The sequence below is a fragment of the Streptomyces sp. NPDC001700 genome (genome assembly GCF_053596435.1).
This window is the reverse complement of the sequence record NZ_JBSFGE010000004.1, coordinates 1-230,686: the sequence shown is the minus strand read 5'-3', so window position 1 is coordinate 230,686 and position 230,686 is coordinate 1. Positions and strand designations below refer to the sequence as shown.

Below are 230,686 nucleotides of genomic sequence, written 5' to 3'. Positions count from 1 at the left end.
GCTCACCCCGGTCCTCGGCATCCTCTCCACCGCCTTCGGCTCGCAGGGCTCCCTGGACACCGGGTTCTCGCTGCCCCGGGACGGACTGCACTGGGGCAACTTCGCCGACGCCTGGAACCGTGGCCACTTCGGCACCTACCTCGGCAACTCGGTGCTGGTCACCACGGCCGTGGTCGCGGCCACCACCGTGCTGGCCGTGCTCGCCGCGTACGCGTTCGGCGTGATGCGCTTCCCCGGCGCCACCCCGCTGTTCTACCTCTTCGTGATCGGGCTGACCCTGCCCCAGGAGGCCCTGGTCGTCCCGCTCTACTTCGATCTGCGGTACGCCGGACTCACCGACACCTACTGGGCGTTGATCCTTCCGCAGACCGCCCAGTCGCTGGCGTTCGGCGTGTTCTGGATGCGGACGTACTTCCGGGGCAGCGCGCGGGCGGTCATCGAGGCGGCCCGGATCGACGGGGCGAACAGCTGGACCACGCTGTGGCGGGTGCTCGTCCCGATGGGCCGTCCCGCGATCTCCACCATGGTCGTCATCACCTTCATGTGGACCTGGAACGAGTTCCTGATGGCGCTGGTGATGATCAGCGACGAGGCCCATCGCACCGTCCCCCTCGGCCTCGCCTTCTTCCAGGGGCAGCACAGCTCGGACGCGTCGCTGCTCGCGGCGGCGTCGGTGCTGATCGCGCTGCCGGTGGTGGTCGTCTACGTGGCGCTCCAGCGCCGGTTCATCGAGGGCATGCTGGGCGGCGCCGTAAAGGAGTAGCCGCCGCCTTCACAGCGCGGGCGTACGGCTGACCGCGCGGCCCAGCCCGGCGACGGCACGGGCGAAGACGGCGGCGTCGTGGACCGCCGCCCCGCCCGTGTCGTTGTTGAAGTACGCGTAGACGTCGGCCTCGCCGGGCCAGGTGTCATGGACCCGGCGCGCCCAGGTGGCGAGCGCCTGGCGGCCGTAGCGCGGTGCGGGCTCGGCCCGGCCGCCGTGGAAGCGTACGTACCCCCACCCGGCGGTCCGCCACAGCGGGGCGGCCGGGCGCGAGCCCACGTCCGCCCAGCACAGCGCGGCGCCGTGGTCCTCCAGCAGGGTCCGGATCTCCCCGGTCCACCAGGAGTCATGGCGCGGTTCGACCGCCACCCGGATACCGGCCGGGAAGCAGGCCAGAGCGGTGTCCAGCAGTCCGGGGTCGGCCCGCAGGGTCGGCGGGAGCTGGAGCAGGACCGGGCCCAGCCGGTCGCCGAGCCCCGCCGCGTGGGACATCAGCCGCGCCACCGGCTCCTTCGGGTCGCGCAGCCGCTTGATGTGCGTGAGATAGCGGCTGGCCTTGAGCGCCATCACGAACCCGCCGGGCGTACGGTCCCGCCAGACCGCGAACTGATCGTGCTCGGGGAGCCGGTAGAACGCGTTATTGCTCTCGACCGTGGTGAAGCCCTTGGCGTACTCCTCCAGCCACAGCCGCTGCGGGCAGTCGGCGGGGTAGAGGACCCCGCGCCAGTCCTTGTACTGCCACCCCGATGTGCCGACCAGGACGCCCATGTTTCCAGGGTGCCGGACGCGCCGCCGGTTTGCGGTCCGGGGCATTGTCGGCTTGATTCGAAGGAGAGGAATCCGAACCGGGGGTGAGCGATGATCTTCACTGACCGGGTGGACGCCGGACGGCGCCTCGCCGAGCGGCTGCGGCCCCTGGCCGAGGAGAAACCCGTGGTGCTGGGGCTGCCGAGGGGAGGGGTGCCGGTGGCCTTCGAGGTGGCCCGGGCGCTGCGCGCACCGCTGGACGTGATCATCGTCCGTAAGCTCGGCGTCCCCTTCCACCGCGAGCTGGGCTTCGGCGCCATCGGCGAGGGCGGGGTGCGGGTCGTCCACGAGGCGATCATCCGGATGAGCCGGGCGGACGAGGAAGAGATCGCCGAGGTCGAGCGGACCGAGCAGGCCGAGCTGAGCCGCCAGGCGCGCCGGTTCCGCGGCGACCGGCCGCGGATCCCGGTGGAGGGCCGTACGGCGATCATCGTGGACGACGGGATCGCGACCGGCGCCACCGCCCGCGCCGCCTGCCGCGTCGCGCGGGCCCAGGGGGCGGCCCGGGCCGTCCTGGCCGTGCCCGTGGCGCCGCCGGACGCGGTCGCGTCGCTGCGCGAGGACGCGGACGAGGTGGTGTGCCTGTCCACGCCGCCGGACTTCTCCGCGGTCGGCGAGTGGTACGAGGACTTCTCCCAGACCGACGACGCCGAGGTGATGGAACTGCTGACCAGGTCGACCGGACAGCACGGGGAGGCGCATCCTGGAAGGTAACGCAGGAGGTGATCGTGATGGAGACGATCGTGGGATGCGACATCCAGATGGAATTCCGTGAGATCGGTCCGCTGACCGAGGCGGTCGTCCGGCTGCGGATGCACGACGGCACCGAGATGCTCGCCCAGGGCCGCGCGAACCGCAACCCCGACGACCCGGCACAGCCTCGGGTCGGCGAGGAGATCGCGGCGGCGAGGGCGCTGAGCAACCTGGCCCACCGGCTGATCGGCAAGGCGGGCGGCGACATCGAGGAAGTCACCCACAGCAAGGCACACCTGGTGATGTAACCGGCCCGGTGCCGTTGAACCGGCGGCTCCCCGGTGGCTTCCACGTCACCGGGGTGCGGCGGAGACATAAGGGCGTCCAAGCGGGGAAAGGGGAGCCGAAAGAGAGCGGACACGACCCCGGGAGGTCGCTCATGGCGCACCGGAACGACACGACGACGCCGAGGCCCCGGCGGTCCCGGCGATGGCGGTTATGCGCGCTGCTCATCGGAGCGCTGTCCGTGGTGACGGCCTGCGGCGCCGACACCGGGGGTGAGGTGTCCGCGCGCCCCGGCTCCTCCGGCGCACCGGACGGCACACGGTCCGCGGCGCACACCGGGCGCACGGCGCCACCCGTATCGCACCCCGCAACGTCGCGCATCGTCACGCACTCCGCGTCCACATCCGCGTCCGTCTCCTCCTCCGCCACGACCGCGAACAGCGGCGCCGCGTCGCGGCCCGGCGCCCGGCGCGTCTGCTCCACGGAACAGCTGCGCCTGACCCTCGGGCGCAAGGACGTGGGCGCGGGCAACGTCTATATGCCGCTGGTGCTCACCAACAAGTCCACCGGCACCTGCACCCTCACCGGCTTCCCCGGGGTCTCGCTGCTGGACTCCTCCGGTTCCGCGATCGGCGACCCCGCCACCCGGCGCGGCGCGTCGCGCTCCACGGTCTCCCTGGCGCCGGGCGCCAGCGCCTCCGCGATGCTGCACACCCTCAACGTGGGCACCTCCGACACCCCGTGCCGCCGTGCCCCCGCCCGCATCCGGGCCTACCCGCCGGACTCCTTCACCTCCATGACCGTTCCGGCGCGCTCCTTCCGCGTCTGCGGTGGCGTATTCGAGGTCGAAGCGGTCCATTCCGGAAAGGGCGCCTGAGGCTTCAGCTGGCCGTGTTCACCCTTTCGCAATCAATAGGGGTAGGTCACCATAGGGATGCCTCACGTGAGTCGGTGTGAACGTCCGGAGGAGGGCGGTGTCATGGAGCGAGTCGCGACCGAGGTCGAGACGGAGCTGCTGGACCTTTCGGGAGCGACACTGGAAGACCTCGACCGGGACGAGGGGGCGGTCGAGGTGGCGCTGCGGCTGATCCGCGCCGTCCGGAACCCGGCGACGTCCGCCAGCTCCTCCGACGCGCAGCAGGGTTGCATTAGTTGACGGACTCCCGCCATCACTTATCGGCGCTGTGCTTCACCGAGCTGGCCGTGGGTTCGGGAAGCGCGTCATCCGTCGCCGAGCTGAGATCGGGTCAGCGCAGCCGCGCGATGCTGCTGTTGCGGGCGCTGGTCGAGGTGGCCGCCGCACACCCCGCCCTGCCCGGCCCGCTGCCGCCCGCCGGGGAGGCCTGGCGGCTGCTGATCCGGGCCGAGCGCCGTTCCCCGGCCGCCGTGGAGAGGCTGTTGCTGCATCCGCAGACGGGGGTGTGGCTCAGCCGGTGTCTGCGGCAGCTGCGCGGCCAGGAACCGGCGGACGCGCCGCTGTGGAGCGAGACCGGCTATCTGTACGCGATGGTGGCCTCGGCGGCCCTCCTCGCGGGCGTCGACTTCCGTATCGCGGTCGTGGTGCGCGACGGCGGGGTGATGCTGCCCGCGCTGGGCTTCGCCCTCGTACCGGACCGCGCGCCGGGCCTCGCCGAGGTGGTGGGTACGGCGGAGGGGACGGCGGCCGTGGTGGCCGGGCCGCACACGGTGCCGCTGCCCGCCTCCGGTTTCGCCGAGGACGCCCCCGGGTGGCGCGGCCTGAGACGGCTGCGCGGTGACCACCGGGGGCACAGCTGCTCGCCGTTCCTCGACGATCTCGACCCCTACCGCGACTTCTTCTGCCGCAGACCACCGGACCGGCTCACCGACGACGCGTGGAAGCACTGGCAGGAACGTTTCGCGGGCGCCTGGCGGCTGGTCGCCGAGCAGCGCAACGTGGACCCGTCGGGGCTCGCCGCCTGCATCGCCTCCGTGGTCCCCGTACCGTACGCGGCCCACCCCGAGCCGTTCAGCGCCTCGTCCCCGGAGGCATACGGCTGCGTCCTGATGGACGGGCCCGTGGACGAGCCGGACCTGGCCGCCGCGCTGGTGCACGAGGCCCAGCACATCAAGCTCAGCGCCCTGATGGATCTGGTGCCCCTGATCGAAGGGGGACGGGAGGAGGTCCACCACGCGCCGTGGCGGCTGGATCCGAGGCCGCTGCGGGGGCTGCTGCAGGGGGTGTACGCGTTCCTGGGCGTGACCGGCTTCTGGCAGGACCGCCTGCACCGTACGGATCACGGGCCCGACGGGGACACCGCCGCGTTCGAATTCGCCCTCCGGCGGGAGCAGACCGCCCACGGGCTGGAGACGCTGCGCACCCACGCCGAACTGACGCCCCTGGGAAGGAGCTTCCTCGATCAGGTGGCGGAGCGGCTGGCCGACTGGCTCGCGGAGCCCGTCCCGTCCGTCCCCCGGCGGCTGGCGGCGGATCTGGTCGTCGACCACCGGCTCGTGTACCGCATGCGCCATCTGCGGCCCGAACCCGCGCCGCTCGCCCGGTGGGTGCGGGCCTGGCGGACGCGCGGTACGCCGCCCCGGGAGGTGCCGCCCGCCTCGGTCGAGCCCGCCCCGGCGGAGACGGTGCCACGGACGGCGCTCGCCAGGCTCCGGTTCACCGCACCGGAACGGCTCCGGGCCGAACCGGAACGGCTCCGGGCAGGGCAGGGCGGCGACGGCTCCCCGGACGGCGCCGATCTCGCCTGGGCCAGGGGCGACCGGGCGGCCGCGCTGCACGGCTACCGTGGCCGACTGGCCCGGGACCCGGACGATGTCGCGGCCTGGGCGGGCCTCGCCCTCACCCTGCCGGACGGAGCGGCCGGGACAGCGCTGCTCCGCGCGCCCGAGACCGTCCTCGCCGTCCACCGGGCGCTGCGGGACGACGGTGGCGAGGTGCCCGATCCGGTCGCGCTGGCGACCTGGATCGGGGACTCCCTCTGACGACGAAGCGGCGTCAGAAGGCGATCGCCTCCACGTCGCAGTCGGCGCGGATGCCCCGGGCCGCCGCGACCGTGGCCGGGTGGTTGGGGGTCAGGACGGCGCGCATCCGGGCGAGCGTGTCGTTGTGCAGCTCCTCGGCGGACCGGCCCTCACCGAGCGCGCGCAGATCCCCGGACAGATTGACCGCGCAGGCCAGCGTGGTGGGGTGGTCCTCGCCCAGCCGTGACCGGCAGGCCGCGAGCGTCTCGGTGTCCAGGTCCCGCGCCTCCTGGTAGTCCGCCAGCGTGTAGTGGTCGCTGGCGAGATTGATCGCGCAGGCCAGGACGATCGGATGGTCCGCTCCCAGCTGCTCGACCTGGGCGGGCAGCGTCTCCTTGTTGAGCGCGAGCGCCGCCTCGGTGTCTCCCAGCAGCCGCAGCGTGACGGCCAGGTCGATGGCCGCGCTCAGCGTCACCGGGTGCCGTGGCCCGAGCACGGACCGCATGTCGTCCAGGCAGGTGCGGCCCAGCTCGCGGGCGCCGTCGAGGTCGGCGGTCTGGCGCAGGTCCATGGTCAGGTTCAGCGAGGTCGCCGTGATGTGGAGGTTGGGCTCGCTGTAGCGCAGCCGGTACCGCTCCAGCACCTCCCGGGTGATCTCCAGGGCCCCCTCGTGATCGCCCGCCTTGCGGCGCGCCACGGCGAGGTTGCGCAGGGCGAAGACGCCGATCGGCGCGTTCTGCGGAAGCTGGCGGCGGACCCGGGCGCAGGTCTGCTCCATCATGGTGCGGGCGGTCACGTAGTCGCCGCTCTCCCGGACGTCGATCGAGAGATTGGCCTCCAGCAGGATCGTCAGCAGCGAGTCCTCGCCCAGGACGACCTTCGCGACGGTGTGGGCCTTCTGGTCCACCTCGCGGGCGCGCACGTAGTCACCGGCCGAGCGCAGCGCCAGGGCGTAGTCGTTCGCGGCGGCGATGGTGTACGGGTCCTCGTCGCCGAACAGCCGGATGGTCCGCCGCCAGCGGTCCTCCTCCAGTTCCACGGAGCGCGCGTAGTCACCCTGGTAGCGGGCGTCTTTGGCGACCGCCCCGATGGTGACCAGCGTGTTCTCGTGGTCGTCGCCGTGGCTGGCGCGGGTCAGCTCGAGCGTCCGGCTGTTCAGCTCGCTGGCCTGCTTGAACTGGCCGAGCAGGGTGAGCACATGGCCGAGCGTGCGGGAGATGGCGAGCGTCTCCGGGTTGTCCTCGCCGAGCGAGACCAGCCACTTGTCCCGCACCCGGCTGCCGAGTTCGAGCGCGCCCCCGTGGTCGCCCCAGACATGGAGGAACCGGACCAGGTTGCGCACCATCTGCCGCACCCATTTGTCGTCGCAGTCCATCGCGCGGGACGCCCGGACATGGGACAGCAGGTCCGCGTAGCGGCTCCAGTTGGCGGGCGAGACGTCGTTGGGGTCACCGTAGGCCAGCAGCACATGGGCGCTGTGCCGCATGTCGGCCTGCTGCTGCGGGGACATCTGGCCGATCAGCACCGCCTGCACCAGCCGGTGCAGTTCGATGGTGTTGCTGCGGTGATTGATCTTGATCAGAGCGTAGCGGTTGATCTCCCGGATCGCATGACCGAGTTTGATCGGATCCTGAAGCACTTCCGACAGCTCGGGGGAGAGGGAGACACCCCGGATGCCCGAGAAGAGTCGCCGGGAAATGGGCTCGGGGGCGAAGAAGGAGCACATCTGCAGCAGCTGCAGCGCGCCCGGATGGTGCTCGGCGAGGCGGCGCAGCGACATGTTCCAGGCGGCGGCGACCGGTTCGGGATAGTCGACCGGAACCCCGGCCGCCAGCAGCTCGTTGCGGCGGGTGCTGACGTCGGCCCGCTCGTCCTCGAAGACCTGGAGGTACTCGTCGACCGGCATCCCCGTCTCGGTCAGCCACGCCGCCGCCTGCTCGATCGCCAGCGGCAGGTCGCCCAGGGTCTCGGCGACCCGGTCGGCCTGCTCGTGCGGCAGCTCCGGCCCTCGCCGCAGCAGGAGTTGGATGCTCTCCTCGCGCTCGAAGACATCCACCTCGACGGTCCGGGCGGCCCGCGACCACTGGGCGTTCCGCGACGTCACCAGGATCCGGCCGGGTCCGCCCGCGGGGAAGAACGGCCGGACCGTCTCCAGCTCCTCCGCGTTGTCGAAGACCAGCAGCCAGTTGCGGCAGGGGCGCCCGGTGCGCAGCGCGTCGAGCACGGTGGGCACCGCCGTGTTCGCCTCCATGCCCGCCTGCAGCCCGAGCCGGTCCGCGAGCTGCACCAGCGCCTGGCGGATCTGCTCCGGGCGCTCCGCCGGGATCCACCACACCGCGTCGTAGTCCGCGGAGTGCGCGTGCACGTATTCCAGGGCGATCTGGGACTTTCCGACTCCGCCGAGACCGTGCAGTGCTTCGGGGAGCACGGCGGCCGTACCCTCGCTGCGCAGCCGCTCGTGAAGGGTGTCGAGCAGCGTTCGCCGTCCGGTGAAGTTGTTGTTCCGGGGCGGCACATTGCCCCAGATGGACGGGGGTTCCCCGGCGCGGCGCTCCTCCACGGCGGGCAGGGACCGGGCAGCGGTCACGGACACGAAGGTTCCTCTCGAATGCTCGCCCGCCGTACCCGGCGTGCCGTGCGCCGGCGGGGATGGTGAATCGTCGGCTTGGGACGACGGACGGGATCGGGGAGTCATGGAGTCAGTCACGGCAACCTCAGGGACCACATTTCCCCAATGGGGTACGTCTTCAAAGGGATCCGGACGGCTTTCGCCCGTGCGGGGGAGCGCTTGGCGCGCGAGGACAAGGGCGCGAAAGGAGCGCGCGCCTTCGAGGTAGGGCCCGGAGAGCGCCTGGTAGACCTGTTCCTGAAGGCGGATGTACGGCATCAGGCGGTCGGTGTCGGGCAGGTCCCGCACCGGCCCCGAGGGATGGTTGAGCAGATCGCGCAGCAGATGCAGCGGCTTCCAGCGGCGGCCGAGCCGGTCCAGGACGCTGCGCAGGGTGTACAGCGACTCGTCCCGTAACCCGGCGGACAGCAGCAGTTCCCGCACCCCGTCGTGGAACTCGTAGCCGATCCCGGTCTCGTCCAGCGGATCGGCGGTGCTGACCTTGCGTAACAGCCCGCCCAGCAGGATTTCGGCCAGATCGCCGGGGCTGCCCTCCGGCTGGTGGATCCCCTGGACGAACTCCATCACGGGAATGTTCAGCGGCGCCGCCGCCAGCCGCGCCGCGAGCCGGAAGGCGCTCGGCGAGGCGGTGGAGCGGAACCGGAACACCCGGTCCCAGGCGCTGGGTTCCGGCCGTGGATCCCAGGGCTCGGCCTCCGCCCCGGGCAGCAGGGCGAGGGTGTCATGGCCCCGGTCGGACGGACGGCCCACCAGCCGCGCCCAGTTGCCCAGCCAGCGCGCGTCCAGCTCCAGCACCGGAACCGGCGGTTCGCCGCCCGGCCAGGTGCCGCCGTCGCCCCGCCGCCAGGCGCCGTTGGGCGCGCCGGGCTCGGGGACCCGTACCCGGACCCGCTCCGGTGCGATCCCGGTGTGGTGCCAGCGGCCCTGGCGCAGCACATGGAGCACGGCGACCGACGCGCGCCGGGCCCAGCGTCCGAGCGCGCGCTGCGCGCTCTCGTCGCCCCAGGCCGCGCCGATCCCGTCGGTGAGCACCAGCACCGTCCGCTTCCCGCGCGGTGCCATGCCGTCCACCGGGGAGTCGTGGCCTTCGGGTATCGGGAGATCGGTGTTCATCCGGTGCACCCGGACGTCCCGGAAGGCACCCGTCCGCTCCAACACGGTGACCAGCCGCGCCGCCGTACGCCGCCACACCACCATCGAACTGCCGCAGTCCAGCACCAGGACCGCGTCCATCCAGCGCTCCCGGACGGGCGCGAACTCCGGCAGCCACAGCCCCTCGCGGGCGGCCCGCTCGGCCGTGGCCTCCTCGTCCAGCTCCAGCGCGACCGGCGAGGGCGAGGTGCGCTTGAGGGGGCGCAGCGCCCGGGAGAGCGCGCGCTCGGCGACCAGCGGTCCGGCGGCGGTCGGCCGGGGCGCGGGCACCATGACGTCGGTGACCAGCGCCGGTTCCGTCCCGGCCGGTTCGTCCGGTGCGCCCGGGGCGTCGACGAGTTCCACGGGCCACGGTGCCGAGATGGCCGGTTCGGGCACGGGCTCGGGCTCGGGCCGGGGCCCGCCGTCGTCCTCCGGCGGCGGTTCGGGGGACCGGTCGCCCGTGGGCGGCGGGGACTCCGGGGGCGCGGGGAGCGGGCCGGGCGCCGCCCGGCCGGGTCCGCGCTCCGTTTCGGCCGTGCAGAAGGTCAGCCAGAAGGCATCGGCGATCTGCTGCCAGTCGAGGTCCCGTGGGCCGTGCTCGCAGGACCCGCCGCCTGGGTCGTGTGTCATGTCGAGCCTGCGGCGTCCAGCCGGTGCCAGACAGCGCGCAGCAGCTCCTCCCACTCGGGCCCCGGAGCCTCCGAACGGGCCGTCACCAGATACACCGCGTTGAGCAACTGATCGGCGGCGAGCCCGCCTTCGTGACGGCTGCGCTCCAGGAACACATCGATGAGTTCCCGGGCGCGCGGGTCGTCCGCTCTGCCCAGATGCGCGGCCACGATCGCGGCGAGCCGGTCGGCGTCCGGGTCGGGCAGCCGCAGCTGGAGACAGCGGCGCAGGAACGCGGGCGGGAACTCCCGCTCCCCGTTGCTGGTGATGACGACCACGGGGAAGGCGCGGCAGCGCACCCGGCCCGAGGCGATGACGGTGCCCCGGTCGGGGTCGTCGGTGAGGACCGATACGGCCGGGCGCCGCCTGCGCAGGCGCACCAGCTCGGGGATGGAATACTCCCCGGCCTCGAAGATGTCGAGGAGGTCATTGGGCAGATCGATGTCGCTCTTGTCGAACTCGTCGATGAGCAGGACGCGGGGGAGGCGGTGCGGCAGCATCGCCGTGCCCAGCGGGCCGAGTTGGAGGAAGTCGCCGATGTCCTCCGGTCCGGGTTCGTGTCCGTCCTCCTCAGCCGCCGCCTGTCCGGCCGCCGCGGCGTGCACGCGGCCGACCGCATCGTAGCCGTACAGACCCGACCGCAGGGTGGAACGCGTGGTGATGGGCCAGCGCAGCACCCGGCCCAGGCCCAGCTCCCGGCTGATGCGGTACGCCAGCGTCGACTTGCCCGTGCCCGGGCGGCCGGTCACCAGCAGCGGGCGCCGCAGGATGAGCGCGGCGTTCACCACGTCCGCCTCCTCCGCCTCGGACCGCAGGCCGAGCGGGGTCGCGCCGAGGCGGCGGACGGCGTCCTGGGCGTCCTCCGGCGGCGCCGGGGGCTCGGTCGGCGGCTCGTCCGGGTCGGATAACGCGCCGTCGGGACCGTCCGCGCCGTAGCCGTCCGGCGGGGAGGCCGAGACCCCGCCGAAGGTGCGCCAGGGCGGCGGGGGCGGAAGGATGTCCTCCAGGCTGACGTCGTGCAGCGGGCGCCCGGTGCCCTGGTAGATCCACCAGGGGCGCGGTATGCCGGACGGCAGGGGACTGGAGGAGGAACCGGGTTCGCCGCCCGGGATCCGTCCGTTGTGCCGCCGTGCAGGCTCCGCCTCGCTCATCGACTGCCCACCCCCTCGTCCGGCCCCGTCATGCGTCCTTGCGTCTCCACGGGGCGGGTCGGGTCGTCCCAGACGAGCACCACATGCTGCCCCGGGTGATGCTCCCGCTCCGCGGAGTCGATCGTATGGGCGTCCAGACGTAACTTTGTCACGGCTTCGCGGAGCCGTGCCAGGTCCCCGCTCGCCTCGTCCGGTTTTTGTCTCAAGTGCTGGACGAACGCCGGATCCCGGGTGGCGCGGCGGTCCCACGCCACCAGCGGAATTCCGGCCCGCCAGGCCGCCAGCGCCTCGTGCGAACCCTCACCGGCGCCGCCCGGCGGCGAGCCCAGGATCAGCGCGACGACGTGCGGATCCGCCTGGAGCCGGGCCAGCAGCGCGGCCGGATCCCCGGAGCGCGGACTGTCCGGATCCTGGCCCTCGACGACGAGCTGCCGGGCCATTTCCGGCCGTCCGGTGAAGAGTTGCCAGCGCTGGTTCCACGGGCGGTGCCAGCGTCTGGTCTGGCTCCGCTCCAGGCTGCGCACCACCACCGGATAGTCCATGCACAGTGGAGTGGCCAGCGCGCTGTCCAGTTCCTTGCGCCACAGATGGACCGGCAGATTCAGGTCATCCGGGCCCAGCAGGAATTCCAGATGGATGCACCGGGCGTCCTTCCACTCCTCCTCCGCCGCGTACACCAGCTCCTGGACGGCCCGTTCGGCGGTGGCGGCGGTGACCTGGGTGACCGGGCCACGGGCCGGATACCAGCCGCTCGGGTCGTAACTGTGCCAGGACGACAGCTCGTAACGGCCCGGCTCCTCCTGCGGCAGCAGCCGGATCACCAGGTACGCGTCGTCCGGGTCGGCCGGGGCGGCGTGCCCCACCTGCTGGCGCAGCGATCTCAGCTGCGAGGTCAGGTCCAGCTCCCGCGCCTGCTCATCGGCCCACGCTCGCAGCGCGTCGGCCTTCCGCAGCGGCTGGGCGGACGCCGCCAGATACTCGACCAGGGCGAGCCCCGGCGGCAGCCCGTCCGGCCGCGCGTTCATCCGGCTCAGCTCCTCGAAGGCGTGCCAGGGGCCGGTGACCGCCGGGACGTCCTGCAGCGGACCCGCCGCGGCCCGGCACAGCTGGCCCAGCTGCCCGAACTCCAGATCCTCCAGCAGCGACCGCAGCCCGCCCGCGGCCGGTGTGGGCAGCAGCGGTTGGGCCGTCATCTGCTCGACGACCGAATCCAGGTGCTCCATGGCTTCCGTGCCCGGCGCCATGACCGCGAGCGAGGCGCGCAGCGCGCGCATCATCCGTACGTTCTCCAGGCACTCCCGGGCCAGCTCCACCAGGAAGTAGTCGGTGACGCGGTGGCCGCGCACCGGGACGGACGCCAACTCCATCTCCATGGCGACCAGATCCAGACATAGCGCCCGGGAATCCGGATCCGTCAGACAGCGGAACTCCTTCAAAGCCGACACCAAATGATGGACCGATCTGAGGCCGCCTTCCCGCATGGCCGCCATGCCGTGCCTCCCCCGTACCGCATCACCGGTCCCCGCCGCCGATGATCCCGCCGGAGACCCTGTCACAGGCGTGCGCCGCCCGCGCGGACTCCGGACAACTTGTATGCCCCGCACGCCCCCGGCGACACCCTTCGTGCCCCCGGACGCGGGTTAGCCCAGGCCCAGTTCCCTGATACGGCGGGCGAGTTCGGCCGCCGCCGGGTCGTCCGGGGCCAGCACCTCCAGGACGGACACCAGCTCGCCCAGCGCCCGGTGCGCCTCGCACGTACGCAGCAGGGCCAGCGCCTCCGCGCGGCTCGCCGACTGGCGGCTGACCGCGGTGCCCACGGTGGGCAGCTCGTCGAGCAGCTGCTGCCAGCGGGCGGGCGAGGACAGACCCGGGACCTCCAGCAACAGCCCGGCGAGGCCGCCGAGTTCCTGGATGGAGAGCTTGCGGGGGCGCGGGCGCGGTGCGAGGGCGTCGGGCGTCGTGCCGGGGAGCCGTCCGATGAGTTCGAAGGCGAAGGCGGCCGCGTGCCGGGAGGCCACCGGCTGCCAGTGCTCGTCGTGCGCCTCGCCCTTGTCGTCCAGCAGATCGGAGATGCCCCGGATCACCAGCGCGTCCAGGTGCTGGTTGACGTACGCGCCCGCCAGGAAGCCGAAGCCCTCCATGTCCACCGCGACCGTGTCCCCGGCGACGGCCGCGAGCCGCAGTCCCACCTCGGAGCGTTCGTGCCCCACCACCCGGCCGCCCGCCGCGAGCGGTTTGACGTGCGCGCTCGGGCGTCGCGCGGCGCCGCCGGGCAGGATCCGCCGCTGCCAGTCGTCGGCCGCGGCGACGCTCCGGGCCAGCTGCACCAGCCCGTAGGCGGGCTGATGGGTCTTCTGCCGGGGCACGAACCCCGACTCGGTGTCCTTGCCGGTCTCGTAGTCGTACACCGCGTCGGCGGCCACCACATCGCCCAGCGCCACATCCTTGACGCCGCCCGCCACCCCGACGAACAGCACCGCACGCGGCGCGAAGAGCGCCGCCGCCCGCTCGACCAGCGCCGCCGCGCCCGGATTCCCCGGGCCCGTCATATGGATCGCCACCTGACGGCCGCCGGGCTCCGCGCCGGAGCGGAAGACGCCCGTCTCGAACAGGGAGCCGCGCTCCGCCCGGACGGGGCGTGGATCGTCCAGATGCGCCCGTACGGCCCGGTACTCGATCTCCAGCGCGGTCAGTACGACGACATCCGCCCGCCCCGCGCCCCCGGTGCCGCCAGCCCCCATGGTTCCCCCTTGAACAACGACGTGCACAGGACGACCTCAGAGCCTACGTCGAACACAGGATCTGTCTATCTGCCGCCACTTCCCCGGTGGACAATCGGGGAGTTGGCTTCTACGTCAAGGGGGACGGGATGAACGCTCGATTCACACGCTTCGCGCTGGTCGCCGGAACGGTCGCCGTGACCGTGCTGGGCCCCACCACACAGGCCCAGGCGCTGCCCGCGTGCGCGAGCAACGCGATCTGCCTGTGGCGGTTCCAGGACGGGACGGGCGAGCTGTACACGTGGCGGGGCGGCTACGTGGACCTGCCCAGCCGGTTCACGGACCACGTGGGTTCCTTCCGGGCCAACAGGACCGGCGCCTTCATCGACTGGGCCTCGGGCAAGGAATGCCACTCGGTCCGCAAGGGCGACTACGCCAGCAACTACAGTGGCCGGTTCGGCGCGAAGATCGACGCGGTGGGCGACACCTGCTGATCCCCGCCCCGGGCGTGAAGCGTCGTCGTCACGAGGGCTGGTCCGCGCCCAGGGTGCGGAGTTTGCGGTAGAGGGTGGCGCGGCCTATGCCCAGTGACTCGGCCGCGCGGGCCTTGTTGCCGCCGTGGCGGCGCAGCGCCTCCAGGATCGCGGTGCGCTCGGCCCGTTCCATTCCGCTGAGCCGCCGCGCGGCCGGTGGCACCCGCAATCCCGGTGGCAGTTCCCCGCGCCGCACCGGGCCGGTGGCGCGGCGGTGCTCGGCCACTTCCCGTACCACCTGGGACAGTTCGGCCACGTTGCCCGGCCAGCTGTGCTGTTCCAGGGCCCGGCGCGCGTCCAGGCTCCAGGACAGCGGCGGGTGGCCGGGGGAGGGGCGCCCGGCGAGGTCCGGCAGCAGTACGGGGATGTCCTCGACGCGCTCGCGCAGCGGCGGCAGGACGACGGAACGGGCCGTCAGCAGATCCAGCAGCCGCCGCAGACACGGGCCCACCCGGGTGCCCGGGGTATGCGTCGCCGTCAGCGGTACCTCGGGGCGCCGCGCCAGCAGCGAGAGCAGCGCGGCGACATCGGGCTGGTCCAGCCGCTCGGCGTGGAGCAGGAGCAGCGGGGGCGCGCCGTCCCCCTCCGCCACGGCGTGACACCAGCGCGGTACGTCGCCGGGCGCGCCCTCGGCGGCGTCCACCACCAGGGGCGCGGTGGCGCCGCGCCACGCGAACAGGGCGCGGGCGAGCGAGGACTTGCCGACGCCCGCCTCCCCGGTGAGCAGCAGCGGTTCCGCCGCCCGGGCCAGCCCGGTCGCCCGCGCGACGGCCACCCGCCACGGCCCCGACGTACCGGCCAGCCCCGGCAGCCGCTCCCGGCCACCGCCCCGGCCCGCCGTACGCTCCGTACCGGCTGGGGCGCCCGGGCGGGCCACCGCGACCGCGCCGATGACCTCGTCCTCGTGCACGACCGGTGTCATACGGACGACCAGCCCGGCACCGTCCGGCACCGGGAACTCCCGCGCCTGCCGCCCGTCCGCCGCCCCCGCGTCCCGCAGCAGCGCCGTGGCCCGGCGCTCCAGCCGGGTCAGCGTCTCGTCCGACAGCAGCCGCGCGGCCCCGGAGCTGACGATGCGGCTGCTGCCGTCGAGCGCCACTACCGCGCGTCCCTCCGCCGCCTCGCGCAGATACGCGTCCAGCAGCAGCCGCTCCGGGGGCCGGGCCCGGCCCAGCAGCTCCCTCTCGACCGCGAGCGCGGTGGCCTCGGCGAGCGCCGTGCCCGGGTGGGGCGCGCGGTCCTCGCGGACCCGGGTCAGCGCTGTGACGGTCCCGGCCGGGCGGCCCGCCCCCGGTTCGTACACCGGGACACTGACCGCCGCCACCTCCTGCCACAGGTCCAGGACGTGTTCCGGGCCGTGGGTCTCCGCCCGGCGGCCGAGGCGCAGCGCGAGCACCGCGCTGTGGTGTCCCACCGCCCGCTCGGACAGATCGTGGCCCGCCTCGGGCGCGGGGCCGCCGCCCGACGGGCCGCCGCCCGATGGGTCGCCACTTGACCACAGCACCCGGCAGCGGGCATCGGCGAGGACCAGCGCCGTGTCGCCGCCGTCCAGCGTGGGCAGGATGCGGTCGAACACCGGGCGGGCGGCGGCCAGCAGCGGGGAGTGCGCGGGTACGGGGGCGTACGGCGGCGTCACATCCCGCCGTACGCCGAGGAACCGGGCCCGCCGCCACGCCTCGGCGAGGTCGTCGGGGACGCCGGGGACGCCGGGGACGTAGGGGACATCCCCGCCCGGCGGCCGCCCGCTGAGGAACGCCTCACGGGCCCGCCGCAGCGGGGCGAGAGCCGGGGCGGCCTGGGCGGCCGGGGTGTCGTTGTCGCTCGTCACAGCGACCTCACCGTATACGGCCCGGGTGTCTCGTATTGAGACACCTCCGCCGCCCGCTCCTGGATCAAGATCATCAACGCTGACCGGAGAGCGGCGAACCGCGCCCTCGAAACGCATCCGGTCGCCAGGAGAGGAGCCCTACGCAGTGGACACCGTCGAGACCGACGTGCTGATCGTCGGCAGCGGCCCGGCCGGAGCCGCGACGGCGCTCGCCCTGAGCACCTACGGCGTGCCCAACATGGTGGTCACCCGGTACGGCCGCCTCGCGGACACGCCCCGCGCGCACATCACCAACCAGCGCACCATGGAGGTGCTGCGCGACCTCGGCGTCGAGGAGCGGGTACGGGAGCGGGCCACCCCGCAGCACCTCATGGGGAACACCGTCTTCTGCACCAGCCTCGCGGGCGAGGAGCTGGGGCGGCTGCGCTCCTGGGGCAACGACCCGCGCGTCCAGGCCGAACACGAACTGGCCGGTCCCAGCGCCATGTGCGACATGCCGCAGCACCTCATGGAACCGATCCTGGTGGACGCCGCCGTCGCCCGGGGCACGGCGCTGCGCTTCGACACCGAATACCTCGCCCACGAGCAGGACGCCGAGGGCGTCACCGTGACCGTACGGGACCGGCTGCGCGGCGACACGTACCGCGTCCGGGCCCGCTACCTGGTCGGCGCGGACGGCGGGCGCAGCCGCGTGGCCGAGAACGCCGGGCTGCCCACCGTCGGGCGGATGGGCGTCGCGGGCAGCCTCAACATCGTCTTCGAGGCGGACCTGACCGCCCTCACCGCCCACCGCCCCTCCACCCTCTACTGGGTGCTCGCGCCCGGCGCCACCGTGGGTGGCATCGGCGCCGGGCTGGTGCGCTGCGTACGCCCCTGGACCGAGTGGATGGTGGTGTGGGGGTACGACCTGGAGGCCGGGCCGCCGGACCTCACCGAGGAGTTCGCGCTGTCCGTGGTGCGGCGACTGCTCGGCGACGACGAGATCCCGGTCCGTATCACCTCCACCTCGGCCTGGACCGTCAACCACCTGTACGCCGAGACCTACGCCGACCGGCGGGTGCTGTGCGCGGGCGACGCCGTCCACCGCCACCCGCCGTCCAACGGCCTCGGTTCCAACACCTCCGTCCAGGACGCGTACAACCTCGCCTGGAAACTCCGCCACGTCCTCGACGGCACCGCCGCGCCCGCCCTCCTGGACAGCTACTCCGCCGAGCGGGCCCCGGTCGGGCGGCAGACCGTGGAGCGCGCCAACAAGAGCATCGGCGAGACCGCGCCGGTCTTCGAGGCGCTGAACGTGCTGTCCACCGCCGACCCCGACCAGATGTGGCGCAACGTCGCCGCCCGCAAGGACGCCACCGCCGAGGCCGAGAAGCAGCGGCAGCGGCTGCGGGAGGCCATCGCCGCCAAGGTGTACGAGTTCAACGCGCACGGCGTGGAGATGAACCAGCGGTACGCCTCGGACGCCGTCGTCCCCGACGGCACCCCCGACCCCGGTTTCGGCCGCGACCCGGAGCTGTACCACCAGCCGTCCACCCGGCCCGGCGCCAAGCTGCCGCACGCCTGGGTCACCCGGGGCCGCGACCGCCTCTCGACCCTCGACCTGGGCGGTCAGGGCCGGTTCACCCTCTTCACCGGCATCGGCGGCGACTGCTGGCGGCAGGCCGCCGAGACCGCGCGCCGCGAGCTGGGCATCGAGGTCGCCACCGTCGTCATCGGGCCCGGCCAGGAGTACGAGGACCCCTACGGCGACTGGGCGGGCCTGCGCGAAACCGGGGACGGCGGCGCCCTGCTGGCCCGCCCCGACAACTACATCGGCTTCCGCCACGCCACGGCCACGGCCACGCCGGACGCCGCGGACCTGCTGACCGGCGCGCTGAGGCAGATTCTCGGCCATGCGCGCCCGGCTCCCGAGGCCTCCGAGGCCTCCGAGGTGGCCGACTGACGGAGCATGTGCACGACTGGTGTACGACTGGTGCACGCCATCACCCTGACCGATGCCCCCCAGCTCGACACCCGTTACGGTGTCAGCAACCCCTTCCGTCCCGCCGACTTCGACTTGGTGCTGTCACGCGCCGCCGTATGAGTGGTGGCGCGAACGCGGCTGTTGGCCGATGCAACCACCTCTGATGGGTGACGTCCCCCAGCGCCCTCCATCATGGGGAGACCCCGTTACCGAGAGAAACCTTAGAGAGATGACTGCAACACCCCTCGCACTGCTCCGGCGCATGCGCCCCAAGCGCCCGAACCGTGGACCGGGTCTCCGCCTGCCCATGCCCGTCGGCGCCGGTGCGTTCAGCTGCGAGGTCCTGGACCCCGTCGGCGAGCCGCTGGGTGGCGTCGAGGTCACCATCACCGCGACCCGTGGCGCGGGCAAGCAGGCGGTCAAGGCCACCACCGACCCCCACGGGCTCTTCGTGGCCACCCTGGAGCCGGGCGAGTACTCCGTGCTCTTCACCGGCAGCGGCCTGACCCCCCATCGCCTCACCACCGACGTCCGGCCGGGCGAATGCGGCGAACCCCACCGCATCCCGATGCAGCCCTCGCAGCAGCTCGAACTCCCCCCGCCCGGGACCTGGCTGTTCGACCCCCCGCACACCGCCATCCGCTTCATCGCCCGCCACGTCGGCATGGCCAATGTGCACGGCCGCTTCACCCGCTTCCGGGGCGGCATCCACGTCGCCGAGCGCATGGAGGACTCCCGCGTCGAGGTCCTCATCGACGCCTCCAGCATCACCACCGGCAACGCCACCCGCGACAACCACCTGCGCTCGGCCGACTTCCTCGACGTCGAGAACTTCCCGGACATCCACTTCGCCAGCACCCGCTTCACCTGGCGCAGCGGCGCGAAGTGGAACCTCCAGGGCCCCCTGACGATGCACGGCGTCAGCCGCTCCGTCAACCTCGACACCACCTACCTCGGCGCGGTGAACGGCGGCTACGGAGAGGAGCTCCGCTGTGCCGCGCACGCCAGCGCCGAACTCCACCGCGAGGACTACACCCTTAACTGGCGCAACATGCTCGCCCGCGGCATCGCGGTCGTCGGCCCGACGGTCAAGCTGGAACTCGACATCCAGGCCATGTACCGCAACCACGACACCCCGACCCCGCCGGAGTAACCCCTCGCACACCCCAGCGGGGCCCGCCACCCGGCGCGCCCCGCTGCCCCCGCTCTCGTCAGTCCCAGCCGCCGGAGAAGTCGCCGTTCAGCTGGGCGGAGCAGATGTTGTATTCGCCGCGGGCGTGGCCGGTCTTCGTCTGGCCGTCGATCGTGACGGAGCAGCGGATGTCGCCGCCGCCCTGGAGCTGTGCCGAGATGTGGTAATAGAGCGCGTCGTCCTGGGTTTTCAGCGTCTTGGTCATCGGCAGACCGCTGCCGTCGAGGTTTTCGCTGTCGCTGCCGTAGGTGATGTCCGCCCCGGCGGGGGCGGTGCCCCAGACCTTGAAGACGGCTGTCCCGGCGGGTGCCTCGTCGCTCTCCGTCGCCTTCGGCTTGGGCTTCGGCTTGGCGGTGACGGTCTTGGTGACCGTCACGGTGGGGGCCGGTTCGGCGGCGTCCTTGATGTGGGCGGGCTTGGCCGTGACCGTCACCGTCACCTTGGGGGTGGGTTTGTCGGCGCTGGCCGACTTCGTGTCGTCGCCCTCGGCCGAACCTATGCCGACTCCGACGAAGAGCAGCGCGGCCGCGGCCGGTATGGCGATGCGCTTGCGGGCCCATCTGGGGCGGGCGGGTGCCGGTGATGGCTGGTTATTCCAGGACATTGCTCCCCCTTGCGTGAAACTCGAGGAGTTGACCATAACCGCGCTGGTTGAAAAGTGAAGAGGTTGTGTGTGAATGAAGGTCAAGTCGTAATGAACCTGTTCATCCAGTGACTTCGGCACCCCGCCGAGACTCCCGCGCGGTGGCGCGACATGATGGCCGGTATGGCTGTACACCCTCCCGCCGAGACGACCGCTGAAGCCCTCGCACCGCGCGCTGTCATGGGGACGGTGTGGCGTGCCGTCGCGACTCTGGTGGTCGTCATCGGGTTGTGCGGCGGTGCCGCCTGGGTGGACACGACGATGCACCTGGACGGAATGCCCGTGACGCTGCCGAGCCTCATCGCGGCGCTGCTGACCCTCGCGCTGGTGGCCTCGTGGCTCCGGGTGGGAACCACCTTGTGGGCCGTGGTGCCCGCCCTGGCCGCCGCCTTCGGCGGCATCATGGCCGCCGCACTGCTGGACGCGGGCGCGCTCGACGGCGGACGGCTCCACCGGGACGTCCTCACCGGCTCGCCCTGGTCCCAGGTGCAGTCCGGCGTGGCGGCGGCGGGGCTCCTCGTTGTGGTCCTCGGTGTCGCCCTGGCCGCCGTACGGGGGCATCGGCATCCGTGTTCGCTCAGCAGCTCACCGACGACGCAGGCGACCTCCTAGCGCCACCTCCTCCGGCGGGTGCGCGCCCGCAGGGCATAGATTGGCCGCATCCGCGAACGACGAAGGTGGGATCCGCTATGAGTCTGTACGACATTCCTCTGCGCACTCTGTCCGGCGAGCCGACCACGCTCGGTGTGCATCAGGGTGCCGCGGTGCTGGTGGTCAACGTGGCGTCCAAGTGTGGGCTGACGCCGCAGTACGAGGGGCTGGAGCGGTTGCAGCAGCGGTATGCCGGGCGGGGGTTCACGGTGCTGGGGGTGCCGTGCAACCAGTTCGCGGGGCAGGAGCCGGGGACGGCCGAGGAGATCGGGACGTTCTGCTCGGCCACGTACGGGGTGTCCTTCCCGCTGCTGGAGAAGTCCGACGTCAACGGTGAGCAGCGGCATCCGCTCTACGCCGAGCTGACCCGGGCCGCGGACGCGGCGGGGGAGGCCGGGGATGTGCAGTGGAACTTCGAGAAGTTCCTGGTCTCGCCGCAGGGCGAGGTCGTCGGGCGGTTCCGGCCGCGGACCGAGCCGGAGGCGGCGGAGGTCGTCGGGGCGATCGAGGCCCAGCTGCCCCGCTGAGGGGAGAGGGGGTGGGGCGAGGGACGCCTTGGCGGCCTTCGCCCCTTCGCCTCAGCGTTCGGCGGCGAATGCCACCAGCCATGCCAGCGGTGCGTTCCAGTTGATGGCCACCTCGTTGGTGGAGTACGAGCCGATGTCGTCGATGTAGCACCTCGCGGGCTTGCACCCCGCCAGCTTCTCCTGTGCCACCGGGTCCTGCAGTGCCGCGTTCGGGCCGCCCGCGAAGGAGCCGGAGGGCGGGTTCGGGAGGGACGCGTCGTACTGGTGGGCCCAGAAGCGGTGGTGCTGGTTGAGCGCGGCGCGGTCGCCGTAGCCGGTGACGTAGGACTGGCCGAGGGCGTTGCGGCCGAGCAGATAGTCCAGCGCCTCCAGCGCCCCGGTGCGGTAGCGCCGCTGCTGGGTGAGTTCGTAGGCGATGGCGATGACGCTCGCGTTGTTGGCCACCTGGCCGTTGGAGCCCCAGACGTAGCCGTCGGTGGGCAGCGGGACCGCGTAGCCCTGGCGGCCCATGGCGGCCAGGTAGCGGTCGGCGGCGGACACCACCGAGGCGCGGACCCGGGCGAGGTCGGTGGCGGGCAGGGCGTTCGGGACGGTGGCCAGCGTGATCCGGCCGAGGGCGGCGGTGTCGGGCCAGGCGAAACCGCCCGCCGTGAAGACGTCGTCCGAGGTGTGGAAGGGCGAGGAGGTCACCGCGTCCCGGTACCGGCTCTCCTTGGTGGTGGCGTACAGCTCGGTGGCCGCCCAGTAGAACTCGTCGCCGACCCGGGTGTCCCCGTACGCGCCGCCGCCCGTGCTGTCGGAGTCCGGTGCGAGCAGGTCGGGGTGGGCGGTGGCGGCGGCCCAGGCGCGGCGGGCGGAGGCGAGGCAGCGGGCGGCGAATGCCGCGTCGTAGGGGGCGTAGACCCGGGCGCACTGTGCCGCCGCGGCGGCGAGGTTAAGGGTGGCGGCGGTGGACGGCGGGTGGAGTTCGCGCGGCTGCGAGTCCTGTTCGGGGCGGGTCGGCAGACCGGTCCAGGCCGCGTCATGGATCTTGTGGAAGGCCATGCCCGCGCGTGGTTTCCCGTCCGGGATCTGCATCCGCATCAGGAACTCCAGCTCCCAGCGCGCCTCGTCGAGGACATCGGGCACCTGGTTGCCCCGCTCGGGTACGCGCAGGGTGGAGTCGCCGAGTTCGGCGGCGTGTCCGGCCCGCTTCGCGCGCTCGAAGGAGTTGACCAGCTGCCAGGTCGCGATGCCCCCGTTGACGACGTATTTGCCGTGGTCGCCGGCGTCGTACCAGCCGCCGCGGACATCGCGCGCGTAGTCGCACACGCCAGGCTGGCACGGCACACTGGTGTCGCCCGTGTTGGGCGCGACACCGAGGTGTCCGGCCGGGCGCGCGTACGCCGCACCGGCGAGCCGCGCCTCGATGGGGGTGCCGCTGCGCTGCTGGTAGAAGAACGACATGGCGTCCGCGCGCAGCCCGTCGTACAGCGCCGCGCGGATGTCGAACGGATGGCTGGTCCGTCCGTCCACGGTGAGGGTGTAGCCGGTGCCGGTTCCCTGGTACGAGGAGAAGTCCACCAGGTGGGTGGAGTCGCCGGAGGCGGCGTCGGCGCCGACTGCGGTGGTGGTGCCGGAGGCGGCCGTCCTGCCGGAGGCGTCGCGCAGTTGCCAGGGCAGGGCGGTGGTGCTGGGGGTGACGACGGTGGCGCGTTTGGGGCCGTCCGGCAGATAGCCGAGCTGGTTGACGTGGACGGCCGAGGGCGCGGCCACGGCGGCCACGGGGGCGGCCTGTGTGGTGGGTGTGGCGAGGAGCAGTAGCGCTCCGGCCAGCAGGGCGGTGGCGGTGCGGGCCTTGCGGGGAGGGGTGGGCATGGCTGGGGGCCTTTCCGGTGTGTGGGGGGTATGGGCTAGGCGCGGTAGACCGTGGCTTCTCTGGATGTCGAGCCGATGCCGTTCGCACCCTTGAAGATCCGCTGCCCCCAGCTGGTGAGCGCCGCGGCGTTGAAGCCGGTGGCCATGTCGAGGTATTCGACACCGCCGCTGTTGCCGCTCCAGGACCAGCCCAGGTAGCCGACGCCGAGTGTCTGGGCGTTCGCCATGATGGCGGCCTCGTCGGGGTTGCCGTCGGAGTGGTTGTCGCCGAACTCGCCTACGACGAGCGGGAGTTTGGCGTTGACGAAGCGGGTGAGGTAGTCCTTGACCTCGGCGGCGGTGTCGAAGACTCCGTACATGTGGACCGAGAAGACGGTGTTGCGGTCCGGGTCGGCGGCCAGCACCGCGGCCGCGTTGTCGCGCATGGTGAAGCTCCAGTCCTGGCCCCAGTTGGGGGCGTCGGCCATCAGGGCGTGATGGATTCCGGCGCTGCGGAGCTTCCGGATGGCGGCGGTGGTGTCGGCGGTCCACGCGGTGGCGTTGGTGTTGCCGTACGGCTCGTTGCCGAGGTTGACGACGACGTAGCTCTCCTGGCCGGTGAGGGCGGCCCGCACGCTGACCCAGTAGTCGGCGGCGCGGGCGAGCGAGACGGCGCCGCCCTGCTCGCCGTAGCCGGTGGTGTCATGGGCTTCGAGTACGCAGATGAGCCGGTTGCGCTTGCACTGCGCGATGGCGTTCGCCACGTCGGCGGTGTCGTTCTTGGCCCACCGGTCCCCGGTGGACAGCACCACCCGCACGGTGTTGGCGCCCAGCGCCTTGATGTCGGCGAGCGCCTGGGTGGTCCGGGTGGCGTACCAGGTGTGGGCGTGGTTGACGCCGCGCATCACGAACGGGGTGCCGTTGCCCTCGACCAGCTTGCCGCCCGCGACGTGTAACCCCGCCGCGGCGGCGCGGGCGGGTGGCGCGAGGCTGGGGAGCGACAGCAGCAGGGCGGCGACGGCGGCGAACACGATGGCCACGACGCGGCGGGGGGTGGTGGCGGTGGTGGCGGTCGTACGCATGGGCGACTCCTGGTGGGGAGCGGTCGGCCGGGTGTTTTGCCCGGGCCATGACAACGATGTCTGGACTGCGAACGGCTTGGGAGCGCTCCCAAGTTATGTAGTGAGGGGGCCGCGGCGCGTCAAGGGCTGCGGGGCCGAACGGCGTACCGGCCCGTCATGTCACATCTCCCTCGGCCCGTACGTCAGTGTTCTGAGAACAGACGACGAGGAGAGAGGCCCGATGGGCGGAAACGCGTTCCTGGCGGAGAACTTCGAGGCACACCGCGGCCATCTGCGCGCGGTGGCCTACCGCATGCTCGGCTCGCTCAGCGAGGCCGACGACGCCGTGCAGGAGGCCTGGCTGCGGCTCAGCCGCTCCGACACCAGCGAGGTGGCGAACCTGGGCGGATGGCTGACGACGGTCGTCGGCCGCGTATGCCTCGACATGCTGCGCTCGCGCACGGCGCGGCGGGAAGAACCCCTCGGGGCGCGGGTGCCGGACCCGGTCCTCAGCGGTACGAACGGGGTCGACCCGGAGGACCAGGCGCTGCTCGCCGACTCGGTCGGGCTCGCCCTGCTGGTCGTCCTCGACGCGCTGGGTCCGGCCGAGCGGCTGGCGTTCGTCCTGCACGATCTGTTCGGCGTGCCGTTCGACGAGATCGCGCCTATCGTCGACCGCCCCCCGGCCGCGGCCCGCCAGCTGGCCAGCCGAGCCCGCCGCCGGGTCCGGGGCGCGGCGCCCCTCCCCGACCCGGACCTGGCCCGGCAGCGCGCGGTGGTCGACGCGTTCCTCGCGGCGGCGCGCGAGGGTGACTTCGACGGGCTCATCGCCCTCCTCGCCCCGGACGTCGTGCTGCGCGCCGACGAGGGCGCCGCCACCCCGCTCGGGTACCGCGAGCTGCGCGGCGCGGAGAGCGTGGCCAACCAGGCGCTCACCTTCGCCCGCTCCGGCGGCGAGGACGCCGTCCCCCGGCCGGTGCTGGTCAACGGCGCCGTCGGCGTGGTCGGCACCCGCGCGGGCAGGCCCGCGTCGGTGCTGGGCTTCACGGTCACGGACGGAAGGATCGCCGCGATCGACATCCTCGCCGACCCGACCCGCCTGGCCCAGCTAGACCTGACGGCCCTGGACTGACCGAGCCGGGCGCGCCCCCGTCTGACGGTCGCGGGGGCGCGCCACGTCGCGTAACGGTCGCGGCGAGGGTAGCGGCGGCCGCCCGCGCGGACCGGTACGTCGGGATGGCTCTTGGGCGGGTTCTCCGGTGCCGGGTTGGTTCCGGTGGCGCTGTGGTGCCCTGGGGCGAGCGGTGGTGCTCCCGCCCGCCCGGCGGGGGCACGCCACGCTGGTGCCCGTCGTGGGGTGCGGTGGCGGCTGCGGTGGTTGCGGTGTCCTGCTCTCGGGCGGGCGCGCCCCGTCATCGCGGTGCCGGTCGCGGCGGTCGTGGCGGCGGCCGCCCGCGCGCGGGCCGGTACTTCGGGATGGCCCTAGGGCGGGTCTTCGGCGCCGGGTGTCCCTGGCCCTCGGGTGGAACCTGACCGTGCCGGGTGTCTCCGGCGCGGCCGCGGTGGCCCCAGCCGCGTAACTGGGCGGTCCCCGGCTGGTCGGATGGGCGCACCGCGCTGGGGTGCGGTCGGCCGTCGGCCGGGCACCTTCCGGCGGTGGCCGGGCACCTTCCGGCGGTGGTCGGGGGTTATGTGGCGGGGCGTTGGGACAGGGTGTGGCGGGCCGTGGCTGCCATTGCCTCGTCCACCATCCGCCCCTCGAACCGCACCGCCCCCGCCCCCCGCGCCTGGGCCTCCTCCACCGCCGCTATCAGCCGCGCGCAGCGGGCCAGTTCTTCGGGGGTGGGGGAGAACACCTCGTTGACCACCGGCACATGGGAGGGGTGGATCACCGCCATTCCCTCGTAGCCCAGCGCGCGGTTCTGCTCGGCGAAGTGGCGCAGTCCGTCGAGGTCCGCGATGTCGGTCCACAGCCCGGCCACCGGGTGCGGGCAGTCCGCGGCGCGGGCGTCGAGCAGGACGCGGGCGCGCAGGTCGTGGGTCTCCTCGCCGCCCGCGCTCCAGCGGTAGCCCACGGCGCGCTCCACGTCCCCGCCGGGGCCGGTGAGGGCGCCCAGGTGGGCGACGCGGTCGGCGGCGCGGCCGATGGCGTACGCCTCGCGCAGGCCGCGTGCCGTCTCCAGCAGGGGTACGAGCGCGAAGTGGCCCTCGGGCAGCCCGTGGTGACGCTCGCACCATGCCAGCATCCGGTCTGCGGCCCGTACGTCGTCGGTGTGGGCCACCTTGGGCAGCACGACCCCGTACAGGCCCGGGCGGGCCACGGCGCGCAGTTCGTCGGCGGCCTGCCAGCCCGCCGCGCGGTCCAGCGAGTTGATACGGACGAACAGCCGCATGCGCGACGCCGCCCGGTCGATGGCATCGGTCACGGCGTCGAGCGCCGCCGCCTTGCCGTCGTCGGGGACCGCGTCCTCCAGGTCGAGGATCGCGGCGTCGGCGCCCGCCGCCTCCGCCTTGGGCAGCCAGTCGGTTCTGCTGCCCGGGACGAAGAGCAGGGAACGGAGGGGGATCCGGACCGGTGCCGATCGTGAAGAAGACTCAGATGACACCCTCGTCCTCCAGGTTCGCCAGCCGCTTGTCGTCCATGCCCAGCCACTCCCCGTAGACCACGGCGTTGTCCTCGCCGAGCGCCGGGCCCGTGCGCCACACCGCGCCGGGGGCGCGGCGGAAGTGCGGGATGACGGCCTGCATCCGGACCGGACCGAGGTCCGGGTCGTCGACGGTGATGATGTCCTCGCGCTCCGCGTAGACGGGGTCGGCGGCGATGTCGGCGGCGGTGAAGACACGCGAGGCCACCACCTCGGCGCGCTCGAACTCCGCCAGGCACTCGGCCGACGGGCGCCCGGCCACCCACTCCCGCAGCGCGGCGTCCAGCCGGTCGCGGCCCGCGTGCTGCTGCTCCACGGTGGCGAATTCGGCGTCGGGCAGGCCGAGGAGCCGGACCACGTTGCGCACCGAGCGGGTGGTGGCGGAGGTGACGGTGAGCCAGTCGTCGTCGGCGCTGCGGTAGGTGTTGATGACGGCGGCGGGCGCCACCGCGAGCTGGTTGCCCGCCCGCTCGGGGGCCGTGCCGAGCTGGTCGTACGCGATGATCTGCCACTCGACCAGGCGGTAGAGGGGTTCGAAGAGGGCCAGGTCGATCCACTCGCCGTCGAAGTCCGGGTCGGTGTTTCGGCGGTGCAGCGCGGCGAGCACCGCGAACGCGCCCATCAGCCCGGTGACGGCGTCGCCGTGCGAGAAGCCGGTGTGCACGGGCGGGCCGTCCGGGAAGCCGGTGAGGTGGACGACCCCGCTGCGGGCCTCGCCCATCTTGCCGAAACCGGGGGCGTCCGCACGGGAGGAGGTGGCGCCGAAGCCGGAGATCTGGAGCAGGACGGCCCGGGGGTTGAGCGCGTGGACGGCCTCCCAGTCCAGCCCCCAGGCGCGCAGCCGCCCGGCGCGCAGCGTCACGATCACCACATCGGCCCAGGCGACCAGCTCCCGGGCGACTTCCCGGCCCGTCTCATGGTGCAGATCGAGCGTCACGGAGCGCTTGTTGCGGCCCGCGACCTTGAACCACAGCGGGACGCCGTCCCGGCGGGGCCCCATGGCCCGGGCGGCGTCCCCGTCGCCCGGCGGCTCGACGTGGACGACGTCGGCGCCCTGGTCGGCGAGCATGCCCCCGGCCAGTGGGCCCGCCACGACGTGGGCGAACTCCACCACCTTGAGCCCCGCGAGCTGTCCCTGCCGTGTACTGGTGTGGTCGTCCATGCGGTTCAGGCTGCGGGGTGGGGAATATGCGGGTCCAGCATTGAACGAGCATCAATTCATGCGGATATCGCAAGAGCCTCGGGATGCGGTTCAGCCCGCGTCCGGCTCCTCCCACGCCACGCCCTCCGGGAGCCGGTGGCCCGCCGTCCGGAACGCCTCCAGTTCCTCCAGGAACCGCCCCGCGCCCGGCGGCAGCGCCCGGTGCGCCGGGAGGACCACGTACAGCCGTCGCTCCAGCACCGGGCCGACCAGCGGGCGGCGGATCAGCGGGCCCGGCGGGATCAGGGGGTGGACCAGGGCGGGGAGGGCGGAGACGCCGAGGCCCGCCGCCACCAGACCGCCCACCGTGGCCACGCTCGACGCCTCGGCCGCCGGGGCGGTGTCCCGGCCCGCCCGGGCGAACGCGGCGTCTGTCATACGGCGGACGCTGGAGTCCGTACCGACCGCGAGGAACGGCTCCCGGCCGAGCTGTTCCCAGGTGACCTCGTCCCGCTCGGCGAGCGGATGGTGTTCGGGGAGCACCGCGTGGAAGCGGTCGCGCACCAGGGGCCGCAGCCGTATGCCGCCGTTCGCCTGGTGGCGGGGGACCGTGCTCACGGCGAAGTCGGCGTCGCCGTCCACGACCCGCTGCAGCACCGAGCGTTCCAGGCCGTCCAGGAGCCGTACGGTCATCTCGGGGCGCCGTTCGCGGAAGGCGGAGATGACCGGGGGCAGGAGGACGGCCGCCACCGAGGGGAGGGTGGCCAGCGACACGGCGCCGCGCTCGCCCGCCACGTAGCGGCCCAGCTGGGCGAGGCCCGCCCGGTGTGCGGAGAGGATCTGGTCGGCGATCCGCAGCGCCTCCGCCCCGGCCGGGGTGAGTTCGACGTTGCGGGTGTCGCGTTCCAGCAGCCGCATGCCGAGGGTGCGTTCCAGGTCGGCGACCGCACGGCTCAGGGAGGACTGGGACACGTGCAGTTCGGCGGCGGCCGCGGTGAAGCTGACCGCGCGGGCGACCGCGGTGTACGCCGTGAGCTGGCGCAGGGTGACGTCCATGGTCGGCGAGCGTATGCGGGAGCGCCGCCCGGGGGAACTGTTGCGCAGAACGCATGGATAGATCTGTGTTCGATGCTGGACGCGGATCTTTCGCCGCTCCGACACTCATCGGCAACACCTGACCGGACGAGGAAGCGAGCGGCCCATGCTGGCAGCCCTGGGATTCTGCACGATCGGCGGCTTCCTGCTGCTCACCATGTTCAAACGGGTCTCGGTGCTGGTCGCCCTCGTGCTGACGCCGGTGGTCGCCGCGGTCATCGGCGGCTACGGGGACGACCTCGGCCCGATGGCGCTCGACGGGCTGACCCAGGTCGCCCCCACCGGCATCATGATCGCCTTCGCGGTGCTCTACTTCAGCCTGATGATCGACGCGGGGCTCTTCGAGCCGCTGATCCGCGCCATCCTGCGCGTCGCGAAGAACGACCCGCTGCGCGTCACGGTCGGCACCGCCGTCCTCACCATGTGCGTCGGGCTCGACGGCGACGGCTCCTCGACCTTCCTCATCTCCATCTCCGCCCTGCTGCCCGTCTACCGGCGGCTCGGTATGAGCCGCCTGGTGCTGGCCGGGGTCGTCGCCCTCGGCGCGGGCGTCATGAACCTCATCCCGTGGGGTGGCCCGACCGCGCGGGCGGCCGCCGCCCTCAAGCTGGAAACCTCCGACATCATCACGCCGCTGCTGCCCGCGTTCGCCGCGGGCATCGTCTGGGTGCTGTTCGCCTCGTACGCCATCGGGCGCCGGGAGCGCGCCCGCCTCGGTGGTCTGGCCACACCTGACCCCGAGCCGGTGGCGGCCGTCGGCGACGGTCCCGGGACGCCCCGGGTGGCCCAGCGCGCGGGCACCGCGCTCACCGTCTTCAACCTGCTGCTCACCCTGGCCCTGCTGACCGCACTGGTGCTGGAGGTCATGCCGCTGCCGGTGCTGTTCGTGCTCGCCTTCGCCGTCGCGCTGCTGGTCAACCACCCGCGCTGGGACGACCAGCAGGCCCTGCTGGAGCGGCACGGCAACAGCGTCGTCCTCGTCACCACCATGATCTTCGCCGCCGGTGTGTTCACCGGCATCCTCACCGGCACCGGCATGATCGGGAAGATGGCCCAGGCGATCGTCGAGGTCATCCCCGACGGTCTCGGCGGGCATCTGCCCGCGCTGGTCGCCGTCACCAGCATGCCGCTCAGCCTCGTCTTCACCCCCGACGCCTACTACTTCGGCATTCTGCCCGTGCTCGCCGGAACCGCCGACTCCTTCGGCACCGACCCCGCCGAGGTCGCCCGCGCCGCCGTGCTCGGCCAGATGACCACCGGTTTCCCGCTCTCCCCGCTCACCGCCGCGACGTTCATCCTGCTCGGCATGAGCGGGGTGCAGCTCGGCGAGCACCAGCGGTTCATCTTCCGCTGGGCGTTCGGCACGACGCTGGTGATGACCGCGGTCGCCATGGCGACGGGCGCGGTGCCGCTGTGACCCGTACGTGCTCCGTCCGTGCCGCCACCACGCCCCGAGGAGGAGCCCCGCGATGCCATCCGTACGCCGTACGTCCGTGAGTCTGTTGACCCTTGCGCTGACCGCGGCTCTCATGCCTGCCGCCGCTGCGGCCCAGGAGACCCCGCCGCCGCCCGGGTTCCACCACCTCACCTCCGTCCACTACGACGGCCACGGCGACGATCTGCTCACCGCCGGGCTCGGCTTCGACGGGCTGCGCGGCCCGCTGCCCGCCCCCGCAGAGCCCGACCGGCCCACCGCCGCCGAGCTGCGCCGCCAGGCCATCTGGGCGTCCGCCGGAATGAGGGCAGGGTCCGGCGGCGGACTCGGGCGGCTGTACGGGGCCAACGTCGACCGGGGCCGCCCGCTGCCCGGCGACGGCCGGATCGCGGGCACCGAGTACCGAGCGGTGGCGGGGCGCGGCGCGGACAGCGTGAGCTTCGTCGTCCAGGTGCCGGACACCTTCGACCGGGCCAGGCCCTGCGTGGTGGCCGCGCCCGCGACCGGACTCGGCGGCGTCTACAGCATGGTCGGCACGGCCGGGGCGTGGGGTCTGCACCGCCGCTGTGCCGTCGCGTACACCGACAAGGGCATGGGCCCGGCCTTTGACGATCTGCGTTCCGGCACGGTCATGGGCTACGACGGAACGACCGGGCCGCGTACGGAAGTTGGCGACCGCAGCGCCTTCGACCCCGGGCTCACCGACGCCGAGCGGGCCCGCTTCGACGCCGAGCGTCCGTATCGCGTGGCGTACAAGATGGCCCACTCCCGGACCGATCCGCAGGCCACCTGGGGGCGCGACGTGCTCCGTTCGGTGCGGCTCGCGCTCGCCCTCCTCAACCGCGACCGGCGAAGTGGCGCGCCCCACGGCGGCTACACCGCCGCCACCACCACGGTCCTGGCCACCGGCGTCTCCAACGGCGGCGGCGCGGCCGTCGCCGCGGGCGAGGACGACCGTACGGGGCTTATCGACGCCGTCGTCGCCTCCGAACCGCAGATGAACCTCGCCCCGCTCAACGGCATCCGGATACGCCAGAGCGGGCGCGCCGTCCCCGCCGCCGGGCTGCCACTGATCCGGTACAACTCCCTGGCCTCGCTGCTCCAGCCGTGCGCCGCACTCACCGAGCCCACCGCGCCGGGCTACGCCACCCTGGACGTCCCCGCCGCCCGCCGCCGGTGCGCGGCGCTCGTCGGCGACGACCCCCGGCTCATCACGCGCCGCGACGCGGAGCGCGCGGGGGAGGGCGGGCTGCCACGGCTCGCCGCGCGGGCCCTCGTACGCGCCGGATTCCAGCCGCAGTCCGGTTATCTCCAGCTCTCGCACTACGATCCGCAGACCCCGGCCTCGTACGCCATGAGCTACGCGCGGGCCTCCGTGGACGACGCGCTGTGCGGCTACGGATGGGCGCGCACCGACGACACCGGCGCCCCGGTGCCCTACCGCCGCTCCGAGCTGGCCGCCGCCTTCGGCACCAGCCCCGGACGGGCGCCCGCCCCGGGTGTGCTGATCGACGAGAGCGCGCCCGGCGGGCCCGTCGCCGACAGTAAGTCCCGTGGGGCAGACGGCCGCCACGACTACAACCTGCGCGGCGAGCGCTGTGTGTACCGGCTCGCCTTCCCGCGCGCGGACGCGCCGCCCGCCGAGCGGACATGGGCGGCGCGGCTGGCCGCCGGGCTGGACGCCACGCGCCGCAGCGGCGACCTGCACGGCAAACCGGCGCTCATCGTGCACGGCCGGGACGACACGCGAGTGCCCGTGAACCACAGCTCGCGGCCGTATCTGGGGCTTAACGCCCGTGCCCAGCAAGGAAGTTCGACGGTGAGCTACGTCGAGGTCACCCACGCCCACCACAGCGACGCGCAGACCCCGGGGCTGGACAACCGGTACGTCCCGCTCGGGTACTACTACCAGCAGGCGCTCGATGTGATGTGGCAGCGGTTGCGGGGCCGGGATGCGCAGCTGCCGCCCAGCCAGGTGGTGCGGACGGTGCCACGCGGTGGCGAGCCAGGCCACGCCCCCGAGCTGACCCCCGCCAACGTCCCGCCGATCGCGGCCCACCCGGCCTCGGCGGACCGGGTGCGGGTGGCGCGGGACACCGTACGCGTGCCGTAGGGCCCGGCGCGATCCCGGGCCCGGCCGCTCGACGGCGTTACGGAGCGAGTACGGAGTACACGTGCTCGACCTGCGGCGGAGTGGCGAAGTGGGGTCCGGCCAGGGCTCGCCACCGGGTGAAGCTCTCGGAGCCACGGAAGGTGACGGTGTGGTGCTCCAGCGTCTCCCACTGGACGATGAGCCGGTAGCGCGTGGGGTGTTCGACGCTGCGGTGCAGGTCGATTCCGTGGCAGCCGTCGGCCGCGACGAAGAGGGGCCGTGCCTCGGCCACGGCCTGCTCGAACTCCTCCTCCTGGCCGGGGAGGATCTCGATCTGGGCGATCTCGGTGATCACGGTGGTGGCTCCTGCCGTTCGACGGGGTGCGGGTGGCGCCCATGAAGCGTAGATCGTTCGCCCTCCCCGCCGCGCACCCTCCACGGGTAATCTGCGGCCGTGATGGACATACCGGAGCGATTACGGGAGTGGTGGGCGCGGGGCCGGGCGTTGTCGGCGGCCAATCCGCTGGCCGTCGACATCGGGGTCGCGCTCCTGGTCCAGGCGGCGATCACGATGCCGTTCGTAGTGCCGCGCCCGGCCGGGTCCGGACCGGCGACCTGGCCCGCGTACGGGCTGATCACGCTCACCGTGATCCCCCTGATCTGGCGTCGGCGGGCTCCCCTCGCCGTCCTGATCGCGATCCTGGCGACCAGCGCGCTGTACAAGCTGGCGCTGGACGGGCCCGGGCAGCCGCTGCCGTACACCGGCCTCGTCATCGTCTACACGATCGCCGTCCTGTCCCCGCCGGGGAAGCGGCTGATCACCGGGGTCCTGGCGCTGTTCGCCGTGCCGTTGTCGGTGTGGCTCAACACCCGGACGGCACGTGAACTCACCTTCTCGTTCTTCGTGTTCGCGGCCGCCTATGGCTTCGGGCGGCTGACCGTCGCCCGGCAGCGCGCCCACCGGGTCGAGGCAGCACAGGCCGCCGCGCGGGAACGGGCCCGGATCGCACGGGAGATGCACGACATCCTCTCCCACGCGGTGAGCCTGATGATCGTGCAGGCCGAGGCGGGCCCCGTGGCGGTGCGTACGGCCCCGGAGCGGGCCGAGGCGGCCTTCGACGCGATCTCCGAGGCGGGCCGGGACGCCATGGCGCAGCTGCGCCGCATGCTGGGGGTGCTGCGCGAGGGCGACGAGCCGGGCGGCGCCCCGCGCGCCCCGCAACCGGGCCTGGCCGATCTGCCCGGTCTCCTCGACCGGGTGCGGACCAGCGGCCTCGATGTCGTCTACGGAACGGCCGGGCCCGTACGGCCGCTGACGGACGCGACCGGGGCGACGGTCTTCCGTATCGTCCAGGAGGCGCTGACGAACACGGTGCGGCACGCGGCCGCCCGCACCGTCTCGGTTCACCTCACGTACACGGAGGCGGAGTTGGACATCCGGGTGACGGACGACGGGCGCGGTCCCCGGCCCGGTTCCGGGGGCGGCCACGGCCTCGTCGGGGTCCGGGAGCGGGCGGCGGCCCACGGCGGTACGGCGGTCACCGGGCCGGGCCCGGACGGCCGGGGCTTCGAGGTGCGGGTACGCATCCCCGTACCGTCCACGGCGGAGGCGACACAGGCGGCGGAGGTGGCGCGGTGACGATCCGGGTGGTGGTGGCCGACGACCAGGAGCTGGTGCGCGGCGGTTTCGCGATGATCCTGGACGCCCAGCCGGACATCGAGGTGGTCGCGGAGGCGGGCGACGGATCCGAGGCGGTCGAGGCCGTACGGCGGCACACGCCCGAGGTGGCGCTGCTCGACATCCGGATGCCGGGCATGGACGGCATCGAGGCCTGCCGCGAGATCAGCGCGATCAGCGAGATCAGCGCGGACGGCGCGGACGGCGGCTGCCGGACGGTGATGCTGACGACCTTCGACTCGGACGAGTACGTGTACGAGGCGCTGCACGCGGGAGCCAGCGGCTTCCTGCTGAAGGACGTACGCCGGGATGATCTGGTGCACGCCGTACGGGTGGTGGCGCGGGGCGACTCGCTGCTCGCGCCGTCCGTGGCCCGGCGTCTGGTGGAGCAGTACACCCGCCCCGCCGCCCGCACGCGGCGGCCCGATTCCCGCCTGGACGCGTTGACCGGGCGGGAGCGGGAGACGCTGCTGCTCCTCGCGCGGGGCCTGTCGAACGCCGAGATCGCGGCGGAGCTGGTCGTCAGCGACCACACGGTCAAGACGCATGTCGGCAATGTGCTCGCCAAGCTGGGGCTGCGGGACCGGATCCAGGCGGTGATCTGCGCGTATGAGACGGGCCTGGTCACAGCCGGGGATCCCCCGCCCGGGGGAGCGGCCCGGCCCGGATCCTCCCCCGCGTCGGCGAGGGACTGACCCGGCGGAACCCGCCTGTGCGGGCGATCCGCGAAGGGCCGCTGGTCAGCAGGATGGAGCCATCGAGAACAACGGCTCACACCCATGGAGTTGACCATGAAGCGCACCACCCGCACGCTGCTGGCCACCGTGCTCGTCGTGGGGGTCACAGCGGGCCCGGGGGTCCTTCCGGCCCTCGCGTCCGCCCCGCCCCACGCGGTCTCGGCGCGGCCCGCGGACCCCACGGTGCCCGCCCTTGAAGCGGCCATCGCGAACCTGCCGACATCGGACGCGACGGCCGCGCTGGTCAGGGTCGGTGGCACCGAGGGCGTCTGGCGGGGCAGTTCGGGCGTACATGACCTCAAGACCAACCGGCCCGCCGACCCGGGCGGCCGCTTCCGTGCCGGTTCGGTGACCAAGGTCTTCACGGCGGCCGTCGCCCTGCGATTGGCCGCCGAGGACAGACTCGACCTGGACCGCAGCGCCCGCTCCTACCTGCCGGAGCTGATCCCCGCGTCGTACAAGAGGGTCACCGTCCGGCAACTGCTCAACCACACCCATGGCATCCCGGCCCCCGACTTCCCCTGGGACACGGTCGAGGAGGTGTACGCGGACCGCTTCCGCGTCTATGACCCCGAGGACATGGTCCGCTCGGCGACCGCGAAGAAGCCCGAGTTCGCGCCGGGCACCAGCCAGCACTATCTGAACATCGGCTACACGATCGCCGGTCTGCTGATCGAGCGTGTCACGGGCGACTCGTACGAGCGTCAGGTGGCCCGCCGGGTCCTGAAGCCGCTCGGGCTGTGCGACACCTACTCCCCGGAGGCGGATCCGCGCATCGTCGGCCCGCACAACCACGGCTACCAGAGGATGAGGCTGGACGACGGCACGACCGGCCTGCGCGACGTCTCGGTGTGGGGGGCGACGGACGCCTGGGCGGCCGGGGACATCATCTCGACCACGGCGGACCTGGAGCGGTTCACGAAGGCCCTGTTCGAGGGCCGGGTGGTGCGCGGGCCGCTGCTGCGGGAGATGTTCACGCTGCCGAAGGTGAAGGACTTCAAGACCGGTGCCCCGGCCGCCTACGCCGTCGGCCTGTCGATGAAGAAACTGGGCGGCCGTGAAGTGTGGGGGAAGACCGGCGGCCGCTGGGGCTACAACACGGCCGTCGCCTCCACCCGCGACGGCTCCCGCACCCTGGTCTACAGCGTCAACTCCACCGACGCCAAGGGGCAGGACATGGACGAGGTGGCCAGGAACCTCATGGTGGCCGCCTACGGCGAGCCCGCGTCATGACGGCCGCGGTGGGGCTCTATCACCGTCACCCCGCCCCTGGCCGCCGACGGCAGCGCGGTCAGGGCCTCGGGTACGGCGTCCAGGCATATGAGGTCGGTGACCAGCAGATCCGGCCGTAGCGTCCCGGCGTCGACCATCTCCATCATCGGCCCGTACGCGTGGGCGGCCATGCCGTGGCTGCCCAGCAGCTGGAGTTCCAGGGCGATGACCCGGTCCATCGGGAGCATCGGCTTTCCGGCGGCGGGCGGCAGCAGGCCGATCTGGACGTGGCGGCCGTGGCGGCGGAGGCTGCTCACGGAGGCCGCGCAGGTACGGGGCGAGCCCAGCGCGTCCACCGAGACATGGGCGCCGCCGCCCGTCGCGTCCGCGACGGCCTCGGCCACCGAGCCCAGGGTGGAGGAGGCGTCCACGCAGACCGCCGCGCCGAGGCGGGAGGCCAGGGCGAGCGCCCGCGCGGAGATGTCGACCGCGACGACCCGCGCCCCGCAGGCCGCCGCGATCATGACGGCGGACAGTCCGACCCCGCCGCAGCCGTGCACCGCGACCCATTCGCCCGGGGCGACCCGGCCCTGGGTCACCACCGCGCGGAAGGCGGTCGCGAAGCGGCAGCCGAGCGAGGCGGCGGTGGTGAAGGGCAGTTCGCCGCGGAGGCCGACGAGGTTGATGTCGGCGTTCTCGACCGCGACGTACTCGGCGAACGACCCCCAGTGGGTGAAGCCCGGCTGCGTCTGCCGCTCGCACACCTGCTGGGCGCCGTCCGCGCACGCGGCGCAGCGCCCGCAGGCGCAGACGAAGGGCACGGTGACCCGCCGCCCGGGCCGCCAGTTCGTGACGTCGGGGCCGATCTCCTCGATCGTGCCCGCGAGTTCATGGCCGGGGACGTGCGGCAGCCGGATGTCCGCGTCGTGGCCCATCCAGCCGTGCCAGTCGCTGCGGCACAGCCCGGTGGCCTCGACGCGGATCACCACGCCGCTCCGGGAGGGGGCGGGATCGTCGACGGTCCGTACCTCCGGCCTGCGCCCGAAGTCGTCGAACACCACAGCACGCATGAACCCGCTCCCTCGTTAGCCACCGGTTCGGGTCGCCCGAACCTACACCACGGTGTGCTCAGCGCTTGTCGCGCTGTCCGTCCGCGAGTTGCCGGGTCGTGTTCCCGGCACCGGCCTGGCGCTGGGCGCGCTCGGCGAGGGTGGGGAAGAGACCGCCGAGGGCGCTGCCGAAGCGCAGCTCCAGCGGGGCCACGTTCACCTCGCCCCGGTTCCGCTCGATCGCGCGGACGGTGGCGGCCGCCACCCGGCGGGTGGTGGTCGTACGTACTCCGGGCGGGGTGCTGGCGCCGGAGTCGGCGAACATCCCGGCGTCGCCGACGAACCCGGGCTGCACCAGCGTGACCCCGACGCCCGTGCCGTGCAGGTCCTGCCGCAGCCCGAGCGCGAACCCGCGCAGCCCGAACTTGGCCGCGTTGTAGAGCGCGGCGCCGGGGGAGGCGGTACGGCCCGACAGCGAGCCGATCATCACCAGCTGCCCGGATCCGGCGGCCACCATCCGCGGCGCCATCAGCCGGGACAGCAGCAGCGGGGCGCGGAGGTTGACGTCGAGGGCGCGGTCCAGGTGCTCGGTGTCGTAGCCGAGGACCTCACCGCTGGAGGGCAGCGCCGCGTTGGCTATGAGGATGCGGGTGTCCGCCGCCTCCGCCTCCTCGACCAGCCGCTCCAGATCGGACCGGTCGGCCAGGTCGGCGACGATCGGACGGGCGCCGAGCCGCTCGGCCAGCGGCCGCAGCACCTCCTCGCGGCGCCCCGTGAGCAGCAGCTTGGCGCCCTTGGCGGCGAGGGCCCGGGCGAGGGTCTGCCCGATGCCCCCGGTCGCTCCGGTGAGCAGGACGGTGGTGCCGCTGATCCGCATGCGTTCTCCTCCGGGGACGGTGGTGTGCGGGGCGGACAGTGCTACACGCCGCCGCCCCACGCCGAACCGTACCCGCCGGTAGACCCTTACGCGCCCCCGGGATCCATGCCGCTGGCCCGGGCTATCGCCTCGACCTCGCGCCGGTCGCGCTCCTGCTGGTTGCCCAGCTCGACCACCAACTGCAGCCCGTGCGGCCCCAGCAGACTGGTCAGCTTGGCCAGCTCCCGCCCGAGCGCGGGGGTGAACAGATCCCGGTCGAGCGCGGTGAACGGTACGTCGATACCGGGGGCGCCCGAGGACCGGCCCACGATGGCGTCGTTGATGCCGTGCAGGATGCGCAGCAGCAGATCGTACGACGCGGGGTCGAGGCGCGACTGAAGCTCGGCCAGGTGGAGCGCGAAGTCCTTCGCGCGCTCCAGGAAGTGCTCTTCGTCCATCCCACCATCGTGGCGAAAACCGTGGCGCAGCGCCCCGGGAACCGGGGATTCTGCGGCGAAGGCTAATGACCACGGGTGATTGTGCTGCCGAGCCCGTACACTCGGCGCGCGTTGTCCGCGCCGAGGAGCGCCGCCACCCGCCCCGCGTCGCCGCCCGACCACGCGCCCTCGCGCACCCACTGCTCCAGCAGCCCGCCCAGCGCCTCCCGGAACAGCCGCGCGCCCACCACGTACAGCTCGGGCAGCCCGTAGGCGTCGGTGGAGAAGAGCACCTTGCCGAACGGGGCCAGCTCCAGCATCTCGGCGAGCACCGCCCCGGCCCGCGCCCCGGTGTGGGTCAGGGACAGGCCGACGTCGGCGTAGACATGCGGGAAGACGGCGGCGAGGTAGGCCGCGCCTCGGTGGTACGGATAGCCGTGCAGCAGGATCAGCGAGCAGCCGGTGGGGCGGACCGCGCGGATGAAGTCGGTGAGCGCGAGCGGATCGCAGCGGTCCAGCCGCAGATCCGGATCGCCGAAGCCGGTGTGCAGCTGGAGCGGCAGCCCGGTGCGGGCCGCGGACCACAGCAGATGGCGCAGCAGCACCGGGTCGGTCACCCGGGCGGCGGGCGGGCCGCCCTCGGTGCGGTGGGCGAGCCAGCGCTCGGTCGCGGTGTGCACGGCGGCGGGGGCCGGTGGGTCGGGGTCGAAGTGGAGTCCGTAGCGGTAGGCGGCCACCGACTTGAAGCCCGCGGCGGTCCGGGCGGCCTCCCGGATCCCGTCGGCGAGCCCGGCCAGGAAGTCGTCGGCGCTGCGCGAGGTGTCGGCGGTGCGCTCCGCGAGGTGCTCCAGCCGGACGATCTCGTGGGCGGTGCCCCCGGCCGCGGCGGCCAGCTCGTCCGGGGTGGTGAGATCGCCGGGGAGGCCGGTGTCGACGAGGAATTCGGTGATCCCGGCGGCGGTCAGCAGCCGCCGGTTGACCTCCCGCGTCCCCAGCTCCCGCCGCCGGGCGAGATAGCGGGCGGGCGGGCAGTGGGGGTCCAGGCCGAGCAGCGGCGGGCACCAGCGGCGCAGCGCGAAGCCCAGCTGGCTGTCGAAGAAGGTGGTGCCGAGCGCGGCGGGCGCGTCGGACTCGGTCAGGAACGCCTCGAACGCGGCGGGGTCCAGTTCGCGGCGGGCCACTCCATGACAGTGGTGGTCCACCAGCGGCGGCAGAGACGGCCCGGTGGGCGCCGTCCCCTCGGCGGAGTGCATCGTTCAGTACCGTCCCCGGGTCGCGGCCGCGATGTCCTGCGGGGTGGCCTTCTCGAACAGCGCCGCCTCGGCGCGGCGTACGGCGGCGATGGACTCGAAGAGCGGATCGCCCAGCGCCTCGCGCAGCACCGCCGAGTCCTCGAAGTGTTCCAGCGAGTCGAGCAGCGAGGTGGGCAGCCGCCGCTCCCGGCCCGTGTGCGCCGGGTCGCCGGAGACCGGTGGCGGCAGGGTGAGCCCGGCGTCGAGCCCGGCGAGCCCGGCGGCGATGACCGCGCCCGTCACCAGATAAGGGTTGGCGGCCGGGTCGAAGCACTTGACCTCGGCGTTGGCCGCGCCCGGGTCGTCCGGGGCGCCGGTGATGAAGCGCACCGCGGCCTCGCGGTTCTCCAGCCCCCAGCACTGGTACGCCCCGGCCCAGCGGGAGGGTTCGAGCCGCAGATAGCTCGCGGGGGAGGGGGCGCCGATGGCGAGCAGGGCGGGCAGGGCGCGCAGCACTCCGGCGAGGAACGCCTCGCTGGTCGCGGTCATGCCGTGCGGTCCGTCCCCGTCCCGGCACAGATTGCGGTGGCCCTGCCACAGACTCAGGTGCAGATGGCCGCCGTTGCCGACCGTGCCCGCCTCGGCCACCGGGCCGAACAGCGGGGTCAGCCCGTGCCGCGACGACACCCCGCGGATCGTCTCGCGGACGAGGACGGCCAGATCGGCGGCGCCCACCGGGTCCGCGGGCGCCACGGACACCTCGAACTGCCCGGCCGCGTACTCCGGGTGCAGCTGCAGCACCTCCACGCCCTGGGTGTGCAGCGTGTCGAGCAGGTCGGCGAGGTAGCCGGAGAGGTCGACCAGGCGCGCCATGCCGTAGGCCGGGCCCGCCCCGGCGTAGGCCGCCGCGCCGTCCGAGCCGGGCGTGTCGCGTGCGGTGACGACCCACTCGGTCTCGAACCCCATGCGCACCGCGAGCCCCCGCCCGTGCGCCCGCTCGGTCATCCGGCGGGCGAACAGCCGCTGGCAGGCGGGGTGTTCCAGGCCGGACTGGGCGTATCGGTCCACCGGGGCCCACGCCCAGCCGGGCTGGGCGGCCAGCGGGGTGAGCCGCCCGAGATCGGGGAAGAGCCGCAGATCGCCGTCGGGCCCGCCGATATGAGGGCTCGTCGTCATGGAGTCGTCCACGAGATACACGTCGAAGACCGGGGACATGCCGACGCCCCGCCGGGCGCTCTGGGCGAGCCGCCCGGTGGGCACGGACTTGACCCGGGTGATTCCCGCGTTGTCCACCCAGGTCAGCGCGATGCCATGGATGCCCTGCGCGGTGAGCCGGTCGGCTTCCTGCCGCGCTTGTGCCTGTGCCTGTTCGCGATCGCCCGTCCCCATGGGCTACCTCCTCCGCCGCGGCCTGTACGCCGAGACTATTGCCTGCGGAGGGCATTATGGTGACGGATTGTCCCGAACGCATACGGGGCGTGACGGTGGGATATGCCTTCCCCATAACCGTCGCGAATGTCCCGGGCCGTCTCAGCGCCCCAGGTGCTCGGTGATGTCGTGCAGGACGACACGCGCGGCGGTCGGCCCGGCGTTGAGGTACCAGGGGTCGTCGTCCACGGTGACGGCGTGTCCGGCGCGCACGGCGTCGAGCTTCTTCCACAGCGGATTGGCGAGATAGGCGCCCGCGTCCGTCTTCCCGGGGCGGCCCTGGATGGAGTAGAAGATCCAGTCGCCGTCCATCTCGGGGATCCGCTCACCGCTCAGATCCTGGGAGATGTCGTCGAAGCGCTGCGACTTCGGGCGGCCGAGGCCCATGTCGTCGGCGATGGTGCCGGTGAAGGACTTCGCGCCGAACATCCGGACCCGGTCCGGGTTGAACCGCACCATGGACAGCTCCGTGTCCTCACCCCCCAGCTTCCCGCCCTGCCGCGCGGCGTCCTTCTCGAAGCGGCTGACGATCGAGACCGCCCGGTCGCGCTGGCCGACCGCGTCCGCGACGGTCAGCAGGTCCTTCTTCCAGTTGACCCCGCGGCCCTTGGTGACGACGGTCGGCGCGATGGCCGACAGGGTCGGGTAGAGGTCGCCCTGGGTGCTGTTGACCAGGATCAGATCGGGCCCCGCGGCCGCGAGCTTCTCCATGGCGGGGGAGTCGCGGGTGCCGATGTCCGTCATCGCCGCGAGCGCCTTCGCCTTGCCGGGGAAGGCGTCGCGCAGATAGTCCGGGACCAGACCGGCGTTGTCGGCGCGGGTGGTGGCGGCGGGCACGAGGCCGAGGGCGAGCAGATCGTCGAGCTGTCCGGTGCTGATCACCGCGATGCGCTTCGGCTTCGCCTTGACCGGTGTGCTGCCGCGTTCATGGACGACGGTACGGGGGAAGGCGCCGTCCGCCTGCCGGGCGCCCGGCTTCCGCGTGGACGCCGACGACGAGTCCGCGGACTGAGCGGGGCCGCAGCCGGTGAGGACGGTCGCCGCCAGGGCGGCGGCGAGCAGGGGAAACAGACGGTGGTTGCGCACGAACGACTCCAGAGGCTTAGGTGAGCCTTACCTTAGCCTGGGCGTGTGGTCAGGGTTCTCTCGCGGGGCGAGTGTTCTCCTGGAGGACGTCGGTCAGGCAGGCGAGGTACATCTCGATGGCCTGGGCGGGCTCCCGCACCCGCTTCCCCGACAGCTTCGCGATCTTCTCCAGCCGGTACAGCAGCGTGTTCCGGTGGATGTGCAGCCCCTCCGCGGCCCGCACCAGATGGAAGCCGCCCTCCGCCCAGCCGATCAGCGTCTCGCGCAGCGTCGGCCAGTCCGGCTGGCCACGCAGATCCCCCAGCACCGCATCGGCGAACCGCGCCCGCCCCTGGCCAGGAACCGACCCCAGCAGATGCGGTATCCGCAGGTCGCAGGCGGTGAAGACCCGGTCGCCCGGGGAGACGGCCGGTCCGGTGCGCAGCGCGGTGGCCGCGTCCCGGTAGGAGTGGTGCATCCCGGTGGTGCCCGTGCCGGGCTCGCCGACGGCCATCCGCCCGTCCAGACCGTGGCGTTCACGCAGCAGCGACAGCAGCTGGCCGCAGGCGTCGGCGAGCCGTCCCGGGGTCGTGCGCTCACCGTGCGCGGCGGCCAGCACCACGTACCGCCCCGCCGCCTGCTCGCCCGCCACGTCCTGCCGGTCCCGGAACACCTCCCGTACGGTCCGCAGCACCGTGATCCGGGACACCGCCGCGCCCGCGCCCGCCGTACGCACCTCCAGCAGCAGCGCGGCCCGGGGCGCCCCGGGGGCCAGGCCCAGTTCCACCGCGCGGGCGTCCACCGCACCGGCGTCGACCACCTCGGGGTCGTAGAGCGCGACATCCCGTACGAAGTCGTCGACCGCCCGCTCATGGAGCATGCGTGAGCGCAGCAGCGCGTGCTCCTCCAGCAGGATCTCGGCCTGCCGCCGCACCACCAGCCCGAAGCGGTCCACCTCCGCCGGTTTCCCGGTGAGACAGACCGTGCCGATGACCTCCTCGCCGACGGTGATCGGCAGGCTCATCCCGTGCCGCACCCCGCGCATCCGGCTCGCCTGCCCGGCGGTGTGGATGGCGGGCCGCCCGGTGCGCACCACCTCCAGCGACGCCTCGTGGACGGTGCCGACGCGCGAGAGGTCGCCGCAGCCGATGACGACCGCCCCGGGATCGGTGATCAGCACATTGAAGCCGGTGATCCGGCCGATGTCATGGGCGATCTCCTGAGCCAGCTGCGGCGTCAGGACGGGGTGGCCGCTCAGAGGGTCCATGGGCGGATCGTACAAGCGACCCCGCCGCACCGGGGACCGGTTCGTGCGGCTCTTACGATGACCCCGTGGCCCGTGCTGCCTACCGTCTTCCGACATCAGCACCGGGCGTCCCGCGACCGCCCGGCCATCCGTCCTCCTCCTCCCCAGGAGCCCCACCTCCGGAGACGGCCTATGAGCACCGCGTCACTCGAGAAATCCCGTCCCACCCGCACCCACTGGCTCATCACGCTCTACGCGGGCGGCGGCGAGTTCTGCGACGGCTACATCCTCAGCATCATCGGCGTCGCACTCCCGCTCCTCACCGCCGACTACCACCTCGACTCCTTCGACGCCGGGGTCATCGGCTCGGCCTCGCTGGTCGGCATGTTCGCCGGTGGCCTGATCTTCGGCTATGTCACCGACCGGGTCGGGCGGCAGAAGGTCTATCTCTTCGACATCGCCGCGTTCATCGTGCTGTCGGCGGCACAGTTCTTCGTCGCCGACCCATGGCAGCTCACCGTGCTGCGCTTCCTCATGGGCATCGCCATCGGCGCGGACTTCGCCATCGCGGGCACCATCGCCTCCGAGTTCGCACCCCGCAACTCCCGGGGCCCGCTGCTGGTCATCATGGTCACCATGTGGTCGGTCGGCGCCGCCGTCGCGTACGTCGTCGGCTGGGCGATGCTGTCCTCCGGCCACGACGACTGGCGCTGGATGCTCGCGAGCAGCGCCCTCCCGGCCGCGCTCATCCTGCTGCTGCGGTTCGGCACCCCCGAGTCGCCGCGCTGGCTGCTCAGCAAGGGGCGTACCGACGAGGCGCAGGCCGTGCTCACACAGATGCTGGGCCCGGGCGCGAGCGTGGCCGACCTGGAGGCGGACACCGCCTCGCGCACCCGCTACGGCGACATCTTCCGCGGCGCCTATCTGCGCAGGACCGTCTTCGTCAGCGTGTTCTGGGCCTGTCAGCTGCTGCCCATCTACGCCATCACCACCTACGAACCCACCATCCTGGCCTCCTTCGGACTGGCCGACGGCAACGACTCCTACCTCGGCGCGGTCGTGGTGCAGATCTTCTTCGTCCTCGGCTCGCTGTCGGGAATCCTGGTGGTCAACAAGGGGCGGCGCACCCTGCTGCTGTGGAGCTTCGGCCTCTCCGCCATCCCGCTGCTCTGCCTCGCCGCCCTCGCCCACCCGGCACCGGCCGTCGTGGTCGTCCTCTTCGCGGCCTTCGGCGTGGCGTGCTTCTCCAGCCAGTGCCTGCAGGCCATTTACCCCTCCGAACTGTTCCCGACCGGGGTGCGCGCCACCGCCAACGGCTTCGCCACCGGCATCAGCCGGGTCGGCGCCGCCATCGGCACCTGGGGAGCGCCCGTCGTCCTCGCGCACAGCACCCGGCTGGCGATGCTCCTCGGCGCGGTCATCTGCGCCATCGGCTGGGCCGCCTCGTACGTCCTCGCGCCGGAGACCAGCGGGCTGACCCTCGCCGACGCCAGCTCGGCGGAGCGCGACGGCGACCCGCGCGGCCGCTCCCGCCTGCGCCGCGATGCCGCCCCGACCACCGACGCCGCCCCGACTACCGATGCCTCCCCGACCACGTCGCGGTCCGCGGTGAAGGAGACCTCATGACCTCCCCCGGCACCCCGCCCTCCTCGGTCACGGTCGTCGGCGGCGGAGTCGTCGGCCTGGTGTGCGCCCACTACCTCAGCGCCGCCGGGCTGCGGGTCACCGTCCTGGAACGCGACCGGCTGGGCAGCGGCGCCTCCCGTGGCAACGCCGGGGAGGTCTGCCCCGACTTGGTGGAACCGCTCGCCGCCCCCGGCGTCATCGGCGCCGCGCTGCGCGGACTGCACCGCCCGGACAGCGCCCTGGCGGTCCATCCGTCGACCAGCGCCGCACTGCTGCGCTTCCTCGTCCGCTTCGGGCTGCGGGCCACCGCACGCCACTACGACCGTGGGGCGAGCGCCCTCGGCGCCCTCGCGCAGGGCACCTTCGGGCTCTTCGAGGAGCTGGAGGCGCTCGGCGTGGACGGGGACGCGCACAAGGACGGGTTCCTGTTCGCCTTCCCGTCCCGCGAGTACGCCGCCAAGGCGCTCACCGCCTTCCGTGGTCTCGGCGCGCCGATCGCCACCGGCGGGCTGCTCACCGGGGCCGCCCTCGCGGACACCGAACCCGCGCTCACCGAGGGGGCCCGGGCGGGGTTCGTGGTGGACGACCAGTGGTCGCTGGACCCCGGGCTCTTCGTGGACCGGCTGGCCGAGCGGCTGCGCCGCCAGGGCGTCGAACTCGTCGAGGGCGCCCGGGTGTCGGCCGTGACGGACCGGGCCGGGCGCACCGAGGTGCGGACCTCGGCGGGGACGTACCGCAGCGACGCGGTGGTCGTCGCCGCGGGCATCTGGTCCCGCGAACTGGTACGTGGCCTCGGCGTGGACATCGATCTGGTGGCGGGCAAGGGCTACAGCTTCTCGGTGGCGGCCGAGCCCCCGCCCGCCCGGCTCGTCCACCTCGGCGCGGCCAAGGTGGTGCTCACGCCGATGGGCAAGCGGGTCCGGGTCGCCGGGACGATGGAGTTCGAGCGCGACCCGGACCGGTTCCGGCGGCGGCGCGTCGAGGCCATCGTGGCGGCCGCGCGCCCGTATCTGCGCCACGCCGACTGGGACGACCTCCAGGAGGAGTGGGTGGGTCCGCGCCCGATGACCCCCGACGGGCTGCCGCTGATCGGCCGGGTGCCCGGCCACTCCCGGGTGCTGCTGGCCACCGGCCACAACATGCTCGGGCTGATGCTCGCCCCCGCCACCGGACGGCTGGTGGCCGGGCTGCTGACGGGGGATGCGGATCCGGCCCTTTCCTCCGCGTTTGCCCCGGTACGGTGCGCTCGGCGCTATCCTTGGCGTGTGCATGGCAATTCGCCTGTCAAGAGGAGAGTCCAGTGATGAGACGCAGGACCGTACTCGCGAGCGCGTTAGGCATCGGCGGCGGCCTTCTGCTGCCGGGGACCGGGGCGGCCCACGCGGCCCGGGCGGACTGGTCGCGGGCAGTGGTGGACTCCACCATCGCCCGCAAGCCGGACCCGAAGACGCTCGGCGGCTGGGGCTATACCCAAGGGCTGTTCCTGCTGGGGGCGTACCGCGTCTACCAGCGGGTGGGCGAGCCCTCGTACCTGGCGTACATCAAGCGCTGGGTGGACAACCACGTGGACGCCGACGGCCATATGAGCCGCACCTTCGACAACCTCGACGCCATGCAGTCCGGAAACCTGCTGCTGATACTCCACCGGGAGACCGGCGACACGCGCTACCGGACCGCCGCCGACCAGATCCGCGGCCGCTTCGCCGACTACCCGCGCACCACGGACGGCGGCATGTGGCACGCCACCGGCAAGACCAACGAGCTGTGGGCCGACGGTGTGTTCATGGCCCAGCCGTTCCTGCTGCGGTACGGCCTCGCGTACGGCGACAAGGCGTACGCGTATGACGAGGTCACCCGGAACCTCTCGGTGTACTTCCGCCACCTCAAGGCGTCGAACGGGCTGCTCTACCACGCCTATGACGCGGACGGCGACGCCCCCTGGAACCCGGACGACACCACCGGCACCTCCGCCCACTTCTGGGCCCGCGCCATCGGCTGGACCGCGATGACGCACATCGAGGTGCTGGAGATGCTGCCCGCCCGCCATCCGCGCCGCGCCGAACTCATCGCCAACGTACGGCACTTGGCCAAGGGGTTCGTGCGCTACCAGGACCGGGCGACCGGCCGCTGGTTCCAGGTCGTCGACCGGGCGGACGAGCCGGGCAACTGGCTGGAGACCTCGGCCTCCAGCATGTACACCCTGATGCTGCACGCCGCCTGGGAACACGGCTGGCTCCACGGTGGCGGCTACGCGGCGGCCGCGCGCCGGGGCTACCGGGGCGTCCTGGACAAGGTGACGGTCGACGCGGACGGGCTGACCAGCATCGCCGACATCAGCGAGGGCACCAACGTCGGTGATCTGGCGTACTACTTCGGGCGCAAGCGCAACACGAACGACCTGCATGGGCTGGGCGCCTTCCTGCTGATGAACGAGCGGCTCGCGCGCTGACGCGCGGATGCGGCCGCGCTCGGCGGAGCGCGGCCGCACCCACCTCCGGCTCGCGGCGCTACTTCAGTTCGACCTGGAACACCTTGTCCGCGCCGTCCGCCTCGCCGCCGTTGTTGTCGGCGTTCGTCGTGGACAGCCACAGCGTGTTCTTGCCGGGCACCGTCTCGACGGTGCGCAGCCGCCCGTACGAGCTGGTGTAGTACGCCTTCGGGGTGCCCGCGCTCGTCCCGTCGACCGGGATCTGCCACAGCCGCTCGCCCCGGAGCGCCGCCATGTAGAGCGCGCCGTCGGCGTAGGTGACCCCGCTGGGCGAGGCCTCGCCGACCGACCACTGGCGCTTGGGGCTGGTCATCCCGGAGGTGGAGCAGCTGCCCTCACAGGTGGGCCAGCCGTAGTTCTTGCCCGCCTCGATGAGGTTGAGTTCGTCGTACGTGCTGTTGCCCAGCTCCGCTTCCCACAGGCGGCCCTGCGCGTCCCAGGTGAGACCCTGCGGGTTGCGGTGGCCGAGGGAGTAGACGAGGGTGCCGAACGGGTTGCCGGGGGCGGCCTTGCCGTCGGTGGTCATCCGCAGGATCTTGCCGTTGAGCGAGTTCTTGTTCTGCGCGTTGCTGGATGTCTGCGCGTCCCCGGTGGTGGCGTACAGATAGCCGTCCGGGCCGAACTTGAGGCGTCCGCCATTGTGGTACTTGTTCTTGGCGATGCCGGTGACGATCGCCTTGTAGCCGCTCAGCGAGGAACCGTCGTAGGTCATGCGGGCGATCCGGTTGCCGTCCGACGCCGTGTGCATGATGTAGACGTAGTGATCGGTGTTCCAGTTCGGCGAGACCGCGAGGCCCATCAGCCCGCCCTCGCCACTGGTGGTCACCACATTGGGCACCGTGCCCACCGACGTCTTGGTGCCCGACTGGGTGAGCTTGAAGAGTTTGAACGAGTCCCGCTCGCTGATCAGCGCCGAGCCGTCCGGCAGCCAGCTCAGCCCCCAGGGGATCGACCAGCCGGACGAGACGGTCTTGATGGACGAAGGGGCCGAAGTGGCGGAATCGGCCCCGGCCGGTGCGGCGTTGCCCGCGCCCGCCTGGGCGAGCAGCAGCCCGGCGGTGAGCGCGGTGGTGGCGGCCGCGGCCGCCAGGGTGTTCCGAGGGCTCTTCATCGCGTGTCCTCCTACTGGAGCTTGTACGCCTTGAAGTTGCGGGTGAGCAGGTACGTGGTCTGGAGGTTGCCGCTGTTCAGGCTCCGGTAGATGCCCCACTTGGGCCGCAGATAGTTCTTGCCGCGCCACAGGTCCAGGCCGGTGCGCTTGTGCGCGGCGACCTTCTTTCCGTCGGCGGTGGTCACGGACCAGTCGGCGTACGCGCCCGAGTCGGCCGCCTTGACCTCGACCGACACATCGCTCCAGGCGCCCTGGAGCGGCGACATGTTCGCGGCCCCGGCCTCGGTCAGGTTCTCGGCGTCGTCCGAGGTCCGGATCTCGACCTTCGGGCCGTCGTCGTGCTGGTGCAGCGACATGGTGAACAGCGGGGCGGCCACGTCCCCGACCTTGATCTGCATGATGTGGGTGAAGCTCGTCGTCGCGTCCAGCGTGTCCGGTACGTACATCTGGTACTGGATGCGCCAGGTCTCGTTCTTGAGGATCTTGACGGCGGAGCCGTCCTGCTTCATGCCCCGGACCTCGTTGCGCTGGCGGTCGGTGCTGGTGTCGACGTCCTTGGGGTAGTGCATGTCCGTCCGGAAACCGCCCTGGGAGGGGTAGATGTGGGTGGTTCCGGGGTGGGAGTCGGCGCGGTCGTCCTCGGCGCCTTCGAAGGCGCTGGCGACACTGGCTCCGGCCGCCGGGTTCCACTTGAGGCTCCAGGCCGCGGCCGGTGCCTGCGGGGAGCGCTCGGTGCCGTAGGCGACCGCGGCCGGAGCGATCAGCGCGGCGGTGGCCGCGAGGGTGAGGGCGGTGCGCGGTAAGAGCGGTGGGCGCTCCATCAAGGATTCTCCTGTCTGATCCTTGTTCACATCGGGGGACTGTGAAGGTAGGAGGTGTGCCCTCATGAGTCAAGGAATGGTGTGGACCAGGAAGGGGGTCGCTCCGGGTTCTCACTGTCTGAACCCCGCGACTACCTGCATATTCCGCTTGTTTAGCTGAATCGTGCACCCCATGCATCTCACGAGAGATCGGAGGATTTTGACTGCACGCTTATTGACCGGGCACCGACAGACCGTGACGCTGCATCAGGAACGTCACCGCCACGCGCCCGAGAAGGAGCTGCCACATGGCCCGATGGACGCGTCTGCGCCTCGCCGCCGCCACCGCGGCCGGGGCGTGCGCGCTCGCCACGCTGCCCGCCGCCGCCACCGCGGCCCCCGCCGCTCCCCGGACGTACGACGTACGCGACTACGGGGCCACCGGCGACGGCACGACCCTGGACGACGACGCCATCGACCGGGCCATCGACGCGGCCGCCGCCGGACCCGGCCGAGGCACCGTGCTGTTCCCGCCCGGCACGTACAAGTCCCGCACCCTCCACCTCAAGAGCGACATCACCCTGCACCTCGCCAAGGGCGCGACCCTGCTCGCCGCCGCCGGGGGCATGGACGAGGCCGAGCCCAATCCCTGGGACGCGTACCAGGACTTCGGCCACAGCCACTTCCACAACGCGCTGCTGACGGGCGAGAACATCCACCACCTCGCCATCACCGGCTCCGGCACCCTCGACGGCGAGGGCCTGGGCACCAGCAACACCCTGGAGCCGGGCGTCGGCGACAAGATCCTCTCCCTCAAGCGCTGCTCCGACCTGGACATCAAGGACGTCACCTTCACCCGGGGCGGCCACTTCGCGCTGCTGCTCAACGGCTGCGACGGCGTACGGATGACCCGCACCAAGGTGCTCACCAGCACCGACCGGGACGCCGTCAACCTCATCAACAGCCGCCATGTCGACATCGGCCACTCCCGCATCGAGGGGCGGGACGACGGTGTGGTCCTCAAGAGCGACTACGCGCTCGGCCGGACGTACACCAGCCATGACATCCGGGTCCATGACTCCGATGTGCTCTCCACCGAGAACAACGCCCTCCAGTTCGGCTCGGAGACCTGCGGCGACTTCCGCGACATCCGCTTCGACCGGCTCCGGATCGGCGGCGGGGGCAAGGCGGCCATCGGCATCGTCTCCATGGACGGCGCCGACATCCATGATGTCCGCTACTCGGACATCACCATGACCAAGGGCGCCACGCCCGTCTTCATCAAGATCGGCGACCGTAAGCGCTGCCCCGGCGCCCCGCCCGCCGGACGCATCCACGACATCGCCTTCGACAACGTCACCGGCACCGCCCTGACCCACCCGGTGACCGGCGTCGACTACACCAGCACCATCACCGGAGCGCCCGGCGCGGACGTCGAGGACATCACCTTCAACCGGGTGCGGCTGACCGTGCCCGGCGGCCACCCCGCCTCCGACGCGGAGCTGGTCCCCGGCGAATTCCTCACCGACTACGTCCCCAAGACCTATGGAGTGCGCCCCTCCTACGGCTGGTGGATCCGGCACGCCAAGGACATCACCTTCACCGACAGCGCCGTCCGGACCGACACCAACGACGACCGGCCCGCGTTCATCGCGGACGACGGGGCGGCCGTCACCCTGGACCGGGTCACCGCCCAGCGCGGCACCGCCAGCCCGTACGACGTGGGCTTCAGCGCGGTCACCGGGCCCGTCGTCCGGAACAGCACCACCACCGACGGCGAGGCGCTGCGGATCAGAACCACCCCCTGACTCCTCGCGACCGACCGACCCGACCCATCCATCGGAAACCGGAAGGCAGGTCACACCATGAACGAGACCGTGCGGCAGACCCCCACCACGGCGGACCGGACCCCGCCCGCACCGGAAGCCACCGCCTGGCAGACCCCCGACTACGTGGTCGTCGAGACCGCGCTGGAGGTCACCGCCTACTCGCTGAACGCCCGCTGACGGAGCAGCCGAGCGTGTGCCCCGGACATCCCGGGGCACACGCCCAACCGGAGCCGACGGGATGGTGATCGAGTGATGACCCCGAGCCTTGAAGAGCGGCTGCGCGCCGTCGCCCAGGAGCGCTACCACGACCGGCACCCCTTCAACCTCCGTATGCACGCGGGCGACCTCACCCCCGCCGAACTGCGCCGCTGGATCCTCAACCGCTTCCACTACCAGCGCCACATCCCCGTCAAGGACGCGCTCATCACCGCCAAGCTGGACACCCCACGGCTGCGCCGGATGTGGTTGCGCCGCATCCAGGACCACGACGGCGCGGCCGACGGCGAGGGCGGTATCGAGCGGTGGTTACGGCTCGGCGAGGCCGCGGGCATCGACCGGGAACGGCTGCAGACCGGCGCCGACGTGCTGCCCGGCGTACGGCTCGCGGTCGACGGCTACGTCAACTTCTGCCGCCTGGGCACCCCGCTGGAGGCCGTCGCCGCCTCGCTGACCGAACTGTCCGCGCCCGGCATCATGCGCACCCGCATCGAGGCGTTCGAACGCCACTACCCGTGGATCGAGCGCGACGGGCTCCGCTACTTCCGGGACCGGGTGAGCCAGGGCAGCCGGGACAGCGCCGAAGCCCTCGATCTCGTACTGACCTGGGCCCGCACCCCCGAGGACGAGGAGCGGGCCGTCGCGGCGCTGACCTTCAAATGCGAGGTGCTGTGGTCCCTGCTGGACGCCGTGGACCACGCCGACACCAAAGACGCGGGCGCATGAGTGCCCCGGCCGTCTGGCGGCCCGCCCTCGCCCCTGCCGTGCGTCTGCGCCACGACCGGGTGCGGGAAGTGGACCTGCTGGTGCTGCCCGAGCGCGTCGTGGTCCTGCGCGGCACCGCCGGAACCGTACTGCGGCTGTGCGACGGCGCCCACGACCTCGACGCCATCGTGGCCGAACTCGCCGAGCGCTTCCCCGGCGCCCCCGTGGACACCGAAGTCCCCGCGTTCCTGGACCGGATGCACGAGGAGGGCTGGCTACGGTGACCACGACGCCGCCGGGTACGGCAGCCCCCGGGCCCCGCCCCTGGGCGCTGCTCGCCGAGCTGACCCACGGCTGCCCGCTGCACTGCCCCTACTGCTCCAACCCGCTCCAACTCGTGCGCCCCTCCCGCGAACTGAGCTGCGAGGAGTGGGGCCGGGTGCTGCGCCAGGCGGCGGATCTCGGCGTCGTCCACACCCATCTGTCCGGCGGCGAGCCGCTGTTGCGCCGGGACCTGGAGCCGATCGTCGACGCCGCCGTGTCCGCCGGGCTCTACACCCAGCTCGTCACCAGCGGCGTCGGGCTGGACGAGGCCCGGCTGACGGCACTGACCGGGGCCGGGCTGCACAGCGTCCAGCTCTCCGTCCAGCACGCCGACCCCGCCGCCTCCGACCGGATCGCCGGATACCGCTCGTTCGCCGCCAAGGAGCGGGCCGCCGCCCTGGTACGGGAGGCGGGGCTGCCGCTGGGCGTCAACGTCGTCCTGCACCGCGACAACCTCGACGCGCTCGACGGCATCATCGAACTGGCCGTGTCCTGGGGCGCCGACCGCGTCGAACTCGCCAACACCCAGTTCTACGGCTGGGCCCTGCGCAACCGCGCCGCCCTGCTGCCCACCCGCGACCAGCTCGCCCGGGCCCGGGAGGGCGTCGCGCGCTGGCGCGAGAAGCTCGGGCGCCGCACCGAGCTGGTGTGGGTCCTCCCGGACTACTTCGAGGGCGTCGCCAAGCCCTGCATGGGCGGCTGGGGCGCGGTCTCGCTCACCGTCGCGCCCGACGGCACCGTCCTGCCCTGCCCCGCCGCGGCCGCCCTGCCCGGCCTCGACCCGCCGAACGTCCGCGATCACGGGCTGGAGTGGATCTGGGACCACTCCACCGCCTTCAACCGCTACCGGGGCGAGGAGTGGATGGCCGAACCCTGTCGTAGCTGCGCCCACCGCGCCGAGGACTTCGGCGGCTGCCGCTGCCAGGCGTACGCGCTCACCGGGGACGCCGCCCGCACCGACCCGGCCTGCTCCCTCTCACCCGATCATGGCCTGATCCGTACGCTCACCGGCCCCGCCGCGGCCGCCGAACCCCCGCCCACGGGCTATACGTACCGCGGGTACGGGAGGGGGTGAGACCGCCCGGGTTTGGCGCAACCGTCCCCGCTTCCGTAAAGTTCGGCCGTTAACCAGGGAGAACAGAACCAGAAAGCGGCAGCGGCGATGACGGTGACTGACGACGGCCCGGCGCAGCAGACGGAGGCCGGGCAGCCGGGGTCCGAGGAGCACCCCGGGGCCCAGGCGCCCCATACCGACGAGCCCGGTATCGACCCCGAGCGCCTGGCGACCTGCCTGAGCGTCCTGGAGGAGCTGGACCGGCTGCCGGTCGACCACCCCGACGCCATCACGGTGCGCCGGGCCACCGCCGGTATCTACCGCACCGTGAAGCAGCGCAGGCGCTCGGAGCGCCGGGCCGCCAAGACCGCCAACGACAAGGCGGTGACCGAGGCGACCGCCACCGGCGCCGCCGACCGCATCGATGACGAGACGCTGGGCCGCGCCCTCGCCAGCTCGGTCACCACCGAGATCGCGGGCATCCTGGACCGCCCCCGCTCCTGCTACGTGTGCAAGACGCGGTACGTCGAGGTCGACGCGTTCTACCACCAGCTCTGCCGTGGCTGCGCCGCCGACAACCGGGCCCGCCGCGACGCCCGCGCCGACCTCACCGGCCGCCGGGCGCTGCTCACCGGCGGCCGCGCCAAGATCGGCATGTACATCGCGCTGCGGCTGCTGCGCGACGGCGCCCACACCACCGTCACCACCCGCTTCCCGAACGACGCCATCCGCCGCTTCACGGCGATGCCGGACAGCGCCGAGTGGCTGCACCGGCTGAAGATCGTCGGCATCGATCTGCGCGACCCCGCCCAGGTCATCGCGCTGACCGACGAGGTGAGCGCCGCCGGGCCGCTGGACATCCTGATCAACAACGCCGCGCAGACCGTGCGCCGCACCCCGCAGGCCTACGCCGAGCTGATAGCGGGCGAGTCGGCGCCGCTGCCCGCCGGGGAGCTGCCCGAGGCGGTCGTCCTCGGCGCCTTCGGCAGCGGCTCCCAGACCGCGCTGCCCGGCCCGCGCGCGGAGCGGGACGGCGCGCTGACCCCCCAGGACCTCACCGCCCTCGCCCTCACCAGCGGCTCCGCCTCGCCCGCCCGGATCGAGGCGGGCACCGCGATCGACGCGGGCGGGCTCGTCCCGGACCTCGACCCCACCAACACCTGGATCCAGCGGGTCCACGAGGTGGACCCGGTCGAGATGCTGGAGGTGCAGCTGTGCAACGAGACGGCGCCCTTCATCCTGGTCAGCCGACTGCGCCCGGCGATGGCCGCCGCGCCCGCCCGGCGGAAGTACGTGGTGAACGTGTCCGCGATGGAGGGCAAGTTCGGCCGTGGCTACAAGGGCGCGGGCCATCCGCACACCAACATGGCCAAGGCCGCGCTCAACATGCTCACCCGCACCAGCGCCCGTGAGATGTTCGAGTCCGACGCCATCCTCATGACGGCCGTCGATACCGGCTGGATCACCGACGAGCGCCCGCACCCGGACAAGATGCGGCTCGCGGCCGACGGCTTCCACGCCCCGCTCGACCTGGTGGACGGCGCGGCCCGGGTCTACGACCCGATCGTCCGGGGCGAGCAGGGCGAGGACCTGTTCGGCTGCTTCCTCAAGGACTACGCGCCGACCACCTGGTAGATGCCTCAGGCCTTCGCGCTCGTCCCGCCCGCCGCCGGGAGGCGGCGGCGGACGGCGCGCTTCCAGCGGCGGACCGTACGGCGGTAGCGGGCCCGCAGCCGGACCCGGGCGCGCTCCCAGGAGCGCGCGAACCGGCTCGACGCCAGCTCCTCGAAGAGCCGCTCATAGCGCTCGGCGATCGGCTCCGGGTCGTACATCCGCGCGCTCTCCAGCGCCGCCGCGGCCATCGCGCGGCGGCCCGGCGCGTCGTCGATCAGGTCCAGCAGCGCCTGCGCCATCGCCTGCCTGTCGCCCACCGGTACGAGGCGGCCGGTCACCCCGTCCTCGATGATCTCGGCGGGGCCGAGCGGGCAGTCCGTGCTCACCACCGGCACCCCGCAGCGCATGGCCTCCACGATCGTCATCCCGAACGACTCGGCGTCCGAGGCGACCGCGACGATCGACGCCTTCGCGAACTCCTCCTCGATCGGCGAGTACGGCCCCATCAGCTCGGCGCTCCCGGTCAGCCCCAGCTCCTCGACGCGCTGCTGCAGCCGCTCCTTCCGGGCGCCGCCGCCGTAGATCCGCAGCCGCCAGTCCGGATGCTTCGGCGCGACCTCCGCGAACGCGTCGATCAGCAGGTCGAAGCGCTTGCCGCGGACCAGCCGCCCGGCCGCCGCGATCACCGGCGCGGTGCCCTGGGAGGGCTCGGCGGCCGGTTCGGGGACGCTGTTGGGTATCGCGAGCGTCCGCGCCCCCGGCAGCGGCATCTTCTTCCGGTACACCGCCGCGTCCGCCTCCGTCGTGGTGACCACGGCGTCCAGCCTGCGGTAGTACGGCGTCAGCTCGGCCCGCAACTGCTTGCTGTGCGCCTCGAACCGCAGATGCTCCTGCGCGATGCGCAGCGCCTTCCGCGGGGCGAAGCGGGCGAGGTAGACATTGATGCCCGGCCGGGTGCCGACGATCACATCGGCGTCGCAGCCCTCCAGATACCGGGCGACCCGTACGTCCATCAGCCGGTTGTACTGGTGGTTCCGCTTCTCGTGGACGGGAAAGTCCCGGGTCGGCTCGGCGAACAGCGGATCCCGCGCGTCCAGGCCGCCCGGGCGCGTGTCGACCAGCGGCACCAGCTTCACCCGCGGGTCGAGAGTGAAGCGCGCCTTCCCGCGATGGCGCATCATCGACACGATCTCCACCTCGTGGCGCTCCGCGAGCGCCGCGGCGAGGTTCAGCGTGGTGCGTATCGTTCCGCCGATCCCATAGGCGTTGTGCAGCAGGAATACGATCTTCATGCGGTGTCTCTCCGGCCGGTGGCAACACCGGGGCGCGATCCCCCCGGAACGTACTGGGTACCCTGTCCCGGCTCGGTAAGCCCGTCGCGTGGATAAGGTGAGAGCCGGGTAAGAACCGCAGCTCCGGGGGGACGCGGGTGATCGTTCCCGGGCCTTGGCAGACTCGTCCTGTGACCAACACCGTGCTGCTCGCCGAGGACGACCGTGCCATCCGCCATGCGCTGGAGCGTGCCCTGACGCTGGAGGGATACCGGGTGACCGCGGTGCCGGACGGCGTCGAGGCCCTGGCGGCCATCCACCGTGAGCATCCGGACGTGATCGTGCTGGACGTGATGATGCCGGGCGTGGACGGCATCCAGGTGTGCCGGGTGCTGCGCGCCGAGGGCGACCGTACCCCGATCCTCATGCTCACCGCGCGGGTCGAGACCGCCGACCGGATCGAGGGGCTGGACGCGGGCGCCGACGACTACGTGGCCAAGCCGTTCGAGGTCGAGGAGGTCTTCGCCCGGCTGCGCGCCCTGCTGCGCCGCGCCGCGCCCATACCGGAGCCCGCGGCGGAGGGCGCCGCCTTCGACGCCACCCTGGCCGTCGCCGACCTGCGGCTCGACCCCTCGGCGCGCCGGGTGTGGCGGGGTACGGCGGAGCTGGAGCTGACCCGCACCGAATTCGACCTGCTGGAGCTGCTGGCCCGCAACGCGGGCATCGTCCTCGACCATGCCACGATCTACTCTCGCATCTGGGGCTACGACTTCGGCCCCGGATCGAAGAACCTGGCCGTCTACATCGGCTACCTGCGCCGCAAGGTCGACCAGGACGGGCGCACCCCGCTCATCCACACGGTGCGCGGCGTCGGCTACACCCTGCGGGAGGAGTGAACGGTGCGCCTCGGCCCCCGCCGCAACCCCAGCCTCCACACCACCTTCGCGCTCTCCTTCGCGGCGCTGGCGTCCGTGGTGACCCTCCTGGTGGGCTTCCTCAGCTACGACGCCGCGGCCGGGCTGGTGCGGGTCGACCAGAAGTCCGCGTTCAACGACGTCATCCGCGATCTGCGCACCCAGGTCCAGGGCCAGAAGGTGATCCTGCGGCAGTACCCCTCCGAGGTCCCGGTGCCCTACGGGCTCCGCGACGACCTGCGCCGGATCAGCCGCATGGACGTCCAGGTGCTCGGCGGCCGGGGCGCCGTGTACGACGAGGGCAAGCCCGCGCTGCCGGTCGGCGACGAGGACCAGGAGATGGCCGCGGCCACCACCGCGGGCATCCTGCGGCAGCGCAACATCGCCATCGGCGAGGACGAGTACCGCATGGCCACCGTCGCGCTCGGCGACCACCGGGGCGCCGTGCAAGTGGCCCAGCAGATCAGCGACACCGAGGATCTGCTGCGGGAACTCCAGAAGCGCACCGCGCTGTTCGTCGTCGCCATCATCGGGGCCGCCGGGGTGGCCGGGTGGTGGCTCGCCGGACGCATCACCCGCAGGCTGGTACGGCTCACCCGGGTCGCCGAAGGCGTGGCGGCCACCGGCCGGATGGAGGTGGCGGTCCCGGTCACCGGGGACGACGAAGTGGGGCGGCTGGGCCGGGCGTTCGACGGCATGCTCGGGCGGCTCGCCCGCTCCAAGGACGACCAGCGGCGCCTCGTCCAGGACGCCGGACACGAACTGCGCACCCCGCTCACCTCGCTGCGCACCAACATCTCGCTGCTGAGCCACTTCGAGAAGCTGCCGCCCGCCGCGCGCGACGAACTGCTCGCCGATCTGGCGGGGGAGACCCGGGAGCTGACCGACCTCGTCAACGAGCTGGTGGACCTGGCGGCCGGTCAGCGGGACGACGAACCGCGCACCGAGGTGTCGTTGGACGAGGTCGCCGCCAAGGCCGCCTCCCTCGCCCGCCGCCGCACCGGCCGGGAGATCACCGTACGGGTCAAGGGCGACACCCTCGTCGAGGGCCACCCGGCCGCCCTGCTGCGCGCGGTCTCCAACCTGGTGGAGAACGCGGCCAAGTTCGACCAGGACGGCACCGAGCCGGTCGAGGTCGTGGTGAGCGGGCACCGGGTCGAAGTACGCGACCGGGGGCCCGGCATCGCGGAGGAGGACCGGACGCGGCTCTTCGACCGCTTCTACCGCGCCCCGGGCGCCCGCAGCCTGCCCGGCTCCGGGCTTGGCCTGGCCATCGTGCACGAGGTCGCCCTCGCGCACGGCGGCACGGTCTTCGCCCGCCCGCGCCCCGGCGGCGGCGCGGTGCTGGGCTTCACGGTGGACGGCCCCGAAGAGCCGTGAGCTGGCCTGTCGGGGACGCGTGGATTACGGTTTGCGGGCGACTCCGGCCCACATGTTGATGTCCGCGCTGCGGATCTCGTCCGGGCGGTCGCCCGGGTCCGGCTTCCAGGCGTGCGGCTCCGAGACGCCCGGCTCGACCAGCTCAAGACCGTCGAAGAACGCCGCGACCTCGCTCTGGCTACGGGTCGTGAAGGATATGCCGCTCTCCTTGTACACGGCGATCACCTTCTGCCACGTCTCCGCGTGGAAGTCGGCCGTGGAGTGCGTCAGCATCAGATAGCTGCCCGGGGCGAGGGCGTCCATCAGCTCCTTGACGATCTCGTACGGCTTCTCCTCCTCCGGAATGAAGTGGAAGAGCGCGTTCACCGACAGCGCGACCGGCTTGCTCAGGTCGAGCGTCTCGTGCAGCTCGGTGGCCGTCATGATCCGCCGGGGCTCGCGCACATCGGCCTGCACGTACGCGGTGCGCCCCTCGGGGGTGCCGCGCAGCAGGGCCTGGGCGTAGGCGAGCACGATGGGGTCGTAGTCGGTGTAGACGACCCGGGCCTCCGGGGCGACGCTCTGGGCGACCTGGTGGAGGTTCGGTTCGGTGGGGATGCCGGTCCCGATGTCCAGGAACTGCCGGATGCCCGCCTCGGCGGCCAGCCAGCGCGTCGCCCGGTGGATGAAGCCGCGGTTGACGGTGGCGTTGAGCCGGACGGTCGGGTAGACCGACAGGACCTTTCCGGCGGCCTCCGCGTCGACCTCGTAGTGGTCCTTGCCGTTGAGATAGAAGTCGTACATCCGAGCCGGGTGCGGCTTGGTGGTGTCGATCTGCTGGTCCGGGGCGAGTCCGTAGTCGGTCACGCCGCCCTCCGTTCCGGTGCGGTACCCGCCGAGGTGGTCAGGTTGGGGTCGGGTCGGGTGAGAAGGAAGTCCGCGGCACCGGCCTTGGCGCCCTGGATGAACCTCTCCATTTCGTGGTGCGTGTAGATCAGGGCGGGGCCGTCGGGGTCCGTCGACTGACGCAGGGCGATCCGCCCGTCGTGCAGCCGCAGGGCCTCCACGCACGCACCGCCGTTGGGTCCGCTCCAGGGCTTGCGCCAGCCTTCCGTCGCCAGACGGGTGGCGGGCATGCCGTTGTAAACGTGTTCCTGATCCACAGTCACAGCTCCTTGCGAATCTCACGGAGAAAGTTCTCCGTGCGCCGCGCCGGTGTGGCCTGGGTCCCCATCCGGTCCAGTGCCTCCAGATAGGCGGCCACATCGGTGCGCTGGTCGAGATAGCCGGCGCCGGTCAGGCCCTCGGCGTAGACGATGTCCGGCAGTTCCGGGATCTGGAACCGGAACAGTTGGAAGGGACCGCCCATGCCCGGATGCGGCCCGGAGGCGAACGGCACCACCTGCAGGGTCACGTTGGGCAGGTGGGTGGCCTCGATGAGGCGGTCGATCTGGGCGCGCATGGTCTGCGGTCCGCCGATGTGCAGACGGAGCACCGTCTCGTCCATGACGGCCCACAGATGCGGCCCGCCGGGTCTGGAGAGCAGATCCTGACGCTCCATCCGCAGGGCGACCCGGCGGTCGATCTCCTGCTCGGTGCCCTGCGGGAAGCCGATGCGCAGCAGGGCCCGGGCGTAGTCCTCGGTCTGCAGCAGGCCGGGGATGAAGTGCGGTTCGTACGCGCGGATCCGGCTGGCGGCGCCCTCCAGGCTCACGTACAGGCTGAACCAGTCCGGCAGCACATCGCGGAACCGGTGCCACCAGCCGGGCCGGTTGGCCTCCTCGACGAGCCCGAGGAAGGACTCCACCTCGTCCTGGCCGACACCGTAGGTCCGCAGGAGCTTCTCCACATAGGGGAGCTTCAGGCCGACCTCGGCCTTCTCCATCCGGCGCACCGTGGTCTGGTTGACGTGCAGCGCCTTGGCGGCCGCGTCATAGCTGACCCCGGCCTGCTCACGGAGGTGCCGCAGCCGCATGCCGAGGACCATCTGCCCGACGGTCGGGGCAGACCGCGCTTCACCCACGTCGTAACCTCCTCCGACAGTGTTGTGCGTCTCAGTGTGCCATGCTCGATATGGGGGAGACAGACTGCGTTGGCCATTCTGCATTTTGCAGAACGCGTCTTGCCAACTGATGCTCGCAGGAACGATAGTGGCGTGGTGACCGGTCCCAACGTGGCTGCCCTGTCGCGCACTTGCGGCATTCACGTACGGCATTCACGCCCCCACAGGTAGACGGACGGAAGGCACATGGCCGTGGCATTGCGTCAGCGCTCGACGATGGTTCCTCACATGACCTCCGCTGGCGTTGACACGGCCCTGCGCCAGGAGAGTCTGCAGCTGCCCGCCCGGGGCGCCTCGGTCGCCGCCGCGCGACGGCTCGTCCGGAGCCTGGTGCCCTGCTGGGGCTTCGACGAGGACGTGTGCGGCGCGGCCGAGCTGGTGATGTCCGAGCTGTTCACCAACGCCCTCGTGCACACCGCGAGCGAGCAGATCCTCTGTGTGCTGCGCGCCCAGGAGCGGCGCTCGCTCTACGTCGAGGTCGCCGACCAGGGCGGCGGCCCGCTCGGGCCCATGCCCCGGGAGGCGGGCGTGGAGGACGAGAGCGGCCGGGGCCTGGCCCTCGTCCGCGCCCTGACCGAGGCCTGGGGCGACCGCCCGGGGGTGGCGGGCGGCCGCGTGGTCTGGGCCCAGCTCAGCGCGACGGCCCGCTGACCGGTCCGTACGACGGCGGTTAGCATCGCCGGGTGCACACCGTCCCACGCCGCCTGCTGCTGGCGTTCGCCGCGGGCGGGCTCGCCGGGTGTTCGGACCCCGGGCCCTCCGCCCGGGTGCGGCTGGCCACAGGGCCGCGCGGCGGTCCGTACGCCACCTTCGGCAGCAGGCTGGCCACCGAGGCGCACCGGGCCCACCACGGGCTCACCGTGCGCGTGCTCACCACGGCGGCGAGCGTGGAGAACCTGCGCATGCTCGGCGACGGCCGGGCCGACACCGCCCTCACCCTCGCCGACAGCGCCGCGGACGCCGCCGCCGGGCGCGGCACCTTCCCCCGCCGCATACCGGTCACCGCCCTGGCCCGGCTCTACCTCAACTACCTCCACCTGGTCGTCCCCGCCGACTCCCCGATCGAGCACCCCGCCCAGCTGGCAGGGCGCACGGTCTCCCTCGGCGCCGCCGCCTCCGGCACCTCCACGACCGCAGGACGGGTGCTGGGCGCCGCCGGAGTGCGCGACGTCCGCGCCGTACGCCTCGGGCTCGGCGCCTCCGCCGACGCGCTCACCCGGGGCGACGTGGACGCCTTCTTCTGGTCCGGCGGCGCCCCCACCTGGGCCCTCACCCAGCTCGCCCGCCGCCGCCCGCTCCGCCTGATCCCCCTCGGCGGCCTCGCCCGCGCGCTGCGCCGGGCACACGGCCCGGTCTACGAGGAGGCCTCCATCCCGGCCGGGGCGTACGGCACGCGGGGGCCGACCCCCACCGTGGGCACGCCCAGCTACCTCGTCTGCCGCTCCGGACTCGCGGACGGCACGGCCCGCGCGCTCACCGCCGTGCTCTTCGAGCACCGCGACCGGCTGACGGTGCCGGACGCGCCCGGCAGCCGCCTGGACGAGCGCTACGCCATCGGCACCGGCACGGTCCCCCTCCACCCAGGCGCCGCCGCGTACTACCGCGCCGCCTACGCCTGACCGCCACACGCCTGCGACAGCGCGTCCACGGTCACGCCCACGATGGCCAGGAGCTGCGCCGGGCCCGCCCCGGCCCTGCTCATGACGGCGAGCGACTGGTTCACGGCCGCCGCGTGGACAGCGAAGGCCTCGGCGTCCTGGTCGGTCAGCCGGCCGGCCTTCAGTGCGGCGCGCAGGCGCTGGAGCTGGAAGCCGAGCGCCTTCTCGGCGTGCGCTGCGACGGTCGGACTGAGCACCGGAATGACCATGGCCGACTGGGCGATCAGGCATCCATCAGGCAGTTCGGGATCGGCGATGCGCTTGAGGGTGACGTCGAAGAACGCGCGAACAGCGGCCACGGGTTCCGAGGCCGCGCGCGACAGGGCGGCGTCGTACTTCTCGCCATAGCGCGCGGCGTAGCGATCCAGGCAGCGCAGGAAGAGCGTGTCCTTGCCGCCGAGGGAGGAGTAGATGGAGCTGCGGTTCAGGCCGGTCGCCCGAGACAGGTCGTCCAGTGAGGTGTCGGCGTAGCCGTCGCGCCAGAACTGGATCATCGCGGCGTCGAGGGCCGTGTCCATGTCGAACTGCTTCTTGCCTGCCACTGTGGTGCGCACCCTTCCATCTTGAACCGATCAGTCCAAGATATGTTAGCGTTCAAGCGTGGTCATGGCCAGGCATACCGCGCACTTCACGACCGCACATCCGACACCGATGGAGGATCCCGTGACCGGCCCAGCGATCAGCGCTCCGCATGTCTGCGAGAGCAACCCCATCCGCGACCTGCCCCTGCGGCAGCTGGCGGGATTCACTCACCGCTGGGTCGACGCGGACGGCGTCCGTCTTCACGCCGTCGAAGGCGGACGGCCGGGCGGCCCGGCCGTCGTCCTGCTCGCCGGATTCCCGCAAACCTGGTGGGCCTGGCGAAAGGTGATGCCCGGCCTCGCCGACCGGTTCCGCGTCATCGCGATCGACCTGCCGGGGCAGGGCCACTCCGAGCGTCCGGAGCGCGGCTACGACACGCACGCGGTCGCCGCGCACGTCCACGCCGCCGTGAAGGCTCTCGGAGTGTCGGCTTACTCCCTGGTCGCCCACGACGTCGGCGCCTGGGTCGCCTTCTCCCTCGCCCTCAACTTCGAGAGCCACCTGCGCGGGCTCGCTCTGCTCGACGCCGGAATTCCCGGTATCACTCTCCCGGAGGCGATTCCCACCGACCCGGACCGAGCGTGGAAAACCTGGCATTTCGCGTTCCACATCGTGCCCGACCTGCCCGAGACGCTGCTCACCGGACGCGAGCGCGAGTACGTCGGCTGGTTCCTGAAGGTGAAGGCCCTGTCGCCCGACACGTTCGACGACGCGGAGATCGACCACTACGCGGCGGCCGTCGCCGTCGACGGCGGCCTGCGCGCTTCCCTCGCGTACTACCGGGACGCCGCGGAGTCGGCGCGCGAGAACCGCGAGGCGCTCAAGCGGCGGCACCTGACCGTGCCCGTCCTCGGAATCTCCAGCAGCCACGGCTCCGTTCCGGACATGGCCGCCTCCATCAGTCCATGGGCCGACAACACCACCGGAATCGTCGTGCCCGACGCTGGACACTTCATCCCCGACGAGCAGCCCGAAGCTGTCGCCGCCGCGATAGCGGACTTCATCGCCGACAGCGACTGACTCCCGTCGAACCTGCCCGGCCATCTAGACCGCCGGCAGGCGCAGCTCCACCACCAGCCCCCGTGGCTCCCCGGAGCGGAGCGTCAGTTCGCCGCCGCACGAGCGCGCCAGCTCGGCCGCGATGGCGAGGCCCAGCCCGCTGCCGGGAACGTTCCCGTGGTCCGGGGCGCGCCAGAAGCGGCCCAGGGCGGCGGCCAGCTGCTCGGGGGTGAGCCCGGGCCCGTCGTCGGCGATCCGCAGCGCCCCGGCGGCGTCGAGCGAGACGGTGACCGTGCCACCGGACGGCACGAACTTGGCCGAGTTGTCCAGCGCGATGTCCGCGATCCGGGCGGCCGGGGCGGGCAGCGGCGGGGCGTCCGGGCCGCCCGCCCGGTCGACGTCCACCACCAGGGTCAGCCCCCGCGCCGCGTGCACCTCGCGCCAGGTGCCCAGCCGCGCGGCGAGCCGCGCGGGCGGGATCGGCTCGGGGTCGGCCGCCCCGGCCTCGACCCGGGCCAGCTCCAGCAGGTCTTCCAGCAGTCCGGCCAGCCGGTCGACTTCCGCGAGCGCCTCGGCGTAGTCCCCGCCGCCGCTCGCCCGCAGATGCGGCTCCAGGTTCTCCAGCCGCAGCGACAGCACGGTCAGCGGGGTGCGCAGCTCGTGCGAGGCGTCCGCGACGAAGGCGCGCTGCCGGTCCAGGGCGGTGGAGACCGCGTCGGCCATCGCGTTGAACCGCCGCTCCAGCAGCCGCAGCTCGGCGGGGCCGTGGCCGCCGTCGCGTACCCGGGCGTCCATCCGGCCCTCGGCGATCGCCCGGGTGGTGAGGTCCAGTTCGGTGACCGGCCGCAGGATCCACCGGGCGAGCCGTCGCGCGGCGATCAGGGCGCAGGCCACCGCGACCAGCGAACCGCCCGCGACGGCGGCCCAGACGAGGGCCACCTCGCGCCGGGCGGTGGCGGTGGCCACCCGCATGAGCACGACACCGGAGACCTGGGCGTCCCGGCCGACCGGCTCGGCGATCATCACCGACGCCGGGCCGAACGGGGTGACCAGCGGCAGGCTGCCGGTCGTACGGCCGGACAGCGCCCGCTCGGCGGGCTCGCGCTCCCAGGCGCCGCCGCCCGCGACCCGTTCGCCGTCCCGGCCGCGGATCTCCACCTCGGTGCCGTACAGCTGGTGGTAGCGGGACACCTCCTGGACGAGCCCGGCGGTGTACCCGTCGCGGATCGCCTGGTCGGCGAGTTCGGCGAGCCGGGTCGCGTCCGCGCGCCGCTCCAGCAGCAGCTGCCCGGTGCGATGGGATGAGTACGCGCGGGCGAAGGGCACCGCGAGCGCGGCCACCAGGCACGCGATGAGCACGGTGTAGACCGTCAGGATCCTCAGATGCATCCGCCGGTTCCCAGCCGGTATCCGGTGCCGCGCAGCGTTTCCACCAGCTCCGGACGGCCGGTCTTGGAACGGATTCCGGCGATGTGCACGTCGAGGGAGCGGGACGCGGACAGCAGCAGGTCGCCCCAGACCGCGTCCAGGATCTCCTCGCGGCTGCGGACGACACCGGGTTCGCGGGCGAGCAGCGCCAGCACGTCGAACTCCCGGCGGGTGAGGACGACGGGATGGCCGTCCACCTCCAGCTGCCGGGTGGCCAGATCGATCCGTACGCCGCCGACCGCGATCACGGGACCCGCCGCCGTGAGCGGCCGGGTGCCGCGCCGTACGACGGCCTCCATGCGCGCGATCAGCTCGGCCGTGCGGAACGGCTTGACCAGGTAGTCGTCGGCGCCGCCGCGCAAGGACCGGAGCACGTCCCGCTCGGCGGTCCGGGCGGTGACCACGATGACCGGGACGGCGGAGGCGCGGCGCAGCCTGCGCAGCGCCTCCAGCCCGTCCATGTCGGGCAGCCCCAGGTCGAGCAGGACGAAGTCGGCGCCGTCCTTGAGCCGGAGCGCGTCGTCGGCGCGCCCGGCGCGGACGACCTGGTGCCCCAGCCGGTCGAGCGCGGAGGTCAGCGCGGCCGCCAGCCGGTCGTCGTCTTCGACCAGGAGAACGTGCATGCTTCAGGGTAAGGGGCCGCCCGAAGCCTCAGACAGCGGTCTTCCGCAGGCTCTCGGCGGCCTCCTTCTCGGCCGCTTCCCTGGTGAGGGCGGTGTCCCGGGTCTCGCGCATCGTGAGGTAGACGATGAGCGAGACGGCGGCGCAGCCGGAGACGTACCAGTAGAAGCCGGACTCCACTCCGGCGTCCTTGAACCACAGCGCCACATACTCCGCCGTGCCCCCGAACAGCGCGTTGGCCAGCGCGTACGGCAGCGCCACGCCGAGCGCCCGGACATGGGTGGGGAACAGCTCGGCCTTCACCACCGCGTTGATGGAGGTGTAGCCGGTGATGATGACCAGCGCCGCGAGCGAGAGCAGCAGCGCGCCGAGGAAGGTGCTGGTGTTCGAGAGCGCGGTCATGATGGGCACGGTGCCGAGCATCGAGCCGAAGCCGAAGGTGATCAGCAGCGGCCTGCGGCCGATCCGGTCCGACAGCGCACCGGCCGCGGGCTGGATCAGCATGAACAGGAACAGCGCGCAGAAGCTCACCAGCGAGGCGTCGGACTTGCTCAGCCCGGCGGTGTTCGACAGGTATTTGGTGAGATACGTGGTGTACGTGTAGTACGCGACCGTGCCGCCCATGGTCAGCGCGATGACCAGCGCCGCCTCCTTGCGGTGCTGCAGCAGCTGCCGGATGGTCCCGCGCTCGGCCGACCCTTGCCCCGCGCCCTCCTCCTCGGTGTACGCCTCGGTCTCCAGCAGGTTGCGCCGCAGCCAGAACACCACGGCGGCGGCCACGGCACCCACGATGAACGGGATGCGCCAGCCGTAGGAGTGCAGCGAGTCGTCGGACATGCCGCGCTGGAGCACGATCAGCAGGCCGAGGCCGATGAGCTGGCCCATCGTCATGGAGACGTACTGGAAGCTGGAGACGAAGCCACGGCGGCCCGGCTGGGACGCCTCGGTGAGATAGGTGGCGCTGGCCGCGTACTCGCCGCCGACCGAAAGCCCCTGCAGCAGCCGGGCCACCAGCAGGATGAACGCGCCGAAGTAGCCCACCTGGTCATAGGTCGGCGCGATGGCGATGAGCAGCGCGCTGGCCGACATCAGCGTCACCGTGAGGGTGAGCGCGGCCTTGCGCCCGCGCCGGTCGGCGTACCGGCCCAGCAGCCAGCCGCCGATCGGGCGCATGAAGAACCCCACGGCGAAGATGCCCGCCGTGTTGAGGAGTTGCGCGGTGTCATTGCCCTTGGGGAAGAAGGCACCGGCGAAATAGGTCGCGAAGCTGGCGTAGACGAACCAGTCGAACCATTCGACGAGATTGCCGATCGAGCCGCCGAGCACGGCTCGCCAGGGGGTACGGGGGTGCTGCGCTGAGCCGGTGTCGCTCACTGGGCCTCCTGATACGTGCGGTAGGCGGACGGCCGCCGAGCGGGGCGGTCGTCGCGCAACGCAGCGTCGGTGCGGACAGGGGGCGGCGTACAGCCTCCGGACCGAGAGCTAACGTCCGGTTAACACACCGTCCCGCGCCGGACCTTTCCCCGCCGGGCTCCGTCCCGAACCGTTGACGTCTTCTGAGGGCCGCGGGATTGTGGTGGCTCCTGTTTGCTTGTGTTCGAAGTTTCGGACTTCGGGAGGCGGCCATGCGTGGCGTGTCAGCACCGGGCGAGTCGTACGGACGCAGGAGATTCCTCAGCGGAGCGGCCGCCGTCGGCGGGGCGGCGGCGCTGGCCGGGTGGTCCCGCCCGGCGGCCGCCGCACCGGCGGCGACCTGGGAAGACGTGATCAACGGCTCCTTCGGGAGCTACGGCGCCTTCGAGGCGGAGTGGAACTACCTCTACCCGTGGGGCTCCGACCACAACGGGAGCGCCCGGATGTACGGCAGCCCCACCGACCACAACCACATCACTCTGGCCTCCGGGGTGCTCACCCTGAAGGCCACCCGCATCACGTGGGACGAGGGCACCAGTGGCTCGGACCCGCATCTGCCGATCCGCTACCACTCGGGCGCGGTGCACGCGAAGAACCAGATCGTGGTGACCGACCAGTTCCCCGACTACGAGGTCAAGGGCGAGTTCCAGGCGCCGAGCGCGGCCGGGACCTGGCCCGCCTTCTGGCTGACCGGGGTCAACAGCTGGCCGCCGGAGAGCGACATCCTGGAGTTCAAGGGCAACTCCAACAACTGGTTCAACACCTTCCGCAGCTCCTCGGACGTCTCCAGCACGATCGTCGGCGTCTCCGGCCCCGGGAACTGGCACACCTACCGCGCCTGGATCACCAAGGTGAACGCCACCGACGTGGACATCCACTACTACCTGGACGGCACCTGGAAGGCGGTCCACCGCGGCGCCGGTTTCGTCGGCAAGCCGCTGTGGCTCATCATCAACCTCCAGATGGAGGGCTCCTCGGGCTCCTCAGGCCCGGGCGGCGACACGTACTACCGGGCGCGCAACGTGTACGTCGGCCGGAACCGCACCCGCTGACGGGCCGCCGTACACAGGAGACTAACCGTGGGTCTGGAGCACCGCGTCGCCGCGGTCGGGGGTGCGCTCGCCGCGGTCGGGGGTGCGCCTTCTGGCCGGGTGACGGGGCCGGGGGATCCGGCGGGTCAGCCGGGGCGGCGCCTCCGGGGCCTTGGGGCCGGGCGGCCGGTCGTCGGGCCCGCCGGGGCCGTCGTTCTCCGGCGGCCGTACGGAGCCCGCCCCGGTCTCCGTGCTGTGCACCGTCAGCATCACCAGCCCCGCGCTCGCCACCAGCGCCGCGAGCACTGCCAGCAGCGTGCCCGGCGTCCCGTGCTGGAAGTGCTCGCCCAGCGCGGTGATGCCGACCGCCGTCGCCACCACGGGGTTGACCACCGTGGCCGTCGCGAGCGGCGAGGCCAGACCGGCCCCGTGGTACGACGCCTGGGACAGCAGCACCCCGCCCCCGGCCAGCACGCCGATCATGACGAGGCTGGGCAGGACGTCGGCCCAGGAGCCCCACATGCCCTCCACGGCCACGTTCTTGACGAACACCGAGGAGACACCGAAGGACGTCCCCGCGGCGGTGGCCAGCACCACCCCGCGCAGCCCGCCCGGCCGCAGCAGGCGGGCGACCAGCGCCAGCGCCGCTATGGCGGAGAGCGTGACCACGGCCAGCGTGATCCGCTCCCCGTCCGCCAGCGCCTGGGACCGGGACGAGCCGGTCAGCGAGAGCAGCCCGGCCAGCCCCACGGTGGCCAGCAGCGCGCCCCGCCACCCGGCCGCGCCGACCGGGCGCCGGACGAACACCGCCGCCATGGGCAGCGCGAAGACAATGGTGAGGGCGCCCAGCGGCTGCACCACGCTCAGCGGCCCATAGGCCAGCGCGATCACATGCAGGACCGCCCCGGCCCCGTTCAGGGTCACCGCGGTCCACCAGGTCCCGCGCCGCAGCGGCCCTCCGGCGTGCAGCGGCGACGTCGCCGCGACATGCTCCTGGAGGATGGCCCCGGCGGCGTAGCACACCGATGAGATCAGTGCCAGCAGCACCGACAGTGCGAGCGAGGTCACGTCGAGGCCCCCTGGGCCGATCCGTCTCCGTCCATGCCCTCATCCTTGAGGGTCGGACCCCGCTTCGTCGTCGTCCTTGAGCACAGACTTTCTCCTACTACTTGCGTAGTACGGCACGCCACCACTTCGCCTTCGCGGCGGCCGTGCGGGCCCGCTGCAGCAGTTCGTTCTGCGGCTGGGCGGGCCGGTAGACGGTGAGCGCCCCCGGCCGCTTGTCGATCAGCAGCGCCTCCGCGGGCTCCGCCGCGATCTCGCCGTCGTAGGCGCGGGTGTCCAGGGCGTGCAGCCCGGACAGCCGCAGCTGCCGCATCCGGCGGGTCGTATAGACGCGCGAGCGCCCCAGCGTGCCGGTGAGCGCCGAGAACAGCAGCCGGGTCCGGGCCAGCGGCTGGTCCCCGTCGATGGCCCGGACGTCGAGCAGCCCGTCGTCCAGCTGCTGGCGGTACGTGGGCGCGAACCCCTCGGGCGAGTAGCCGCCGTTGCCGACGAACAGCACCCACAGCCGCCGCGGATGCCCGTTGACCTCGATCTCCATGGGCGTGGCCGTGCGCAGCACCCGGCTGAGCGCGACGGCGGCCGCGGGCCACTTGCCGAGCCGGTCCTCCAGGCTCTCCCGGATCCGTACCAGCTCGGGGTAGAAGCCGAGGCTGAAGGTGTTGACGAAGTGGCTGCTGCCCTCTCCCGGGGCGCCACCGGCGATCGGGGTGGCCCGGGCGAGGTCCACGGCGATCGCGTCGCCCTCGGTCACGGCGTGCGCGGTGTCCTCGAAGTTCGGTACGCCGATGTCCAGCGCGAAGTGGTCGAGGGTGCCGCCGGGGAAGACCGCGAGCGGCAGCCCGCGCTCGCAGGCCAGCGCGGCCGCCGCGTTGACGCTGCCGTCCCCGCCGCAGATCCCCAGCGCCCCGGCGCGTTCGGTGGCCCGGCGGGCGGCCTGGCCGAGCACCGTCATGAAGTCGTCATCGGGCCCGCACTCCATGATCTCGGCCGCGGGCAGCAGCAGTTCCAGCTGCTCGGCGTCGGTGAACCCGCCCGCGGCCGGGGACGCGCCCGCACTGTGGTTGACGACCACGACCAGCCCCTCGCCCTTGGGCATGGCGGGCGCCGAGACCCGCGGCCGGGCCTGCGCCGGGACCTCCGGGCGCGCGGGCCACCAGCGGCAGGTGAGCGCGGCGGCCCCGGCCCCCAGGGCGATCCCGGCCACCACATCGCTGGGGTAGTGGACGCCCACATAGACCCGGGAGGCGGCGACGGCGGCGGCCAGCGGGGCGACCAGGGTGCCGTACCGGGACGACTCGATGGCGACCCCGGTCGCGAAGGCGGCCGCGGAGGCGGAGTGCCCGGAGGGGAAGGAGCTGGTCCAGGGCTGCCTGCGCAGCCGCCGGACCAGCGGCACGGTGTCCACCATCGGGCGGCGGCGCTCCACGGTCCACTTCACCACCATGTTCGACGCCAGCGAGGCGGCCGCGAGCGAGCCGATGCCCCGCAGCGCCGCCCGCCGCGCGGTGCGCCCGCCCACCGTGGCGAGCACGGCGGCCGTGCCGAACCACAGCTTGCCGTGGTCGGCGCTCCGGCTCAGCCGGGGCAGCAGGGGATGAGCGCCGCGCAGCCGACTGGCGGCGACCCGCGCGAACAGCTGCCGGTCGATGTCACTGATGGGTCCCATGCACCCATGGGTAACCCGGAATGGCCGCGGCACGCCTCACCGGCGCGCGATGTGATCCATCCCGCCCGGGGCGCACGCCGCCCGGGGGCGCACCTCAGGCGGCGTGACGTGGCGTCAGGACGTCAGGACGCGGGGAGCCCCCAGCGCGGCGCCGCCTCGTTCGGCTCCACCGGCCGGACGGTCAGATCCGGGTGATCGCCGCGCGCCGTGATCACCGCTTCGCGCCGCTTGCCCAGCGCGATACGGATCGTCCCGGCGCCGACGTGTTCGTACGGCAGCCGCCGCCCGCGCTCGTCGTGCACCTCGATGCTGCCGGGCAGGGAGTGCCGTACGACGCAGGGCGCGCCCGCCTCGCTGCGCAGCCGCACCCAGCGGGTCACCCCGTCCTCGCGCGCCGCGCTCAGCAGGAACGCGCCCTGGGTGCGGAAGTCGTGCACCATGAGTTCGCGCCACGCGTCGGGCAGCGCGGGGAACACCCGGATCACCCCGCCCCAGCTCTGGCACACCATGTCGTGCAGCGACTGCGCGGCCGACAGCGGGGTCTCGATGACCGGGCCCGACTCCTTGTACAGGGTGTTCGGCTGGATGAACCGGGTCATCAGCTCGCCCAGATACTTCAGCGCGTCCTCGCCGCGCCCCATCTGCGCGGACATCGAGGCGGCGCCGGTGAAGGTGTAGCCCTGCAGCGCGCCCTCGAAGCCGACCCAGTGGGTCAGGGACTTCTCGATCAGCTCGCGCTGGTCCGGGTCCTCCCAGGTCACCTCGTACAGCGGATAGACGGCGAGCATATGGGAGTAGTGGCGGTGCGACTTGGCGAACGGCACCCCCGCGCCGATCATGAAGCCGTTCTCGTCCACCGGGTACGGGGTGAGCTTCGTGAGCACCTCCCGCCAGCGCCGCGCCGACGGGTCGTCCACGCCGAGGACCTTCGCCGAGTCGAGGAGCGTGGCACAGCCCCAGCGCAGCAGCATCAGGTCGTAGTTGCAGTCCGGGGAGTTCACCCCGTACTCGGGCGAGAAGGTGGCGGGCAGATGCAGCTTGCCGTCGCTGCCGGGGGTGAGGAAATGGAGGTAGTAGGCGACGGCCTTGCGCAGCAGGGGGAAGACCACGTCCCGCAGGATCGAGCGGTCCATGGTGTGGCGGTAGCTGAGCCACACGTTGTGCAGCGCCCAGGTGAGGTTGCCGACCTCGGGGGTGGGCGGGTCCTGGCCGGGGATGCCGACGGCGAAGCCGCCGTTCGTCACCGAGGCGCCGTTGACCAGCCGCATATCGGTGGTGCGCGGGATGCCCGCCGAGTCCTTGCGGTACGGGGCGTGGAGCTGGTTGGACAGGTTGTCGCGGAACTCGCTGAGGGCGCGGGTGACGGCGTCCAGCTCCAGGTGGTTGGAGCCGTGGATCAGCCAGTACTCCAGCTGCACATTGAGGTTCCACCAGGTGGCGGGCCACGGCGTGGGCTCCAGCCACGGTCCGCAGGTGGCCATCACGGGTGCGTCGGCGCGGGCCGCCGAGGCCACCTTGTAGAGCTGGATCCAGTAGAAGCGCTGGAGGCGGGCGTCGGGGAGCGAGAGGAAGCCCTTGCGGTAGTACGCGTTCCACCAGCTGCGGTGGGTGTGCGCCAGCGCGTCGTACGGCAGTGCCGCCGCGGACCGTACGGTCTTCAGCGCCGCGTCGCGGGCGGTGGTGCGGGGGTGGGAGTGGGTGACGGTGACATAGAGGGTGCGGCGGTTCGACCGGGTGCGCTCGCGCCAGGCCGTCACATGCTGCCCGCCCGCGAGCAGCGGCTGTACGGCGGCCCGGATGCCGTGGTGGTCCTCGACGGTGGCCGGGGGGTTGCCGGTGTACCCCTCGGGGGCGGGCTTGGACGCGACGCGCGGGCTGATGGCCTCGGCGGGGTGGAACACCCAGCGGAACCCCGTCTCGCCCCGGGTGGGGGTGACCTCGATGGCCATCACCGAGCGCGAGTTGTGGACCAGGGCGCGCAGCGTCAGCGTGCCCTGGTCGGTGGTGATCGTGCCGGTCAGCTCCGCGTCGCGCAGCCGCAGCCGCCAGTCGACCGCCTTGATCGTGCCGACCGGCTCCAGGGTGAAGTGGCCGATCGGCAGCCGGGCGAGCCCGAAGAGGGAGCCGAACTCGGGGCGGTGGTCCTGCACCTCGCTGTGCTGGACGTTGAAGCGGACGGCCCCGGGGGTGTCCGGGTCGGCGTAGATGCCGGAGCCCAGGCGGGCGTTGCCGAGGTAGGGGCCCTCGTACCAGGTCCGCGGCAGCTTCTGCCAGACCATGTCGGCGTCGTCGAGGACGGTGGTCCAGGGGTCGGGGGAGGAGGTCGGGCGGACGGTGTCCGGGGCCGCGGCGGCCGGGACCGCGGCGGCGACCGTGGCCGGCGCGGCGAGCCCGATGGTTCCGGCGGCCATGGCGCCACCGACGACGGTCCTTCTGGTGGGTGCGGTCACGTACGTGCCTCCAGTTCCTCGGGCTGAACCCTTCGGAATGATGCAGCGCTTCCGGAGGAACGGGAACCCCTCGCGCACCATAAACATCGGAGGGGCGCCCAGGGATCACGCGCCGAAACGCCCCGGCGATCCTGCCGGGGCGGTGAGACCTCGGATCTTCTCGTCTCCTGATGAGGTGTCGCTACGCCCCGGCCTCCCGGCTGCTCACCAGGAGGCCGACGCCATGGCGGAAGCGGTCCTCGAAGTCGCCGAAGTGTCCGACGACGGTGGCGAGCCGGGGGTAGCGGTCGGCGGTGGCGGCCCGCAGCAGCGGATCCAGGTCGCGCGTGGCCCCGGCGGCCTGTTCCTCCTGGGTGAGGCCGATCGTGAAGTAGACCAGCGACCAGGTCCGCCACCCGGCCTCGGGTGGCGCGTGGCCGCCGTCGAGGAACGCGCCGACCAGGGCGTCCGCGAAGCGCAGCGTGTGCTCCTCGGCGACATACGTCCCGGCCATGACCCTGGCCCCGTCGCGCCGGGCGAGCAGGGCCGCGCGATAGCGGTGGGCCAGGGCGCGCGCCCGTTCGTCCCAGGGCTCGGGGAGTGGGTCGTCGGCGCATCCGGCGAGCATCGCGTCGGCCATCAGCTCCAGCAGCCGGGGCTTGCTGGAGGCGTGCCAGTACACGGTGTTGAGCTGGACGCCCAGCCGCTCGGCCACCTTGCGCATCGTGAGCTTGTCGAGCCCCGCGTCGTCGAGCAGTTCCAGCGCCGCCGTCACCACGGCCGTGCGGTCCAGGGCCATGCCCGCCGTCTCCCTTCGCTTGTGTTCTTCGCTTGCGTCTTGATCCTGGATCAAGTCTACTGGGGTCACCGCATTGATCCAGGATCAAGGGAAGCGTGGAGGGGTACCGTGCGAGACGATGTCGTCGTGGTGGGGGCCGGGCCGGTCGGGCTGCTGCTCGCCGCCGAACTGCGGCTGGCGGGCGTGTCCGTCACCGTGATCGAGCGCGCCGCCGAGCGCAGCCCGCACTCCAAGGCGCTGACGCTCCATCCGCGCACCCTGGAGGTGCTGGCGATGCGCGGGCTCGCCGACCGGTTCGTCCGCGAGGGCACGCCGCTGCCCAGCGGCCACTACGCCGGGCTCCCGGCCCGGCTGGACTTCTCCGTACTGGACACCCGCTTCCCGTACACCCTGGTGCTGCCCCAACTCCGCACCGAACAGCTGCTGGAGGAGCGGCTGCGCACGCTCGGCGGCGAGATCCGCTGGGAGCACCGGGCGCTGGCGGTACGGCAGGACGAGGGCGGCGCCGAGGTGGACGTGGCGGGCCCGGACGGTCCGTACACCCTGCGCGCGAGCTGGGTGGTGGGCTGCGACGGGGCCGGATCGACCGTACGGGCCGCGAGCGGCGTCGAGTTCCCGGGCACGTCGACCACCACGACCGGCTTCCTCGGCGATGTGGTGCTGGACGAGCCGCCACGGGTCCCGTCGCTGACCAGCGAGCACGGCGGCATCCTGATCGTCCCGCTGGGCGACGGCCATCACCGCATCGCGGGCTCCACCCGGGAGTCCGCCACCCGGCCCGCCGCCGAGCCGTTCACCCTCGACGAGCTGCGCGCGGCCGTGCGCGCCATCGCGGGTACGGACTTCGGGATGCGGGCACCCCGTTGGCTCTCACGGTTCGGCAACGCGGCGCGGCAGGCGGCCCGTTACCGCGAGGGCCGGATCCTGCTCGCGGGGGACGCGGCGCACATCCATATGCCGATGGGCGGTCAGGGGCTCAACGTCGGGCTCCAGGACGCCTTCAACCTCGGCTGGAAGCTGGCCGCGCACTGCCGGGGCCGCGCCCCGGCCGACCTGCTGGACAGCTATCACGCCGAGCGGCATCCGGTCGGCGCCGCGCTCCTGGAGAACACCCAGGCGCAGACCGCGATGGGCGCCGTCTACACCCCCGACACCCGCGCTCTGCGCGCCGTGTTCAGCGACATCCTCGCCACGCATCCGACCGTGAACCGGCAGCTCGCCGGGCAGCTCTCCGCGCTGGACGTGGCCTACCCGGCCCCGGCCGGAGCCGCCCCGCTGGTGGGCCACCGCGCGCCCGATGTGGGGCTGGAGGGGGCGGATGGGCCGAGCCTGTACCCGCTGCTGGCCGATGGACGGTTCGTCCTGCTGGACCTCGGCGGCTCAGAAGATGGCGGCGGTGCGTATGCCGACGCCATGGCCCTCGCCGAGCGGGTCGCCGGGGGAGCGGACCGGGTCCGGGTGGTCACCGCCCGCCCGGCCACCGCGCACCAGGGCTGGGAGGGCCCGCTGGCCGTTCTGGTGCGGCCCGATGGCCACATCGCCTGGGTCTCGACCGAGGCCCCCGCCCTGTCCACCCAGTGAGACGGATCACCGGGCCGCGAACACCACCCACACCGGGCCCGGCGCGAACTTCATCCGGTCACCGTCCGTGGTCGTGAAGGTGGTGCCGCCTCCCGCGCCCGGCCGTGACCAGCGCGTCTCGTACGCCTTGCCGTCGCGCAGCACCACCGCGCGGCCCGAGCCGACCGTCTCGGTGAAGGGCGTGACGCTGCCGAGCACATCGTGGAAACGCGACGGGCGGACCCTCGTGTACTGCACCACGACCGTGGCGGCGCCCAGCCGCCCGCCGTCGGTGGTGCGGGCCGGGGTGCCGTCCATCGCCACCAGCCACCGCTTGTCCGTGGCGGACCAGGTGAAGGCGAAACCCGCGGACGGATAGCGGACCGTCTGCCGCGCCGTGGGTTTTCCGCCCGGCGGCGCGGCGCCGAAGCGGAAGCCGATGTCCGGGGCGTCCGAGGCGTCCGGGGCGGCGCGCAGCGCGGCCTCGGGGCGCACATAGAGGTTGTGCGGCGCGGCGTGCTGGGTGCCACGGAAGTAGGCGCGGGGCGCCTCGGCGGGCGGCAGCGGATACAGCGGCGCGGCGTCCACGGTGGACCGCAGCCGGGACTGGACGCCCGAGTACGCCAGCGCCGGGCGGCCGAACTGGCGCAGCAGGTCGAGGTCGCTCTCGCGGGCGCTGCGCACCGGGCCCACGGTGGCGGGCAGTCGGCTGGAGAAGACCGCGAGCATACGGCTCAGCCCGCCCTCCACCTGCTCCACGTAGACGATGTCGGCCGCGCCGAGCCCGGTGTGGGGGCGCGCCTGGGCCGCGTTGTCGATCTTCACAGCGAGGACGGGCGCGGGCCGCGCGAACTGCCCGGTGAAGGGCGACCGGCCGCGCTCCGCGATCTGGCCTTTCCGGTCGCCGTCGCAGCCACTCAGCGCGGCGAGCACGAGGAGCGCCGCGAACAGCAAGGTCACGGGCCGGGCGGCGGAGCGCCGTGCTCCCCTCACCCGTTCGGCGGATATCCGACGGACATCGGCCCCACCCCCTCCCGTCCCAGCTCACCATGGATGGGGCCCTGTGGCCACTTGGCGCGGAGCATTCGGCCGGGGTGTTCGTTTCTTGCGCGTCTTCGTCCAGTCCTTGGGAATCGACGCGCGGAGCCTTCAAGTGCTCGTTAACCTGACGACAGATCCGGTTCAGCCGACCACGAAGGAGTGTGCGGTGACCCCCGAGCAGACGATGAGCGACGAGTCACACGCGGATAGCGGCGGGCGGCGGGCGGAGCCGCCGGAGGTGGGCAGTCTGGAGGTGTGGGCGCGCTCCGCTCCGATCCGTCTCGCCGGTTACGAGGACGACTTGGCCGAGCCACATATCCTCCAGAGCGTGGACTGAGGACACCGCCGATTCGTTTCAATGACGAACAATTCGGACGGCCGTCATTCAGCCGATTTCGGCGCGCCCGATGAGCGGTGATACCCCCGCTGTGCAGCAGGAACGCATATGCGAAGGCTTTGGCCAAGGCTGAAAATCCGACCAGTCGCCGCAAGGGGTGTCCGATCCTCACACCTCCTCCACATGTGTGAAGCACGGGTCGAGGGGCTGCGTTCGGGGGCGGCGAAAACCGGCCACCACGGGCCCGTCGATGGCGTGTTGTGCGGCGTTCGGGGAGTCGATCTACGTCGGGATAGCGCAAGATATGTGCTGCGCGGCCTCGGCTTCGGCCGCGCAAGCCGCTCCGGACGACGCTGTCCGTGAGCGGCGACAGGGGGAGAGGGACATCAGCCGCCGGGGAGGGGAGCCCCGGCCGCGTGAAGCCGCGTTTCTGAGGATCATTCATCGCTCACTTCGCCTCGGCGCGCCGCCATCCGGTGTGTGCCGACGCGCGTCATTCACCGGTCGGCGCCGCGCGCCCTGCGCGGCTGCCCCTGGGGGGAGTTCACCATGGGTCGGATGACCCGGCCCGCCGCGGCATGCGCCGCTGCGGTCCTGCTGACGGCATTCGCTCCGGCGCTCACCGCGAGCGCCGCCGTGACGCCGAGAATCGACCTGCGGGTCCTGGTCCTGGACGACCACGGCCCCGCGACGGCCGCCATCACCGCCGAACTCGACGGCTCCGGCACCCCGTACACCACGGTCGACCTCACGGCCTCCGGACGCTCGCGCATCGACGCCGCGTTCCTCAGCGACACCGTCGACGGACGGCCGCGCGCCAAGTACCAGGCGGTCGTGGTCCCCAACGACAACCCGTTCGGGGACGGTTCGGCCGAGATGGCCGCGCTCACCGCGTACGAGAAGAAGTTCGGCATCCGCCAGGTGGACGCGTACACCTACGCCCGCCCCGCCGTCGGGCTCAACTACCCGCAGAACCCCGGGTACGCCGGATCACTGGACGGCCGGACCGCGAAGGTGACCGCGTCCGGCGCTTCGGGCCCCTTCGGCTACCTCGACGGCACCGTGCCGTTCGAGGACAACGACCCTAATGTGACCGAGAGTTACGGCTATCTGGCCACCCCGCTGGCACAACAGGCCGACGGCGCCACCTACACCAGCTACCTCGACGCGCCCATACCCGGCAGCTCCGCGCGCGGCTCGCTGGTCGGCGAGTACGCCCGTGACGGGCGCCGCGAGCTGGTCGTCACCTTCGTCTACAACCAGTACCAGAGCCAGTTCCGGCTGCTGGCCCGTGGCATCGTGGAGTGGCTGACCCAGGGCATCCACCTGGGCGCCAACCGCAACTACCTCGCCGTCCACGTGGACGACGTGTTCGCCGCCGACGACCGCTGGGACACCGAACTCAACTGCACCCCCGGCGACATCGACTGCGGCACCGCGGGCAACGGCGTCGAGAACGACCCGATCCGCATGACCGCGGCCGACGCGAGCTACGCCAAGGAGTGGTCCACCACCCACGGCTTCACCCTGGACCTCGCCTTCAACGGCGGCGGCAGCGAGGCCTACAAGGACGAGAACGGCGGCAGCGACCCGCTCGCCCAGCAACTCGTCGCCGACCAGGGCTCGTTCCGCTGGCTCAACCACACCTACAACCACCCCTTCCTGGGCTGTGTGCAGGACACCACCGTCGTCCCCTGGAAGTGCGCCACCACCCTCCTCGGCACCACCCGCTACGTCGGCCTGACCGACATCTCCGGGCAGATCAGCGACAACCTCACCTGGGCCGGGCGGCAGAACCTCGCCGTCGACAAGACCGAACTGGTCACCGGTGAGCACTCGGGCCTCAAGACCCTGCCGCAGCAGCCGAACGACAACCCCAACCTGTCGCCCGCCCTCACCCTCACCGGTGTCACCTCGATCGCCAGCGACGCCTCCCGGGAGCGGGAGCAGCGCACCCTCGGCCCCGCCACCACCGTGCCGCGCCACCCGATGAACATCTTCTACAACGCCGGGCGCGCCGCCGAGCAGGCGGACGAGTACAACTGGATCTACGCGAAGAAGGCCGACGGCGGCAGCGGAGTGTGCGAGACCTCCTCGGCCACCACCTGCCTGGACGCCCCGCTGGACACCGCCACCGGCTACGCCTCGTACATCGTGCCGCTGGAGTCCAAGATCGCGCTCGGCCATGTGCTGGCCAACGACCCGCGCCCGCACTACGTCCACCAGTCCAACCTGGCCGAGGAGCGGATCGTCTACCCGGTGCTGGAGAAGACCCTCGGCGCCTACGAGGGCCTCTTCGCCGACAACACCCCGCTGGTCAACCTGCGGATGAAGGACACCGGCGAGGAGCTGCGCAAGCGCGCCGCCTGGGACGACGCCCTGGCCGCCGGGCGCGTCACCGCGTACCGCGTCGGCGACACCATCACCGTCACCGCGCCCAGCGGCACCCAGGCCCCGGCCACCCTGCCGGTGGGCACCCAGCAGACCCAGACCGGCAGCGCCACCGCGTTCGGCTCCGCCTACGCCGGACTGCGCTCGGGCTGGGCCACGCCCGCCCTCGGCCGGATCACCTTCACCCTGCCCGGCGACGCGGTCCCGGCCGACCCCTCCGGCGCGGCGCCCGCGCTGCGCGCGGCCAAGCCCGCCGACGGGCTGCCCGTCCCGGCCGGGGTGCGCGACCCGGTGCCGTACGGACCGGGCGACACCAGCCGCGACTGACGGCCCGCGCCGCCCATCCGTCACGCTGACGGGCCGCGCCGCCCCGCCCGTAACACCCTCCCTCACCGCTGCCCCGCCGTGCCCACGGCGCCGTCCTGGAGAGACCGAACCGACATGCGAGGATCGCTCGCCGAGCCCACGGCCGGCACCGTCCCGGTGACCCTGCTCACCGAGGGCACCTACCCGCACGGCCACGGCGGGGTCAGCGTGTGGTGCGACCAGCTCGTGCGGGGCATGCCGGACACCGACTTCCGGGTCATCGCGGTGACCGGCACCGGGCAGGAACCGCTCGCCTGGGAGCTGCCCGCCCAGGTGCGCGGCGTGGACTGCGTGCCGCTGTGGGGGCCGCCCCCGGCGGTCCGGGCGCGCGCCCCGCGCGGGCGGGAGATGCGGACGTTCCTGGCCGGGTACGAGCGCTTTCTGCTCGCCCTGCTCGACCCGGCCCAGGAACACGCCTTCGCCCCCGAGCTGTACCGGCTCGCCGAGTTCGCCGAACGCGGCACCCTCTCCGCGGCGCTGGCCTCGGAGTCCGCGGCCCGCGCCCTGGCCCGAATATGGACCCTGCCGCAGCTGCCCACCGCCGCCGCCCGCCCCACCCTCCACGACGCGCTGACCGCGACCGACCTGCTCGAACACGCCCTGCGCCCGCTCGCCGCCCGGCCCCCGGCCGAGGGCGTCGCCCACGCGGTGAGCGGCGGACTCGCCGCGCTGCCGGGCCTGGTGGCGCGCGAGCGGTACGGCACCCCGTTCCTGCTCACCGAACACGGCGTCTATCTGCGCGAGCGCTACCTCGGCTTCCGCACCGAACCGTACAACTGGCCCGTCAAGGCGCTGCTGCTCGGCTTCTTCCGGCTGCTGGCCATCGAGAGCTACCGGCGCGCCGCGCTCGTCACCCCCGGCAACCGCTACAACCGGCGCTGGGAGGAGCACGGCGGCACCCCGCCGGAGCGCATCCGCACCGTGTACAACGGCGTGGACCCGGCCGCCTTCCCGCCCGCCGGACCCGAACCCTCCGTGCCCACCTTGAGCTGGGCGGGCCGCGTCGACCCGATCAAGGACCTGGAGACGCTGATCCGCGCCTTCGCCCTCGTACGCAAGGAGCTGCCCGACGCGCGACTGCGCCTCTTCGGCGGCACCCCGCGCGGCGCGGAGGGCTACCGCGACGGATGCCAGTCGCTCGCCCTGGAACTGGGCGTGTCCGACGCCGTCACCTTCGAGGGACGGGTGGAGGACATCCGCGACGCCTACGCGGCGGGCAACGTGGTCATGCTCTCCAGCATCAGCGAGGGCTTCCCCTTCACCCTCATCGAGGCCATGTCCTGCGGCCGCGCCACCGTCTCGACCGATGTGGGCGGCGTACGCGAGGCGGTCGGCGACAGCGGCCTCGTCGTCCCGCCCCGCGACCCGGAGCGCATGGCGCGGGCGGCGCTCACGCTGCTCGGCGACCCGGCGCGGCGCGCCGGTATGGGGGAGGCGGCCCGGCTGCGGGTGATCGAGCAGTTCACCCTGCGCCAGACCATCAGCGCCTTCCGCGAGATCTACCACGAGCTGGACGCCACCTCCCGGGCCACCGAGGCTCCGGCGATGGCGTGGCCGCTGGTCGCCGGGGGCACGGCATGAGCGGCCCGCTGCGGCTCATACCGCCCCGCCCGGCTCCGCCCGCGCCACGTCCCGTACCTCGCGCTGATGGCCCCCGGCGGCCGCGCTGGGCCCACGACCCGGTCGACGAACTCATCACCGACATGGGCGAGTTGGTCGCCGAAGCCGTCCACCCCGACGAGATCGCGGCCGTCCTGGAGGCCGACGGGCTGACAGGGGATCAGGTGCGGGAGCGCTTCGGGCGCCGGGACACCTTCGAGCTGGCGGCCGAGCTGTACGCACGCGTACCGCGCCGCCACCCCGAACCGCTGTCGCGCACCGACCCCTGGGCCGCGCACCCCGGGCGGTTCCTGTTCCGCGGGCTGGTGTTCGCCCTGCCCGGGCTCGGCTACGCGCTGGGCGCGCCGTTCCTCAGCGGCCCGCCCGACGTCCTCGGACTGCCCGCCGGAAGCGGTGCGCTCACCGCCTCCGCGCTGGTCGGCTGGGCGTGGAACCAGGCGCTCGCCCACCGCGCGTACACCCGGCTGGCGTCGGGTGGCCACGCGGCGGCCGGGCGGTGTCTGCGGATCGGCGCGCCACTGGGCGCGGCGCTCGCCTTCGTGGCCGCGCTGCTGCTTCCCGCCCCCGGCGCGGCGCTCGCCTTCGCGGCCGGACAGTCGGCCTATCTGGCGGCGGCCACGGCACTGCTCGTCCTCGGCAAGGAACGGCTGCTGCCGCTGGCGCTGCTGCCGACGGCGGTGGGCGCTGGCCTCTCGCTCGCTCTCGAACTGCCCTCCTGGGCACGGGTGGTGGCGCTGCTCGCCACCATCGGCGCCGTGCTCGCGGCCGCCACCCGCGCCACCGTACGGGCCATCGGACCCGACCCGGTGAACGCCCCGGCCCCGCCGCTCGCCGCCTCGCTGCCGTACGGGCTGTTCGGGCTCGGGTGCGCCGTGCTCACCACCGTGGCCGCGCTCGGCGACATGGTGCGGTACGGGGCCGGGGCGGCACTCGCCGGGGCCGTGGTGATCGCGCTGACCCTCAGCATGGGCGCCGCCGAATGGCTGCTGTACCGCTGTAGGGGGCTCGCGCTCGCCGCGCTCGCCGACAGCACCGGGCCGAACGGGCTGCGGCTGCGCGCCGCTCGGGTGCTCGGGCTCTGTCTGGCCGGGTACCTCGCCGCCCTGACCGCGCTCGTGTTCACCACCCACGCGCTGTGGCCCGCCGCGTCCCCGGACACCGCTCCACCACCGCTGGGGGCCGCCCGGCTGCTCGCCGTCCTGGCGCTCGGGGCGGTGCTGTGGAGCGGGCTGCTGCTCCAGGCGTTCGGCAGCGCCTGGCCCCCCGCCGCGGTGTGCCTGGCCGCGGCCGGGGCCGAAACCGCCGCGCTCGCGCTGGAGATCTCCGCCCCGGCGGTCGTCCAGCTCGCGGTCTGCGGCGCGGCGTCGGCCGTCCTGCTGGCCTTCGCCACCGCACTCCTCGGCCGGATCACCACCCACCGCTGAGCCACCTCTCACCCTTCTTTCCGCACGCGCACGCACGCACGCATCACCACAACACCCCGCAACAGAAGTGGAGTTCTGGCATGTCCGAAAACACGTCCGAAAACAAGTCCGCAAGCGCCCCGAGCACCGCCACCCCCGTCGCCGTCACCGGCGCGGAGGGGTTCATCGGCTCACACCTCGTCGAGGCGCTGGTCGCCACCGGCCACCGGGTGCGCGCGATGGTGCAGTACAACTCCTTCTCCGACTTCGGCTGGCTGGAGACCCTTCCCAAGGACGTGCTGTCCGAGGTCGACGTCGTCCTCGGCGACGTCCGCGACCCCGGATCCGTCACCGGCCTGGTCAAGGGCGCCGAGGCGGTCTACCACCTCGCCGCGCTGATCGCGATCCCGTACTCGTACCGCGCCCCGCACTCGTACGTCGACACCAACGTCACCGGCACCCTGAACGTGCTGGAGGCGGTGCGCCACCAGGAGATCCCGCGCCTCGTCCACACCTCCACCAGCGAGACGTACGGCACCGCGCAGACCGTGCCGATCACCGAGGACCACCCCATCAACACCCAGTCCCCGTACGCCGCTTCGAAGGCGGGCGGCGACCGGCTGGCCGACAGCTACCACGCGAGCTTCGCCACCCCCGTGGTCACCCTGCGGCCGTTCAACACCTTCGGCCCGCGCCAGTCCATGCGCGCCGTCATCCCGACCGTGATCGGCCAGGTGGCCGCCGGGCAGCGCACCGTCACCCTCGGGGATCTGCGCCCCACCCGCGACTTCACCTTCGTCAAGGACACCGCGGCCGCCTTCCTCGCCGTCGGCACCGCGCCCGCCGCGGACGTGGTCGGCCGCACCTTCAACGCCGGTACCGGCGGGGAGATCTCGGTCGGCGACCTGGTCTCCCTGGTCGGCAAGCTGATGGACACCGACCTCGACGTCCGCGAGGACGCCCAGCGCGTACGCCCCGCCGACTCCGAGGTGATGCGGCTGGTCTGCGACGCCTCCCGGCTGCGCGCCGCGACCGGCTGGGCCCCGGCCCACAGCCTCGAAGAGGGCCTGGAGCACACCATCGCCTTCTTCCGCGACCCGGCGAACCTCGCCCGCTACAAGACCGACATCTACAACGTCTGACCCCCTTTCACCCTTCACGCTGATTGACCGGAGAGGACTCCACCCCATGCACGCAGTCATCCTGGCCGGCGGCAAAGGCGTCCGGCTGCGCCCGTACACCACCGCCCTGCCCAAGCCGCTCGTCCCGATCGGGGAGCAGCACGCGATCCTGGAGATCGTGATGCGCCAGCTCGCGGCGGCCGGTTTCACCAGCTGCACCCTGGCCATCGGCCACCTGGGCCACATCATCCGGGCGTACGTCGGCAACGGCTCCCAGTGGGGGCTGCGCGTCGGATACGCCACCGAGGACAGCCCGCTGGGCACCATGGGCCCGCTGCTCACCATGCTCGACCGGCTGCCCGAGCACTTCCTGGCGATGAACGGCGACGTCCTCACCGACCTCGACTTCGGCGACGTGCTGCGCAGCCACCAGCAGGCCGACGCCCCGCTGACGATCGCCACCTACGCTCGCCAGGTGAACATCGACTTCGGCGTGCTCAACACCGACGAGGGCCGGGTGGTCGGCTTCGCCGAGAAGCCCAGCATGGACTACCGCGTCTCCATGGGCGTCTACGGCGTCTCCCGCGACGCCCTCGCCCGCTACACCCCGGGCCTGCCGCTGGGCTTCGACGAGCTGGTCCTGGACCTGCTGAAGGCCGGCACGCCGCCGCAGGCGTACGAGTTCGACGGCTACTGGCTGGACATCGGGCGGCCCGACGACTACGACCGGGCCAACGCCGAGTTCGACGCCCGTCGCGGCATGCTGATCAAGGGAGCGTGAGCGGGCCCGTGCGCATCCTCGTCCTGGGCGCCACCGGCTTTCTGGGCGGGCACACCGTCCGGCATCTGCGCGCGCTGTCCGGCGTGCGGGTGCTGGTCGCCGCCCGTCCGTCCGGCCGGGCCCCGCACCCCGATCTGACTCCCCGCCCGACCCCCGACCTGACCGTCGACCTGGCCACCACCGACCCGGCCGAACTGGCCGAGGCCCTGCGCGCCCTCGCCCCCGACGCCGTGATCAACTGCGCGGGCGCGGTCGGCGGCGGCGCGGTGGCGCTCACCGGGACCAACGCGCGCGGCCCGGCCGTGCTGTGCGCGGCGCTGGCGGCCGCCGCCCCCGGGGCCCGGCTCGTCCACCTCGGCTCGGCGGCCGAGTACGGGCCGGGCGCGCCCGGCCGTCCCCTCGGCGAGAGCGCGTCCACCCGGCCGCTCGGCCTGTACGGCGCGTCCAAGCTGGCCGGTACCCTCGCCGTCCTCGACTCGGGCCTGGACGCGGTGGCCCTGCGGGTCTTCAACCCGCTCGGCCCCGGCTCCCCGGCCGCGAGCCTGCCCGGCCGGCTCGCCGCCGAGCTGCGGCTCGCGATGCGGGACGGCGCCTTGGACGCCATGGACGCTGCCGAGCCGGACGCCACCGTCCGCGTCGGGGACCTCTCCGCCCACCGCGACTTCGTCGACGTGCGCGATGTCGCCCGGGCCGCCGGTCTCGCCGCCACCGAGCCCGGCGAACTCCCGCGCCTCCTCAACATCGGCGGCGGCAAGGCCCGCCCGGTACGGGAGGTGGCCGAGGGGCTGGTGAGGGAGAGCGGCTTCCGCGGCGCCGTCGAGGAGAGCGGCGGCGGCTCGGCCCGTTCGGCCGCCGTCAGCTGGCAGCAAGCGGACATCGGGGCAGCCGACCGGCTGCTCGGCTGGCAGCCCCGGTACTCCTTCGCCGAGTCGCTGACCGGTCTGTGGGCGGCCAGCAAGGACCCGGCCGAAACGCCCGCCCGGTGACGGTCCATCAGCGCCGTCTGCTCGTACCCCTGTACGTCCACCCGGCGGTCGATCCGCACCCCTGGCGGGTGCTGGAGGAGGCCGCCGGGCGGCTGTACGGCGTCATCCTCAACCTGGCGGACGGGCCGGGCATCCGCCCCGACCCGGTGTTCGCCGAGGCCGCCGGGCGGCTGCGCGCCGCCGGGGCGCCGCTGCTCGGGTACGTCGACACCGCGTACGGCCGCCGCCGGGTGGGCGCGGTCCTCACCGACGTACGGCGGTATCGCCGCTGGTACGGCGTGGACGGCGTGTTCCTCGACCGGACCGCGGCCGACCCCGCGACGCTGCCCCGCTACCGGCGGCTGGCGCTGGCCTCCCGGGTGCTGGGCGCCCGTACGGTCGTCTTCAACCCCGGCACCCACCCCGACCCGCGCTACGCCGCCCTCGCCGATCTGCTGGTCACCTTCGAGGGCCGGTGGGACACCTACCAGCAGGCCGACGTGCCGGACTGGACCGCCGCCCATCCGCCGGGACGCTTCTGCCATCTGGTGTACGGCGTGCCCTGCGGGCGGGCCGGACAGGTGGGCCGCACCGCCCGGGCGCGCGGCGCCGCCGTGCACTGCGCGGTGCCCGGAGCGGGGGCGAACCCCTGGCGGTCCGCCCCCGCCGAGCTGGAGGAGGTCCCGCGATGAGAGCGCGGCGCGTGACGGCGGCGCTGATCGCCGCCCTGCTGCTGATCCTGACCGGATGCTCGGGCGGCGGCTCGCCGGACCCCGGCGACGACCGGCCGCCCGGGCCCCCGCGCTGGCAGCCCCGCCCCGGCACCGCCTGGCAGTGGCAGCTGGCGGGCCGGATCGACGAGTCGGTCGACGTACCCGTCTACGACATCGACGGCTTCGAGAACTCCGCCCGGACCGTCGCCCGGCTGCACGCCCGGGGCCGCAAGGTGATCTGCTACATCAACGCCGGCGCCTGGGAGAACTTCCGGCCCGACCGCGCCGCCTTCCCCCGTTCCCTGCTGGGCCGGGGCAACGGCTGGCGCGGCGAACGCTGGCTGGACATCCGTCAGCTGTCCGTCCTGCGCCCGCTCATGGCCAAGCGGATGGACATGTGCCGGGACAAGGGCTTCGACGCGGTCGAGCCCGATCTGACCGAGGGCTACCGCAACCGCACCGGCTTCCCGCTCACTGCCGCCCACCAGCTCGCCTACAACCGCGCGATGGCGCGGCTGGCCCATGACCGGGGCCTGGCCATCGGTCTCAAGAACGACCTCGACCAGATCCCCCAGCTGGTGCGGGACTTCGACTTCGCGGTCAACGAGGAATGCGCCCAGTACGACGAGTGCGACAAGCTCACCCCCTTCATCCGGCGGAAGAAGGCGGTCTTCCACGCCGAATACGCCCTGAAGCCGGGCGCCTTCTGCCGGACCGCGCAGCGGCTCGGGCTCAGCTCGATGCAGAAGCGGCTGGACCTCGACCCCTGGCGCCGCCCCTGCTGACCGCCGCGCGCGGTTCCCCCTTCTTGGTGCTATATCCGGCCATTTTCGCCAGCCTCCCGGCCGGAACCGGAATCCCTTCACCGCGTGACGCCGTGCCCCCACGGCGTCACGCGGTGTTCGGCGTTCCCGAGATCGCGCGTGTCAAGGCCCAAGCCGCTCGGTGCGGGGATTGGCAACTTGCTGCCGAAGGGGAAGCGGCGGCGCTCAGACGCGGTTTGCTGATTGAAGCAGACAGGCGCGGCCTGCGGCGGAGAACGGCGGAACGGCGGAACGGCAGAACGGGGGGGACCAAGGACGAGGTGGCCCTGGACGGGGGTCGGGGCCACCCGTGGCGCAGGCGGCGTCGGGGAGATTCAGCCCCGACGCCGCCTCCCGGCCACCGTGCCGGACTTAAGGTCTGGAGCCATGCCGAACACCGTCCACACCGCGGCGAACGCCGATACGGCCGACACCGCCGCTCTGATCGAAGATCTGTATCCGGCCCTGGCCGCGCTCCGGGAGGCGGGCCCGGTCCACCGGATCAGCGGCACCGACGGCCGCCCCGCCTGGCTGGTCACCCGCTACGACGATGTGCGGCAGGCGTTCGCCGACCCGCGCCTCTCACTGGACAAGCGCCACGCCGCGCCGGGCAACTACAGCGGTTTCTCGCTGCCGCCCGCCCTCGACACCAACCTGCTCAACATGGATCCCCCGGACCACACCCGGGTGCGCCGCCTCGTGGTCAAGGCGTTCACCCCCGGCCGGGTCGAGAAGCTGCGCGAACCGGTCCGGCGCGTCGCCGGTGAACTGCTCGACGCCATCGAGGCCGACGGCCGCGCCGATCTGCTCGCCGCGTACGCCGGACAGCTGCCGATCATCGTCATCTGCGATCTGCTCGGCGTCCCGGAGGGGGACCGCCAGGACTTCCGCGCCTGGAGCGACGCCCTGATCACCCCCGACCCGGCGCGGCCGCAGGCGGCGAAGGAGGCGGTCGGGGCCATGCTGCGCTTCTACACCGGCCTCATCGCGAAGAAGCGCGCCGAACCCGGCGACGATCTGCTGTCCGACCTGATCAGGGTGCGCGACGACGAGACGGAGGATTCGGCGAGCGGGGGCGACCGGCTCAGCGAGGACGAGCTGACCTCGCTCGCCTTCCTCATCCTGCTCGCGGGCTACGAGAACACGGTCCACCTCATCGCCAACTCCGTGCTCGCCCTGCTCGACCACCCCGACCTCCTCACGGAACTGCGCGAGGACCCCACGCGCATCCCGGCCGCCTTCGACGAGCTGGTCCGCTACGAGGGCCCGGCCTCGCTCGCGATCCGCCGCTTCCCCCGGGAAGACATCGAGATCGGCGGCGTGACGATCCCCGCCGGGGAGACCGTGCTGCTCTCCGCCGCCTCGGCGCACCGCGATCCGACCCGTTTCCAGGACCCGGACGCACTCAATCCGCATATTGGCCGATCCGGGCACCTCGGGCTCGGCCACGGCATCCACTACTGCCTCGGCGCACCGCTGGCCCGGCTGGAGACCGATATCGCTCTGGCCACGCTGTTGTCCCGTTTTCCTGGGCTGCGGCTGGAGGGCCCGAGGGAGGAGCTGCGCTGGCGTCCCTCGATCCGCGCGCGTGGCCTGATCTCGCTGCCTGTGGCGTGGTGAACGAAGAAGCGAACAGGTTTTTGATGCATAACCCTCGGTGGATGCGGTAAAAAGGTCATCGAGCCCGCCCGGTGTGCATCCCCCGTCGCACCGGGCGGGCCTTCTTTGTGCGGGCCCGCCGACACGCGCGACCGGACCCGCACCCGGTGTCACGGCAACCCCTACGCGCCCCGTAAACCCCGGACTTACCAGCGGGTAATCGGTCGGAACCGGGCATCCGGGGCCGAGAGTAACCTCACATCCCTACCCTCTGCTGCGGCTTTAGCCACGCCCATTAGCCTCCCTTTCATGACGGTCCTGCCCGACGGGCTTCCCCTAGCCGATGAATTCCCGGATGTGACACGAGACGAGTGGCATCGCCTCGTGGAAGGCGTGCTGCGTAAAACCGGCGCGTCGGATGCCACGGGCGTACACGCCGAAGCCGCTCTCGCGACCGAGGTGGAGGACGGCATCACCGTCCGACCCCTCTACACGTCCGAGGACGCCCCGCAGGACCCCGGCCATGGCCACTCCGGTCACCCCGGCTTCGCCCCGTATCTGCGCGGCGCGCGTCCCGCCGGGTCCGCGGTCTCCGGCTGGGACATCCGCCAGCGGCACATCCACCCGGACGCGGCCACCACCAACCGGGCCGTGCTCGCCGACCTGGAGCACGGCGCCGGGTCGGTGTGGCTGGCGGTCGGCGAGGGCGGGGTGGCCGTCGACGCGCTGCCCGAGGCCCTGGCCGGTGTCTACCTCGACCTCGCGCCCGTCGTCCTCGACGCGGGCGCCGACTTCGAGGCCGCGGGCCACGCCCTGCTGCGGCTGTACGCGGACCGTCAGGTGCCGCCGCACGCGGCGCTCGGCAACCTGGGCGCCGACCCGCTGGGCCTGGCGGCCCGTACCGGCCGGGACGCCGATGTGCCCGCCCACCTGGCCGCCGCCGCCGACCTGGCGGTCGCCTGCTACCGCGACCACCCCGGCGTACGGGCCCTCACGGTGGACGCGCTGCCGTACCACGAGGCCGGTGGCGGGGTCGCCCAGGAGCTGGGCTGCTCGCTGGCCGCCGGAGTGGCGTATCTGCGCGCGCTGACCGGGGCCGGGATGACCGTCGAGGCGGCCTGCGCCGAGCTGGAGTTCCGCTACGCGGCCACCGCCGACCAGTTCACCACCATCGCCAAGCTGCGCGCCGCCCGGCGGCTGTGGGCGCGGGTCGCGGAGGCGTGCGGGGCGGCCACGGGCTCACCGGAGTGCGCCCAGCGCCAGCACGCCGTCACCTCGCCGGTGATGATGACCCGGCGCGACCCCTGGGTGAACATGCTCCGCACCACCGTGGCGAGCCTGGCCGCCGGGGTCGGCGGCGCCGACGCGGTCACGGTGCTGCCGTTCGACAGCGCGATCGGCCTGCCGGACGACTTCGCCCGCCGTATCGCCCGCAACACCTCCACGATCCTGCTGGAGGAGTCGGGGCTGGCCCGGGTGATCGACCCGGCCGGCGGCTCCTGGTACGTCGAGTCGCTGACCGACGAGATCTGCCGCGCCGCGTGGGCCTGGTTCCAGGAGATCGAGCGGGCCGGGGGACTGGCAGCGGCGCTCGCCTCAGGGCTGGTGCGCGACCGGCTGGCCGCCACCTGGGAGCGCCGCTCGCGCGCGCTGGCCCGCCGCAAGGAACCGATCACCGGCGTGAGCGAGTTCCCGAACCTCGCCGAGCCGCCGGTCGAGCGCGCCGCCGCGCCGGAGCGGCCCGGCGGCGGGCTGCCGAGGGTGCGCCGCGACGAGGCGTACGAGGCGCTGCGCGCCCGCTCCGACGCGTATCTGGCCGACCGGGGCGCCCGGCCCCGGGTGTTCCTGGCCGCGCTGGGACCGGCGGCCGTGCACACGGCCCGCGCCTCCTTCGCCGTCAACCTCTTCCAGGCGGGCGGCATCGAGGCGGTGCAGGAGCCGGTCACGGTCGACGCGGAGTCGGTGGCCGAGGCGTTCGCCGCGAGCGGCGCGGCGGTGGCCTGCCTGTGCTCCAGCGACAAGGTGTACGCGGAGCAGGCGGTGGCCGTCGCCGAGCGGCTGAAGGCCGCGGGGGCGGCGCGGGTGCTCCTGGCCGGGCGGCCTGGGACACTTCAGGAAGAGTACGAGCGGGCCGGGGTGGACGGGTTCGTCTTCGCCGGTTGCGACGCGGTCGAGGCGCTGACCTCGGCTCTGGACATCATGGGGGTGCGGTGATGGGCGGGATCCCGGATTTCTCGGCCGTCGAGTTCGAGGGACCGGCCGACGAGGGGGCGTCCGGCGGTGCCGGTTCCGCCGCCTGGGCCGCCGCGGTGCAGGACAGCGTCGGCAAGGGCGTCGAGGACCTGGTGTGGGACACCCCCGAGGGCATCGGCGTCAAGCCGCTGTACACGGCGGAGGACCTGGACGGGCTGGACTTCCTCGACACCTACCCGGGCGTGGCGCCGTATCTGCGCGGCCCGTACCCGACGATGTACGTCAACCAGCCCTGGACGATCCGGCAGTACGCGGGCTTCTCCACCGCCGAGGAGTCCAACGCGTTCTACCGCCGCAACCTGGCGGCCGGTCAGAAGGGCCTGTCGGTCGCCTTCGACCTGCCCACCCACCGCGGCTACGACAGCGACCACCCCCGGGTCACCGGTGACGTCGGCATGGCGGGCGTGGCCATCGACTCGATCTACGACATGCGGCAGCTCTTCGACGGCATCCCGCTGGACCGGATGTCGGTGTCGATGACGATGAACGGCGCGGTGCTGCCCATCCTCGCGCTCTACATCGTGGCCGCCGAGGAGCAGGGCGTCGCGCCCGAGAAGCTGGCCGGGACCATTCAGAACGACATCCTCAAGGAGTTCATGGTCCGCAACACCTACATCTATCCGCCGCAGCCGTCGATGCGGATCATCTCCGACATCTTCGCCTTCACCTCGCAGCGGATGCCGCGCTACAACTCCATCTCCATCTCCGGCTACCACATCCAGGAGGCCGGGGCCACGGCCGACCTGGAGCTGGCGTACACCCTCGCGGACGGCGTGGAGTACCTGCGGGCCGGGATGGAGGCCGGGATGGACGTGGACGCGTTCGCGCCGCGGCTCTCGTTCTTCTGGGCGATCGGCATGAACTTCTTCATGGAGGTCGCCAAGCTGCGGGCGGCGCGGCTGCTGTGGGCCAAGCTGGTCAAGCAGTTCGACCCGAAGAACCCCAAGTCGCTGTCGCTGCGCACCCATTCGCAGACCTCCGGCTGGTCGCTGACCGCGCAGGACGTGTTCAACAACGTGACCCGTACGTGTGTCGAGGCCATGGCCGCGACCCAGGGCCACACCCAGTCGCTGCACACCAACGCCCTGGACGAGGCCCTCGCCCTGCCGACCGACTTCTCGGCCCGGATCGCCCGCAACACGCAGCTGCTGCTGCAGCAGGAGTCGGGCACCACGCGGGTGATCGACCCGTGGGGCGGCAGCGCCTACGTCGAGAAGCTGACGTACGACCTGGCGCGGCGGGCCTGGCAGCACATCGAGGAGGTCGAGGCGGCCGGGGGCATGGCCAAGGCCATCGACGCGGGCATCCCCAAGCTGCGCGTCGAGGAGGCGGCCGCCCGCACCCAGGCGCGGATCGACTCCGGGCGCCAGCCGGTGATCGGCGTCAACAAGTACCGGGTCGACAGCGACGAGCAGATCGAGGTCCTCAAGGTCGACAACTCCTCGGTGCGCGCCCAGCAGATCGAGAAGCTGCGGCGGCTGCGCGCCGAGCGCGACGAGGCGGTGTGCCAGGACGCGCTGCGCGCGCTCACCGCCGCCGCCGAGTCCGGGCCCGGCAGCGGCCTGGAGGGCAACCTGCTCGCGCTCGCCGTGGACGCCGCCCGCGCCAAGGCCACCGTCGGGGAGATCTCCGACGCGCTGGAGAAGGTGTATGGCCGCCACTCCGGCCAGATCCGTACGATCTCCGGTGTGTATCGAGACGAGGCCGGACCGTCGTCCGGTGTGGACCGCACCCGCACGCTGGTGGAGAAGTTCGAGAGCGCCGAGGGCCGCCGTCCCCGCATCCTGGTCGCCAAGATGGGCCAAGACGGGCACGACCGCGGTCAGAAGGTGATCGCGACCGCCTTCGCCGACCTCGGCTTCGACGTCGACGTCGGCCCGCTGTTCCAGACGCCGGAGGAGGTCGCCCGGCAGGCGGTGGAGGCCGATGTGCACATCGTCGGCGTCTCGTCGCTGGCCGCCGGCCACCTCACGCTGGTGCCCGCGCTGCGCGAGCAGCTGGCCGAGGCGGGCCGCGAGGACATCACCGTCGTCGTCGGGGGCGTCATCCCGCCGCAGGACGTCCAGACCCTGCACGAGGCCGGTGCCGCCGCCGTCTTCCTGCCGGGCACGGTCATCCCGGACGCCGCCCACGACCTGGTGCGGAAGCTGGCAGCCGACCTCGGCCACGAGCTGTAATGCCACGGACGATCGACATCGAGGAGTACGCCAAGGGCGTGCTCGACGGCAAGCGCGCGTACATCGCCCGTGCCATCACCCTCGTCGAGTCCACCCGGGCCGATCACCGCGACCTCGCCCAGCGGCTGCTGATCGAGCTGCTGCCGCACACCGGCGGGGCGCGGCGGGTCGGCATTAGCGGGGTGCCCGGGGTGGGCAAGTCGACCTTCATCGACGCCCTGGGCACCATGCTCACCGGGCTCGGCCACAAGGTGGCGGTGCTCGCCGTCGATCCGTCCTCCAGCCGTACCGGCGGCTCCATCCTGGGCGACAAGACCCGGATGGAGCGGCTGGCCGTCGACCCGGACGCCTTCGTACGGCCCTCGCCGAGCGCGGGGACGCTCGGCGGGGTCGCCCGCGCCACCCGCGAGTCCATGGTGGTGATGGAGGCCGCGGGCTATGACGTGGTGCTCGTGGAGACCGTCGGCGTGGGCCAGTCCGAGACGGCGGTCGCGGGCATGGTCGACAGCTTCCTGCTGCTCTCCCTGGCCCGCACCGGCGACCAGCTGCAGGGCATCAAGAAGGGCGTCCTGGAGCTGGCCGACGTCGTCACCATCAACAAGGCGGACGGTTCGCACGCCCGGGACGCCAAGTCCGCGGCCCGCGAACTGGCGGGCGCGCTGCGGCTGTTGCAGCCCCCGGACGCGCCGTGGAACCCGCCCGTGCTCACCTGCTCGGCGCGCGAGAACACCGGGCTCGACGTGGTCTGGGAGCGGCTGGAGCAACACCGCCGGGTGCTGGAGGCCACCGGCGCGCTGGAGGCCAAGCGCCGCGACCAGCAGGTCGGCTGGACGTGGTCCATGGTGCGCGACCAGCTGCTCGCCCGGCTGCACGCCCACCCCGGGGTGCGGCGGCTCGCGCCCGGCCTGGAGCAGGACGTTCGCGACGGCACGCTGACGGCGACGCTGGCGGCGGACCGGCTGCTGGAGGCGTTCCGTACGCCGTCCGACGGCTGAGTGCCGACCAGTGCCGACCGTGGGATGGGCGGCCGCCGAGGTGGGTCCGTTCTTCGCGCTGCGCACCGGGCCCGGCGATCCGCGTGCCGAGGGATACGCGCCGATCGGCGAGGCGTACGGGCTGACCGGCGAGGGCGCCGCCGGGCCGCTGCTGCGCGGCCGGGTGGAGGCGGTCGGCGCGAGCCTGGGCACCGATGAGCCGAGGGTCGCGGCCTCGCTCGTCTTCCAGGGGCTCGCCGCCCGCGTCTGGTCGCTCGCGCTCGGCCCCGCCGTCCTGACCGGCGCGGTGTACGACCTCCGCCCCGACCAGCTGTGGTGGAACCCCGCGCGTGTCGCCCCCGACGACCTGTGGTGGCCCGGCGCGCCGCGCGCGATGGGCGAACCGGGCGGGCTCGCCGGACAGCTCGCCACGTGCGCGTACGGGCATCTGACGCCGCTGCACCACGCCGTCGGCCGCGCGTACCGGGTCTCGGACCGGCTGCTGTGGGGCAACGCCGCCTCGGCGCTGGTGGGTTCGCTGCGGGTGCTGCACGACTGGTGCCGGGCGCGGGGCCTGGACGAGGCGGGGGAGCGGGCGGTGGCGGTGGCCCGCGCCCAGTTCGCCCACCCGCCGCTGTGTGACGCGGGGGAGTTGACCACCGCGCCCCTCGCCTTCCGGCGCCGCACCTGCTGCCTGTACTACCGGGTGCCGGGCGGCGGCCTGTGCGGTGACTGCGTTCTGCGGCGGTGACCGCGTACCGCGCTCGGCGGCCGCCGGATACGGTGTGTACATGCCGAAGAACGAGAACGTGTTCTCATCCTGGCGGGCGTGGCGCCGCCGTGCCACGTCCCGGATGGTGCACCGCGGATGGCGCGCCGTCCAGCGCGCGGGCGCGGTGACCGCCGACCGGCCCGGCCCGTACCGCTTCGGCCGCATCGGCACCGGCACCCGGTTGGCGTTCCCCCAGGGCACCGTCTTCGGCGAGCCGTGGATCGAACTCGGCGACCACTGCGTGGTCGGCGAACAGGTCACGCTCACCGTCGGCATGATGCCCGGCCTCGACCTCGGCCCGGAGCCCATCCTGCGGCTCGGCAACGGCGTGGTCCTGGGGCGCGGCAGCCATGTCATCGCCTCCCGGGACGTGGTGTTCGGCGATGACGTGTTCTGCGGTCCGTATGTCTACGTGACCAGCGACAACCATTCGTACGACGACCCCCACCAGCCCATCGGGCGGCAGTGGCCGCGCTGCGCCCCCGTCGAGATCGGCTCCGGAAGCTGGCTGGGCGCGGGCGCGGTGATCCTGCCCGGGGCGCGGCTGGGCCGTAACGTCGTCGTCGCGGCCGGAGCGGTCGTACGGGGCGAGGTGCCCGACCACGCCGTGGTCGCCGGGGCGCCCGCCCGCGTCATCCGCCGCTGGGCCCCCGAGGACGGCTGGCAGCCGCCACTGCGGACGCCCGCACCCGAGCCGATACCGGCCGGGATGACGGCGGAGCAGCTGCTCGCACTGGCCGAGGCGGAGCCGGAGGCGGGAGCGTCGTAGCAGGTCAGTAGAGTTGCAGCCGCCCCCGAACCACCACGAGGAACATCTGTGAGCCCACCACCCACCCCCCTGACCGTCGTCGGCGTCGGCGCCGACGGATGGGACGGGCTCGCCCCGGACGGCCGCGAGGCGCTGCGCACGGCCGAGGTCATCATCGGCGGACCGCGCCAACTCGGCCTGCTGCCAGCGGAATGCGCCGCCGAGCGCGTCCCCTGGCCGTCCCCGCTGCGCCCCGCCGTCCCCGGGCTGCTCGCCGCGCACGCCGGGCGCCGGGTCTGTGTGCTGGCGAGCGGCGACCCCATGTTCTTCGGCATCGGCCGCACCCTCACCGAGCTGCTGGGCCCCGGCGCGCTGCGGGTGCTGCCGCATCCCTCGTCCGTCGCGTACGCCTGCGCGCGGCTCGGCTGGGCGCAGGAGCACACCGAGGTGATCAGCCTCGTCGGCCGCCCCCTCGCCGCCCTGTCCCGCGCCCTGTACCCGGGCCGCCGGGTGCTCGTCCTCAGCGCCGGTGCCGCGACCCCGGCCGAGGTCGCCGGGCTGCTGCGGGACCGGGGCTTCGGCCCGACCCGGATGCGGGTCCTGGAGCAGCTGGGCGGCGCGCGGGAACACACCGTCGAGTCCACCGCCGAGGCGTGGCCCCACCCGCCCGGCGACCCCCTCAACGTCATCGCCCTGGACTGCGCCCCGGCGGCGGACACCCCGCACCTGTCCGCCGTCCCCGGGCTGCCGGACGCCGCGTACGAACACGACGGCCAGCTGACCAAACGCCACGTCCGCGCCGCCACCCTCGCCGCCCTCGCCCCCGCCCCGGGCGAACTGCTGTGGGACGTCGGCGGCGGCTCCGGCTCCATCGCCGTGGAATGGATGCGCGCCCACCCCGCCTGCCGCGCGGTCTCCGTCGAACGCGATCCGGTACGCGCCGAGCGCATCACCCGCAACGCGACCGCCCTCGGCGTCCCCGCCCTGCGCGTCGTCACCGGCGCCGCCCCGGCCGCCCTCGACGGCCTGCCCGCCCCCGACGCCGTCTTCGTCGGCGGCGGCGCCACCACGCCCGGCCTCCTGGAGGCCTGCTGGACCGCGCTCCCCGTCGGCGGCCGCCTCGTGGTCAACACCGTCACCCTCGAATCCGAAGCCCTGCTCACCACCTGGTACACCCGCCACGGCGGCGACCTCATCCGCCTCGCCGTCTCCCACGCCACGCCCGTGGGCGGCTTCACGGGCTGGCGCCAGGCGATGCCGGTCACCCAGTGGTCCACCACCAAACGCGGAGAAACACGATGACGGTGTACTTCATCGGCGCGGGCCCCGGCGCCGCCGACCTGATCACCCTGCGCGGCGCGCGGACCCTCGCCCGCTGCCAGGTGTGCCTCTACGCGGGCAGCCTCGTCCCGCGCGAACTGCTGGCCGAATGCCCGCCGGACGCCCGGCTGGTCGACACCGCCGGGCTCGACCTCGACCAGATCACCGCCGAGTTCGCCACCGCCCACGAGGCGGGCCACGACGTGGCCCGCCTCCACTCCGGCGACCCGTCGGTCTTCAGCGCCGTCGCCGAGCAGATGCGGCGCCTCGACGCGGCCGGGATCCCGTACGAGGTCGTCCCCGGCGTCCCCGCCTTCGCCGCCGCGGCCGCCGCGCTGAAGCGGGAACTGACGGTCCCGACCGTCGGCCAGACCGTCATCCTCACCCGCGTCGCCCAGCAGGCCACCCCCATGCCCGACGGCGAAGACCTCGCCACCCTCGGCCGCAGCCGCGCCCTCCTCGTCCTGCACCTCGCCGCCCGCTACGTGGACCGCGTGGTCGGCGAACTCCTCCCGCACTACGGCCCCGACTGCCCGGCCGCGGTGGTCGCCATGGCCAGCCGCCCCGACGAACTGGTCCTGCGCGGCACCCTGGCGGACATCGCCGACCAGGTGAAGGCGGCGGGCGTGGTCCGTACGGCCGTCATCCTGGTAGGCCAAACCCTCGCCGCGGCCCAGTTCCAAGACAGCCACCTCTACTCCCCGGACCGCCCCCGCACCCCCTGAGCCCCACCTGCCACGGACACCGGGCGAGGCCCGCGCCCCGCCCGGGCTGTGCGCTGTCCGCGGCCGGAAACGTCTGCACCTGCGGGCGGATGTCGTGGCGGGCGGCGAAGTCGATCATCTGTCGGGTCTGTGCCGCTGAACCCACGATGCCGCCGACGAGTCACCACGGGTGGCGGTCGCGCACCGGGCTTACCGCTTCCAGGGCGGCGCCCAGTCGCAGGAGGGTGGCCTCGTCGTACCAGCGGGAGACGAGCTGAACGCCGATCGGCAGACCGTCCCCGCTCGCCCCGAACGGCAGTGACAGCGCGGGCAGACCGGTGAGGTTGAACGGAACGGTCGCCCGCATGATGCCACGGGCCGGGACGGTCACGTCTCCGACGCGGAACGTCGACTGGGCGTGCGGTGGTGCGGGGACGGGGCATACCGGGCACAGCAGCACGTCGTAGCGCTCGAAGTATGCGGCGAACAGCGAGCTGAGCGCGTCGACCTCTTGCTGTGCGGCGATGTAGTCGGCTGTTGTCACCTCCGGTGCCGTGAGCGTCCGCTGGATGAGGGGGTGCAGTTCCGACTCGCGGCCGGCGGCCACCTGCCGGAAGTGCGGCGCCACCTCGGCTGTGTAGAGCACGGCGCTCAGCGCGGTCGCGTCGATCGCCTCCAGCCCGGGCGGCGGGGCAGGCTCGACCGTAGCGCCCAGCTTCCGCAGCGCCTCGGCGGCCGACCTGACGGTGGCCGTCACCTCATGGTCCACCGGACCGAACGCCGGGTCGCTCGCCCAGCCGACCCGCGCCCCGGCCAGGTCGCGGGGCCCGGCCGCGTGGGGCGGCGAGTGGCGTACGTACCCGTCGACGCCGTCGGGCCCCGCCAGCAACCGGAACGCGGTCGCGACGTCCCGCACGCTGCGGGCCATCGGGCCGACGTGCCAGTAACGGCGGGGAACCTCGGGCCAGTGCCCGGTGATCGGGATCCGCCCCCGCGTCGCCTTCATGGCGACGATGCCGGTGTCGTGGGCCGGACCGCGCACCGAGATGGCCACGTCGCTGCCCAGGCCCAGTGGTGACATCCCGGCGGCGATCGCGGCCGATTCACCGCCGCTGGAGCCGCCCGGGGTGCGCTCCCCGTCCCACGGATTACGGGATCTGCCGACGAGCAGGTTGTCGGTCTCGGTCCAGTAGGAGAACTCCGGCAGGTTCGTCTTGGCCAGCGGAATCGCACCTGCGGCCCGCAGGCGGGCCACCGCGGTCGCGTCCGTTACGGGCACGCGCTCCCGGAAGATCGCCGACCCGCGTGTGGTCACCGACCCCGCCACGTCCAGCGCGTCCTTGACGGTGAACGGCACGCCGGTGAGCGGACCCACCGCTTCGCCCGCCGCCACGGCCTCGTCCACCGCGCGTGCCGCGGCGAGCCCCTCCTCGGCGAGGACCGTGACTACAGCGTTGACCTCGGGGTTGACCGCCTCGATGCGCTCCAGGTGCGCCCGTACCACTTCCACCGCGGACAGCTGCCGTTCGCGGATCAGTCCCGCCAGCGCGGTCGCGTCCCGGTGGTGAATCTCTTCCTCAGCCATGCCGCACCTCTCTCCAGACCCCATCATGTGGGCAGTCGTGCGAAGAAGGGGCCCTTGAGAGCGTAGAGCCAGCGGCCCAGGAGGTGGCCGGGCAGGTGCTCGGCGGCGTACGCCACCGCGTCGTCGGCTCGCCGATGAGGCCGCCGAGGATGCGGGTTCGACGTGGTCGAGGACCTCGCGGCGGATGCATCGCGAACGCGTTCGCCACACCGAGGTAAGCCAGTCGCAGCAGCACGATCGCCTGCTCACGTCGGCGCTACGAGCGTGCGGCCCTGTGCTGTCCGGCAACCGCGCGGTCGCGCACCGTCGTGGCTGCCCCGGTATGCGGGTGGGCGTCGCCGAAGGTACTTTCGCAGGCTCGTACGGCGTCATCGCCGAGGTGCCGCACGTCGTCCCATGTGAGCTTCTCCGGTCGAGCGGTGGTGACCGTTCGCCCCAGCCACTTCACCACGACCGCCGGGAACATCCCGACGCCTCGCATCTGCGGTGTATCCCCCCGTTGGAGAGAGGCGACGATGTCCGCGGTCACTTCGGCATGCGCCAGGCATATGAGCGCGTCGTCCTCAGGGCTGTCTCGGTCGAGTCGTAGCTGGGCGAGGTGGGGGAGGACATCGTGAACCAGCCCGAGCGCCTCTTCCCAACGACGTTGTCGCACCACCGCCTTCGCGCGGTGCATCTGAGCGACCATACGGCCCGGATGGTGCGCGCCCTGTGTTCTCCACAGGAGCCCTACGGCGGCCTGCAGCAACCGCTCGCTTTGCCCGTAACGCCGCATGTCGTAGAGGGTGTTGCCCAGCGCATGCTGTACTTCGGCGACGAAGCCCAGCACGTCGCACTGCACCGGGGAGAGTTCTCTGGTGAACGGACCGCTCGCGTTCTCCCTGAAGATGTCCCTCATACTGGGGCCGGTTCGCCCGGCCAGTGACAGCCCGTGTGCGTGGGCATCCTTCTCCGCCCGAGCCAGGACCTGTCGGAGCACTGCCTCAGCTTCGGGTAAGTCGCCGCAGCCCCTGCGGAGTTGGCCGAGCGCCAGGTCGTCCTTCAGATCGCCTCGCCCGGTCTTGACGATCTGGACCGCGAGCGGCAACCCCTCCTCGTACGCGCCCAGCGCCAGGTAAGCGTCCCGCACCCGGCGTGCGGCCGCGACGGCGCGTGTCGGATTGTGGCTGTCGCGCCACAGCAGTGCCATCGCGTGCGGCGCGAGCAGGCGCAAGGTAGAGCCATCCGGAACCACCGTCACCGCGTGATCCAGAAGAGCGGCGGCATACGCGCACACCTGGGAGTGTTCATGGGACATCTCGCGTGCGGTCTCCGCCTGCGTGGCTGCGTCCCTGCTGACGCAGGGCACGGAGGGTGCGCCGGGTCGCCCGGACACCGTGACGGAATGGACGGTGAATTCGCTGAGATCGGCTGATACACGATCCGCGGAGAGGTCCGGTATGCCGACCGAGGCGATGGCTGCGGGGGACAGCACGTACAGGGGCAGCGGCGCGTCCGCGAGGCAGGACAACAGGTGTCGTACCGATAGGGGCGGGCCCTTCCGCGGAGTGCTGAGGGCGCCCTCCCGCTGTGACGGAGGCACTCCGTCCGATGAGGTGTGGGAGGCGGCAGCCGTCGTTGGAGGCGCCGGTAGCTGCCGGATGACGGCGACGGCGGCCGCCGCGGCGTGGGCAGCCGCCCGTGGCTGGTGTTCGGCATCGGCGTCCGGGTACTTGTTGCCGTCGGCCTTGTCGCTGATGCCGCGTATGGTCAGCGCTTCGATGTGACCGATCTGGGCGGCGTGCGCCATTCCCGCGCTTTCCATCTCGATTGCCGCGACGTCGTTGTAGTGCGTATGCACTTGTCGACGCAGCGCGGAGGCAGAGGAGTTGAGCACTACGTCCCCGGCTGCGATGGGCTTTAAGTGCACCTGTGCCCCCCGCCGCCCTTCGGCGTTCCCCGAGGCCGGCTCCGGCCGCCACGACGCCGAACGCAGGGCGAGGCGGGCGGTCTGCAGCAGCGTATGGGAGCCGGCCCAGCCCTCCGGGCGGGCCATGAACCCTTCGGGGGTGTCCTTGCCTCCGTGGATGGCGTGGACCCGGGTGGCGATCACGACATCGCCGAGCTCCACGTCGTCTTTGAGCGCGCCGGCGACACCGACGAACAGCAGCGCGCCGGGGGAGAAGAGCTGGCGGGCCTGCTCGGTGACGATGGCAGCCGGACGATTGCCCTCCCCGAGCTCCGCCAGCGCCACCTGCCAGGGCGTCCCGTCCAAATCGCCCACTTCGAAGACAGTTCCGGTCTGATGGCGGACCACCTCACAGCCGCTCAGGTACTGCCGCACCGACTGGTATTCCAGACCCAGTGCCGTGAGGATCACCACTGTGCTGCGCAATCGCGTCGCCCCAGTCATCCAGGTATCTACGCCCATCGGTACTGTATCGCTGTCTCCCGGCGGGGGTGTCCGGGCGGGGCTCGCGCGACCATCGGATCGTTGGGGCCTCTTCCCGGCGATGAGCTGCCTGCCTCGACCGGGGCACCGGCTGCCGGATTCCACGCGCCATGGTCGTCGATCTCGCCTGCGGCCACTCTCATCCCATCCGTTGACGCCGCCCGTACACCGTCGGAAACTGTGCGGCATGTCCCGCTGACAACGTTGTCTATCTGAGAGGACCTCTCAGTGCCGCACCCTCTTCAGGCCGACCGCCGCCGCTTCCTGCAACTCCTCGGCCTCACGGGCGCCGTGACGGCTCTGCCCACCGCGCTGGGCGGCACGCCGACTCACGCTGCGGGCCGCTCCGCGCCACCGCCCGACAGCATCGCCGCCATCTACCACCGCGTGCTGCTGCACCACACCAATTGGTCGGAGACGCAGTGGGACGGGGCCAAGGGCCACTACACGCTCAAGAACTTCGGCTTCGCCGTGGTGCTCGGCAACGCCGTTCTGCTCACGCACGGCAGTTACGACGCGGACCTGGCCGGTATCGACAGCGAGACCCTCAAGAAGCGGACCCTCGCCTCCATCCGCCACTTCGCCGCCTCGAACCGGCTCACCGGCGGCACGGAATGGGGCCGCACGCTGTTCTTCGACACCACCTTCCAGTCGTACTTCCTCCTCGCCGCCCGGCTGCTGTGGGACGACGTGGACGCCACCACGCGCAAGCACATCGACACCATCACGCGTGAACAGGCCGCCTACACCACATCGCTGGGCACCGGCGACGACCCGGACTCCGGCGACTGGACGCCGAACGGCCTGAAGGGCGGTTACGAAGGCGACACCAAGCTGGAGGAGATGGGGCTGTACGCGCAGACGCTGGCGCCCGCCCTCGCGTGGGCGCCCGACGACGTGCGCGCCGCCGCCTGGGCGGACGGCTACGGCACTTGGTCGCGCAACGAGGCCGGGTTACCGCAGGCCGACCTCGCCAACCCGGCCAAGGTGGACGGCGTCCGCGTCTCGGAGAACACGGCTCGCAACCTCTACGACACCTTCATCGTGGAGAACCACGGCTCGTTCGGGCCGCACTACCAGGAGGAGCTGTGGCGTACCTCGGGTCGTAACGCCGCTCACTTCCTGGCCGCCGGACGCCCTCTGCCCGAAGTCCTGACACGCCAGCCCAACGCGCGGCCGCTGTGGCGCACGCTGCTCGGTGTCATGAGCGACGCCGGCGAACCGCTGATGCCGATGGTGGCCGACCGCGAGCACCTCTACGGCCGTGACGTGATCCCGCTGGCCTTTCTGGCGCAGGTGGCGGGCGACCGCGCCGCCGCGCGCGCCGAGCAGGATCTGGCCGAGCGCCTGGAGGCGTACCAGAAGTACCCGCCCGAGTACCGGTTGGCGAAGTTCTCCGGCGAGCCGAAGTACGAGCCCGAGGCCCGGGCCGAGGTCGCGATCAGCTATCTGCTGCACGTCTGGGCGGCCGGCGCCGGGCGCCGGGTGCGGCCGCTGTCCCACGCCGAGCTGTTCGCGGAGGCATCGGGGGTCACGGACTTCGGCGCCGGCCCCGGGCTGGTGTCGCACCAATCGGCGGCGGCGTGGGCGGGCGCCGTATCCAAGCCGGACTTCGTGAAGTTCGCCTGGCAGCCGGCCCACGACGACTGGCTGTTCCGGCTGAGCGGCGCCACGCCGATGTTCCTTCCGGCGACGAGGGGGAAGGCCGGCGGCCGCTCGGTCCGGCTGTACGGGGAGGTCCGCGACGGCTTCGACGGCACCGCGACGGTGCTGCGCTTGGACGGCGGCTACGCCGGGTACACGACCCTGCCTACGGGCGCCGTCGTCTACGCCAGCAGTGGCACGGCCGACGGGGAGGGGCATCTCGAGGTCCACAACCTCACGATGCCCGGTGTGGCGGGCCTCGGCGGGGCCCGTACCTACCGTTTCGCGGAGGGCGAGGTGACGGTCCGCGCGCAGGACGACTCCTTGGCCGCGGCCGCTGGGCGCGTCGACCGCGTGACCTTCGAGCGCACCGCGGTGCGGCACCTGCGCATGCTCGGCGTGCGCCCCGACCCGTCGTACGGCTACTCCCTGTTCGCCTTCGAGGTCCGTGCCGACACCGACGGGCCGGACCTGGCCCGCGGCAAGACGGCCACGGCGTCCTCATCCGACGCCGGCAAGGGACCGGGCCTCGCGGTGGACGGCGACGCGACGACCCGTTGGGCGGTGGCGAAGGACGAGCGTCCGCGCGCCGACAGCTGGCTGTCCGTGGACCTCGGCTCCACCCAGGAGGTCGGGGAGGCCACCCTGCGTTGGGAGTCCGCCGCCGGGCGCGCCTACCGACTGCAGGGTTCACCGGACGGAGCCCACTGGAGCGAGCTGGCGGCCTGGCCGAGGCCCGCGGCCACCAGCCGAGGCGGCTGGCTGGACATCGACGGCCGAGCCGGCCTCGTCGTACGCGGTGCGGAGCACCCTCTGGCCGTCTACGACGACGCCGTCGTGCTGTCCGACGGCCCGGCGGCACCTGTCCTGATCGAGGGCTTCCCCGGCGCCTCGGCCAAGACGCTGCGCGCCCTTGCCCGCAAGCCGGTCCCCACGGCGATCCACCCGGATGTGCACGCGGCCCTCACCGACGACTACCTGAGTGTCTTCAACCTCTCCGGCGAACCGGTCGCCACCCGGGTCGAGGTGCCGCAGTCCGGACCGCGCCTGCTGGTCTTCGAGGGCCCGCAGACCGTCACCCGCGCGGGTACGGCGTTCGAGGCCCGACTCGCCGCCGGCGCCGCTGTCCTGCTCGCACCCCGGTTCACGCTCACCCCGCTGTCGGGCACGCTCCTGCCGCCCGGATTGCGCGTACAGGTGGACGACGGGGCGCGTCTGCGGCTGTCCGGGGCCCGTTGCCGGGTGCGCGTCGAGGGGCAGGGACACAGCACGGTGGCGACGGTGCGGGCCGGCCGCGAGACCGAGGTCACCCTGCGCGGCGCCACCGCCTACCCCCGCACTGACCGCGCACTTGGCCGCGACGTCTTTCCCACCGGTCCCCTGCCCACGGGGATGTCGGAACCGTCCGCCGCGGTGGACGGTGACCCGGACACGGCGTGGAGTCCTGGGAAGGACGGGCGCATGGTCGTGGATCTGGGCGCGGACCAGCCGATCCGGTCCGTGGAGGCCGAGTGGACCACCGCCGTTGCCCCGTCCGCGAAGGTCGAGTTCAGCCACGACGGCATCACCTACCGCGGCGCCGGCCGCCTCAGCGGCCGCAAACGCACGCGGAGGCTCAGCACCCCGGGGTCGGCACGGTACGTGTCGTTCCAGGTCGAGGGGGCGGTACCGGCCCGCGAAGGGCTGGTGCGGTTCTCCGTGCTGTGACGCCGCTCTACCGGGCTCAGGACGAGAAGAAGACCTCCAGCACCGGGCTCGCCTGGAGCGACGACGGCCTCAAGGCGGGTGCCGCCGCTGCTCACCGGCGACGGACACATCCTGCTGGTCTGCAACGGCCGCGCCGCGCGCCAGGGCCGCGTCTCGCGCGGGGCGGTGCCCCTGCCTCGTCTGCGGGCACCGTACCCGGCGTGGGTGGCGCACCGCGTCGCGTGGCCGTGCGGGGCCCGCGTCGCGGCCTACGCGCCACCCCCACCGCCGGAGGCGTCAGTCGTCCCGTGGGCCGCGCGGAGCAGCGCGGCCCACGACCGTGCCGCCTCGGTCTATGCAGATCACGTCGACCGCCACCGGCGCCCCGCGCAGCACGTCCAGGGCCGTGGCGCGGGCAGCGGCCGCGACCAGGTCGCCCAGGGGGATGTCTTGGGCGGCGCACAGGTGCAGGGCCTCCAGGCCGGTGTTGGCCGTCGTCACCGCTGCCGCCAGGGCGTCGTCCGCGCCGACCTGGCGGGCCAGGTCGGCCAAGTAGGCCTTGTCGACCTGGGAGCGGGAAGAGTGGAGGTCGAGGTGGCCCGCGGCGAGTTTGGAGAGCTTGGCGAAGCCGCCCGCGACCGTCAGGCGGTCCACCGGGTGGCGGCGCAGGTACTTGAGGACGGCGCCCGCGAAGTCGCCCATATCCAGCAGGGCGTCCTGCGGCAGCCCGTGTTCGGCCACCGCCACCTTCTCGGACGTCGAGCCCGTACATCCCGCCACGTGCCGCCGCCCCGCCGCCCGCGCCACGTCCACGCCGCGCCGGATGCTGTCGATCCAGGCCGAGCAGGAGTACGGCACCACGATGCCGGTCGTGCCGAGGATGGACAGGCCGCCGAGGATGCCCAGCCGGGGGTTCCACGTGCTGCGGGCGATCTCCTCGCCGTGGTCCACCGAGACCTCGATCTCGACGTCGCCGCCGCCACCGTGGCGGGCGGCGACCTCGGCGATGTGGTCGCTCATCAGCTGGCGCGGCACGGGGTTGATGGCCGGTTCGCCCACCGCGAGCGGCAGTCCGGGCCGGGTGACGGTGCCGACGCCGGGGCCCGCCCGGAACACCACGCCACGGCCCGGCGGCAGGGCGCGCACGGTCGCCCGTACGAGCGCGCCGTGGGTCACGTCGGGATCGTCCCCGGCGTCCTTCACGACGGCGGCCATGGCCCGGTCGGCGCCCAGTTCCTCGGCCGCCAGGGCGAACGCGGGCCGCTGGCCCTTCGGCAGCGTGATGGTCACGGGGTCGGGGAAGTCGCCGCTGAGCAGCGCGGTGTACGCCGCCGTCGTCGCGGCCGTCGCGCACGCCCCGGTGGTCCACCCGGGCCGCAACCCGGTGTGCTCCAGCTGGGCCCCGCGGCCCCCGCTCACGCCGCTCACCCCGGTCTCCGCGTCAGCCATGGGCCACCCGCCGCGCATACGATGACGGGCGCACGGACGACGAAAGGCAGCCGATGAACAGCGCACCCGTGCGCCATGTGCTCATCCTGGGCGGCACCACCGAGGCCCGCCGCCTCGCCACCGAGCTGGACGGCGACCCCGCCCTGCGCGTCACCAGTTCCCTCGCGGGCCGGGTCGCCGCACCGCGACTGCCCGCCGGGCAGGTGCGGATCGGCGGGTTCGGGGGCCCCGATGGCATGGCCCGCTGGCTCCGCGAGCACCAGGTGGACGCGCTCATCGACGCCACCCATCCTTTCGCCGACACGATCAGTCACAACGCGGCCCTGGCGGCCGCCGCCGTCCATGTTCCCCTGCTCGCCCTGCGCCGCCCCGGCTGGGTGGCGGGCCCCGGCGACCGCTGGCACCCGGCGGCCTCGCTGGACGAGGCCGCGCGGCTGCTGCCGGAGCTGGGGGAGCGGGTCTTCCTCACCACGGGCCGCATGGGGCTGGCCGCCTTCGCCCACCTCACCGACCCGTGGTTCCTGGTCCGCTCGGTCGACGCCCCGCAGCCGCCGCTGCCGCCGCGCATGGAGGTGATCCTCGACCGGGGCCCGTTCACCCTCGACGGCGAGAGCGCCCTGCTGCGCCGCCACCGCGTCGACGTCCTGGTCACCAAGGACAGCGGCGCCGGGGCCACGGCCCCCAAGCTGACCGCGGCCCGCGCCGCCGGAATCCCCGTGGTCGTCGTCCAGCGCCCGCCCGCCCCGGAGGGCGTCCCGGTGGCCCGGACCCCCGCCGAGGCCGTCGCCTGGCTCCGTACGACCCGTACGACCGCACGCCCCTGAGTCACACCTCGGGGTAGCGGCGCGGGGTCCAGACGATGTCGGTGCCGTCGCCTCGGCGGACCGTGCGGGTCTGGGAGGAGCCGATCAGGAGGATCGTGCGCATGTCCACCTCGGCCGGGTCGAGGTCGGCCAGGCGGATGACGCGGACGGACTCCTCGGGGCCGCCGACGTCACGGCCCAGGACGACCGGGGTGTCCGGCGAGCGGTGTTCCAGGAGGAGGTCGCGGGCCTTGCCGACCTGCCAGATCCGGCTGCGGGAGCCGGGGTTGTAGAGCGCGAGCACCAGATCGGCTGCGGCCGCGGCGCGCAGGCGTTCGGCGATGACCTCCCAGGGCTTGAGCCGGTCGGACAGGGAGACGACGGCGTAGTCGTGGCCGAGCGGCGCGCCCGCGCGGGCGGCGGCGGCGTGGGCCGCGGTCATGCCGGGCAGCACCCGGACCGGGACATCGCGGTACGGGTCCTCGGACGCGGCCTCCAGCACGGCCGTGGCCATGGCGAACACGCCGGGGTCGCCCGAGGAGACCACGGCGACACGCCGACCGCGCCGGGCCAGGTCGAGGGCGAACTCGGCGCGTTCGGCCTCGACCTTGTTGTCGGAGGGGTGGCGCCGCTGGCCGGGGCGTACGGGGACCCGGTCCAGGTAGGTGGTGTAGCCGACCAGGTCCTCGGCGGCGGCCAGTTCACCTCGGGCCTCGGGGGTGAGCCACAGCGGACCGGCCGGGCCGAGGCCCACCACGACGACCTCGCCCGCGCGCCCGGACCCGGAGACATCGGGAGCGTCCGGCGTGTCGATACGGCTCGGCAGCACCGCCACCGAGAAGTAGGGCACGGACGACGGATCGACCTCGCCCAGCGACCCGGTGCGCTCCGCGCTCATCGTGGCGCGCTCCACGTACCGCGCGTCGGCGAGCCGCCCCGAACGCTCCAGGGCGCGCCGTACGGTCGGGAAGGTGCGGCCGAGCTTCATGACCGCCGCCGCGTCGGTCGTCGCGAGGCGCGCCGTCAGCTCCTCCTCGGGCAGCGTGCCCGGGAGGACCGTCAGCACCTCCTCGCCCTCCACCAGCGGCGCGCCGAGCCGGGCGGCCGCCGCGCTCACCGAGGTGACGCCGGGGATCACCTCGGTCGGATAGCGGTCGGCGAGCCGCTTGTGCATGTGCATGTACGAGCCGTAGAAGAGCGGGTCGCCCTCGGCCAGCACCGCGACCGTGCGCCCCGCGTCCAGATGCGCGGCGAGCCGCGCCGCCGCCTCCGTGTAGAACTCCTCCATCGCGCCCCGGTAGCCGCCCGGATGGTCGGTGCCCTCCGTGGTGACCGGGTAGACGAGCCGCTCCTCGATGTGGTCGGGCCGCAGATGCCGCTCGGCGATGGAGCGGGCGATGCTGCGGCCGTGCCGGGCGCTGTGGTACGCCACGACATCGGCCCCGGCGATGACCTCGACCGCCCGTACCGTCATCAGGGAAGGGTCACCGGGCCCGAGGCCCACGCCGTACAGCCGGCCCTTCGCCGCGGGCGTCGCCTCTCGCTGCTGCTCGCTCACTCTTCCTCGCTCGCTATCGCGTTGATCGCGGCCGCGGCGATGGCGCTGCCGCCGCGTCGGCCGCGCACCACCAGATGGTGGGGCGCCGCCGGGTGTCCGGCCAGCGCCTCCTTGGACTCGGCGGCGCCGATGAACCCGACCGGTACGCCGATGACGGCGGCCGGGCGCGGCGCGCCCTGCTCGATCATCTCCAGCAGCCGGAACAGCGCGGTGGGCGCGTTGCCGACCGCCACGACCGAACCCTCCAGCCGGTCCCGCCACAGCTCCAGCGCGGCGGCGCTGCGCGTCGTCCCCATGCGCCGCGCCAACTCCGGTACGGCCGGGTCGGACAGCGTGCACACCACGTCGTTGTCGGCGGGCAGCCGCTTTCGGGTGACGCCGCTGGCGACCATCTGGGCGTCGCAGAGCACGGGCGCCCCGGCGCGCAGCGCCTCCCGGGCGCGGGCGACCACCTCGGGGGTGTACGCGAGGTCCTTGACCAGGTCGACCATGCCGCACGCGTGGATCATCCGCACCACGACCTGGCTGACGTCGGCGGGGAGGCCGCCCAGGTCCGCCTCGGCGCGGATGGTGGCAAAGGAGGCGCGGTAGATGGCCGCCCCGTCCTTCTCGTAGTCGAACACGGTGTCCTCGATGTCCTCGATCATGTCGTTGATCATGCTGTTCCGCGGGCCGCCGCCACGGCGTCGGCCAGTTGCTCTGCTGCCACGTCCACTACGTCCATCACGCCGCCGCCGGTCACCCCGTCCGGCTCGCGCGTGTCGCGCACGGTGAGCCGGTAGTCCGTAGCGGACGTGGCCAGCGCGTCCACCCAGTGGCCGCCGGGGTGGCCGCAGCGCCGCTCGCAGCCGGAGAAGTACACCGGCGGCGCGCCGGGGGAGCGGGGAGTGCCCGCCACCGCGCGTGTCGCGTGGGCGCGCACATCGGCCAGGGACTTGGCGCAGCCCGGCCGTCCCGTACACGCGCCGACCCCGGCCCATGGGGAATCCGGCTCGGTCACCAGCCCCGCGTCGGTCACTTCACGCGCCGCGGCCGCCGCGCCGTCCGCCGTGAACCCCGGGAGCACCACGCCGCGCCAGGGTGTCACACGCAGCTCACCCGACCCGCCCCGGGAGGCGAGCGCGGCGAGCAGCCGCCACTGTGCGGCGCGGACCCGGCCCAGGGGCACCAGGACGGACACGGCGTGGCGCCCGTCCGGCCCGGACACGACGCCCGGCGCGGGCGGTGTGCCGGGCGCGCCACCCGGCCACTCATGTCCGATTCGCTCCGCTTCGACGCTCTCGTCCGCGAGTCGCGCCGCCAAGCCGTCGACGGTGACGGCGTGTTGCGCGGGCAGGTCGCGCACCCGCCACGCCCGCGTGCCGCTCGCGCGGGCCCTGGCCAGGAACTCCACGGCGGCCAGCGCGGCGGCACGCGGCACATCCCGCGCCCGCACCTCCAACGCGACCCCGTCAGCCCCGGAGCCCACCCGCAGTACGGCCCGGCCATCCCCCGTTGCGATCAATGTCACATCCGCGTCCAGCGCGGCCACATCGCCCCGGCCGTCGTCCATGGCGAACAGGAAACGGCCCGACAAGCCGGACAGTTCTTCCCACGCGCCACCGCACAGCGCGGCGTCCAACTCCCGCGCCCACGCCGTGACATCGCCGTATCCGGCGCCGTCGAGCCCGCTCAGCGGGGACGCCGCGATGTTGCGCACCCGGTCGTACAGCTCGGAGGGGAGTAGTCCGGCGTCCCGCAGCCCGGCCGCCAGCTCGCCACCGCAGGTCGCCGCCAGGCCACGGAGCTGGAGATTTCCGCGCGAGGTGAGATCCAGTCCGCCGTCCCCCAACTCCTCGCTCACCCGCGCCAGCGCCTGCGCCTGACGCACCGTCAGCAAGCCGCCCGGGATGCGGACGCGCGCCAGGGACCCGTCGTCCGCCGGGTGCAGCCGCAGCGCGCCGGGGCAGGCGTCATCGCGTCCGCGCTCCCGGCGTGGGGGCGCTTCATCCGCAGGTGGGACGGTTGTCGGGGGGAGGGACATGGCGGCGAGCATACCGACGTTTCGTCGGCCCTCACCGTCCCGTGCCAGGTCAGGAACGCCTACTATGCTCTGCGGCGGGCCGTCTGGCCCGCCGGACGCTTAAGACGGCGTTTAGGGGAGGAAACCGGTGCGAATCCGGTGCGGTCCCGCCACTGTGAGCACGGCCAGCCCGCCGTGCGAGCCAGGAACTCCCGCCGTCTTCACAACCCGCCCGGGGCGCGGACCCCGAGGAAGGCGCGCTGAGCCATGATCCTTCTGCTGTCGACGTCCGACACCGACCTGCTCAGTGCCCGCGCGGCCACGGGCCCGGTGCCATACCGCCTCGCCAACCCGGCGCGGCTCGCGCTCGACGAGCTGCCCGGTCTCCTCGACGGTGCCGAACTCGTCGTCGTACGGCTCCTCGGTGGCGTCCGCGCCTGGGAGGAAGGCCTCGAAACCCTGCTCGCGGGCGACCTCCCGGTCGTCGTGCTCACCGGTGAACAGGCCCCTGACGCCCAGCTCATGGAGGCGTCCACGGTCCCCGTGGGCATCGCCGCCGAGGCGCACGCCTACCTCGCCCACGGCGGACCCGCCAACCTGGAGCAGCTGGCCCGGTTCCTCTCCGACACCGTGCTGCTCACCGGCCACGGCTTCGAGCCGCCCGCCCCCGCCCCCACCTGGGGTCCGCTGGAGCGCACCGCGCGCGAGGACGTCACCGGCCCGACCATCGCCGTGCTCTACTACCGGGCCCACCACATGAGCGGCAACACCGCCTTCGTGGAAGCCCTGTGCCAGGCCGTGGAGGACGCCGGGGCGCGCCCGCTGCCGCTGTACGTCGCCTCCCTCCGGGCCCCCGAGCCCGAGCTGATCGAGGCACTCGGCGCGGCCGACGCCGTCGTCACCACCGTGCTCGCCGCGGGCGGCACCCGCCCCGCCGAGGCGTCGGCGGGCGGCGACGACGAGTCGTGGGACGCGGGCGCGCTCGCCGGGCTCGACGTCCCCGTACTCCAGGCGCTGTGCCTGACCTCGTCCCGCAGCGCGTGGGAGGAGAACGACGAGGGGTTGTCCCCGCTGGACGCCGCGACCCAGGTCGCCGTCCCGGAGTTCGACGGACGGCTCATCACCGTCCCGTTCTCCTTCAAGGAGGTCGACGAGGACGGCCTGCCGGTCTACGCCGCCGACCCCGAGCGCGCCGCGCGTGTCGCCGGAATCGCGGTACGACACGCCCGGCTCCGCCACATACCGGCGGCCGACAAGCGCCTCGCGCTCGTCCTGTCCGCCTACCCCACCAAGCACTCCCGGATCGGCAACGCGGTCGGCCTCGACACCCCCGCCAGCGCCGTCGCCCTGCTGCGCCGACTGCGCGCCGAGGGGTACGACCTCGGCCCCGAGGAGGGCGAGGGCGCGCTTCCGGGCCTGGTCTCCGGCGTCGGCGACGAGCTGATCTACGCCCTCATCGAGGCGGGCGGCCACGACCAGGACTGGCTCACCGAGGAGCAGCTGGCCAAGAACCCGGTCCGCGTCCCCGCCGCCGACTACCGCCGCTGGTACGCCACGCTGCCGCAGCAGCTGCGCGACGCGGTCGAGGAGCACTGGGGCCCGCCGCCCGGCGAGATGTTCGTGGACACCAGCCGCGACCCCGAGGGCGAGATCGTCCTCGCCGCGCTGCGCCACGGCAACCTGCTGGTCGTCATCCAGCCGCCGCGCGGCTTCGGCGAGAACCCCATCGCCATCTACCACGACCCCGACCTGCCGCCCTCGCACCACTACCTGGCCGCCTACCGCTGGATGGCGAGCCCCCAGGCCGACGGCGGCTTCGGCGCCGACGCCATGGTGCACCTGGGCAAGCACGGCAACCTGGAGTGGCTGCCGGGCAAGAACGCGGCCCTGTCCGCCGCCTGCGGACCCGACGCCGCGCTCGGCGACCTGCCGCTGATCTACCCGTTCCTGGTCAACGACCCCGGCGAGGGCACCCAGGCCAAGCGCCGCGTCCACGCCACCCTGGTCGACCACCTCGTGCCGCCGATGGCCCGCGCCGACTCGTACGGCGACATCGCGCGCCTGGAACAGCTGCTGGACGAGTACGCCGCCATCTCCGCGATGGACCCGGCCAAGCTCCCCGCCATCCGCGCCCAGATCTGGACCCTCATCCAGGCCGCCCGGCTCGACCACGACCTCGGCCTGGAAGAGCGCCCCGACGACGAGGGCTTCGACGACTTCCTGCTGCACGTCGACGGCTGGCTGTGCGAGGTCAAGGACGCCCAGATCCGCGACGGTCTGCATGTCCTCGGCGGCGCGCCCACCGGCCCCGAGCGCGTCAACCTCGTCCTGGCCATCCTGCGCGCCCGTCAGATCTGGGGCGGTACGTCGGCGCTCCCCGGGCTGCGCGAGGCGCTGGGCCTGGACGAGTCGGCCGCCACCCGCACCAATGCGGACGAGGCCGAGGAGCGCGCCCGCGCCCTCGTCCAGGCGATGGAGGACGCGGACTGGGCCCCGGAGGCCGCCGAGCGGGCCGCCCTCGATCTGCCCGAGGAGCAGCGCCCCGCCGTCACCGCGATCCTGGAGTTCGCCGCCCGCGAGGTCGTCCCGCGCCTCGCCGCCACGACCGACGAGATCGACCACGCCGTCCACGCCCTGAACGGCGGCTTCGTCCCGGCCGGGCCGTCCGGCTCGCCGCTGCGGGGTCTGGTCAACGTCCTGCCGACGGGCCGTAACTTCTACTCCGTCGACCCCAAGGCCGTGCCCAGCCGCCTGGCCTGGGAGACCGGCCAGGCGCTCGCCGACTCGCTGCTGGAGCGCTACCGCGCCGACAACGACGGCCAGTACCCGCGCTCGGTCGGCCTGTCGCTGTGGGGGACGAGCGCGATGCGCACCTCCGGCGACGACGTGGCCGAGGCGCTGGCGCTGATGGGCATCCGCCCGGTGTGGGACGACGCCTCGCGGCGCGTCACGGGACTTAAGCCCGTTGCTCAGGACCAGCTCGGCCGCCCGCGTGTCGATGTCACCCTGCGCATCAGCGGCTTCTTCCGCGACGCCTTCCCGCACGTGGTCGGGCTGCTGGACGACGCCGTACGGCTCGCCGCGTCCCTGGAGGAGGACGACGACGTCAACTACGTGCGCGCCCACACCCGCGCCGACCTCGCCGAGCACGGCGACGAGCGCCGCGCCACCACCCGCATCTTCGGCTCCCGGCCGGGGACGTACGGCGCGGGGCTGCTCCAGCTCATCGACAGCCGCGACTGGCGCACCGACGCCGACCTCGCCGAGGTCTACTCGGTGTGGGGCGGCTACGCGTACGGCCGTGGCCTGGAGGGCCGTCCGGCGCGCGAGGAGATGGAGACCGCGTACCGCAGGATCGCGGTGGCGGCGAAGAACACCGACACGCGCGAGCACGACATCGCCGACTCGGACGACTACTACCAGTACCACGGCGGCATGGTCGCCACCGTGCGCGCGCTGAAGGGCACCGCCCCGGCCGCGTACATCGGCGACTCCACCCGCCCCGAGACGGTGCGCACCCGCACGCTGCACGAGGAGACCTCGCGGGTCTTCCGGGCCCGGGTGGTCAACCCGCGCTGGATCGAGGCGATGCGCCGCCACGGCTACAAGGGCGCGTTCGAGCTGGCCGCCACCGTCGACTACCTCTTCGGCTACGACGCCACCACGGGCGTGGTCGCCGACTGGATGTACGACAAGCTGGCCCAGACGTATCTGCTCGACCCGGAGAACCGCGCGTTCCTGGAGGACGCCAACCCCTGGGCGCTGCACGGCATGGCAGAGCGGCTGCTGGAGGCCGAGAGCCGCGGTCTGTGGGAGAAGCCGGACGCGGAGGTGCTGGAGCGGGTCCGGGAGCTGTTCCTGGAGACCGAGGGCGGTCTGGAGGGCGGGGACGACTGATCCCCGAGGTCCGTCAGTGACCGAACGGGCGGCGGCTCAGCCGGAGGACGGCCGGGCCGCCGCCCGGATCCGGTCCGGCCAGGGCGGGCAGTTGACCAGTTCGGTCCACTCGCGGTCGTACGCCCCGGGCACGGCCCGCCCCGCGGACGACCACCGCTCGACCAGGGCCGCGTAGATCGGTACGCAGCTCGACTGGTGCAGCGTCTGGTGAACCGTTCCGCCGCCTTCGGTGCTCCGGTCCAGCGCTCTGCTCGGCTGCGAGAGAGAACGGCGTCGCATCGTCGTCGTCATGGTCGGCCAACGCGCGGCGCCCCGTGGGGTCACCTCCTTCGCGCCGACCTCACCCGCACCGGCGTGGCCTCGTACACATCAGCGACCGGTGGGCGGCCGCCCGGGTGACGCCCGTACGGGTGCCCGGTGGCCGGAGCCCGGTGCGCTGCGCATTTCCCGTGCCTGGCAATGAAAAGCGTTGCCGAATTCATGAGCCAATGCCACCTGATAACCGTGTCCATTGCAGCCTTTGGAGAATTCTCCGAAGTGCTGTTCAATTGCGGCTGTCCATAAAGCGAGCCGAGGAGGATCCGGGTGGGAGCCCATACGCACGGTCACGGGCACGGGCACGGCGAGGGGCACGGCGGGCACGCGCACGGAGTGGCGGAGGACGCCGACCGCCGATGGCTCTCCATCGCTCTCGCGCTGATCACCGGATTTATGCTGGTCGAGGTCGTACTAGGGGTCATCGCGCGTTCGGTGGCGCTGCTCTCCGACGCGGCGCACATGCTCACCGACGCCGCCTCGATCGTCCTCGCGCTCATCGCGATCCGGCTTTCGGCCCGGCCGGCGCGCGGCGGCTATACCTATGGGCTCAAGCGGTCGGAAATCCTTTCCGCGCAGGCCAATGGGCTTTCTCTGCTGCTGCTCGGCGCATATCTCGGCTATGAGGCGGTCGAGCGGCTGATCGACCCGCCCGAGGTGACCGGTGGCCTGGTGCTGGCCGTCGCGCTCGCCGGGGTCGTGGTGAACATCGTCGCGGCGTGGTGCATGTCGAAGGCGAACCGTTCGTCGCTGAATGTCGAAGGCGCCTTCCAGCATGTGCTGAACGACCTCTACGCCTTCATCGCCACCGCCATCGCCGGACTCGTCGTGGTGACCACGGGCTTCGCCCGGGCCGACGCCATCGCCGGTCTCATCGTGGTCGTCCTCATGATCAAGGCGGGCGTGGGACTGCTGCGGGCCTCCGGCCGCGTCCTGCTGGAGGCGGCTCCCGCCGGGGTCGAGCCGGACGAGATCGGGAGCCTGCTGGCCTCGCACGCCGAGGTGGCCGAGGTGCACGATCTGCACGTCTGGCAGATCACCTCGGGTGAGGTCTCGCTGTCCGCCCATGTCCTGGTCGGGGAGGAGGGCGACTGCCACGCGGTACGGGAGGGGCTGGAAGCGGTGCTGCGCGAGCGGTACGGCATCACCCACACCACGCTCCAGGTGGACCACCTCGACACCCTGCCGCCCCGGCCCCGGACGGACGGCGACGAGCACCGGCGCGCGGACGAACCGCTCGTCGAGCACTGCCTGACCGCCCATGGCCCGGTCCACCGGGCGTCGGCGCACGACCACTGATCGGGACGCCGCCACGGGAGGGGCCCGGGTGCGGATACCGCACCCGGGCCCCATGGCGTCACAGCGCCGCTCGCGGAGGTTCAGCCGCCGCTTCCGGTGGCGGACGCGGCCGCCGCCGAGACGGTCAGCTCCCGCTCCGCACGCTCCCGCTCGGCCGCCCGGGCGGCGAAGGGGCACTGCCAGTCCGGCGGCTTGGGGCGGCCCGAGTACCGGCGGGTCTCGGGCAGCTCCTCGTACTCGTACAGGTTGGGATTGATGTCCCCCTGCAGCTGGATGTCCTGCTTACGGATCTTCTCCGCGAGGCGGTCCCACATCCCGGCGCCCTTGATCTGGTCGAACTGCTCATGGGAGTTGAAGGCCAGCATCGGGAAGGGCGGCCTGCGGCCGAACCGGCGGTGGGTCTCGTGCAGGCCGATCACGAAGAAGGGATGGCCGGCCACGCTGAACGCGAACTCCGATGACTGCGGATCGGACGAATAACCCTCCGCCCAGTGATGGGAATCCGCGTCCTGCTCGTGCAGCAGCTGCAGCTGTTGCCAGAGAAGCTCTTCGAACCGCAGCTCATCGACCCCGCGCGGTTGCTCGAAGGTCGCGATGAAACTGGTGAACGTCCGGGCGCTCCAGTCCGCCGAACTCACGAACTCCGCCAGATCGAGCGCCAGCAGCCGGGCGGAATCCTCGCCCCCCAGCAGGTCATAGTGGCGGTGAGTGATGCCTCCCCGGCGCCAGGCGGAACGTCCCGCCAGGCACGCGAACCGTTCCCCGAGGATGAACTCCTCGACGTCACCACGCGCATCCACCGTCATGGCCAGCCTTTCTTCCACCTACGTGCCTCCTCGCAGCAGGTCATCTCCTTCACGCATTCGAAAGCGCCCACCCCTCACCGGCGGTACCCGGAAGGACCGAGTCCGCAGGAGGACGGGGAAGGTCACTTGGAGATTGTGACGGGCCGAGGCCGATCAACGAAATTGGTGGCGAGCTTCGTGCTGAAGAAATCGCCCACAGCGGGATGTTCGTCGCGAACGGTCGCCGGATAACGGTCGTATCAGGCGGCGGCCGGAGCGGCCGACGGCTTGAACACGACGGTCAGAAGCGACTTCGCGAGCTGTGCGAGCAGCGCTTCCACGGCCATGCGGGCCAGCTTGGTCAGGACGGGCATCAGGATCTCGGCCATGGGTTACCTCACTGAACGGAACAGATGTGGAAGCTAGTCATCCGCTTCCATTCCGTAGCATGACCCGGGGCGGGGAAGCGGGTCACGCACGCGGGGTAAATATCGGGTGAACTCGGGTGAACACTGACAAGCTCCCTGCAAGCTGGCCCTTCTGTGAGCCGGGCTGTCTAGACCGCGAACGGCACCCGCCGCTCGAAGAGCAGCCGTGGCGCGGCGGCCGCCCCCAGGGTCGCACCGGCCGAGCACACGCCCACCACCGTCCAGGCCATCGGCCCCAGCGGCGTACAGCCGAAGAAGTGGCTGACCACCGGTGTCTCGATGACGGCGAACAGGACCGCCGCCGACGCCACGCCGGTGACCAGCACCAGCGGGCTGTGCCAGTCGGTGATGAACGTCTGGCCCAGCTGGGTGCCGACCAGCGCCGCGAGCCCCATGGTGCTCGCCCGCCGGGCCCGGCCCGTCATCCGCCCGCAGCTCCACGCCGCCGCCGCGCCCAGCGCGGTGGCGGTGCCGCGTACGGCCAGGATCCGGCCCAGGTCGGAGCCGAGCAGCGCGGGGGAGGGGCCGCTGGCCAGGGGGTCCTCCCCGGCCGTGTCCTCCCGGGCCCGGGCCAGGGCGACCGCGAGTGCGGGCAGCATGTCGGTGAGCAGGTTGACCAGCAGCAGCTGACGGGTGCCGAGCGGCGCCCGGCCCGCCACCGCCGCGCCCAGCACGGTGAAGGCGACCTCGCCCGCGTTGCCGCCGACCAGGATCGCGACCGCGTCCCGCACGCTGCGCCACAGCGCCCGGCCCTCCCGCAGTGCGTCGAGGATCCGGGTCGGGTCCGGGTCGGTGAGGACCAGGTCCGCTGCGGCCCGGGCCGAGGTCGAGCCGTGTGCCGAGAGCCCGATGCCCACGTCCGCGAGGCGGATCGCGGCCGCGTCGTTGACCCCGTCCCCGGTCATGGCCACCACCCGCCCGGCCTGCCGCAGCGCCTGGACGATACGGACCTTGTGCTCGGGGGAGACCCGGGCGAAGACGGTCGTCCGGGAGATCCGCTCGACCCGCTCCTTCTCGGGCAGGGTGTCCAGCTCCGCGCCGGTGAGGACCGGGCCGGAGTCGGGGATGCCCAGCTCACGGGCGATGGCGGCGGCCGTGGTCGGATGGTCGCCGGTGATCATGGCGATGCTCACCCCGGCGTCGGTCAGCCGCTTGACGGTCTCCGCGGCGCCCGGCCGCGTGGTGTCGGCGATGGCGATGAAGCCGAGCAGGGTCAGCCCGTAGGTCAGCTCGGCCAGCGTCGCCCCCGGCGTGTCGGGCGCCTCGGCCGTATCGGGCAGGGACTCGGCCACCGCCAGGACCCGCAGCCCGTCGGAGGCCAGCGAGTACAGCAGCCGCTCGGTGGAGCGCAGCCGCTCGGGGGTCAGCGGTACGGTGCCGCCCGACGCCACCGGGCCCAGGGCGGAAGTGCACCGGGCGAGCACGATCTCGGGCGCCCCCTTGACGGCGAGCCGTGGCTGCCCGGACTCCGTACCCAGACACGCCGAGAAGCCGCGGCTGGCCTCGAAGAGCAGCTCGGACACCGGTCGCCAGGCGTCGTCCCCCGCGCAGTGCGTGGCCGCCGCGTCGACCACGGCCTGATCGGTGGCGTGGGCCAGCGCCCGGCCGCCGTCGGGGCCGGGACACGCCCGGGCCGCGGTGCGCAGCAGCCTGAGGCCCAGCGGGCTGCCGATCGGCAGGTCGTGGTCGTACGCCGCCACCCGGGCCACGGACAGCCGCCCCTCGGTCAGCGTGCCGGTCTTGTCGAAGCACACCGTGTCCACCCGGCCCAGCGCCTCCAGCACCCGGGGCGAACGGGTCAGCACCCCACGGTGCGAGAGACGGCGCGCCGCGGCGGACTGCGCCACGGTGGCCACCAGCGGCAGCCCCTCGGGCACGGCGGCCACCGCGACGGCCACCCCGGTGGCCAGCGCCTCGCGCACCGGCGTGCCGTGCAGCAGGCCCAGCACGGTGACGGCGGCGCCGCCGAGCCCGGTGGCGGGCAGCGCGACCTTGGTCAGCGCGGCGAGTCTGCCCTCGATACCGAGGGGCGACTCGCCGCGTCCGGCCAGGGACGCGGCGCGTCCCGCCTCGGTCTGCGACCCAGCGGCCACGACCACCGCGTAGCCGGTCCCGGCCAGCACGGTGCACCCCTGGTAGACCATGCAGGAGCGGTCCGCCAGATCGGCGCCGGGCGTGGCGGCGGGGTCCTTGGCGACCGGCCCCGACTCGCCGGTCAGCCCCGCCTCGTCCAGTTCCATCCGGTCGCTCACCAGCAGCCGGGCGTCGGCCGGTACGACGTCCGAGGGCCGCAGCGCGATGATGTCGCCGACCGTCAGCTCCTCGGCGGCCACGCGCCGCGCCGGGGCCTCGGTCAGCCCGGTGAAGAACGCCTCGCGGTCCACCGCCATCCCGTCTTCCAGGGACATCGCGGGCGCCCAGTCGACCAGTCGGCCGTGCCGCTGCTCGCCCAGCAGCAGGCCCCGCAGCGAGCGGTCGGCCCGCAGCCGCTGGGCGCCGCTGATCAGCGCGTTGCCCGCCATGACACCGGCCACCAGGAGGGAGTCCACCCCGGATCCCACCGCCGCCGATGCCGCGGCGCCCAGGGCCAGTACGGGGGTGAGCGGATCGCGCAGTTCCTCGCGCACCGCCCCGGCCAGCGCCGCGGTGTCCCGGGTCAGCGCGCCGACGGGGGAGGCGGCGGCGCCCGCGGCCCCGGCCCGTACGACCATCAGCGCGGCCTTGCGCACCGGGCGCGTCCCGGCCGCCCAGACCGAACGTGTCGCCTCGGCCTCCCCGTCGTGCGACACGCCGTGCGGCCCACCGGGCGACACGCCGGAGGCGGGCGGCTCCGCCCGGTGCTCCTGAAACGCGCGGGTCACGCTCAGCGTCTCCCGCGCCCCCAGCATGTGCCAGTTGCCACGGACCCGTTCCGCCGGAAGCGGGTGGCGGTGCACCCGGCGCGCCGCGACGATCCCCCCGAGCACCGCCAGGAACGCCGCGCTGTACACCGGGGAGGTGGCGAAGCCGACGGCGGTGGGCCGGGTGCCCGCGGCGGCGATGAGCGCGCCGAGCGTGGAGCCGCCCATCGACAGCCGGGCCGACCGGTGGCTGACCCCACGCGCGTCCTCCAGCGACCGCAGCACGCGCCACGCCTGGGCGAGCCCGGGGCCGCAGATCAGATCCGCCGACCAGCACACCCGCGCCTCGCCGCGCCGTACGACCCCGATGCCGAGGTCGGCCGCGCCCAGCGCCCCGTCCTCCTCGGCGCTGATCAGCAGCACGCCGTGGCCCTCGGTCTGCAGCGCGCGCACCCGGTCGGGTAGCGCGGTGTCGCGGGTGACCAGTTCGTCCGCCCAGGGGGCGATCTCCTCGGCGCTCGCGTGCTCGGTGAGCACCAGATGGTCGGCACCGGCGCGGGCGGCGGCCACCACGGCGTCGGTCAGCGGGTCCAGATCACAGCCGATACGGATCCGCGCCTGCCGCAGGCCGTGCGGGTCGCGCAGGTCCACGGTCATCGCCGAGGGGCTCGACGGGTGCGCGGCGGGGACGTCGTCCGGCCGCTCCAGCAGCCAGGAGCCACGGGTCCACGGGCCCTGGCCGGAGAGTTCCGGCAGCGCGTGGCGTTCCAGGACGGACTGCGCGGCGCTCCACGCCCCGGCCTCGTCCAGGTCGCCGACGGTGGCCACCGACAGCAGCCGCGGCCGCCGGGTGCACAGCACCCCGGAGTCGATCAGGACCGCCGAGATCCGGTCCAGCAGCCGCAGCGCGCCGCCGTCCATGGGCACCACGCCGTCACGGGCCAGCGCCTCGCCCAGCCGGGCGGCGAAGGCCTCCCGGCCCATGGCGGCGGCCCTCGGCACGGTGGCCAGGATCGCCTCGGCGGCCCGCCCCGGGTCCCGCGTCCAGGCCAGCAGCCCGCCCGCGCCCGTCAGGGAGGCCAGGGAGGTGCGGTCGACGCAGGTCTCGACCGGCCCGGCGGGCAGCGGCGCCGGGCGGGGAGCGCCGGGAGGCGAGTGCGGCGGCAGCCCGTCGGAGCCGGGCACCAGAGCGGGTTCGCGGAGCCGCCATACGGTCTGCCGCCCGCGGATCTCGGCGAGTTGCAGGAGGCGCTGCAGCGCGTCCAGGGCCAGCGGGACCTCACCCCTGGTCAGCGCGTGCACCGCCGCGTTCGACACGCCGATCAGCAGGGTGGTGTGGGCGGCGCCGAGCCGGGACTCCAGCAGACCGCGCAGCCGTGGCTGGATCTCGGCCATCACCACCGGCACCCGCAGCGCGGGGGCGAGCGCGGGCAGCAGCGTCACCCGCCGGACCGTGGCCGTCAGCAGGCCCACGCAGTCGGCGACGAGGGCGGTGGCGGCGAGCGTGGCGGGGGCGGTGTCGTACGGCGGGAACGGGCGGTCGGCCGGGAACGTGTCCGCGCCGGTCCCGTGCGCCTTCTCGATGTGCTCGACGACCTGGAGCACATCGTCGGCGTCGAGATGGTCTTCGTCGAAGTCGACGAGCACCTGGCCCACGGCCGCGTTCACCTCGGCCCAGTTGACGCCGTGCAGGCGGTGCAGAGTGGCCGTCAGCGCCCCGGCCAGCTTGTCGTGGGTCTCCCCGTGGCCGGTGAGCCCGCGCACCTCCACATGCGCCCGGCCCTCCCGCGCCCACATCCGGCGGCGGGCGCGGTGCTCACCGGTGTCCCGCAGGACGTCGGCGGCGTCCGCGAGGCGCAGCCGCAGTCCGCTGACGCTGCGAACCGGCAGGGCGATGAGATCGGACAGCGTCGCAAATGGCAGCACCGGCCGCGCTCCCTCGGTCGCCGGAAGTCCCCAACGGCAGTATGTTTACCTAATTCCCCGAAAAGCTAACAAAAGGGACGGCCAGAAGGAGGACGGCGTGAGCGCAGCCACGACACCCAAGACGGCAGACCGGAAGACGCGCAGCGCGAAGAACGGCGGCCGCACGGTCACCTTCACCGTTCCGCGCGCCGCGATGGCCACGGCGAACGTCGCCTCGGTGCCGATCAGGACCGCGCGGCGGGTGCTGCCCGCCAAGGGCGGCCTTCCGCTCTACCTCGGCCTCGGCGCGATGGGTGTGGCGGGCGTACTGGAGTGGCCGATCGCGGTGGGCGTGGGCCTCGGTTACGCCGTGCTGCGCAACCCGCCGCCGGGCTCCGAGACGCCGAACGCCAAGGGCGCGGCCGCCTGATGCAATTCGCTGTCGTCACCGGCCCGGCGGGTCCACCTGCTCCAGCCGGACCGGCGGCAGGAACTCGCCGACCAGGGTGCGATGCCACCACCCGCCACCGGCGCGCCGCTCCCGCCGGGTGGTGAAGCGGTACAGGTACAGCCGGGCCCGGACGTGGGTCGGCGGCGCGTCCGGGAACGGGGAGGAACGCAGCAGCTTCAGCGTGGCCCGGTCGTTCACCAGCAGCTTGCCGACGAGCGGGGTGAACCACGACCCGGCGTACGCGGAGGAGATCCCGGCGAACCACATCATCCAGTCCAGCCGCAGGTGATACGGCGCGAACTGACGCGGCATCCTGCGCACATCGCCCGGCTTGCCCCGGAACTCGTACTCCTTCCACACGGTGTCCGGGGTGAGTACGGGTTCGTCGGTGCCCTCGATCACCACCTCCTGACGGCTGCGGTTGACGCTGCCGAAGGCCCCGTAGGTGTTGACCAGGTGGAGCGGGTTGAAGGAGTAGTTCATCAACTGGCGGCCCGAGAGGAGGTTGCGGGCGGGCCAGTAACTGAGCACCACGACGAGGACGAAGACCGCCGCCACCAGGACCTCGTACCAGACCGGGGGAGCGGCGAGCGGGGGCGGCGTCGGCAGCGGCAGCACCCCGGCGGCCAGCCGCCCGTCGACCGTGGCGAGGGCCAGCAGGATCGTCACCCAGTTCAGCCAGGAGAAGTTGCCGGACGCCACCAGCCACAGCTGGGTGACCACGATGATGCCCGCGGCCACGCTCGCGACGGGCTGCGGGGTGAACAGGGCCAGCGGGACGACCAGCTGGGCCACATGGTTGGCCGCCGTCTCGACCCGGTGCAGCGGCTTCGGCAGATGGTGGAAGTACCAGCTCAGCGGCCCCGGCATCGGCTGGGTCTCATGGTGGTAGTACAGGCAGGTCAGATCGCGCCAGCAGCGGTCTCCACGGATCTTGATGAGCCCGGCGCCGAACTCCAGCCGGAACAGCAGCCAGCGCAGCAGCCACAGGATCAGGACGGGCGGCGCGGTCCGCTCGTTGCCCAGGAACACGGCCAGGAACCCGGCCTCCAGCAGCAGCGACTCCCAGCCGAACCCGTACCACACCTGCCCCACGTTGACGATCGACAGATACAGCAGCCACAGCGCCAGCCACGCCGCCATCGCGGCCCACAGCGGTACGTCGTCGGCGGCCCCCGCCAGCACGGCGGCGGCCAGCGCGGCGCCGAGCCAGGCCAGGGCGGTGAAGAAGCGGTCGGAGTAGTGCAGATGGAAGAGGCTGGGCGAGCGGCGGAACGGCACCCGCGCGAGGAACCGGGGCACCGGGGTGAGGCCCCGTTCGCCGAGCAGGGCCCGGCCCTGGGTGGCCGCGGTCAGGAAGGCGAGGAGGTAGACGGCGGCCAGCCCCCGCTGGAAGACCAGTCGGCTCAGCCAGTAGCCGGATGACGTGAACCACTCCATAAGGGCTGCTCCCTGGGCCTGTTGCCGCCGCGGCCTGCGGCTATCCGTACCACCCCCGGCGGGTTCCCGCAGCGCGGCGGGGCATTCGGGGCGGGGTACGGAAGGGACCGGTGGGGTGGCTGAACCGGTTCAGCCGTGACGGGCCGGTGGCGGCGCCGTGCTGGCCCGGGGCGTGAGGGCCGGGGTGGGGGCCTGGTGGGCGCGGGGCTCGGCCCGGTTCAGGACGTCGAACAGCCGCCGCGCCACCTCCGCGCCGAAGCCGAACACATCGTGGCTCATCGCCGACAGCGTCGGATGCGTCAGTCGGCACAGCTGCGAGTCGTCCCACGCCAGCAGCGACACATCGGCGGGCACCGCGAGCCCCATCTCGGCCGCCACCGACAGACCGGCCACCGCCATGATGTCGTTGTCGTAGATGATGGCCGTCGGCCGGTCGCCCGAGGCCAGCAGGGCGCGGGTGGCCCGCGCCCCCTCCTCGCCGGAGAAGTCCGTGGCCACCGTGCGCCCGATCCCGAGCCCCAACTCGCCCAAGGTGGCCTCGAAGGCCGCCGTACGCACGGTGCTGTGCCCGAGCGCGGGGACGCCGCCGACCCGGGCGATCCGGCGGTGGCCGAGCGCCGCCAGATAGCGCACCGCCTCGCCCACCGCGGTGGCGTCGTCCGTCCACACCGAGGTGAACCCGCCCGCCAGGGACGGGTGTCCGGCGGCGACGGCGGGCAGCCCGAGCCGCCGCAGCGCGGGGACGCGCGGATCGCCGTCGCGCAGGTCGACCAGGATCGAGCCGCCCACCTGCCGCCCGCGCCACCACGCCTCCTGGACGGCGATCTCCTCCTCCACGTCCCGCACCAGCCGCAGCAGCAGTGAGCAGGACCGCTCGGCCAGCACGCTCTCGATGCCCGAGACGAACTCCATGAACCAGGGCTCAAGACCCAGCATCCGGGCCGGGCGGGCGATGGCCAGACCGACCGTGTCCACCCGGGAACCGGCCAGCGAGCGGGCGGAGAGATGGGGCGCCCAGCCCAGGTCGCGGGCGGCCGCGAAGATGCGGTCCCGGGTGGCCGGGGAGACCCCGGGCCGGTCGTTGAAGGCGAGGGACACCGCGCCCTTCGAGACCCCGGCGCGCGCGGCCACGTCCCGTATGGTGACGCGCCGCCCCCGGCCCGCCCCGACCCCGCCGACCTCGCTGTCCATGAACCGTCCCCCCGTGTCCGGCCAGTGTGAACCGCCACACGATATCGCGGCGGTAAACCGGTTCAGCGGGCCTCGCCATCTCCGTCGCCGTCCATGAGGCGGAGCCGGAGCGTTCGGCGCAGCGCGGTCAGGTCGGGCAGCCCCGGCGGCACCGGCAGCCGGTGCCACGGCACATAGCGGTCGACCAGGCCGAAGGCCAGCCGCGCCCCGGCCCGCACCGGCACGCCCAGGACCGTGCCGCGCGGCGGCTGCGGCGCGGTGCTGGAACACAGCCCGAGCCGGTGCGCGGCGGCCGCCTCGTACGCCGCCTTACGGGCCCGGTTCAGGTTGCCCAGCGGCCGGAACTCCGCCGTGGTGTGCCACGGGTTGAACGCCAGCTGCTCCACCCGGCGGGCCGCCGACCGGGCCCCGGGGGTGTCCAGATCCTGGCGGGGTACGGTCAGCAGCGCCACCGGGACGACGGGCGCGTCGCTCTCCCGCCACTCCACCGAGCCGTCCTCGACCGGGGTGCGCCGCTGGTCCGCGTAGCGCTGCACACACAGCTCGAAGCACACATCGCCGGTGGCCAGCCGCATCGTCAGCTCATGGCGGAGATAGTCCGGGTCGGAGCCGTCGGGGAAGGGCGAGGGGGTGCCGCCGGGGGCCGGGCGCAGCTGGTAGCGGACGGGCCCGGCCGCGCCCCACAGGATCGCGCCCCGGCTCCAGAACGTCTCCCGGGCCAGCGAGCCGACCGCGTGGCGGGTGGCCGTGTGCACATTGCGGCGCATCCGGTCGGCGGCTCCCCAACCGACGGCCAGCGGCAGCCTGACGAAGAGCCCGAACGCCCGCTCGACGGTGGTGTCCGCGCCCATCGTGGCCTTGGCGAAGGCGACGAACTCCCGTGCGTCGGCGGCGTGGGACACCGGAAAGCTGGTGGCCAGCAGATCGTGGCTCTCCCCGGGGCGGACCTGGACCCGCACCGCCATCCCGCGCAGATCGGGCGTGGCGTCGTGGCGCTCGGTGCCGCTCTCGTTGGACAGCCGCACCACGGCGGAGTACTCGGCGCCCGGCCGGGCGTATCCCACGCACAGCTCGGGCGGAAGGCTGTCGTGGAAGCGCAGCCGCGCGTTCTCCACGCCCAGCGCAGCCTTCGCGTGGAACGTGCGCAGCAGCTGGGTGGCGCCCGACGCCCGCTGATGCGCCCGCTGGACGCCCATCAGCTCGCGCGCCAGCTTCTCGAAGAGCAGCCGTTCGGCCTCGGGGCTGCCTCCCTCGTACGCCTCATGGGCCTCGTACGGCTCGTAGTGCGGTACGGACCGCTCACGCTGTCCGGTGTCGGGCATGGGGACTCTCCGTACAAGGGCAAGGACACAAAGGGACGCAGCGGGACAAGAGCGACAGTAGGGGAGCGGGCCGCACCTCGCAGCCCGGAGTGGTACACGGGTGGGGGCGCACCGGCCGGTGCTGCGGCACACTGGTGGCATGCCGGAGCTGCCCGAGGTGGAGGCCCTCGCCGGGATCCTGGCCGACCGCGCGGTGGGCCGGGAGATCGCCCGCGTCCTGCCCGTCGCGGTGAGCGTGCTGAAGACGTACGACCCGCCGCTGACCGCCCTCGAAGGCCGCACCGTCACGGCGGCGGGCCGCCACGGCAAGTTCCTCGACCTGGCCACCGACGGCCCCCATCTGGTGATCCACCTCGCCCGGGCGGGCTGGCTGCGCTGGAAGGACGGACTGCCCGAGGCCCCGCCGCGCCCCGGCCGGGGCCCCCTCGCCCTGCGGCTGCTGCTCGCCGGACCGGAGCGCTCCGGCTTCGACCTCACCGAGGCGGGCTCCCGCAAGGGACTTGCCGTGTACTGCGTACGCGACCCCGGCGAGGTGCCGGGCATCGCCCGCCTCGGCCCCGACCCGCTCGCCGACACCTTCACCCCGGAGGCGTTCGCCGGGCTGCTGCGCGGCGTACGCCACCGGATCAAGGGGGTGCTCCGCGACCAGGGCGTCATCGCCGGGATCGGGAACGCCTACTCCGACGAGATCCTGCACGCCGCCCGGATGTCGCCCTACCGGCTCGCCTCGGACCTCACCGAGGAGGAGATCGCCGTCCTGTACGAGGTGCTGGGCGCCACCCTGCGCGACGCCGTCGAACGCTCCCGGGGGCTCGCCGCCGGGGACCTCAAGGCGGAGAAGCGCAGCGGGATGCGGGTGCACGGGCGCACCGGTGAACCCTGCCCGGTGTGCGGCGACACCGTCCGCGAGGTGTCCTTCAAGGACTCCTCGCTCCAGTACTGCCCCACCTGCCAGACCGGCGGCAAACCCCTCGCCGACCGCCGGATGTCCCGGCTGCTCAAATAAGCGGCTCATAAAGGCCCCTCGTCCGCACCGGCCTGCGCGAACCGCCCCCGGGACCCACGTCCAGGGGCCTATGGTGCTGTCACCTTATTGAAGACCCTCTGTCACGGAGCACCATGACCAAGGCCCTGATCATCGGTGGCGGCATCGCCGGTACGGTTACCGCGATGGCCCTGCACAAGGCGGGCATCGACGCGGTCGTCTACGAGGCGTACCCCCCGGACACCACCGACACGGGCGGTGCGTTCCTCGTCGTCGCGCACAACGGCCTGGAGGCGCTGCGCACCATCGACGCCCTGGAACCGGTCCTGGAGCGCGCCTTCCCGGCCACCCGCGTCGAGTTCATCAGCAACACCGGCAAACGGCTCGGCGACAAGCCGATGTCCGGTGCCGAGGACGGCGGTCTCGGGGCGGTCACCATCAGGCGCGCCACGCTGGCCCGGGTGCTGCGCGACGAGGCGATGCGGCGCGGCGTGCGCATCGAGTACGGCAAGCGGCTGCTGGCCGCCCAGACCGGCCCGGACGGCACCATCGTGGGCTCCTTCGCGGACGGCGGGCGGGCCATGGGCGACGTCCTCATCGGCGCCGACGGCATCCACTCCCTCATCCGCCGCACCATCGACGCGGGCGCGCCCCGGCCCCGCTACACCGGCCAGCACACCGTGTGCGGCTACACCCGCGACGCCGCCGCGCCGCCCGCCCAGGACACCTACACGATGGTCTTCGGCAAGCAGGCCTTCTTCGGCTGCACCGCCGCACCCGACGGCGAGGTGTGGTGGTTCAGCAACGCCCCGGCCGCCGAACTGTCCAAGGCCGAGCTGGCCGCCGTCACCCCCGGGCAGTGGCGGGAGCGGCTGACGGAACTGTTCGCCGAGGACCAGACCCCGGCCGCTGACATCGTCCGCGCCACCGGCGAGAACATCGTCGCCAGCGCCGCGTACGACCTCATCTCCACCCCTATCTGGTCCGAGGAGGGCATGGTCATCGTGGGCGACGCGGCCCACGCCTGCGCGCCCAACGCCGCCCAGGGCGCCTCGCTGGCCATCGAGGACGGTGTGGTGCTCGCCAAGTGCCTGCGCGACCTGCCCGGCCCCCGGTCGGCGTTCGCCGCGTACGAGGGGCTGCGCCGCGAACGGGTCGAGAAGGTGGCCGCGAACAGCGCGGGCCTGGCCCGCCGCAACGCCCCCGGACCGGTCAAGCGGGCCCTGCGGGACGCCACGATGGCCCGCAGACTCGACCGGGCGGCCACCACGAGCGGCGACGACTGGCTCACCGGCTACCGCATCGACTGGGACGAGCCGGTCCGCGCGTAGCGCCACGCATTGTCGACCGGGCCGAGGCCGACCGCCACTCCGGGTTTGACCTCGGCCTGTACGGGCACTTGGAGCGCTCTGCCCTCGTCGTGCCCGGGAGTCAGTGTGAGCCCAGTACGCATCGTGATCGTGGGGGCCGGCTTCGCCGGTTACCAGGCCGCTCGTACGCTGTCGCGCGCCCTGCGCCGCTCGGCGGAGATCGTCCTGATCAACCCCAACGACTACTTTCTGTACCTGCCGCTGCTCCCCGAGGTGGCCGCCGGGGTCCTGGAGCCGCGCCGGGTGTCGGTGTCCCTCACCGCCACCCTGCCGCACGTCCGGCTGGTGCTGGGCAACGTCGACTCCCTCGACCTCACCGGCCGCACGGTCACCTGGACCGACCCCGAGGGCGGACGCGGCGAGATGGGCTACGACCGGCTCGTCCTGGCGGTCGGCAGCGTCAACAAACTGCTGCCGATCCCCGGCGTCGCCGAGCACGCGCACGGCTTCCGCGGCATGCCCGAAGCCCTCTACCTGCGCGACCACGTCACCCGCCAGATCGAGATGGCGGCCAACACCCGTGACCCCCGCGAGCGGGCCGCGCGCCGCACCTTCGTGGTGGTGGGCGCCGGATACACCGGCACCGAAGTGGCCGCCCACGGCGTGCTGTTCACCGATTCGCTCGCCCGCCGGAACGCCGCGCTGCGCCGTGATCCGCCACCCCGCTGGGTCCTGGCCGACGTCGCCGACCGGGTGCTGCCCTCGCTGGACGAACGGCTCTCCCGCACCGCGGACCGGGTGCTGCGGCGGCGCGGGGTGGACGTCCGGCTGGGCACCTCGGTCAAGGAGGCCACCTCCGACGGGGTGCTGCTCGACGACGGCGAGTTCATCGACACCCGGTCGCTGATCTGGTGCGTCGGCGTACGCCCCGACCCGCTGGTGGAGGACCTGGGGCTGGCCACCGAGAAGGGGCGGCTGCGGGTCGACCAGTATCTCGCCGTCCCCGGCCATCCGGAGGTGCTGGCCTGCGGGGACGCCGCCGCGGTGCCGGATCTGACCCGGCCCGGCGAGTTCACGGCGATGACCGCGCAGCACGCGCAGCGCCAGGGCAAGGTGGCGGCCCGTAACATCCTCGCCTCCCTCGGGCGCGGCACCCCGCGCCCGTACAAACACCACGACCTCGGGTTCACGGTCGACCTCGGCGGAGTACAGGCGGCCGCGGACCCGCTGCACATCCCGCTGGCCGGGCCCGCGGCCAACGCGGTCACCCGCGGCTACCACCTGATGGCCATGCCCGGAAACCGTGTCCGGGTGGCCGCCGACTGGCTGCTGGACGCGGCGCTGCCGCCGCAGGCGGTGCAGTTCGGCCTGGTGCCGTCCTGGTCGGTGCCGCTGGACACCGAGACACCCGAGGTCGCGCGGCTCGGCCGCGGCGGCGGCTGAACCGCCGGAAGGCTGAGCCGCCGGAAGCCGGGCCGCCAGAAAAACGTGGAAGGAGAACAATGCGACACGAACAGCTCAGCGAGCTCGGGCAGCAGCTCCGGGTGGACTCCGTGCGGTCCTCGGCCGCCGCCGGGTCCGGCCACCCCACGTCGTCGATGTCGGCGGCGGACCTGATGGCCGTCCTCATGGGCAACCACCTGCGCTATGACTTCGAGAAGCCGGAGCACCCGGGCAACGACCACCTGATCTTCTCCAAGGGCCACGCCTCCCCGCTGCTGTACTCGCTCTACAAGGCGGCCGGGGCGCTCAAGGACGAGGAGCTGCTGACCTTCCGCAAGCTCGGCAGCCGCCTGGAGGGCCACCCCACCCCCGAACTCCCCTGGGTGGACGTGGCCACCGGATCGCTCGGCCAGGGGCTGCCCTTCGGCGTCGGCATGGCGCTGGCCGGAAAGCGGCTCGACCACGTGTCCAGCCGGGTCTGGGTGCTGTGCGGGGACAGCGAGATGGCCGAGGGCTCGATGTGGGAGGCGTTCGAGCACGCGGGCCACGAACGGCTCGACAACCTCACCGCCATCATCGACGTCAACCGGCTCGGCCAGCGCGGGCCCACCCGCCACCAGTGGGACCTGGACGCCTACGCCCGCCGCATCCGCGCCTTCGACTGGCACACCGTCGAGGTCGACGGGCACGACATCGCCGCGATCGACCGCGCGTTGGGCGAGGCCACGTCGACCGTCGGCCGTCCCACCGCCATCATCGCCCGCACCCAGAAGGGCCGCGGCGTCGCCTCCGTGGAGAACCACGAGGGCATGCACGGCAAGCCGCTCAAGGATCCCGAGGAGGCCATCGCCGAACTCGGCGGCGTACGGAACATGGCGGTACCGGTGCTCGGCCCGCCCGCCGAGAAGCCCACCCGGCCCACGTCGGAAGGCCCGCTGAGCCTGCCGCGCTTCAACACCGGCGACACCGTCCCCACCCGCGACGCGTTCGGCGAGGCGCTGGCCGCCGTCGGCACCGCCCGCGGCGATGTGGTGGCGCTCGACGGCGAGGTGGGCGACTCGACCCGGCTGGAGTACTTCCACAAGGAACACCCCGAGCGCTACTTCGAGTTCTACATCGCCGAACAGCAGATGGTGGCCGCCGCGGTCGGCATGCAGACGCGCGGCTGGACCCCGTACGCCTGCACCTTCGCAGCCTTCCTCACTCGCGCCTACGACTTCGTCCGGATGGCCGCCGTCAGCCGCGCCGACCTCAACCTGGTCGGCTCGCACGCCGGGGTCGCCATCGGCCAGGACGGGCCGTCGCAGATGGGTCTTGAGGATCTGGCGGCGATCAGGGCGGTGCACGGCAGCACCGTGCTCTACCCGTGCGACGCCAACCAGACCGCCCAGCTGACCGCCACCATGGCCGAGCTGTCGGGCATCCGCTATCTGCGCACCTCGCGCGGCGGAACGCCCGTCATCTACCCGTCCTCCGAGCGGTTCCCCATCGGCGGCTCCAAGATCCTGCGCGCCACCGAGAGCGACCGCGTTACCCTCGTCGCGGCCGGGGTCACGGTCCACGAGGCCATCGCCGCCGCCGACCGGCTCGCCCAGGACGGCATCTCCGCCCGCGTCATCGACCTGTACTCGCTCAAGCCGGTCGACGCCGAGGCGCTGCGTACCGCAGCCGAGGTGACGGGCCGTCTGATCACCGTCGAGGACCACCACCCCGAGGGAGGTGTGGGAGACGCGGTGCAGAGCGCCTTCGCCGACGGCCGCCCGGCGCCCCGCATCGTGCGGCTCGCCGTACGGAACATGCCCGTGTCCGGCACCCCGGCCGAGCAGCTCAGCCAGGCCGGGATCGACGCCGAGGCCATCACCTCGGCGGCCCGCGAACTCGTCGCCGCCTGACGGCGTGAGTGACTGACCGACTGACCGGCCGACCCCGGAACACCCCTATGTGACGAAGCTCCTCTCGTCACCCGTCAGCACCTCCCGTACGCTGCTGCCCAGTTGTGACGGCGGCGTCAGGGGTGGGGGCAGATGGGCAGCGCGGGGGGAGCCGTGTCCGGCAGGGCGCGGCACACACGGACGGTGGCGGTCGCGGCGGCGGCCGCCGCGCTGTGTCTGACGGCGGCGGAGGGCGCGAGCCCGGCCGCCGCGGCCGAGCCGTCGTACGCCGCCACCACCGGGGTGGGCGTGCACAACGCGTACGAGAAGGCGAAGTACCCGTACTTCGCCGACGCGCTCGACTCGGGCGCCTCCCTGCTCGAACTCGACGTGTGGACCAACGCGTTCGGCGCCGGGTGGCGGGTCTCGCACAGCAACCCGCTCGGCAACGACAACAACTGCGAGAACGCCGCCACCGCTGCCGAACTGCGCACCAAGGCCCGTAACCAGACCCTGGCCGGGTGCCTCGCCGACATGAAGGCCTGGCACGACGCCCACCCCGGCCACCGGCCCATCGTCATCAAGACGGAGCTGAAGGACGGCTTCTACGACAAGAGCGGGCGCGGCCCCGACGACCTCGACGCGCTCCTGTCCGGCACGCTCGGCGACGCGCTGCTGCGCCCCGCCGACGTGGTGGGCGACCACGCCGACCTGGACCAGGCGGTACGGGCCGGGGCCTGGCCGTCCCGGTCCGCGCTCGCGGGCAAGTTCATCGTCGAGCTGATCCCGGGCACCGTCGAGGAGAACAACCCGCTCGACACCCTGTGGACCGACCGCGAGTACGCCACCCATCTGCGCGGTCTCGCCGCCGCCGGAAAGCTCCGCCAGGCGGCCGCCTTCCCCGCCGTCCACACCGCCGCGAGCGGCGACCCGCGCACCCGCTACCAGGACGCCGCGATCCGCCCGTGGTTCGTGTTCTTCGACGGCGACGCCTCCGCGTACGTCACCGGGAACATCGACACCGCCTGGTACGACACCCGCCACTACATCCTGACCATGACGGACGCGCAGAACGTGGCGCCCGCCATCGACGGCACCCGCCCCACCGAGGCCCAGGCCCGTGCGCGGGTGAACGACCTCGCCGCCCGGCACGCCAGCTTCGCGACCGCCGACTGGTATCCGCTGCCGTCCGTGCTGTCCGCCGTCGTCCCCCGTGGCTGAATCTTGCTCAGGAGCCGGAGTCGGCGTCCTCCAGCCGGAAGCCGAGCTTCAGCCCCACCTGGTAGTGCGCGATCCGGCCGTTCTCGATATGCCCGCGGACCTGACCGACCTCGAACCAGTCAAGATTGCGGAGCGTCTTCGAGGCGCGGTTGATACCGCTGCGGATCGCGTCGTCGACGCTCTCGGTGGACGAGCCGACGATCTCCGTCACCCGGTAGGTATGGGACATGGCAGTCTCCTTGGGGACTGGTCATGGGGACGGTCGGACCGCCCCTCTCCCCACGGTGCCTCACCCCGCCCCGGTCCGCGAGCCGGACGAGGGCCCGCCCGGTGCGTTACGGCACCACGGTGACCGGCCAGCGCCCCGCCTTGACCAGCCGGACCGCCACCGAGCCGACGATGCGGTGCCCCGCCTGCTCGGACGCGCCGACCACCACCGCGTCGGCCTTCAGCTCGTCCGCCGCCGTCACCAGGCCGTTGTACGGATCGCCGCGGAAGGTGTGGAACTCCCAGCGCACCTCGAAGACCCCGCGCAGCCGCTCGGTCGCCTCGCGCACCTCCCGCAGCAGCTCCTCGGCCACCTCGCCCGTGGTGTCCGCCACGGAGGCGCCGAGCGACGCCCCGGCCGCCAGCACCGGCTGTACGTACACCACGGCGAGCAGCGCCTTCTGCCGTCTGGCCAGCCCCGCGGCGTACGCGGCGGCACGCCAGGACGACTCGGAACCGTCCAGACCGGCCACGATAACCTTCGGACCGTCAGTTCCGCGCTCGAAGGACGCGGGAAGTTTGTCCACCACATCTGCGAGGCTAGCGCCAGGGACGTGCGGGTGATCATCCGGCCCGTCCCGCACCATGACCGCCGACCGTACGACAGGAGAAACAATGGGCGGCACGCACCGGGGCGAACTACTCGCCATCAGTGACCTGCACGTGGCCTACGAGGAGAACCGGGCGATCGTCGAGCGGCTGCGGCCCGGCTCCGAGGACGACTGGCTGATCGTGGCCGGGGACGTCGGCGAGGTCTTCGCCGACATCGAATGGGCGCTGGGGCTGCTGAGCGAGCGATTCGCCAAGGTCATCTGGTCGCCGGGCAACCATGAGCTGTGGACCCACCCCAAGGACCCGCTGGAGGCCCGGGGCGTGGCGCGCTACGAGGCGCTGGTGGAGCTGTGCCGGAGCAAGGGCATCGTCACGCCCGAGGACCCCTACCCGGTGTGGGAGGGCATCGGCGGGCCGCTCACCATCGCCCCGCTGTTCCTGCTCTACGACTACACCTTCCGCCTCGACGGCATCCACACCAAGGAAGCCGCCCTCGCCCACGCCCACGACGAGGGCGTCGTCTGCACCGACGAGCACTTCCTCCACCCCGACCCGTACCCCACCCGCGACGCCTGGTGCCGCGCCCGGGTCGCCGAGACCGAGGCCCGGCTCGCGGCCTGCGACCCCGCGTTCAAGACGGTGCTCATCAACCACTGGCCGATGACCCGGCTGCCCACCCGCGTGCTGCGCTACCCCGACTTCGCCCTGTGGTGCGGCACCGAGCTGACCGCCGACTGGCATGTGCGGTTCCGCGCCGAGACGGTCGTCTACGGCCATCTGCACATCCCCCGGACCACGGTGGAGGACGGGGTGAAGTTCCAGGAGGTCTCGGTCGGCTACCCGCGCGAGTGGAAGGCCCACGGCCGGGTGCCCGAGGACCCGCTGCGCCGGGTGCTCCCGGTACCGGTGTCCTGACCAACCACCCGGTACGCGCTCAGAGGCTTCCCCGTACGCCGGGGAACAGGTCGGTGAACGGCGACGTCGCGTCGCCCACCGACCGTCCGAAGGGCTCGTCGAAGTCCCACACCAGATAGAGCAGGAAGATGATGAGGGCGGTGAACATCACCGCCAGCATCAACTCCCGTGGTGAGCGGCGGATCTGCAGGGTGAAGACCAGCCCGATCACCAGCGCCGCGCCGAACAGCAGCCCGACCCAGACCACTTCGGGCATCGTCGGCCCCGCGCTCTGCTGCCGGGCGCCGCGCGCGTCGTCCACGGCGGCCACCTGGTCCACCATCGGCTGGTACGCCTGCGACTGGAGGTCGGTCTGCGGCGTGGCCATGGTGACGTCGTGCCGCAGCCTGGCCAGCAGGTCGGTGCCCCGGTCGGTCAGCTCGCCCCGGTCGACCATCACCTGCCACTCCCGGGACACCACATGGCGTACGTACGCGTCGACATCGTCCCGGACGCGGTCGCGCACCGGCTGGGGGTAGACGCTCACCCGCTCGGACACCTCGTGCAGCGCCTGGGCCTCCGTCCGCACTCCGTCCTGGGCGGCGCCACGGGCCTCCCAGACCCCGGCGATGGCCAGGCCCAGCACGATCGCGTAGACCACGCCGATCATCATGATCATGTAGTCGAGGACATCGGGGGTCTCGCTCGGATCGTCGTCGTCGCCGAGGCGGCGGGCGTTGAGGATCGCGAGGACGACGACGGCCGCGCAGATCCCGGCCATCAGAAGAAGCAGAATCAGCCATTCGGGCATGGGTAACCTCCGGTACGGATCGGCCGACGGTCAGCCGCGGCGCCCGCCGCGCGAGCGGGGGCGGAGCGCGGCGGCCGCGAGGACCGCGGGCGCGGTGATGAGCAGGGTGAACGTGACCAAGGAGGTTCCGCTGTCGGGTTCGTGGCGCGTGGGCTTCTGATACGCGTGCACCTCGACGCGGCGGGTCTCGCTCGGCGCGGGAGCCGGTTCGGGGGGCGGCGCCGGAGGCTCGGGTGACCGGGTCGGCGGAGCGACCGGAAGCGGCGGCGCGGGGCGCGGCACGGACGGCTTGGGCGCGGGAGCGGGCGCCGCCGACCGGGTGGGCGCCGGGGCGCGCGTCGGCGTGGGGCTCGGCGCCGGGGTGGCCGACGGCGACGCGCTGGGCGTGGGCGTCGGCGCGGGGGTCGGCGTGGGTGTCGGCGTCGGCGTAGGGCTCGGTGACGGCGTAGGCGTCGGAGTGGGGCTGGGCGTGGGCGTAGGCGTGGGGCTGGGTGTCGGCGTCGGCGTCGGTGTCGGCTTGGGCGGCGGGGGACACCAGCCGTACTGGAGCCTGAGCCAGCCCCGCCGCGTCCCCACCGACGCCCTGACACACGGACAGAACCCCAGGCCGACCTGCACCCGCACCCGCAGCCTCAGCCTCGTACGCGGCCCATGCTCCGCACCCCCGTCCCCCGTCGCCGCCGCCCCGTCCCGGACGTCGGTCGTCCGCCGAGGGGCGGCGGTGGCCGCCCGGCCGTCACCGTCCCCGTCGGCTAAGGCTGTCGCCCCCGTCGAGGCGAGCAGCAGGACCGTGGTCAGGATCCCCGCCCGCCATGCGCGATGCCATCGATTCACGAGGAGATGTTCGGCCGAACACGTCGCCGCCAGCCGTATGTGCCCAACTATTCGCCCGAATAGGGGAAAAGGTGTGGAGGTTTCGGTGAGGGAGGTTTACGCGCGCAGATCCTTGGGGCGGGCCCGGTCCAGGATCGGGCCGGTGTCCGTCCCCGGCGGCAGGGTGCCGAAAGCGTGGCCCCAGTCGCCGTCGAGCCGGGAGGCGCAGAACGCGTCGGCGACCGCCGGGTGGCTGTACCGCACCAGCAGGCTGCCCTGGAGGACCAGGGTCATCTGCTCGGCGAGGCGGCGCGCCAGCAGCTGCGCCCGCTGCGGATCGCCGAGCTGCGGCAGCAGCGCGCGCAGCCGGGCCACGGCCGCGTCCAGCCGGGCGTCGGCCCCGGCGGCGGTGTCCACCTCGGCGAGGAAGGCGTCCAGCGCGCCCGTCTCCCGGCCGAGCGCGCGCAGCACGTCGAGGGCGGCGACGTTCCCCGAGCCCTCCCAGATCGACAGCAGCGGCGCCTCCCGGTACAGGCGCGGCATGCCGGAGTCCTCCACATAGCCGTTGCCGCCCAGGCACTCCAGGGTCTCGGCGGCGTGCGTGGCGCCGCGCTTGCACACCCAGTACTTGCTGACCGCGAGCCCCAGCCTGCGCAGCGCCGCCTCGTGCCCGTCACCGGCCTCGGCGCGGTCCAGGGCGGTGGCCAGCCGCATGGAGAGGGTGGTGGCCGCCTCCGACTCGACCGCCAGATCGGCCAGGACGTTGCGCATCAGCGGCTGGTCGATCAGCTCGGCGCCGAAGGCCCGGCGGTGCTCGCAGTGGTGCAGCGCCTGCCGCAGCCCGGCGCGCATGTTCGCCGCCGAGCCGATCACGCAGTCCAGCCGGGTCACGTTGACCATCTCGACGATGGTCCGCACCCCGCGCCCCGGTTCGCCGACCCGCCAGGCCGCGGCGCGGTCGTACTCGATCTCGGAGGAGGCGTTGGAGCGGTTGCCGAGCTTGTTCTTCAGCCGCTGGAGGCGGAGCGCGTTGCGGGTGCCGTCCGGGAGGACGCGCGGCACCAGGAAGCAGGTCACCCCCTCGGGTGTCTGTGCCAGCGTCAGGAACACGTCGCTCATCGGCGCGGACGTGAACCACTTGTGGCCGGTGAGCAGGTACGTCCCGTCGTCCCCGGCCGCCGGTACGGCCTCGGTGGTGTTGGCGCGGACGTCCGAACCGCCCTGCTTCTCCGTCATCGACATGCCCGCGATCAGCCCGCGCTTGGTGAGCGGCGCGCGCAGCCCGGGGTCATAGGTGCGGGCGGTCAGCAGCGGTTCGTACGCGGCGGCCAGCTCCGGTTCGGCGCGCAGCGCCGGGATCGCGGCGTACGTCATGGAGATCGGGCAGCCGTGGCCGGGCTCGGCCTGGGCGAAGGCGTAGAACAGGCCCGCGCGCGCCAGATGCCGCCCGGGGCGGGTCTCGGCCCAGGCCGCCGCGTGCTGGCCGCTCTCCACGGCGGTGGTCATCAGCTGGTGGTACGCGGGGTGGTACTCGACCTCGTCGATCCGGTGGCCGTAGCGGTCGTGGGTGTGGAGCACCGGAGGATGCTCCTCCGCCATCCGGGCCCAGTCCTGGACCTCGGCGGAACCGGCCCGCGCGCCCAGCTCCCGCACCCGCGGCTCGGCCCACTCGGCGCCGTCCCGGCGCAGGGCCTCCAGCAGGGCGGGGTCGTCGGCCGTGCTGAAGCCGGAGAGGGGCGGGGCCTGGTTGAGGACTTCGTGCGTCGCGCTCATGGCAAGCGTCTCCTGGGGTCGCCGCGGTGCCGTGCCCTTACCGTCTCTTACAGTTTCAGTATGCGTGATGGGAAACTGTAATGGTAGTCGGGAGAGCGGCCAGGTCACGGATAGGGTTTCGCACAGCCATGGACGACACCGGAACGCTCACGCTGCGCCCCCTCACGGCGCGCTCGATCGTGCTCAGCACCCTGCTGGGCCACCATCCGCCGCAGCTGCCCGCCCGCGCGCTCGTCCGCGTCGGCGCGCTGTTCGGCACGGCCGAGGGGACGGTGCGGGTCGCCCTCACCCGGATGGTGGCCGCCGGTGACCTCGAACAGCACGGCGGCGGCTACCGGCTCACCGACCGGCTGCTCGCCCGCCAGGCCCGCCAGGACGACAGCCGCGCGCCCGGCACCCGGCGCTGGGACGGCACCTGGGAGATCGCCGTCGTCACCCCCGATCGCCGCCCCGCCCCCGAGCGCGCCGCGCTCCGCCAGGCCATGGCCGCGCTGCGGCTCGCCGAACTCCGCGAGGGCACCTGGCTGCGCCCCGCCAACCTCGTACGCCCCCGCCCGCCCGTGGTCGCCGAGCAGTGCGGCTGCTTCACCGCCACCCCGGAGGACGACCCGGCCGCCCTCGCGGCCCGGCTCTGGGACCTGCCGGACTGGGCCGACCGGGCCCACCGCCTCGCCGCCGCCCTGGACGCGGCGCACAGCCCGGCCGACCGGTTCACGGTGGCGGCGGCGGTGTTGCGGCAGCTGCTGACCGATCCGGTGCTGCCGGAGGAACTGCTGCCGCAGGGGTGGCCGGGCGCGGAGCTGCGGGAGCGGTACGACGCGTTCGAGCGGGAGTTCCGCGATCAGCTGCGCCCGTACACCGCCTGAGCCTTACGCCGAGCCACGCAGCACCAGCTCCACGTCCAGCACCACCGCCGGTTCGATCGCCTCCCCGCCCGCGAGCCGCAGCAGCTGACGCGCCAGCCGCCGCCCGATCTCCGGGATCGGCTGCCGCACCGTCGTCAGCGGCGGGTCCGCGTAGCGCGCCGCCTGTACGTCGTCGAAGCCCACCACCGCCACGTCCTCCGGCACCCGCCGCCCGGCCTGCCGCAGGGCCCGCAGCACGCCGAGGCCCATGAGGTCGGAGGCGACGAAGACGGCGTCCAGCTCCGGTTCCCGCGCCAGCAGCTCCCGCATCGCGACCGCGCCCGACTCCTGTGTGAAGTCCCCGGCCGCCACCACCGGTTCCCGCCCGGCCTCCTTCAACGCTGTCCGGTAGCCGGTCAGCCGGTCGATGCCCGCCACCATGTCCTGCGGGCCCGCGACCGTGGCGACGCGGGTGCGGCCGGAGCGGAGCAGATGCCGTACGGCGAGGGCCGCGCCCCCGGCGTTGTCGACGCCCACGTACGGCAGCACGTACGGCAGCGCCGCAGCCCCCAGCAGCCGTTCGTTGCAGACCACCGGAATGCCCATGCGGGCCAGCGCGGCGGGCAGCGGATCGGCGCCGTGCATCGAGGCGACCATGACCCCGTCGACGTGGCGCGCCAGGGCGAAGCGCTCGACGCGGTCGCGTCCGGCGGGGGAGCGGGCCATCATCAGCACGAGCTGCTTGTCCGCCTCCTCCAGCTCCTGCCCGACCCCGCGCACCACGCCCTGGAAGAACTCGTCGTCCGAGAAGACCCGGCCCGGCTCCTCGGGCAGGACGAGCGCGAACGAGTCGGTGCGCTGGGTGACCAGGCTGCGGGCCGCCTGGTTGGGGACGTAGCCCAGCTCCTCGATGGCCCGCAGCACCGCCGCCCGGCTGTCCTCGGCGACCCTGGTCGAGCCGTTGACGACGCGGGAGACCGTGGCGCGCGAGACTCCCGCGTGCAGGGCCACGCTCTCCAGGGTGGGCCGGGGCCGGTGCATCCGGGCATACCTCGCTGTTCGCTTCGCCGCCGCTGCTCGTCGGTACAGCATGGCCCGGTGCGCGCCCGCTTGTCAGGGCGCGGGGTCAGGGCGCGAGGGGCGGGACATGAGCGTCAGGGCGCGAGCACGCGGGCGCGGCAGACCGAGGGCGAGCCCCAGGCGCCCCGCAGGGCGCGGGCCTTGCGGATCCACAGCGACAGGTCGTACTCGTCGGTGTAGCCGATCGCGCCGTGCAGCTGGAGGGCGGTGCGCGCGGCCGCGTACGCCGCCTCGCCCGCCGCCACCTTGGCGGCGGCCACCTCGGTCCCGGCCCCCGGCCCGCCCGCCGCGAGCGCGACCGCGGCGCCGTGGAGCAGCGGGCGGGCGAACTCCAGCCCGATGAGCACATCCGCCAACTGGTGCCGCACCGCCTGGAACGAGCCGATCGCGCGGCCGAACTGGGTCCGCTGCTTCACATACGCCACCGTCCGGTCCAGCAGCGCGAACCCGGCGCCCAGCGACTGCGCGGCCGTCGCGAAGGCGGCCCAGTCCGCGGCGCGGGCGGCGGCCTCGGCGACGGCCGGGCCCCGCGCGAGCTGTTGGCCCCCGGGCAGTGGCGGGGCGAGCCGCCGGGCGGGGTCGAGGGAGGCCCGCACCGGGCCGTGCCCCGGGGCGTGCCACAACTCCTCGCCATGGACGGCGAGGACGGCGTCGGCGGCGTCCGCGTCCAGGGCGTACGGACCGCCCTCGGCCGTCGCCACGGTGACCACGGCCTGCCCGGAGGCGATACGGGACAGCCAGCCCCCGGCCTCCGGGCACGCCGTCAGCAGCACCGCCGCCGCGGCCGTCTCGGCCCATGGCCCCGGTACGGCGTGCCGCCCCAGCTCGACGTACGCGACGGCCAGCTCCACCGGCAGCGGCCCCACGCCCTCGTACGCCTCCGGTACGGCGAGCGCGGTCACCCCGGCCTCGGCGAGCCGCCCCCACAGCGCCCGCCCGGGCCCGTGCTCCCCGCGCGCCCACGCCCGCACGGCGCCGGGGGTGTCCGCGGCGCCGAGCATCCGGTCCAGGGTGCGGCCGAACTCGCTCTGCGCCTCGTCCAGCAGGAACCTCATGCGCGGTCGCCTTTCCGTCGCCGTCTCGCCGTCTCGCCGTATCGCCGGGTTCGCTCATCGCCTGCTCTTGGGCAGGCCGAGCAGCCGTTCCGCCACGATGTCCCGCTGGATCTCGTTCGTCCCGGCGTAGATCGGCCCCGCCAGCGCGAAGACGTAGCCTTCTGTCCAGGTGTCCTCCGCCAGTTCGCCGTCCGGGCCGAGCAGATCCAGGGCGGTTTCGTGGAGGCCGATGTCCAGCTCCGACCAGAAGACCTTGTTGAGGCTCGACTCGGCTCCGAGCGTGCCTCCGGCGGCCAGGCGCGAGGCGCCCGCGTAGGCGAAGAGTTCATACGCGCGGGCGCGGATCACGGCGTCGGCCACCCGGTCCCGCAGGGCCGCCGCGGTCTCCTCCCCGGCTGCGGTACGTTCGCGCCACAGGGCGGCCAGACGGCGGGCGGCGGCCGTGAACCGGCCGGGGCTGCGCAGGGTCAGACCGCGCTCGTTGCCCGCGGTGCTCATCGCGACCCGCCAGCCCTGCCCCGGTTCGCCGATGACGTCCTCGTCGGGCACGAACACTTCGTCCAGGAAGAGTTCGGCGAAGGCGGGCTTCCCGTCGAGGCGGCCGATGGGACGCACGGTCACGCCGGGCGCGTCCAGCGGGAACATCAGATACGTCAGCCCCCGGTGCGGCGGGGCGCCGGGCTCCCGGTGGCTGCGGAACAGTCCGAAGGCCCGGTCGGCGAAGGCCGCCCGGGAGGACCAGGTCTTCTGGCCGGAGAGCAGCCAGCCGCCGTCCGCGCGCCGCGCGGTGGAGCGCAGCGAGGCGAGGTCGGAGCCCGCCTCCGGCTCGGACCAGGCCTGCGCCCAGATCACCTCGCCGCGCGCCATCGGCGGCAGGAGCCTGGCCCGCTGTTCGGCGGTGCCGTGGTCGAAGAGGGTGGGGGCGAGCAGGCTGACGCCGTTCTGGCTCACCCGGCCGGGCGCGCCCGCCGCGTAGTACTCGTCCTCGAACAGCAGCCACTCCAGCACCGACGCGCCCCGCCCGCCGTACTCCTCGGGCCAGGTCACCGCCGACCAGCGGCCGGACGACAGGGTCCGCTCCCAGGCGCGGTGGGCGGCGAACCCCTCGGCGGTCTCCAGGGACGGCAGCGCGGCGGTGGGCACATGGGCCGCGAGCCACCGCCGGGCCTCGGCCCGGAACGCTTCCTGCCGCTCGGTCAGGTCGAGATCCATCGGGCCCCGGGCTCCTTCCCTAACAAGTGTTTGGTAGGTTACCGTGGCGTTGTGATGGACAACAAGCCGTCGTACGTCCCCGGCCACGGCCTGCTCACCGGCCGCACGGCCGTCATCACGGCCGCGGCGGGCGCCGGGATCGGCGGCGCCACGGCCCGCCGGTTCCTGGAGGAGGGCGCCAGGATCGTCATCGGCGACGCCCACGCACGCCGCCTCGACGAGACGGCCACCGCCCTCGCCAAGGAGTTCGGGGCGGACCGCGTCGCCGGGCTGACCTGCGACGTCACCGACGAGGACGAAGTGGCGGCGCTCCTCGACCTCGCCGAGGAACACCACGGACGGCTGGACGTCCTGGTCAACAACGCCGGTCTCGGCGGCACCGCCGAACTCACCGAGATGACCGACGACCAGTGGCACCGGGTCATCGAAGTCACCCTGGGCGGCACCTTCCGCTGCACCCGCGCCGCCCTGCGCCGCATGAAGGCCCGCGGCTCCGGCGGCGTCATCGTCAACAACGCCTCGGTCGTCGGCTGGCGCGCCCAGGCCGGACAGGCCCACTACGCCGCCGCCAAGGCCGGGGTCATGGCGCTCACCCGCTGCGCCGCCGTCGAGGCCGCCGCGTACGGGGTGCGCGTCAACGCCGTATCGCCGAGCCTCGCCATGCATCCGCACCTGGTGAAGGTCACCACGCCCGAGCTGCTGGCCGAGCTGACCGAGCGCGAGGCGTTCGGCCGGTACGCCGAGCCGTGGGAGGTCGCCAACGTGATCGTCTTCCTGGCCAGCGGCTACTCCTCGTACATGACGGGCGAGTCGGTCGCCGTGAGCAGTCGGCACCCATGAGCCCGGGACCGATGAGTGCCGCACCCGTGAGGCGAGAATGGGAACGTGCCGAAAATCAGCGGGAACAGCAAGAAGACCACCGTGAGCCCGTCCCCCGAGCGGCGCCGCGAACTGCTCGCGACGGCGGCCGAGGTGTTCGCCGCCCAGGGCTACAACGCGACCACCGTCCGCCGGATCGCGGACGAGGCGGGGATGCTCGCGGGCAGCCTGTACTACCACTTCGACTCCAAGGAGTCGATGGTCGACGAGATCCTCTCCACCTTCCTCGACGAGCTGTGGGCGGGGTACGAGGACGTGCTGCGGGCCGGGCTCGGCCCCCGGGAGACCATCGAGGCGCTCGTCACCGAGTCCTTCCGGGAGATCGACCGGCACCGGGCCGCCGTCGCGATCTACCAGAAGGAGTCCCGGCAGCTCGCCGCCCTGCCCCGCTTCGGCTACCTCACCGACTCGCAGCGCAGGTTCGAACAGGCCTGGCTGGGCACGCTGGAGCGCGGCGTGGCCGACGGGGTGTTCCGCGCCGACCTCGACGCCCGGCTCGCCTACCGCTTCCTGCGCGACACCGTCTGGGTCGCCGCGTCCTGGTACCGGCCCGGCGGACAGCACAGCCCCGAGGAGATCGCCCGCCAGTACGTGTCGATGGTCCTGGACGGCATCACCCCCCGACTCTGAACTCTCTGGAGTGACCATGGCCGAGGCATTCATCGTCGAAGCGGTACGGACCCCCGTCGGGCGGCGCAAGGGCGGGCTGGCGTCCGTCCACCCGGCCGACCTCGGCGCGCACGTGCTGCGCGCGCTGGTGGAGCGCTCGGGCGTCGACCCGGCCGCCGTCGAGGACGTGGTCTTCGGCTGCCTGGACACCGTGGGCCCGCAGTCCGGGGACATCGCCCGCACCAGCTGGCTGGCCGCCGGGCTGCCCGAGGAGGTGCCGGGCGTGACCGTCGACCGGCAGTGCGGCTCCTCCCAGCAGGCCCTGCACTTCGCGGCGCAGGCGGTGCTCTCCGGCACCCAGGACCTGGTGGTCGCGGGCGGTGTGCAGAACATGTCGCAGGTGCCGATCGCCTTCGCCAGCCGCCAGGCCGCCGAGCCGCTGGGCCTGACCGAGGGGCCGTTCGCGGGCTCGGAGGGCTGGCGGGCGCGGTACGGCGACCGGCCGGTCAACCAGTTCTACGGCGCCGAGCTGATCGCCGAGAAGTGGGGGATCAGCCGCCCGGAGATGGAGGAGTTCGCGCTCCGCTCCCACCGGCGCGCGCTCCACGCCATCGACGAGGGCCGCTTCGACCGCGAGGTGGTCCCGTACGGCGACGTCCGCGTGGACGAGGGGCCGCGCCGCGACACCAGCCTGGAGAAGATGGCCGCGCTCGCCCCGCTCATGGAGGGCGGCCGCCTCACCGCCGCGCTCTCCTCCCAGGTCTCCGACGGCGCCGCCGCGCTGCTGGTCGCCTCCGAACGGGCCGTACGGGAACACGGCCTGACCCCGCGCGCCCGCATCCACCATCTGTCGGTGCGCGGCGAGGACCCGATCCGCATGCTGTCCGCGCCGATCCCGGCCACCGCGTACGCGCTGAAGAAGACCGGCATGACGATCGCCGACATCGACCTGGTGGAGATCAACGAGGCGTTCGCACCGGTGGTGCTGGCCTGGCTGCGCGAGAGCGGCGCCGACCCGGACCGGGTCAACGCCAACGGCGGCGCGATAGCCCTGGGCCACCCCCTGGGTGCGACCGGCGCCAAGCTGATGACGACCCTGCTGCACGAACTGGAGCGCACGGGCGGCCGCTACGGCCTGCAGACGATGTGCGAGGGCGGCGGTCAGGCGAACGTCACGATCGTCGAGCGCCTCTGACGGCGGGCGGCCACCCGCTCGGCGGGCGGAGTCCGGCGCAGGCAGCCGAAGCCCGTGAGGCCCCTGGGGCCGAGCGGTGCGAGGGGGCCGTTGGGGATGGGGGTCGATGTGCGAGGGCGGCGGTCAGGCGAACGTCACGATCGTCGAGCGCCTCTGACGGCGGGCGGCCACCCGCTCGGCGGGCGGAGTCCGGCGCAGGCAGCCGAAGCCCGTGAGGCCCCTGGGGCCGAGCGGTGCGAGGGGGCCGTTGGGGATGGGGGTCGATGTGCGAGGGCGGCGGCCAGGCGAACGTCACGATCGTCGAACGCCTCTGACGGCGGGCGGCCCCGCCGCCCTGTGCCAGCGCACCGGGTCGCACCCTGCCGTGCTGGGCTGCGCCGCGCCCCTGGTGCCGCCCCGCCCCGCCGGGCCGCCCTGTGCCGCCGTGCCGGGCCGCCTCGTGTCAGCGTGCCGGGCCACGCCCCGCATCTGGCCCGCGCTGCGGCGTCCACGCCGTTCCCTGCCGCGCCGGGCTGCGCCGCACCCCCCGCCTCGCCCCGTCGCACCGGGGAACCCCGCGCCCCCGCGCCGGGCTGCCCCGCGCCGCCGTGCCGCGTTGCCTCGTGTCAGCGTGCCGGGCGCCGCCGGGCTGTCGGGTCATGCCCCGCAGCTGGCCTGTGCTGTGGCGCCCCGCGCCGTCGCCCGGCCCGCCGCCTGCCGTGCTGGCCTGCGCCGCGCCGCCTCGCCGTCGCGCCGCCCCGCGCCGGTCGCGCCGGGACGCGCCACGCTGCCGTCCCCGCCGCCGGGCTGGAGCTTTTGGCTGGCGCGCGCCGCCTGCCGTCCCCGCCGCTGGATCGGACGCTTCTGGCTGGTGGCCCCCGCAGGGCCCGCACATGATGGGCGCATGGCGTGTGGATCTACCAGCCTCGGGAACGGCGAAGCCACCTGGTTCTGTTGTGGCAACGCCTGGGGGCCGTGTGCCGCCGCAGGGGGCGGGGCCTGCGGCACCTGCAAGTCCAGTGCCCTGCAGGCCGCCTGGCCCAACGCGTCCAAGGCGTGCTGGGACATCACCCGGCCGGATCTGTGCGGCGAGAACCTGCCACGGCGCGGCTGCGGGTCGGCCATCAAGGTGCGCCATCTGTGCTCCGGCGCGTCCGTCTGCGTCACCGTCAGCGACTGCGGCCCGCGCACCAAGAGCTTCTGCGGCGAGTCCAGCTGCTGCGACGGGGCGTGCCGCAGCAACCGCGTCATCGATCTGACCCCCGCCGCCTTCTCCGTCATCGGCAGCCTCAGCACCGGCACCCTGCCGGTCTCCCTCTACGAGTGAGGCCCGCCATGTCCTTCGACCGCCGCCGCTTCCTCACCGCCGCCGCGCTGCGCGGCGCGACCGTCGTCGGGACGGGCGTCGTCGGGGCGACCGCGCTGGGGGCCGTGGACGCCGACGCCGTGTTCGCCGCGCCACTGCGCCGACCCCTGGACCCGGCGGTCCCCGCCAGCGCCTTCGTGGAGGGGCGGATCACCTCCATCGACGGCGGGGTGCTGGACGTGGCGGGCTCCCACGGCGAATACGCCCGGGTCCGGGTCACCAACGCCACCAGCGTCTGGAAGGTACGTGCCACCACCGCCGCGTCGGTCGAGACCGGCGACGGGCTCTACGCGCGCGGCGTCCCGATGCCCGACGGCACGATCGCCGCCGACGCGGTGTGGGTGAACATCGTGAACCTCCACACCACCATCCGCGGTATCGAGAAGACCCGGCTGCACCTCGCGCACGGAGCCCACGAGATCGTCGGCAACCTCCTCCCGGCGACCTCCAGCGCCTCGTACTCCGGCGCCGCGCCCACCGCCGACCTCTCCGGGCTGCGGATCGGGCAGGGCGCCGGGGTCCTGGGCGCCTGGCGGCCGTCCGACGACTCCGTGGACATCGTCCGGGTGGCGGTCGGGCCGGGGGCGGGGCACCGCCGATGAGCGCCGCCGCCCTCGACCTCGCCGCGCCACTGCTCGCCGGGGTGCTGGGGGCGGCCGGTGCGGGCAAGGCCTTCGGCCACGGCACGGCCCGGCTGGCGCACCGCACCGCGCTGGCCCGGCTGCTGCGCGGCGGCGACCGCGCGGTGCTCGCCCTGCGCGTCCTCGGCGCCCTCGAACTCCTCCTGGGCGCCGCGCTGTTGGCGCTGCCGCCGTCGGTGGCCACGGGCGCGGCCGCCGCCGCGCTCGGCGCCGGATTCCTCGGCTATCTCGGGTACGCCAGGACGACCGCGCCCGGCGCCTCCTGCGGCTGTACGGCGCGGGACGACGGGCCGGTGGGGGCCAGGGCCTTCGCACGCGCCGCCGTGGTGGTGGCGGGCGGGATCGCGGTGGCGCTGGCCCGCCACCCCTGGTGGGCCACCGCCCCGCGCCACCCGGCCGCCACCGGATGCTGCGCCCTCGTCGCGGTGGCCGGGCTGGTGGCCCTGTCCGCCGATCGCCGAAGGTGGCGGATGCCGTGGCGCAGACTGCGGCTCCGTCTCACGGGCCATCCGCTGAGTGGCACGTCCGGGGCACGGGTGCCGGTGGCCGCCACGGTCGAGCTGCTGGAACACTCCCTCGCCTGGCAGAACACCTCGCCCCTGGTGCGCTCCGCGCTGCTGGACCACTGGGACGACGGCGGCTGGCGCATCCTCCAGTACGCCGGGATCCACGCGCGCGGCGGCGCCGCGCGACCGGTGGTGGTGCTGTTCGCGCTGGACGCGGCGGCGAGCCGGGACGCGGCGCAGGAGCCCGCGGTGCGGGTGAGCGTCCTCGACGCCGATACGGGCGAGTCGCTACGGAGTTGACGCGGCCAGCAGCGCCGTGTCGTCGTCCACCCGGCCCGGGATGTCCAGCAGCCCCAGCGCCCGGTCGATGATGGCCTGCGGGTCGGCGAGGGCGGGCGTGGTGAGCCCGTCGCAGGCGCGCCGCAGCGCCGCCAGGCCGTCGTCCAGGGGCAGCTGGCTGTTCTCCACCAGCCCGTCGGTGAACAGCAGCAGCCCCGCGCCGGGCGGCAGCCGCGTCTCGTGGCCGACCGGGGGGTCGTGCGCGAGGCCCAGCGGGGCGTTCGGGTAGACCTCCAGGAAGCTCGTCGTGCCGTCCGCCACCAGCAGCGGCGGCAGATGGCCGCTGGCCGCGTACCGCAGCCGCCGGGTGCGCGGTTCGTACACCGCGTACAGGCAGGTGGCGAAGTGGTCGACGTCCAGGGAGCGCAGATAGGCGTCCAGCTTGCCGAGCAGCACCCCGGGGGAGGCGCGGTCCAGGGCGAAGCCGCGCAGGGTGGAGCGCAGCCGTCCCATCACGGTGGCGGCGTCCACGTCATGGCCCATCACATCGCCGATGGTCAGCCCCATCTCGCCGTCGGGCAGCGCGATGACGTCGTACCAGTCGCCGCCGATCTCGGCGCCGCTGGCGCTCGCCTCGTAGTAGGAGGCAGTGTGCAGCCCCGGCATCTGGGGGAGGTGCTGCGGCAGCAGGGCGCGCTGGAGCGTCATCGCGAGATGGCGCTCGTTGCGGAAGCGGGCCGCGTTGTCGTAGGCGAGGGCCAGCCGCCCGGCCACGCCCTGCAGATACTGCCGGTCGGCCATGGTGTACGCGCCCTCGCGGCGGGCGACGGCCAGCGCGCCCAGCATCCGGCCGTGCGCGAGCAGGGGTACGGAGAGCAGGGTGCCGCCGGTGGCGGGCGGCTCGGGGGTGGCGCCCGCGAGCAGGGACTCGGCGAGGGCCCGGTCCAGGCGGTCGTCCGGCACCACCGGCTCCCCGGCGGCGTACACGGGCCGCTCCGCGCGGGGGTCGGCGAGGCGGATCCGTATCTCGTCGGCCAGGGCCGGGACGAGCAGCTCCCCGGCGGTGTCCAGGACCTGCGGCGGATCGAGGGTGTCGGACAGCTGCAGGCTCGCCTGGGACAGCGAGGTGAGCATGTCCGTCTGGCGGCGGCTGTCGCTGAGCACCCGTTCGCGCAGCTGCGACAGCTCCAGGTTGGCGCCGACCCGGGCGAGGAGCTGACGCGCCGAGAAGGGCTTGGCGAGATAGTCGTCGGCGCCCGCCCCCAGCCCCCGCACCGTGGACTCCTCCCCGGCGCGCGCGGTCAGCATGATGATCGGCAGCCGGGTGGTCCGGGGGTCGGCGCGCAGCGCCCGCACCAGCCCGAAGCCGTCCAGGCGCGGCATCATCACATCGGTCAGCACCAGATCGACGGGGCGCTCCAGGGCGGTGTCCAGCGCGGCACGGCCGTCGGCCGCGAGGAGGACGTCGTGGTCGCGGCCGAGGAGATCGCCGAGATAGGACCGTACGTCGGCGTTGTCGTCCGCGACCAGCAGCCGGGGCCGCCGGGCCGGGGCCGGCTCCGGCGGACCCGGGGCGTACGGCTCCTCGGGCGCCCCGGCCTCCGCGCGCGGCGCCCCGGCGGGGACCTCCGGGGCCGTCGCCGGGGCCTGGGCCGCCAGGGGCTCGGACGGCGGGGCGGTGTCGAACCAGTGGGCCGCCTCCTGGGCGTAGGCGGTGGCGCGCTCGGCCTCGCCCGTCGTGCCCCGTACGGACGGCGCCCCGATCCGTACGCCCTCCAGATGCCCGGTGCCGAACGGAATCTCCACCGTGAACTCGGTGCCCCGGCCCGGGACGCTCGTCACCGAGATGGTGCCCGAGTGCAGCTCGACCAGGTCCTTGACCAGCGCCAGCCCGATGCCACTGCCCTCGTACGACCGGGACCGCGCTCCGCGCACCCGGTGGAAGCGCTCGAAGAGGTGGGGCAGCTCCTCCGGCGGGATGCCGGTGCCGGTGTCGCTCACGGTGAGCCGGGCGTCGCGGCCCGCGGTGGCCATCCGTACCGTGGCGCCGCCGGTGAAAGTGAACTTCAGCGCGTTGCTGACCAGATTGAGGACGATCTTCTCCCACATCTCCCGGTCGATGTGCACCGGCTCGGGCAGCGGCGGGCAGTCCACCTCCAGGGTCAGCCCGGCCATGTCGAACGAGGAGTGGAAGATGGCCGCCAGCTCGGCGGTGGTCCGGGACAGGTCCACCGGTTCGAAGGTGCCCTTGAGCCCTCCTGCCTCCACCCGGGAGACGTCCAGCAGGGTGTTGACCAGCTTCAGCAGCCGCAGCGCGCTGCGCTCGGCCAGCTCCAGCTGGGACCGCCGCCCGGCCCGGTCCTCGTCGGCCAGCGCCTGCTGGACCGGGCCGAGGATCAGGGTGAGCGGGGTGCGGAACTCATGGCTGATGTTGGAGAAGAACACCGTCTTGGCGCGGTCCAGCTCGGCCAGCGTCTCCGCCCGCCGCCGCTGCTCCTGCTGGGCGTGGGCCGCCGACAGGGCCGCCCCGACGGTGGCCGCGAGCACCTCGAAGAAGTCCTGGTAGGGGGCGGTGGCGGGGAGCCGCGGATTGACGCCCATCACCAGCACGCCCTCCACCGCGCCCGACCGCACCAGCGGATGGGCCAGCGCCTCCTGGTCGGGCACCGAGAACAGCGCGCCCGGCAGCCGGGCCGGTGCCGCGTCGCCCACGACGGCCGCCAGCCGCGTCTCCAGGCTCGCCGCCTCCTCGACCCGGTCCAGCCGCAGCTCCCCGACCTCCCGGGCGGCCTCCGCCGGGACGGCGGCGGACGCGGCGAGCTGGAGCCTGCCGGGCCCGGGCACCAGGTAGAAGGCGGTGAACGGGACGTCGTCCCGGTGGATGTCCAGCATCTCGGCGACCGTCCGGGCGACGCTCTGCGGGGTGCGCAGCCCGGCCGTCCGGGCGCCGAGCCCCGCCAGCAGCCGCAGCCGCCGCTCGCTGAGCACCCGCGCCGTGGTCTCGGTGACGACGCACAGCACCCCAGCCACCGCGCCGCCATCCAGCAGCGGCTGGATGGACACGTCGAAGTAGGACTGCTCCAGGAAACCGCGCCGCTGGAGGACGAACGACCGGTCGGTGACCAGGGAGGGCTTGCGGCTCTCCCATACGGTCTCGAAGAGCGGAGCGACGGACAGCTCCCAGTTCTCGGGGAAGACGTCCAGGCCGGACCGGCCCAGCGCCCCCGGATGCTTGGAGCCGATGATGTCCGCGTACCCGTCGTTGTAGAGCATCAGGTAGTCGGGGCCCCAGAACACGGCCATCGGCTGCTCGGTGAACAGCACGATCCGCAACGCCTCGACCAGCCGTGGAGGCCAGGCGTCAGTGACGCCGAGTGGCGTCGCCGACCAGTCGATGCCACTCATCACCCTGCCGAGCGCACCGCCCTCGGCGAACAGCTCTCCGGCCGCCGTGTGCTGGTTCCCGGGCCCGTTCATCGAGTCAGCTTCCCTCTCATATTCTGGCACAGTGCCGCCACCGGGCGAGGGGCCGCGGACACCGTGGGTTGCACGGGCATCCCCACTGAGTACGCTGGACAAGGCGCGACTTACCGGGGCATATCGCGCTGTGCAGATCTTCGCCGCGGCATAGCGCATGAACCGGGGGTGGGGGAGTGGGAGTGGTATGTCCGAGCAGTCCCCCGACCCCCCGCACCACCGCTCGCGGTTCCGCCGGCTGCACCGTACGTTCCACCGGTCCCCGGCCGGGCGGGGGTATCGCCGGGGCAGCGAATTCGAGCTGATGCACCGGGCGTTGGGGTTCGCCGCGCTCGGCTTCCTCACCCTGGTGCCGCTGCTGATCGTGGTCGCCGCGGCCGATCCGGTGAACCGGCACGGCTTCGCGCAGTGGCTGGCCGAGGGGCTCGGGGTGTCGTCCACCTCACGGGACGAGGTCCTGGACCTGTTCGCCCCGCCGAGGCGGTCGCTGGAGGCCACCACCGCGTTCGGTCTGGCCACCCTGGCCCTCTTCGGGCTGACCTTCGGCGGGGTGGTGCAGACCGGCTACGAGAAGGTGTGGGAGCTGCCCCCGGGGCGCTGGCACACCGTGTGGCGCCATCTGGTCTGGCTCACCGTGCTCATCGGCTACCTCCTGCTCTCCTCCCACCTCGGCTCGGGGCCCCTCCGGCTGGTCGTCACCGTCATCGGCACGGTGCTCTTCTTCTGGTGGTCGCAGCGGCTGCTGCTGGGCGGGCGGATCAGCTGGGGCGCCCTGCTGCCGGGCGCGCTGTCCACCGGCGTCGGGCTGCTGGGGCTGCGGGTCTTCTCCCGGCTGGTGTTCTCGCCGCTGATCGCCTCCAGCGCGGTGTCCTACGGCCCGGTCGGCACCGTGCTCGTCGTGCAGTCCTGGCTGGTCGGCGTCGGCTTCGTGGTGTTCGGCGGCGCGCTCGTCGGGCGGCTGCTGCACGAGGAGTATCTGCGGCTGGTGACCTGGCGCCGCACGCGACGCCGCCTGGAGCGCTCCCGGGGCGGCTGACCGGGGTGTCTGAACGAGGGGTCTGAACGAGGCGTCCGGATGGGCGGAAACCGCGTCGCCCGGGGCCGGTCACCCCTGGCATGCTGGCGGTGTGAACGGACCGGAGATCCAGCTCAGCCTCGCCCCTGAACTGCGGCTTTTCGCCGCCCCCGAACGGCGCCTGGGCCGCACGGCCGTCATCACCGACGGCGCGTCCACCCTCGGCCATGTCGTCGAGTCGTTCGGGGTCCCGCTCACCGAGGTCGGGCGGCTGCTCGTCGACGGCCGGGAGGCCGCCGTCTCGCATGTGCCCGGCGCGGGGGAGTCCGTGGAGGTGCGTCCGGTCGTCCGGCCGCAGCGGATCCCGGGCGCGCCACTGCGCTTCCTGCTCGACGTCCATCTGGGCACCCTCGCGCGCCGCCTCAGGCTGCTGGGCGTCGACGCGGCGTACGAGAGCGAGGACATCGGCGACCCCGCGCTCGCCGCCCGCTCCGCGGCCCAGCGCCGGGTGCTCCTCTCGCGCGACCGGGGGCTGCTGCGGCGGCGCGAGCTGTGGGCCGGGGCGTATGTCTACAGCGACCGGCCCGATGAGCAACTGCGCGACGTCCTGGGCCGGTTCACCCCGCCGCTCGCCCCGTGGACCCGCTGCACGGCGTGCAACGGCCCTCTGGAGGACGCCGACAAGGACACGGTCCGCGAGCGGCTGGAGCACGGCACGCGGAGCACGTACGAGGTGTTCGCCCGCTGCGCCGCCTGCGAGCGCGTCTACTGGCGCGGCGCCCACCACGCCCGGCTGGAGGCGATCGTGGCGGCCGCGATGGCGGAGTTCGGCGCCCCGGTGTCCTAGCTCTGCCCCTCAGGTGGCGGGGCGCCACCCAGGCTCGGCGCCCGTCGCCCGCTCGACGAGGATCATCGCCGCGTCGTCCGCCAGCCGCCCCTCGGCGTGGTGGACCAGGGCATGGCGCAGCCGGTCCAGGTATTCGGTCGGGGTGGCGCCCTCCACGGTCTCCATGGCCCGCGGCAGCGGGAAGAACTCGTTGCAGTGGTTACGCGCCTCCAGCACCCCGTCGGTGTGCAGCAGCAGCCGGTCGCCGGTGACGAACGGGAAGGTCTCGACGCCGATCGGGGGCGGGGTCAGGAACTCGTCCAGGCCGAGCGGCGGCAGCGGGCGCACCGGTCCCAGCGCCCGCGCCTCGCCGTCGTGCAGCACCAGCGGCGGCGGATGGCCACGGTTGATCAGCTGGATCAGGGAGCTGTCGGGCACCACCTGGGCGAGCAGGACGGTGACGAACTGCTCGGCCCGCTCGTCCCAGTCCTGGAGCCGGGACCGGTCCAGCAGGTCGTATTCGCGGCCCAGCGCGGCCGCGCACCGCTCCATCACCTCGATCAGATCGTGTTCGTAGTGCACGGCCTCCCGGAAGGCGCCCAGGATCGCCGCGGCGGACCGCACCGCGGCCAGCCCCTTGCCGCGTACATCGCCGACGATCAGCCGCACTCCGTAACGGGTGCCCACCGCCTCGTACAGATCGCCGCCGATCTGCGCCCCGCGCTCGGCCGCCATGTACACGCTGGCGGTGCGCACCCCGCCCATGCGGGCGGGCAGCGGCCGCAGCACCACGTTCTGGGAGACCTCGGCGATCCGGCGGACCTGGGTCAGCTCCCGGCCCCTGCGCTCCCGGATGGCGCTGCTGGCCACGCTCGCCACGGACACCACGAGCAGCGCCAGCAGGTTCGCGTACACCTGCTGGGTGCCCCAGGCGTCGTTGTGGGTCGCGGTGAGCGCGCTGATCGCCGCCGCCAGAGCCACCACGCCACCGGTGCCGACCGGGCCCATGGTCACCGCGGCCAGCGCCGGGGCCGGGGTGAGGAGGGGGCCGGTGTAGAGCACATGCGCGGGCGTCAGCTCGATGGTGACAACCGCCGCCATGACCACGAAGGGCAGGCACCGCGCGATCGCGAAGAGGGTCTGATTGCGACCGCTCGCTCCCGGCTCGGAGCGGATGAATCGCATATCCAGGTACTTTATCCGACTCGTGCAAAGTTTTGGTTATCCTCACCTTTCTTCTCCGCCACGGGCCGTGTTTCAGGGCCGGGCGTAATCTGGCGTTATGCCCGAGCTGCCGGACGTCGAGGGCTTCCGCCGCACCCTGGCCTCCTGTGCGCAGGGGCACCGGATCGAGCGCGTCGAGGTGGCCGACCCGGGGGTGCTGCGCGGGGTGACCGCCGCGCGGCTGAGGCGCGAGCTGGAGGGCCGCCGGTTCGCCGCGCCACGCCGCCACGGCAAGTGGCTGATCGCCCCGACCGAGGGCGCCACGCTCATCCTGCACTTCGGAATGACCGGCGGACTGGTGTGCCGCTCAGGGGACGCTCCGCCCGAGCGGTTCGGCCGCGTCACCCTCACCCTCGACGACGGCCATCAGCTCCGCTACCACGACCAGCGCAAGCTGCGCGGGCTGTGGCTCGCCGCCACGGACGCCGACGTCGACCGGATCCTCGGCGAGCAGGGCCCGGACGCGCTCTCGCTGGGCCGGGCCGAGCTGGACACCCTGCTGGCAGGGCGGCGCGGACGGGTCAAGGCCACGCTGACCGACCAGTCCGTCGTCGCCGGGCTCGGCAATCTGCTCGGCGACGAGATCCTGTGGCGGGCGCGGGTCCATCCGAAGAGCCGGACCGGCGACCTGGGCCCCGACGAGCGGCGGCGGCTGCACACCGCGCTGCGCGGAGTGCTGCGCACCTCGGTGCGGGCGGGCCAGGTGCCGCCCCGGCCGTCCTGGCTCACCGGCCACCGCGACGACCCGGACCCGCACTGCCCGCGCTGCGGCCGCCCGCTGCGCCGCGCGAAGATCGCCGGCCGGACCAGCACCTGGTGCCCGCACTGCCAGCCGGAACGCTCCTGACCCGGCGTCCCGGCGACGTCGTCTGGCGCGGAATCACTTCTGAACGGGCGGTGTCACTTGACGAAGTCCGGGCGTACCCGGGCGGGCCAGGTGCCGACGGTCAGCATGCCCGCCGCGTACGCGCGCGAGACCAGGGCCGCGCGGTTGGGCGCCTTCATCTTCCGCAGCATCGACCCCACGTGGTACTCGACGCCCTGGCGGCTGAGATAGAGCTTGGCGGCCATCTGCACGGTCGAGGCGCCGGTGGCCACGCCCTCGAGTATCTGCGCCTCCAGTGGCGAGAGCAGATTGCGGCGCTGGGCGGTGGCGTCGTCCTCGGCCTTCTCGTCGTCCGGCTTGACCAGGACGACGATGGCCGACAGCGCGTCGGACGGGCCCTGGACGGCCGTACCGGTCAACTCGCCGGAGAACACCCGGCCCCCCGAGCGGTAGCCGACCACGCGCTCGGTGAAGCGGGTGCGACGGCCGTCGTGCAGCCGCAGGAAGTGTTCCCGCAGGACGGCGGGGGCGCTGGGGTGGAGCAGTTCGAAGAGGTTGCGTCCGCACAACTCGGCCGAGGTTCCGCCGAAGTGCCGGAAGAAGTCCTCGTCCCCGGCGAGGACTTGGAGGTCGAGGGCGAGGGTGGCCATGCCGGTGGCGTGGCGTCCGGTCACGGCACGCGCCCGGTTCCGGTCATGGGCTAAGCCCGAAGCTGCCTGTGTGGGCAGCCGACGGGCGGCCTGAGTGGTGTGGGGGTGAGCCATGGAGAGCACCGCTTTCTGTTGTCTCAACAACGGCATGGTCGTGCGGAAACCGGAAAAGGCTGAGGTCGCGGCCCTGCAACCAGCCACCGGACCGGCGCTGGAGCGGGATGGTGCGACCGCTCCAGTGACGGGTGTTAGATGCGCTACATGGTATATACCAACGTTTCGACTGCTTGCCACTGCCCGTTTGTGGGCAACTTCTGCCCGATCCTTGCCCGTATGACCTGATGAAACGGTCAAAGGCGCCGCTGATCGGGGAAAGCGGGCATCGCTGGCGCATCCCGAAGTCTCGGTGAATCCCTAGTCTGTCCCATTCCGTCTGACGCGGGCATCGGCGATTTCTGGACGGATCGCCTGGTTTCGGTCGCACGGGGCTCGGGTCGCCCGGCGCGCCGGGTCCCGCCCCCGCGCGTACACGGGGGCGGGACCGGGGTCCGCCGTGTTCAGGCCTTGCGGGTCTCGGACGGTGGCGCCATGACCCCGCCGCGCCGCAGCACCGCGTAGCCGACGCCGACGCCCAGGGCGACCGGCCATTCGATGACCTCGGCGACGCCCAGCACCCCGAGCCCCGCGTACAGCGGGAGGCCGCCCTTGGCGGGCAGCACCCGGCGGGCCGCCGCGATCGGCATCAGCGCCATGTTCGCGGCGCCCTTCGCCGCACGGCCGATGCGCTCGCCGTCGACACGGTCGAGATGGGTCGCGCTCGCGGCGCGGTCGAGCCGCGTCGCGTGTGCCACGTGGCCGAGGCTGGGGATCGTCATGGTGATCCGGTGGTCACCCTTCTGGGGGGTGGGCTTCGCGGACTTCGCCGCCTTGGCCGTCTTCGACCTCTGTGTGCTCTTCGCCGCCTTGGTCTTCCCCGACTGCGCGGACTTGGCAGCGGCCGCGGTCTTCGAGGGGCCCTTCGACGGGGCCTTGGTCTTCGATGTGGCCTGGTTCCGGCCCGACTTGCCGGCGCTGCGCGCCGACGACCGTGCCGTCGCTGAAGTGCTGCGCTTGCGGGAGCTGGTGGGAGTGGTCACTGGTCTCACGTCCACACATGATTGACGTCCGGAATCTTCTGCTTATTTCAGGGTAATCGGAATCAACCGGACGGGCCGCTCCACACGGAAACGCGCCGCGGACACCGACACGCCGGAGGTCTCGCCGATGACGACGCTGCCTGGGCTGCACTTGATGAAACCCCCGATGCTGGAGCCTCTCACCCATGGAGTGGCCGCGCGGGTACGGGACGCCGCCGGAGCGGTCAACCGGCTGGTCCACCCGCCCGGCCGAGGGGTGTGGTCGTACCCGGGCCGCTACTACATCGAGGTGCACGGTGTGCACGGGATCGGCGGGGAACAGGTGGCGGGCCGGGTGGAGGCGGCCCTCGAAAAGCATCCGGGCGTGCTGTGGGCCCGGGTGAACGCGCCCTCCGAGCGGGTCGTCGTCGCCGTCGCGAAACCGCCCCCTCGCGAGGTGGAACTCGTCGCCCTGATCGAGCGCGCGGAGACCCGCGGCCCCGCCGTGCCCACCGAGGAGTTCGACGAGTGGGCCCCGGAGCCACGCCACCCCTCGGGCGGGCCACGGGAGGCCCAGTCCCTCGCCGTGGTCGTCGCGGACGTGCTGGGCCTGAGCGTCGCCACCGCCCTGCGGCTGGCCCCGTGGCTCAAGCTCCCGACCGAGGTGAGCGCGTCCATGTCCGCCATCCAGAACCACCCCCGGCTGCGCCGGCTGGCCCTGGCCGTCACCCGGGGCCAGCCCACCGAGGCGGCCCTGCCGGTGCTGAGCGCGCTGACCCAGAGCGTGGCCACCAGCGGCGGCGGGCTCGCCCTCGACCTCGCCCAGCGCATGGGCCTGTGGCGGGAGGCCAGAGCCGAGGGCGAGGCCTGGGCGGCGATGGAGCCGCAGCTGGTGCACGGACCCCAGGACGTGGCCGCCGAACCCATCGTGGTGGAGCGGCCGGGGCCCACCCCCAAGGACAGCATGGAGCGGTTCGCGGAGCGGTCCATGGCCGTGGGCGCGGCGGTCGGCGCGCTGGCCGCGCCCTTCGCCGGACCGCGCCGTGGGCTGGCCGTGGCGTTCTCGTCCATACCGAAGGCGCCCGGCGCCGGACGCGAGGGCTTCGCCACCAGCCTCGGCCGGTTCCTCGCCCTGCGCGGCGTCCTGGCCATGGACCGCAGCGCCCTGCGGCGGCTCGGCCAGGTCGACACCGTGGTGCTCGACGAGGCGGCGCTGCGCGGCGACCGGTACGAGCCCATCGACCTGGAACTCCTCGGCGGCGCCGATTCCGAGCAGGTCGCGATGCGGCTCTTCGACCTCTTCGACGCGGACGAGCCGCTGCGGACCCGGAGCGACAACGGATGGGTGCTGGGCCCTCTGGACCAGCTGGAACTGACCGGCCGCACCGGCCAGCAGGCCGCGGCCAGGCTGCGCCGCAAGGGCGGCGAGCGGACCCTCGGCCTGGCCCGGGGAGACCGGCTCCAGGCGGTCGCCGGGCTCGCCGCGCAGGCGATCCCGGGCGCCGAGGCGGTGGCGGCGGCCGCCCGCCGAGCGGGCGCGCGCATCGTCCTGGCCACCGACCGGCCGCATCCGACGGCCTTCACCTTCGCCGACACGGTCGTACCCTCCGGCCGCCGCCTGGTGGCCTCCGTACGCGGCCTCCAGGCCGATGGCGCGGTCGTCATGCTGCTGTCCGGGAACCGCCGGGCCCTCGGCGCGTCCGACTGCGGCGTCGGGATCCACCACGAGGGCGAGCCCCCCGCCTGGGGCGCCCATCTGCTCGTCGGCGCCGATCTGGAGTCGGCCGGAATCATCGTGGACGCGGTCGGCGTGGCCGCCCAGGTGGACCGGGAGAGCGCCCTGCTGTCGGCGGGCGGCAGCGGCATCGGCGCGGTCGCCGCCCTCAAGGCCCCGCGCGACCAGGCCACCGCGCGCGGCGCGGCGGCCGGGACCACCGCCGGAGCCATCGCGTTCGGCCTCGGCAACTGGCGCGCCCGGCAGTTGCTCTCCCGCCCGCTGGTGCCCCCGGTGTCCACCACGCCCTGGCATCTGATGCCCGTCCCCCGGGTGCTGGAGCGGCTGTCGGCCGACCCCGACCAGGGGCTGACCCCGGAGCAGGCCGCCACCCGGGCGGGCAAGGCCCCCACCCGCACCGGAGAGCCGACCGGCACCAGCCTCCCGGCGGCGTTCATCGAGGAGCTGGCCAACCCGCTCACCCCGGTCCTCGCCGCCGGTGCCGCACTCGCCGCCGCCGTGGGGTCGCGTACCGACGCGGCCCTCGTCGCGGCCATCACCGCCACCTCGGCGCTCGTCGGCGGCTTCCAGCGGGTCAGGACCGAGCGGGCGCTCGCGGAGCTGTTCGCCCGCTCTGCGGTCGGCGCCCGGGTGCGTCGTGGCGGTACGGAACGCCTGGTCACCGCCGGGGACCTGGTCCTCGGGGACATCATCACGCTGGGCCCGGAGGATGTGGTTCCGGCCGACTGCCGGGTGCTGGAGGCCGACGGTCTGGAGGTCGACGAGTCCTCGCTGACCGGCGAATCCCTGCCGGTGCCCAAGAACGAGACGCCGGTGGTCGCCGCGCACATCACCCAGCGCCGCTCGATGCTCTACGAGGGCACCACCATCTCCGCCGGGCGGGCGCAGGCCGTCGTCGTGGCCACCGGGCCGTCCACCGAGGTCGGCCGCAGCCTGGCCACCGCCCGCCGCGCCGCGCCCGTGACCGGCGTCGAGGCGCGGCTCACCGCGCTCACCCGCTCCAGCGTGCCCATCGCGGTCGGCTCGGCCGCCGCCGTGTCCGGCGCCGGGCTGCTGCACGGCCTCCCGCTGACCGAGAACCTGGCCTCGGCGGTCAACCTCGCCGTGGCGTCCGTACCCGAAGGCCTGCCGTTCCTCGTCAACGCGGCCCAGCTCGCCGCCGCCCGGCGGCTGGCCGACCTCGGCGCCCTGGTCCGCAACCCGCGCACCATCGAGGCGCTCGGCCGTGCCGACGTGCTGTGCTTCGACAAGACCGGCACCCTCACCGAGGGCACCCTCGAACTCGCGGCGGTCAGTAATGGGGGCGGCCCGCTGTCCGCCGACCGGCTCGACCCCTCGTGCAAGGAAGTGCTCGCCGCCGCGCTGCGGGCCACCCCGCCCGCCCGTCAGTCCGAGCCCATGGCCCACCAGACCGACCGCGCGGTCATGGCCGGGGCGCGCCGCGCCGGGGTCGCCGTGCGCCGGGGCGCACCGCGCTGGCGGCGCACCGACTCGCTGCCCTTCGAGCCCTCGCGGGCCTATCACGCCACCGCCGGGTCCACCGCGCGCGGCACCCTGCTGAGCGTGAAGGGCGCCCCGGAGAGCGTGCTGGAGCGCTGCGTCCGGCGGCAGCCGTCCGGTACGGCGGCGAGCGCCGCCCTGGACGCCGACGGCGTCGCCGAACTGACCGCGGCCGCCGAGGAGCTGGCCGGCGCCGGGCGCCGGGTGCTGGCCGTGGCGGAACGTCCCATGCGGTCGGGGGAGCAGCTCACCGACGCGTCGGTGCGGGACCTGGTCTTCCGCGGGTTCATCGCGCTGGCCGACCCGGTCCGTACGAGCGCCGCCCCCGCGACCGCGCGGCTGCGCGACGCGGGCGTGCACACCGTGATGCTCACCGGCGACCACCCGGCCACCGCCGAGTCCATCGCGGCCACCGTCATCGACGCCACCGAGCTGAAGGTGTGCACCGGGCCGGAGCTGGACGAGATGAAGGACGCGGAGCTGGACGAACTGCTCCCCACGGTGGACGTCATCGCCCGGTGCAGTCCGCACCACAAGGTGCGGATCGTGCAGGCGTACCAGCGCCTCGGCCGGGTGGTGGCGATGACCGGGGACGGTGCCAACGACGCCCCCGCGATCCGGCTCGCGGACATCGGGATCGCCCTGGGGCGGCGCGGCACCCCCGCCGCGACCGCCGCCGCGGACCTCGTCGTCGGCGACGACCGCCTGGAGACGATCGTGTCGGCCCTGATGGAGGGGCGGGCGATGTGGGCCTCGGTGCGGGCCGCGCTCGCCATCCTCATCGGCGGCAACCTCGGCGAGGTCACCTTCAGCGTGCTCGCCTCCGCGATCGCGGGCAGCACCCCGCTCACCGCCCGGCAGATCATGCTCGTCAACCTGCTGACCGACCTCGCGCCCGCGCTCGCCATCGCGGTGCGCGAACCGACCGGGCACACCGGTGAGCGGCTGCTCAAGGAGGGCCCCAGCCGTTCCCTGGGCACCGCGCTGAACCGGGAGATGATGCTGCGCGGCATCATCACGGCCGCCGGTGCGGGCGTGGCGTGGACGGGCGCGCGGCTCACCGGCCGCAAACGCCGGGCCAGTACGGTCGCTCTCGTCGCCCTGGTCGGTACGCAGCTGGCGCAGACCCTGGCCACCGGGGGCCTGGACCGGCATGTGCTGATCGCCGGAATCGGCTCGGCGGCGGTCCTCGCGGGCATCATCCAGACGCCGGGCGTGAGCCAGTTCTTCGACTGCACCCCGCTCGGCCCGCTGGCCTGGGGCATCACCCTCGGCTCCATCGCGGCGGCCACCGTCATCGGCTCGGTCATGACCCCGCTGGCCCGCAGCGCGGTCGCCCCGGAGCCGGGTGCGTGACCCCCTTGCGGTGGCGGGCCTGTTCGATAGTGTTGATTGTCCCGGTTTGGGAATGAGGGGCGGGTCCGTGCGGGAGGAGCATCCGATGTCACGACGCGAGAGATATGAGCTGATCTTCGCCGATCCGGTCGCCCCGGCGCCGGACGCCGAGGACGTCGTGATGGTGCACCGCACGGACTCCAGCGGTCCCGGCGGACACCCCGTCTACGCGGACGACACCGGCATCGTGCGGGCGGAGATCAGCGATCGCGCCGAGGTGCGGATGCTCGCCAGCGGCGGACACCAGGTGCATGCCTCGACCGTCCGTGCCCGACCGGTGGCCTGACCGGTGTCCTGGGTGGATTCGCAGGTCAGGGGCGTTGTCAGTGCCGCGCGCTAGCTTTCCTCCCAGGGGAGCCCGCAGAGCGGTCTCCGCAGACCGATCGAGGTGGGTCGATGAGTGATGTCGCGGCAGTGGACGGCACGGCCGGTGCCGAGCTCCAGCTGGAGCCGTACCGGGTCCAGCTCACCGGGTACTGCTACCGGATGCTGGGCTCGGCGTTCGAGGCGGAGGACGCCGTCCAGGAGACGATGGTCCGCGCCTGGCGGGGCCTGGAGCGATTCGAGGGCCGGTCGGCGCTGCGCTCCTGGCTGTACCGCATCGCCACCAACGTCTGTCTGGACATGCTGAACGGGAGCAAGCGCCGGGCCCGTCCGATGGACCTCACCGCCGCCTCCTCCGCGACCCCCACCGCCCTCACCGCGCAGCCGGAGGTCACCTGGATCGGGCCGGTGCCCGACGGGCAGGTGCTCGCCGACGCCGGGGACCCGGCCGAGGTCGCCGCCCAGCGGGACGCGGTGCGGCTGGCGTTCGTGGCCGCCCTCCAGCACCTGGCGCCGCGCCAGCGCGCGGTGCTCATCCTGCGGGAGGTGCTGGCCTGGAAGGCCGCCGAGGTCGCCGAGCTGCTGGGCACCACGGTCGCGTCGGTCAACAGCGCACTGCAGCGCGCCCGGGCCACCCTCGCCGCGACCGAGATCAGCGACACCGATCCGGTCCAGCCGCTGGACGAGGAGCAGCGCGTGCTGCTCGCCCGCTATGTGGACGCCTTCGAGCGCTACGACCTGGACTCCCTCACCTCGCTCCTGCACGAGGACGCCACCTTGTCCATGCCGCCGTACGAGCTGTGGCTGCGCGGCCACGACGACATCCGCACCTGGCTGCTGGGGCACGGCATCGGCTGCCGGGGCTCCCGGCTGGTCCCTACCGTGGCGAACGGAGCCCCCGCCTTCGGGCAGTACCGGCCGAGCGGACCGGGCGGCGCCCATGAGCCCTGGGCGCTCCAGGTCCTCGAGATATCAGCCGGTCGGATCACCGGGCTCAACTCCTTCCTGGACACCGAGCGGCTGTTCCCGCTCTTCGGCCTCCCCGCCCGGCTCGACCCGTAACGCCGCGGGCGCGGTCAGCAGCTCGTCCAGCCCCGACCGGGCGAGCACCCCGGCCAGCTCGCCGCCCGCGTTCCGCAGCCGCATGTCCCGCCCCAGGCGGGCGGCGGTCAGCCGCAGCCGGGCCAGCGCCTCGACCAGGGCCAGGTCCGGCGGGTGCGCCGCGCCCACATCCACGGTGACGGGACCGGGCGCGCTGCGGCGCGCCAGCTCGCGCAGCCGTTCGCACAGCCGCTCCACCTCGGCCCGGGTCCGTGGCGGGCCGCCGAGGACCAGGACGGCCGGGGGAAGCACGGGCGGACTCTCGGGCTCGGGACCGGTCAACGTCCACCTCCTGGTGTGGCGGCGCGCGGTGGCCCGCGCGCTCATCGATAGGGACCCTCCGGACCGGCAAAAGTCATCGCCCCACCGGCCCTGTCCGCGCGGGGGACCGGCTGCCAGGATCGGCGCATGACGACACCACGGCTGAGAGCCGGGCGCGAGGAGGAGGCCGGGGCGCTGACCGAACTGGCGCTGCGGTCGAAGGGCCACTGGGGGTACGACGAGGAGTTCCTGGCCGCCTGCCGGGAGGAACTGACGATGCGCGAAGGCGAGTTGGCGGCCCGCCGGACCACGGTCGCCGAGGACGGCGGGCGGGTGCTCGGGTTCTCCACCCTGGAGGGCACCGCCCCGCAGGGCTGGGTGGGAATGCTGTTCGTCGACCCGCCCGCGATCGGCCGCGGCGTGGGGCGGCTGCTGTACCGGAACGTACTGGAGACGGCGGGCCGCCTCGGCTTCACCCGGCTGACCATCGACGCCGATCCGCACGCCGAGCCGTTCTACCTGGCCATGGGGGCGCGGCGGATCGGTGCCACGCCCTCGGGCTCCATCCCGGGCCGGACGCTGCCGCTGCTGGAGGCCGTGCCGTAGCGCCCGGCATCAGCGCGGTACGGCCCGCACCAGGGCCAGCAGGCGTGTCACCTCGCGGGCCACCGCGTCACGCGCCGCCGCGACATAGCGGCGCGGGTCGACCACCTCGGGATGGTCGGCGAGATGGTCGCGGATCGCCCGGGTGTAGGCCACGTTGAGGTGGGTGGCGATGTTCACCTTCGTCAGACCCGCCACGACCGCGCGGGTCAGATCCGGCTCGGGCACCCCGGACGAGCCGTGCAGCACCAGCGGTACGGGCACGGCCGCGCGCAGCGCCGCGATCAGGTCCAGGTCCACCACCGCCTCCTTGACCACCATGGCGTGCGAGGTGCCCACCGCGACCGCGAGCGCGTCCACACCCGTCGCCGCGACATACGCGGCGGCCTCGGCCGGATCGGTCCTGGCCCCGGGCGCGTGCACCCCGTCCTTGCCGCCCACCTCGCCCAGCTCCGCCTCGACCCACACCCCGGCCGCATGGCAGTCGGCGGCCACCGCCGCGGTGGCGGCCACATTGCCGTCGTAGTCGCGCGCCGAGGCGTCGAACATCACGGAGCCGAAGCCCAGCCCGAGCGCCTCCCGCACCAGCCCGGGTTCGGTGGCATGGTCCAGATGCACCGCGACCGGGACCCGCGCGGCGCGGGCGACCTCGACGGTGGCGCGGCCGATCGCGGCCAGCGCGCCGTGATACCGCACCGCGTTCTCGCTGATCTGCAGGATGACCGGGGCCCCGGCCGCCTCCGCCCCGGCCACGATCGCCTGGGCGTGCTCGATCTGGATCACATTGAACGCACCCGCGCCGAGCCCGCCCCGTACGGCAGGCCCGACGATCTCAGCGGTGGCCACCAGTGGCATGGCCCGCCTCCCCTCGCTCGCCGCGCCCGCTCAACCGAGGATCACCGAGCGGGTGAGGTTGCGGGGCCGGTCGGGGTCGAGGCCGCGCGCCGTCGCGATCGCCACCGCGAGCCGCTGCACCAGCACCAGTTCGGCCAGCGGATCGCGGCCGTACCCGACGAGACGGCCACCCGGCCCGGTGACCTCCTTCTCCGCCAGCCCGGACGGGCCCTCGCCGAGCCACCACACCACGCTGCGCGGGCCGGTGACACTGATCGGCCCGTGCCGGTACTCCATCACCGGATACGCCTCGGTCCACGCGCCCGCGGCCTCGCGCATCTTGAGCGCGGCCTCCTGCGCGACGCCGTACGTCCAGCCGCGCCCGAGGAACGTGAACTGGCCCGCCTCCGCGAGCCAGCCGGGCAGCGGCGCGGCGAGCGCCGCCACGCCGTCCTCCACCAGGCCGTCCAGGTCGTCCCCCAAGTGGGCGCGCAACAGGGCCAGTTCACTGGTCGCCCAGCGGGTCTGCACCACCGACCGCTCGTCCGCGAAGTCCAGCACGACCGCCGCGTCCGCCAGGCCGGTGACCGGGGAGCCGGGGACCGCGGTGATGACGGAGGCGGGCACCGCGCCCCGGATCCGGCCGAGCAGCTCCAGCACCTCGGTCGTGGTGCCCGACCGCGACAGCGCGAGCACCCGGTCGTAGGCGCGCCCGGCGGGCATCTCCGACGCCGGGAACGCGTCCGTCTCGCCCTGGCCCCCGGCCTCGCGCAGCGCCGCGTACGCCTGGGCGATGAACCACGAGGTGCCGCAGCCGACGACGGCGACCCGCTCACCGGCCCGGGGCAGCGCGTCGCGCACCGGTCCGTCCGGGTCCCTGGCCAGTTCGATGGCGCGGCGCCAGCAGTCGGGCTGGCTCGCGATCTCGGTCTCGGTGTGGCTCATGGGGCTCCCCAGCTCGGCTTCCGATGGATGGCGATGCTCGAAGATGCTTCCTACGGCCCGATAATGCGCATGATATTGCAGAGAAGTCCAGAGTGCGGACAACCGGGTAGGGTGAACCGCGACGGTACGACGGGGGTCGAGGAGACGGCGTGAAACGGCCCGAGCGCTGGAACGCCCTGCTGGAACTGCTGGCCAGGGACGGCAAGGTCGAGGTCGAGGAGGCCGCCGCCGAGCTGGCGGTGTCCGCCGCCACCATCCGGCGGGATCTGGACGAACTCGCGCAGCAGCAGATGCTCACCCGCACGCGCGGCGGCGCGGTCGCGCACAACATGTCGTACGACCTTCCGCTGCGCTACAAGACCGCCCGGCGCGCTTCGGAGAAGCAGCGGATCGCCACCGCCGTGGCCCGCATGGTCGAACCGGGCGCGATCGTCGGCCTCAACGGCGGGACCACCACCACCGAAGTGGCCCGCGCCATCGCCACCCGTGGCGAACTGTCCGGCTCCGAGGGCGGCGGCCCGGCCGTCACCGTCGTGACGAACGCCCTGAACATCGCCCATGAGCTGGCGGTGCGCCCGCACATCAAGATCGTGCTCACCGGCGGGGTGGCCCGCCCCCAGTCGTTCGAGCTGATGGGACCACTGGCCACCGGGGTGCTCGCCGAGGTCTCCCTCGATCTGGCCGTCCTCGGCGTGGACGCGCTGGACCCCGAGGGCGGTGCGGCCGCCCACCACGAGGGCGAGGCCAGCATCAACCACCTCATGGCCCGGCGCGCGGCCCGGGTGGTGGTCGCGGCCGACAGCTCCAAGCTGGGCCGCCGGGCGTTCGCCCGGATCTGCGCGCTCGACGAGATCGGGGTGCTGGTCACGGACACCGGCGCCACCGAGGAGGCGATCGCCCCGTACACCGAGGCCGGTGTCCGCGTCATCAGGGCCTGAGGGGTCTGACGGATCTGAGGGGTCTGACGGGTCTGACGGGCCCGGGTCTACTTCTTCATGGCCGCGAGCAGCGTGGCCACCCGCTCCACCGCGAAGGCGTAGCCCTGGACGCCGCATCCGGCGATCACACCGCTGGCGAGCGCGGAGACATAGGAGTGGTGCCGGAACGCCTCGCGCTGGTGGATGTTGGAGATGTGCACCTCCAGGATCGGCATGTCGTCGCAGGTCGCCAGCGCGTCGCGCAGGGCCACGGAGGTGTGGGAGTAACCGGCCGGGTTGATGACGACGGCCGCGTGGCGCTCCCGGGCCTCATGGATCCAGTCGATCAGCTGCCCCTCGTGGTTGCTCTGGCGGCAGTCGGTGGTGAGCCCGTGCGGGGCGGCCGTCTCCGCGACCAGCTTCTCGATGTCGGCCAGGCTGTCGGTGCCGTAGATCTCCGGCTGGCGGCGGCCGAGCAGGTTCAGGTTCGGCCCGTTGAGAACCATGATCGTGGAACGGTCGCGCACGGGGGTGTTGGCCATGGCGTTGGGGTCCTTCCGTGGTCGTCATCGTGGTCGTCATCAGCGGATACGGGGAGTCCGACGGTCACGCCGCTCCGCGAGGCATCGTAGATCGCGGCAACCACCGATGGCTTCCGGCGGGCCCACGAGGCGGCCGCCGGACCGTTGGCGGCCGGGGCCGGAGGGGGCAGAGTGGCTCCGGGCACGTGCCCATGGACCATGACCACTGTGGATGAGATGAAGGGAGACGCCGATGCGCGTGGCGCTGCACTCGGTCCTCAAGGAGGGCCAGGAATCGGGCTACGAGCGGGAGCACGCCACGGTTCCGGCGGATCTGCTGGAGTCGCTGGGGCGGGCCGGGATCACCAACTGGCGGATCTGGCGCAGCGGCCGCCATCTCTTCCACCTCGTCGACTGCGAGGACTTCGCCGCCGCGATGGCGGCGCTGGACGAGGACCCGGTCAACCACCGCTGGCATGAGTTCATCGGCGCGTACGTCGACCACTTCGAGACCACGGCGGGTTCCCCGGTCGAGGGGTCGGCGCAGATGGCCCTGGGCGAGGTGTGGGAGCTGCGCACCCAGGCGGCCCAGGCGGCCCAGTCCGCCGGGGGCGACGCGGGCTGAGGGCGCGGAAACGGCGGACCCTATCGCTCCGGATCGTTCGGCGCAGCCATTCATCACACTGTGAGTCATGGTGAGAACGGAGTAAACGCCTCCCGTACTCGGTGGTGGCCCTGCGCGGGGGCGTGGCGAAGTGCAACAGGCACTCCGCACACGCCCCGCGCCCCCCTACTGGAGGTCAGTGTTGAGCCACCACCGACGTGTGAACAAGCGGACCCTCGCCGTTTCCGGAGCTGCTGTCGTCGCGCTCGGGGCAGCCGCCCTTCTGCTGCCCAATGCCAATGCGAGCCAGGACAAGACGACGGACGTGAAGACCTTCTCGTCCCCCTCGGCAGTGAAACTCGCGCGGAGTCTCGCCACTGACCTCGGTGACAACGGCGCTGGCTGGTACTTCAACAACGACACGAGCCAACTGGTCATGAACGTCATGACCGAGGACGCGGCGAAGAGCGTGGAAGCGCAGGGCGCGGTCGCCAAGATCGTGCAGAACAGCATGACCGAGCTGAACGCCGCCACCAAGACCCTGAGCACCGACGCCTCGGTGGCCGGTACCGCCTGGTCCATCGACCCGGTGACCAACAAGGTCCGGGTGACCGCCGACAAGACCGTGACCGGCGCCAAGTGGGCCACGCTGACCAAGGCCACGGACGCGATGGACGGCATGGTGACCGTCCAGCGGACGAAGGGCGAGTTCAAGAGGTTCGACGAGGGCGACACGGCCCAGACGGGCGGCGCTGCGGGCGCCGGTGACGCGGCGGGTGACGCCGCCGCCGAGGACGACGCGGCCGCCGGTGGCGCGGGCGACGCTGCCGCTGGGGGTGCCGGTGACGCGGGCGCTGGTGGCGCTGGCGAGGCGGGTGCCGGTGGTACCGGGGAAGCCGCTGGCGGTGCCGGTGAGGCCGCTGGCGGTGCCGGTGAGGCGGCCGGTGGCGCGGGCGGTGGTGGCGAAGCGGCCGCCGGTCTCGTCGGTGGCGATGCCATCTTCGGCGGTGGCTCCCGCTGTTCCCTCGGCTTCAACGTCGACGTCGACGGTGCACCCGGCTTCCTGACCGCGGGCCACTGCGGCAACGAGTCCGAGACCTGGACCGCGGACCAGGAAGGTGCCCAGGCGCTGGGCACGGTCCAGGACACCCAGTTCCCCGAGACCGACTTCGCACTGGTCATGTACGACGACGCGACCACTCAGCCCGAGAGCGCGGTCAAGCTCGCCGACGGCACCAACCAGGCCATCGGCCGGGCCGTCGAGGCCAGCGTGGGCCTGCAGGTGACGCGCACCGGCAGCACGACGGGCGTCAGCGACGGCGAGGTCACCGGCCTGAACGCCACGGTGAACTACGGCGGTGGCGACATCGTCAACGGCCTCATCCAGACGAACGTGTGCGCGGAGCCGGGTGACAGTGGCGGCGCGATGTTCGCCGGGGACGCGGCGGTCGGCCTCACCTCCGGTGGCAGCGGCGACTGCACCCAGGGCGGCGAGACGTTCTTCCAGCCGGTGACCGGTGCCCTGGAGGCCACGGGCGCCGTGATCGGCGCCGATGACGGTGGCGCGGGCGATGCCGGTGGCGCGGAGGACGCCGGTGGCGCCGCTGCCGGTGCGGGCGAGGAAGGTGCCGCCAACGCGGGCGCGGGCGAGGAAGGCGCCGCGAACGCCGGTGCCGGTGAGGAAGGCGCCGCCAACGCCGGTGCGGGCGCCGAGGGCGCCGCGAACGCCGGTGCGAACGCCGGTGCCAATGCCGGTGCCAACGCGGGCGCCGGTGCCGGTGACGCCGCCAGTGGGGCCGGGCTCAACTGACCCGGCTCACCCCCTGAACGAGGCCCCGGGCGCCCTCCTGCCCCAGTGCCCGGGGCCTCTCTCTCTTCCCCCGCACCACGGTCAGCCGTGCGCGGGGAGCCCGGCCGCCTCCGCCGCCGCGCTGAGCACATCGCGCAGTACGGCCGGGGTGAGCCGACCGGTGAACGTGTTCCGCTGGCTCACGTGATAGCAGCCGAACACCCGCAGCGGGGCGCCCCCATCGGTGGCCTCCAGCGTGATCCGCGCGCCGTGTCCGAAGGCGGGCCGTGGCCGGGGCACGGCCCAACCGGCGGCGTTCAGCGCGGGCAGGACGGCCTGCCAGCCGAACGCCCCGAGGACCACCACCGAGCGCAGGGTCGGCCGCAGCAGCCGCAGTTCCCGCTCCAGCCACGGGCGGCAGGTGTCCCGCTCCTCCGGGGTGGGGCGGTTGGCGGGTGGGGCGCAGTGCACCGGTGAGGTGATCCGTACCCCGCGCAGCGCGAGACCGTCGCCGACGTGGGTGGCGGTGGGCTGGTTGGCGAGGCCCACCGCGTGCAGCGCCGCGAACAGGAAGTCGCCGGAGCGGTCGCCCGTGAACATCCGGCCGGTGCGGTTGCCGCCGTGCGCGGCCGGGGCGAGCCCCACCAGGGCGAGCGCCGCGTCCGGCGGGCCGAATCCGGGCACCGGCCGGGCCCAGTAGTCCCAGTCGGCGAAGGCCGCCCGCTTCGTACGGCCCACCTCCTCGCGCCACGCCACCAGCCTCGGGCACGCCCGGCACCGGCTCACCCGCTCGTCCAGCTCGGCGAGGGTACGGGCGCCGGGGGCCAGGCGGGCGGGCTCGGCAAGAGCGTCACGTGGGGTCATACGTCGCGCGGGTGCCCCGGCCCCTTGCGCAGGAAACGCCGCAGCCGGGTCAGTGGCCAGGTGTTGATGACATCGTCGGTGGTCAGCCAGGCGCGCTGGGCCATGCCCACCCCGTACCGCTGATTGGCCAGGTCCAGCGTGGAGTGCGCGTCGCTGTCGATGGCGAACACCACGCCGTACTCCTTCGCCCGCAGGATGTTCTCGTCCGACAGGTCCAGCCGGTTCGGATGCGCGTTGATCTCCAGGGCGGTGCCGGTACGGGCACACGCGGCGAACACCGCGTCCAGGTCGGCGTCCACACCGGGCCGTTTGCCGAGGATCCGGGTCGTCGGATGGCCGATGATGTTGACGTGCGGGTTCTCGCAGGCCCGCAGGAACCGCCGGGTCATGGTGTCCCGGTCCTGCCCGAACTGCGTGTGCACCGAGGCCACGCACACATCGAAGCCGTCGAGGAAATCGCCGGGCCAGTCCACCTCACCCTCGGCGTCGATGTTCAGCTCCACACCGTGCAGCAGCCGCATGTCCCGGCGGCCGCGCCCTCGGTCCATGGCGCGCAGCCGCTCCCGCTGGGCGAGGATCTTCTCCTTCGTCATCTGCTGCATGTACAGCTTCGGCGCGTGGTCGGTGACGGCGTAGTACGCGTAGCCGCGCCGCTCCGCCGTGGCGATCATGTTCTCCAGCGGTTCGAGGCCATCGGTGAGATCGGTGTGGGTGTGCAGATCGCCGCGCAGATCGGATTCGCCGACCAGCGTGGGGAGTTGGCCCTCCAGCGCGGCCTTCACCTCGCCTCGGTCCTCGCGCAGGGTCGGCGGGATCCAGTCCATGCCGAGCCGCGCGTACACATCCTCCTCGCTGCGCGAGGCGATCTTCTTCCCGCTCTTGGTCTCGAAGAGGCCGTACTCGGAGAGCTTGAGCCCGTGGCGCACCGCGATCGCGCGGACCCGGATGTTGTGGGCCTTGGAGCCGGTGAAGTACAGCAGCCCCGCGCCCCACGAGTCGAGCGGCAGCACCCGCAGATCCACCTGGAGCCCCTTGGTGGTGCGGATGGAGGTCTTCTTCTCGCCGTGCGCGATGACCTCGGCGGTGTACGGGAGCGCGGTGAACGCGTCCATGAACGGGGCCGATTCGGCCGCCGCCACCAGGATGTCCACATCGCCCACGGTCTCCCGCATCCGGCGCAGCGACCCGGCGTACGCCACCCGCTCACAGCCCGCCACCCCGGACAGCGCGGCCACGATGTCGTCGGCGACGTCCATGGCGTCGTCCAGCGGGATCCGGCCGCCCGAGGCCCGCAGCAGCCCGATGCCGTGCAGGATGTTCTCCTCGGACTTCGGCCCGAAGCCCTTGAGGTCGCGCAGCCGGTGTTCCTCGATCGCGGTGGCCAGCTGCTCGACCGAGGCGATGTCCAGCTCCTCGTACAGCAGCATGGCCTTCTTCGGCCCGAGCGCCGGGATCGCGGTCAGCTCCCGCACCCCGGCCGGGATCGCGGCGCGCGCCTGCTCGACGGCGGGCACGTGTCCGGTGCGCAGGTACTCGACGACCTTCTCGGCGATGGACTTGCCGACGTTCGGGATCTCCCGCAGCGCCTTCACATCGAGCCGCGCCACATCGGCGGGATGGCCGCCGATCGACCGCGCGGCCTTCTCGTAGGCGCGCGCCCTGAACGCGTCCCCGCCCGTGATCAGGAGGAGATCGGCGTACTCACGCAGGAGGGCTTCGACCTCCTCGTTGGAGCGAGCCATGCAACAGATTCTAGTCGCGCTGCGGCCATCCGACGCGACGGTGCGGACACGCCCTAGCGCTCCCGGAGAGCTGGAGGGATGCTTGGTTCGAGAAGCGCGTGTGTTTCCCCGCGTGTGTTTCCCCGGTTTGGGGGAGGTCATGGACGTTGGATTCCTGAAGCCGTTGTTCGATCGCCCCGGTCCGTGGGCGTGCGTCTACCTCGACACCTCGCGTGCGACGGAGGACGCCCCCACGCGGCGCCGGTTGCGGGAGCGGTTCGTGGCCGGTCAGCTGACCGCCCAGGGCGCCGATACCCGCACCCGCGAGGCGGTGGTGAGCAGGCTGGCCGGTGAGCGGGCGGCCACGGCGTCCGCCGGGCGGGCGCTGTTCGCCGCGGACGGCGAGGTGGTGCTCGACCTGCCGCTGGTCCTGTCCCCGGGCGATGTGGTGACGTCCTGGTCGCCGCTGCCCCGGGTGGCGCCGCTGGCGTCGCTGCGCGGCGAGTGGCCGTCGTGCCTGGTGGTGTACGTCGACCGGGCCGGCGCCGACCTGGAGCTGCGCGACGAGGGCGGGGCCCGCCCGGTGTGCCGCGCCACCGCCGGGGGACCGCGCGGCCGTGGCCACCGGTCGGTGCCCGCCGACCGGTACGAGTGGCATTACCGCAACCGGGTCGAGAACGGCTGGGAGCACACCGCGGACCTCGTCGCCGAGGAGCTGGTACGGCAGTGGCCGGACAGCGGGGCGCCACTGCTGGTCCTGGCGGGCGATCCGCGCGAGCGCAGGGCGGTACGCGACCGGCTGCCCGAGCCCCTGCGGGAGCGGGCCGTGGAGGCGCGGCACGGCAGCCGGGCGCCCGGATCGGCCCGGGAACTCCTGGAGGCGGAGATCGACCACGCCCGCGCGGACCACGCCCGGGCCCATCTGGAAGCCGTACTCGATCTCTTCCGCGCCGGACGCGGCCGCCCCGGCGGGCACATCGCCAGCGGCCACGACGGCTCCGCGCCGAGCGGGGCGGCGGAGGGGGTGCCCGCGGTGGTGGAGGCGGTACGCAGCCATCAGGCGGCCACCCTGCTGCTGGGGCAGGCGGGCGGCGACATGCGCCACGAGGTGTGGATCGGGCCCGGCGCCGATCAGGTGGCGGTACAGCGGGCCCAGGTGCGGGCGCTGGGCGTGAGCACGCCCGAGCCCGCGCGTGCGGACGACGCGCTGATGCGGTCCGCGGCGGTGGCCGACACCGAGGTGCTGCTGGTCCCCGAGGGCGTGCCCGGACCGGCCGGGGGACTGGGCGCGGTGCTGCGCTGGCACGGGCAGGGCTGAGCACACGAGACCTGACATCCCGTCGGGACCTGACAGCCTGTCGGGCTGAAATCGTGTCGAAAGCTATTTTTTCTCGGCGAGTCAGTCACCTGAGGAAAGTTCACACTTTTGTATGCTTTCTTCAGCGCGTCGTTCCCCCCTGTCGGACAGCCACTGTCCGTACGGTCACGAAAGGGGCTCCACATGCAGACGATGGAGGTTCGCCCACCGGTAACAAGTCGCTCCCGTAGTAGATGGCGTCGATACGGCCGCCTCGCCGCCGCGAATTTCGTACGGGGCGCGTCGTACGCGTCCGGCACCGCGGCCATCGGTCTGATGGCGTGGTGGGTGCAGACCCACTAGCCCCCTGGTTGTCCCCGGTTGTCGCGACAGCCGCTCGGGGCGGCTGTCGCGGCGGCTACGGCTGCGGATGGGGTTGCTGACGGAACCGGAAGCCGTGATGTTCCTTGCGGGGGGCGTGGCCTCCGAGCCGGGCCCGCAACTGAATCCCGTGAACGACCTCGATGATGCCCAGAATCAGCAGCCATACGCCGGTCACCAGGGTGAGCGCGGCGATGGAGCCGAAGGGCGACACGATCAGCACGATTCCGGCCAGGGCGCTGATGACACCGAGGAAGATCTGCCAGCCACGGGCGGGGATCGCCTCGTCCTGCACGGCCGTCACGGTGTGCATGACACCCCGCAGCAGCCAGGCGAATCCGATCCACAGGGCGAGCAGCAGGATCGACTGGGCCGGGCCCCGGAAGCACAGCAGACCCAGGAACACGCTCACCGCGCCGCTGATGAAGCCGAGGACACGCATCGACCGGGGGACGTGCGAACCGAAGGCCCCGACCAGCTGGAAGATGCCGCTGATCAGCAGGTATACGCCGAACAGGGCGCCGACCACCGCCAGGGTGGCAGCTGGCCACACGAGCACCAGCAGCCCCAGCACGATCGCGACCAGGCCCGCGGTCAGCAGGACCTGCCAGGCGGCGTCCGAGAGGGTGCCCAGGAGACCGGTGAAGGGGCGGTCCGCGTCGTCGGAACGCTCATTCCGCTGGTCGGCGCGCTGGTCAGCACGCTGATCCGCCCGGTCGGCGTCACGCGGGTTATCCGAGGGGAACGTCATCGTCGTCCACCTCCTTGAGGAAACAATGACACCACCATCGTCGCTCTCCGCGCGCCGAATCGCCTGGTGGCGGGGTCAGCCACCGGTGGCGAAGCCGGGGAAGAGCGTCATGCCGCCGTCCACGTAGAGCGTGGTGCCCACGACGTAGTCGCACAGGTCGGAGGCGAGGACGACCGCGGCGTTCGCGATGTCCTGCGGGTCGCCGATGCGGCCGTAGGGGATCAGCTCCAGCAGTGCGGTCCGGGCCTCCTCGGTGTCCCACGCGTCGCGGTTGATCGGGGTCTGGATAGCGCCCGGCGCGATCGCGTTCACCCGGATCTTCCGCGGCGCCAGCTCCTGGGCCATGGTCTGCATCATCATCGCCACGCCGCCCTTGGACGACGCGTAGTTCACATGCCCGGCCCAGGGGATGATCTGGTGCACCGAGCTGACGCAGATGACCTTCCCGGCGGCCCGCGACACCTCCGGAACGACACCGCGCCGCTGGAATTCCCTGACCGCCTCCCTGGCGCACAGGAACTGACCGGTGAGGTTGACGGAGAGCACCTTCTCCCAGTCCGCCAGGGACATCTCCACCGTCGGGGCGTCCCGCTGCAGGCCCGCGTTGGCCACCAGGATGTCGATCGTGCCGAACCGGTCGACCATGCCGGACACCATGCCGACCACCTGGTCCTCCCGCGACACATCCGCCTGGTGGGCGTACGCGCGCACACCGTGGCCCTCGATCTCCTTCACGACGGCCTCGGCGGCCGGACGGTCGGAGACGTAGTTGACGACGACATCGGCGCCGGAGCGCCCCAGGGCGATCGCGGTGGCCTTGCCGATGCCCGAGTTGGCGCCGGTCACCAGCGCCTTCTGGCCCTTGACGAGCTTCAGGTCGGACACCGAGGGCGGGCTTTGGGTGGTGGTCATGGGCGTTCTCCTTCGCTGGGCGTCCGTGGGTAGCGCGCCCCGACCCTCGCAGCCCGTGGCGGACACCGGCGCTCTCCACGGCGCCACGGTCACCCGCTGAGGCGATGCACATCGTTCCAGCGGCGCAACGTTCAGCTCGCCTCCGCCATGGCCTGGGCGCGCAGCGTCGAGCAGGTGCGGTTGATCAGCCGGGAGACATGCATCTGGGAGATGCCGAGCTGCTCGGCGATCCGGCTCTGCGTCATGTCGCAGAAGAACCGCATGTAGAGGATCTGGCGCTCCCGCTCGGGCAGTCGTCCGAGCCCGGGGCGCACCGCCTCGCGGTCCACCACCCGGTCGTACGCGGGCTCCGGGCGGCCGAGCGTGTCCGCCAGCGAGTAGCCGTCGTCCGCGCCGGTCAGCTGGGCGTCCAGGGACAGCGGGGTGAAGCTGCCCATGGCCTCCATGCCGATGCGCACCTCCTTCTCGGTGAGGCCGGTGCGCTCGGCGATGGCCTCGGCGGGCACCGAGGCGTCGTCGAGGGAGTGCGACAGCTCCCGGTGCGCGGTCCGCACCCGGTTGCGCAGCTCCTGGACCCGGCGCGGCACATGCAGCACCCACAGATGGTCCCGGAAGTGGCGCTTGATCTCGCCGACGATGGTGGGCACCGCGAAACCCGCGAACGCCGTGCCGTGTTCGGGGTCGTACCGCTTGACGGCCTTCACCAGGCCGAGCGCCGCCACCTGCTCCAGGTCCTCCAGGGATTCGCCCCGGTTGCGGTACTGGCGGGCCAGCCGCTTCGCCATCGGCATCCACGCCTCCGCCACCCGCTGCCGCAGCGCGTCCTTCTCGGGGCCCTCGGGGAGGCGGGCCATCTCCTGGAACTCGGCGCTGGTGTCGGGCGCGTCGTCATGCGGGTGCTTCGGGGAACCGGACCGGGAACGGGCCGTGTGCTGCGCTGCGGTCGTCATCTGACACACCTCCTGCAAGGGGCTGACGGGTCGCCTGGGACCGTGGGTCGCTGCCATGCGGGAGTGTGCGGATACGGACCGGAGGCCACGCCCTGGAGCGATCAGACTGCTCCCGCGGTGCGTGCCTCCGGTCCGAAGCACGAACAATCGCCTGCCCGGGGCCTTCCTGGGTAAACCCAACCGGCCGCCGCACACGGGGACTTCAGCCCAGCAGCGCCGCCACCGTGAGGAGCACCGGCGCGGCCAGCACCGTGGACAGCAGGATGGATTCGCGGGCCAGGATGGTGCTCGTGTCGTAGCGCACGGCGTAGGTGAACAGGTTCTGCGCTGCGGGGAGCGCGGAGGTGACGACGGCCGCGAACAGGGCGGGCCCGCCGAGCTGGAACACACCGGCCGCGATGGCCCAGGCCACCAGTGGCTGGCCGAAGGACTTCAGCGCCACCGACAGCAGCACCGGGCCGCGCTCCTCGCCCCGCCCGGGCAGCTCACTGCCGGGCAGCGAGATCCCGAAGGCCAGCAGCACGGCGGGTACGGCCATGCTGCCCACCAGAGTGAAGGGCTCCATGATGGGCCCGGGCACCCGCCACCCCGTGGCGGCCACCGCGACCCCGGACAGCGAGCCGATCACGATGGGGTTGCGGAACGGGGAGGTCACCCGGCGCAGCACCGAGGGCGGGTGGTCCGAGGGGCGGCTGAGGTCGATCACGGTGAGCGCGATCGGGGTCATCACCAGCTGCTGGAACAGCAGCACCGGGGCGACGAGGGACGCGTCGCCGAGGACGTACACGGCGATCGGGATGCCGAGGTTGCCCGCGTTCACATAGCTCGCGCACAGGGCCCCGATCGTGGTGCGGCCCACGCTCCACTTGCGTACCGCGCCGACCGCGACGAACGCGCCCGCCACCACGAAGGTGCTCAGCGCCGTGACGAGCAGCGGGGTCGAGACGACGACGGCGAGATCGGCGTGGGCGAGGGTGGTGAACAGCAGCGCGGGAGAGGCGACGTTGAAGGAGAGCTTGGTGAGCACCTCCCGGCCCTGCCCGCCCAGCGCTCCGCGGCGGCCGAGCACATAGCCGGTGACGATGATGCTCGCGATGACGCCGAAACCGGTGATCACACCGCCCACGGGACCTCCGCCCGGCCGGGATTGTCAGCATGCACCCTACAAGTAATCCGGCCGGGCTGTGCAGAAGACGGGACGCCGTCCCACTATGTGATCGGTTATCGGTCTAGGTGATCGTCAGGGTGCGTTCGCTCCTCGCCAGCGAGCTGTTGCCCGCGTAGATCTGGATCTCGCCCTTCTCCACCGTGAACACGCCGTCCCGGTCATGGGTCCAGAAGCCCAGGTCCTCGGCGCCCAGCCGGAAGCGGAGGGTGGTGGACTTCCCCGCGCCGAGGGTGATCCGGCGGAAGCCGCACAGCCGCCGCACCGGCTGCGCGAGGCTGGCCACCGGGTCCCGCAGATACACCTGCACCACCTCGTCGCCCTCGCGCTCCCCGGTGTTGCGCGCCGTGACCGCCACCTCCACGGTGTCGCCCTTGCGCAGCGCGTCGGCCGTGATCCGGCTGACGGACAGCTTCGGCTCGCCGATGTCGAAGGTGGTGTAGCTGAGACCGTGGCCGAAGGCGAACTGCGGGCCGTCGGCGAGGTCGAGGTACTTGGAGGTGTACTTGTTGTCCGGGTCGTAGGGGCGCCCGGTGTTCTCGTGGTTGTAGTAGATGGGGATCTGCCCCACCGAGCGCGGGAAGGACACCGGCAGCTTGCCGCCCGGGTTCACGGTGCCGAACAGGACGTCCGCGATGGCGTTTCCGCCCTCGATGCCCGGATGCCACGCCTGGAGCACGGCGGGCGCCGAGTCCAGCCAGCCGCCCATCGTCAGCGGGCGGCCGCTGACCTGGACCACGACGAAGGGCGTGCCGGTGTCCGCGACCGCCGCGATCAGCTTCTCCTGCTGCCCGGGCAGGCTGATGTCGCTGCGTACGGCGGCTTCCCCGCTGAGCGCCGAGGCCTCCCCGACCACGACGACCGCCACCTCGGCCGCCCTGGCGATCGCGGCGGCCTTCGTGATGCCATCGGTGTCCCCGGTGTCCTTGCCCGCCGGGTCGACACCGCGGGCATGGGTGACGCGGGCCTTCGGCGCGGCGTCCTTGACCGCGTCCAGGACGGTGACCGGCGGAAACGCGTCCGCCCAGGGCCCGGCCCAGGAGCCGCGCAGATCGGTGGAGTCGGCGAAGGGGCCGACGACGGCGATGGAGGAGACCGACCGGCTGAGGGGGAGCAGCGCCGTCTTTCCCTTCGCGGACGGGGTGTTCTTGAGCAGCACCAGGGTGCGCGCCGCCGTCTCGCGGGCCACCGCCCGGGACGCCTTCGTGGGCTCCTCGATCGCGGCGTCCTCGTCCACGTAGGGGTGTTCGAAGAGCCCGAGCCGGAACTTGAGCCGCAGGACGCGGGCCACCGCGTCGTCCAGCCGGGCGGTGGTGATGTCACCGCCGCGCAGCAGCCGCTTGCCGTGGTCGGCGAGGGTGGTGCTGGCCATCTCCATGTCGACCCCGGCGTTCAGCGCCAGCCGGGCCGCGTCGGCGTGGTCGGCGGCGAAGCCGTGAACCGTCATTTCCTGAACGCCGTTGTAGTCGCTGACGACAACGCCACCGAACTCCCACTCGTCCTTGAGGATGTCGGTGAGGGTGTGCGGATCGCCATGGGCGGGGACCCCGCTGATGGTGTTGAAGCTCGCCATGACGGTGGCCACCCCGGCGTCCACGGCCGCCAGGAACGGCCCGAGGTAGAGGTTGCGCAGCCGGGCCTCGGAGACGTCCACCGTGTTGTAGTCGCGCCCGCCCTCGGCGCCGCCGTACGCCACGAAGTGCTTGGCGCACGCCGCGAGCCGGTCCTTCGACGCCAGGTCCTCGCCCTGGTAGCCACGGGTCTTGGCGGCGGCGACGGCGGCCGTCAGATACGGGTCCTCGCCGCTGCCCTCGGAGATCCGGCCCCAGCGCGGTTCGTGGGTGACGTCCATCATCGGCGAGAAGGCCCAGTGCACCCCGTTGGAGCGGGCCTCCTTCGCCGACACCTCGGCGTCCCGTACGGCCACGTCCGGGTCGAAGCTCGCGGCCTGCGCGAGCGGGATGGGGAAGGTGGTCCACATGCCATGGATGACATCGAGCCCGAACACCAGCGGAATGCCCAGGCGCGACTCCTCGACGGCCATCCGCTGGAGGGTGTTGGTGTTCTTCGCCCCGTAGATGTTGAGGATGGAGCCGAGCCGCCCCTGCCGGGCCGCCTTCTCCGCCTCGGCGGTCTGTCCGCCGCCGGGCCCGGTGTCACCGGTCCAGGCGAGCTGCTGGAGCTGGCCGAGCTTCTCCTCGACCGTCATCCGCCCCAGCAGGGCCTGGACCCTGGCCTCGTACGGGGCGGGTTCCGCCGCGGGCCGCTCGCCCGGGCCCGGCCGCTCCCGGGCGTGGGCGGTGCCGGTGGCGGCCTTGCCCGCGATCGCCGTGCCGCCCGCCGCCGCGAGCACCGTTCGTCTGCGCACACCATTCATGTTTCTTCGTCCCTTGAAGAGTTGTGAAGAGTTCAGAGGGTGTTCGACGGTTCGATCTTTCAAGAGGTGAACCGAAGGTACGGAGCCGCTTCCGGGGCGTCAAGGGTCCCTCGAGGGTTCCTATTGACGGGCGTGGGGCGGGATCCCATACTCATCGCCACGGTTAACCGTGAACGGTTAACCAGTTGTCAGGGCAATGAGGCCCAGAGCAGGAGAAACACATGACCTCACGCCACGCGTCCGCCCAGCTCCGCCGCACCGTGTTGTCGAGCTTCATCGGCAACACCATCGAGTTCTATGATTTCCTGCTCTATGGCCTCGCCAGCGCGCTGGTGTTCGGCGATCTCTTCTTCCCGAGTCTGAGCCCGTTCGCGGGCACCCTCGCGTCGTTCGCCACCTTCGGCATCGGCTTCATCGCCCGCCCGCTCGGCGGCTTCGTCTTCGGCCACCTCGGCGACACCATCGGGCGGAAGACCACGCTGGTCACGACGTTGTGCGGGATGGGCGCGGCCACCTTCGCCGTCGGTCTTCTGCCAACGTACGACACCATCGGCATCTGGGCACCGGTGCTGCTCGTGGTGCTGCGCTTCATCCAGGGCTTCATGGTCGGCGGTGAGTGGGGCGGCGCCATGCTGATGGTCGTCGAGAACGCCCCGGCCCACCGCCGCGGCTTCTTCAGCGCCTGGCCCAACACTGGTGGCTTCTCCGGACAGCTGCTGGCCACCGGCATGTTCGCGCTGATGGGCATGCTGCCCGACGGGCAGTTCCAGGCCTGGGGCTGGCGCGTGCCGTTCCTGTGCAGCGCGGTGCTGGTGGGCGTAGGGCTGTGGATGCGCGGGCGGCTCGGCGAATCCGAGGTGTTCGAGCAGGTCAAGCAGGAGGAGGGCAAGGCCAAGGCGCCGCTGCTCGACGTACTGCGCCACGACTGGCGGAGCGTGCTGCTGATCATGTCGCTGCGGTTCAGCGAGAGCGTGCCGTTCTTCCTGCTGACCGTCTTCGCGGTGTCCTACGGACCGGAACACCTCGGCATCCCGAAGGCCACGCTGACCACCGCCATCATGATCGCCTCGGTGCTCGCCTTCCCCGCCCACGGCTTCTTCGGCGCGCTGTCCGACAAGGTGGGCCGCCGCCCGGTGTACGTCTACGGCGGCCTGGCCGCGGCCGCGCTGGCCTTCCCGGCGTTCTGGCTGCTGAAGTCCGGCTCGGCGGTGCTGATCGTGCTGGCGTACTGCCTCGTCATCAACCTTGCCCACAACGCTTGCAACGCCGTCCAACCCGCCCTGTTCACCGAGCTGTTCGGCTCCAAGGTCCGCTACAGCGGTGCCTCGATCGGCGCCCAGCTCGGCGCCATCGTGGCCGGTGGCCTCACCCCGTTCATCGCCACCGCGCTCACCGGCGGCGGCGACAACTGGGTCCCGGTGGCCGCCTACGCGAGCGTCGTCGCCCTGATCTCGGCGGCCGCCGCGTACTTCTTCACCCCCGAGACCTCCCGCCGCGACCTGGTCGACACCAGCTCCGCGATGGCGGCCGGGTCCGAGCCCGCGCCCGCACCGGACGCCAAGGCCGCCAAGGCGCCGGAGACCGACGCGGTCGCGCCCTGAGCGGCAAGCGACACCGCCGTCCCTACGCCACCGCCAGGAGCCACCCATGACCGTCCACCGCGAGTTCGTCCTGCGCGACGACCCCCGCTTCGGACACTGCCACGCCTCCACCCTGCTCCCGCTGCCGGACGGCGAGGTGCTCGCCGCCTGGTTCGCCGGGAGCCGGGAGGGCGCGGACGACGTGGCGATCTGGCTGGCGCGGCGGACCGGTGACGGGTGGGGCGCGCCGGTGAAGGTGGCGGACGAGGCGGGGCTGCCGCACTGGAACCCCGTCCTGTTCGCCACCGGCCACGGCGAGGTGCTGCTCTTCTACAAGACCGGCCACCGCATCCCCGACTGGCGCACCCGGGTGCTGCGTTCCCGGGACGGCGGGCTCAGCTGGTCCGCCCCCGCCGAACTGGTGCCGGGCGCGGACGGGGCCGGTGGGCGCGGACCGGTGAAGAACAAGCCGGTCCGCCTCGCCGACGGCAGCTTGCTCGCGCCCGCCTCCACCGAGGAGCCGCGGAGCGCGGGCGGCCGCTGGGACGCGTTCACCGACCGCTCGGACGACGGCGGCGCGAGCTGGCGGCGCTCCGCGCCCGTACCGCTGGACCGCCCCGCGTTCCCCGGCGCCGGGGTCATCCAGCCCGCGCTGTGGGAGAGCGCCCCGGGCGAGGTGCGGATGCTGCTGCGCAGCTCCTGCGGCCGGGTCTGCCGCAGCGCCTCCCACGACGGCGGCGTGACGTGGTCGGCCGCGCGGCCGCTGGACGTCCCGAACAACAACAGCGGGCTGGACGCCGTACGGCTCGCCGACGGCCGGGTGGTGCTGGCCCACAACCCGGTGGCCGCCGCATGGGGCGCGCGCACCCCGCTGGTGCTGTCCGTCTCCGAGGACGACGGGCTCACCTTCCGCCGGGCGGTGGTGCTGGAGGACCGGCCGGTCTCCCGCCCCGGAGCCACCGTCCCGGCCATCGTCCCGGACGAGACGGGCGTACGGACCGACGGCCACCGGGAGTTCTCCTACCCGGCCGTGGTGCCCTGGGCGGACGGGGTCGCCGTCAGCTACACCTGGCAGCGGCGCGGCATCGTCTTCGCCACCGTTTCCGAAGCGGCCTTGAGGGAGGAATAATGAGTCAACGGTTAACGGTTGACTGAAGTGGACGTTCCGCCCCCCAGAAGGAGTCCGTCGGTGCCCATCACCTCGCTACAGCAGCAGTCCCTCGGCGATCTGGTCGCCCACGAGCTGCGCGTCCTCATCATCTCAGGACGGCAGCGCCCCGGCACCCATCTTGTCGAAGGTGCGCTCGCCGAGCAGTACGACGTCAGCCGGGGCCCGGTCCGCGACGCGCTGCGGCAGCTGGAGGCCGAGGGGCTGGTCGAATCGCGCCGCCGCGGGGTCTTCGTCACCGGGCTCACCGAGACGGACGTGGACGAGCTGTACACGCTGCGGGAATCTCTGGAGACCCTGGCTCTCACCCTCGCCATCGGCCGGGCCGAACCCGGCGACTGGGACCGCGCCCAGGGGTTCGTGGACCGGATGCGGGACGCCGCCGACCGCTCGGCGCCCAGCGACTTCGCCCTCGCCGACCTGGAGTTCCACTCCCAGTTCTACGTCCTGTCCGGGCATCGCCGACTGGTCGCCGTCTGGGAGCAGTACCGCCCCACCTTCGGCGTGGTCCTCGATGTCACCAACGCCCAGGACGTCGATCTGCACCCCTCCGCCGACGCCCATGCCGACCTGCTGACGACCGTGCGCGGCGGCGAGACCGAGACCGCCGTCACCACCCTGCGCGAACATCTCCTCGGCGCCAAGAACCGGCTCCGCTCGGCCCTGCGCGCCGCACGGGTCGCCGCCGACAACTGAAGCGCCGACAACTGAAGCGCCGACAACCGAAGCGCCGACAACGGAAGCGTCGGCGGCTCAGTGCCCGCGCTCGTCCATGCCCTGCATCAGGGCCTGATGGCTGGCGCGCACATGCTCGCGCATCACCCGCTCGGCGCCGTCGCCGTCCTTGGCCTGGATCAGGCTCAGGACGCGGTGGTGCTCGGAGTCCGACTCGATGAGCCGCCCGGGGCGGGACAGCGAGGTGCGCACCAGCCGCGCGTAGGCGAGCTGGTTCATCAGGGTGCGGTAGTGCCCCTCCAGCTTGCTGTTGTCCGCGCCCCTGACGATCAGGTCGTGGAAGTCGTGGACCAGCGCCGCGTACCGCTCGGCGTCGCCCTCCTGGACGGCCTGGTCGGCCGCCCGCATGCTGGCCTCCAGCTGCTCCACCTCGGGCACGTTCCCACGGAAGGCCAGCAGCCGGGCGGCGGCGCCCTCGAACAGCTCCTTCATCTGGAACAGCTCGGTCAGCTCACGGCGTGACGGCACGGCGACGAACGTGCCGACCCGTGGCCGGACCTCGACCAGCCCCTCTATCTGGAGCTGCTTGAGGGCCTCGCGGATGGGCGTCCGGCTGACCCCGAAGGTCTCGGACAGCGCCATCTCGGACAGGCTGGAGCGGGGCGGCAGTTCGCCACTGATGATCATCTGCCGCAGCTCTTCGGCGACCCTGGCCTGCATGCTGGTCTGCTGAAGCCGCTTCCCTGTGGGTTGTTGCATGGCACCGGACCGTATGCGGGGCGCTCTCTCCCCGTCAACCTGCCCGCCGGTCAAGGGTGGGGCCGTGTGACCTGCCATACAAGAGCGCTCCCGTCCGGGCATACGTCACGACCTGAGGATGAACGGGTCCCCGGCGGGTTCCTCGCTGGTGTTGATCCACACGCTCTTCAGCCGGGTGTACTCCCGGATGACCTCCGTGCCGTGCTCGGTCCCCATGCCGCTGTCCTTGAAGCCCGCCCGGGGCGACATCGGCGACATCGAACGGTAGGTGTTGGCCCACACCGTGCCCGCCTCCAGCCGGGCGGCCATCCGGTGCACCCGGTTCACATCCCGGGTCCACACCCCCGCCGCCAGGCCGTACGCCGAGTTGTTGGCGATGGCGAGGGCCTCCTCCTCGGAGTCGAAGGGCAGGACGGTGGCCACCGGCCCGAAGATCTCCTCCTGGCAGATCCGCAGGGTGTTGTCGACGCCCGTGAACACGGTGGGGGAGTAGAAGTACCCGCCGAGACCGGTGTCCGGCCGGGACCCGCCGCACACCACCTTTCCGCCTTCGGCGCGGCCGAGTTCGACGTACGACTCGACTTTCTCCAGCTGGTCGGCGATGGCCAGCGGGCCCAGTTCGGTGGCGTCGTCGAGGGGGTCGCCGATCGCGATGGTGGCGGCCCGCGCCGTCACCCGTTCCAGGATCTCGTCGTACGCCTCGCGGTGCACCAGCACCCGGCTGCCCGCCACACAGGTCTGGCCCGCGGCGGCGAACACCCCGGCGATCACGCCCATGGCGGCCGAGCCCAGATCGGCGTCCGGGAAGATGATGTTGGGGGACTTGCCGCCCAGCTCCAGGGTGCAGCGGATCAGCCGGTCCGCGCAGGTACGGGCGATCCGGCGGCCGGTTCCGGTGGAGCCGGTGAAGCTCACCTTGGCCACGTCCGGGTGCTCGGTGAGCGGGCCGCCCGCGGTCGCGCCGAAGCCGGTGACCACGTTGACCACGCCCGGCGGGAAGCCCGCCTCCGCGAAGAGCGGGGCGAGCGCCAGCAGCGAGGCCGAGGTGTGCTCCGAGGGCTTGATGACCATCGTGTTGCCCGCGGCCAGCGCCGGGGCGAGCTTGGTGGCGGTGAGCAGCAGCGGGGAGTTCCACGGGGTGATGGCGCCGATCACGCCCACCGGTTCACGCAGGGTGTAGTTGAGGAGTTCGCGGCTGGCGCCCGGGATGACCTCGCCCTGGATCTTGTCGGCGAGTCCCGCGTAGTAATAGAAGTACTCGGGCAGCCCCGCGAGTTGGGCCCGCATCTCGCGCAGCAGCTTCCCGTTGTCCAGGGATTCGGTGCGGGCCAGCTCCTCGGCGTGTTCACCGATCAGATCGCCGAGGTTACGCAGCAGCCGCCCGCGCCGGGTCTGGCTCAGATCGCGCCAGCGCGGGTCCTCGAAGGCGGCGCGGGCGGCGCTCACCGCGCGCTCCACATCGGCGGCGGTGCCGTCCGCCGCCTCGTACCAGGGCTCGGCGGTGGCCGGGTTGACGCTGGCGAAGTAGCCGCCGTCGGCGGGGGCGGTCCACTCGCCCGCGATGTAGTGGTCATGGCGCGGCAGGCGGTTCATGAGCTGTGGCACTCCTGATGTCCGGTGTGGTTTCCGGTCGGGCTTCCGGCCTGGCTTCCGGTGTGGGTGAGGATCGCGTCGGCGAGTCGCTCCGGGCACTCCAGCGGCAGCAGATGGCGGGCCCCGGGCACGATCACCGCCCGGCCGCCGGGGATGTGCCGCGCGAGCCGGTGGGACATGGCCGGGGTCGAGCCGGGGTCGTCCTCGCCGGTCACCGCGAGGGTGGGGGCGGTGATCCGGGGCAGCAGCGGCCACAGCCCGGCGTCGGCGGTCGCGAAGACGTCGTAACAGGCGAGGTACGAGACGGGGTCGTTGGCCAGCAGCGTGTCCAGCACCCGCTGGGCGAGCCCCGGCTCCTGGGCCCGCCAGCCGGGCGAGAACCAGCGGTCGACCGCCGCCCACGCGGACGCCCCGAAGTCCCGGGCCGCCACCTCCCGCCGCCGCGCCACCGCCGCGCGCTCGTCCTCCGTGCGCCCCGCCACCGAGCTGACGAGCGTCAGCGAGGCGGTGAGGTCCGGCCGGTCCAGGCCGAGCCGCTGGGCGACCAGCGCGCCGAGCGAGAAGCCGACGATGTGCGCGGGCCCGCTCAGCAGCGTCGCGACATCCGCGGCCAGCTCGCCGAGCGACACCCCGGGGGCGGCGGCCGGGGATGCGCCGTGGCCGCGCAGATCGACCAGCGTCACCCGGTGCCGGGCCGCCAGCACTGGCAGAGCTCGCTCCCACATCCGCCGGTCGAGCCCGACGCCGTGCAGCAGGACGAGTCCGGGCCCGGCGCCGTGGGTCTCGTACGCCAGCGGAGCCGGCGCGGAAGGCCGCCCCACGCCGCTCACTGCTCCGTGGCGAGCGGGGCCAGCCGGGCCTGGGGACGGCCCTGGGCGGCGGCCGCGAGCCCGACCACGATCTCGTCGGCGCGCGGTCCGTCCGCCACCCGCACCTCGATGCTCTGGTGGTGCGAGCGGATCGTGGCATCGGTGATGTGCTTGAGCGGGATGTCGAAGACCGTGCCCGCGGCCGCGCGCTTCTCCACGGCGGGCAGCAGCGTGGTGGCCTTCGCCGCCTGCCGGAAGTGGTCGCCGAACTTGAGCGTGTGGATCAGCCCGGAGCCGTGCTCGACCTCCCCGTCCAGGCCCACGATGGCGGCCTTGCCGTACGCCTCGACCGGCGCGCCCAGCGCCTCGACCACCCGGGGCGCCAGCAGCTCGCCGAGCTTCGGCGCCACCTCGTCGATACCGGGCAGCAGATCCGCCACATAACCCTGCCCGGCCCAGGGGTTCTCGATGATGGCGAGCACCACCGCGGTCCGGGCGGGCGGGTCCACCGGGCGGCCGCCCTCGCTGTGGATGTCCTCGGTGAAGGTGATGATCTTGCGGACGTTCACTGCACAGTCTCCATGTCTTTGGGGTCTTCGAGATCGGCGAGGCGGACGACGGGATCGGTGGCCCGGTCCCCGATGCGCGCGTTGGGGCGGGGCCCGGAGGCACCGGCCGCGATGACGACGATCTCGTCGGGCCGGGGCGCGTCGGGGATGCGGATCTGGCACGTCTGGTAGTGCGAGCGGGTCGCGGCGGCCGTCTTGTGCCACAGCGGTACGGTCAGCGGCTCACCCGCCGGAAGCCGGTCGTCGCTGAACACGATGATCGAGGTGCCCTCGGTCAGCTCCCGCAGGACGTTGCCGAAGAACGGGGTGTGGATCAGCGCCCCGCCGTGTTCGATCTCCCCGTTCAGGCCGACGATCGCGGCCTTGCCGAACGACTCGACCCGCTCCACGCCGCCCAGCGCCTCGCTCACCCGGTCGGTGAGCAGCCGCGCGAGCCCCGGGGCGATCCGCTCGACCTCGGGCTGCAGATCGGCGACCAGGCCGAGTCCGGCCCAGGGGTTACGGATCACCGCGGCCGCCGCGGCCCGGCGCACCGGCACGGCCACCGGCCGCCCCAGCTCCAGCAGCGGTTCGTCGATGACACTGACGACCTTGCGCAGGCCCAGGTCGGTCACCTGGCCCAGGTCAGTCATGGCTGCCGCCACCGGTGAACCGCGGCATGACCTTCTCCGCGAACAGCTCCAGGCTGCGCATCGCCTTGCGGTGCTCCAGACCGGGGTGGGTGGTCCACAGCAGCAGATGCTCCAGGCCCACCTCGTCCCGCAGCTCGGCGATCTTCTCGGAGACGTACTCGGGGGTGCCGACCAGCAGATTGCGTTTCGCCAGGAACTCGAAGGACAGCTCGTGGGCGTCGGTCAGCTCCTCGCCCGCCTCCATCAGGTTGCCCAGGCCCCGGAAGTGCATGATCCACCGGTAGGTGGTCAGCAGCGCTTCCTCGAAGTCGGCGCGCGCCTGCTCCATGGTGTCGGCGACGTACACGTCCCGTACCAGGCCGATGCCCTCGCCGAGCGCGTACGCGCGGCCTGAGGCCTGGCTCGCGGTGGCGCGGTACAGCTCGAAACGCTCCTTGAGCGCCGAGACCGGCGGCAGCCAGAACATGCCCTGGACCCCGTCGGCCGCGGCCGCCTTGATCGACCGCGGGCTGTCGATGACCTGCCACAGCGGTGGGTGCGGGCGCTGCAAGGGAGGCGGCGTGACCTGCATCTTGGTGATGACCCCGTCCTCCATGTAGTCCGGGGTGGCGGGGGAGAGGGGGTGGTTCCACTTCACCCCCGGGGCGGGGAACTGGTGGAAGCGGCCCTGGTGCGAGAAGAACTCGCCGCTCCACGCCTTGCGCAGGATCTCCACGGTCTCGTCGTACAGCGCGCGGTTCTGCTCCTGGTCGCGCGGATCGGCGAGCGCGTTCAGATTGAGCGCCTCGCGCCCGTACAGCCCCCGGCCTAGACCCACCTCGACGCGGCCGCCGGAGAGCTGGTCGAGCATCGCGATGTCCTCGGCGAGCCGCAGCGGATGCCAGAAGGTGGCGATGTTCGCCGCCTGGCCGATCCTGATGTGCTCGGTGCGGGCCGCGATGTCGGCGCCCATCAGCACCGGGTTCGGGGTGATCTCGATGGCCTCGTGGCCGAAGTGGTGCTCGGTGTACCAGGTGGACCAGAAGCCCGCCCGGTCCGCGGCGACCGCGAACTCCCGTGCCTCGTCCATGACTTCGGCGTAGGAGCCGAGCCGGCCCGGTGCTCCGAGGTTGTGGAATATCGAGAAGCGCATGCAGCGTCCGTCCATTTCTTCCGGGTTACGCTGTGCCATGGCAGGGAGGCTAGGAGTCCGGTTCGGGCCCGTCAAGGGTTCGGGCTGGGTCGGCAACTTTGACCTGTGTATTTGGTGCGAGAACGGTTCTTTCCCGGCTCATTTGTCCCTAGGTGTTGACAGTGGTCGATGGCGTTCTTACCGTCCTCTGCCATACAAGAGCTGAATGAGGGAGCCGTCATGACGCACACTCTTGACCGCACCGCCCGCGTCCGCTCCGCCTGGCAGGCCGCCTGGGACCAGGGGCGAGTGGAGGCGCTCGACGAACTGCTCAGCCCCGGCTACGTACGGCGCCGGGGCCCCGCCGCGGCCCCCCAGGACCGCGAGCAGTTCAAGGACTCCGTACGCGCCATCCGCGAGGCGTTCCCCGATCTCCACACCGAGATCGAGGAGATCGTGGAGGACGGTGAGGGGCTGGCGATCCGCTGGCGCAGCACCGGCAGCCACACCGGCGACTTCCTCGGCGTGCCGCCCACCGGCCGCCCGGTCGAGGTCTCCGGCGCCACCTTCACCCACTTCGACGGCGGTGTGATCGCCGAGGAATGGGTGACCTGGGACCCGCGCCAGCTACTGGAGGCGCTGGGGATCATCACCACCACCAAGGAAGCCGCCGTCGACGCCGACCTGGTGCGCGGGGTGCACCGCAAGTTCATCACCGGCGTGACCGTGGTGACCACCGACGACGCCGGTACGCCCCGGGGCCTGGCCGTCAACGCCTTCTCCAGCATCTCGCTGGACCCGCCGATGGTGCTGGTCTGCGTCCAGCGCAGCTCCACCACCCACCCCGCGCTGCACCGGGCCACCCATCTGGGCATCAACATCCTCGCCGCGCATCAGCTCGACGTCGCCAAGGTCTTCGCGTCCAAGTCGGACGACAAGTTCGCCGGGCTGTCCTGGACCCCGGGCGGCTCCGGCGTACCCCTGATCGACGGGTCCTGCGCCCAGCTGGAGGTGGAGATCGGCGAGCGGCTGGAAGCGGGCAGCCACACCGTCTTCACCGGCCGGGTGGTCGCGGCCGGTCATGAGGACCTGGCACCTCTGGTCTACAGTGGTGGCGGGTTTTTCGATATCTCGAACACAGCGCCTTTGCCGTGGTGAGACGCCTCCGGCCGCGCCTGGACCCACCCTTCCCTCCACACACCGCCACCCCTTGACGCCCTGATCTCCCCATGCCCCCAGGAGCACGCCCATGACCAACGACGATGCGGCGCCGGTCTACGGCAGCGCGGTCACCAAAGTCGAACCCTTCGGGGTCGACCACATCCCCGACAACGAGCGGCACGGCAAGCCCAGCTCACAGTTCTTCGTCTGGTTCGCCGCAGGCCTCAACTTCCCCATCATCCTGCTCGGATTCAGCGCGATCAGCCTGGGCCTCAGCTTCACCGGCGCGGTCGCCGCGATCGTCGTCGGGGCGGGAGTCGGCTCGGTGCTGATGGCTGTGATGTCCAAGATGGGCGTACGGCTCGGGGTGCCGCAGCAGATCCAGGCGCGCGGGCCGCTGGGCTTCTTCGGGAACTTCCTGCCGGTGGCGTACATCAATGTGTTCGCCGGGGTCGGCTGGGCCTCGGTCACCGTGATCCTCGGTGCCAAGGCGATCTCGGAGCTGACGCATCTGCCGTACTGGCTCTGCGGGCTGCTGCTCACCGCGATCGAACTGGTCGTGTCCATCTTCGGCTACAACATGATCAACTTCCTTCAGCGCGTGCTCACTTATGTGCTCACCCCGCTGTTCGCGATGATCACGATCGTGGCCCTGGTGCGTGGCGCTGGCACCTTCGACGCCAACCCGAAGGCGTCCGGCTACATCGGTGACACCGGCGGCTGGATCACCTTCTGCGGCTGGTTCCTCTCCTTCCTCGTCGCCTGGGCGCCGTTCGCCTCCGACTACTCGCGCTATCTGCCGGACACCCCGGACGTGGTGAAGCGCACCGCCTGGTACACCGGGTTCGGCAACTTCGTCACCATCTGCTGGCTCGGCATCCTGGGCGTCCTGGTCGGCTCGAACGCCAGCAGCACCGACTCCATCACCGCCCTCCACGAACTGGCCGGGCCGTTCGCCGTCCCCGCGCTCATCGCGGTCGGCCTCTCGGCGCTCGCGCAGAACTTCCTCAACGTCTACGGCGGCGCGATCTCCGTTCAGACCCTGAAGGTGCCGGTCACCCGGACCCAGGCGGTCACCGTCATCTGTCTGCTGGCGTACGTCATCAGCCTGTGGGGCGAGTCCGGGATCGAGGCGAAGTTCTCGGTGTTCCTCAACCTCACCGCGTACTTCATCGCGCCCTTCGCCGTCGTGCTGCTGCTGGACTACGGGCTGGGCGGCCGCTCCGACCCGGCGCGGATCGCCGAACTGTACGACCGGGGGCGGGTGCTCTCCTGGGGCTTCGTCGCATGGGCGGGCGGCGTGCTGGCGTCCATACCCTTCTGGGAGTCCAAGCTGTACACCGGCGCGTTCGCCTCGGCGTACCCGAGCGCGGGCGACCTGAGCATGTACGTCGCCGCAGGCGTCTCCGTGGTGCTGTACCTGCTGACCTACCGGCTGAAGCCGCTGTGGGTACGTACGGGAGACACCACCCCGGCCGAATCGCCCACGGAACCTGCGGTGGCAGGATCCTGACGGATCATCACATCAAGAACGGGCGGCATCGCGGTGGCGGTGCCGCCCGTTTCGTTCGCCTCGCTTACCCGGGGCGGCCCAGCTCCTTGCGGAACAGGTCCAGCACATTGCCGCCGAGGATCTGATGGACGGCGGCCTCCGAGAAACCCCGGTCGATCAGCGCCTCGGTGACCAGCGGAAGGCCACGGGGGCCTTCGAGGCCCGGGACGACCAGCTCGGCGTACTCCAGGTCCTCGCAGCACGGCGGGCTGACATCGGCGCTGACCTCCTTGATGAAGTCCGGCCCGAGGCCCACCCGGTCAGGACCCGCGACCTCCGCGATGTGGGCGATGTGGTCGGCCAGCCGGTCCACCGTCCGCTCGTCCGGATCGGTGGCCAGGAACTCGCCGAGGAAGTTCACGCACACCATTCCACCGGTCGCCACGATGCCCCGGATCTGGTCGTCGGTGAGATTGCGGTGATGGTCGAGCAGCGCACGCGCCGACGAGTGGGTGGCCAGCACCGGGCGGCTGGCCAGCTCCAGCACATGGGCGACGCCGGACGCGCTGAGGTGGGAGACGTCGAAGAGGATGCCCAAGCGCTCCATCTCCCGCAGCGCCTCGACCCCGGCGCCCGTCAGCCTGCTGCCGGTGGCGTCCTCGCCGCTGCCGTCGGCCAGCGCGGTACGGCCCCAGTGGGCGATGGACGCGACCCGCACGCCCAGCCGGTGGACGGTCGGGATCAGCTCCACGTCGGCGTCGAGGCCGGGGGCGCTCTCCAGTGCCAGGACCAGCGCGATCCTGCCCTCCGCCAGCGTGGCGTCGATGTCGGAGCCGTCCAGACACAGCCGTACCGCGTCCCGGTTGCCCTCGGCCAGCGTATGCGCGCACTCGATCATGCGCAGCGTCTCCCGCAGCGCGCCTTCGGGGCGGAACCGGTCCTCGATGAAGACCGGCAGCACCTGGAGGTCCACACCGCCCTCCCGCAGCTGCGGCAGCCACTGGTCCCGGAAGAAGGACGCCCAGCGCCTCGGCGGGCGGGCGGCGACGGCGACCAGCAGATCGTTGTGGGCGTCGGCGACGACCGCGCGGTGATGGAGTTCGCGGGACACGTGCGGCATTCCTCCACGGTTCAGGGGCCGTTACGGGACGGGCACCCCGAACCTAACGATGCCGTGGCGGTACGGGAAGCGGAATCCCGGCCCGGAATCACGTCCCCTCTCCCCGGCCCGCTGTTTCCCGCACACGCGGCGGGGCACTCGGGGTGCCCGGAGGTGGCCGATGGCGGACGGCGAGGGGACCACCGGCGACGGCGGCCTGGTGGCCACCGCCGTCGCGCTGACCGTGGCCACCGGTGCGATGGACGCGATCAGCTTCCTCGCCCTCGGCGGCGTCTTCACCAGCGTCATGACGGCCAACCTCTCGCTCCTCGGCATCTCGGCGGGCGACCAGGACCCGGAACGGGCCCGGGACGCCGCCGTCGCGGTGGCCGGTTTCGTCGCGGGCGCCCTGCTCAGCGCCCGGATCGTACGGGGCGAGCGGCCTGCCGGGCGGGCCCGCTGGGCCCTCGGCGCGGAAGTGCTCGCGCTCGGTGGGCTGTGGGCGGGGTGGGCCACGGCGGGCGGCCACCCGGGGCAGGGCGCGCAGTCGGCGCTGCTCGCGGTGGCCGCGCTCGCCATGGGCGGCCAGAGCGGTCTGGTGCGCGCCGTCGGGCCGCCCGGGATGTCCACCACGTACCTCACCGGCACCCTGACCGGGCTGCTGGTCGACATGGCCCGCGACGGCCGGGTGCGCTGGGCCAGCGCGGCGCTGCTCGCCGCGCTCGTCGTGGGGGCGGCGCTCGGTGCGCTGCTGGTCACGCACGCCGCTCGGGCCGCGCCCGCCCTCCCGGCCGGGCTGGTCGCGCTGGTCCTCCTGGCGTCGTTCACCTCACCGGGCGTACGGGGCCTCAAGTGGGCGTCGAGCGAAGGACGTTGAGCGGGGCACGTCGAGCGGTGGAACGCCCTTCCGGCGGGCGGATCCGGGTGACAGACTCCAGCCGTGACCGACTTCGACATGCTTGTCATCGGATCCGGCCCGGGCGGCCAGAAGGCCGCCATCGCGGCGGCGAAACTCGGCCGCCGGGTCGCCGTCGTCGACCGCCCGGACATGGTGGGCGGGGTGTCCCTGCACACCGGCACCGTGCCGTCCAAGACCCTGCGCGAGGCGGTGCTCTACCTCACCGGGCTGACCCAGCGGGATCTGTACGGCCAGAGCTACCGGCTCAAGGAAGAGATCACGGTCGCGGATCTGACGGCCCGCACCCGCCATGTGGTGGGCCGCGAGGTGGACGTCGTCCGCAATCAGCTCTCCCGCAACCGGGTCGCGATGTACTCCGGCACCGGACGGTTCGTGGACGACCACACGGTGGCCGTGACGGACGCGTCCGGCCATGAACAGCTGCTCACCGCGCACCACATCGTGATCGCCACCGGCACCCGCCCGGCCCGCCCGGCGAGTGTGGAGTTCGACGAGCGCACGGTCATGGACTCCGACAGCGTCCTGAACATGGAGCGGGTGCCGCGCTCCATGGTCATCGTGGGGGCCGGGGTGATCGGCATCGAGTACGCCTCGATGTTCGCCGCGCTGGGCAGCAAGGTCACCGTGGTCGAGCAGCGGGACGGCATGCTGGACTTCTGCGACGTCGAGATCGTCGAGGCGCTCCGATACCGGCTGCGGGACCTCGCCGTCACCTTCCGCTTCGGCGAGACGGTCGCGGCCGTCGAGCGGCATGAGCGCGGGACGCTGACCGTGCTGGAGAGCGGCAAGAAGATCCCGGCCGACGCGGTGATGTACTCGGCGGGACGGCAGGGGCTGACCGAGGAGCTGGACCTCGGGAGGGCCGGGCTCACCGCCGACCCGCGCGGCCGGATCACGGTGGACGAGCACTACCGTACGACCGTGCCGCACATCTACGCGGTGGGCGATGTCATCGGGTTCCCGGCGCTGGCCGCGACCTCCATGGAGCAGGGCCGCAGCGCGGCGTACCACGCGTGCGACGAGCCGGTGAACCCGATCCACGGCCTCCAGCCCATCGGCATCTACTCCATCCCGGAGATCAGCTTCATCGGCCGGACCGAGGACCAGCTGACGGAGGCGAGGGTGCCGTTCGAGGTCGGGATGGCGCGCTACCGCGAGCTGGCCCGCGGCCAGATCGTCGGCGACGGGCACGGCATGCTGAAGCTGCTGGTGTCCCCGGAGGACCGGCGGCTGCTCGGGGTGCACTGCTTCGGTACGGGCGCGACCGAGCTGATCCACATCGGTCAGGCGGTGATGGGCTGCGGCGGGACCGTCGACTATCTGGTGGACGCGGTGTTCAACTATCCGACCTTCGCCGAGTCCTACAAGGTCGCCGCCCTCGACGCGACGAACCGGATGCGCGAGGTCGACCACCTGGGCGACTGAACCGGGCCACCGCGTCGAAAAAGCATCCTTTGGGATACTTGGAGGCGTATCGGGAGGTGGTTCGACATGACCCGCGCAGTCGGTATCGACCTGGGGACGACGAACTCCGTGGTCTCGGTCCTCGAAGGCGGTGAGCCCACCGTCATCACCAACACCGAGGGCGCCCGGACCACCCCCTCGGTGGTCGCCTTCGCCAAGAACGGCGAGGTGCTGGTCGGCGAGGTGGCCAAGCGCCAGGCGGTGACCAACATCGACCGCACCGCCCGCTCGGTCAAGCGCCACATGGGCGAGGAGCGCTGGCGCTTCCCTGCCGAGGGCGACGTGGACGGCAAGCGCTACACCGCCCAGGAGATCTCCGCGAGGGTGATCCAGAAGCTCAAGCGCGACGCGGAGGCGTACCTCGGCGAGGACGTCACGGACGCCGTGGTCACCGTCCCCGCGTACTTCAACGACAGCCAGCGCACCGCCACCAAGGAGGCGGGCGAGATCGCCGGGCTGAAGGTGCTGCGGATCATCAACGAGCCCACGGCGGCCGCCCTCGCGTACGGGCTGGACCGGGAGAACGATCAGCGGATCCTGGTCTTCGACCTCGGCGGCGGCACCTTCGACGTCTCGCTGCTGGAGATCGGCGAGGGGGTCGTGGAGGTCAAGGCCACCAACGGCGACACCCACCTCGGCGGCGACGACTGGGACCAGCGCGTCGTCGACTACCTGGTCAAGCAGTTCAAGAACGGCTACGGGGTCGACCTGGCCAAGGACAAGATGGCGGTGCAGCGGCTGCGCGAGGCCGCCGAGAAGGCCAAGATCGAACTGTCCGCGGCGACCGAGACCACGATCAACCTGCCCTACATCACGGCGTCCGCCGAGGGCCCGCTGCACCTGGACGAGAAGCTCACCCGCTCGCAGTTCCAGCAGCTCACCGAAGACCTGCTGGAGCGGTGCAAGGCGCCCTTCCACCAGGCGATCAAGGACGCCGGGGTCAAGACCTCCGACATCGACCACGTGATCATGGTCGGCGGATCGACCCGGATGCCCGCGGTGACCGGCCTGGTCAAGGAGCTGACCGGCAAGGAGCCGCACAAGGGTGTCAACCCGGACGAGGTCGTCGCCATCGGCGCGTCCCTCCAGGCCGGTGTGCTCAAGGGTGAGGTCAAGGACGTCCTGCTGCTGGACGTCACCCCGCTGTCCCTCGGTATCGAGACCAAGGGCGGCATCATGACCAAGCTGATCGAGCGGAACACGACCATTCCGACCAAGCGCTCGGAGGTCTTCACGACGGCCGAGGACAACCAGCCGTCCGTGCAGATCCAGGTGTTCCAGGGCGAGCGCGAGATCGCCGCGTACAACAAGAAGCTCGGGATGTTCGAGCTGACGGGGCTGCCGCCCGCGCCGCGCGGGGTGCCGCAGATCGAGGTGGCCTTCGACATCGACGCGAACGGCATCATGCACGTCTCCGCCAAGGATCTGGGCACCGGCAAGGAGCAGCGGATGACCGTCACCGGCGGCTCGGCGCTCCCGAAGGACGACATCGACCGCATGATGCGCGAGGCCGAGCAGTACGCGGAGGAGGATCACAAGCGCCGCGAGTCCGCCGAGACCCGCAACCAGGCCGAATCTCTCGTGTACCAGACCGAGAAGCTGCTGCGCGACCAGGAGGGGAAGCTGCCGCAGGACGTCCGGCAGGAGGCCGAGACGGCGGTCGCGGAGCTGAAGGAGACGCTGAAGGGCGAGGACACCACGGCGATCCGGGACGCCACGGACAAGACCGCCGCCGTCGCGCAGAAGATCGGCACCGCCCTCTACGCCCAGGCACAGCCCGGGACCTCTGGCGGTGGCGCGGACGGCGACGCACACCAGGACGGCTCGCACCCGGATGCCGACGAGGTCGTGGACGCGGAGATCGTCGACGACGAGAAGCCGAAGGGAAGCGCTGGCTGACGCGCCCCGGAAGATGCGCTCCGGCCATGGCGCGGACCCGGAATACGAGGAGAATAGGGGGTGACGTGGCGAACCCCGGGGATGTGTCCGTGACCAACGGAACCGGTGACACCGGATACGGGAACATACGGCTCGACCGCACCGGTCAGGCCGAGGCGTTCGACGCCATCGGCGACCGCTACGACGAGGCGTTCCCGCACAAGGACGGCCAGCTCGCCGCGGGCGAGTGGCTCATCGGCGCGCTCCCGCCCGGATCCCGGGTGCTCGACCTGGGCTGCGGCACCGGGCTCCCCACCGCGCGCCAGCTGACCGGCGCGGGGCTGCGGGTCACCGGGGTCGACCTGTCCGCCGGAATGGTGCGGCTCGCCCGCTCGTACGTCCCCGGCGCCGACTTCCACCAGCTGGACATCGCCGATCTGCGCCCCGGGGGCCCGGTCGATCTCGGCCGGTTCGACGCGGTCACGGCGTTCTTCTCGCTGCTGATGCTGCCCCGCGCCGAGATCCCGTTCGCGCTCGGCACCATCCGCCGCCTGCTGCACCCCGGCGGGCTGTTCGCCCTGTCGATGGTGGAGGCCGACGTGGACGACTTCTCGATCCCGTTCCTCCGCTCCACCATCCGCGTCACCGGCTATCTGCGGGACGACCTGCGCGAGGTCATCGAAGCGGCCCGCTTCGAGATCGTCGGCGAGTCGTCCTACACCTACGCACCGGCCTCCTCGGACATCCCGCCCGAGGAACAGATCTTCCTCCGGTGCCGACGAGGCGGCTGAGGATCCGCGTCCGCGACGAACGGCACAGCTGATGGCGTCCCCGTACCCCACCCCCCAGGAAGGCCCGGACCGCCCGGACCGTCCGAACCGCCCGGGCGGCCGGGCCGTGGGACCCGCCGCGCCGTCCCGCCGCGCCCCGCCGCCGCAGTCCGGCCCGGACCGGCCTGGCGTGGAGCCCCCGCGCGAGGAGGCGGCGTACGCCACCGGCCCGCAGACCGACCGGCTGCGCTACCTCGACACCGCCACCCGGCAGATCGCCCGCGGCATGGACCTCGACGAGACCCTGCACGAACTGTGCCGCGCCGCCGTCCCCGCCTTCGCCGACGCGGCCGTGGTGCACCTGCGCGACCCGCTCCCCGCCGGGGAAGAGGAACCGCCGGGCCCCCTGGTCCTGCGCCCCCACAGCGCAGGCCCGGAAGGCCCACCCGCCACCTGCGGCGTGCCCGGCGGTCCCGCTGATCGTGGCGACGGCGCCGCTCCCGGTGGCCGTGGCGATCGTGCCGCGCCTGGCGGCCCCGGTGGTGGCGGCGACCGTGCCGTTCCCGGCGGCCCCGGCGGCCCCGGCGGCCCCGGCGGTCCCGGCGCGTCCGGCGGTCCCGCCGACCGCGGGGCCACCGGCGGCCCGGGGCATGGCGGCGGGGTCCGGGCCGCCGGACCACCGCCGCGTGCCGCGCCGCCGCTCGGGCCCGCGCGGCTCACCGTCGCCGGGCGGCTCGCCGAGCTGCTGGCCGCCGGACGGCCCGCGTTCGGGGACGTCCCCGGAATCGCCGCCGAGGTCGCCGAGCTGCTGAGCCCCGCGGTGGGCGGCCCGGGCCCGGTGCCTCCCGGGCGGCGGCTGATCATCGCGCCGCTGCGCGGCCGGGAGCACATCGTCATGGGCGCCGCCGTCCTCGTACGCCACCCCGACCGGCCGCCGTTCACCGGGGACGATCTGCTGGTCGCTTCCCAGCTCGCCACCCACACCGCCCTCGGCATGAACAAGGCGGTGCTCTACGGGCGCGAGGTCTCCGTCGCCGACGCCCTGCAGCGCACCATGCTCCCCTCCTCGCTGCCCGAGCCGATCGGCGTCCGGCTCGCCACCCGCTATCTCCCGTCCTCCAAGACCGCCCGCATCGGCGGCGACTGGTACGACGCGATCCCGCTGCCCGGCAACCGCGTCGCCCTCGTCATCGGCGACGTCATGGGCCACTCCATGACCTCCGCCGCGATCATGGGCCAGCTGCGCACCACCGTGCAGACCCTCGCCGGGCTCGACCTGTCCCCGGACGAGGTGCTGCACCACCTCGACGAGCAGGCCCAGCGGCTGGGCAGCCAGCACATGGCGACCTGTCTGTACGGCATCTACGACCCCATCGCACACCGGCTGCTGATGGCCAACGCCGGGCATCCGCCCCCGGTGCTGCTGCAGCCGGGAGGCCGTGGCCAGGTGCTGCGGATACCGCCCGGCCCGCCCATCGGAGTCGGCGGCGTCAGCTTCGAGACGGTGGAGATGTTCGCGCCCACCGGCGCCACCCTGCTGCTCTACACGGACGGTCTCGTGGAGTCCCGCGACACCGACGTGTCCACCGGGGTCGAGCGGCTGCGCGACCGGCTGCACACCACCGCCCAGGTGCTCGACCCGCCGCCGCTGGAGCTGCTGTGCGACGCGGCGGTGGGCGGCGTCGGGCCCCGGGACCGGGACGACGACATCGCGCTGCTCGCCGCCCGCTTCGACGGCATCCCGTCGTACAACGTCGCCTACTGGTTCCTGGACCCGAAGCCGCAGACCGCGGGCCGGGCCCGCCGCCTCACCCGCCGCACCCTGCACCGCTGGCATCTGGACTCGCTGCTGGAGACGACCGAACTGATGGTCAGCGAGGTGGTCACCAACGCCGTCCGCTACGCGACCCGCCCGGTGACGCTGCGGCTCCTGCGCACCGACGTGCTGCGCTGCGAGGTCGGCGACGACTCGCCGTTCGTGCCCAGGATGCTGCACGCCCGCCCGGGCGACGAGGGCGGCCGCGGCCTGTTCCTGGTCAACCAGCTCGCCCGGCGCTGGGGCGCGACCCGGCTGAGCACCGGCAAGCTGGTGTGGTTCGAGCAGCGCCTGCCCCGGGACCTCCGGATGGAGATCCCGGAGGACTGACACGACTACCGGCGGAAGATCTCCAGCCGGGACGGCGCCGACCGGTCCGGTGACGGCAGCACGAGCGCCCGCCGCCCGGGGGTGATCGACCCCAGGACGCCACCGCGCCGCGCGCCCGTGCAGCTCGGCACCGCACCCGCCAGCCCATGGGCGGTCAGAAAGCCCAGCACGGCGAAGGCGTACGCCTCCTTGGCCGCCGCCGGAAGCCCCAGCTCGTCGGAGCCCCGCAGGGCGATCGTGCCGAGCGCGCGGCGGAGCGCGGCCATCAGGGCGGGGTTGCGGACGCCACCGCCGGAGGCGATCACCTCGGTGGCGTGGACGGAGCGCGCCGCGTCGGCCACGGTACGGGCGGTCAGCTCGGTGACGGTGGCGATGATGTCGTGGCCGTCCACCGGGCCGGTGGCCGCCAGCGCGGCCCGCAGATAGGGGAGATGGAACAGCTCCTTGCCGGTCGTCTTGGGCGGCGGCAGCGCGTAGTACGGCTCGGCCAGCAGCCGTTCCAGCAGTCCGGGGTGGACGGTGCCGCGCGCGGCGAGGGCGCCGTCCGCGTCGTAATCCCGCCGACCGCCCGTCAGATCCCGCACCGCCGCGTCGATGAGGGCGTTCCCGGGGCCGGTGTCGTAGGCCAGTGGCTCACCGGCCCGGGGGACCACGGTGAGGTTGGCGATGCCGCCCAGGTTCAGCGCGGCGCACACCCCGGACCGCCCGCGCAGCCACAGCGTGTCGACCAGGCTGACCAGCGGGGCGCCCTGGCCGCCCGCGGCCACGTCCCGGCTGCGCAGATCGGAGACGACCGGGACGCCGGTGGCCTCGGCGATCCAGGCGGGCTGGCCGAGCTGCAGCGTGCCGTGCACCCGGCCGTGCTCGGCCCAGTGGTATGCGGTCTGGCCGTGCGAGCTGATCAGTTCGGCCCGTCCGCCGCACAGCTCCCGGTCGGCGCGGACGGCGAGCCGGGCGAACGCCTGGCCGATACGGGTGTCGAGCGCGCACACGTCCGCCATGGTGGTCGCCGCCGGTGGCAGCGCGGCGGCCAGCGCCGCGCGCAGCTCGTCCGGATAGGCGGCGCTGAGCAGGCCCAGCGGGGCGAGCACCAGGGTGTCGCCGTCGAGGGCCAGATCGGCGGCCGCCGCGTCCACCGCGTCATGGGATGTGCCCGACATCAGTCCGATCACGCGCATGGGGTCTCCTCCTCGGTCTCGTCCCGGGGCGGGGGCCGCTCCTCCTCCCGCAGCGTGCCCCAATGGGTGTCGCCGCGCAGGGTGGCCAGGGCGACCAGGCTGAGCGCGCCGGTCGCCGCCACGTAGTACGCGGGGATGTCCGCGTCCCCGGTCCGCTTGATCGCCTCGGTGATGATCAGCCCGGCGCACCCCGAGAACACGGCGTTCGACAGCGCGTACGCCAGCCCAAGCCCCGTGTACCGGACCCGGGTCGGGAACATCTCGGCGAGCATCGCCGGTCCGGGCCCCGCCATCAGCCCGACCACCGCGCCCGCCACGAAGACGGCCACGCCCCGCACCAGCGCCGAACTGCCCGGATCCTGAAGGAGGTTGAGCAGCGGGAAGGCGAGCACGGTCACCAGGGCGGCGCCGGTCAGCATGACCGGGCGCCGCCCGATCCGGTCGCTGAGCAGCCCCGCCGGGAGGATGGCCGCCGCGAACCCGGCGTTGGCCACCACGGTGGCGATCAGCGCCTGCTGGAAACTCGCGTCCAGGGTGGACTGCAGATACGAGGGCATGACGACCAGGAACGTGTACCCGGCCGCCGCCCAGCCCATGACGCGCCCGGCGCCCAGCACGATGGCCCCGGCGGTCTCACGGAGCCCGGCCGCCGCCTCACCCGGCCCGGTCCGCACGCGCGTCGTACGGAACGACGGGGTCTCCTCAAGTCGCAGCCGCAGCCACAACGCGGTCAGCCCGATCGGCAGGGCCAGCAGGAACGGCACCCGCCAGCCCCAGTCGCGCAACGCCTCCTCGCCCAGCGCGGTGGCCAGGACGGCGGCCGTCCCCGCCCCGGCGAGCAGCCCCAGCGCGACGGTGAACGACTGCCACGCCCCGTACAGCCCGCGGCGCCCCGGCGGAGCGAACTCCGTCATGAGCGACACCGCGCCACCGAACTCCCCGCCCGCGGAGAGCCCTTGCAGGATCCGCGCCAGGGTGAGCAGCCACGGGGCGGCGGCGCCCACCGTGTCGTACGTGGGCAGCAGACCGATGAGCGTGGTGGCGCCGGTCATCAGCAGCAGCACCAGGATCAGGGTCGGGCGCCGTCCGATCCGGTCGCCGGTGCGGCCGAAGACGGCGGCGCCGATGGGCCGGAAGAAGAACGCGAGCCCGAACGAGGCGTACGTCTTGACCAGGCCCTCCAGCTCGCTGCCGCCCTCGGGGGTGAAGAAGTTCGCGGCGATGACGGTCGCGAAGAAGCCGTAGACGCCGAACTCGTACCACTCGATGAAGTTGCCGACCGAACCCGCCAGCAGGGCGCGGCGTCTGGCCGGGCCGGGGAGAGAAGCGCTCACATCCAGATCCCGTACCCGCCCGGGACGTGTCCGTACCGGAGGAGGGGCTACCGGCGGGGGCCGTTCAGGGGTTGTTCGGCCCAGATGGTTTTGCGGTCGCCGGAGTAGCGGGTGCCCCAGCGCTGGGTGAGCTGGGCGATGAGGAACAGGCCGCGGCCGCCCTCGTCCATGCGGCCCGCGCGGCGCAGATGGGGCGCGGCCGCGCTGCTGTCGGAGACCTCGCAGATCAGCGACTGGTTTCTGACCAGCCGCAGTTGGATCGGGCTGCGGGCGTGCACGATGGCGTTGGTGAGCAGTTCGGTGACCACGACCTGGGTGGTGGCCACCAGATGGCCGAGCTGCCACCGGGCCAGCTGGCGCGCCACGTGGTCGCGGGCGCGGGCGACGATCTCGGGTTCGGCGGGCAGGTCCCAGGCGGCGCAGCGGTCGTCGCTCAGCGCGCGGGTACGGGCCACCAGTAGGGCCACGTCGTCGGGCGGATGGCCGGGGATCAGCCGGGAGACGACGGTGTCGCACACCGCGTCGAGCGACAGGTCGCGGCAGCCGTCGTCCAGGGTGCGGAGCAGCCGGTCGAGTCCGGCGTCGATGTCGTGGTCGCGGGACTCGACCAGGCCGTCGGTGTAGAACACGAGCAGGCTGTGGTCGGGCAGTTCGGCCTCGGTGGCCTCGAACGGCAGCCCGCCGACGCCCAGCGGTGGCCCGTTCGCGGAGTCCAGGAACTCGGCCCGGCCGCCGGGGGTGATGACGGCGGGCGGGGGGTGCCCGGCGCGGGCGAAGGTGAGGTGGCGGGTGATGGGGTCGTAGACCGCGTACACGCAGGTGGCGCCGAAGGCATAGGCGTCGATGGCCGGTTCGGGGGCCATGCCCGCCGCGGCGGCGGTGGCGTCGCCGGACTCAGGGCCCTCGGCGGCCTGTTCGTCGACCAGCCGCCGCACCTGGTCGTCGACATGGGCCAGCAGTTCGTCGGGGGGCAGGTCGAGGTCGGCCAGGGTGCGGACGGCGGTGCGCAGCCGCCCCATGGTGACGGCGGCCTTCATCCCGTGGCCGACCACGTCGCCCACGACGAGCGCTACCCGGGCTCCGGACAGCGGGATCACATCGAACCAGTCGCCGCCCACCCCCAGCCTGCTTCCGGCGGGCAGATAGCGCGAGCGGGCCTCCACCGCCGCCTGGACGGGCAGCCGCTGGGGGAGCAGGCTGCGCTGGAGGGCGAGGGCGGTGCCGCGTTCGCGGGTGTAGCGGCGGGCGTTGTCGACGCAGACCGCGGCGCGGGCCACGATCTCGTCGGCCAGCAGCAGATCGTCCTGCTCGAAGGGGTCGGTGCGCTCCCGCCGCAGGAACACCGCCACCCCGAGGGTGCTGCCGCGCGCCCGTACCGGCACCACCATCCAGGAGTGGATGCCCCACCGCTTGATGCCCTCGGCGCGCTTCGGGTCGTCGGCGAGCCAGCTGGGCAGCGGCCCCGGGCCGTTCACCGACTCCAGGACGGAGGTGCCGGTGGCCAGGGCGCGGGCGAAGGGGGAGTCCGGGGCGGACGCGTGCACGTCCACGTCCTCCACGTCGGCCACCGCCTCCGGGGTGCCGGGCATGATGGACTGGTGGGCGGCGCGGCGGAACACGGTCTCGCGCGCTACCGCCCCGGTGGGCGGCTCCTCGCCCTCGAAGACCGAGTCGATCAGGTCGACGCAGGCGAAGTCGGCGAGCCGGGGCACCGCCACGTCCGCCAGCTCCTGGGCGGTGTGCAGCAGGTCGAGGGTGGAGCCGATACGGGCGCTGGCGTCGTTCAGCACCGCGAGCCGCTCCCGGGCGCGGTGCCGCTCGGTGATGTCGAGCACCGCGTGGCAGACGGCGAACACCTCGCCCAAGCGGTTCTTGAGCGGGAAGACCGAGTTGGACCAGACGTGCTCCCGGCCCGGGTCGGAGGGCACCCGGCCCTGGATCTCGACGTCGGCGACCGCGACGCCCTGGCGGAGCACCTGGTGCTGGGTGGCCTCCATTCCGGAGGTGTCCACCTGTGAGGCCGTCTCGCTCAGGGTGAGCCCCAGCCGCTCCTCGTCCGGGATGCCGCTCAGCCGCCGCAGCGCGGCGTTCTGCATCAGACAGCGGTACTGGTCGTCGTAGACGCTCAGGGCCACGGGTGACGCCAGGCCCAGGCCGTCCAGGAGCGCGCGGCCGATGTCCTGGCGGCGCACCGACATCTCGCGGGTGGCCTGCAGCAGCCAGTGGGGGCGCCCGTCGCCCGGGGACCACGGCTGGGCCCACAGGACGGTACGTATCTCCCCGCCGTCGCGGTGGCGCAGCACCGCCGGACCGCCCCGGTCGGCGGTGTACGCGTCGGCGCGGGGCGGTCCGGGGCCGCCGGGGGCGAACAGCTCCGCCACCGGGCGTCCCACCACCTCCTCGGCCCGGTACCCGAGGAGATTCCGCGCCCCGAGACTCCAGCCGGTCAGGGTGCCCCGCTCGTCCACCACGAGGGCGGCCTCGGAGACCGGATCGGGGAGGTGGTGGGGCCATCCGCGGAAGGTGGTGTCGCCCATTGCATGCGCTCTCGCCTCGTATCGGCACGTGCGCCTCGAATCGGCATGTACGCCTCGTACCAGCGCATACGCCTTGTATCGGCACGTGCAGCGAATTTTACTCCGCCGGGCCCGGACGACCCCTTGGCGTCAGTCATTAATTCATATTTAATATCGGCCGTGACGTCTTCTTCTCCCGCTCAGGGGTCCGGTTGCGTGATCGTCACCGGCGCCGCAGGCGGCATCGGCGCGGCCACCGCCCGCCGACTGGCCGCCGACGGCGCGGGGGTGCTGATCGCCGATGTGCTGCGCGAGGAGGGCGAGGACGTCGCCCGGGAGATCCGCGCCGACGGCGGACGGGCCGTCTTCCAGCACTGCGACGTGGCCGACGAGGGCTCCTGGGACGCGGCGGTACGTACCGCCACCGAGGCCTTCGGGCCGGTGTCCGGGCTGGTCAGCAACGCCAGCGCGGTACGGATCGGGCCCGCCGACGAGATCGGCCTCGACGACTGGAACCAGCAGCTGTCGGTCGGCCTCACCGCCGCCTTCCTCGGCTTCCGCGCCTGTCTCCCCGGCCTGCGGGCCACCCGGGGGAGCGCGGTCCTGGTGTCGTCCGTGCACGCCCTCGTCGGGCTCCCCGGCCGCCCCGCCTACGCGGCCGGGAAGGCGGGCCTCACCGGGCTGACCCGCCAGCTGGCCGTCGAGTACGGCCCCGGGGTGCGGGTCAACGCCGTCCTGCCGGGCCCTGTCCTCACCCGCGCCTGGGCCGGGATCAGCGAGGAGGACCGGCGCGCCAGCGCCGAGCAGACCGCCGCCCGCCGCCTCGGCCGCCCGGAGGAGGTGGCCGGGGCCATCGCCTTCCTGCTCGGCGGCGACGCCTCGTTCGTCACCGGCGCCTCGCTGGTGGTGGACGGCGGGTGGAGCGTGCTGAAAACCAGTTCCTGAGGAGCAACCTGTGATCATCACCCGAGTCGAGACCTTCGCCGTCCCGCCGCGCTGGCTGCTGTGCCGCGTGGAGACCGACGAGGGCGTCGTCGGCTGGGGCGAGCCCGTGGTCGAGGGCCGCGCCGCCACCGTCCGTACCGCCGTCCACGAGCTGTCCGAACTCCTCGTCGGCAAGGACCCCGCCCGGATCGAGGACCACTGGCAGCTCATGACCAAGGGCTCCTTCTACCGGGGCGGCCCGGTGCTCTCCAGCGCCGTCGCCGGGCTCGACCAGGCGCTGTGGGACATCGCGGGCAAGACCCTCGGGGTGCCCGTCCACGTCCTGCTCGGCGGTCCGGTACGGGACCGGGTCCGCGCCTACAGCTGGGTCGGCGGCGACGAGCCGAGCGCGATCGGCGAGGCGGTCGCCGCCCAGGTCGAGGCGGGCTTCACCGCGGTCAAGATGAACGCCTCCGGGCGGATGAACCGGCTGTCCACCGTCTCCGACATCGACGCCGTCGTGGCCCGCGCCGCCGCCGCGCGCGAGGCCCTGGGGCCGGACCGGGACTTCGCCGTCGACTTCCACGGCCGCTTCACCGTCGCGGGCGCCCGCAAGATGCTGCCCCATCTGGCCCCGTACAACCCGCTGTTCGCCGAGGAGCCGGTCCTTCCCGAGTACACCCATCTGCTCGGCGACCTCGTCGCCTCCTCGCCCGTCCCCATCGCCACCGGGGAACGGCTCTACTCGCGCACCGACGCGCTGCCCGCGCTGCAGGCCGGGGTCGCGGTGCTGCAGCCCGACCTCTCGCACGCCGGGGGCATCTCCGAGGTGCGGCGCATCGCCTCGCTCGCCGAGGTGTTCGACATCCCGCTCGCCCCGCACTGCCCGCTCGGCCCGGTCTCGCTCGCCGCGAGCCTCCAGATCGCCTTCGCCACCCCCAACTTCCTGATCCAGGAACAGAGCATCGGCATCCACTACAACGACGGCGCAGAAGTCCTCGACTACGTGGTCGACCCCGAGGTGTTCCGCTTCCACGACGGCCACATCAACCGGCCCACCGCCCCCGGCCTCGGCATCGAGGTCGACGAGCGGGCCGTACGGGCCGCCGACGGAACCGCCCCCGACTGGCGCGGCCCGATCTGGCGCCACCCGGACGGCTCGTTCGCCGAGTGGTGACAGATCGTCTCCGGGGGTGCGCTCAGCCGCGCAGCACCGCGTTGCACTCCCGCTGCAGCGCGATGTCCTGCCACATCGGGTGCTGTGGCGCGGCGTTGGAGCACACCACCGCGCCCCACGCCCCGACCCGCGCCGCCTCGGCCACCGCGCGGCGGCAGAACGCGGCCCCCACCGGGCCCTCCTCGAACGTGCCGTGCAGCGGCGTGTAGCCGATCCAGCCCTCGCCGAACACCAGCGGCACACCCGTCTCCGCCGCCCAGTCCGCGGCAGCGTCGATCCAGGTGACGAGCTTCTGCTCCATGGCCAGCCGGTGCGTCGCGTAGCGCTCGTACAGCCACGCGTCCCACTTGACCGGATCGCACCAGTCGTGGACGTAGATCTCCCGAGGCCCGACCGTGGTGGCCGCCAGCCGCCACCGGTCGCGCTCCGGCGGCACCCAGTCCGCCAGATCGGGCGCGCCCGGGCGCAGCAGCTCCCGGCGGGCGCGTGGCTGGGGGAAGGGCCGGGCGCGGTCGCGGATCGCGAAGGTGTCGATCAGCTCGCCGAGCACCCCGTAGACATACGGGTGGAACACGGCGACGTCGATGTCGCGGGGCACTCCGCGCAGCGAACCGACCGGCACCATCGCGTAGTTGACGGTCACCGGACGGTTCGGGTGGCGCTCCCGGAACCGGGCGAGACCGCGCTCCAGCCGGGGGCGCAGCGCGACGACCCGGTCCTCGCCGCGCAGACCGTCGGTGAGCCGGGTGCCCTGCACCTCGTTGTGCAGCTCGGTGAAGGCGATCCGGTCGTCGAGACCGTGTACGACGAGGAAGTCGATCAGATCGGCCAGCGCGTCAGCGAGCGCCTCGGCGCGCCGCTCGGGGTCGACCGCCATCAGGGCGTCGAACCAGGCGCGGTCCTCGGCGAACGACGGGCTCTGCTGGTACTCCCAGCTGGAGAGGATGACGTAGCAGTCGTGCCGCAGGGCCGCCTCGAACAGCGCCCGCAGCTGGGCGCGTCCGTCGATCTCGGCGACCGCGCCCACGTCGTACCAGCGCATCCGCTGCCCGTAGTCGCCGCCCAGCGGGCGCAGCCGCATCTTGCCGGTGTCGAGCCCCGAACCGAAGAGCAGAAACGGCATCGCGCAGATCCGCACCGTGTTGTAGCCGCGGGCGACGGCGTCCTCGAAGGCCCGGTCCAGATCGGCGAAGGGCTCGCCCGGGCCGGTACGGGTGTACCAGCTGAAGTCCCACAGCGAGATGGTCAGGGTGGCCGGGAGATGGGCGTGCGGCGACTGCGTCACTGGGGGCTCCCCGCGGTCGGCGTGCTCGTCGGTGAGGTCGGTTCATCGTCCGGGCGGGCCTGGGGGGTGTCAAGATGTATTCATAAATAATGCCCAGCCCCGATGACCATCCCGATGACCCATCCCCGAGGAGAACCCCATGGCGTCCTATTCCGGCCGCGGAGTGCACGGTCAGGTGGTCCAGCGGCTGGGCGCCCGCATCGTCGGCGGCCACTGGGCCGAGGGCGACGTCCTGGATGTACGGGCCCTCGGCGACGAGTTGGACGTCAGCCTCACCGTGATGCGTGAGTCCCTGAAGGTGCTGGCGGGCAAGGGCCTCATCGACGCCCGGCAGAAGCGCGGCACCTACGTACGCCCCCGCTCCGCCTGGAACCTCCTGGACGCCGATGTGATCCGCTGGCGCATGGCGGGCGGCGACGGTGAGCGGCTGATGCGCGACCTCACCGACGTGCGCTCCGTCGTCGAACCCGCCGCCGCCCACCGCGCCGCGCTGCGCCGCACCGACGCCGACCTGACCGCGCTGGACGCCGCGCTGACCGCGATGGAACACGCCCGGGGCGACCTCGCCGCCGAGGCGGACGCCGACGCCGCCTTCCACCGGGCGCTGCTCGCCGCCACCGGCAATGAACTCCTCGCCCGGTTCGAGCTGATCCTGGAGCCCGGGCTGCGCGAGCGCGACCGGCTGGTCCACGCCCACGGCGACGCCGACGACCCGGTGCCCAGCCACCGCCGGGTGCTGGACGCCGTACGCGACCGGGACGCCCCGCGCGCGGAGCTGGCCATGCTCGACCTGCTCGCCAAGGCGGCCGAGGACGTCGGCGCGGCCGCGTCCCGGCCCGCCGACGGCTGACCGGGACGCGGTGGGCCTAAGAGCGGGACCCGGGAGCGGTCAGCGGCGGTTCCTGCCGGACCACATGGGCTCCACGGCCTTCCACTCCGCCTCCCACTGCTCGTACCGGCGCCGGTCCAGCACCTGCCGGACCCGGGCCCGCCCGGCGAACGCCGCGGCGAGCACCACCGCGGCGGTCAGCGTGCCGGTGAACCAGCCCATCGTCCGCGCGGTCGAGGGGGAGGTGGGCGGCTGGGCCAGCTCCCCGTCCCGGCCCACCCACACCCGTACGTCCGTACCCGCGTCCGCGCCGCCGGGCACCGTGGCCACGCCGACATGCCGGGCGCCGTCGCCGCCGGTCCAGCTGACCTTCGCCATCCTCAGCTCGGTGGCCTCCGACTGGCCGGGACCGCCCGGCGGCGACTCGGCGAGCCGCGCGGTGACCTGGTGCCGCTCCGCGGCCTGCGCGTGCACGACGCGCATCTGCGACGCGTACGCGGCGTTCCCCGAGCTGACCGCGGCCATCGGCAGGCCGAGCCCGAGGACCAGCAGGAAGAGCGCGGTGAACCAGGACTGGACCCGGTCGGTCCGCCTGCGCAGCGGGTTGCGCCCCCTGGCCGGCCGGCCCAGCAGAGGCGGTTGGGGTCCGAAAGCGCCCCGCGGTCCGTGGGTGTTCATGGTCTCAAGGCCTCCAGCGAGTGCTGACGTCGTCGCGCGGCGCGCCATGCGCCGGGGGTGCCCCATGGCGCGCCACGCGACGGGCAGTGGGTCAGGTGCGGGGAGCGGGCTGATACGCGCCGGGCACCATCCGGGCGCTGATCGCTGTGCGGTTGTACGCGTTGATGACGACCGCGGCCCAGATCAACGCCGCCACCTGCGGCTCGTCGAAGACCTCGGACGCGGCCCGGTAGACGTCGTCCGGGACATGGCCGTCCTGAACATCCGTCACCGCCTCGGTCAGGGCGAGCGCGGCCCGCTCGCGCTCGGTGAAGAACGGGGTCTCCCGCCAGGCGCTCAGGGCGTAGACGCGCTGCTCGGTCTCGCCCTTCGCCCGGGCGTCCTTGGTGTGCATGTCCAGGCAGAAGGCGCAGCCGTTGAGCTGGGAGGCGCGGATTCTGACCAGTTCGAGCAGCTCGGGCTCGACCTTCGCCTCCTGCGCCGCCGCGACGGCCGCCGCGTGCAGGGCCCCCATCGCGGCGGACACCTCCGGGGCCAGCTTCTTCAGTTCCAGCCGGGCGGTGGTGGCCTGGGGGCCGGGCGCGGTAGCGGTCATCGGTGAACTCCGTTCGTCGGCGTGTGCGTTGGTACGTTCGGCGGCGTGTTCGTCGGCATGAGGACATCGGCACAGCTGTCGAGCCAGCTCTGCCAGGAAGCGGCGCGCAGCGCCGGACCCGCGCGCAGCGGACGGCCGAGCCACGCGGTCACGGGACGGATCCCGTGCAACGCGTTGACCAGCCACACCTCGCGCCCGTCCAACTCGTGGACGGGACACCGACGGTGTTCGGTACGGACGCCAAGCTCCGCCGCGCGCTCCTGGATCAGGGTCGTGGTGACGCCCGCCAGCAGCGGCAGGTCCGGCGGCGGCAGGCACAGCACATCGTCCTCCCACCACAGGACGTTCGCCGTCGTCCCCTCCAGCACCAGGCCCGAGGGGGTGGTGAGCATCAGTTCCTGCGCGCCGCGCTGGGCGGCCCGGTGGCGCAGATGCGCCAGCAGGGACAGATCCGGCCCCTTGCGGCGCGGATGGACGCGCGGGTCGAACTCCTCGGTCAGACAGACCGCCACATTGGCCGTCCGGGCCGGTGCGGGCCGTATCCGCAGGTAGAGCCGGGCCGGTTCCGGACCGGCCAGCTCGACCCGGGGGAACCAGCGGCCGGTGCGCGGCAGCGCCGCCACCGCGTCCCGCCAGAAGCTCTCGATCCGGGCCGGGGAGTCGCCCGTCGCCTCGGCGCACGCGGCGGAGAACCGCCGGTGGTGGTGGTCCAGGGCCCGCGCCCGCCCCTCGTCGACCAGCCAGGAGTCGGCGGCCAGCAGCGCGCTGTCGGGCACCGGGCGGGAGGGCATCAGCCCGCCGTCCTCGCGCCACATCAGCGTCCACTGCTGCTGCTCGGAGGGCTTCTCCCGGCCGGTGTGCGGGCCGGTGTGCCGGGCCGCCGCGATCGTGCTCGTGTCCGTGTTCACGTCTTCGTTCCCCTCCACCGTCAGTACTTCCGCGCCGCGTCGGCCATCGGGCCGCCACGGGGGCCGTACGGGGCGTGCTCCAGCCACGCACCGCACCGGGGGACCACCGGGGCCAGCGTGGCCGCCGCGCGCTGGGTCACCCGACCCCAGCGGCGGGGCCGCATATGGTCCAGGGCCGCCCCCGCGGCCACGCTGTTGAACAGCGCGGCACGACGGCGGGTGGAAGCGAACTCGCCGATGGCCACGGGTGCCCGCGAAGGGTCGGAGCATGCCACCGATATGGCGTCGGCCGCCGCGACCGCGTCCGCGATCCCGCTGTTCATGCCGCGGGCCCCGAACGGCGGGAACAGATGCGCCGCCTCGCCCGCCAGCAGCACCCGGCCCGCCGGATCGGTGAACGACGCGGCCACCTTGCGCAGGAAGTGGTACCGGGACACCCACAGCACATGGTGCGCGCAGTCCGCGCCCACCAGCCGGGGCAGCCAGCGGCGCACCGCCTGCTCGGTGTCGTACGTACCCGGCGGGTCGTCCGCCCGGCACTGCAGGTCGATCTGGAAGCCGCCGGTGAACGGCACCCGCAGCACCGTGCGGCCACCGGCGGCGGGGTGCTCGTAGTGGAAGACCCGCTCGGCCGACAACTCCCCGCCCGCCGGATCCGCCACGTCCACCACCACGTGGTAGCCGTCGGAACGGGTGCCCTCCAGCGGGATGTCCAGCGCCCGGCGCACGCCGGAGCGGGCCCCGTCGGCGGCGATCGCGTGGGCCGCCGTCCAGCTGTCGCCGTCCTCGGCCGTCACCGTCACCTCGGTGCCGGTGGCCTCGACCCCGGTCACCTCGGCGTCGAAGCGGAAGTCCACGCCCGCTTCCAGGCAGGCCTCGTACAGGAACCGCTCGGTGTCCACTTGGCGCAGGCTCGCGAAGGCGGGCAGCCTGCCCTCGCCGCCGCTGTCCGTGGTCTCCGCGGCCTCCGGATAGGTCCGGGCGAACACCTGACGGCCGCGGTAGAGGGTGCGCCGGGTCCGCCAGGTCGTGCCGTACGACGCGATGCGCCGCCCGAGCCCGGGGTGGGCGCCCTCCAGCAGTTTCAGCGACTGCCGGTGCACGAACAGCGCCCGGCTCCCGGGCCGCACCCGGTCCTTCGCCCCCGACTCCAGCACGGTGACCGGCAGTCCTCGGGCCCGCAGCGCGAGCGCCGCCGTCATCCCGACCGGCCCGGCGCCCACCACCAGGACCGGCCGCTCGGCCGCCGCCGGGTCAGCCATGGGCCTGGACGGTGGACAGCGTGGGCAGTCCGCCCTCGGCCAGCAGCCGGCTGATCTCCAGCCGCTTGATCTTCCAGGTGCCGGTGCGCGGCAGGTCCTCGAAGCGGCACTGCACCGGATCGGCCAGTGGCGGCAGGCCCGAGGTGGCCGTCCGCCAGCGGCCCGCGTCCAGCGGCTGGTCGCCACGGGTGCACACCACCGGCACCGGCTCCAGACTGGGACCGTGGACGATGATCACCTCGCGGAGTTCGGCGACCCGGGACAGCAGCTCGTCCTCGACCTCCAGATTGGACTCGACCGTGGCGTGCTGGTCGACCTCGCGGTCGAGCAGGTACAGCGCGCCCCAGCGGTCGCGGTAGCCCATGTCGCCCATCCGCCACCAGCCACGGTCCACCTGCTGGGCGTACTGGTCGGGGGCGCCGAGATAGGTGAGGATGCGGCCACGGGTACGGGCCTCGATGGCACCCGGCTTGCCCGGTGGACACGTCCGGCCCTTCTCGTCCACCACCCGGATCCGGGTGAACCCGGGGATGCCGGTGCCCACCCGCCGCCCCTGCACCCGGTCCGCGCCGCGCCGGGTGTACCAGCCGAAGGCGATCGGCCCGGTCTCGCTCTGCCCGTACAGCTGCACCAGCCGGGGGTCGCGGCGGCGGGACGCGCCGAGCAGCCGCTGCACGGTGCGCGGATGGATGGCGTCGAAGGTGGAGCCGTACGCCCGTACGTTGGCCAGCGGCATGCCGGGCGCGGTGGTCAGGTCCTCCCACAGCACGAAGGTGTTGGGGTGGGTCTCCACGATGCCGGGCCGGTACTTGGCCAGCAGCGGGCCCGCGTGCGCCGGGTCGGGGTCGAGGAGCAGCAGCAGCGGGCTGCCGAAGTGCAGCAGCACGCCCAGCAGATGGTAGAAGCGGGAGTGTACGAACGACATGTGCAGCGCGGCGGACTCGCCACGGGTGGCCCGCCCCAGCGCCTGCTGCGGTACGAGCCGGTTCCACATGGTGTGCGCGCAGTGCACCGCCAGCTTGGGGATGCCGGTGGTGCCCGAGCTGTGGGTGATCAGCGAGGGCTCGCGGGGGTGCAGCCGGATGGGCGCGCGGCGCGGCACCCCGGCGAACTTGGCGAGCGGGATCGTGTTCACCTTGCCGGGCGCCTCGTCCACCGTGAGCACGCCACGGGCGAGCCCGGTGTCCAGCCCGCTCAGGGTGGATTCCAGCGCGGCCCGGTCGGTGAGCAGCCAGGGCGCGTGCAGCCGGTCGAGCAGCACCGCGACCACCCCGCCGTCCAGCGAGGGCGACAGCAGCGCGGGCACCGCGCCGATCCGGGAGACGGCGCAGGCCAGCAGCACGATGTCGACGTTGTCGCTCTTGTGGATCGCCACATGCTCGCTCGGCCGCACCCCCGCCGACCACAGCCGGGCGGCCAGATCGTCGACCAGATCCGCCAGATCGGTGTACCCGAGGTCCGTACCGGCGTCAGGGGCGACGTCCAGCGGGCGGTCGAGCGTCACCCGGACCCGGCCGTGGCGGGCCGCGGCCTCCTGGAACATCAGCCCGAGGTAGAACCCGCGCTCGGGGAGTAGCCGCTCCAACATATCCAGTACCTACCGTTCGGAATCGTTCACGAGGGGGCGCGCGGGGGCGGGGTGCCGGGGGCGGCCGGAATGGTGCCCGGCGGCGGTCACCAGGCGCCGGTCCGTACGACGTGGCGCCGCAGCTTGCCGGTCTGCGTCCGGGGCAGGGACGTGACCACCCGCACCGTGCGCGGCGCCTTGAACGCGGCGAGGCGCTTGCGGGCCAGCGCGATCAGATCGGCCGACAGGCGCTGCTCGTCCACGGTCCGGCCACCGGCCACCGGCGCGGTCGGCACCACGAAGGCGTGCAGCCGGGTCGCGCCCCGGCTGTCGGGGACGGCGGCCACCGCAACCTCCCGCACGGCCGGGTGGTGCCGCAGCACCTCCTCGACCTCCAGCGGGGACACGGTGATCCCGCCGACCATCTCCAGGTCGTCGACCCGGCCCAGGTGCTGGTACGTGCCGTCCGGATTGCGCCGGGCCCGGTCCCGGGTGGCGAGCCAGCCGTCGTCGGCCGGGCGTACGGAGGCCACCGTCGGCCCGCGCACCCACAGCTCGCCCTCGACGGCCTCGCCGTCGGTGGCCGCCACCACGGCGCCCTTGCCGTCCCGCAGCTCCAGTTCGAAGCGCGGCACCGGGCGGCCGAGCGTGCCGGGGGCGTTCTCCCAGACGGTGTTCGCGCAGAAGGCGTGGCCCGCCTCGGTGGAGCCGATCTGCTCCAGGACCGGGGCGCCCAGCATCTCGGCGACCCGCTCGCCAAGACCGCGCGGCATGGTCTCGCCCGCGCTGACCGCCGCGCGCACCGAGGCGAAGCACGGCGTGTGGCCGGTGCCGCGCTCGTCCACCAGGGCGGCGTACGCGGACGGCACCGAATACAGGAGGGTCACCCGGTGCCGGGCCACCAGGTCGTCGGTGAGGCCGGGTCCTGGGCGCTGCGCGCTCAGCACCGCGGACGAGCCCGAGAACAGCGGGAAGACGAAGGCGTTCCCGAACCCGTAGGCGTAGAACAGCTTGGACACCGAGAACGTCACGTCGTCCGGGCCGATGTCCAGCACCTCCCGCCCCACCAGGTCGTAGTACGCGGCCACATGGCCATGGGTGTGGGTCACCGCCTTCGGGCGGCCGGTGGTGCCCGAGGTGTACTGGATGTACAGCGGGGCGTCGGCCGTCACCGGCTCGGCGTCCCGCGCCGCGGCCACGGCGTCGATGCCGTCCGAGCAGGTGAGCGCCGACAGCTGGTCCGCGCCGAGCCAGCGCGCCGCGTCGAAGTGGTCCTGGAGATCGGGCCCCGAGACACACAGCGCGGCCCCCGAGTCCTCGGCCATGAAGCGGTGGTCGTCGGCGGTGAGCCCGGGGTTGACCAGCACCGCCGTCGCTCCCAGCCGGGCGACGGCCAGGAACGTGGCCACCCACATGACGCTGTCGGGCAGCGCTATCAGCACCCGGTCCCCGGCGCCCACGCCGCGCCCGGCCAGCACGGTGGCGGCGCGGGCGGCGCGGTCGTGGACCTCGCCGTGGGTCCAGATCCGGTGCGCCTCCAGGAAGGCGGGCCGGTCCGACCAGCCGCACCGGTCGGCGAGCGCGGCCAGATGCGCGGCCACGTTGGCGGACACCGACGGGACGAAGACCGAGGGGCCGGATAACACGAGCCCGGAGTGGCCGAGGACCGGCTCGACGAGGGCGGACTCCGAGAGATCGGAGAGACCGGAGAGATCCGAGAGAGCGGTCACCGTTCCAGCTCCTTCGCGGGTGCGTCCGGCAGCGACGGGGCCGCCGCTACCAGCAGGTCGTCCAGCTCACCGGCGGGCCGCTGTTCCGAGGCGTCGTAGGCGCGCATCGTCGCCGCGGTCTTGAGCAGCATCTCCTCGTACTCCTCGGCCGGATCGGAGTCGAGGATGATGGCGCCGCCCGCGCCGATGTGCATCCGGCCGCCGGTGAACACCGCGGTGCGGATGACGATGCTGAGATCGGCGGCGCCGTTGGTGCTGAGGAAGCCGAGGGCGCCCGAGTACACGCCGCGGGCCTCGGACTCCAGCGCGTCGATGATCTCCATGGTGCGCAGCTTGGGGGCGCCGGTCATGGAGCCGCCCGGGAAGCAGGCGCGTACGCAGTCGACGGTGCTGGTGTCCTGGCGCAGCCGGCCGCGCACGGTGGACACCAGCTGGTGCACGGTGGCGTACGACTCGGTGTTCATCAGCCGGGGGACGTACACACTGCCCGGCTTGCACACCCGCCCCAGGTCGTTGCGGAGCAGGTCGACGATCATCAGGTTCTCGGCCCGGGGCTTGGCGCTGGTGGCGAGGGCGGCCAGCGCGCGGGCGTCCTTGTCGGCGTCCCCGGAGCGCGGCGCCGTGCCCTTGATCGGCTTGGCCTCGGCGATGCCGTCGGGGGTGACGCGCAGGAAGCGCTCGGGGGAGGCGCACGCCACGTCGGCGTCGCCGAACCGCAGATAGGCGGCGTACGGGGCCGGGTTGAAGCGGCGCAGCGTCCGGTAGAAGGTGTACGAGTCGCTCGGGGCGGGCAGCCACGCGGAGTTGGTGAGGCAGACCTCGTAGCTCACGCCGGACCGCAGCTCGCGCAGGCTCGCCTCGATCGAGGCCAGGTACTTCTCCCGGTCCCGGACCAGCCAGGGTTCGACGGCGGCGGTGGTGGTGAGCGGCGGCGGCGCGGGCAGCGGCTCGTTCCGCGCGGGCACCCCGGTGAGCACGGTCACGGTCGCGTCCAGCCATTCCTTGGCGTCGCGGTGGCCGTCGGGGGTGTCCTCGCTGAGGCAGCAGACGTAGGTGACGCCCTCCTGGTGGTCGACCGCGACGAAGCGGTCGGCGAAGAGCCAGCAGGCGTCCGGGGTGGCGGCCTTGTGGCGGCCGGGGGCGCCGCAGTCGGCCTTCATCTCGTAGCCGAGGTAGCCCACGTAGCCGCCGGTGAAGTCGAAGGGCAGGTCCGGGGCGTGGACCTTCCTGGCGGCCAGCTCCCGCTTGAGGTAGTCGAAGACGCTGCCCTTGTACGTGGTGGCGGGCTTCCCGGGCCGCTCGATCTCGCACACCCGGGTGGCGGTGTCGTACGCCACGAACTCGGCCAGCGGCCCCTGTCCGTCGCCGAGGAAGGAGAAGCGCGCCTCGCCGGACTGGGTCCGCGAGCTGTCCAGCCAGAAGGCGCGCGGCGCGTCCGCGTACAGCCGGGTGAAGGCCGCCTCGGTGTCGGTGGCGTCGGCCAGCCAGCGGGCGTGCAGCCGGTAGGAGCGGGGCTCCGCGGTGGCGGTGGCCGGGGCGGTCGCCACCAGCGGCTTCCTGGGGCGCGGGGCGCGGGGCTTGCGGGGCTGGCCGGGGGTCGCGGTGGACGTCACGGACTCGCCGTTGGCGTGCTCGATGGTCAGATCGCGGAGGTTGCTGAACATCCGGTGGCCGTATCCGGTGAGCACCGACTCCGGGTGGAACTGCACGCCCCACAGCGGGCGGGCCCGGTGGCGCAGCGCCATCAGGACGCCGTCCTCGGACCAGGCGATGCCCTGGAGGCCCAGCGGCATCGGCTCGGCCACGCACAGCGAGTGGTAGCGGACGGCGGTGAAGTCCTGGGGGATACCGCGGAAGATGCCCTTCCCGCCGTGCTTGATCCGGGAGAGATGGCCGTGCCGCGGCTCGGGGGCGGGTACCACCCGCGCCTGGGCGCCGAGCGCGATGCCCTGGTGGCCCAGGCACACGCCCAGCACCGGGATCGTGGCGCGCTCGATCAGCCGGGCGGCGCCGGAGAAGTCGCGGGCGTCGGCCGGATGTCCGGGGCCGGGGGAGACCACGATGTTGTCGAACTCGGAGAGGTCGACGCGCGCCATTTCGGGCGCGTCGTTGAGAAGCACCTCCGGTTCCTCACCGTTGACCTCGGTGAGCAGATGGAAGAGGTTGTACGTGTACGAGTCGTAATTATCGACGAGGAGCGTCCTCAGCGATTCCATCCGGATTTGCCTCCTTGCTTCGGGCCGTCCACGACCATGCGCCTGTGACGTCCTCGGATCGACTGAAGCGGCGGGTAGAGCCACTTCTTGAGGAGCCGCTGCAGGCGCGGCATGACGAGCCAGGTCACCATCGCGGTCACGCCAAGACACAGAGCCAGGGTCCGCAGCAGGAAATTGGTGCCCTCGAGGAACGGGATCACCAGCACGTTGAAGATGAGGACCGGGGGGAACACGGCGCTCAGGTTCACCAGCCAGAGTTTCCATTTGGGGGGCGGCGGCAACGGCCGCACCGGACCCTTCAACCAGTTCTGCAGTCCTGAAGTGCGCTGAGTTCCCTTTTCTTGTACGAAGGGCCCGGCCCGAGTCGCCAACCGGGCGCGCTCGAGCGAGGTTTCCCATGCCTGTGCGGATACTTCCCTGTCGAATCGGTAGATGACGTGCCACTCCGAGGACGCCTGACCGGAGCCCATGACGCCACCTCCCAGGTATCCCGGAAGACTTGCCGCGGCATTGAGCATCTCAATCGCCCAGCCATAGAACTCGGTTTCGCGGCCGGGGTCCACCCGGTATGCGGCCGTCACCGTGACCGGTTCCGTGTCCACTCCAGCCGCAACTCCTTCCCGCACCCTGCACGCTCGCCTTCTCAACCCATGCTGACCTGCAAGGACTTCATACTCCCCACCAGGTCTTCCCGGCGAGTTGACAGGAAGTGTTCCACATCGGGAGATCCGCAACAGTCGAATGCTCAACAACGTACATAAAAACTGAATGAGAAGGCCGTGACCTGCGCGTTATCTACGGTTACAGGGGCTCGGAGGAGGCCGCGAAAAAGATTTTTGGAGACGCGTTGAACATGACGAAGCGCCGGGCCGTATGGAACGTAATGCGGCCCGGCGCTCAAAGTCGCCGTCGGGTCTGTTTCGGGCTGGGTAAGCTCTCCGGGGTAAGCCCGCCGGGGTCAGCCGAGAACCTTCTCCAGCGACGCGAGTGCCGCCTCCAGTTCCTCCCGGGTGATGGTCAGCGGCGGCGCCAGCCGGATCGTCGAACCGTGGGTGTCCTTGACCAGGACGCCCTCGCGCAGCAGCCGCTCGCCGATCTCGCGCCCGGTGCCCAGCGCCGGGTCCACATCGACCCCGGCCCACAGGCCCCGGCAGCGGTGGCCCGCCACGCCCTTGCCGTGCAGCGCGCTCAGCCCGGCGTCCAGCACCTCGCCCAACTCGGCGGCGCGGCGCTGGAATTCCCCGGTGCTCAGGAGGTCGACCACGGCCGAGCCGACGGCGGCGGCCAGCGGATTGCCGCCGAAGGTGGAGCCGTGCTCGCCGGGGCGCAGCACGCCCATCACCGCGCGGTCGGCGACCACGGCGGAGACCGGCACGATGCCGCCGCCCAGCGCCTTGCCGAGGAGCAGCACATCCGGCCGCACCGCCTCGTGGTCGACGGCGAGGGTGGTGCCGGTGCGGCCGAGGCCGGACTGGATCTCGTCGGCGATGAACAGCGCCCCGGCCCGCCGGGTGAGTTCGCGCACCCCGCGCAGATAGCCGTCGTCCGGGATCAGCACGCCCGCCTCGCCCTGGATGGGCTCGATCAGCACGGCCGCCGTGGTCTCGTCGACCGCCGCCTCCAGCGCGGCGAGGTCGTTGTACGGGACGACGCGGAAGCCCGGCGCGAACGGGCCGAACCCCGTACGGGCCACCGGGTCGCTGGAGAACCCCACGATCGTCGTGGTGCGGCCGTGGAAGTTGCCGTCGGCCACCACGATCGTCGCCCGGTCCGGGGCGACGCCCTTGACCTCGTACGCCCATTTGCGGGCCAGCTTGATGCCGCTCTCCACCGCCTCCGCGCCGGTGTTCATCGGCAGCACCGTCTCCATGCCGGTGAGCTGGGCCAGCCCCTCGGCGAACCCGGCGAGCCGATCGTTGTGGAAGGCGCGGGAGGTGAGGGTGAGCTGGTCGAGCTGGCGGTGGGCGGCCTCGATGAGCGCCGGGTGGCGGTGGCCGAAGTTGAGCGCCGAGTACCCGGCCAGCATGTCGAGGTAGCGGCGCCCCTCGACGTCCCACACCCAGACGCCCTCGGCGCGGGAGGCGACCACGGGCAGCGGGTGGTAGTTGTGGGCGAGCGAGGACTCCTCGGCGTGGATCAGCTCGTCCGAGGAGCGCGCGGGGCGGGAGCCGGTGGCGGGGGCGCCGGTGGCCGGGGCGGCGGACGCGGGTGCGGTGCGGGCGGGTGCGGTCATCAGCGGATCTCCTGAGTGCAGCACTTGATGCCCCCGCCGGCCTTGTGCAGCTCCGACAGGTCGACGGGGACGGGGACGTAACCGCGGTCGGTGAGCTGGGCTATGAGGCCGGTCGCGCGCGGGGCGACGAACACATGACGGCCGTCGGAGACGGAGTTGAGCCCGAAGGCCATGGCGTCGTCCCGTGTGGCGATCAGCGCCTCCGGGAAGAGGCGCTCCAGGACTTCACGGCTCCCGGGGGAGAACGCCCCCGGGTAGTAGGCGATGTTCTCGTCGTCGAGCGTGAACAGGGCGGTGTCCAGGTGGTAGAAGTACGGGTCCACCAGGAGCAGGCTGATCACCGGCACCCCGAAGAACTCCTGGACCTCCTGGTGGGCGGCGCGCGTCGTACGGAACCCGGTGCCCGCCAGGATGAACCGGCCCGCGGGCACGAGGTCGCCCTCGCCCTCGCTCACCGCCTCCGGCTGGTGCACCTCGAATCCGGCCGCCTTGAACCAGGACGTGTAGGCGAGCTGCTCCGGCCGCCGCTGGGGGGCGTGGAACCGCGAGCCGAAGACCCGGCCCGCCAGGACCAGGGCCGAGTTCGCCGCGAACACCATGTCCGGCAGGCCGGGGACCGCCTCGGCGGCCTCCACCCGGTGGCCGTGGTCGCGGTAGGCGCGGATCAGCGTCTCCCACTGGGTCTGGGCGAGCGCGGTGTCGACCACGGTGTCCTCGCGCATCCAGGGATTGATGGCATACCGGACATCGAAATATCCGGGGGGACAGGTCAGATAGCGCCGGGGGCGCGGCACACGGGTCTGGGGCACGGAGCAGTCCTCTCGCTTCCGCGGGCGACCGGGGGAATGGTTCAACGGTAGAAAGCGGACGAGAGGGGACACAAGAAAGGAAAATTGCGCGATGACGCAGTGATGTTGCGTCTCCGGCCGGTTCAGCGACCGTTCATTGCGTCCATGGCCTCGGGCGGGCCGGCGGGGCTGGCGCCCGCCTCGGCGCTGCCCGCGATCAGATGCGACAGCACCATGTAGCTGATGGTCTTCCGGATGAAGGGCTCGGTCCGGATGCGCTCCAGCACCTCCTCGAAATGCTCCACGTCCCTGGCCATGACATGCAGCAGGGCGTCGGCGCCGCCGGTCACCGTCATGGCCGCGGTGATCTCCGGGTAGCTGCGCACCACCTCCGCCAGCCGCCGGGGCGGGGCCGCGCTGTCGCAGTACACCTCCACGTACGCCTCGGTCCGCCAGCCCAGGGCGGCCGGCCGCACGGTCGTGGTGAAGCCGGTGATCACGTCGTTCTCCCGCATCCGGTCGACCCGCCGCTTGACCGCGGACGCCGACAGCCCGATCGCGTCGCCGATCTCCGTGAAGCTCGCCCGGGCATGCGCGACCAGAGCCGCGACGATCTTGCGGTCCAGGTCGTCGAAGGGTGCGGACTGGTTCGCCATGAGGGGTCCTTTCGGCGACCGGTGATGAACAGTCGGAATGACGTACCGATGAGATGCCCGCAAACCTCGGTGTTTTCCCTTGGTTTCCCGGGTTTTCGGTAAGTTTCTGCAAGAGGGGGCGTGTACGGGAACACGGGGCCCGATAGCGGATCCGTGGTGTGCCCTGGGCGCCGGGCGTACGAATCCGGGCACCGTACCTTCCGTATCCGCCTCGGTGATGCGGCACAACCTTTCGGCGGTCCTTACCGCGGCGTAACGTCTTCTAATCCCTCACTCGTTTCCAACTGGTGATCAGGTGGTCGTCATGACAACTATTATCAGCTTCAGGAGAGCCCGGTGAAAAGACCCCGGGACGCCGTGGTCACCGGTCTGGGTTTCTGCCTGCCGGGCGACGCCGAGCCCGTATTCACCGCGGGGCAGGTATGGGATATGGCCTCCCATGGCCGCTCCGCCCTCGTCCAGCGGGACATCGCCTACGGTGCGGTGAACCTCACCCCAGAACATTTCGGAGAACGGCTCCCCGAAATCCCCGAGTTCTTCGCCCGCCACTACACCGACGCCCACCGGTTCGGCCTGGTGTCCCTGGTGGAGGCCTGCGCCGACGCCGAACTCGACCTCCACGCGGGCGATTTGAGCGAGGCGGCGCTCCTCGTCGGACGCGGCGGAGTGGACGCCAACGTCGGCGTCTATCTCTCGCTGCTGAACACCCAGTCCGACGAGGCCACCGCGCTGGACGGCGTGGAGATGTTCGTCGCGGCCGCGCTCGGCGCGACCCCGTCCGACGTCGCGGTCGTCCAGGCCGCGGCGGCCCGCTCCACCGGCCCCTGCTTCACGGTGACCTGCGGCTGCTCGTCCGCCGCCGTGCAGATCGGCAACGCTCGCCGGATGATCGCCTCCGGCGAGGTCGAGATGGCCGCCGTGACCGGGGTCGACGTCTTCGACATCGGCCTGATCCAGCACGGCCAGCGGCTCCAAGTGGGCGCGCAGCGCGCCCACGAGGCGATGGACGCCGCCGCGATGCCGGACCTGCTCGCCTCGTTCGACTCCCTCATGCGCCCCTACGACCGGCGGGCCGAGTGCATCAACCACGGCGAGGGCTCCGCCACCGTGATCCTGGAGAGCCGGGAACACGCCCTGCGCCGCGGCGCGCACCTCTACGGCCAGGTGCTCGCCACCGCCATGACCCGCGACGGCCTCGACAACCCCCTCGCCACCGACGCGGGCGGCGCACAGCTCGTCCGGGCCGTCCGCGCCTGCCTCGGGGACCGGTGGCGGATCGAGCAGATCCCGTACGTCAACGGCGCCTGCGACGGCGGCGCGGCCGTCACCGCCCTGGAGGTCAACACCATCCGGGAGCTGTACGGGCCGGACAGCTCCGTCCTGATGACCACCCAGGAGGCCTGCTTCGGCCACCACGGGTCACCCATCGGCTGCGTCGGCGCCGCCCTGACCCTGATGATGATGGAACAGGGCGCGGTGTGCCCCACCGCCAACTGCGAGGAACCCGCCGACGGGCTGCCCTTCGACCCGGTCCCCGGCACCCGCACCCGCCCCCTCGACTTCGACTACGCGCTGAGCTTCAACTACCAGATCGGCGGCGTGAAGCACGCCATGCTGCTGGGCAGCCCGGACGCCCTCTAAGTCCGTTGAACCACCCCCGGCCTCCACCCCTCAGGCCGAACACCCCCTCGGAGACCCCGATGCGTCACAACACCCCTGCCTCCGCCCGCCCGCCCACCCGCATAGCCATCGTCGGCATGGGCTGCCGCCTCCCCGGAGACGTCGACTCGCCCGCCGCCCTGTGGCAGCTGCTCGCCGAAGGGCGGGACGCGGTCGCCGCGCCCCCCGCCGAGCGCACCGCCCTGTGGGGAACACCGCCCCCCACCGGCCCGGCGGACGGCTCCGGCCTGCCCGCCGTCGGCGGCTATCTGCGCGAAGTGTCCGGCTTCGACGCCGACTTCTTCGGCGTCTCCGGCCGCGAGGCCGACGTCCTCGACCCCCAGCACCGGCTGCTCCTCGAAGTGGCCTGGGAGGCCCTGGAACACGCCGGAGCACCCCCGGACCGGCTCGCGGGCACCTCCACCGGCGTCTTCACCGGCCTCAGCTACAACGACTACGCGGACCGCCTCGACCGGCACACCCAGGAACAGCAGGGCTCCGCCCTGTCCAACGCGCACTGCGTCGCCGCGGGCCGGATCTCCTACCTCCTCGGCCTCCGGGGACCCTGCCTGGCCCTGGACACCGCCTGCTCCTCCTCCCTGGTCGCCGTGCACCTCGCGGCCCAGGCGCTGCGCACCGGCGAATGCGACCTCGCCCTCGCCGGTGGCGTCACCCTGATGTTCGAACCCAGAGTCACCCGCTCCTTCGACCGGATGGGCATGCTCTCCCACACCGGCCACTGCCACGCCTTCGACGCCGCCGCCGACGGCTTCGTACGCGGCGAGGGCTGCGGCATCGTCGTCCTCAAGCGCCTCCCCGACGCCATCCGCGACCAGGACCGTGTCCTCGCCGTGCTGCGCGGCTCCGCCGTCAACCAGGACGGCCACTCCGACGGGCTCGCCGCGCCCTCGCCCACCGCCCAGCGCGCCCTGTACGAGGAGGCGCTCGCCCGCGCCGGAATCGACGCCGCCGACGTCGGCATGATCGAAACCCATGGCACCGGCACCCCGGTCGGTGACCCCGTCGAATTCGGCAGCCTCGCCGAGGTGTACGGCACCGGCCGGGACCGCTGCGCCCTGGCGTCCGTCAAAACCAACCTCGGCCACCTCGAACCCGCCGCCGGGGTCACCGGCCTCATCAAGGCCGTCCTCTGCCTGAACCAGGGCCTCATCCCGCCCAATCTGCACTTCACCCGCTGGAACCCGGCCATCGCAGCCGACGCCACCCGCTTCTTCGTCCCCCGGGAACTCACCCCCTGGCCCGTGCGCACCGGCCCCCGCGTCGCGGCCGTCTCCTCCTTCGGGTTCTCCGGGACCAACGCCCATGTGGTGCTGGAACAGCCGCCCGCCACCCCGGCCCGCCCCCGTGTGCAACGGCCACGGCACACCGGCGTCGCCACCGACCCGCACATCGTCCTCCTCCCGGCCGGGTCACCCGCCGCGCTGCCGGTCGCGGCGCGGCGCATGGCCGACTGGCTGGAGGGTGACGGCGCGGCCGTACCGCTGCGCGACATCGCCCACACCCTCGCCCTGCGCCGGGCCGCCGGCCGCGGCCGCCTCGGCGTCACCGCCACCACCCACGGCGAACTCGCCGAGGCTCTACGGGCGTTCGCCACCGGCCAGGCCCACCCCGCGGTGGTGACCGGCGCCGTGGGAGCGGAAGTGTCCCGGCGGCCGGTGTGGGTGTTCTCCGGACAGGGCTCGCAGTGGCCCGGCATGGGACGCGGCCTGCTGGAGCGCGAACCCGCCTTCGCCGCCGCCCTCGCCGAGGCCGATGAACTCATCGCCGCCGAGACCGGATTCTCGGTGCTCGACATCATCCGCGCGAGCGAGCCGGTGACCGGCTGCGCCCGCGTCCAGCCCGTGCTGTTCGCCCTGCAGACCGCCCTCGCCGCCACCTGGCGCGCCCATGGCGTCGAACCCGCCGGGGTCGTCGGCCACTCCATGGGCGAGGTGGCGGCCGCCGTGGTGGCCGGGGCGCTCTCCCTGGCCGACGGCGTCAAGGTCATCTGCCGCCGCTCCGCGCTGCTCACCCGGGTCGCCGGAAACGGCGCCATGGCCACCGTGGGCCTGTCCGCCGACGAGGTGCAGGCCGAACTCGACCGGGCCGCCTCCGGAGCCGTCACCGTCGCCGTGATGGCCGCGCCCGGCTCCACCGTCGTGGCCGGTGACACCGCGCGCGTGGAACGGCTCGTCGCCGACTGGGAGGCCCGGGGCGTCCCCGCCGCCTTGGTGGCCGTCGACGTCGCCTCGCACTCCCCGCAGGTCGACCCGCTGCTCCCCGAATTGCACACCGTCCTCGCCGATCTGACGCCTCGTCGGCCGGACATCCCCTTCTACACCACCGTCCTCGACGACCCACACGACCTGCCCGCCTTCGACGCCGACTACTGGTGCGCCAACCTCCGCCGCCCGGTCCGCTTCTCCACCGCGCTCGCCGCCGCCGCGGCCGACCGCCACCTGGTGTACGTGGAGGTCTCCCCGCACCCCGTGGTCACCCACCCCGTCACCCGCACCCTCGCCGGACTGACCCGGGACCCGGTCGTCCTGCCCACCCTGCGCCGCGGCGAGGACGAGACCACCACCTTCCGCACCCAGCTCGCCGCCCTCCACTGCGCGGGCGTCCCCGTCGACTGGGCACACCTGTACGGGGACGGCGACCTCGCCGACGTCCCCGCCATCACCTTCGACCGCACCCCCCACTGGGCCACCCCCGCGCTCCCCGCCGACACCACCGCTCGGCCCGCCACCGAACTGCCCGGCAGCCACACCGAAGTGCCCGGCGAATCCCTCCGCCACTCCTGGCGCGCCAGCACCGGCACCGCCACCCTGCCCTGGCTGGACGACCACCGGGTGCACGGCACCCCCGTGCTGCCCGGCGCCGCCTACTACGCGCTCGCCCTCACCACCGCCTGCCAGGTCTTCGACGCAGCCCCCACCGAGGTCGAGGTCACCGATCTGCGCTTCCACGAACTCCTGACCATCGCCGAACACACCGACCTCAGCACCACCGTGACCGTGGCCGCCGCCGACCGCGCCACCTGCGAGATCTTCGGCCGAGGCGAGGACGGCACCTGGATCCGGCAGGCCGGTGCGGTCCTGCGCCGCCTCGCAGCGCCCCCGAAGCCCCGCCCCGCCTCCGTACGCACCCTGGCCCTGCGCCACCCCGTCCCCATCGAACCGGCCGCCCTGTACGGCAACCTGCGGGAGCGGGGCATCGAACACGGCCCGGCGTTCAACGGGATCACCGAGGTGCACACCTCCCGCCACGGCAACAGCTTCTGGGCCCGGGTACGGATCCCCGACGCCGCCCGCAGCCCCGGACACGCATTGCGCATCCACCCCGTCCTGGTCGACCTGTGCGCCCAGCTCCTGGTCGCCGGGCTCCTGAAGGACGCCGACCAGGGTCTTGTCCTGCCCGTCGGGATCCAGACCGCCCGCGTCCTCGGCGACCCCGCCACCGCCGTCTACTGCCACGCCCGGCTGACCGCCGAGTCCACCGCCGGGGTCCTCGTCGGCCACATCCGGCTGCTCGACGGGGAAGGCCGCCCGATCCTCGCCATCGACGGCCTGCGCATCGCCCGCCGCGCCGTCCAGCCGACCACCGAGGTCGACCAGTGGTTCCTGGAGGTCGGCTGGAAACGCGCCACGCTGCCCGCCCCGGACGGCGACCGCGCGCCCGGCCACTGGCTCGTCGTCGGCGAGGGAGACGGCTCCGCCCACACCACGGCCGACGCGCTGCGCGCCGCCGGAGCCACCGCCCGGGTCTGGGACCCGCCTCTGGACGACGCACGGCTCGACGCCCTCCGCGACGATCTGACCGCCCGGCTGACCGGCCCCGGCGCCCTGCCGCGCGGCGTCGTCCTCCTGTGCGGCACCGCGCCACGTACCAGCGATTCCGAGGCCACGGCTGCGGACGACAGCGGCGATGACGCGCTGCGCCGCACCCGGCGGCTGCTCGCCACCGCCCAGGCCCTCGCCGCCGGTCCCACCGTGACCGCCGTCCCCGCCCATCCCGCCGACCCGCCGCGCCTGTACGCCGTCACCCGTGGCGCCCGGGCCGTGGCGCCCGACGACGTGCCCGACCCGGCGCAGAGCGCACTGCGCGGACTGGTGCGGGTGCTCGCGTACGAACACCCCGAACTGCGCGCCACCCTGGTCGACACCGACCCGGCCGCACCCCTCGACCTCGTCCCCGAACTCCTCGCCGACGCCGCCACGGAGGACGAGATCGCCCTCCGTGGCGGCACCCGCCACACCGCCCGGCTCGCCTACGCACCCCTGACCGACACCGAACGCACCACGGCCGCCGCCCGCACCGTACGCTGCGGCACCGACGGCTTCCGGCTGCGGGCCGGACGCCTCGGCGACCTCGGCACCCTGGAACTGACCACCGCCGGGCGGCGCCCGCCCGGCCCCGGCGAGGCCGAACTGCGCGTCCTGGCCGCGGGCATGAACTTCCGCGACGTCCTCACCGCCATGGGCCTGCTCCCCGGCGACGGTGACGTCCGCTACCGGATGGGCTTCGAATGCGCCGGTGAGGTGACCTCGGTCGGCCCCGGCGTCGACCACGTCCGCGTCGGCGACCGGGTCGTGGCGGCCGACGCGCGCGGCGGCGCCTTCGGCTCCTTCACCGTCGTACCCGCCGACTGCACCGCTCCCACACCCGAAGGACTCGACCCGGCCACCGCCGCCGGACTGCCCCTGGCCTTCCTCACCGCCTGGTACGCGCTGCGCCACATCGGCCGGGTCACGGAGGGCGAGCGGGTGCTGATCCACTCGGCCACCGGCGGCACCGGACTGGCCGCCATCGCCGTCGCCCGGCTGCTGGGTGCCGAGGTGCTGGCCACCGCGGGCAGCGAGGACAAGCGCCGCTATCTGCACTCCATGGGCATCACCCACGTCATGGACTCCCGCTCGCTCGACTTCCGCGACGAGGTCATGGCGGCCACCGGCTGCGAGGGCGTCGACGTCGTCCTCAACTCCCTGTCCGGCGCGGCCATCCGGGCCGGTCTTGAGTCGCTGCGCCCCTTCGGCCGCTTCATCGAACTCGGCGTCCGCGACATCCTCTCCGACGCCCCGCTCGGGCTCTCGCCCCTGCGCCACAACATCACCTTCTCCACGGTCGACCTCGTGGAACTCCAGACCTCCCGCCGCGAGGTGTTCGCCGCCGCGCTGCACGAGGTACTCGACCAGTTCGCCGCCGGGCGCCTGAAGCCCCTGCGGTGCACCACCTATCCGCTGGCCGATGTCACCGAGGCGTTCCGGCAGATGGCGGGCGCCCGCCACCTCGGCAAACTGGTGCTGACCCTCCCGCAGCAGGGCGACGTCAGCGCCGTCCTGCCCGACGGGCCCGTCCCGGTGCGCGAGGGCGGCACGTATCTGATCACCGGTGGGCTGCGGGGCCTCGGCCTCGCCACCGCCCGCTGGCTGGCCGGGCAGGGCGCGGGCCACCTCGTGCTCAACGGCCGTACCGCACCCGTGGGCGCCGACGCGCAGACCCTCGGCGAAGTGTCGGCCACCGGCACCAAGGTCACCGTCATCCTCGGCGACATCGGCCGCCCCGGCACCGCCGAGCGGCTGGTGGCCGCCGCCACCGCTGACGGGGCACGGCTCGACGGCGTCGTCCACTGCGCCATGGTCCTCGACGACGCGGCGGTCACCAACATCCGCGAGGACCAGCTGGGCCGGGTGTGGACACCGAAGGTCACCGGGGCGTGGCGGCTGCACCGGGCCACCGCCGGACTGCGGCCCGACTGGTTCGCGGTGTTCTCCTCGATGGCCTCGCTGCTCGGCAACCCCGGGCAGGGCGCCTACGCCGCCGCGAACGCCTGGCTGGACGGCTTCGCCGCCTGGCGCTCTGCCCAGGGCCTGCGCACGCTGGCCGTGAACTGGGGCCCGTGGGGCGAGACCGGTGTCGCCACCGGTTTCGCCGACCGTGGCTACCGGACCATCCCCACCGACGAGGGCCTGCGCGCGCTCGGCACCCTCCTGGCGTACGGGCGGGTGCACACCGGTGTCATCCCCGGCGAACCCGTCAGCTGGATCCCGGCGGCCGGGCGCCACTCGTCCCTGTTCGGCCACCTCGTCCCCGGCGAGGGCCAGGTGGCCGACGCCGGGGAGAACACCGACGACATCCGGGCCCGGCTGACCGCCATCCCGGCCGGATTCGCCCGCCGCGCCGCCCTGGAGGCGTATCTGACCGACCACATCCGGGTCGTCCTGCGGCTGAGCAGCACCACCCTCGATCCGCAGACCCCGCTGAAGTCCCTGGGCTTCGACTCGCTGCTCGCCATGGAGCTGCGGGTACGCCTGGAAACCGGCCTGAACATCAAGCTCGCCGCCAACTTCGTCTGGCAGCACCCCCATGTGGCGGCCCTCGCCATCGGCCTGGCCCAGCACATGGGCCTGGAACTGGACGATCGGCAGGAACGGCTGAGCGCCTAGTGGCCCGACGGCTGCGGGGGGGGGCCGGTGTCCGAGAACCCCCCCCCCCCGACGGCCAACCAACACCCCCGCACACAAAACCCCCCGGCCCCCCCCATAAA

The 230,686-nt window shown here is 73.0% G+C and carries 187 protein-coding genes, 1 pseudogene and 1 riboswitch (1 of these 189 cut by a window edge); of the genes and pseudogenes, 96 read left to right on the top strand and 92 right to left on the bottom strand.

What is annotated here, in order from left to right:
• Positions 1 to 763 carry the 3' portion of a carbohydrate ABC transporter permease gene (locus ACWC5C_RS09470; protein WP_450874872.1) on the top strand. It extends 62 nt beyond the left edge of the window, so only the last 763 of its 825 coding nucleotides appear in the window; its start codon lies beyond the left edge, outside the window; it ends in the stop codon at positions 761 to 763.
• A 9-nt stretch (positions 764 to 772) separates the two neighbouring features.
• Here the strand turns inward: ACWC5C_RS09470 and ACWC5C_RS09465 are convergent, their stop codons facing one another.
• Positions 773 to 1,531, bottom strand: a complete 759-nt coding sequence (locus ACWC5C_RS09465) for a DUF72 domain-containing protein (RefSeq protein ID WP_450874871.1) — start codon at positions 1,529 to 1,531, stop codon at positions 773 to 775.
• 90 nt (positions 1,532 to 1,621) lie between these two features.
• Between ACWC5C_RS09465 and ACWC5C_RS09460 the strand changes: the two are divergent.
• From ACWC5C_RS09460 to ACWC5C_RS09440, 5 genes and pseudogenes are all read left to right on the top strand, one after another.
• A pseudogene (locus ACWC5C_RS09460) lies at positions 1,622 to 2,263 on the top strand (phosphoribosyltransferase); the annotation flags it as partial.
• A gap of 38 nt (positions 2,264 to 2,301) precedes the next feature.
• Positions 2,302 to 2,571 carry a DUF1876 domain-containing protein gene (locus ACWC5C_RS09455; RefSeq protein WP_039940568.1) on the top strand — a complete coding sequence of 90 codons (270 nt, stop codon included), beginning with the start codon at positions 2,302 to 2,304 and terminating at the stop codon, positions 2,569 to 2,571.
• Between the two features lie 131 nt (positions 2,572 to 2,702).
• On the top strand, positions 2,703 to 3,425 hold the full coding sequence (locus ACWC5C_RS09450) for a DUF4232 domain-containing protein (protein WP_450874870.1): 723 nt from the start codon (positions 2,703 to 2,705) through the stop codon (positions 3,423 to 3,425).
• Positions 3,426 to 3,527: 102 nt separating this feature from the next.
• Positions 3,528 to 3,704, top strand: a complete 177-nt coding sequence (locus tag ACWC5C_RS09445; protein ID WP_385439759.1) for a hypothetical protein — start codon at positions 3,528 to 3,530, stop codon at positions 3,702 to 3,704.
• A complete protein-coding gene (locus ACWC5C_RS09440) occupies positions 3,701 to 5,506 on the top strand; it encodes an HEXXH motif domain-containing protein (RefSeq protein ID WP_450874869.1) in 1,806 nt (601 codons plus the stop codon). Before ACWC5C_RS09445 ends, ACWC5C_RS09440 begins: the two co-directional genes overlap by 4 nt.
• Positions 5,507 to 5,519: 13 nt before the next feature.
• On the opposite strand, the gene fxsT is transcribed toward ACWC5C_RS09440, so the two are convergent.
• From fxsT to ACWC5C_RS09420, 4 genes are all read right to left on the bottom strand, one after another.
• Positions 5,520 to 9,878, bottom strand: a complete 4,359-nt coding sequence (gene fxsT, locus ACWC5C_RS09435) for an FxSxx-COOH system tetratricopeptide repeat protein (RefSeq protein WP_450874868.1) — start codon at positions 9,876 to 9,878, stop codon at positions 5,520 to 5,522.
• Positions 9,875 to 11,068, bottom strand: a complete 1,194-nt coding sequence (locus ACWC5C_RS09430; RefSeq protein WP_450874867.1) for an AAA family ATPase — start codon at positions 11,066 to 11,068, stop codon at positions 9,875 to 9,877. The genes fxsT and ACWC5C_RS09430 overlap by 4 nt, the downstream gene beginning before the upstream one ends.
• Positions 11,065 to 12,558, bottom strand: coding sequence for a VMAP-C domain-containing protein (locus tag ACWC5C_RS09425; protein WP_450874866.1), 1,494 nt, complete (start codon positions 12,556 to 12,558; stop codon positions 11,065 to 11,067). Before ACWC5C_RS09425 ends, ACWC5C_RS09430 begins: the two co-directional genes overlap by 4 nt.
• 150 nt (positions 12,559 to 12,708) lie before the next feature.
• Complete coding sequence (locus ACWC5C_RS09420) at positions 12,709 to 13,809, bottom strand: phosphorylase family protein (RefSeq protein ID WP_450874865.1); 1,101 nt, start codon at positions 13,807 to 13,809, stop codon at positions 12,709 to 12,711.
• A gap of 128 nt (positions 13,810 to 13,937) precedes the next feature.
• Between ACWC5C_RS09420 and ACWC5C_RS09415 the strand changes: the two genes are divergently transcribed.
• Positions 13,938 to 14,282, top strand: coding sequence for a peptidase inhibitor family I36 protein (locus ACWC5C_RS09415; protein ID WP_450874864.1), 345 nt, complete (start codon positions 13,938 to 13,940; stop codon positions 14,280 to 14,282).
• 28 nt (positions 14,283 to 14,310) lie between these two features.
• Here the strand turns inward: ACWC5C_RS09415 and ACWC5C_RS09410 are convergent, their stop codons facing one another.
• On the bottom strand, positions 14,311 to 16,149 hold the full coding sequence (locus ACWC5C_RS09410) for a helix-turn-helix domain-containing protein (protein ID WP_450874863.1): 1,839 nt from the start codon (positions 16,147 to 16,149) through the stop codon (positions 14,311 to 14,313).
• Positions 16,150 to 16,294: 145 nt separating this feature from the next.
• Between ACWC5C_RS09410 and ACWC5C_RS09405 the strand changes: the two genes are divergently transcribed.
• From ACWC5C_RS09405 to ACWC5C_RS09395, 3 genes are all read left to right on the top strand, one after another.
• Positions 16,295 to 18,091 carry an FAD-dependent oxidoreductase gene (locus ACWC5C_RS09405; protein WP_450874862.1) on the top strand — a complete coding sequence of 599 codons (1,797 nt, stop codon included), beginning with the start codon at positions 16,295 to 16,297 and terminating at the stop codon, positions 18,089 to 18,091.
• A 6-nt stretch (positions 18,092 to 18,097) separates the two neighbouring features.
• Positions 18,098 to 18,232: a hypothetical protein gene (locus tag ACWC5C_RS09400; protein WP_450874861.1), complete on the top strand. Its 135-nt coding sequence runs from the start codon at positions 18,098 to 18,100 to the stop codon at positions 18,230 to 18,232.
• A gap of 109 nt (positions 18,233 to 18,341) precedes the next feature.
• Positions 18,342 to 19,265 (top strand): YceI family protein, encoded by a 924-nt coding sequence (locus ACWC5C_RS09395; RefSeq protein ID WP_450874860.1) that lies wholly within the window; start codon positions 18,342 to 18,344, stop codon positions 19,263 to 19,265.
• A gap of 58 nt (positions 19,266 to 19,323) precedes the next feature.
• Here ACWC5C_RS09395 and ACWC5C_RS09390 read toward each other — a convergent pair whose 3' ends face one another.
• Positions 19,324 to 19,908 (bottom strand): MmpS family transport accessory protein, encoded by a 585-nt coding sequence (locus tag ACWC5C_RS09390; RefSeq protein WP_450874859.1) that lies wholly within the window; start codon positions 19,906 to 19,908, stop codon positions 19,324 to 19,326.
• Positions 19,909 to 20,070: 162 nt separating this feature from the next.
• Here ACWC5C_RS09390 and ACWC5C_RS09385 point away from each other — a divergent pair, with 162 nt between their 5' ends.
• A complete protein-coding gene (locus ACWC5C_RS09385; RefSeq protein ID WP_450874858.1) occupies positions 20,071 to 20,559 on the top strand; it encodes a hypothetical protein in 489 nt (162 codons plus the stop codon).
• A gap of 77 nt (positions 20,560 to 20,636) precedes the next feature.
• Complete coding sequence (locus ACWC5C_RS09380) at positions 20,637 to 21,125, top strand: glutathione peroxidase (protein ID WP_450874857.1); 489 nt, start codon at positions 20,637 to 20,639, stop codon at positions 21,123 to 21,125.
• Positions 21,126 to 21,176: 51 nt separating this feature from the next.
• Here ACWC5C_RS09380 and ACWC5C_RS09375 read toward each other — a convergent pair whose 3' ends face one another.
• Both ACWC5C_RS09375 and ACWC5C_RS09370 read right to left on the bottom strand, forming a co-directional pair.
• Positions 21,177 to 22,982, bottom strand: a complete 1,806-nt coding sequence (locus ACWC5C_RS09375) for a glycoside hydrolase family 9 protein (RefSeq protein WP_450874856.1) — start codon at positions 22,980 to 22,982, stop codon at positions 21,177 to 21,179.
• A gap of 35 nt (positions 22,983 to 23,017) precedes the next feature.
• On the bottom strand, positions 23,018 to 24,043 hold the full coding sequence (locus ACWC5C_RS09370) for a cellulase family glycosylhydrolase (RefSeq protein ID WP_450874855.1): 1,026 nt from the start codon (positions 24,041 to 24,043) through the stop codon (positions 23,018 to 23,020).
• 220 nt (positions 24,044 to 24,263) lie between these two features.
• Between ACWC5C_RS09370 and sigJ the strand changes: the two genes are divergently transcribed.
• The gene (gene sigJ / locus ACWC5C_RS09365) at positions 24,264 to 25,154 is read left to right on the top strand and encodes an RNA polymerase sigma factor SigJ (protein WP_450874854.1); all 891 of its coding nucleotides are present in this window, start codon (positions 24,264 to 24,266) and stop codon (positions 25,152 to 25,154) included.
• Between the two features lie 556 nt (positions 25,155 to 25,710).
• On the opposite strand, the gene ACWC5C_RS09360 is transcribed toward sigJ, so the two are convergent.
• The 3 genes from ACWC5C_RS09360 to ACWC5C_RS09350 all read right to left on the bottom strand — a co-directional run bounded on the left by ACWC5C_RS09360 (position 25,711) and on the right by ACWC5C_RS09350 (position 28,864).
• A complete protein-coding gene (locus tag ACWC5C_RS09360) occupies positions 25,711 to 26,628 on the bottom strand; it encodes an HpcH/HpaI aldolase/citrate lyase family protein (protein WP_450874853.1) in 918 nt (305 codons plus the stop codon).
• Complete coding sequence (locus ACWC5C_RS09355; RefSeq protein WP_450874852.1) at positions 26,618 to 27,829, bottom strand: CaiB/BaiF CoA transferase family protein; 1,212 nt, start codon at positions 27,827 to 27,829, stop codon at positions 26,618 to 26,620. The genes ACWC5C_RS09360 and ACWC5C_RS09355 overlap by 11 nt, the downstream gene beginning before the upstream one ends.
• A 90-nt stretch (positions 27,830 to 27,919) precedes the next feature.
• The gene (locus tag ACWC5C_RS09350; RefSeq protein WP_450874851.1) at positions 27,920 to 28,864 is read right to left on the bottom strand and encodes a LysR family transcriptional regulator; all 945 of its coding nucleotides are present in this window, start codon (positions 28,862 to 28,864) and stop codon (positions 27,920 to 27,922) included.
• A 145-nt stretch (positions 28,865 to 29,009) separates the two neighbouring features.
• Here ACWC5C_RS09350 and ACWC5C_RS09345 point away from each other — a divergent pair, with 145 nt between their 5' ends.
• Positions 29,010 to 30,320 (top strand): CitMHS family transporter, encoded by a 1,311-nt coding sequence (locus ACWC5C_RS09345; protein WP_450874850.1) that lies wholly within the window; start codon positions 29,010 to 29,012, stop codon positions 30,318 to 30,320.
• A gap of 112 nt (positions 30,321 to 30,432) precedes the next feature.
• A complete protein-coding gene (locus ACWC5C_RS09340; protein WP_450874849.1) occupies positions 30,433 to 32,451 on the top strand; it encodes a 3-hydroxybutyrate oligomer hydrolase family protein in 2,019 nt (672 codons plus the stop codon).
• 37 nt (positions 32,452 to 32,488) lie between these two features.
• On the opposite strand, the gene ACWC5C_RS09335 is transcribed toward ACWC5C_RS09340, so the two are convergent.
• Complete coding sequence (locus ACWC5C_RS09335) at positions 32,489 to 32,785, bottom strand: antibiotic biosynthesis monooxygenase family protein (RefSeq protein WP_385439710.1); 297 nt, start codon at positions 32,783 to 32,785, stop codon at positions 32,489 to 32,491.
• A 102-nt stretch (positions 32,786 to 32,887) separates the two neighbouring features.
• Between ACWC5C_RS09335 and ACWC5C_RS09330 the strand changes: the two genes are divergently transcribed.
• The 3 genes from ACWC5C_RS09330 (at position 32,888) to ACWC5C_RS09320 (ending at position 36,078) form a co-directional block, all read left to right on the top strand.
• Positions 32,888 to 34,069: a sensor histidine kinase gene (locus tag ACWC5C_RS09330; protein ID WP_450875138.1), complete on the top strand. Its 1,182-nt coding sequence runs from the start codon at positions 32,888 to 32,890 to the stop codon at positions 34,067 to 34,069.
• Positions 34,066 to 34,803: a response regulator gene (locus ACWC5C_RS09325; RefSeq protein WP_450874848.1), complete on the top strand. Its 738-nt coding sequence runs from the start codon at positions 34,066 to 34,068 to the stop codon at positions 34,801 to 34,803. Before ACWC5C_RS09330 ends, ACWC5C_RS09325 begins: the two co-directional genes overlap by 4 nt.
• A gap of 96 nt (positions 34,804 to 34,899) precedes the next feature.
• Positions 34,900 to 36,078 carry a serine hydrolase domain-containing protein gene (locus ACWC5C_RS09320; protein WP_450874847.1) on the top strand — a complete coding sequence of 393 codons (1,179 nt, stop codon included), beginning with the start codon at positions 34,900 to 34,902 and terminating at the stop codon, positions 36,076 to 36,078.
• Here the strand turns inward: ACWC5C_RS09320 and ACWC5C_RS09315 are convergent.
• The 7 genes from ACWC5C_RS09315 to ACWC5C_RS09285 form a co-directional block, all read right to left on the bottom strand.
• On the bottom strand, positions 36,057 to 37,127 hold the full coding sequence (locus ACWC5C_RS09315) for a zinc-dependent alcohol dehydrogenase family protein (protein WP_450874846.1): 1,071 nt from the start codon (positions 37,125 to 37,127) through the stop codon (positions 36,057 to 36,059). The genes ACWC5C_RS09320 and ACWC5C_RS09315 overlap by 22 nt on opposite strands.
• Positions 37,128 to 37,185: 58 nt before the next feature.
• Positions 37,186 to 37,983: an SDR family NAD(P)-dependent oxidoreductase gene (locus ACWC5C_RS09310; protein ID WP_450874845.1), complete on the bottom strand. Its 798-nt coding sequence runs from the start codon at positions 37,981 to 37,983 to the stop codon at positions 37,186 to 37,188.
• Positions 37,984 to 38,069: 86 nt separating this feature from the next.
• Positions 38,070 to 38,420, bottom strand: a complete 351-nt coding sequence (locus ACWC5C_RS09305; RefSeq protein WP_385439702.1) for a hypothetical protein — start codon at positions 38,418 to 38,420, stop codon at positions 38,070 to 38,072.
• A gap of 62 nt (positions 38,421 to 38,482) precedes the next feature.
• Positions 38,483 to 39,652, bottom strand: coding sequence for an amidohydrolase family protein (locus tag ACWC5C_RS09300; protein ID WP_450874844.1), 1,170 nt, complete (start codon positions 39,650 to 39,652; stop codon positions 38,483 to 38,485).
• Between the two features lie 3 nt (positions 39,653 to 39,655).
• Positions 39,656 to 41,020: a glutamine synthetase gene (locus ACWC5C_RS09295; protein WP_450874843.1), complete on the bottom strand. Its 1,365-nt coding sequence runs from the start codon at positions 41,018 to 41,020 to the stop codon at positions 39,656 to 39,658.
• Between the two features lie 141 nt (positions 41,021 to 41,161).
• A complete protein-coding gene (locus ACWC5C_RS09290) occupies positions 41,162 to 42,145 on the bottom strand; it encodes an ABC transporter substrate-binding protein (RefSeq protein ID WP_450874842.1) in 984 nt (327 codons plus the stop codon).
• Positions 42,146 to 42,194: 49 nt separating this feature from the next.
• A complete protein-coding gene (locus ACWC5C_RS09285; RefSeq protein WP_450874841.1) occupies positions 42,195 to 43,391 on the bottom strand; it encodes a CdaR family transcriptional regulator in 1,197 nt (398 codons plus the stop codon).
• Between the two features lie 171 nt (positions 43,392 to 43,562).
• Between ACWC5C_RS09285 and ACWC5C_RS09280 the strand changes: the two genes are divergently transcribed.
• The 3 genes from ACWC5C_RS09280 to ACWC5C_RS09270 are packed head-to-tail and all read left to right on the top strand — an operon-like array spanning position 43,563 to position 47,445.
• Positions 43,563 to 44,996: an MFS transporter gene (locus ACWC5C_RS09280; protein WP_450874840.1), complete on the top strand. Its 1,434-nt coding sequence runs from the start codon at positions 43,563 to 43,565 to the stop codon at positions 44,994 to 44,996.
• Entirely contained in the window at positions 44,993 to 46,300 is a 1,308-nt protein-coding gene (locus ACWC5C_RS09275) for an NAD(P)/FAD-dependent oxidoreductase (protein ID WP_450874839.1), read from the top strand. The genes ACWC5C_RS09280 and ACWC5C_RS09275 overlap by 4 nt, the downstream gene beginning before the upstream one ends.
• Positions 46,300 to 47,445: a glycoside hydrolase family 88/105 protein gene (locus ACWC5C_RS09270; RefSeq protein ID WP_450874838.1), complete on the top strand. Its 1,146-nt coding sequence runs from the start codon at positions 46,300 to 46,302 to the stop codon at positions 47,443 to 47,445. The genes ACWC5C_RS09275 and ACWC5C_RS09270 overlap by 1 nt, the downstream gene beginning before the upstream one ends.
• Positions 47,446 to 47,503: 58 nt before the next feature.
• On the opposite strand, the gene ACWC5C_RS09265 is transcribed toward ACWC5C_RS09270, so the two are convergent.
• Together ACWC5C_RS09265 and ACWC5C_RS09260 are read right to left on the bottom strand one after the other, a co-directional pair.
• Positions 47,504 to 48,595, bottom strand: coding sequence for a PQQ-dependent sugar dehydrogenase (locus ACWC5C_RS09265; protein WP_385439687.1), 1,092 nt, complete (start codon positions 48,593 to 48,595; stop codon positions 47,504 to 47,506).
• Positions 48,596 to 48,606: 11 nt separating this feature from the next.
• A complete protein-coding gene (locus ACWC5C_RS09260) occupies positions 48,607 to 49,416 on the bottom strand; it encodes a hypothetical protein (protein ID WP_385439686.1) in 810 nt (269 codons plus the stop codon).
• 287 nt (positions 49,417 to 49,703) lie between these two features.
• Here ACWC5C_RS09260 and ACWC5C_RS09255 point away from each other — a divergent pair, with 287 nt between their 5' ends.
• From ACWC5C_RS09255 to ACWC5C_RS09230, 6 genes are all read left to right on the top strand, one after another.
• Positions 49,704 to 51,203 (top strand): glycoside hydrolase family 28 protein, encoded by a 1,500-nt coding sequence (locus ACWC5C_RS09255; RefSeq protein WP_450874837.1) that lies wholly within the window; start codon positions 49,704 to 49,706, stop codon positions 51,201 to 51,203.
• A 57-nt stretch (positions 51,204 to 51,260) separates the two neighbouring features.
• Positions 51,261 to 51,401: a pyrroloquinoline quinone precursor peptide PqqA gene (gene pqqA / locus ACWC5C_RS09250; protein ID WP_450874836.1), complete on the top strand. Its 141-nt coding sequence runs from the start codon at positions 51,261 to 51,263 to the stop codon at positions 51,399 to 51,401.
• Between the two features lie 75 nt (positions 51,402 to 51,476).
• Positions 51,477 to 52,166 carry a pyrroloquinoline-quinone synthase PqqC gene (gene pqqC, locus ACWC5C_RS09245; protein WP_450874835.1) on the top strand — a complete coding sequence of 230 codons (690 nt, stop codon included), beginning with the start codon at positions 51,477 to 51,479 and terminating at the stop codon, positions 52,164 to 52,166.
• On the top strand, positions 52,163 to 52,429 hold the full coding sequence (gene pqqD / locus ACWC5C_RS09240; RefSeq protein WP_450874834.1) for a pyrroloquinoline quinone biosynthesis peptide chaperone PqqD: 267 nt from the start codon (positions 52,163 to 52,165) through the stop codon (positions 52,427 to 52,429). Before pqqC ends, pqqD begins: the two co-directional genes overlap by 4 nt.
• The gene (gene pqqE / locus ACWC5C_RS09235) at positions 52,417 to 53,544 is read left to right on the top strand and encodes a pyrroloquinoline quinone biosynthesis protein PqqE (protein WP_450875137.1); all 1,128 of its coding nucleotides are present in this window, start codon (positions 52,417 to 52,419) and stop codon (positions 53,542 to 53,544) included. The genes pqqD and pqqE overlap by 13 nt, the downstream gene beginning before the upstream one ends.
• 87 nt (positions 53,545 to 53,631) lie before the next feature.
• The gene (locus ACWC5C_RS09230) at positions 53,632 to 55,158 is read left to right on the top strand and encodes an SDR family NAD(P)-dependent oxidoreductase (RefSeq protein WP_450874833.1); all 1,527 of its coding nucleotides are present in this window, start codon (positions 53,632 to 53,634) and stop codon (positions 55,156 to 55,158) included.
• Positions 55,159 to 55,163: 5 nt separating this feature from the next.
• On the opposite strand, the gene ACWC5C_RS09225 is transcribed toward ACWC5C_RS09230, so the two are convergent.
• The gene (locus ACWC5C_RS09225) at positions 55,164 to 56,429 is read right to left on the bottom strand and encodes a glycosyltransferase family 4 protein (RefSeq protein WP_450874832.1); all 1,266 of its coding nucleotides are present in this window, start codon (positions 56,427 to 56,429) and stop codon (positions 55,164 to 55,166) included.
• A gap of 170 nt (positions 56,430 to 56,599) precedes the next feature.
• Between ACWC5C_RS09225 and ACWC5C_RS09220 the strand changes: the two genes are divergently transcribed.
• Positions 56,600 to 57,304, top strand: coding sequence for a response regulator transcription factor (locus tag ACWC5C_RS09220; RefSeq protein WP_385439667.1), 705 nt, complete (start codon positions 56,600 to 56,602; stop codon positions 57,302 to 57,304).
• A 3-nt stretch (positions 57,305 to 57,307) separates the two neighbouring features.
• Positions 57,308 to 58,702, top strand: coding sequence for an ATP-binding protein (locus tag ACWC5C_RS09215; RefSeq protein WP_450874831.1), 1,395 nt, complete (start codon positions 57,308 to 57,310; stop codon positions 58,700 to 58,702).
• Positions 58,703 to 58,726: 24 nt separating this feature from the next.
• Here ACWC5C_RS09215 and ACWC5C_RS09210 read toward each other — a convergent pair whose 3' ends face one another.
• From ACWC5C_RS09210 to ACWC5C_RS09200, 3 genes are read right to left on the bottom strand one after another with little or no spacing between them, the layout of a single operon-like run.
• Positions 58,727 to 59,548 (bottom strand): SAM-dependent methyltransferase, encoded by an 822-nt coding sequence (locus ACWC5C_RS09210; protein ID WP_450874830.1) that lies wholly within the window; start codon positions 59,546 to 59,548, stop codon positions 58,727 to 58,729.
• The gene (locus ACWC5C_RS09205; RefSeq protein ID WP_385439659.1) at positions 59,545 to 59,844 is read right to left on the bottom strand and encodes a DUF397 domain-containing protein; all 300 of its coding nucleotides are present in this window, start codon (positions 59,842 to 59,844) and stop codon (positions 59,545 to 59,547) included. Before ACWC5C_RS09205 ends, ACWC5C_RS09210 begins: the two co-directional genes overlap by 4 nt.
• 2 nt (positions 59,845 to 59,846) lie before the next feature.
• The gene (locus ACWC5C_RS09200; RefSeq protein ID WP_450874829.1) at positions 59,847 to 60,704 is read right to left on the bottom strand and encodes a helix-turn-helix domain-containing protein; all 858 of its coding nucleotides are present in this window, start codon (positions 60,702 to 60,704) and stop codon (positions 59,847 to 59,849) included.
• A 267-nt stretch (positions 60,705 to 60,971) separates the two neighbouring features.
• On the opposite strand from ACWC5C_RS09200, the gene ACWC5C_RS09195 reads away from it, so the two are divergent.
• Both ACWC5C_RS09195 and ACWC5C_RS09190 read left to right on the top strand, forming a co-directional pair.
• A complete protein-coding gene (locus ACWC5C_RS09195; protein WP_450874828.1) occupies positions 60,972 to 61,394 on the top strand; it encodes an ATP-binding protein in 423 nt (140 codons plus the stop codon).
• A 32-nt stretch (positions 61,395 to 61,426) separates the two neighbouring features.
• Complete coding sequence (locus ACWC5C_RS09190) at positions 61,427 to 62,362, top strand: TAXI family TRAP transporter solute-binding subunit (RefSeq protein WP_450874827.1); 936 nt, start codon at positions 61,427 to 61,429, stop codon at positions 62,360 to 62,362.
• Here ACWC5C_RS09190 and ACWC5C_RS09185 read toward each other — a convergent pair.
• A complete protein-coding gene (locus ACWC5C_RS09185; RefSeq protein WP_450875136.1) occupies positions 62,353 to 62,943 on the bottom strand; it encodes a TetR/AcrR family transcriptional regulator in 591 nt (196 codons plus the stop codon). The genes ACWC5C_RS09190 and ACWC5C_RS09185 overlap by 10 nt on opposite strands.
• 109 nt (positions 62,944 to 63,052) lie before the next feature.
• Here ACWC5C_RS09185 and ACWC5C_RS09180 point away from each other — a divergent pair, with 109 nt between their 5' ends.
• Complete coding sequence (locus tag ACWC5C_RS09180; RefSeq protein WP_450874826.1) at positions 63,053 to 64,003, top strand: alpha/beta fold hydrolase; 951 nt, start codon at positions 63,053 to 63,055, stop codon at positions 64,001 to 64,003.
• A 24-nt stretch (positions 64,004 to 64,027) separates the two neighbouring features.
• On the opposite strand, the gene ACWC5C_RS09175 is transcribed toward ACWC5C_RS09180, so the two are convergent.
• From ACWC5C_RS09175 to ACWC5C_RS09165, 3 genes are read right to left on the bottom strand one after another with little or no spacing between them, the layout of a single operon-like run.
• Positions 64,028 to 65,371: a sensor histidine kinase gene (locus ACWC5C_RS09175; RefSeq protein WP_450874825.1), complete on the bottom strand. Its 1,344-nt coding sequence runs from the start codon at positions 65,369 to 65,371 to the stop codon at positions 64,028 to 64,030.
• Positions 65,362 to 66,033 carry a response regulator transcription factor gene (locus tag ACWC5C_RS09170; protein WP_450874824.1) on the bottom strand — a complete coding sequence of 224 codons (672 nt, stop codon included), beginning with the start codon at positions 66,031 to 66,033 and terminating at the stop codon, positions 65,362 to 65,364. The genes ACWC5C_RS09175 and ACWC5C_RS09170 overlap by 10 nt, the downstream gene beginning before the upstream one ends.
• Positions 66,034 to 66,061: 28 nt before the next feature.
• The gene (locus tag ACWC5C_RS09165) at positions 66,062 to 67,405 is read right to left on the bottom strand and encodes an MFS transporter (RefSeq protein WP_450874823.1); all 1,344 of its coding nucleotides are present in this window, start codon (positions 67,403 to 67,405) and stop codon (positions 66,062 to 66,064) included.
• Between the two features lie 251 nt (positions 67,406 to 67,656).
• Here ACWC5C_RS09165 and ACWC5C_RS09160 point away from each other — a divergent pair, with 251 nt between their 5' ends.
• Positions 67,657 to 68,496 carry a glycoside hydrolase gene (locus ACWC5C_RS09160; protein ID WP_450874822.1) on the top strand — a complete coding sequence of 280 codons (840 nt, stop codon included), beginning with the start codon at positions 67,657 to 67,659 and terminating at the stop codon, positions 68,494 to 68,496.
• 21 nt (positions 68,497 to 68,517) lie between these two features.
• Here the strand turns inward: ACWC5C_RS09160 and ACWC5C_RS09155 are convergent, their stop codons facing one another.
• The 4 genes from ACWC5C_RS09155 to ACWC5C_RS09140 all read right to left on the bottom strand — a co-directional run bounded on the left by ACWC5C_RS09155 (position 68,518) and on the right by ACWC5C_RS09140 (position 74,434).
• A complete protein-coding gene (locus ACWC5C_RS09155) occupies positions 68,518 to 69,543 on the bottom strand; it encodes a DMT family transporter (protein ID WP_450874821.1) in 1,026 nt (341 codons plus the stop codon).
• Between the two features lie 97 nt (positions 69,544 to 69,640).
• Positions 69,641 to 71,206, bottom strand: coding sequence for a phosphatase PAP2 family protein (locus ACWC5C_RS09150; RefSeq protein ID WP_450874820.1), 1,566 nt, complete (start codon positions 71,204 to 71,206; stop codon positions 69,641 to 69,643).
• 122 nt (positions 71,207 to 71,328) lie between these two features.
• Complete coding sequence (locus ACWC5C_RS09145) at positions 71,329 to 73,617, bottom strand: glycosyl hydrolase family 95 catalytic domain-containing protein (RefSeq protein ID WP_450875135.1); 2,289 nt, start codon at positions 73,615 to 73,617, stop codon at positions 71,329 to 71,331.
• 220 nt (positions 73,618 to 73,837) lie between these two features.
• Complete coding sequence (locus ACWC5C_RS09140) at positions 73,838 to 74,434, bottom strand: TetR/AcrR family transcriptional regulator C-terminal domain-containing protein (RefSeq protein WP_450874819.1); 597 nt, start codon at positions 74,432 to 74,434, stop codon at positions 73,838 to 73,840.
• Between the two features lie 108 nt (positions 74,435 to 74,542).
• Here ACWC5C_RS09140 and ACWC5C_RS09135 point away from each other — a divergent pair, with 108 nt between their 5' ends.
• Positions 74,543 to 76,015, top strand: a complete 1,473-nt coding sequence (locus tag ACWC5C_RS09135; RefSeq protein ID WP_450874818.1) for an FAD-dependent monooxygenase — start codon at positions 74,543 to 74,545, stop codon at positions 76,013 to 76,015.
• Between the two features lie 6 nt (positions 76,016 to 76,021).
• On the opposite strand, the gene ACWC5C_RS09130 is transcribed toward ACWC5C_RS09135, so the two are convergent.
• Positions 76,022 to 76,954 carry a DUF3048 domain-containing protein gene (locus tag ACWC5C_RS09130; RefSeq protein WP_450874817.1) on the bottom strand — a complete coding sequence of 311 codons (933 nt, stop codon included), beginning with the start codon at positions 76,952 to 76,954 and terminating at the stop codon, positions 76,022 to 76,024.
• 247 nt (positions 76,955 to 77,201) lie between these two features.
• On the opposite strand from ACWC5C_RS09130, the gene ACWC5C_RS09125 reads away from it, so the two are divergent.
• From ACWC5C_RS09125 to cobM, 17 genes are all read left to right on the top strand, one after another.
• Complete coding sequence (locus tag ACWC5C_RS09125) at positions 77,202 to 77,372, top strand: hypothetical protein (protein ID WP_385441207.1); 171 nt, start codon at positions 77,202 to 77,204, stop codon at positions 77,370 to 77,372.
• A 549-nt stretch (positions 77,373 to 77,921) separates the two neighbouring features.
• Positions 77,922 to 80,090, top strand: a complete 2,169-nt coding sequence (locus ACWC5C_RS09120; protein ID WP_450874816.1) for a hypothetical protein — start codon at positions 77,922 to 77,924, stop codon at positions 80,088 to 80,090.
• A 114-nt stretch (positions 80,091 to 80,204) separates the two neighbouring features.
• Positions 80,205 to 81,710 carry a GT4 family glycosyltransferase PelF gene (pelF, locus tag ACWC5C_RS09115; protein ID WP_450874815.1) on the top strand — a complete coding sequence of 502 codons (1,506 nt, stop codon included), beginning with the start codon at positions 80,205 to 80,207 and terminating at the stop codon, positions 81,708 to 81,710.
• The gene (locus ACWC5C_RS09110; protein WP_450874814.1) at positions 81,707 to 83,173 is read left to right on the top strand and encodes a hypothetical protein; all 1,467 of its coding nucleotides are present in this window, start codon (positions 81,707 to 81,709) and stop codon (positions 83,171 to 83,173) included. The genes pelF and ACWC5C_RS09110 overlap by 4 nt, the downstream gene beginning before the upstream one ends.
• Before the next feature lie 80 nt (positions 83,174 to 83,253).
• Positions 83,254 to 84,294, top strand: coding sequence for an SDR family NAD(P)-dependent oxidoreductase (locus tag ACWC5C_RS09105; protein ID WP_450874813.1), 1,041 nt, complete (start codon positions 83,254 to 83,256; stop codon positions 84,292 to 84,294).
• 46 nt (positions 84,295 to 84,340) lie between these two features.
• Entirely contained in the window at positions 84,341 to 85,054 is a 714-nt protein-coding gene (locus ACWC5C_RS09100; RefSeq protein WP_450874812.1) for a nucleotidyltransferase family protein, read from the top strand.
• A gap of 8 nt (positions 85,055 to 85,062) precedes the next feature.
• On the top strand, positions 85,063 to 86,040 hold the full coding sequence (locus ACWC5C_RS09095) for an NAD-dependent epimerase/dehydratase family protein (protein ID WP_450875134.1): 978 nt from the start codon (positions 85,063 to 85,065) through the stop codon (positions 86,038 to 86,040).
• On the top strand, positions 86,037 to 86,711 hold the full coding sequence (locus ACWC5C_RS09090; protein ID WP_450874811.1) for a spherulation-specific family 4 protein: 675 nt from the start codon (positions 86,037 to 86,039) through the stop codon (positions 86,709 to 86,711). Before ACWC5C_RS09095 ends, ACWC5C_RS09090 begins: the two co-directional genes overlap by 4 nt.
• Complete coding sequence (locus ACWC5C_RS09085; protein WP_450874810.1) at positions 86,708 to 87,517, top strand: endo alpha-1,4 polygalactosaminidase; 810 nt, start codon at positions 86,708 to 86,710, stop codon at positions 87,515 to 87,517. The genes ACWC5C_RS09090 and ACWC5C_RS09085 overlap by 4 nt, the downstream gene beginning before the upstream one ends.
• Positions 87,518 to 87,922: 405 nt before the next feature.
• Positions 87,923 to 89,155 (top strand): cytochrome P450 family protein, encoded by a 1,233-nt coding sequence (locus ACWC5C_RS09080; protein WP_450874809.1) that lies wholly within the window; start codon positions 87,923 to 87,925, stop codon positions 89,153 to 89,155.
• 288 nt (positions 89,156 to 89,443) lie between these two features.
• The gene (gene mutA / locus ACWC5C_RS09075; RefSeq protein WP_450874808.1) at positions 89,444 to 91,348 is read left to right on the top strand and encodes a methylmalonyl-CoA mutase small subunit; all 1,905 of its coding nucleotides are present in this window, start codon (positions 89,444 to 89,446) and stop codon (positions 91,346 to 91,348) included.
• The gene (scpA, locus tag ACWC5C_RS09070) at positions 91,348 to 93,564 is read left to right on the top strand and encodes a methylmalonyl-CoA mutase (protein WP_450874807.1); all 2,217 of its coding nucleotides are present in this window, start codon (positions 91,348 to 91,350) and stop codon (positions 93,562 to 93,564) included. Before mutA ends, scpA begins: the two co-directional genes overlap by 1 nt.
• Positions 93,564 to 94,559 carry a methylmalonyl Co-A mutase-associated GTPase MeaB gene (meaB, locus tag ACWC5C_RS09065; protein ID WP_450874806.1) on the top strand — a complete coding sequence of 332 codons (996 nt, stop codon included), beginning with the start codon at positions 93,564 to 93,566 and terminating at the stop codon, positions 94,557 to 94,559. The genes scpA and meaB overlap by 1 nt, the downstream gene beginning before the upstream one ends.
• Before the next feature lie 10 nt (positions 94,560 to 94,569).
• On the top strand, positions 94,570 to 95,289 hold the full coding sequence (locus ACWC5C_RS09060) for a (2Fe-2S)-binding protein (RefSeq protein ID WP_450874805.1): 720 nt from the start codon (positions 94,570 to 94,572) through the stop codon (positions 95,287 to 95,289).
• A gap of 40 nt (positions 95,290 to 95,329) precedes the next feature.
• Positions 95,330 to 96,079 carry an acyltransferase gene (locus ACWC5C_RS09055; protein WP_450874804.1) on the top strand — a complete coding sequence of 250 codons (750 nt, stop codon included), beginning with the start codon at positions 95,330 to 95,332 and terminating at the stop codon, positions 96,077 to 96,079.
• A 48-nt stretch (positions 96,080 to 96,127) separates the two neighbouring features.
• On the top strand, positions 96,128 to 97,360 hold the full coding sequence (cbiE, locus tag ACWC5C_RS09050; protein WP_450874803.1) for a precorrin-6y C5,15-methyltransferase (decarboxylating) subunit CbiE: 1,233 nt from the start codon (positions 96,128 to 96,130) through the stop codon (positions 97,358 to 97,360).
• Positions 97,357 to 98,103 (top strand): precorrin-4 C(11)-methyltransferase, encoded by a 747-nt coding sequence (gene cobM / locus ACWC5C_RS09045; protein WP_450874802.1) that lies wholly within the window; start codon positions 97,357 to 97,359, stop codon positions 98,101 to 98,103. The genes cbiE and cobM overlap by 4 nt, the downstream gene beginning before the upstream one ends.
• Positions 98,104 to 98,263: 160 nt before the next feature.
• On the opposite strand, the gene ACWC5C_RS09040 is transcribed toward cobM, so the two are convergent.
• Both ACWC5C_RS09040 and ACWC5C_RS09035 read right to left on the bottom strand, forming a co-directional pair.
• Complete coding sequence (locus tag ACWC5C_RS09040; RefSeq protein ID WP_450874801.1) at positions 98,264 to 99,667, bottom strand: amidase; 1,404 nt, start codon at positions 99,665 to 99,667, stop codon at positions 98,264 to 98,266.
• A gap of 256 nt (positions 99,668 to 99,923) precedes the next feature.
• Entirely contained in the window at positions 99,924 to 102,077 is a 2,154-nt protein-coding gene (locus tag ACWC5C_RS09035; RefSeq protein WP_450874800.1) for a phosphorylase family protein, read from the bottom strand.
• Between the two features lie 249 nt (positions 102,078 to 102,326).
• On the opposite strand from ACWC5C_RS09035, the gene ACWC5C_RS09030 reads away from it, so the two are divergent.
• Positions 102,327 to 105,449: a discoidin domain-containing protein gene (locus tag ACWC5C_RS09030; RefSeq protein ID WP_450874799.1), complete on the top strand. Its 3,123-nt coding sequence runs from the start codon at positions 102,327 to 102,329 to the stop codon at positions 105,447 to 105,449.
• Between the two features lie 276 nt (positions 105,450 to 105,725).
• Here ACWC5C_RS09030 and ACWC5C_RS09025 read toward each other — a convergent pair whose 3' ends face one another.
• The gene (locus ACWC5C_RS09025) at positions 105,726 to 106,877 is read right to left on the bottom strand and encodes a cobalt-precorrin-5B (C(1))-methyltransferase (RefSeq protein WP_450874798.1); all 1,152 of its coding nucleotides are present in this window, start codon (positions 106,875 to 106,877) and stop codon (positions 105,726 to 105,728) included.
• Between the two features lie 53 nt (positions 106,878 to 106,930).
• Here ACWC5C_RS09025 and ACWC5C_RS09020 point away from each other — a divergent pair, with 53 nt between their 5' ends.
• Positions 106,931 to 107,701 carry a cobalt-precorrin-6A reductase gene (locus ACWC5C_RS09020; RefSeq protein WP_450874797.1) on the top strand — a complete coding sequence of 257 codons (771 nt, stop codon included), beginning with the start codon at positions 106,931 to 106,933 and terminating at the stop codon, positions 107,699 to 107,701.
• A 1-nt stretch (position 107,702) separates the two neighbouring features.
• Here ACWC5C_RS09020 and ACWC5C_RS09015 read toward each other — a convergent pair whose 3' ends face one another.
• Genes ACWC5C_RS09015 through cobG form a run of 3 tightly spaced genes read right to left on the bottom strand, consistent with a single transcriptional unit; the run spans position 107,703 to position 111,261 of the window.
• Complete coding sequence (locus ACWC5C_RS09015) at positions 107,703 to 109,238, bottom strand: precorrin-2 C(20)-methyltransferase (RefSeq protein ID WP_450874796.1); 1,536 nt, start codon at positions 109,236 to 109,238, stop codon at positions 107,703 to 107,705.
• A complete protein-coding gene (locus ACWC5C_RS09010; RefSeq protein WP_385441255.1) occupies positions 109,235 to 109,897 on the bottom strand; it encodes a precorrin-8X methylmutase in 663 nt (220 codons plus the stop codon). The genes ACWC5C_RS09015 and ACWC5C_RS09010 overlap by 4 nt, the downstream gene beginning before the upstream one ends.
• Positions 109,894 to 111,261, bottom strand: coding sequence for a precorrin-3B synthase (gene cobG, locus ACWC5C_RS09005; RefSeq protein ID WP_450874795.1), 1,368 nt, complete (start codon positions 111,259 to 111,261; stop codon positions 109,894 to 109,896). The genes ACWC5C_RS09010 and cobG overlap by 4 nt, the downstream gene beginning before the upstream one ends.
• Positions 111,262 to 111,319: 58 nt before the next feature.
• A riboswitch (cobalamin riboswitch) is annotated at positions 111,320 to 111,471 on the top strand.
• A gap of 36 nt (positions 111,472 to 111,507) precedes the next feature.
• Here cobG and cobN point away from each other — a divergent pair.
• Positions 111,508 to 115,137 (top strand): cobaltochelatase subunit CobN, encoded by a 3,630-nt coding sequence (cobN, locus tag ACWC5C_RS09000; protein ID WP_450874794.1) that lies wholly within the window; start codon positions 111,508 to 111,510, stop codon positions 115,135 to 115,137.
• 36 nt (positions 115,138 to 115,173) lie between these two features.
• Here the strand turns inward: cobN and ACWC5C_RS08995 are convergent, their stop codons facing one another.
• The gene (locus ACWC5C_RS08995) at positions 115,174 to 115,416 is read right to left on the bottom strand and encodes a hypothetical protein (protein WP_385441263.1); all 243 of its coding nucleotides are present in this window, start codon (positions 115,414 to 115,416) and stop codon (positions 115,174 to 115,176) included.
• Between the two features lie 306 nt (positions 115,417 to 115,722).
• Here ACWC5C_RS08995 and ACWC5C_RS08990 point away from each other — a divergent pair, with 306 nt between their 5' ends.
• A complete protein-coding gene (locus ACWC5C_RS08990) occupies positions 115,723 to 116,751 on the top strand; it encodes a cation diffusion facilitator family transporter (RefSeq protein WP_450874793.1) in 1,029 nt (342 codons plus the stop codon).
• A gap of 80 nt (positions 116,752 to 116,831) precedes the next feature.
• Here the strand turns inward: ACWC5C_RS08990 and gntA are convergent, their stop codons facing one another.
• The 3 genes from gntA to ACWC5C_RS08975 form a co-directional block, all read right to left on the bottom strand.
• Positions 116,832 to 117,575, bottom strand: coding sequence for a guanitoxin biosynthesis heme-dependent pre-guanitoxin N-hydroxylase GntA (gene gntA, locus ACWC5C_RS08985; protein WP_450874792.1), 744 nt, complete (start codon positions 117,573 to 117,575; stop codon positions 116,832 to 116,834).
• Positions 117,576 to 117,796: 221 nt separating this feature from the next.
• The gene (locus ACWC5C_RS08980) at positions 117,797 to 117,925 is read right to left on the bottom strand and encodes a hypothetical protein (RefSeq protein ID WP_385441270.1); all 129 of its coding nucleotides are present in this window, start codon (positions 117,923 to 117,925) and stop codon (positions 117,797 to 117,799) included.
• 167 nt (positions 117,926 to 118,092) lie between these two features.
• Positions 118,093 to 122,730, bottom strand: a complete 4,638-nt coding sequence (locus ACWC5C_RS08975; RefSeq protein ID WP_450874791.1) for an HAD-IC family P-type ATPase — start codon at positions 122,728 to 122,730, stop codon at positions 118,093 to 118,095.
• Between the two features lie 97 nt (positions 122,731 to 122,827).
• Between ACWC5C_RS08975 and ACWC5C_RS08970 the strand changes: the two genes are divergently transcribed.
• Entirely contained in the window at positions 122,828 to 123,139 is a 312-nt protein-coding gene (locus ACWC5C_RS08970) for a hypothetical protein (RefSeq protein WP_450874790.1), read from the top strand.
• A 15-nt stretch (positions 123,140 to 123,154) separates the two neighbouring features.
• Here the strand turns inward: ACWC5C_RS08970 and ACWC5C_RS08965 are convergent, their stop codons facing one another.
• The 3 genes from ACWC5C_RS08965 to ACWC5C_RS08955 all read right to left on the bottom strand — a co-directional run bounded on the left by ACWC5C_RS08965 (position 123,155) and on the right by ACWC5C_RS08955 (position 127,113).
• Positions 123,155 to 124,600 (bottom strand): lipase maturation factor family protein, encoded by a 1,446-nt coding sequence (locus ACWC5C_RS08965; protein ID WP_450874789.1) that lies wholly within the window; start codon positions 124,598 to 124,600, stop codon positions 123,155 to 123,157.
• 129 nt (positions 124,601 to 124,729) lie between these two features.
• Positions 124,730 to 125,791: a LacI family DNA-binding transcriptional regulator gene (locus ACWC5C_RS08960; RefSeq protein ID WP_450874788.1), complete on the bottom strand. Its 1,062-nt coding sequence runs from the start codon at positions 125,789 to 125,791 to the stop codon at positions 124,730 to 124,732.
• A 62-nt stretch (positions 125,792 to 125,853) separates the two neighbouring features.
• Positions 125,854 to 127,113 (bottom strand): hypothetical protein, encoded by a 1,260-nt coding sequence (locus tag ACWC5C_RS08955; protein WP_450874787.1) that lies wholly within the window; start codon positions 127,111 to 127,113, stop codon positions 125,854 to 125,856.
• A gap of 139 nt (positions 127,114 to 127,252) precedes the next feature.
• Here ACWC5C_RS08955 and ACWC5C_RS08950 point away from each other — a divergent pair, with 139 nt between their 5' ends.
• From ACWC5C_RS08950 to ACWC5C_RS08930, 5 genes are all read left to right on the top strand, one after another.
• A complete protein-coding gene (locus tag ACWC5C_RS08950; RefSeq protein ID WP_450874786.1) occupies positions 127,253 to 128,119 on the top strand; it encodes an Fpg/Nei family DNA glycosylase in 867 nt (288 codons plus the stop codon).
• A gap of 113 nt (positions 128,120 to 128,232) precedes the next feature.
• Positions 128,233 to 129,429: an FAD-dependent monooxygenase gene (locus ACWC5C_RS08945; RefSeq protein ID WP_450874785.1), complete on the top strand. Its 1,197-nt coding sequence runs from the start codon at positions 128,233 to 128,235 to the stop codon at positions 129,427 to 129,429.
• Positions 129,430 to 129,534: 105 nt separating this feature from the next.
• A complete protein-coding gene (locus tag ACWC5C_RS08940) occupies positions 129,535 to 130,851 on the top strand; it encodes an NAD(P)/FAD-dependent oxidoreductase (RefSeq protein WP_450874784.1) in 1,317 nt (438 codons plus the stop codon).
• A 59-nt stretch (positions 130,852 to 130,910) separates the two neighbouring features.
• Complete coding sequence (locus ACWC5C_RS08935; RefSeq protein ID WP_450874783.1) at positions 130,911 to 132,743, top strand: transketolase; 1,833 nt, start codon at positions 130,911 to 130,913, stop codon at positions 132,741 to 132,743.
• 132 nt (positions 132,744 to 132,875) lie between these two features.
• Entirely contained in the window at positions 132,876 to 133,943 is a 1,068-nt protein-coding gene (locus tag ACWC5C_RS08930) for a phosphatidylinositol-specific phospholipase C domain-containing protein (protein WP_450874782.1), read from the top strand.
• A 7-nt stretch (positions 133,944 to 133,950) separates the two neighbouring features.
• Here ACWC5C_RS08930 and ACWC5C_RS08925 read toward each other — a convergent pair whose 3' ends face one another.
• Positions 133,951 to 134,172, bottom strand: coding sequence for a dodecin (locus ACWC5C_RS08925; protein WP_450874781.1), 222 nt, complete (start codon positions 134,170 to 134,172; stop codon positions 133,951 to 133,953).
• 106 nt (positions 134,173 to 134,278) lie between these two features.
• The gene (locus ACWC5C_RS08920; RefSeq protein WP_450874780.1) at positions 134,279 to 134,740 is read right to left on the bottom strand and encodes a universal stress protein; all 462 of its coding nucleotides are present in this window, start codon (positions 134,738 to 134,740) and stop codon (positions 134,279 to 134,281) included.
• Between the two features lie 85 nt (positions 134,741 to 134,825).
• Here ACWC5C_RS08920 and ACWC5C_RS08915 point away from each other — a divergent pair, with 85 nt between their 5' ends.
• Positions 134,826 to 135,677 (top strand): metallophosphoesterase family protein, encoded by an 852-nt coding sequence (locus ACWC5C_RS08915; RefSeq protein ID WP_385441291.1) that lies wholly within the window; start codon positions 134,826 to 134,828, stop codon positions 135,675 to 135,677.
• Positions 135,678 to 135,696: 19 nt separating this feature from the next.
• Here the strand turns inward: ACWC5C_RS08915 and ACWC5C_RS08910 are convergent, their stop codons facing one another.
• Both ACWC5C_RS08910 and ACWC5C_RS08905 read right to left on the bottom strand, forming a co-directional pair.
• A complete protein-coding gene (locus tag ACWC5C_RS08910; protein ID WP_385441293.1) occupies positions 135,697 to 136,467 on the bottom strand; it encodes a bestrophin-like domain in 771 nt (256 codons plus the stop codon).
• Positions 136,468 to 137,397: 930 nt separating this feature from the next.
• Complete coding sequence (locus tag ACWC5C_RS08905) at positions 137,398 to 139,053, bottom strand: acyl-CoA dehydrogenase family protein (protein WP_450874779.1); 1,656 nt, start codon at positions 139,051 to 139,053, stop codon at positions 137,398 to 137,400.
• Between the two features lie 128 nt (positions 139,054 to 139,181).
• Between ACWC5C_RS08905 and ACWC5C_RS08900 the strand changes: the two genes are divergently transcribed.
• Positions 139,182 to 139,919, top strand: a complete 738-nt coding sequence (locus ACWC5C_RS08900) for a PaaX family transcriptional regulator C-terminal domain-containing protein (RefSeq protein ID WP_450874778.1) — start codon at positions 139,182 to 139,184, stop codon at positions 139,917 to 139,919.
• A 3-nt stretch (positions 139,920 to 139,922) separates the two neighbouring features.
• Here the strand turns inward: ACWC5C_RS08900 and ACWC5C_RS08895 are convergent, their stop codons facing one another.
• The 3 genes from ACWC5C_RS08895 to ACWC5C_RS08885 form a co-directional block, all read right to left on the bottom strand.
• A complete protein-coding gene (locus tag ACWC5C_RS08895) occupies positions 139,923 to 140,939 on the bottom strand; it encodes a LacI family DNA-binding transcriptional regulator (protein WP_450874777.1) in 1,017 nt (338 codons plus the stop codon).
• A 113-nt stretch (positions 140,940 to 141,052) separates the two neighbouring features.
• Positions 141,053 to 142,033, bottom strand: coding sequence for an acyl-CoA dehydrogenase family protein (locus ACWC5C_RS08890; protein WP_450874776.1), 981 nt, complete (start codon positions 142,031 to 142,033; stop codon positions 141,053 to 141,055).
• A 54-nt stretch (positions 142,034 to 142,087) separates the two neighbouring features.
• The gene (locus ACWC5C_RS08885; protein WP_450874775.1) at positions 142,088 to 143,245 is read right to left on the bottom strand and encodes an acyl-CoA dehydrogenase family protein; all 1,158 of its coding nucleotides are present in this window, start codon (positions 143,243 to 143,245) and stop codon (positions 142,088 to 142,090) included.
• 54 nt (positions 143,246 to 143,299) lie between these two features.
• Between ACWC5C_RS08885 and ACWC5C_RS08880 the strand changes: the two genes are divergently transcribed.
• The 6 genes from ACWC5C_RS08880 (at position 143,300) to ACWC5C_RS08855 (ending at position 148,720) form a co-directional block, all read left to right on the top strand.
• Entirely contained in the window at positions 143,300 to 144,085 is a 786-nt protein-coding gene (locus tag ACWC5C_RS08880; RefSeq protein ID WP_450875133.1) for an SDR family oxidoreductase, read from the top strand.
• A gap of 45 nt (positions 144,086 to 144,130) precedes the next feature.
• Positions 144,131 to 144,754: a TetR/AcrR family transcriptional regulator gene (locus tag ACWC5C_RS08875; RefSeq protein ID WP_450874774.1), complete on the top strand. Its 624-nt coding sequence runs from the start codon at positions 144,131 to 144,133 to the stop codon at positions 144,752 to 144,754.
• A 16-nt stretch (positions 144,755 to 144,770) separates the two neighbouring features.
• Entirely contained in the window at positions 144,771 to 145,928 is a 1,158-nt protein-coding gene (locus tag ACWC5C_RS08870) for an acetyl-CoA C-acetyltransferase (RefSeq protein ID WP_450874773.1), read from the top strand.
• A gap of 883 nt (positions 145,929 to 146,811) precedes the next feature.
• Positions 146,812 to 147,234: a septal ring lytic transglycosylase RlpA family protein gene (locus tag ACWC5C_RS08865; RefSeq protein WP_450874772.1), complete on the top strand. Its 423-nt coding sequence runs from the start codon at positions 146,812 to 146,814 to the stop codon at positions 147,232 to 147,234.
• Positions 147,235 to 147,242: 8 nt separating this feature from the next.
• A complete protein-coding gene (locus ACWC5C_RS08860; RefSeq protein ID WP_450874771.1) occupies positions 147,243 to 147,875 on the top strand; it encodes a cell wall protein in 633 nt (210 codons plus the stop codon).
• On the top strand, positions 147,872 to 148,720 hold the full coding sequence (locus ACWC5C_RS08855) for a MauE/DoxX family redox-associated membrane protein (RefSeq protein WP_450874770.1): 849 nt from the start codon (positions 147,872 to 147,874) through the stop codon (positions 148,718 to 148,720). Before ACWC5C_RS08860 ends, ACWC5C_RS08855 begins: the two co-directional genes overlap by 4 nt.
• Here ACWC5C_RS08855 and ACWC5C_RS08850 read toward each other — a convergent pair.
• On the bottom strand, positions 148,709 to 152,176 hold the full coding sequence (locus tag ACWC5C_RS08850; protein ID WP_450874769.1) for a SpoIIE family protein phosphatase: 3,468 nt from the start codon (positions 152,174 to 152,176) through the stop codon (positions 148,709 to 148,711). The two genes, ACWC5C_RS08855 and ACWC5C_RS08850, sit on opposite strands and share 12 nt — an antisense overlap.
• Positions 152,177 to 152,363: 187 nt before the next feature.
• On the opposite strand from ACWC5C_RS08850, the gene ACWC5C_RS08845 reads away from it, so the two are divergent.
• Positions 152,364 to 153,212 carry a ribonuclease BN gene (locus tag ACWC5C_RS08845; RefSeq protein WP_450874768.1) on the top strand — a complete coding sequence of 283 codons (849 nt, stop codon included), beginning with the start codon at positions 152,364 to 152,366 and terminating at the stop codon, positions 153,210 to 153,212.
• Positions 153,213 to 153,303: 91 nt separating this feature from the next.
• The gene (locus ACWC5C_RS08840) at positions 153,304 to 154,038 is read left to right on the top strand and encodes a Mut7-C RNAse domain-containing protein (protein WP_450874767.1); all 735 of its coding nucleotides are present in this window, start codon (positions 153,304 to 153,306) and stop codon (positions 154,036 to 154,038) included.
• Positions 154,039 to 154,047: 9 nt separating this feature from the next.
• Here ACWC5C_RS08840 and ACWC5C_RS08835 read toward each other — a convergent pair whose 3' ends face one another.
• A complete protein-coding gene (locus tag ACWC5C_RS08835) occupies positions 154,048 to 155,202 on the bottom strand; it encodes a PP2C family protein-serine/threonine phosphatase (protein WP_450874766.1) in 1,155 nt (384 codons plus the stop codon).
• A 97-nt stretch (positions 155,203 to 155,299) separates the two neighbouring features.
• Between ACWC5C_RS08835 and ACWC5C_RS08830 the strand changes: the two genes are divergently transcribed.
• Positions 155,300 to 156,088, top strand: a complete 789-nt coding sequence (locus tag ACWC5C_RS08830; protein WP_450874765.1) for an Fpg/Nei family DNA glycosylase — start codon at positions 155,300 to 155,302, stop codon at positions 156,086 to 156,088.
• A 53-nt stretch (positions 156,089 to 156,141) separates the two neighbouring features.
• Here ACWC5C_RS08830 and ACWC5C_RS08825 read toward each other — a convergent pair whose 3' ends face one another.
• Together ACWC5C_RS08825 and ACWC5C_RS08820 are read right to left on the bottom strand one after the other, a co-directional pair.
• A complete protein-coding gene (locus ACWC5C_RS08825) occupies positions 156,142 to 156,741 on the bottom strand; it encodes a LuxR C-terminal-related transcriptional regulator (RefSeq protein WP_450874764.1) in 600 nt (199 codons plus the stop codon).
• Between the two features lie 533 nt (positions 156,742 to 157,274).
• Positions 157,275 to 157,592, bottom strand: a complete 318-nt coding sequence (locus ACWC5C_RS08820) for a hypothetical protein (RefSeq protein WP_385441330.1) — start codon at positions 157,590 to 157,592, stop codon at positions 157,275 to 157,277.
• A gap of 28 nt (positions 157,593 to 157,620) precedes the next feature.
• Between ACWC5C_RS08820 and ACWC5C_RS08815 the strand changes: the two genes are divergently transcribed.
• The 4 genes from ACWC5C_RS08815 (at position 157,621) to ACWC5C_RS08800 (ending at position 163,848) form a co-directional block, all read left to right on the top strand.
• A complete protein-coding gene (locus ACWC5C_RS08815; protein WP_450874763.1) occupies positions 157,621 to 157,878 on the top strand; it encodes a hypothetical protein in 258 nt (85 codons plus the stop codon).
• A 141-nt stretch (positions 157,879 to 158,019) separates the two neighbouring features.
• A complete protein-coding gene (locus ACWC5C_RS08810; RefSeq protein ID WP_450874762.1) occupies positions 158,020 to 162,423 on the top strand; it encodes an HAD-IC family P-type ATPase in 4,404 nt (1,467 codons plus the stop codon).
• A gap of 85 nt (positions 162,424 to 162,508) precedes the next feature.
• Complete coding sequence (locus tag ACWC5C_RS08805; protein ID WP_385441335.1) at positions 162,509 to 162,748, top strand: DUF6296 family protein; 240 nt, start codon at positions 162,509 to 162,511, stop codon at positions 162,746 to 162,748.
• A gap of 110 nt (positions 162,749 to 162,858) precedes the next feature.
• On the top strand, positions 162,859 to 163,848 hold the full coding sequence (locus ACWC5C_RS08800) for a sigma-70 family RNA polymerase sigma factor (RefSeq protein ID WP_450874761.1): 990 nt from the start codon (positions 162,859 to 162,861) through the stop codon (positions 163,846 to 163,848).
• Here the strand turns inward: ACWC5C_RS08800 and ACWC5C_RS08795 are convergent.
• The gene (locus ACWC5C_RS08795) at positions 163,759 to 164,169 is read right to left on the bottom strand and encodes an STAS domain-containing protein (protein WP_450874760.1); all 411 of its coding nucleotides are present in this window, start codon (positions 164,167 to 164,169) and stop codon (positions 163,759 to 163,761) included. The two genes, ACWC5C_RS08800 and ACWC5C_RS08795, sit on opposite strands and share 90 nt — an antisense overlap.
• Before the next feature lie 126 nt (positions 164,170 to 164,295).
• On the opposite strand from ACWC5C_RS08795, the gene ACWC5C_RS08790 reads away from it, so the two are divergent.
• Complete coding sequence (locus ACWC5C_RS08790) at positions 164,296 to 164,754, top strand: GNAT family N-acetyltransferase (RefSeq protein WP_450874759.1); 459 nt, start codon at positions 164,296 to 164,298, stop codon at positions 164,752 to 164,754.
• A gap of 9 nt (positions 164,755 to 164,763) precedes the next feature.
• On the opposite strand, the gene ACWC5C_RS08785 is transcribed toward ACWC5C_RS08790, so the two are convergent.
• Positions 164,764 to 165,606, bottom strand: a complete 843-nt coding sequence (locus tag ACWC5C_RS08785) for a class II fructose-bisphosphate aldolase (protein WP_450874758.1) — start codon at positions 165,604 to 165,606, stop codon at positions 164,764 to 164,766.
• Positions 165,607 to 165,636: 30 nt separating this feature from the next.
• Positions 165,637 to 166,530: an SIS domain-containing protein gene (locus ACWC5C_RS08780; RefSeq protein WP_450874757.1), complete on the bottom strand. Its 894-nt coding sequence runs from the start codon at positions 166,528 to 166,530 to the stop codon at positions 165,637 to 165,639.
• Positions 166,531 to 166,679: 149 nt separating this feature from the next.
• On the opposite strand from ACWC5C_RS08780, the gene ACWC5C_RS08775 reads away from it, so the two are divergent.
• The gene (locus ACWC5C_RS08775; RefSeq protein WP_450874756.1) at positions 166,680 to 167,468 is read left to right on the top strand and encodes a DeoR/GlpR family DNA-binding transcription regulator; all 789 of its coding nucleotides are present in this window, start codon (positions 166,680 to 166,682) and stop codon (positions 167,466 to 167,468) included.
• Between the two features lie 47 nt (positions 167,469 to 167,515).
• Here ACWC5C_RS08775 and aroQ read toward each other — a convergent pair whose 3' ends face one another.
• Entirely contained in the window at positions 167,516 to 167,989 is a 474-nt protein-coding gene (aroQ, locus tag ACWC5C_RS08770; protein WP_385441345.1) for a type II 3-dehydroquinate dehydratase, read from the bottom strand.
• Between the two features lie 232 nt (positions 167,990 to 168,221).
• Between aroQ and ACWC5C_RS08765 the strand changes: the two genes are divergently transcribed.
• Positions 168,222 to 168,593 (top strand): L-rhamnose mutarotase, encoded by a 372-nt coding sequence (locus tag ACWC5C_RS08765; RefSeq protein WP_450874755.1) that lies wholly within the window; start codon positions 168,222 to 168,224, stop codon positions 168,591 to 168,593.
• Between the two features lie 199 nt (positions 168,594 to 168,792).
• Positions 168,793 to 170,382 carry a S1 family peptidase gene (locus tag ACWC5C_RS08760; RefSeq protein WP_450874754.1) on the top strand — a complete coding sequence of 530 codons (1,590 nt, stop codon included), beginning with the start codon at positions 168,793 to 168,795 and terminating at the stop codon, positions 170,380 to 170,382.
• An 81-nt stretch (positions 170,383 to 170,463) separates the two neighbouring features.
• Here ACWC5C_RS08760 and ACWC5C_RS08755 read toward each other — a convergent pair whose 3' ends face one another.
• Positions 170,464 to 171,225 (bottom strand): uracil-DNA glycosylase, encoded by a 762-nt coding sequence (locus tag ACWC5C_RS08755; RefSeq protein ID WP_450874753.1) that lies wholly within the window; start codon positions 171,223 to 171,225, stop codon positions 170,464 to 170,466.
• The gene (polX, locus tag ACWC5C_RS08750) at positions 171,222 to 172,967 is read right to left on the bottom strand and encodes a DNA polymerase/3'-5' exonuclease PolX (protein ID WP_450874752.1); all 1,746 of its coding nucleotides are present in this window, start codon (positions 172,965 to 172,967) and stop codon (positions 171,222 to 171,224) included. Before polX ends, ACWC5C_RS08755 begins: the two co-directional genes overlap by 4 nt.
• 139 nt (positions 172,968 to 173,106) lie before the next feature.
• On the opposite strand from polX, the gene ACWC5C_RS08745 reads away from it, so the two are divergent.
• Positions 173,107 to 174,264, top strand: coding sequence for a baeRF2 domain-containing protein (locus ACWC5C_RS08745; protein WP_450874751.1), 1,158 nt, complete (start codon positions 173,107 to 173,109; stop codon positions 174,262 to 174,264).
• Between the two features lie 397 nt (positions 174,265 to 174,661).
• Here ACWC5C_RS08745 and ACWC5C_RS08740 read toward each other — a convergent pair whose 3' ends face one another.
• The 5 genes from ACWC5C_RS08740 to bglX all read right to left on the bottom strand — a co-directional run bounded on the left by ACWC5C_RS08740 (position 174,662) and on the right by bglX (position 180,779).
• The gene (locus ACWC5C_RS08740) at positions 174,662 to 175,375 is read right to left on the bottom strand and encodes an HdeD family acid-resistance protein (protein ID WP_450874750.1); all 714 of its coding nucleotides are present in this window, start codon (positions 175,373 to 175,375) and stop codon (positions 174,662 to 174,664) included.
• 75 nt (positions 175,376 to 175,450) lie between these two features.
• Positions 175,451 to 176,287: an SDR family oxidoreductase gene (locus ACWC5C_RS08735; protein ID WP_450874749.1), complete on the bottom strand. Its 837-nt coding sequence runs from the start codon at positions 176,285 to 176,287 to the stop codon at positions 175,451 to 175,453.
• A gap of 131 nt (positions 176,288 to 176,418) precedes the next feature.
• Positions 176,419 to 177,237 carry a SigB/SigF/SigG family RNA polymerase sigma factor gene (locus ACWC5C_RS08730; protein WP_450874748.1) on the bottom strand — a complete coding sequence of 273 codons (819 nt, stop codon included), beginning with the start codon at positions 177,235 to 177,237 and terminating at the stop codon, positions 176,419 to 176,421.
• A 202-nt stretch (positions 177,238 to 177,439) separates the two neighbouring features.
• Positions 177,440 to 178,363, bottom strand: a complete 924-nt coding sequence (locus ACWC5C_RS08725; RefSeq protein WP_450874747.1) for an AEC family transporter — start codon at positions 178,361 to 178,363, stop codon at positions 177,440 to 177,442.
• Positions 178,364 to 178,466: 103 nt separating this feature from the next.
• Positions 178,467 to 180,779 (bottom strand): beta-glucosidase BglX, encoded by a 2,313-nt coding sequence (bglX, locus tag ACWC5C_RS08720; RefSeq protein ID WP_450874746.1) that lies wholly within the window; start codon positions 180,777 to 180,779, stop codon positions 178,467 to 178,469.
• A gap of 221 nt (positions 180,780 to 181,000) precedes the next feature.
• Here bglX and ACWC5C_RS08715 point away from each other — a divergent pair, with 221 nt between their 5' ends.
• The 3 genes from ACWC5C_RS08715 to ACWC5C_RS08705 are packed head-to-tail and all read left to right on the top strand — an operon-like array spanning position 181,001 to position 184,223.
• Complete coding sequence (locus tag ACWC5C_RS08715) at positions 181,001 to 182,380, top strand: MFS transporter (RefSeq protein WP_450874745.1); 1,380 nt, start codon at positions 181,001 to 181,003, stop codon at positions 182,378 to 182,380.
• Positions 182,381 to 182,426: 46 nt separating this feature from the next.
• On the top strand, positions 182,427 to 183,488 hold the full coding sequence (locus tag ACWC5C_RS08710) for a sialidase family protein (protein WP_450874744.1): 1,062 nt from the start codon (positions 182,427 to 182,429) through the stop codon (positions 183,486 to 183,488).
• A 60-nt stretch (positions 183,489 to 183,548) separates the two neighbouring features.
• The gene (locus ACWC5C_RS08705; RefSeq protein WP_450874743.1) at positions 183,549 to 184,223 is read left to right on the top strand and encodes a GntR family transcriptional regulator; all 675 of its coding nucleotides are present in this window, start codon (positions 183,549 to 183,551) and stop codon (positions 184,221 to 184,223) included.
• A gap of 57 nt (positions 184,224 to 184,280) precedes the next feature.
• Here the strand turns inward: ACWC5C_RS08705 and ACWC5C_RS08700 are convergent, their stop codons facing one another.
• The 6 genes from ACWC5C_RS08700 to ACWC5C_RS08675 form a co-directional block, all read right to left on the bottom strand.
• Positions 184,281 to 184,961: a GntR family transcriptional regulator gene (locus tag ACWC5C_RS08700; protein WP_450874742.1), complete on the bottom strand. Its 681-nt coding sequence runs from the start codon at positions 184,959 to 184,961 to the stop codon at positions 184,281 to 184,283.
• Positions 184,962 to 185,066: 105 nt separating this feature from the next.
• Positions 185,067 to 186,554: an aldehyde dehydrogenase gene (locus ACWC5C_RS08695; protein ID WP_450874741.1), complete on the bottom strand. Its 1,488-nt coding sequence runs from the start codon at positions 186,552 to 186,554 to the stop codon at positions 185,067 to 185,069.
• Complete coding sequence (locus tag ACWC5C_RS08690) at positions 186,551 to 187,375, bottom strand: alpha/beta fold hydrolase (protein ID WP_450874740.1); 825 nt, start codon at positions 187,373 to 187,375, stop codon at positions 186,551 to 186,553. Before ACWC5C_RS08690 ends, ACWC5C_RS08695 begins: the two co-directional genes overlap by 4 nt.
• A 5-nt stretch (positions 187,376 to 187,380) precedes the next feature.
• Positions 187,381 to 187,932, bottom strand: coding sequence for an amino acid synthesis family protein (locus ACWC5C_RS08685; RefSeq protein ID WP_385441379.1), 552 nt, complete (start codon positions 187,930 to 187,932; stop codon positions 187,381 to 187,383).
• Entirely contained in the window at positions 187,929 to 188,564 is a 636-nt protein-coding gene (locus ACWC5C_RS08680; RefSeq protein ID WP_385441380.1) for an amino acid synthesis family protein, read from the bottom strand. The genes ACWC5C_RS08685 and ACWC5C_RS08680 overlap by 4 nt, the downstream gene beginning before the upstream one ends.
• Positions 188,557 to 189,735 carry an LLM class flavin-dependent oxidoreductase gene (locus ACWC5C_RS08675; RefSeq protein WP_450874739.1) on the bottom strand — a complete coding sequence of 393 codons (1,179 nt, stop codon included), beginning with the start codon at positions 189,733 to 189,735 and terminating at the stop codon, positions 188,557 to 188,559. The genes ACWC5C_RS08680 and ACWC5C_RS08675 overlap by 8 nt, the downstream gene beginning before the upstream one ends.
• Before the next feature lie 180 nt (positions 189,736 to 189,915).
• Between ACWC5C_RS08675 and ACWC5C_RS08670 the strand changes: the two genes are divergently transcribed.
• Together ACWC5C_RS08670 and ACWC5C_RS08665 are read left to right on the top strand one after the other, a co-directional pair.
• Positions 189,916 to 190,833, top strand: a complete 918-nt coding sequence (locus ACWC5C_RS08670) for a flavin reductase (protein WP_450874738.1) — start codon at positions 189,916 to 189,918, stop codon at positions 190,831 to 190,833.
• Positions 190,834 to 190,924: 91 nt separating this feature from the next.
• Complete coding sequence (locus tag ACWC5C_RS08665; protein ID WP_450874737.1) at positions 190,925 to 192,349, top strand: purine-cytosine permease family protein; 1,425 nt, start codon at positions 190,925 to 190,927, stop codon at positions 192,347 to 192,349.
• Between the two features lie 64 nt (positions 192,350 to 192,413).
• Here the strand turns inward: ACWC5C_RS08665 and ACWC5C_RS08660 are convergent, their stop codons facing one another.
• Positions 192,414 to 193,448 (bottom strand): dipeptidase, encoded by a 1,035-nt coding sequence (locus tag ACWC5C_RS08660; RefSeq protein WP_450874736.1) that lies wholly within the window; start codon positions 193,446 to 193,448, stop codon positions 192,414 to 192,416.
• A gap of 160 nt (positions 193,449 to 193,608) precedes the next feature.
• Here ACWC5C_RS08660 and ACWC5C_RS08655 point away from each other — a divergent pair, with 160 nt between their 5' ends.
• From ACWC5C_RS08655 to ACWC5C_RS08635, 5 genes are all read left to right on the top strand, one after another.
• Positions 193,609 to 194,304, top strand: a complete 696-nt coding sequence (locus ACWC5C_RS08655) for a YoaK family protein (protein WP_450874735.1) — start codon at positions 193,609 to 193,611, stop codon at positions 194,302 to 194,304.
• A 63-nt stretch (positions 194,305 to 194,367) separates the two neighbouring features.
• The gene (gene sthA / locus ACWC5C_RS08650) at positions 194,368 to 195,771 is read left to right on the top strand and encodes a Si-specific NAD(P)(+) transhydrogenase (RefSeq protein ID WP_450874734.1); all 1,404 of its coding nucleotides are present in this window, start codon (positions 194,368 to 194,370) and stop codon (positions 195,769 to 195,771) included.
• Between the two features lie 66 nt (positions 195,772 to 195,837).
• A complete protein-coding gene (dnaK, locus tag ACWC5C_RS08645; protein WP_450874733.1) occupies positions 195,838 to 197,709 on the top strand; it encodes a molecular chaperone DnaK in 1,872 nt (623 codons plus the stop codon).
• 83 nt (positions 197,710 to 197,792) lie between these two features.
• The gene (locus tag ACWC5C_RS08640) at positions 197,793 to 198,479 is read left to right on the top strand and encodes a class I SAM-dependent DNA methyltransferase (RefSeq protein ID WP_385441414.1); all 687 of its coding nucleotides are present in this window, start codon (positions 197,793 to 197,795) and stop codon (positions 198,477 to 198,479) included.
• 31 nt (positions 198,480 to 198,510) lie between these two features.
• Positions 198,511 to 200,604, top strand: a complete 2,094-nt coding sequence (locus ACWC5C_RS08635; protein WP_450874732.1) for a SpoIIE family protein phosphatase — start codon at positions 198,511 to 198,513, stop codon at positions 200,602 to 200,604.
• Positions 200,605 to 200,609: 5 nt separating this feature from the next.
• Here the strand turns inward: ACWC5C_RS08635 and ACWC5C_RS08630 are convergent, their stop codons facing one another.
• Genes ACWC5C_RS08630 through ACWC5C_RS08620 form a run of 3 tightly spaced genes read right to left on the bottom strand, consistent with a single transcriptional unit; the run spans position 200,610 to position 205,653 of the window.
• Positions 200,610 to 201,782, bottom strand: a complete 1,173-nt coding sequence (locus ACWC5C_RS08630) for an anhydro-N-acetylmuramic acid kinase (protein WP_450874731.1) — start codon at positions 201,780 to 201,782, stop codon at positions 200,610 to 200,612.
• Positions 201,773 to 203,116 (bottom strand): MFS transporter, encoded by a 1,344-nt coding sequence (locus ACWC5C_RS08625; RefSeq protein WP_450874730.1) that lies wholly within the window; start codon positions 203,114 to 203,116, stop codon positions 201,773 to 201,775. Before ACWC5C_RS08625 ends, ACWC5C_RS08630 begins: the two co-directional genes overlap by 10 nt.
• A 47-nt stretch (positions 203,117 to 203,163) precedes the next feature.
• Positions 203,164 to 205,653: a SpoIIE family protein phosphatase gene (locus ACWC5C_RS08620; RefSeq protein ID WP_450874729.1), complete on the bottom strand. Its 2,490-nt coding sequence runs from the start codon at positions 205,651 to 205,653 to the stop codon at positions 203,164 to 203,166.
• Positions 205,654 to 205,803: 150 nt separating this feature from the next.
• Between ACWC5C_RS08620 and ACWC5C_RS08615 the strand changes: the two genes are divergently transcribed.
• Positions 205,804 to 206,577, top strand: a complete 774-nt coding sequence (locus ACWC5C_RS08615; protein WP_385441416.1) for an SDR family NAD(P)-dependent oxidoreductase — start codon at positions 205,804 to 205,806, stop codon at positions 206,575 to 206,577.
• 10 nt (positions 206,578 to 206,587) lie between these two features.
• Positions 206,588 to 207,733 carry a galactonate dehydratase gene (gene dgoD, locus ACWC5C_RS08610; RefSeq protein WP_450874728.1) on the top strand — a complete coding sequence of 382 codons (1,146 nt, stop codon included), beginning with the start codon at positions 206,588 to 206,590 and terminating at the stop codon, positions 207,731 to 207,733.
• 22 nt (positions 207,734 to 207,755) lie between these two features.
• Here the strand turns inward: dgoD and ACWC5C_RS08605 are convergent, their stop codons facing one another.
• Positions 207,756 to 209,018, bottom strand: coding sequence for a cellulase-like family protein (locus tag ACWC5C_RS08605; protein WP_450874727.1), 1,263 nt, complete (start codon positions 209,016 to 209,018; stop codon positions 207,756 to 207,758).
• Positions 209,019 to 209,157: 139 nt separating this feature from the next.
• Between ACWC5C_RS08605 and ACWC5C_RS08600 the strand changes: the two genes are divergently transcribed.
• Positions 209,158 to 209,868, top strand: a complete 711-nt coding sequence (locus tag ACWC5C_RS08600) for a FadR/GntR family transcriptional regulator (protein ID WP_450874726.1) — start codon at positions 209,158 to 209,160, stop codon at positions 209,866 to 209,868.
• A 39-nt stretch (positions 209,869 to 209,907) separates the two neighbouring features.
• On the opposite strand, the gene ACWC5C_RS08595 is transcribed toward ACWC5C_RS08600, so the two are convergent.
• The 11 genes from ACWC5C_RS08595 to ACWC5C_RS08545 all read right to left on the bottom strand — a co-directional run bounded on the left by ACWC5C_RS08595 (position 209,908) and on the right by ACWC5C_RS08545 (position 222,480).
• Entirely contained in the window at positions 209,908 to 210,525 is a 618-nt protein-coding gene (locus ACWC5C_RS08595; protein ID WP_385448347.1) for an Rv1733c family protein, read from the bottom strand.
• Between the two features lie 91 nt (positions 210,526 to 210,616).
• Positions 210,617 to 211,120, bottom strand: a complete 504-nt coding sequence (locus tag ACWC5C_RS08590; protein WP_450874725.1) for a carboxymuconolactone decarboxylase family protein — start codon at positions 211,118 to 211,120, stop codon at positions 210,617 to 210,619.
• Positions 211,117 to 211,935 (bottom strand): aminotransferase class IV, encoded by an 819-nt coding sequence (locus ACWC5C_RS08585; RefSeq protein ID WP_450875132.1) that lies wholly within the window; start codon positions 211,933 to 211,935, stop codon positions 211,117 to 211,119. Before ACWC5C_RS08585 ends, ACWC5C_RS08590 begins: the two co-directional genes overlap by 4 nt.
• 113 nt (positions 211,936 to 212,048) lie before the next feature.
• Positions 212,049 to 213,290 (bottom strand): FAD-dependent monooxygenase, encoded by a 1,242-nt coding sequence (locus tag ACWC5C_RS08580; protein ID WP_450874724.1) that lies wholly within the window; start codon positions 213,288 to 213,290, stop codon positions 212,049 to 212,051.
• The gene (locus tag ACWC5C_RS08575) at positions 213,283 to 214,878 is read right to left on the bottom strand and encodes a class I adenylate-forming enzyme family protein (RefSeq protein WP_450874723.1); all 1,596 of its coding nucleotides are present in this window, start codon (positions 214,876 to 214,878) and stop codon (positions 213,283 to 213,285) included. Before ACWC5C_RS08575 ends, ACWC5C_RS08580 begins: the two co-directional genes overlap by 8 nt.
• An 86-nt stretch (positions 214,879 to 214,964) precedes the next feature.
• A complete protein-coding gene (locus ACWC5C_RS08570) occupies positions 214,965 to 216,503 on the bottom strand; it encodes an AMP-binding protein (RefSeq protein ID WP_450875131.1) in 1,539 nt (512 codons plus the stop codon).
• 80 nt (positions 216,504 to 216,583) lie between these two features.
• Entirely contained in the window at positions 216,584 to 218,803 is a 2,220-nt protein-coding gene (gene pabB, locus ACWC5C_RS08565) for an aminodeoxychorismate synthase component I (protein ID WP_450874722.1), read from the bottom strand.
• On the bottom strand, positions 218,791 to 219,405 hold the full coding sequence (locus ACWC5C_RS08560; protein ID WP_450874721.1) for a hypothetical protein: 615 nt from the start codon (positions 219,403 to 219,405) through the stop codon (positions 218,791 to 218,793). The genes pabB and ACWC5C_RS08560 overlap by 13 nt, the downstream gene beginning before the upstream one ends.
• Positions 219,406 to 219,761: 356 nt before the next feature.
• Entirely contained in the window at positions 219,762 to 221,036 is a 1,275-nt protein-coding gene (gene rocD, locus ACWC5C_RS08555) for an ornithine--oxo-acid transaminase (protein WP_450874720.1), read from the bottom strand.
• On the bottom strand, positions 221,036 to 221,845 hold the full coding sequence (ddaH, locus tag ACWC5C_RS08550) for a dimethylargininase (RefSeq protein WP_385448330.1): 810 nt from the start codon (positions 221,843 to 221,845) through the stop codon (positions 221,036 to 221,038). Before ddaH ends, rocD begins: the two co-directional genes overlap by 1 nt.
• 122 nt (positions 221,846 to 221,967) lie before the next feature.
• Complete coding sequence (locus ACWC5C_RS08545) at positions 221,968 to 222,480, bottom strand: Lrp/AsnC family transcriptional regulator (RefSeq protein WP_385448327.1); 513 nt, start codon at positions 222,478 to 222,480, stop codon at positions 221,968 to 221,970.
• A gap of 336 nt (positions 222,481 to 222,816) precedes the next feature.
• Here ACWC5C_RS08545 and ACWC5C_RS08540 point away from each other — a divergent pair, with 336 nt between their 5' ends.
• Both ACWC5C_RS08540 and ACWC5C_RS08535 read left to right on the top strand, forming a co-directional pair.
• Entirely contained in the window at positions 222,817 to 224,121 is a 1,305-nt protein-coding gene (locus ACWC5C_RS08540; protein ID WP_450874719.1) for a beta-ketoacyl synthase N-terminal-like domain-containing protein, read from the top strand.
• Positions 224,122 to 224,180: 59 nt separating this feature from the next.
• Positions 224,181 to 230,585, top strand: coding sequence for an SDR family NAD(P)-dependent oxidoreductase (locus ACWC5C_RS08535; protein WP_450874718.1), 6,405 nt, complete (start codon positions 224,181 to 224,183; stop codon positions 230,583 to 230,585).
• The last annotated feature ends 101 nt before the right edge of the window (positions 230,586 to 230,686 follow it).

Coding starts and splice junctions, on each gene's coding strand:
- ACWC5C_RS09465 (WP_450874871.1), bottom strand. CDS start 1,531: ATGGGCGTCCTGGTCGGCACATCGGGGTGGCAGTACAAGGACTGGCGC.
- ACWC5C_RS09455 (WP_039940568.1), top strand. CDS start 2,302: ATGGAGACGATCGTGGGATGCGACATCCAGATGGAATTCCGTGAGATC.
- ACWC5C_RS09450 (WP_450874870.1), top strand. CDS start 2,703: ATGGCGCACCGGAACGACACGACGACGCCGAGGCCCCGGCGGTCCCGG.
- ACWC5C_RS09445 (WP_385439759.1), top strand. CDS start 3,528: ATGGAGCGAGTCGCGACCGAGGTCGAGACGGAGCTGCTGGACCTTTCG.
- fxsT (WP_450874868.1), bottom strand. CDS start 9,878: ATGACACACGACCCAGGCGGCGGGTCCTGCGAGCACGGCCCACGGGAC.
- ACWC5C_RS09430 (WP_450874867.1), bottom strand. CDS start 11,068: ATGAGCGAGGCGGAGCCTGCACGGCGGCACAACGGACGGATCCCGGGC.
- ACWC5C_RS09425 (WP_450874866.1), bottom strand. CDS start 12,558: ATGGCGGCCATGCGGGAAGGCGGCCTCAGATCGGTCCATCATTTGGTG.
- ACWC5C_RS09420 (WP_450874865.1), bottom strand. CDS start 13,809: ATGGGGGCTGGCGGCACCGGGGGCGCGGGGCGGGCGGATGTCGTCGTA.
- ACWC5C_RS09415 (WP_450874864.1), top strand. CDS start 13,938: ATGAACGCTCGATTCACACGCTTCGCGCTGGTCGCCGGAACGGTCGCC.
- ACWC5C_RS09400 (WP_450874861.1), top strand. CDS start 18,098: ATGTGCACGACTGGTGTACGACTGGTGCACGCCATCACCCTGACCGAT.
- ACWC5C_RS09395 (WP_450874860.1), top strand. CDS start 18,342: ATGACTGCAACACCCCTCGCACTGCTCCGGCGCATGCGCCCCAAGCGC.
- ACWC5C_RS09390 (WP_450874859.1), bottom strand. CDS start 19,908: ATGTCCTGGAATAACCAGCCATCACCGGCACCCGCCCGCCCCAGATGG.
- ACWC5C_RS09385 (WP_450874858.1), top strand. CDS start 20,071: ATGGCTGTACACCCTCCCGCCGAGACGACCGCTGAAGCCCTCGCACCG.
- ACWC5C_RS09380 (WP_450874857.1), top strand. CDS start 20,637: ATGAGTCTGTACGACATTCCTCTGCGCACTCTGTCCGGCGAGCCGACC.
- ACWC5C_RS09375 (WP_450874856.1), bottom strand. CDS start 22,982: ATGCCCACCCCTCCCCGCAAGGCCCGCACCGCCACCGCCCTGCTGGCC.
- ACWC5C_RS09370 (WP_450874855.1), bottom strand. CDS start 24,043: ATGCGTACGACCGCCACCACCGCCACCACCCCCCGCCGCGTCGTGGCC.
- sigJ (WP_450874854.1), top strand. CDS start 24,264: ATGGGCGGAAACGCGTTCCTGGCGGAGAACTTCGAGGCACACCGCGGC.
- ACWC5C_RS09355 (WP_450874852.1), bottom strand. CDS start 27,829: ATGGACGACCACACCAGTACACGGCAGGGACAGCTCGCGGGGCTCAAG.
- ACWC5C_RS09350 (WP_450874851.1), bottom strand. CDS start 28,864: ATGGACGTCACCCTGCGCCAGCTCACGGCGTACACCGCGGTCGCCCGC.
- ACWC5C_RS09345 (WP_450874850.1), top strand. CDS start 29,010: ATGCTGGCAGCCCTGGGATTCTGCACGATCGGCGGCTTCCTGCTGCTC.
- ACWC5C_RS09340 (WP_450874849.1), top strand. CDS start 30,433: ATGCCTGCCGCCGCTGCGGCCCAGGAGACCCCGCCGCCGCCCGGGTTC.
- ACWC5C_RS09330 (WP_450875138.1), top strand. CDS start 32,888: ATGGACATACCGGAGCGATTACGGGAGTGGTGGGCGCGGGGCCGGGCG.
- ACWC5C_RS09320 (WP_450874847.1), top strand. CDS start 34,900: ATGAAGCGCACCACCCGCACGCTGCTGGCCACCGTGCTCGTCGTGGGG.
- ACWC5C_RS09315 (WP_450874846.1), bottom strand. CDS start 37,127: ATGCGTGCTGTGGTGTTCGACGACTTCGGGCGCAGGCCGGAGGTACGG.
- ACWC5C_RS09310 (WP_450874845.1), bottom strand. CDS start 37,983: ATGCGGATCAGCGGCACCACCGTCCTGCTCACCGGAGCGACCGGGGGC.
- ACWC5C_RS09305 (WP_385439702.1), bottom strand. CDS start 38,420: ATGGACGAAGAGCACTTCCTGGAGCGCGCGAAGGACTTCGCGCTCCAC.
- ACWC5C_RS09300 (WP_450874844.1), bottom strand. CDS start 39,652: ATGCACTCCGCCGAGGGGACGGCGCCCACCGGGCCGTCTCTGCCGCCG.
- ACWC5C_RS09295 (WP_450874843.1), bottom strand. CDS start 41,020: ATGGGGACGGGCGATCGCGAACAGGCACAGGCACAAGCGCGGCAGGAA.
- ACWC5C_RS09285 (WP_450874841.1), bottom strand. CDS start 43,391: ATGGACCCTCTGAGCGGCCACCCCGTCCTGACGCCGCAGCTGGCTCAG.
- ACWC5C_RS09280 (WP_450874840.1), top strand. CDS start 43,563: ATGAGCACCGCGTCACTCGAGAAATCCCGTCCCACCCGCACCCACTGG.
- ACWC5C_RS09275 (WP_450874839.1), top strand. CDS start 44,993: ATGACCTCCCCCGGCACCCCGCCCTCCTCGGTCACGGTCGTCGGCGGC.
- ACWC5C_RS09270 (WP_450874838.1), top strand. CDS start 46,300: ATGAGACGCAGGACCGTACTCGCGAGCGCGTTAGGCATCGGCGGCGGC.
- ACWC5C_RS09265 (WP_385439687.1), bottom strand. CDS start 48,595: ATGAAGAGCCCTCGGAACACCCTGGCGGCCGCGGCCGCCACCACCGCG.
- ACWC5C_RS09260 (WP_385439686.1), bottom strand. CDS start 49,416: ATGGAGCGCCCACCGCTCTTACCGCGCACCGCCCTCACCCTCGCGGCC.
- ACWC5C_RS09255 (WP_450874837.1), top strand. CDS start 49,704: ATGGCCCGATGGACGCGTCTGCGCCTCGCCGCCGCCACCGCGGCCGGG.
- pqqA (WP_450874836.1), top strand. CDS start 51,261: ATGAACGAGACCGTGCGGCAGACCCCCACCACGGCGGACCGGACCCCG.
- pqqC (WP_450874835.1), top strand. CDS start 51,477: ATGACCCCGAGCCTTGAAGAGCGGCTGCGCGCCGTCGCCCAGGAGCGC.
- pqqD (WP_450874834.1), top strand. CDS start 52,163: ATGAGTGCCCCGGCCGTCTGGCGGCCCGCCCTCGCCCCTGCCGTGCGT.
- ACWC5C_RS09230 (WP_450874833.1), top strand. CDS start 53,632: ATGACGGTGACTGACGACGGCCCGGCGCAGCAGACGGAGGCCGGGCAG.
- ACWC5C_RS09225 (WP_450874832.1), bottom strand. CDS start 56,429: ATGAAGATCGTATTCCTGCTGCACAACGCCTATGGGATCGGCGGAACG.
- ACWC5C_RS09195 (WP_450874828.1), top strand. CDS start 60,972: ATGACCTCCGCTGGCGTTGACACGGCCCTGCGCCAGGAGAGTCTGCAG.
- ACWC5C_RS09180 (WP_450874826.1), top strand. CDS start 63,053: ATGGAGGATCCCGTGACCGGCCCAGCGATCAGCGCTCCGCATGTCTGC.
- ACWC5C_RS09175 (WP_450874825.1), bottom strand. CDS start 65,371: ATGCATCTGAGGATCCTGACGGTCTACACCGTGCTCATCGCGTGCCTG.
- ACWC5C_RS09170 (WP_450874824.1), bottom strand. CDS start 66,033: ATGCACGTTCTCCTGGTCGAAGACGACGACCGGCTGGCGGCCGCGCTG.
- ACWC5C_RS09160 (WP_450874822.1), top strand. CDS start 67,657: ATGCGTGGCGTGTCAGCACCGGGCGAGTCGTACGGACGCAGGAGATTC.
- ACWC5C_RS09150 (WP_450874820.1), bottom strand. CDS start 71,206: ATGGGACCCATCAGTGACATCGACCGGCAGCTGTTCGCGCGGGTCGCC.
- ACWC5C_RS09145 (WP_450875135.1), bottom strand. CDS start 73,617: ATGGCCGCCGGAACCATCGGGCTCGCCGCGCCGGCCACGGTCGCCGCC.
- ACWC5C_RS09140 (WP_450874819.1), bottom strand. CDS start 74,434: ATGGCCCTGGACCGCACGGCCGTGGTGACGGCGGCGCTGGAACTGCTC.
- ACWC5C_RS09120 (WP_450874816.1), top strand. CDS start 77,922: ATGGGTCGGATGACCCGGCCCGCCGCGGCATGCGCCGCTGCGGTCCTG.
- pelF (WP_450874815.1), top strand. CDS start 80,205: ATGCGAGGATCGCTCGCCGAGCCCACGGCCGGCACCGTCCCGGTGACC.
- ACWC5C_RS09110 (WP_450874814.1), top strand. CDS start 81,707: ATGAGCGGCCCGCTGCGGCTCATACCGCCCCGCCCGGCTCCGCCCGCG.
- ACWC5C_RS09105 (WP_450874813.1), top strand. CDS start 83,254: ATGTCCGAAAACACGTCCGAAAACAAGTCCGCAAGCGCCCCGAGCACC.
- ACWC5C_RS09100 (WP_450874812.1), top strand. CDS start 84,341: ATGCACGCAGTCATCCTGGCCGGCGGCAAAGGCGTCCGGCTGCGCCCG.
- ACWC5C_RS09085 (WP_450874810.1), top strand. CDS start 86,708: ATGAGAGCGCGGCGCGTGACGGCGGCGCTGATCGCCGCCCTGCTGCTG.
- ACWC5C_RS09080 (WP_450874809.1), top strand. CDS start 87,923: ATGCCGAACACCGTCCACACCGCGGCGAACGCCGATACGGCCGACACC.
- mutA (WP_450874808.1), top strand. CDS start 89,444: ATGACGGTCCTGCCCGACGGGCTTCCCCTAGCCGATGAATTCCCGGAT.
- scpA (WP_450874807.1), top strand. CDS start 91,348: ATGGGCGGGATCCCGGATTTCTCGGCCGTCGAGTTCGAGGGACCGGCC.
- meaB (WP_450874806.1), top strand. CDS start 93,564: ATGCCACGGACGATCGACATCGAGGAGTACGCCAAGGGCGTGCTCGAC.
- ACWC5C_RS09055 (WP_450874804.1), top strand. CDS start 95,330: ATGCCGAAGAACGAGAACGTGTTCTCATCCTGGCGGGCGTGGCGCCGC.
- cobM (WP_450874802.1), top strand. CDS start 97,357: ATGACGGTGTACTTCATCGGCGCGGGCCCCGGCGCCGCCGACCTGATC.
- ACWC5C_RS09040 (WP_450874801.1), bottom strand. CDS start 99,667: ATGGCTGAGGAAGAGATTCACCACCGGGACGCGACCGCGCTGGCGGGA.
- ACWC5C_RS09035 (WP_450874800.1), bottom strand. CDS start 102,077: ATGGGCGTAGATACCTGGATGACTGGGGCGACGCGATTGCGCAGCACA.
- ACWC5C_RS09025 (WP_450874798.1), bottom strand. CDS start 106,877: ATGGCTGACGCGGAGACCGGGGTGAGCGGCGTGAGCGGGGGCCGCGGG.
- ACWC5C_RS09020 (WP_450874797.1), top strand. CDS start 106,931: ATGAACAGCGCACCCGTGCGCCATGTGCTCATCCTGGGCGGCACCACC.
- ACWC5C_RS09010 (WP_385441255.1), bottom strand. CDS start 109,897: ATGATCAACGACATGATCGAGGACATCGAGGACACCGTGTTCGACTAC.
- cobG (WP_450874795.1), bottom strand. CDS start 111,261: ATGTCCCTCCCCCCGACAACCGTCCCACCTGCGGATGAAGCGCCCCCA.
- cobN (WP_450874794.1), top strand. CDS start 111,508: ATGATCCTTCTGCTGTCGACGTCCGACACCGACCTGCTCAGTGCCCGC.
- ACWC5C_RS08995 (WP_385441263.1), bottom strand. CDS start 115,416: ATGCGACGCCGTTCTCTCTCGCAGCCGAGCAGAGCGCTGGACCGGAGC.
- ACWC5C_RS08980 (WP_385441270.1), bottom strand. CDS start 117,925: ATGGCCGAGATCCTGATGCCCGTCCTGACCAAGCTGGCCCGCATGGCC.
- ACWC5C_RS08965 (WP_450874789.1), bottom strand. CDS start 124,600: ATGGAGTGGTTCACGTCATCCGGCTACTGGCTGAGCCGACTGGTCTTC.
- ACWC5C_RS08960 (WP_450874788.1), bottom strand. CDS start 125,791: ATGGACAGCGAGGTCGGCGGGGTCGGGGCGGGCCGGGGGCGGCGCGTC.
- ACWC5C_RS08955 (WP_450874787.1), bottom strand. CDS start 127,113: ATGCCCGACACCGGACAGCGTGAGCGGTCCGTACCGCACTACGAGCCG.
- ACWC5C_RS08950 (WP_450874786.1), top strand. CDS start 127,253: ATGCCGGAGCTGCCCGAGGTGGAGGCCCTCGCCGGGATCCTGGCCGAC.
- ACWC5C_RS08945 (WP_450874785.1), top strand. CDS start 128,233: ATGACCAAGGCCCTGATCATCGGTGGCGGCATCGCCGGTACGGTTACC.
- ACWC5C_RS08935 (WP_450874783.1), top strand. CDS start 130,911: ATGCGACACGAACAGCTCAGCGAGCTCGGGCAGCAGCTCCGGGTGGAC.
- ACWC5C_RS08930 (WP_450874782.1), top strand. CDS start 132,876: ATGGGCAGCGCGGGGGGAGCCGTGTCCGGCAGGGCGCGGCACACACGG.
- ACWC5C_RS08925 (WP_450874781.1), bottom strand. CDS start 134,172: ATGTCCCATACCTACCGGGTGACGGAGATCGTCGGCTCGTCCACCGAG.
- ACWC5C_RS08915 (WP_385441291.1), top strand. CDS start 134,826: ATGGGCGGCACGCACCGGGGCGAACTACTCGCCATCAGTGACCTGCAC.
- ACWC5C_RS08910 (WP_385441293.1), bottom strand. CDS start 136,467: ATGCCCGAATGGCTGATTCTGCTTCTTCTGATGGCCGGGATCTGCGCG.
- ACWC5C_RS08905 (WP_450874779.1), bottom strand. CDS start 139,053: ATGAGCGCGACGCACGAAGTCCTCAACCAGGCCCCGCCCCTCTCCGGC.
- ACWC5C_RS08900 (WP_450874778.1), top strand. CDS start 139,182: ATGGACGACACCGGAACGCTCACGCTGCGCCCCCTCACGGCGCGCTCG.
- ACWC5C_RS08895 (WP_450874777.1), bottom strand. CDS start 140,939: ATGCACCGGCCCCGGCCCACCCTGGAGAGCGTGGCCCTGCACGCGGGA.
- ACWC5C_RS08890 (WP_450874776.1), bottom strand. CDS start 142,033: ATGAGGTTCCTGCTGGACGAGGCGCAGAGCGAGTTCGGCCGCACCCTG.
- ACWC5C_RS08885 (WP_450874775.1), bottom strand. CDS start 143,245: ATGGATCTCGACCTGACCGAGCGGCAGGAAGCGTTCCGGGCCGAGGCC.
- ACWC5C_RS08880 (WP_450875133.1), top strand. CDS start 143,300: ATGGACAACAAGCCGTCGTACGTCCCCGGCCACGGCCTGCTCACCGGC.
- ACWC5C_RS08870 (WP_450874773.1), top strand. CDS start 144,771: ATGGCCGAGGCATTCATCGTCGAAGCGGTACGGACCCCCGTCGGGCGG.
- ACWC5C_RS08865 (WP_450874772.1), top strand. CDS start 146,812: ATGGCGTGTGGATCTACCAGCCTCGGGAACGGCGAAGCCACCTGGTTC.
- ACWC5C_RS08860 (WP_450874771.1), top strand. CDS start 147,243: ATGTCCTTCGACCGCCGCCGCTTCCTCACCGCCGCCGCGCTGCGCGGC.
- ACWC5C_RS08855 (WP_450874770.1), top strand. CDS start 147,872: ATGAGCGCCGCCGCCCTCGACCTCGCCGCGCCACTGCTCGCCGGGGTG.
- ACWC5C_RS08850 (WP_450874769.1), bottom strand. CDS start 152,176: ATGAACGGGCCCGGGAACCAGCACACGGCGGCCGGAGAGCTGTTCGCC.
- ACWC5C_RS08845 (WP_450874768.1), top strand. CDS start 152,364: ATGTCCGAGCAGTCCCCCGACCCCCCGCACCACCGCTCGCGGTTCCGC.
- ACWC5C_RS08835 (WP_450874766.1), bottom strand. CDS start 155,202: ATGCGATTCATCCGCTCCGAGCCGGGAGCGAGCGGTCGCAATCAGACC.
- ACWC5C_RS08830 (WP_450874765.1), top strand. CDS start 155,300: ATGCCCGAGCTGCCGGACGTCGAGGGCTTCCGCCGCACCCTGGCCTCC.
- ACWC5C_RS08820 (WP_385441330.1), bottom strand. CDS start 157,592: ATGACGATCCCCAGCCTCGGCCACGTGGCACACGCGACGCGGCTCGAC.
- ACWC5C_RS08810 (WP_450874762.1), top strand. CDS start 158,020: ATGCTGGAGCCTCTCACCCATGGAGTGGCCGCGCGGGTACGGGACGCC.
- ACWC5C_RS08805 (WP_385441335.1), top strand. CDS start 162,509: ATGTCACGACGCGAGAGATATGAGCTGATCTTCGCCGATCCGGTCGCC.
- ACWC5C_RS08800 (WP_450874761.1), top strand. CDS start 162,859: ATGAGTGATGTCGCGGCAGTGGACGGCACGGCCGGTGCCGAGCTCCAG.
- ACWC5C_RS08790 (WP_450874759.1), top strand. CDS start 164,296: ATGACGACACCACGGCTGAGAGCCGGGCGCGAGGAGGAGGCCGGGGCG.
- ACWC5C_RS08785 (WP_450874758.1), bottom strand. CDS start 165,606: ATGCCACTGGTGGCCACCGCTGAGATCGTCGGGCCTGCCGTACGGGGC.
- ACWC5C_RS08780 (WP_450874757.1), bottom strand. CDS start 166,530: ATGAGCCACACCGAGACCGAGATCGCGAGCCAGCCCGACTGCTGGCGC.
- aroQ (WP_385441345.1), bottom strand. CDS start 167,989: ATGGCCAACACCCCCGTGCGCGACCGTTCCACGATCATGGTTCTCAAC.
- ACWC5C_RS08765 (WP_450874755.1), top strand. CDS start 168,222: ATGCGCGTGGCGCTGCACTCGGTCCTCAAGGAGGGCCAGGAATCGGGC.
- ACWC5C_RS08755 (WP_450874753.1), bottom strand. CDS start 171,225: ATGACCCCACGTGACGCTCTTGCCGAGCCCGCCCGCCTGGCCCCCGGC.
- polX (WP_450874752.1), bottom strand. CDS start 172,967: ATGGCTCGCTCCAACGAGGAGGTCGAAGCCCTCCTGCGTGAGTACGCC.
- ACWC5C_RS08745 (WP_450874751.1), top strand. CDS start 173,107: ATGGACGTTGGATTCCTGAAGCCGTTGTTCGATCGCCCCGGTCCGTGG.
- ACWC5C_RS08740 (WP_450874750.1), bottom strand. CDS start 175,375: ATGACGTTCCCCTCGGATAACCCGCGTGACGCCGACCGGGCGGATCAG.
- ACWC5C_RS08735 (WP_450874749.1), bottom strand. CDS start 176,287: ATGACCACCACCCAAAGCCCGCCCTCGGTGTCCGACCTGAAGCTCGTC.
- ACWC5C_RS08730 (WP_450874748.1), bottom strand. CDS start 177,237: ATGACGACCGCAGCGCAGCACACGGCCCGTTCCCGGTCCGGTTCCCCG.
- bglX (WP_450874746.1), bottom strand. CDS start 180,779: ATGAATGGTGTGCGCAGACGAACGGTGCTCGCGGCGGCGGGCGGCACG.
- ACWC5C_RS08715 (WP_450874745.1), top strand. CDS start 181,001: ATGACCTCACGCCACGCGTCCGCCCAGCTCCGCCGCACCGTGTTGTCG.
- ACWC5C_RS08710 (WP_450874744.1), top strand. CDS start 182,427: ATGACCGTCCACCGCGAGTTCGTCCTGCGCGACGACCCCCGCTTCGGA.
- ACWC5C_RS08700 (WP_450874742.1), bottom strand. CDS start 184,961: ATGCAACAACCCACAGGGAAGCGGCTTCAGCAGACCAGCATGCAGGCC.
- ACWC5C_RS08695 (WP_450874741.1), bottom strand. CDS start 186,554: ATGAACCGCCTGCCGCGCCATGACCACTACATCGCGGGCGAGTGGACC.
- ACWC5C_RS08680 (WP_385441380.1), bottom strand. CDS start 188,564: ATGACTGACCTGGGCCAGGTGACCGACCTGGGCCTGCGCAAGGTCGTC.
- ACWC5C_RS08675 (WP_450874739.1), bottom strand. CDS start 189,735: ATGGCACAGCGTAACCCGGAAGAAATGGACGGACGCTGCATGCGCTTC.
- ACWC5C_RS08670 (WP_450874738.1), top strand. CDS start 189,916: ATGACGCACACTCTTGACCGCACCGCCCGCGTCCGCTCCGCCTGGCAG.
- ACWC5C_RS08665 (WP_450874737.1), top strand. CDS start 190,925: ATGACCAACGACGATGCGGCGCCGGTCTACGGCAGCGCGGTCACCAAA.
- ACWC5C_RS08660 (WP_450874736.1), bottom strand. CDS start 193,448: ATGCCGCACGTGTCCCGCGAACTCCATCACCGCGCGGTCGTCGCCGAC.
- ACWC5C_RS08655 (WP_450874735.1), top strand. CDS start 193,609: ATGGCGGACGGCGAGGGGACCACCGGCGACGGCGGCCTGGTGGCCACC.
- dnaK (WP_450874733.1), top strand. CDS start 195,838: ATGACCCGCGCAGTCGGTATCGACCTGGGGACGACGAACTCCGTGGTC.
- ACWC5C_RS08635 (WP_450874732.1), top strand. CDS start 198,511: ATGGCGTCCCCGTACCCCACCCCCCAGGAAGGCCCGGACCGCCCGGAC.
- ACWC5C_RS08630 (WP_450874731.1), bottom strand. CDS start 201,782: ATGCGCGTGATCGGACTGATGTCGGGCACATCCCATGACGCGGTGGAC.
- ACWC5C_RS08620 (WP_450874729.1), bottom strand. CDS start 205,653: ATGGGCGACACCACCTTCCGCGGATGGCCCCACCACCTCCCCGATCCG.
- ACWC5C_RS08600 (WP_450874726.1), top strand. CDS start 209,158: ATGGCGTCCTATTCCGGCCGCGGAGTGCACGGTCAGGTGGTCCAGCGG.
- ACWC5C_RS08595 (WP_385448347.1), bottom strand. CDS start 210,525: ATGAACACCCACGGACCGCGGGGCGCTTTCGGACCCCAACCGCCTCTG.
- ACWC5C_RS08590 (WP_450874725.1), bottom strand. CDS start 211,120: ATGACCGCTACCGCGCCCGGCCCCCAGGCCACCACCGCCCGGCTGGAA.
- ACWC5C_RS08585 (WP_450875132.1), bottom strand. CDS start 211,935: ATGTGGCGCGAGGACGGCGGGCTGATGCCCTCCCGCCCGGTGCCCGAC.
- ACWC5C_RS08580 (WP_450874724.1), bottom strand. CDS start 213,290: ATGGCTGACCCGGCGGCGGCCGAGCGGCCGGTCCTGGTGGTGGGCGCC.
- ACWC5C_RS08575 (WP_450874723.1), bottom strand. CDS start 214,878: ATGTTGGAGCGGCTACTCCCCGAGCGCGGGTTCTACCTCGGGCTGATG.
- pabB (WP_450874722.1), bottom strand. CDS start 218,803: ATGGAATCGCTGAGGACGCTCCTCGTCGATAATTACGACTCGTACACG.
- rocD (WP_450874720.1), bottom strand. CDS start 221,036: ATGACCGCACCCGCCCGCACCGCACCCGCGTCCGCCGCCCCGGCCACC.
- ACWC5C_RS08545 (WP_385448327.1), bottom strand. CDS start 222,480: ATGGCGAACCAGTCCGCACCCTTCGACGACCTGGACCGCAAGATCGTC.
- ACWC5C_RS08535 (WP_450874718.1), top strand. CDS start 224,181: ATGCGTCACAACACCCCTGCCTCCGCCCGCCCGCCCACCCGCATAGCC.